The sequence below is a fragment of the Streptomyces sp. NPDC102258 genome, assembly GCF_055584685.1.
The window spans coordinates 167,981-368,771 of record NZ_JBVJLO010000002.1 but is presented as its reverse complement, the minus strand read 5'-3'; the positions used below and the strand labels follow the sequence as shown (position 1 = coordinate 368,771).

Annotated in this window: 179 protein-coding genes and 1 pseudogene (1 of these 180 only partly in view); 83 read left to right on the top strand and 97 right to left on the bottom strand. The window is 74.4% G+C overall.

The window, feature by feature from the left end; translation table 11 throughout:
- Positions 1 to 570, bottom strand: a 570-nt coding sequence (locus tag ACZ6ZT_RS04825) for a hypothetical protein (protein ID WP_469715550.1), incomplete at its 3' end; no start/stop codon positions are given.
- Between the two features lie 127 nt (positions 571 to 697).
- Here ACZ6ZT_RS04825 and ACZ6ZT_RS04820 point away from each other — a divergent pair.
- The gene (locus ACZ6ZT_RS04820; protein ID WP_469715830.1) at positions 698 to 3,511 is read left to right on the top strand and encodes an ATP-binding protein; all 2,814 of its coding nucleotides are present in this window, start codon (positions 698 to 700) and stop codon (positions 3,509 to 3,511) included.
- Positions 3,512 to 3,528: 17 nt separating this feature from the next.
- Positions 3,529 to 3,885: a hypothetical protein gene (locus ACZ6ZT_RS04815; protein ID WP_469715548.1), complete on the top strand. Its 357-nt coding sequence runs from the start codon at positions 3,529 to 3,531 to the stop codon at positions 3,883 to 3,885.
- Positions 3,886 to 4,003: 118 nt separating this feature from the next.
- On the opposite strand, the gene ACZ6ZT_RS04810 is transcribed toward ACZ6ZT_RS04815, so the two are convergent.
- From ACZ6ZT_RS04810 to ACZ6ZT_RS04790, 5 genes are all read right to left on the bottom strand, one after another.
- The gene (locus tag ACZ6ZT_RS04810; RefSeq protein ID WP_351827485.1) at positions 4,004 to 4,216 is read right to left on the bottom strand and encodes a DUF397 domain-containing protein; all 213 of its coding nucleotides are present in this window, start codon (positions 4,214 to 4,216) and stop codon (positions 4,004 to 4,006) included.
- Between the two features lie 113 nt (positions 4,217 to 4,329).
- The gene (locus tag ACZ6ZT_RS04805) at positions 4,330 to 5,505 is read right to left on the bottom strand and encodes a thiolase domain-containing protein (protein ID WP_469715547.1); all 1,176 of its coding nucleotides are present in this window, start codon (positions 5,503 to 5,505) and stop codon (positions 4,330 to 4,332) included.
- The gene (locus ACZ6ZT_RS04800; RefSeq protein ID WP_469715545.1) at positions 5,502 to 6,569 is read right to left on the bottom strand and encodes a thiolase domain-containing protein; all 1,068 of its coding nucleotides are present in this window, start codon (positions 6,567 to 6,569) and stop codon (positions 5,502 to 5,504) included. The genes ACZ6ZT_RS04805 and ACZ6ZT_RS04800 overlap by 4 nt, the downstream gene beginning before the upstream one ends.
- Positions 6,569 to 7,534, bottom strand: coding sequence for a Zn-ribbon domain-containing OB-fold protein (locus tag ACZ6ZT_RS04795; protein ID WP_469715543.1), 966 nt, complete (start codon positions 7,532 to 7,534; stop codon positions 6,569 to 6,571). The genes ACZ6ZT_RS04800 and ACZ6ZT_RS04795 overlap by 1 nt, the downstream gene beginning before the upstream one ends.
- Before the next feature lie 51 nt (positions 7,535 to 7,585).
- A complete protein-coding gene (locus ACZ6ZT_RS04790; protein WP_469715541.1) occupies positions 7,586 to 8,386 on the bottom strand; it encodes a crotonase/enoyl-CoA hydratase family protein in 801 nt (266 codons plus the stop codon).
- A 174-nt stretch (positions 8,387 to 8,560) separates the two neighbouring features.
- Here ACZ6ZT_RS04790 and ACZ6ZT_RS04785 point away from each other — a divergent pair, with 174 nt between their 5' ends.
- Entirely contained in the window at positions 8,561 to 10,192 is a 1,632-nt protein-coding gene (locus ACZ6ZT_RS04785) for an acyl-CoA synthetase (RefSeq protein ID WP_469715539.1), read from the top strand.
- Between the two features lie 69 nt (positions 10,193 to 10,261).
- Here ACZ6ZT_RS04785 and ACZ6ZT_RS04780 read toward each other — a convergent pair whose 3' ends face one another.
- From ACZ6ZT_RS04780 to ACZ6ZT_RS04770, 3 genes are read right to left on the bottom strand one after another with little or no spacing between them, the layout of a single operon-like run.
- The gene (locus ACZ6ZT_RS04780; RefSeq protein WP_469715828.1) at positions 10,262 to 10,768 is read right to left on the bottom strand and encodes a dihydrofolate reductase; all 507 of its coding nucleotides are present in this window, start codon (positions 10,766 to 10,768) and stop codon (positions 10,262 to 10,264) included.
- Between the two features lie 32 nt (positions 10,769 to 10,800).
- Positions 10,801 to 11,598, bottom strand: coding sequence for a thymidylate synthase (locus ACZ6ZT_RS04775; RefSeq protein ID WP_469715538.1), 798 nt, complete (start codon positions 11,596 to 11,598; stop codon positions 10,801 to 10,803).
- Positions 11,599 to 11,608: 10 nt separating this feature from the next.
- Complete coding sequence (locus ACZ6ZT_RS04770; RefSeq protein WP_469715536.1) at positions 11,609 to 11,866, bottom strand: hypothetical protein; 258 nt, start codon at positions 11,864 to 11,866, stop codon at positions 11,609 to 11,611.
- Between the two features lie 189 nt (positions 11,867 to 12,055).
- On the opposite strand from ACZ6ZT_RS04770, the gene paaK reads away from it, so the two are divergent.
- Complete coding sequence (gene paaK / locus ACZ6ZT_RS04765) at positions 12,056 to 13,363, top strand: phenylacetate--CoA ligase PaaK (protein WP_469715533.1); 1,308 nt, start codon at positions 12,056 to 12,058, stop codon at positions 13,361 to 13,363.
- A 76-nt stretch (positions 13,364 to 13,439) separates the two neighbouring features.
- Positions 13,440 to 14,288, top strand: coding sequence for a YhjD/YihY/BrkB family envelope integrity protein (locus ACZ6ZT_RS04760; RefSeq protein WP_469715532.1), 849 nt, complete (start codon positions 13,440 to 13,442; stop codon positions 14,286 to 14,288).
- A 26-nt stretch (positions 14,289 to 14,314) separates the two neighbouring features.
- Here the strand turns inward: ACZ6ZT_RS04760 and ACZ6ZT_RS04755 are convergent, their stop codons facing one another.
- The 4 genes from ACZ6ZT_RS04755 to ACZ6ZT_RS04740 form a co-directional block, all read right to left on the bottom strand.
- Complete coding sequence (locus tag ACZ6ZT_RS04755) at positions 14,315 to 15,814, bottom strand: fatty acyl-CoA synthetase (protein ID WP_469715531.1); 1,500 nt, start codon at positions 15,812 to 15,814, stop codon at positions 14,315 to 14,317.
- 114 nt (positions 15,815 to 15,928) lie between these two features.
- A complete protein-coding gene (locus ACZ6ZT_RS04750) occupies positions 15,929 to 17,065 on the bottom strand; it encodes a calcium:cation antiporter (protein ID WP_469715529.1) in 1,137 nt (378 codons plus the stop codon).
- Between the two features lie 128 nt (positions 17,066 to 17,193).
- Positions 17,194 to 18,747: an acyl-CoA synthetase gene (locus ACZ6ZT_RS04745; RefSeq protein ID WP_469715528.1), complete on the bottom strand. Its 1,554-nt coding sequence runs from the start codon at positions 18,745 to 18,747 to the stop codon at positions 17,194 to 17,196.
- A 14-nt stretch (positions 18,748 to 18,761) separates the two neighbouring features.
- A complete protein-coding gene (locus ACZ6ZT_RS04740) occupies positions 18,762 to 19,868 on the bottom strand; it encodes a nitronate monooxygenase (protein WP_469715526.1) in 1,107 nt (368 codons plus the stop codon).
- Positions 19,869 to 20,515: 647 nt separating this feature from the next.
- Here ACZ6ZT_RS04740 and ACZ6ZT_RS04735 point away from each other — a divergent pair.
- Positions 20,516 to 22,249 carry a serine hydrolase domain-containing protein gene (locus tag ACZ6ZT_RS04735; RefSeq protein ID WP_469715525.1) on the top strand — a complete coding sequence of 578 codons (1,734 nt, stop codon included), beginning with the start codon at positions 20,516 to 20,518 and terminating at the stop codon, positions 22,247 to 22,249.
- Positions 22,250 to 22,270: 21 nt separating this feature from the next.
- Here the strand turns inward: ACZ6ZT_RS04735 and ACZ6ZT_RS04730 are convergent, their stop codons facing one another.
- On the bottom strand, positions 22,271 to 22,648 hold the full coding sequence (locus tag ACZ6ZT_RS04730; RefSeq protein ID WP_469715524.1) for a VOC family protein: 378 nt from the start codon (positions 22,646 to 22,648) through the stop codon (positions 22,271 to 22,273).
- Complete coding sequence (locus ACZ6ZT_RS04725; protein ID WP_469715522.1) at positions 22,638 to 23,288, bottom strand: TetR/AcrR family transcriptional regulator; 651 nt, start codon at positions 23,286 to 23,288, stop codon at positions 22,638 to 22,640. Before ACZ6ZT_RS04725 ends, ACZ6ZT_RS04730 begins: the two co-directional genes overlap by 11 nt.
- A gap of 30 nt (positions 23,289 to 23,318) precedes the next feature.
- Between ACZ6ZT_RS04725 and ACZ6ZT_RS04720 the strand changes: the two genes are divergently transcribed.
- Together ACZ6ZT_RS04720 and ACZ6ZT_RS04715 are read left to right on the top strand one after the other, a co-directional pair.
- Positions 23,319 to 24,539, top strand: a complete 1,221-nt coding sequence (locus ACZ6ZT_RS04720) for an FAD-dependent monooxygenase (protein ID WP_469715521.1) — start codon at positions 23,319 to 23,321, stop codon at positions 24,537 to 24,539.
- A 72-nt stretch (positions 24,540 to 24,611) separates the two neighbouring features.
- On the top strand, positions 24,612 to 25,055 hold the full coding sequence (locus ACZ6ZT_RS04715; RefSeq protein ID WP_469715520.1) for a nitroreductase family deazaflavin-dependent oxidoreductase: 444 nt from the start codon (positions 24,612 to 24,614) through the stop codon (positions 25,053 to 25,055).
- 15 nt (positions 25,056 to 25,070) lie between these two features.
- On the opposite strand, the gene ACZ6ZT_RS04710 is transcribed toward ACZ6ZT_RS04715, so the two are convergent.
- From ACZ6ZT_RS04710 to ACZ6ZT_RS04700, 3 genes are read right to left on the bottom strand one after another with little or no spacing between them, the layout of a single operon-like run.
- Complete coding sequence (locus tag ACZ6ZT_RS04710) at positions 25,071 to 26,669, bottom strand: phytoene desaturase family protein (protein WP_469715518.1); 1,599 nt, start codon at positions 26,667 to 26,669, stop codon at positions 25,071 to 25,073.
- Positions 26,666 to 29,761 (bottom strand): protein kinase domain-containing protein, encoded by a 3,096-nt coding sequence (locus ACZ6ZT_RS04705; RefSeq protein WP_469715516.1) that lies wholly within the window; start codon positions 29,759 to 29,761, stop codon positions 26,666 to 26,668. The genes ACZ6ZT_RS04710 and ACZ6ZT_RS04705 overlap by 4 nt, the downstream gene beginning before the upstream one ends.
- Entirely contained in the window at positions 29,743 to 30,684 is a 942-nt protein-coding gene (locus ACZ6ZT_RS04700; protein WP_469715514.1) for an oxygenase MpaB family protein, read from the bottom strand. Before ACZ6ZT_RS04700 ends, ACZ6ZT_RS04705 begins: the two co-directional genes overlap by 19 nt.
- Positions 30,685 to 30,867: 183 nt before the next feature.
- Between ACZ6ZT_RS04700 and ACZ6ZT_RS04695 the strand changes: the two genes are divergently transcribed.
- Positions 30,868 to 31,692 carry a hypothetical protein gene (locus ACZ6ZT_RS04695; RefSeq protein WP_469715512.1) on the top strand — a complete coding sequence of 275 codons (825 nt, stop codon included), beginning with the start codon at positions 30,868 to 30,870 and terminating at the stop codon, positions 31,690 to 31,692.
- Positions 31,693 to 31,754: 62 nt separating this feature from the next.
- Here the strand turns inward: ACZ6ZT_RS04695 and ACZ6ZT_RS04690 are convergent, their stop codons facing one another.
- Positions 31,755 to 33,230, bottom strand: coding sequence for an aminopeptidase P family protein (locus ACZ6ZT_RS04690; RefSeq protein ID WP_469715826.1), 1,476 nt, complete (start codon positions 33,228 to 33,230; stop codon positions 31,755 to 31,757).
- 284 nt (positions 33,231 to 33,514) lie between these two features.
- Here ACZ6ZT_RS04690 and ACZ6ZT_RS04685 point away from each other — a divergent pair, with 284 nt between their 5' ends.
- On the top strand, positions 33,515 to 34,456 hold the full coding sequence (locus ACZ6ZT_RS04685) for an NAD-dependent epimerase/dehydratase family protein (RefSeq protein WP_469715511.1): 942 nt from the start codon (positions 33,515 to 33,517) through the stop codon (positions 34,454 to 34,456).
- Positions 34,453 to 37,938, top strand: a complete 3,486-nt coding sequence (locus ACZ6ZT_RS04680; protein WP_469715509.1) for an aminotransferase class I/II-fold pyridoxal phosphate-dependent enzyme — start codon at positions 34,453 to 34,455, stop codon at positions 37,936 to 37,938. The genes ACZ6ZT_RS04685 and ACZ6ZT_RS04680 overlap by 4 nt, the downstream gene beginning before the upstream one ends.
- Positions 37,939 to 37,957: 19 nt before the next feature.
- Here ACZ6ZT_RS04680 and ACZ6ZT_RS04675 read toward each other — a convergent pair whose 3' ends face one another.
- The 5 genes from ACZ6ZT_RS04675 to ACZ6ZT_RS04655 all read right to left on the bottom strand — a co-directional run bounded on the left by ACZ6ZT_RS04675 (position 37,958) and on the right by ACZ6ZT_RS04655 (position 43,076).
- Positions 37,958 to 38,527: a toxin gene (locus tag ACZ6ZT_RS04675; RefSeq protein ID WP_469715507.1), complete on the bottom strand. Its 570-nt coding sequence runs from the start codon at positions 38,525 to 38,527 to the stop codon at positions 37,958 to 37,960.
- Entirely contained in the window at positions 38,524 to 38,964 is a 441-nt protein-coding gene (locus ACZ6ZT_RS04670) for a helix-turn-helix domain-containing protein (RefSeq protein ID WP_469715505.1), read from the bottom strand. Before ACZ6ZT_RS04670 ends, ACZ6ZT_RS04675 begins: the two co-directional genes overlap by 4 nt.
- Positions 38,965 to 39,367: 403 nt before the next feature.
- Positions 39,368 to 40,528, bottom strand: a complete 1,161-nt coding sequence (locus ACZ6ZT_RS04665; RefSeq protein WP_469715503.1) for an MAB_1171c family putative transporter — start codon at positions 40,526 to 40,528, stop codon at positions 39,368 to 39,370.
- 41 nt (positions 40,529 to 40,569) lie between these two features.
- Complete coding sequence (locus tag ACZ6ZT_RS04660) at positions 40,570 to 41,316, bottom strand: TetR-like C-terminal domain-containing protein (RefSeq protein WP_469715501.1); 747 nt, start codon at positions 41,314 to 41,316, stop codon at positions 40,570 to 40,572.
- Between the two features lie 287 nt (positions 41,317 to 41,603).
- The gene (locus ACZ6ZT_RS04655; protein ID WP_469715500.1) at positions 41,604 to 43,076 is read right to left on the bottom strand and encodes a sialidase family protein; all 1,473 of its coding nucleotides are present in this window, start codon (positions 43,074 to 43,076) and stop codon (positions 41,604 to 41,606) included.
- 103 nt (positions 43,077 to 43,179) lie between these two features.
- Here ACZ6ZT_RS04655 and ACZ6ZT_RS04650 point away from each other — a divergent pair, with 103 nt between their 5' ends.
- Complete coding sequence (locus tag ACZ6ZT_RS04650) at positions 43,180 to 43,329, top strand: hypothetical protein (RefSeq protein WP_469715498.1); 150 nt, start codon at positions 43,180 to 43,182, stop codon at positions 43,327 to 43,329.
- Between the two features lie 351 nt (positions 43,330 to 43,680).
- Here ACZ6ZT_RS04650 and ACZ6ZT_RS04645 read toward each other — a convergent pair whose 3' ends face one another.
- Complete coding sequence (locus ACZ6ZT_RS04645) at positions 43,681 to 43,887, bottom strand: hypothetical protein (RefSeq protein WP_469715497.1); 207 nt, start codon at positions 43,885 to 43,887, stop codon at positions 43,681 to 43,683.
- A gap of 182 nt (positions 43,888 to 44,069) precedes the next feature.
- Positions 44,070 to 44,345, bottom strand: coding sequence for a hypothetical protein (locus tag ACZ6ZT_RS04640; protein WP_469715495.1), 276 nt, complete (start codon positions 44,343 to 44,345; stop codon positions 44,070 to 44,072).
- Between the two features lie 382 nt (positions 44,346 to 44,727).
- Here ACZ6ZT_RS04640 and ACZ6ZT_RS04635 point away from each other — a divergent pair, with 382 nt between their 5' ends.
- Complete coding sequence (locus ACZ6ZT_RS04635) at positions 44,728 to 44,934, top strand: hypothetical protein (RefSeq protein WP_469715493.1); 207 nt, start codon at positions 44,728 to 44,730, stop codon at positions 44,932 to 44,934.
- Positions 44,935 to 45,003: 69 nt separating this feature from the next.
- Here the strand turns inward: ACZ6ZT_RS04635 and ACZ6ZT_RS04630 are convergent, their stop codons facing one another.
- The 3 genes from ACZ6ZT_RS04630 to ACZ6ZT_RS04620 all read right to left on the bottom strand — a co-directional run bounded on the left by ACZ6ZT_RS04630 (position 45,004) and on the right by ACZ6ZT_RS04620 (position 48,138).
- Positions 45,004 to 46,194: an acyl-CoA dehydrogenase family protein gene (locus tag ACZ6ZT_RS04630; protein WP_469715491.1), complete on the bottom strand. Its 1,191-nt coding sequence runs from the start codon at positions 46,192 to 46,194 to the stop codon at positions 45,004 to 45,006.
- A gap of 208 nt (positions 46,195 to 46,402) precedes the next feature.
- On the bottom strand, positions 46,403 to 47,239 hold the full coding sequence (locus ACZ6ZT_RS04625) for a class II fructose-bisphosphate aldolase (RefSeq protein ID WP_469715488.1): 837 nt from the start codon (positions 47,237 to 47,239) through the stop codon (positions 46,403 to 46,405).
- Positions 47,236 to 48,138, bottom strand: a complete 903-nt coding sequence (locus ACZ6ZT_RS04620; RefSeq protein WP_469715487.1) for an SIS domain-containing protein — start codon at positions 48,136 to 48,138, stop codon at positions 47,236 to 47,238. The genes ACZ6ZT_RS04625 and ACZ6ZT_RS04620 overlap by 4 nt, the downstream gene beginning before the upstream one ends.
- A 145-nt stretch (positions 48,139 to 48,283) precedes the next feature.
- On the opposite strand from ACZ6ZT_RS04620, the gene ACZ6ZT_RS04615 reads away from it, so the two are divergent.
- The 3 genes from ACZ6ZT_RS04615 to ACZ6ZT_RS04605 all read left to right on the top strand — a co-directional run bounded on the left by ACZ6ZT_RS04615 (position 48,284) and on the right by ACZ6ZT_RS04605 (position 50,980).
- Positions 48,284 to 49,099 carry a DeoR/GlpR family DNA-binding transcription regulator gene (locus ACZ6ZT_RS04615; RefSeq protein WP_469715484.1) on the top strand — a complete coding sequence of 272 codons (816 nt, stop codon included), beginning with the start codon at positions 48,284 to 48,286 and terminating at the stop codon, positions 49,097 to 49,099.
- Positions 49,100 to 49,252: 153 nt separating this feature from the next.
- Positions 49,253 to 50,308: an LAETG motif-containing sortase-dependent surface protein gene (locus tag ACZ6ZT_RS04610; RefSeq protein ID WP_469715483.1), complete on the top strand. Its 1,056-nt coding sequence runs from the start codon at positions 49,253 to 49,255 to the stop codon at positions 50,306 to 50,308.
- A 216-nt stretch (positions 50,309 to 50,524) separates the two neighbouring features.
- Positions 50,525 to 50,980, top strand: a complete 456-nt coding sequence (locus tag ACZ6ZT_RS04605) for a ferrous iron transport protein A (RefSeq protein WP_469715481.1) — start codon at positions 50,525 to 50,527, stop codon at positions 50,978 to 50,980.
- Positions 50,981 to 51,011: 31 nt separating this feature from the next.
- On the opposite strand, the gene ACZ6ZT_RS04600 is transcribed toward ACZ6ZT_RS04605, so the two are convergent.
- From ACZ6ZT_RS04600 to tdh, 3 genes are all read right to left on the bottom strand, one after another.
- On the bottom strand, positions 51,012 to 51,926 hold the full coding sequence (locus tag ACZ6ZT_RS04600) for a LysR family transcriptional regulator (RefSeq protein WP_469715478.1): 915 nt from the start codon (positions 51,924 to 51,926) through the stop codon (positions 51,012 to 51,014).
- A gap of 12 nt (positions 51,927 to 51,938) precedes the next feature.
- Entirely contained in the window at positions 51,939 to 53,147 is a 1,209-nt protein-coding gene (locus ACZ6ZT_RS04595) for a glycine C-acetyltransferase (RefSeq protein WP_469715475.1), read from the bottom strand.
- A gap of 229 nt (positions 53,148 to 53,376) precedes the next feature.
- Positions 53,377 to 54,405: an L-threonine 3-dehydrogenase gene (tdh, locus tag ACZ6ZT_RS04590; RefSeq protein WP_469715472.1), complete on the bottom strand. Its 1,029-nt coding sequence runs from the start codon at positions 54,403 to 54,405 to the stop codon at positions 53,377 to 53,379.
- A 228-nt stretch (positions 54,406 to 54,633) separates the two neighbouring features.
- Between tdh and ACZ6ZT_RS04585 the strand changes: the two genes are divergently transcribed.
- Positions 54,634 to 55,557, top strand: coding sequence for an alpha/beta hydrolase fold domain-containing protein (locus ACZ6ZT_RS04585; RefSeq protein WP_469715469.1), 924 nt, complete (start codon positions 54,634 to 54,636; stop codon positions 55,555 to 55,557).
- A 7-nt stretch (positions 55,558 to 55,564) separates the two neighbouring features.
- Here the strand turns inward: ACZ6ZT_RS04585 and ACZ6ZT_RS04580 are convergent, their stop codons facing one another.
- Entirely contained in the window at positions 55,565 to 56,287 is a 723-nt protein-coding gene (locus tag ACZ6ZT_RS04580; protein ID WP_469715467.1) for a class I SAM-dependent methyltransferase, read from the bottom strand.
- Between ACZ6ZT_RS04580 and ACZ6ZT_RS04575 the strand changes: the two genes are divergently transcribed.
- Entirely contained in the window at positions 56,286 to 58,586 is a 2,301-nt protein-coding gene (locus tag ACZ6ZT_RS04575; RefSeq protein WP_469715466.1) for a PP2C family protein-serine/threonine phosphatase, read from the top strand. The two genes, ACZ6ZT_RS04580 and ACZ6ZT_RS04575, sit on opposite strands and share 2 nt — an antisense overlap.
- Positions 58,587 to 58,896: 310 nt before the next feature.
- Positions 58,897 to 60,303, top strand: a complete 1,407-nt coding sequence (locus tag ACZ6ZT_RS04570) for an APC family permease (protein WP_469715464.1) — start codon at positions 58,897 to 58,899, stop codon at positions 60,301 to 60,303.
- A gap of 9 nt (positions 60,304 to 60,312) precedes the next feature.
- Here the strand turns inward: ACZ6ZT_RS04570 and ACZ6ZT_RS04565 are convergent, their stop codons facing one another.
- Complete coding sequence (locus ACZ6ZT_RS04565; RefSeq protein WP_469715463.1) at positions 60,313 to 62,121, bottom strand: glycoside hydrolase family 15 protein; 1,809 nt, start codon at positions 62,119 to 62,121, stop codon at positions 60,313 to 60,315.
- A 121-nt stretch (positions 62,122 to 62,242) separates the two neighbouring features.
- On the bottom strand, positions 62,243 to 62,812 hold the full coding sequence (locus tag ACZ6ZT_RS04560) for a DoxX family protein (protein ID WP_469715461.1): 570 nt from the start codon (positions 62,810 to 62,812) through the stop codon (positions 62,243 to 62,245).
- A gap of 111 nt (positions 62,813 to 62,923) precedes the next feature.
- On the opposite strand from ACZ6ZT_RS04560, the gene ACZ6ZT_RS04555 reads away from it, so the two are divergent.
- Both ACZ6ZT_RS04555 and ACZ6ZT_RS04550 read left to right on the top strand, forming a co-directional pair.
- Positions 62,924 to 63,388 carry a MarR family winged helix-turn-helix transcriptional regulator gene (locus ACZ6ZT_RS04555; protein ID WP_469715460.1) on the top strand — a complete coding sequence of 155 codons (465 nt, stop codon included), beginning with the start codon at positions 62,924 to 62,926 and terminating at the stop codon, positions 63,386 to 63,388.
- Between the two features lie 17 nt (positions 63,389 to 63,405).
- A complete protein-coding gene (locus ACZ6ZT_RS04550) occupies positions 63,406 to 63,696 on the top strand; it encodes a DUF1232 domain-containing protein (protein ID WP_469715458.1) in 291 nt (96 codons plus the stop codon).
- A gap of 22 nt (positions 63,697 to 63,718) precedes the next feature.
- Here ACZ6ZT_RS04550 and ACZ6ZT_RS04545 read toward each other — a convergent pair whose 3' ends face one another.
- The 4 genes from ACZ6ZT_RS04545 to ACZ6ZT_RS04530 all read right to left on the bottom strand — a co-directional run bounded on the left by ACZ6ZT_RS04545 (position 63,719) and on the right by ACZ6ZT_RS04530 (position 70,134).
- A complete protein-coding gene (locus ACZ6ZT_RS04545) occupies positions 63,719 to 64,372 on the bottom strand; it encodes a fasciclin domain-containing protein (RefSeq protein ID WP_469715455.1) in 654 nt (217 codons plus the stop codon).
- Positions 64,373 to 64,616: 244 nt separating this feature from the next.
- The gene (locus tag ACZ6ZT_RS04540) at positions 64,617 to 67,520 is read right to left on the bottom strand and encodes a helix-turn-helix transcriptional regulator (RefSeq protein WP_469715453.1); all 2,904 of its coding nucleotides are present in this window, start codon (positions 67,518 to 67,520) and stop codon (positions 64,617 to 64,619) included.
- A 212-nt stretch (positions 67,521 to 67,732) separates the two neighbouring features.
- Positions 67,733 to 69,085, bottom strand: a complete 1,353-nt coding sequence (locus ACZ6ZT_RS04535) for a cytochrome P450 (protein WP_469715452.1) — start codon at positions 69,083 to 69,085, stop codon at positions 67,733 to 67,735.
- Positions 69,086 to 69,099: 14 nt separating this feature from the next.
- Complete coding sequence (locus ACZ6ZT_RS04530; protein WP_469715451.1) at positions 69,100 to 70,134, bottom strand: terpene synthase family protein; 1,035 nt, start codon at positions 70,132 to 70,134, stop codon at positions 69,100 to 69,102.
- Positions 70,135 to 70,552: 418 nt separating this feature from the next.
- Here ACZ6ZT_RS04530 and dhaK point away from each other — a divergent pair, with 418 nt between their 5' ends.
- From dhaK to ACZ6ZT_RS04515, 3 genes are all read left to right on the top strand, one after another.
- Positions 70,553 to 71,557 (top strand): dihydroxyacetone kinase subunit DhaK, encoded by a 1,005-nt coding sequence (gene dhaK / locus ACZ6ZT_RS04525; RefSeq protein ID WP_469715450.1) that lies wholly within the window; start codon positions 70,553 to 70,555, stop codon positions 71,555 to 71,557.
- 62 nt (positions 71,558 to 71,619) lie between these two features.
- The gene (gene dhaL, locus ACZ6ZT_RS04520) at positions 71,620 to 72,228 is read left to right on the top strand and encodes a dihydroxyacetone kinase subunit DhaL (RefSeq protein ID WP_469715448.1); all 609 of its coding nucleotides are present in this window, start codon (positions 71,620 to 71,622) and stop codon (positions 72,226 to 72,228) included.
- Positions 72,225 to 72,632, top strand: a complete 408-nt coding sequence (locus tag ACZ6ZT_RS04515; RefSeq protein WP_469715446.1) for a PTS-dependent dihydroxyacetone kinase phosphotransferase subunit DhaM — start codon at positions 72,225 to 72,227, stop codon at positions 72,630 to 72,632. The genes dhaL and ACZ6ZT_RS04515 overlap by 4 nt, the downstream gene beginning before the upstream one ends.
- A gap of 63 nt (positions 72,633 to 72,695) precedes the next feature.
- Here ACZ6ZT_RS04515 and ACZ6ZT_RS04510 read toward each other — a convergent pair whose 3' ends face one another.
- Positions 72,696 to 73,082, bottom strand: a complete 387-nt coding sequence (locus ACZ6ZT_RS04510) for an RNA-binding S4 domain-containing protein (protein WP_469715445.1) — start codon at positions 73,080 to 73,082, stop codon at positions 72,696 to 72,698.
- 123 nt (positions 73,083 to 73,205) lie between these two features.
- Between ACZ6ZT_RS04510 and ACZ6ZT_RS04505 the strand changes: the two genes are divergently transcribed.
- From ACZ6ZT_RS04505 to ACZ6ZT_RS04490, 4 genes are all read left to right on the top strand, one after another.
- Complete coding sequence (locus ACZ6ZT_RS04505; RefSeq protein WP_469715443.1) at positions 73,206 to 73,601, top strand: TOBE domain-containing protein; 396 nt, start codon at positions 73,206 to 73,208, stop codon at positions 73,599 to 73,601.
- 152 nt (positions 73,602 to 73,753) lie between these two features.
- The gene (modA, locus tag ACZ6ZT_RS04500; protein ID WP_469715441.1) at positions 73,754 to 74,578 is read left to right on the top strand and encodes a molybdate ABC transporter substrate-binding protein; all 825 of its coding nucleotides are present in this window, start codon (positions 73,754 to 73,756) and stop codon (positions 74,576 to 74,578) included.
- A 150-nt stretch (positions 74,579 to 74,728) separates the two neighbouring features.
- Positions 74,729 to 76,657, top strand: coding sequence for an ABC transporter permease (locus tag ACZ6ZT_RS04495; protein ID WP_469715440.1), 1,929 nt, complete (start codon positions 74,729 to 74,731; stop codon positions 76,655 to 76,657).
- Between the two features lie 209 nt (positions 76,658 to 76,866).
- Positions 76,867 to 77,745 (top strand): DUF4328 domain-containing protein, encoded by an 879-nt coding sequence (locus tag ACZ6ZT_RS04490; RefSeq protein WP_469715438.1) that lies wholly within the window; start codon positions 76,867 to 76,869, stop codon positions 77,743 to 77,745.
- Between the two features lie 16 nt (positions 77,746 to 77,761).
- Here ACZ6ZT_RS04490 and ACZ6ZT_RS04485 read toward each other — a convergent pair whose 3' ends face one another.
- Positions 77,762 to 79,840, bottom strand: coding sequence for a SpoIIE family protein phosphatase (locus ACZ6ZT_RS04485; RefSeq protein WP_469715437.1), 2,079 nt, complete (start codon positions 79,838 to 79,840; stop codon positions 77,762 to 77,764).
- A gap of 197 nt (positions 79,841 to 80,037) precedes the next feature.
- On the opposite strand from ACZ6ZT_RS04485, the gene ACZ6ZT_RS04480 reads away from it, so the two are divergent.
- From ACZ6ZT_RS04480 to ACZ6ZT_RS04460, 5 genes are all read left to right on the top strand, one after another.
- Positions 80,038 to 81,084, top strand: a complete 1,047-nt coding sequence (locus ACZ6ZT_RS04480; protein WP_469715436.1) for a cation diffusion facilitator family transporter — start codon at positions 80,038 to 80,040, stop codon at positions 81,082 to 81,084.
- A 30-nt stretch (positions 81,085 to 81,114) separates the two neighbouring features.
- Positions 81,115 to 81,612 (top strand): NUDIX hydrolase, encoded by a 498-nt coding sequence (locus ACZ6ZT_RS04475; RefSeq protein WP_469715434.1) that lies wholly within the window; start codon positions 81,115 to 81,117, stop codon positions 81,610 to 81,612.
- A gap of 48 nt (positions 81,613 to 81,660) precedes the next feature.
- Positions 81,661 to 82,917, top strand: coding sequence for a Tm-1-like ATP-binding domain-containing protein (locus ACZ6ZT_RS04470; protein WP_469715432.1), 1,257 nt, complete (start codon positions 81,661 to 81,663; stop codon positions 82,915 to 82,917).
- 138 nt (positions 82,918 to 83,055) lie between these two features.
- A complete protein-coding gene (locus tag ACZ6ZT_RS04465; protein ID WP_469715431.1) occupies positions 83,056 to 84,681 on the top strand; it encodes a serine/threonine-protein kinase in 1,626 nt (541 codons plus the stop codon).
- A complete protein-coding gene (locus ACZ6ZT_RS04460; protein ID WP_469715430.1) occupies positions 84,678 to 85,289 on the top strand; it encodes a hypothetical protein in 612 nt (203 codons plus the stop codon). Before ACZ6ZT_RS04465 ends, ACZ6ZT_RS04460 begins: the two co-directional genes overlap by 4 nt.
- 282 nt (positions 85,290 to 85,571) lie before the next feature.
- Here ACZ6ZT_RS04460 and ACZ6ZT_RS04455 read toward each other — a convergent pair whose 3' ends face one another.
- The gene (locus ACZ6ZT_RS04455) at positions 85,572 to 86,861 is read right to left on the bottom strand and encodes an ATP-binding protein (protein ID WP_469715428.1); all 1,290 of its coding nucleotides are present in this window, start codon (positions 86,859 to 86,861) and stop codon (positions 85,572 to 85,574) included.
- Between the two features lie 283 nt (positions 86,862 to 87,144).
- Here ACZ6ZT_RS04455 and ACZ6ZT_RS04450 point away from each other — a divergent pair, with 283 nt between their 5' ends.
- Positions 87,145 to 87,915 carry a trypsin-like serine peptidase gene (locus ACZ6ZT_RS04450; RefSeq protein WP_469715426.1) on the top strand — a complete coding sequence of 257 codons (771 nt, stop codon included), beginning with the start codon at positions 87,145 to 87,147 and terminating at the stop codon, positions 87,913 to 87,915.
- Between the two features lie 43 nt (positions 87,916 to 87,958).
- Here ACZ6ZT_RS04450 and lnt read toward each other — a convergent pair whose 3' ends face one another.
- From lnt to ACZ6ZT_RS04435, 3 genes are all read right to left on the bottom strand, one after another.
- Positions 87,959 to 89,605, bottom strand: coding sequence for an apolipoprotein N-acyltransferase (gene lnt, locus ACZ6ZT_RS04445; protein WP_469715424.1), 1,647 nt, complete (start codon positions 89,603 to 89,605; stop codon positions 87,959 to 87,961).
- Between the two features lie 43 nt (positions 89,606 to 89,648).
- Positions 89,649 to 90,917 (bottom strand): serine hydrolase domain-containing protein, encoded by a 1,269-nt coding sequence (locus ACZ6ZT_RS04440; protein WP_469715423.1) that lies wholly within the window; start codon positions 90,915 to 90,917, stop codon positions 89,649 to 89,651.
- Between the two features lie 214 nt (positions 90,918 to 91,131).
- The gene (locus tag ACZ6ZT_RS04435) at positions 91,132 to 91,647 is read right to left on the bottom strand and encodes a hypothetical protein (protein ID WP_469715421.1); all 516 of its coding nucleotides are present in this window, start codon (positions 91,645 to 91,647) and stop codon (positions 91,132 to 91,134) included.
- Between the two features lie 177 nt (positions 91,648 to 91,824).
- Here ACZ6ZT_RS04435 and ACZ6ZT_RS04430 point away from each other — a divergent pair, with 177 nt between their 5' ends.
- On the top strand, positions 91,825 to 92,787 hold the full coding sequence (locus ACZ6ZT_RS04430; RefSeq protein WP_469715420.1) for an ADP-ribosylglycohydrolase family protein: 963 nt from the start codon (positions 91,825 to 91,827) through the stop codon (positions 92,785 to 92,787).
- Between the two features lies 1 nt (position 92,788).
- Here the strand turns inward: ACZ6ZT_RS04430 and ACZ6ZT_RS04425 are convergent, their stop codons facing one another.
- The 4 genes from ACZ6ZT_RS04425 to ACZ6ZT_RS04410 all read right to left on the bottom strand — a co-directional run bounded on the left by ACZ6ZT_RS04425 (position 92,789) and on the right by ACZ6ZT_RS04410 (position 96,836).
- A complete protein-coding gene (locus tag ACZ6ZT_RS04425) occupies positions 92,789 to 94,072 on the bottom strand; it encodes a hypothetical protein (protein WP_469715419.1) in 1,284 nt (427 codons plus the stop codon).
- 105 nt (positions 94,073 to 94,177) lie between these two features.
- A complete protein-coding gene (locus tag ACZ6ZT_RS04420; RefSeq protein ID WP_469715418.1) occupies positions 94,178 to 95,125 on the bottom strand; it encodes an anti-sigma factor RsbA family regulatory protein in 948 nt (315 codons plus the stop codon).
- Positions 95,122 to 95,919 (bottom strand): MEDS domain-containing protein, encoded by a 798-nt coding sequence (locus tag ACZ6ZT_RS04415; RefSeq protein ID WP_469715416.1) that lies wholly within the window; start codon positions 95,917 to 95,919, stop codon positions 95,122 to 95,124. The genes ACZ6ZT_RS04420 and ACZ6ZT_RS04415 overlap by 4 nt, the downstream gene beginning before the upstream one ends.
- 116 nt (positions 95,920 to 96,035) lie before the next feature.
- Positions 96,036 to 96,836, bottom strand: coding sequence for a glutamate racemase (locus ACZ6ZT_RS04410; RefSeq protein WP_469715414.1), 801 nt, complete (start codon positions 96,834 to 96,836; stop codon positions 96,036 to 96,038).
- A gap of 174 nt (positions 96,837 to 97,010) precedes the next feature.
- On the opposite strand from ACZ6ZT_RS04410, the gene ACZ6ZT_RS04405 reads away from it, so the two are divergent.
- The 5 genes from ACZ6ZT_RS04405 (at position 97,011) to ACZ6ZT_RS04385 (ending at position 103,500) form a co-directional block, all read left to right on the top strand.
- Positions 97,011 to 98,219 carry a glycosyltransferase gene (locus ACZ6ZT_RS04405; RefSeq protein WP_469715413.1) on the top strand — a complete coding sequence of 403 codons (1,209 nt, stop codon included), beginning with the start codon at positions 97,011 to 97,013 and terminating at the stop codon, positions 98,217 to 98,219.
- 269 nt (positions 98,220 to 98,488) lie between these two features.
- Positions 98,489 to 99,022, top strand: coding sequence for a DUF6643 family protein (locus ACZ6ZT_RS04400; protein WP_469715412.1), 534 nt, complete (start codon positions 98,489 to 98,491; stop codon positions 99,020 to 99,022).
- A 73-nt stretch (positions 99,023 to 99,095) separates the two neighbouring features.
- Positions 99,096 to 99,923 (top strand): MOSC domain-containing protein, encoded by an 828-nt coding sequence (locus ACZ6ZT_RS04395; RefSeq protein WP_469715410.1) that lies wholly within the window; start codon positions 99,096 to 99,098, stop codon positions 99,921 to 99,923.
- Between the two features lie 297 nt (positions 99,924 to 100,220).
- Positions 100,221 to 100,832, top strand: coding sequence for an Rv1733c family protein (locus ACZ6ZT_RS04390; protein WP_469715409.1), 612 nt, complete (start codon positions 100,221 to 100,223; stop codon positions 100,830 to 100,832).
- Positions 100,833 to 101,016: 184 nt separating this feature from the next.
- Positions 101,017 to 103,500 (top strand): right-handed parallel beta-helix repeat-containing protein, encoded by a 2,484-nt coding sequence (locus ACZ6ZT_RS04385; RefSeq protein ID WP_469715408.1) that lies wholly within the window; start codon positions 101,017 to 101,019, stop codon positions 103,498 to 103,500.
- Here ACZ6ZT_RS04385 and ACZ6ZT_RS04380 read toward each other — a convergent pair.
- Complete coding sequence (locus tag ACZ6ZT_RS04380) at positions 103,451 to 105,835, bottom strand: hypothetical protein (protein WP_469715406.1); 2,385 nt, start codon at positions 105,833 to 105,835, stop codon at positions 103,451 to 103,453. The genes ACZ6ZT_RS04385 and ACZ6ZT_RS04380 overlap by 50 nt on opposite strands.
- A 244-nt stretch (positions 105,836 to 106,079) precedes the next feature.
- Here ACZ6ZT_RS04380 and ACZ6ZT_RS04375 point away from each other — a divergent pair, with 244 nt between their 5' ends.
- Positions 106,080 to 106,568, top strand: a complete 489-nt coding sequence (locus tag ACZ6ZT_RS04375) for an SRPBCC family protein (protein ID WP_469715405.1) — start codon at positions 106,080 to 106,082, stop codon at positions 106,566 to 106,568.
- 28 nt (positions 106,569 to 106,596) lie between these two features.
- On the opposite strand, the gene cds1 is transcribed toward ACZ6ZT_RS04375, so the two are convergent.
- Positions 106,597 to 107,784: an L-cysteine desulfhydrase Cds1 gene (cds1, locus tag ACZ6ZT_RS04370; protein ID WP_469715402.1), complete on the bottom strand. Its 1,188-nt coding sequence runs from the start codon at positions 107,782 to 107,784 to the stop codon at positions 106,597 to 106,599.
- 198 nt (positions 107,785 to 107,982) lie between these two features.
- Here cds1 and ACZ6ZT_RS04365 point away from each other — a divergent pair, with 198 nt between their 5' ends.
- Complete coding sequence (locus ACZ6ZT_RS04365) at positions 107,983 to 108,528, top strand: ATP-binding protein (protein WP_469715400.1); 546 nt, start codon at positions 107,983 to 107,985, stop codon at positions 108,526 to 108,528.
- Between the two features lie 103 nt (positions 108,529 to 108,631).
- On the opposite strand, the gene ACZ6ZT_RS04360 is transcribed toward ACZ6ZT_RS04365, so the two are convergent.
- Together ACZ6ZT_RS04360 and ACZ6ZT_RS04355 are read right to left on the bottom strand one after the other, a co-directional pair.
- Positions 108,632 to 109,984 (bottom strand): ROK family protein, encoded by a 1,353-nt coding sequence (locus ACZ6ZT_RS04360; RefSeq protein ID WP_469715398.1) that lies wholly within the window; start codon positions 109,982 to 109,984, stop codon positions 108,632 to 108,634.
- 41 nt (positions 109,985 to 110,025) lie between these two features.
- Positions 110,026 to 110,688 (bottom strand): alpha-ketoglutarate-dependent dioxygenase AlkB family protein, encoded by a 663-nt coding sequence (locus ACZ6ZT_RS04355; protein WP_469715396.1) that lies wholly within the window; start codon positions 110,686 to 110,688, stop codon positions 110,026 to 110,028.
- 37 nt (positions 110,689 to 110,725) lie between these two features.
- Here ACZ6ZT_RS04355 and ACZ6ZT_RS04350 point away from each other — a divergent pair, with 37 nt between their 5' ends.
- Complete coding sequence (locus ACZ6ZT_RS04350; RefSeq protein ID WP_469715394.1) at positions 110,726 to 111,475, top strand: maleylpyruvate isomerase family mycothiol-dependent enzyme; 750 nt, start codon at positions 110,726 to 110,728, stop codon at positions 111,473 to 111,475.
- Positions 111,476 to 111,562: 87 nt separating this feature from the next.
- Positions 111,563 to 112,825: a GDSL-type esterase/lipase family protein gene (locus ACZ6ZT_RS04345; RefSeq protein ID WP_469715392.1), complete on the top strand. Its 1,263-nt coding sequence runs from the start codon at positions 111,563 to 111,565 to the stop codon at positions 112,823 to 112,825.
- On the opposite strand, the gene ACZ6ZT_RS04340 is transcribed toward ACZ6ZT_RS04345, so the two are convergent.
- The gene (locus tag ACZ6ZT_RS04340) at positions 112,822 to 114,408 is read right to left on the bottom strand and encodes a class I adenylate-forming enzyme family protein (protein ID WP_469715391.1); all 1,587 of its coding nucleotides are present in this window, start codon (positions 114,406 to 114,408) and stop codon (positions 112,822 to 112,824) included. The two genes, ACZ6ZT_RS04345 and ACZ6ZT_RS04340, sit on opposite strands and share 4 nt — an antisense overlap.
- A 144-nt stretch (positions 114,409 to 114,552) precedes the next feature.
- Here ACZ6ZT_RS04340 and ACZ6ZT_RS04335 point away from each other — a divergent pair, with 144 nt between their 5' ends.
- A complete protein-coding gene (locus ACZ6ZT_RS04335; protein ID WP_469715390.1) occupies positions 114,553 to 115,455 on the top strand; it encodes a LysR family transcriptional regulator in 903 nt (300 codons plus the stop codon).
- Here the strand turns inward: ACZ6ZT_RS04335 and ACZ6ZT_RS04330 are convergent.
- The gene (locus ACZ6ZT_RS04330) at positions 115,434 to 116,477 is read right to left on the bottom strand and encodes a spherulation-specific family 4 protein (RefSeq protein WP_469715389.1); all 1,044 of its coding nucleotides are present in this window, start codon (positions 116,475 to 116,477) and stop codon (positions 115,434 to 115,436) included. The two genes, ACZ6ZT_RS04335 and ACZ6ZT_RS04330, sit on opposite strands and share 22 nt — an antisense overlap.
- Positions 116,478 to 116,684: 207 nt before the next feature.
- Entirely contained in the window at positions 116,685 to 118,016 is a 1,332-nt protein-coding gene (locus ACZ6ZT_RS04325; protein WP_469715387.1) for a geranylgeranyl reductase family protein, read from the bottom strand.
- 160 nt (positions 118,017 to 118,176) lie between these two features.
- On the opposite strand from ACZ6ZT_RS04325, the gene ACZ6ZT_RS04320 reads away from it, so the two are divergent.
- Both ACZ6ZT_RS04320 and ACZ6ZT_RS04315 read left to right on the top strand, forming a co-directional pair.
- Entirely contained in the window at positions 118,177 to 119,541 is a 1,365-nt protein-coding gene (locus tag ACZ6ZT_RS04320) for a M20/M25/M40 family metallo-hydrolase (protein ID WP_469715384.1), read from the top strand.
- A gap of 202 nt (positions 119,542 to 119,743) precedes the next feature.
- Positions 119,744 to 120,454 carry an MBL fold metallo-hydrolase gene (locus tag ACZ6ZT_RS04315; RefSeq protein WP_469715382.1) on the top strand — a complete coding sequence of 237 codons (711 nt, stop codon included), beginning with the start codon at positions 119,744 to 119,746 and terminating at the stop codon, positions 120,452 to 120,454.
- A gap of 3 nt (positions 120,455 to 120,457) precedes the next feature.
- On the opposite strand, the gene ACZ6ZT_RS04310 is transcribed toward ACZ6ZT_RS04315, so the two are convergent.
- Positions 120,458 to 121,054, bottom strand: coding sequence for a helix-turn-helix domain-containing protein (locus ACZ6ZT_RS04310; protein ID WP_469715381.1), 597 nt, complete (start codon positions 121,052 to 121,054; stop codon positions 120,458 to 120,460).
- 78 nt (positions 121,055 to 121,132) lie between these two features.
- Here ACZ6ZT_RS04310 and ACZ6ZT_RS04305 point away from each other — a divergent pair, with 78 nt between their 5' ends.
- Positions 121,133 to 122,083 (top strand): class I SAM-dependent methyltransferase, encoded by a 951-nt coding sequence (locus tag ACZ6ZT_RS04305; protein ID WP_469715379.1) that lies wholly within the window; start codon positions 121,133 to 121,135, stop codon positions 122,081 to 122,083.
- 56 nt (positions 122,084 to 122,139) lie between these two features.
- Here ACZ6ZT_RS04305 and ACZ6ZT_RS04300 read toward each other — a convergent pair whose 3' ends face one another.
- Entirely contained in the window at positions 122,140 to 123,174 is a 1,035-nt protein-coding gene (locus ACZ6ZT_RS04300) for an NUDIX hydrolase (RefSeq protein ID WP_469715377.1), read from the bottom strand.
- Between the two features lie 204 nt (positions 123,175 to 123,378).
- Here ACZ6ZT_RS04300 and ACZ6ZT_RS04295 point away from each other — a divergent pair, with 204 nt between their 5' ends.
- Positions 123,379 to 124,368 (top strand): LacI family DNA-binding transcriptional regulator, encoded by a 990-nt coding sequence (locus ACZ6ZT_RS04295; protein WP_469715824.1) that lies wholly within the window; start codon positions 123,379 to 123,381, stop codon positions 124,366 to 124,368.
- An 81-nt stretch (positions 124,369 to 124,449) separates the two neighbouring features.
- Here the strand turns inward: ACZ6ZT_RS04295 and ACZ6ZT_RS04290 are convergent, their stop codons facing one another.
- The 5 genes from ACZ6ZT_RS04290 to ACZ6ZT_RS04270 all read right to left on the bottom strand — a co-directional run bounded on the left by ACZ6ZT_RS04290 (position 124,450) and on the right by ACZ6ZT_RS04270 (position 129,061).
- Positions 124,450 to 125,748 (bottom strand): DUF6986 family protein, encoded by a 1,299-nt coding sequence (locus ACZ6ZT_RS04290; RefSeq protein WP_469715375.1) that lies wholly within the window; start codon positions 125,746 to 125,748, stop codon positions 124,450 to 124,452.
- 154 nt (positions 125,749 to 125,902) lie between these two features.
- Positions 125,903 to 126,865 carry an electron transfer flavoprotein subunit alpha/FixB family protein gene (locus ACZ6ZT_RS04285; protein WP_469715374.1) on the bottom strand — a complete coding sequence of 321 codons (963 nt, stop codon included), beginning with the start codon at positions 126,863 to 126,865 and terminating at the stop codon, positions 125,903 to 125,905.
- Positions 126,866 to 126,923: 58 nt separating this feature from the next.
- Positions 126,924 to 127,709: an electron transfer flavoprotein subunit beta/FixA family protein gene (locus ACZ6ZT_RS04280; protein WP_469715372.1), complete on the bottom strand. Its 786-nt coding sequence runs from the start codon at positions 127,707 to 127,709 to the stop codon at positions 126,924 to 126,926.
- A gap of 202 nt (positions 127,710 to 127,911) precedes the next feature.
- Positions 127,912 to 128,448 (bottom strand): flavin reductase family protein, encoded by a 537-nt coding sequence (locus ACZ6ZT_RS04275; protein ID WP_469715370.1) that lies wholly within the window; start codon positions 128,446 to 128,448, stop codon positions 127,912 to 127,914.
- 262 nt (positions 128,449 to 128,710) lie between these two features.
- The gene (locus tag ACZ6ZT_RS04270; protein ID WP_469715368.1) at positions 128,711 to 129,061 is read right to left on the bottom strand and encodes a thioredoxin family protein; all 351 of its coding nucleotides are present in this window, start codon (positions 129,059 to 129,061) and stop codon (positions 128,711 to 128,713) included.
- Between the two features lie 216 nt (positions 129,062 to 129,277).
- Here ACZ6ZT_RS04270 and ACZ6ZT_RS04265 point away from each other — a divergent pair, with 216 nt between their 5' ends.
- Positions 129,278 to 130,000 carry a lysophospholipid acyltransferase family protein gene (locus tag ACZ6ZT_RS04265; protein ID WP_469715367.1) on the top strand — a complete coding sequence of 241 codons (723 nt, stop codon included), beginning with the start codon at positions 129,278 to 129,280 and terminating at the stop codon, positions 129,998 to 130,000.
- 53 nt (positions 130,001 to 130,053) lie between these two features.
- Here the strand turns inward: ACZ6ZT_RS04265 and ACZ6ZT_RS04260 are convergent, their stop codons facing one another.
- The 5 genes from ACZ6ZT_RS04260 to ACZ6ZT_RS04240 form a co-directional block, all read right to left on the bottom strand.
- Positions 130,054 to 130,653: a transglutaminase-like domain-containing protein gene (locus ACZ6ZT_RS04260; protein WP_469715366.1), complete on the bottom strand. Its 600-nt coding sequence runs from the start codon at positions 130,651 to 130,653 to the stop codon at positions 130,054 to 130,056.
- A gap of 43 nt (positions 130,654 to 130,696) precedes the next feature.
- Entirely contained in the window at positions 130,697 to 131,794 is a 1,098-nt protein-coding gene (locus ACZ6ZT_RS04255; RefSeq protein ID WP_469715364.1) for a threonine aldolase family protein, read from the bottom strand.
- Positions 131,773 to 132,537 (bottom strand): SDR family NAD(P)-dependent oxidoreductase, encoded by a 765-nt coding sequence (locus ACZ6ZT_RS04250; protein WP_469715363.1) that lies wholly within the window; start codon positions 132,535 to 132,537, stop codon positions 131,773 to 131,775. The genes ACZ6ZT_RS04255 and ACZ6ZT_RS04250 overlap by 22 nt, the downstream gene beginning before the upstream one ends.
- Before the next feature lie 26 nt (positions 132,538 to 132,563).
- Entirely contained in the window at positions 132,564 to 133,970 is a 1,407-nt protein-coding gene (locus ACZ6ZT_RS04245) for a DUF6421 family protein (RefSeq protein ID WP_469715362.1), read from the bottom strand.
- Positions 133,971 to 134,119: 149 nt separating this feature from the next.
- Positions 134,120 to 135,253, bottom strand: a complete 1,134-nt coding sequence (locus tag ACZ6ZT_RS04240; protein WP_469715361.1) for an LLM class flavin-dependent oxidoreductase — start codon at positions 135,251 to 135,253, stop codon at positions 134,120 to 134,122.
- 49 nt (positions 135,254 to 135,302) lie between these two features.
- Here ACZ6ZT_RS04240 and ACZ6ZT_RS04235 point away from each other — a divergent pair, with 49 nt between their 5' ends.
- Both ACZ6ZT_RS04235 and ACZ6ZT_RS04230 read left to right on the top strand, forming a co-directional pair.
- Positions 135,303 to 135,947, top strand: a complete 645-nt coding sequence (locus ACZ6ZT_RS04235; RefSeq protein WP_469715360.1) for a PadR family transcriptional regulator — start codon at positions 135,303 to 135,305, stop codon at positions 135,945 to 135,947.
- A gap of 191 nt (positions 135,948 to 136,138) precedes the next feature.
- The gene (locus ACZ6ZT_RS04230; protein ID WP_469715359.1) at positions 136,139 to 136,822 is read left to right on the top strand and encodes a glycerophosphodiester phosphodiesterase; all 684 of its coding nucleotides are present in this window, start codon (positions 136,139 to 136,141) and stop codon (positions 136,820 to 136,822) included.
- A 28-nt stretch (positions 136,823 to 136,850) separates the two neighbouring features.
- Here ACZ6ZT_RS04230 and ACZ6ZT_RS04225 read toward each other — a convergent pair whose 3' ends face one another.
- Entirely contained in the window at positions 136,851 to 137,390 is a 540-nt protein-coding gene (locus tag ACZ6ZT_RS04225; protein WP_469715357.1) for a GNAT family N-acetyltransferase, read from the bottom strand.
- Between the two features lie 218 nt (positions 137,391 to 137,608).
- On the opposite strand from ACZ6ZT_RS04225, the gene ACZ6ZT_RS04220 reads away from it, so the two are divergent.
- The 3 genes from ACZ6ZT_RS04220 to ACZ6ZT_RS04210 all read left to right on the top strand — a co-directional run bounded on the left by ACZ6ZT_RS04220 (position 137,609) and on the right by ACZ6ZT_RS04210 (position 139,973).
- Complete coding sequence (locus ACZ6ZT_RS04220; protein WP_469715356.1) at positions 137,609 to 138,202, top strand: DUF5134 domain-containing protein; 594 nt, start codon at positions 137,609 to 137,611, stop codon at positions 138,200 to 138,202.
- A 91-nt stretch (positions 138,203 to 138,293) separates the two neighbouring features.
- Positions 138,294 to 139,229, top strand: a complete 936-nt coding sequence (locus tag ACZ6ZT_RS04215) for a M56 family metallopeptidase (protein ID WP_469715354.1) — start codon at positions 138,294 to 138,296, stop codon at positions 139,227 to 139,229.
- A gap of 117 nt (positions 139,230 to 139,346) precedes the next feature.
- Entirely contained in the window at positions 139,347 to 139,973 is a 627-nt protein-coding gene (locus tag ACZ6ZT_RS04210) for a TetR/AcrR family transcriptional regulator (protein WP_469715353.1), read from the top strand.
- 12 nt (positions 139,974 to 139,985) lie between these two features.
- Here ACZ6ZT_RS04210 and ACZ6ZT_RS04205 read toward each other — a convergent pair whose 3' ends face one another.
- On the bottom strand, positions 139,986 to 141,473 hold the full coding sequence (locus ACZ6ZT_RS04205) for an LVIVD repeat-containing protein (protein WP_469715352.1): 1,488 nt from the start codon (positions 141,471 to 141,473) through the stop codon (positions 139,986 to 139,988).
- Positions 141,474 to 141,549: 76 nt separating this feature from the next.
- Between ACZ6ZT_RS04205 and ACZ6ZT_RS04200 the strand changes: the two genes are divergently transcribed.
- Both ACZ6ZT_RS04200 and ACZ6ZT_RS04195 read left to right on the top strand, forming a co-directional pair.
- Positions 141,550 to 142,215 carry a DUF305 domain-containing protein gene (locus ACZ6ZT_RS04200; RefSeq protein WP_469715350.1) on the top strand — a complete coding sequence of 222 codons (666 nt, stop codon included), beginning with the start codon at positions 141,550 to 141,552 and terminating at the stop codon, positions 142,213 to 142,215.
- Positions 142,216 to 142,267: 52 nt separating this feature from the next.
- On the top strand, positions 142,268 to 143,623 hold the full coding sequence (locus tag ACZ6ZT_RS04195; protein ID WP_469715349.1) for an FAD-dependent oxidoreductase: 1,356 nt from the start codon (positions 142,268 to 142,270) through the stop codon (positions 143,621 to 143,623).
- A 28-nt stretch (positions 143,624 to 143,651) separates the two neighbouring features.
- Here ACZ6ZT_RS04195 and ACZ6ZT_RS04190 read toward each other — a convergent pair whose 3' ends face one another.
- Positions 143,652 to 144,017, bottom strand: coding sequence for an ArsR/SmtB family transcription factor (locus tag ACZ6ZT_RS04190; RefSeq protein WP_469715348.1), 366 nt, complete (start codon positions 144,015 to 144,017; stop codon positions 143,652 to 143,654).
- 120 nt (positions 144,018 to 144,137) lie between these two features.
- Positions 144,138 to 145,241 (bottom strand): NADH:flavin oxidoreductase/NADH oxidase, encoded by a 1,104-nt coding sequence (locus ACZ6ZT_RS04185; protein WP_469715346.1) that lies wholly within the window; start codon positions 145,239 to 145,241, stop codon positions 144,138 to 144,140.
- A 209-nt stretch (positions 145,242 to 145,450) separates the two neighbouring features.
- On the opposite strand from ACZ6ZT_RS04185, the gene ACZ6ZT_RS04180 reads away from it, so the two are divergent.
- The 3 genes from ACZ6ZT_RS04180 to ACZ6ZT_RS04170 all read left to right on the top strand — a co-directional run bounded on the left by ACZ6ZT_RS04180 (position 145,451) and on the right by ACZ6ZT_RS04170 (position 148,303).
- A complete protein-coding gene (locus ACZ6ZT_RS04180) occupies positions 145,451 to 146,539 on the top strand; it encodes a WD40/YVTN/BNR-like repeat-containing protein (protein WP_469715345.1) in 1,089 nt (362 codons plus the stop codon).
- 46 nt (positions 146,540 to 146,585) lie between these two features.
- Complete coding sequence (locus ACZ6ZT_RS04175; RefSeq protein WP_469715343.1) at positions 146,586 to 147,272, top strand: uracil-DNA glycosylase; 687 nt, start codon at positions 146,586 to 146,588, stop codon at positions 147,270 to 147,272.
- 110 nt (positions 147,273 to 147,382) lie between these two features.
- Positions 147,383 to 148,303 carry a sirohydrochlorin chelatase gene (locus tag ACZ6ZT_RS04170; RefSeq protein WP_469715341.1) on the top strand — a complete coding sequence of 307 codons (921 nt, stop codon included), beginning with the start codon at positions 147,383 to 147,385 and terminating at the stop codon, positions 148,301 to 148,303.
- Positions 148,304 to 148,420: 117 nt separating this feature from the next.
- Here ACZ6ZT_RS04170 and ACZ6ZT_RS04165 read toward each other — a convergent pair whose 3' ends face one another.
- From ACZ6ZT_RS04165 to ACZ6ZT_RS04150, 4 genes are all read right to left on the bottom strand, one after another.
- On the bottom strand, positions 148,421 to 149,488 hold the full coding sequence (locus ACZ6ZT_RS04165; RefSeq protein ID WP_469715340.1) for a lactonase family protein: 1,068 nt from the start codon (positions 149,486 to 149,488) through the stop codon (positions 148,421 to 148,423).
- Positions 149,489 to 149,542: 54 nt separating this feature from the next.
- Entirely contained in the window at positions 149,543 to 150,682 is a 1,140-nt protein-coding gene (locus ACZ6ZT_RS04160) for a nitric oxide synthase oxygenase (protein ID WP_469715338.1), read from the bottom strand.
- Between the two features lie 222 nt (positions 150,683 to 150,904).
- Complete coding sequence (locus ACZ6ZT_RS04155; RefSeq protein WP_469715822.1) at positions 150,905 to 152,422, bottom strand: FUSC family protein; 1,518 nt, start codon at positions 152,420 to 152,422, stop codon at positions 150,905 to 150,907.
- Between the two features lie 388 nt (positions 152,423 to 152,810).
- A complete protein-coding gene (locus tag ACZ6ZT_RS04150; RefSeq protein ID WP_469715820.1) occupies positions 152,811 to 153,536 on the bottom strand; it encodes a VOC family protein in 726 nt (241 codons plus the stop codon).
- Positions 153,537 to 153,979: 443 nt separating this feature from the next.
- Here ACZ6ZT_RS04150 and ACZ6ZT_RS04145 point away from each other — a divergent pair, with 443 nt between their 5' ends.
- Together ACZ6ZT_RS04145 and ACZ6ZT_RS04140 are read left to right on the top strand one after the other, a co-directional pair.
- Positions 153,980 to 154,423, top strand: coding sequence for a DUF5133 domain-containing protein (locus tag ACZ6ZT_RS04145; RefSeq protein WP_469715336.1), 444 nt, complete (start codon positions 153,980 to 153,982; stop codon positions 154,421 to 154,423).
- 172 nt (positions 154,424 to 154,595) lie between these two features.
- Positions 154,596 to 154,829 carry a hypothetical protein gene (locus ACZ6ZT_RS04140; protein ID WP_469715334.1) on the top strand — a complete coding sequence of 78 codons (234 nt, stop codon included), beginning with the start codon at positions 154,596 to 154,598 and terminating at the stop codon, positions 154,827 to 154,829.
- Between the two features lie 175 nt (positions 154,830 to 155,004).
- Here ACZ6ZT_RS04140 and ACZ6ZT_RS04135 read toward each other — a convergent pair whose 3' ends face one another.
- Both ACZ6ZT_RS04135 and ACZ6ZT_RS04130 read right to left on the bottom strand, forming a co-directional pair.
- Entirely contained in the window at positions 155,005 to 157,449 is a 2,445-nt protein-coding gene (locus tag ACZ6ZT_RS04135; protein ID WP_469715332.1) for a SpoIIE family protein phosphatase, read from the bottom strand.
- 39 nt (positions 157,450 to 157,488) lie between these two features.
- Positions 157,489 to 157,980, bottom strand: a complete 492-nt coding sequence (locus ACZ6ZT_RS04130) for a flavin reductase family protein (protein ID WP_469715330.1) — start codon at positions 157,978 to 157,980, stop codon at positions 157,489 to 157,491.
- Between the two features lie 449 nt (positions 157,981 to 158,429).
- Here ACZ6ZT_RS04130 and ACZ6ZT_RS04125 point away from each other — a divergent pair, with 449 nt between their 5' ends.
- The gene (locus tag ACZ6ZT_RS04125; protein WP_469715328.1) at positions 158,430 to 160,109 is read left to right on the top strand and encodes an FAD-dependent monooxygenase; all 1,680 of its coding nucleotides are present in this window, start codon (positions 158,430 to 158,432) and stop codon (positions 160,107 to 160,109) included.
- 55 nt (positions 160,110 to 160,164) lie between these two features.
- Here the strand turns inward: ACZ6ZT_RS04125 and ACZ6ZT_RS04120 are convergent, their stop codons facing one another.
- The 3 genes from ACZ6ZT_RS04120 to ACZ6ZT_RS04110 all read right to left on the bottom strand — a co-directional run bounded on the left by ACZ6ZT_RS04120 (position 160,165) and on the right by ACZ6ZT_RS04110 (position 162,771).
- On the bottom strand, positions 160,165 to 160,587 hold the full coding sequence (locus ACZ6ZT_RS04120) for a universal stress protein (protein ID WP_469715326.1): 423 nt from the start codon (positions 160,585 to 160,587) through the stop codon (positions 160,165 to 160,167).
- A gap of 9 nt (positions 160,588 to 160,596) precedes the next feature.
- Complete coding sequence (locus ACZ6ZT_RS04115; RefSeq protein ID WP_469715324.1) at positions 160,597 to 162,114, bottom strand: APC family permease; 1,518 nt, start codon at positions 162,112 to 162,114, stop codon at positions 160,597 to 160,599.
- Between the two features lie 63 nt (positions 162,115 to 162,177).
- Positions 162,178 to 162,771, bottom strand: coding sequence for a histidine phosphatase family protein (locus ACZ6ZT_RS04110; protein ID WP_469715323.1), 594 nt, complete (start codon positions 162,769 to 162,771; stop codon positions 162,178 to 162,180).
- Positions 162,772 to 162,851: 80 nt separating this feature from the next.
- Here ACZ6ZT_RS04110 and ACZ6ZT_RS04105 point away from each other — a divergent pair, with 80 nt between their 5' ends.
- On the top strand, positions 162,852 to 163,466 hold the full coding sequence (locus ACZ6ZT_RS04105; protein WP_469715321.1) for an RNA polymerase sigma factor: 615 nt from the start codon (positions 162,852 to 162,854) through the stop codon (positions 163,464 to 163,466).
- On the opposite strand, the gene ACZ6ZT_RS04100 is transcribed toward ACZ6ZT_RS04105, so the two are convergent.
- The 3 genes from ACZ6ZT_RS04100 to ACZ6ZT_RS04090 are packed head-to-tail and all read right to left on the bottom strand — an operon-like array spanning position 163,381 to position 167,610.
- On the bottom strand, positions 163,381 to 164,391 hold the full coding sequence (locus ACZ6ZT_RS04100; protein WP_469715317.1) for a MerR family transcriptional regulator: 1,011 nt from the start codon (positions 164,389 to 164,391) through the stop codon (positions 163,381 to 163,383). The two genes, ACZ6ZT_RS04105 and ACZ6ZT_RS04100, sit on opposite strands and share 86 nt — an antisense overlap.
- 5 nt (positions 164,392 to 164,396) lie before the next feature.
- Positions 164,397 to 165,782 carry a cryptochrome/photolyase family protein gene (locus ACZ6ZT_RS04095; protein WP_469715315.1) on the bottom strand — a complete coding sequence of 462 codons (1,386 nt, stop codon included), beginning with the start codon at positions 165,780 to 165,782 and terminating at the stop codon, positions 164,397 to 164,399.
- A 16-nt stretch (positions 165,783 to 165,798) separates the two neighbouring features.
- On the bottom strand, positions 165,799 to 167,610 hold the full coding sequence (locus ACZ6ZT_RS04090) for an SDR family oxidoreductase (protein WP_469715313.1): 1,812 nt from the start codon (positions 167,608 to 167,610) through the stop codon (positions 165,799 to 165,801).
- Between the two features lie 221 nt (positions 167,611 to 167,831).
- Between ACZ6ZT_RS04090 and ACZ6ZT_RS04085 the strand changes: the two genes are divergently transcribed.
- From ACZ6ZT_RS04085 to ACZ6ZT_RS04055, 7 genes and pseudogenes are all read left to right on the top strand, one after another.
- Positions 167,832 to 169,118 carry an NAD(P)/FAD-dependent oxidoreductase gene (locus ACZ6ZT_RS04085; protein WP_469715311.1) on the top strand — a complete coding sequence of 429 codons (1,287 nt, stop codon included), beginning with the start codon at positions 167,832 to 167,834 and terminating at the stop codon, positions 169,116 to 169,118.
- Positions 169,112 to 169,760 (top strand): annotated as a pseudogene (locus ACZ6ZT_RS04080) (DUF1365 family protein). Before ACZ6ZT_RS04085 ends, ACZ6ZT_RS04080 begins: the two are co-directional and overlap by 7 nt.
- Positions 169,761 to 169,812: 52 nt before the next feature.
- Positions 169,813 to 170,334 (top strand): Lrp/AsnC family transcriptional regulator, encoded by a 522-nt coding sequence (locus ACZ6ZT_RS04075; protein WP_469715310.1) that lies wholly within the window; start codon positions 169,813 to 169,815, stop codon positions 170,332 to 170,334.
- Between the two features lie 46 nt (positions 170,335 to 170,380).
- Positions 170,381 to 171,058, top strand: a complete 678-nt coding sequence (locus ACZ6ZT_RS04070) for an HAD family hydrolase (RefSeq protein ID WP_469715309.1) — start codon at positions 170,381 to 170,383, stop codon at positions 171,056 to 171,058.
- Positions 171,059 to 171,199: 141 nt separating this feature from the next.
- Complete coding sequence (locus ACZ6ZT_RS04065) at positions 171,200 to 171,445, top strand: hypothetical protein (RefSeq protein ID WP_469715307.1); 246 nt, start codon at positions 171,200 to 171,202, stop codon at positions 171,443 to 171,445.
- Between the two features lie 17 nt (positions 171,446 to 171,462).
- Complete coding sequence (locus ACZ6ZT_RS04060) at positions 171,463 to 171,939, top strand: hypothetical protein (protein WP_469715306.1); 477 nt, start codon at positions 171,463 to 171,465, stop codon at positions 171,937 to 171,939.
- A gap of 148 nt (positions 171,940 to 172,087) precedes the next feature.
- Positions 172,088 to 173,167, top strand: a complete 1,080-nt coding sequence (locus ACZ6ZT_RS04055; protein WP_469715305.1) for an FAD-dependent oxidoreductase — start codon at positions 172,088 to 172,090, stop codon at positions 173,165 to 173,167.
- Here ACZ6ZT_RS04055 and mltG read toward each other — a convergent pair.
- Both mltG and ACZ6ZT_RS04045 read right to left on the bottom strand, forming a co-directional pair.
- On the bottom strand, positions 173,164 to 174,006 hold the full coding sequence (gene mltG / locus ACZ6ZT_RS04050) for an endolytic transglycosylase MltG (protein ID WP_469715303.1): 843 nt from the start codon (positions 174,004 to 174,006) through the stop codon (positions 173,164 to 173,166). The two genes, ACZ6ZT_RS04055 and mltG, sit on opposite strands and share 4 nt — an antisense overlap.
- A 73-nt stretch (positions 174,007 to 174,079) precedes the next feature.
- Positions 174,080 to 175,993, bottom strand: coding sequence for an ABC transporter ATP-binding protein (locus tag ACZ6ZT_RS04045; protein ID WP_469715300.1), 1,914 nt, complete (start codon positions 175,991 to 175,993; stop codon positions 174,080 to 174,082).
- 85 nt (positions 175,994 to 176,078) lie between these two features.
- Between ACZ6ZT_RS04045 and ACZ6ZT_RS04040 the strand changes: the two genes are divergently transcribed.
- From ACZ6ZT_RS04040 to ACZ6ZT_RS04025, 4 genes are all read left to right on the top strand, one after another.
- Positions 176,079 to 176,561, top strand: coding sequence for a MarR family winged helix-turn-helix transcriptional regulator (locus ACZ6ZT_RS04040; RefSeq protein WP_469715297.1), 483 nt, complete (start codon positions 176,079 to 176,081; stop codon positions 176,559 to 176,561).
- 36 nt (positions 176,562 to 176,597) lie between these two features.
- Complete coding sequence (locus ACZ6ZT_RS04035; RefSeq protein ID WP_469715295.1) at positions 176,598 to 179,534, top strand: FAD-binding and (Fe-S)-binding domain-containing protein; 2,937 nt, start codon at positions 176,598 to 176,600, stop codon at positions 179,532 to 179,534.
- 116 nt (positions 179,535 to 179,650) lie between these two features.
- Positions 179,651 to 181,495, top strand: a complete 1,845-nt coding sequence (locus ACZ6ZT_RS04030) for an ABC transporter transmembrane domain-containing protein (RefSeq protein ID WP_469715292.1) — start codon at positions 179,651 to 179,653, stop codon at positions 181,493 to 181,495.
- The gene (locus ACZ6ZT_RS04025) at positions 181,492 to 183,273 is read left to right on the top strand and encodes an ABC transporter ATP-binding protein (protein ID WP_469715290.1); all 1,782 of its coding nucleotides are present in this window, start codon (positions 181,492 to 181,494) and stop codon (positions 183,271 to 183,273) included. Before ACZ6ZT_RS04030 ends, ACZ6ZT_RS04025 begins: the two co-directional genes overlap by 4 nt.
- Positions 183,274 to 183,332: 59 nt before the next feature.
- On the opposite strand, the gene ACZ6ZT_RS04020 is transcribed toward ACZ6ZT_RS04025, so the two are convergent.
- Positions 183,333 to 184,124: a metal-dependent hydrolase gene (locus ACZ6ZT_RS04020; RefSeq protein WP_469715289.1), complete on the bottom strand. Its 792-nt coding sequence runs from the start codon at positions 184,122 to 184,124 to the stop codon at positions 183,333 to 183,335.
- 144 nt (positions 184,125 to 184,268) lie between these two features.
- On the opposite strand from ACZ6ZT_RS04020, the gene ACZ6ZT_RS04015 reads away from it, so the two are divergent.
- The 3 genes from ACZ6ZT_RS04015 to ACZ6ZT_RS04005 all read left to right on the top strand — a co-directional run bounded on the left by ACZ6ZT_RS04015 (position 184,269) and on the right by ACZ6ZT_RS04005 (position 188,272).
- Positions 184,269 to 186,791: a DEAD/DEAH box helicase gene (locus ACZ6ZT_RS04015; protein WP_469715287.1), complete on the top strand. Its 2,523-nt coding sequence runs from the start codon at positions 184,269 to 184,271 to the stop codon at positions 186,789 to 186,791.
- 61 nt (positions 186,792 to 186,852) lie between these two features.
- Positions 186,853 to 187,755 (top strand): acyl-CoA thioesterase, encoded by a 903-nt coding sequence (locus tag ACZ6ZT_RS04010; protein WP_469715285.1) that lies wholly within the window; start codon positions 186,853 to 186,855, stop codon positions 187,753 to 187,755.
- Between the two features lie 115 nt (positions 187,756 to 187,870).
- Positions 187,871 to 188,272: a YchJ family protein gene (locus ACZ6ZT_RS04005; protein WP_469715283.1), complete on the top strand. Its 402-nt coding sequence runs from the start codon at positions 187,871 to 187,873 to the stop codon at positions 188,270 to 188,272.
- Here the strand turns inward: ACZ6ZT_RS04005 and ACZ6ZT_RS04000 are convergent.
- The gene (locus tag ACZ6ZT_RS04000) at positions 188,236 to 189,114 is read right to left on the bottom strand and encodes a DUF6397 family protein (RefSeq protein WP_469715282.1); all 879 of its coding nucleotides are present in this window, start codon (positions 189,112 to 189,114) and stop codon (positions 188,236 to 188,238) included. The genes ACZ6ZT_RS04005 and ACZ6ZT_RS04000 overlap by 37 nt on opposite strands.
- Positions 189,115 to 189,306: 192 nt before the next feature.
- Positions 189,307 to 189,705 (bottom strand): roadblock/LC7 domain-containing protein, encoded by a 399-nt coding sequence (locus ACZ6ZT_RS03995; protein ID WP_469715280.1) that lies wholly within the window; start codon positions 189,703 to 189,705, stop codon positions 189,307 to 189,309.
- Between the two features lie 106 nt (positions 189,706 to 189,811).
- Here ACZ6ZT_RS03995 and ACZ6ZT_RS03990 point away from each other — a divergent pair, with 106 nt between their 5' ends.
- Positions 189,812 to 190,240, top strand: a complete 429-nt coding sequence (locus ACZ6ZT_RS03990) for a PPOX class F420-dependent oxidoreductase (RefSeq protein ID WP_469715278.1) — start codon at positions 189,812 to 189,814, stop codon at positions 190,238 to 190,240.
- A gap of 25 nt (positions 190,241 to 190,265) precedes the next feature.
- Here ACZ6ZT_RS03990 and ACZ6ZT_RS03985 read toward each other — a convergent pair whose 3' ends face one another.
- The 5 genes from ACZ6ZT_RS03985 to ACZ6ZT_RS03965 are packed head-to-tail and all read right to left on the bottom strand — an operon-like array spanning position 190,266 to position 195,484.
- Positions 190,266 to 191,009, bottom strand: a complete 744-nt coding sequence (locus tag ACZ6ZT_RS03985; protein WP_469715277.1) for a GTP-binding protein — start codon at positions 191,007 to 191,009, stop codon at positions 190,266 to 190,268.
- Positions 191,009 to 191,389: a DUF742 domain-containing protein gene (locus ACZ6ZT_RS03980; protein WP_469715275.1), complete on the bottom strand. Its 381-nt coding sequence runs from the start codon at positions 191,387 to 191,389 to the stop codon at positions 191,009 to 191,011. Before ACZ6ZT_RS03980 ends, ACZ6ZT_RS03985 begins: the two co-directional genes overlap by 1 nt.
- Before the next feature lie 25 nt (positions 191,390 to 191,414).
- Positions 191,415 to 191,858, bottom strand: a complete 444-nt coding sequence (locus ACZ6ZT_RS03975; protein ID WP_469715273.1) for a roadblock/LC7 domain-containing protein — start codon at positions 191,856 to 191,858, stop codon at positions 191,415 to 191,417.
- Positions 191,858 to 194,524: a sensor histidine kinase gene (locus tag ACZ6ZT_RS03970; protein WP_469715272.1), complete on the bottom strand. Its 2,667-nt coding sequence runs from the start codon at positions 194,522 to 194,524 to the stop codon at positions 191,858 to 191,860. The genes ACZ6ZT_RS03975 and ACZ6ZT_RS03970 overlap by 1 nt, the downstream gene beginning before the upstream one ends.
- A gap of 54 nt (positions 194,525 to 194,578) precedes the next feature.
- Entirely contained in the window at positions 194,579 to 195,484 is a 906-nt protein-coding gene (locus tag ACZ6ZT_RS03965) for an MHYT domain-containing protein (RefSeq protein WP_469715270.1), read from the bottom strand.
- Between the two features lie 197 nt (positions 195,485 to 195,681).
- On the opposite strand from ACZ6ZT_RS03965, the gene ACZ6ZT_RS03960 reads away from it, so the two are divergent.
- Complete coding sequence (locus tag ACZ6ZT_RS03960) at positions 195,682 to 196,281, top strand: class I SAM-dependent methyltransferase (protein ID WP_469715818.1); 600 nt, start codon at positions 195,682 to 195,684, stop codon at positions 196,279 to 196,281.
- A gap of 53 nt (positions 196,282 to 196,334) precedes the next feature.
- Here the strand turns inward: ACZ6ZT_RS03960 and ACZ6ZT_RS03955 are convergent, their stop codons facing one another.
- Positions 196,335 to 197,246 carry an oxygenase MpaB family protein gene (locus tag ACZ6ZT_RS03955; RefSeq protein ID WP_469715268.1) on the bottom strand — a complete coding sequence of 304 codons (912 nt, stop codon included), beginning with the start codon at positions 197,244 to 197,246 and terminating at the stop codon, positions 196,335 to 196,337.
- Between the two features lie 139 nt (positions 197,247 to 197,385).
- On the opposite strand from ACZ6ZT_RS03955, the gene ACZ6ZT_RS03950 reads away from it, so the two are divergent.
- Positions 197,386 to 198,183 (top strand): hypothetical protein, encoded by a 798-nt coding sequence (locus ACZ6ZT_RS03950; RefSeq protein WP_469715266.1) that lies wholly within the window; start codon positions 197,386 to 197,388, stop codon positions 198,181 to 198,183.
- 119 nt (positions 198,184 to 198,302) lie between these two features.
- Here ACZ6ZT_RS03950 and ACZ6ZT_RS03945 read toward each other — a convergent pair whose 3' ends face one another.
- Complete coding sequence (locus tag ACZ6ZT_RS03945; protein WP_469715264.1) at positions 198,303 to 198,851, bottom strand: MOSC domain-containing protein; 549 nt, start codon at positions 198,849 to 198,851, stop codon at positions 198,303 to 198,305.
- Between the two features lie 24 nt (positions 198,852 to 198,875).
- Positions 198,876 to 199,058: a hypothetical protein gene (locus ACZ6ZT_RS03940; RefSeq protein ID WP_469715263.1), complete on the bottom strand. Its 183-nt coding sequence runs from the start codon at positions 199,056 to 199,058 to the stop codon at positions 198,876 to 198,878.
- A 268-nt stretch (positions 199,059 to 199,326) separates the two neighbouring features.
- Here ACZ6ZT_RS03940 and ACZ6ZT_RS03935 point away from each other — a divergent pair, with 268 nt between their 5' ends.
- On the top strand, positions 199,327 to 200,616 hold the full coding sequence (locus ACZ6ZT_RS03935; RefSeq protein WP_469715261.1) for a GAF domain-containing protein: 1,290 nt from the start codon (positions 199,327 to 199,329) through the stop codon (positions 200,614 to 200,616).
- Between the two features lie 122 nt (positions 200,617 to 200,738).
- Positions 200,739 to 200,791: the 5' portion of an acetaldehyde dehydrogenase ExaC gene (gene exaC, locus ACZ6ZT_RS03930; protein WP_469715260.1), read on the top strand. It continues 1,471 nt past the right edge of the window; the window shows 53 of its 1,524 coding nt (coding positions 1-53); the start codon lies at positions 200,739 to 200,741; its stop codon lies off the right edge, out of view.

Sequence of the window (200,791 nt, the reverse complement as noted above, 5' to 3'; positions counted from 1 at the left end):
CCCGCCGTTGTTGTTGTTATTGTTGTTGTTCGCTCCGCCCTTGCCGCCGTTGTTGTTATTGTTGTTATTGTTGGCTCCGCCCTTGCCGCCATTGTTGTTGTTGTTATTGTTGTTCGCTCCGCCCCCGCCGTTGTTGTTGTTATTGTTGTTGTTCGCTCCGCCCTTGCCGCCGTTGTTGTTGTTGTTATTGTTGTTCGCTCCACCTCCGCCATTATTGTTGTTGTTATTGTTGTTGGCTCCCCCGCGCCCGTTGTTGTTATTATTGTTATTGTTGTTGCCTCCGCGCCCATTATTGTTGTTGTTATTGTTGTTGTTCCCGCCGCGACCGTTGTTGTTGTTATTGTTGTTGTTGTTCCCGCCGCGCCCGTTGTTGTTATTGTTATTGTTGTTGTTTCCTCCACCACCGTTGTTGTTATTGTTGTTGTTGTTGCCGTTGTCGTTCGGCACCACCGTGTGGGTCACCGCGGGCGCCGGAGAAGCGAACGCGACGGAGGGCAGCGCTGCGCCCCCCACGGCCAGAGCAGCCGATGCGGTCAGCATCGCCGCGCGCTTGGCGACTTTGTTGAGCATGATGATTCCCTTCGTCTGAATTCCGCTGATTCGCGACCCGGTCCAACCCCAAGCGGCTCGACGGCGATCCCTGTTTCGGGAGCGTGGAGCGCACGGCACGCTGCCCGTGAGGGACTGGCTGAGCCGCATGCCGGGAAGGCCCCGGGAGGGGACTCTGCCGCCAGCATGCGCCGTGGCAACAGGCGCCACATCGGGTGCGGACCCCAAGTTCCACGCCGGTCCGCCCCACGTTCCCCCTCCCGCCTCCCCACCTCACGCCCGGCATTTCCCCGCGTCCTCGCGGCCCCGGCCCGCGCTCGGCGCGCGCTGGATCTTTTGCATGGCCCCGGAGACGGGGAGAAAATGGCAGGTGATGGATCTGCTAGAGCGAGAGGTGGTACTCCAGGCCCTCGTCGGCCACCTCGAAGCGGCCGTGGGCGGCCGGGGACGTCTGGTCCTTTTGCGCGGAGAAGCCGGAATCGGCAGGACCGCCGTCGTCCGCCAGTTGGAACAGCGGTCCGGTCCGCACATCCGGGTTCTCGTGGGCGCCTGCGATCCACTGACCGCGCCCCGCCCCCTGGGCCCCCTGATGGACCTCGCCCCGTACCTCGGCCAGCCGGTCCGCACCGCCCTGACCGGAGTGCTGGAGGCGAATTGCCGCCCGGACGAGGTGTTCGATCACCTCCTCGCGGACCTCGGCACCTGCCCCAGCCTGCTGGTCGTCGAGGACGTCCACTGGGCCGACGAGGCCACCCTGGACCTGCTGCGGTACCTGGTCCGGCGGCTGCCGAAAGTGCCGGCCCTGCTGGTGGTCACCTACCGCGACGACGAACTCGGCCGTACCCACCATCTCAACGGCCTGCTCGGCACCCTCTCCGGTTACCCGTGGGTCCATCGCCAGGACCTGGCGCCGCTGAGCCGGCCGGCCGTGGCCCGGCTCGCCACCGGGCACGCCGTCGACGCCGAGCGGCTCCACCACCTCTCCGGTGGAAACCCGTTCCTCGTCACCGAGGCCCTGGCCGCACCCGGCGCGCCCATCCCGGCCACGGTGCGCGAGGCCGTCGCCGGCCGGCTGGCGGGACTGTCGGCCGCCGGGCGGAAGGTGGTCGACGTGCTCGCCGTCCTGGGGCGCCGGGTTCCGCTGCCGTTGCTGGCCGGCGTCATGCCGGAGCCGGAGGAGCCCCTCGACGAGGCCGTGGCCTGCGGGATCGTGCGCACGGACGGACGGGGCACCGAGTTCCGGCACGAACTGACCCGGCTCGCGGTGCTGGACGCGGTCCCCGCCGCCTTCCGGCTGCGGGTGCACCGCGAGGTGCTGGCGGTCATGGGGTCCGGTCCGGTCGAGGCGGAGGAACTGGCGCTGCTGGCCGATCACGCGGAGGGCGCCGGAGACCGGGATGCCGTGCTCGCGTACGCGCCCGCGGCGGCGGCCCACGCCGCCTCGTCGGGCGCGTACCGGGAGGCGGCCGCCCAGTACGCCCGGGCCCTGCGGTACGCCGACCGCCTGCCACCGGACCGGTTGGCCCCGCTGCTGGAGGGGCATTCCCGGGCCTGTCTCCTGTCCAGCCGGCTGGACGAGGGGATCGCGTCCCGTCGCTCCGCGGTACGGGTACGCCGTACGCTCGGCGACCCGCTGCGCGAGGCGGACGATCTGCGCTGGCTGTCGGACTGGCTCTGGCCGGCCGGGAGGGCCGCCGAGGCCAGGCGGACCGGTCTGGACGCCGTACGGGTGCTCGAAGGCCTGGGCCCGAGCCGGGAGTTGGCGCGCGCGTACCTGAACCTCTGCCGGCTGGCCTGCTACGCGCACGACGGGGTGGAGACGACCGCCGCGTACGCCGGGAAGGCGGCCGCCCTCGGCGAGCGCTTCGGCGATACGGGAGTACTCGTACAGGCGCGCTTCCACGCCGCGGCGGCGCGCGTGCTGGGCGGGGAGGGCGGCTGGGAGGGCTGCGAACAGGCGCTGTCGCGCGCGATGGCCGAGGATCTGCCGGTGGACTCGGGCCTGTTGGCGCTCATCACGTGCTGGGTCGCCGTGCTGCGGCGCGATGTCTCCCGGACCCGCGCGGCCGTGAGCCGGGCGGAGTCATACTGCCTCGACCGCGACCTGCAGTGCTACCTGCTGTGCGCACGGGCCTGGGGAAGCGCGGGGCTGCTGCACCGGGGCGCGTGGATCCCCGCCGCCGATGCCGCACAGGCCGTCCTGATCCACCCCAACGCCCCGCCGGTCGCCCGGTCCACGGCCCTGACCGTGCTGGGGCTGGTGCAGGCCCGGCAGGGCAAGGCCCGGGGCCGGACGCTGCTGGAGCAGGCGGCGAAGCTGGTCGACGCGGACTGTCTGCTGGACACGGCGCTGGGCCGCGAGGCCCAGGTGGAGGCGGCCTGGCTGGCCGGCGAGCCGGAACGGGCACGGGCGGAGGCCGTGAACGCGCTGGCCGAGTTGGCCGATCGCACCCATCCCTGGCTGTCCGGCCCCCTGGCCTGCTGGATCGGGCGCGCCGGGGGTACCCCGCCGCAGGTGCCGGCGGCCGGACCGTACGCGCTGGAGCTGGCCGGCGACTGGGCCGGCGCCGCGGCACGGTGGGACGGGCTCGGCTGCCCGTACGACGCCGCGGTGGCGCGCCTGGCCGGTGACGCTCCCGCGCTGCACCAGGCCCTGACCGCCTTCGAGGCGCTCGGAGCCCAGCCGGCGGCGGCGCACACCCGTGCCGTGATGCGGGACCGCGGGGTCCGCCCCGGCCGGCGTGGCCCGCGCTCGGCGACCCGGGCCAATCCGTACGGGCTGACCAACCGGGAGCTGGACGTGATGAAACTGCTGGACGAGGGCCTGACCGACGCCGAGATCGCCGCCCGCCTCTACATCACGCCCAAGACCGCCGGCCATCACGTGGGCGCCGTCCTGGGCAAACTCGGCGTCCACACCCGCCACGAAGCCGCACGCAAGCTTCACCCCCGCGCACCCTGACCCAGGTGATGATGAATATGAGCGAAAGAACGATTCGGCATACCGGCCTCGCGGCCGTGGCCTGCTGCTGCATGGCGTTCGGCTGCTGGGGCGCATCGGCGGGCGCGGCAGCCGCCCAGCCGCCCGACGCGCGGGCCGCGTCCACGGCATCGGCGGCCCGGTGCTATGCGGCGCGGGGCGACCCGGAGCGGGTCGTGTGTTACCGGACATCCTGGAAGGCGGAGTTCCGGAACGGCGACATCGTCTACATCCCCCGGCTCATCCAGGTACCGACACCGTCGCCCGCGCCGCCCGCCGTCATCGTGGACGACCTGAACGGCATCCGTCCCGACGGGGGACCGGCCGGCGGCTCCGGCCCGGACGCCACCCGGTGATCCGCCCGCGATCCCCTACGGATGACGGCCGGCCTGGCCCTGTCGCCGACGGGGCTCGGCGCCCGCGACCGCTTCGACGACAGGACCCGGGACCGGGCGGCCGGCTCGCGCGGAACGCTCAGGCGGGGTCGAAGCGGCCGCCCCGCGCGTCCAGCACGAACCTGCGCCACTCGTCCGGCGCGAAGATCAGCGAAGGGCCGTCGGGGCGTTCACCGTTGCGCATCGCGATGAACCCCTCCACGAAGGCGACCTGGACGTCGCCCACCCCCCGGCTGCCCGGCTGCCAGTCCGCCCCGCTGAGATCGAGCTCGGGCTTGCCCCACCGCGTCATGCTCTCGGCCACGTGCGTGCTCCTCCCGGTACGTCGTCCGTCCGGGGGCCAAGGGTAGCGATCACGGCCGGTGCCGCACAGGCCACCACAGACCGGCCCCGCTCCGACCGGCTTCAGCGGGCCGGGAGTTCGGCCCCGACCAGCCACATCGCGAAGAACTGCGCGCCGCCCCCGTACGCGTGCCCGAGGGCCCGCCGGGCTCCCGGGACCTGGTGCTCGTCGGCCAGCCCGCGCACCTGGAGGGCCGCCTCGGCGAAGCGGATCATGCCGGAGGCGCCGATCGGGTTGGTGGACAGCACTCCGCCGGAGGGGTTCACGGGGAGGTCGCCGTCGAGTTCGGTGACCCCGGCCTCGGTGAGCTTCCAGCCCTCGCCCTCTTCCGCGAAGCCCAGGTTCTCCAGCCACATGGGCTCGTACCAGGAGAACGGGACGTACATCTCGACGGCGTCGATCTCCCGGCGGGGGTCGGTGATCCCGGCCTGCCGGTAGACGTCGGCGGCGCAGTCCTTCCCGGCCTGCGGGGAGACGAAGTCCTTGCCCGCGAAGAGCGTCGGCTCGCTGCGCATCGCCCCGCCGTGCACCCAGGCGGGCGGCTTCGGCGCGCGGGCCGCGCCAGCCCGGTCGGTGAGGACCATCGCGCAGGCCCCGTCCGAGGAGGGGCAGGTCTCGGAGTAGCGGATCGGGTCCCACAGCATCGGGGAGGCCTGCACCTTCTCCAGGGTGATGTCGTGCTCGTGCAGGTGCGCGTACGGGTTCTTCAGCGCGTTGCGCCGGTCCTTGTACGCGACGAGCGAGCCCACCGTGTCGGGGGCGCCGGTGCGCCGCATGTACGCGCGCACGTGCGGGGCGAAGAAGCCGCCCGCGCCGGCCAGCAGCGGCTGCTGGAAGGGGACGGGCAGCGACAGCCCCCACATGGCGTTGGACTCGGACTGCTTCTCGAAGGCGAGGGTCAGTACGGTGCGGTGGACGCGGGCCGCGACCAGGTTGGCGGCGACCAGGGCCGTGGAACCGCCGACGGAGCCCGCCGTGTGGACGCGGAGCATCGGTTTGCCGACCGCGCCGAGGGCGTCCGCCAGGTACAGCTCGGGCATCATCACCCCCTCGAAGAAGTCGGGGGCCTTGCCGATGACGACGGCGTCGACGTCCGCCCAGGTCAGCTCGGCGTCGGCGAGCGCGCGGGCGGCGGCCTCGCGGACCAGCCCGGCGAGGGAGACGTCGTGGCGGGCGGCCACGTGCTTGGTCTGGCCGACGCCGACGACGGCGACCGGCTCCTTGCCCGAGCTGCTCATGCCCGTTCCCCTTCCAGGACGGCGACCAGGTTCTGCTGGAGGCAGGGGCCGGAGGTGGCGTGGGCGACGGCCCGGTCGGACGCGCCGCGGTGGATGCGGGCGGCGGCCTCGCCGATGCGGATCAGGCCCGCCGCCATGACGGGGTTGGCGGCGAGGGCACCGCCGGAGGGGTTGACGGCGACGTCCTCCCCGAGGCCGAGGGCCTTGCGCAGGACGACCTCCTGGGAGGAGAACGGCGCGTGCAGTTCCGCCGTGTCGACGGGGGCCTCGAAGAGTCCGGCCCGCTCGGCGGCGAGGCGGGTGGACGGGGAGTCGGTCAGGTCCCGCAGGCCGAGGGAGTGCGCCTCGATGCGGTGGTCGATGCCGGTGATCCAGGCGGGGCGGGCGCAGAGCCGCCGCGCGGTGTCCCCGGCGGCGAGGACCACGGCGGCGACGCCGTCGCCGATGGGCGGGCAGTCCCCGGTGCGCAGCGGCGCCACCTGGTAGTCGCCCTGCGGGACGGGGCCGCGGAGCTGGGCGTGCGGGTTGCTCTCGGCGGCGGTGCGGCTGCGGGCGCCGATGGCGGCGAGGGCGTCCTCGTCGGTCTCGCCGGCGTCGATGAGCGCCCGGGCCTGGAGGGCGGCGAGGGCCACCGCGTCGGGCCAGAGGGGGGCGAGGTAGTACGGGTCGAGCTGGCGGGTGAGGACGTCGCGTACGGAGCCCGGTGAGGACTTCCCGTACGAGTAGACCAGTGCGGTGTCGGCCTCGCCGGTCTGGATCTTGACCCAGGCCTCGTACAGCGCCCAGGCCCCGTCCATCTCGACGTGGGATTCGGAGATCGGGGGCCAGGCGCCGACTCCGTCGAGGGTCATGGTGAAGGAGAAGGCGCGGCCGGCGAGGTAGTCGCTGGAGCCGGAGCAGGTGAAGCCGATCTCGCCGGCCTTGAGTCCGGTGGCGGCCAGCACCCGGTGCAGGACCGGCATGACCATCTCGACTTCGCTGAGGTCGTCGGTGCGGCGCAGGTGGTCGCTCTGCGCGAAGGCGACGACGGCCACGTCACGGGCGTAGCGGCTCGTCCCGGGCATCAGATGAGCTCCTTGTACGCGTCGTAGTCCGCGTCCGGCTCGCCGGTGGGGCGGTAGTGGTCGGGGTAGCGGCCGCCGTCGGACCACACGGGCTCGACGCGCAGGCCCATGCGGACCTGGTCGTAGGGGATGCCGCCGATCCGGCCGTGGAGGGCGAGGTCGGCGCCGTCGAGGGCGATGTGGGCGTAGACGTAGGGGACTTCGATGTCGAGGCCGCGTGCCTTGATGTTGACGATGCAGTACGTGGTGACGGTGCCGGCGGGGCCGACCTCGACCCGGTCGGTGGTGGCGACCCCGCAGGTGGGGCACGCGCCGCGCGGGGGGACGTAGACCTTGTGGCAGGAGGGGCAGCGCTCGCCGACGGTGCGCCGCTCGGAGAGGGCGTTGATGTAGTCGGTCTGGGCACGGCCGGGGCTGTAGGTGTAGTCGAGGCGGGCCTCGGCGACGATGCCGGTGACGGGGTCGGCGAAGGTCCCGTCGTGCGGGGTGGCTCCGCCGGTTTCGGCCGCTTCTCCTTCGATGGGCTCGAAGCAGGCGATGTCGGGGATGGCCCCGGTGCGGTCGGCGGCCCAGCGGATCCGGACCCGCATGCCGGTGTGGACGGCGTCGGGGCCGGGGGCGTCGAGGGCGTGCAGGATCGCGGTGTCGGCGCCGTCGAGGCGGACGAGGACCCAGGCGAAGGGGGTGGCGAGGGGCTGCTGGGAGCGGGGTTCGCCGTTCCAGGCCCAGGTGGTGACGGTGCCGGTCGGGGCGACCTCCACGAGGTCGCGGATCTCCTCGGCGGTGACGGGGTCGTACTCGGCCGGGGGCACCATCACCTGCCCGGCGGTGGTCCGTACGCCGAGGACGACGCGCTCGCGCAGGCCGGTGAGGAAGGCGCTCTGCACGGGGCCGAGGGAGCGGGTGAAGGGGAACTCGACGACGAGCGGCGCGCGGAGCACCTGGGGTGGGGAGGCGGCTGTCATGGCTGGTCTCCGGTTCTCGGAAGGGGGCGGGGGCTGCTGCGCGGCGCGGGCTCAGGCCCGGCGGTACACCGGGGGGCGCTTCTCCGCGAAGGCCCGCGCCCCCTCCTTCGCGTCGGCGGTGTCGAAGACCGGCCAGCCCCGCACCAGTTCGGCGGCCAGCCCGTCCGTCTCCGTCAGTTCGGCGCTCTCGTAGACGGACGCCTTGACCGCCTCCACCGCCAGCGGCCCGCACGCGTTGATCCGTTCCGCGACCTCCAGGGCGGCCGCCAGCGCCGTCCCGTCGGGTACGACCCGTCCGATCAGCCCGATCCGCGCCGCCTCGGCGGCGGAGTACGGGCGTCCGGTCAGCAGCATCTCCAGCGCGTGCGTGCGCGGGATCTGCCGCGGCAGCCGCACCGTGGAGCCGCCGATGGGGAACAGCCCGCGCTTGACCTCGAACAGTCCGAAGGTGCCCCCCTCCCCCGCGACCCGGATGTCGGTGCCCTGGAGGATCTCGGTGCCGCCCGCGACGCAGTACCCCTCCACCGCGGCGATCACCGGCTTGCGCGGCCGGTGGTGGCGGAGCATCGCCTTCCAGTGCAGGTCGGGGTCGGCCTTCAGGCGGTCGCGGTACTGGTCGCCCGCCATGCCCCGGCCGGCCAGCGCCTTGAGGTCCATGCCGGCGCAGAAGTCCCCGCCCGCGCCGGTCAGCACGACCGAGCGGACGGTGTCGTCCGCGTCCGCCTCCAGCCAGCCGTCGTACAGCCCCACCAGCAGGGGAAGCGAGAGCGCGTTCTTCGCCTCCGGCCTGTTCATGGTGAGCACCAGCGTGGCGCCGTGACGCTCCACGGTCAGGTGTTCCGTCCCACCCATTGCCGTCCTCCCGTCTCAAGACCTAGAACAGGTTGCAGGAGGGGCGGGTGCAGTTCAATAGTTTTCTGACACCCAGTCAGTTTTCTTGGCGCGCGCCCTTCCCAGTTGCGCGGAGCGGGGCTCTAATGACCGCCGAGCAGCCCAGCCATGGGATTTTCCGGGTCAGGAGGAACGGTGGAGTACAACCTTGCCGACCTGTTCGAATCGGTCGTGGACGTGGTCCCGGACCGCGAGGCCCTGGTGTACGTGGACCACCCCGGAACCGGCGCCGAACGCCGCCTGACGTACGCGGAGCTGGACGCGGCCGCCAACCGCCTCGCCCACCACCTCCTCGACAGCGGCCTGCGCCCCGGCGAGCACCTGGGCCTGCACCTCTACAACGGCGTCGAGTACCTCCAGACCGTCCTGGCCTGCCTCAAGGCCCGCCTGGTGCCGGTGAACGTCAACTACCGGTACGTGGAGGAGGAGCTGGTCTACCTCTACAACGACGCCGACCTCGCGGCGCTCGTCTTCGAGGGCGAGTTCACGGGCCGGGTGGCGGCCGCGCTGCCGCAGACGCCGGGGCTCCGGCACCTGATCCGGGTGGGGCCGGTCCCCGAGGGCGCCCCGGAGCCCCCCGTCGCCCCGGTCGCGTACGAGGACGCGGAGGCGGCCGGCTCGCCCGGGCGCGGCTTCCCGCCCCGTAGCCCCGACGACCTGTTCATCATCTACACCGGCGGCACGACGGGCATGCCCAAGGGCGTCATGTGGCGGGCCGAGGACCTCTTCTTCGCGGGGCTCTTCGGCGGCGAACCGTCGGGCGAGCCGGTGAAGCGGCCCGAGGAACTGGCCGAACGGGTCGCGGCGCGCGGGGCGGGGCTCACCTTCTTCCCGGCTCCCCCGCTGATGCACGGCACCTCGACCCTGACCTCGTTCATCGCCTTCAACTACGGCCAGCGGGTGGTCATCCACCGCAAGTACGCGCCGGAGGAGGTGCTGCGCACCATCGAGAAGGAGAAGGTGTCGAGCGTGTCGCTGGTGGGCGACGCGATGCTGCGGCCGCTGATCGACGCACTGAACGGCCCGCTCGCGGGGACGGACCTGTCCTCCCTTTTCAGCGTCTCCTCGTCCGGGGCGATCATGTCGGAGACGGTGCGCGCGGAGTTCCAGCGGCTCGTGCCGAACGTGGTGCTCCTCAACAACTTCGGTTCCTCCGAGTCCGGTTCCAACGGCCGGGCGACGGAGGACTCCGGCCCGGAGAAGGGTTTCCGGCTCCAGGTCAACGACCGTACGCAGGTGGTGGACCCGGTGACGCACGAGCCGGTGGGGGTCGGCGTGCCGGGCCGGCTCGCGCAGCGCGGACACGTACCGCTCGGGTACTACAACGACCCGGCGAAGACCGCCGAGACCTTCTTCCGGAAGGGCGCGGAGCGGTGGGTGCTGCTCGGTGACATGGCGACCGTCGACGAGGACGGCATCGTCACGGTGCTGGGGCGCGGGTCGCAGTGCATCAACACGGGCGGGGAGAAGGTGTACCCGGAGGAGGTCGAGCAGGCGCTGAAATCACACCCCGACGTGTACGACGCCCTGGTTGCCGGGGTGGCGGACCCGACGTGGGGCAGCCATGTGGCGGCGGTGGTGCAGGTGCGCGCGGGCGCGGCCGAGCCGACGCTGGAGGAGATCCAGCGCCACTGCCGGACCCGGCTGGCGGGCTACAAGATCCCGCGCCAGCTGGTGGTCGCGGACGCCATCCAGCGCTCCCCGAGCGGCAAGGCGGACTACCGCTGGGCGAAGGCGGTGGCGACGGAGGCGGACACCGGGCGCTGAGGGGGTGCGGCTCGCCGCCCCGGGGTGGCGCCCCGCCCTCGACCGGCCCGGTCTCGGCGCGTCGCGGCGTCAGCGGGTGTACGTGCGGATGCGGTAGCGCAGGCCGGACGTGGAGGACCGCCAGCCCTGGTCCTCGGCGACCCGCCAGAGCGCGGGGTCCGGGTCGGGAGCGTACGTGTCGCCGTCCACGGTCGCCTCGACCTCGGTCACCGAGAGGGTCGTGGCGTACTCCAGGGCGGCGCGGTAGATCTCCCCGCCGCCGATCACCCAGGCCGTGACGGGCGCGTCCGCCGCCCGCGACCCGGCCGCGAGCTCCAGGGCCCCGGCAATGGATTCGGCGCGCTCCGCACCCTCGGCCGTCCAGTCCGGATCACGGGTGACGACGATGTTGCGCCGGCCGGACAGCGGCCGGAAGCGCGGGGGCAGCGAGTCCCAGGTCTTGCGGCCCATCACCACGGGGTGGCCGAGGGTGGTCGCCTTGAAGTGCGCCATGTCCTCGGGCAGCCGCCACGGGATCGTGTTGCCCGCGCCAATCACGCCGTCGGGGGTCTGCGCCCAGATCAGCCCGACGCCCACACCCGCGTGCGCAACGGCGTCCGTACCCGCACTCATACGGCGACCTGGGCCTTGATGGCCGGGTGGTGCTTGTAACCGGCCACTTCCACGTCCTCGAAGGCGTAGTCGAACAGGGAGTCGGCCTTGCGCAGGCGCAGCTCCGGGAAGTCGTACGGGGTGCGCGAGATCTGCTCGGTCACCTGCTCGACGTGGTTGTCGTAGATGTGGCAGTCGCCGCCGGTCCAGATGAAGTCGCCCGGTTCCAGTCCGGCCTGCTGCGCCACCATGTGCGTGAGCAGGGCGTAGCTGGCGATGTTGAACGGCACGCCGAGGAAGAGGTCCGCGCTGCGCTGGTAGAGCTGGCAGGAGAGCTTGCCGTCGGCCACGTAGAACTGGAAGAACGCGTGGCACGGCGCGAGGGCCATCTTGGGCAGCTCGGCGACGTTCCAGGCGGAGACGATCATCCGGCGGGAGTCGGGGTCGCGGCGCAGCGTGTCGAGGACCTCGGTGATCTGGTCGACGTGCGCGCCGTCGGGAGTGGGCCAGGAGCGCCACTGGGCGCCGTAGACCGGGCCGAGGTCGCCGTTCTCGTCGGCCCACTCGTCCCAGATGGTGACGCCGTGCTCACGCAGCCAGCCGACGTTCGAGTCGCCGCGCAGGAACCACAGCAGCTCGTACACGATCGACTTGAGGTGCACCTTCTTGGTGGTGACCAGCGGGAATCCCCGCGAGAGGTCGTAGCGCAGTTGGTGCCCGAAGACACTTCGGGTGCCGGTGCCCGTCCGGTCGGCCTTCGCCGTTCCGGATTCGAGCACCAGTCGCAACAGGTCTTCGTACTGGGTGTCCGCCACGGCCTCGATTCTACGTGCCCGGCTCGGGCGCCTTCGCCGCCAGGGGAGGTGCCTGGTGCTGGGCCCGCAGTTCCGCCGCGAGGCCGCGGGCCCAGCCGGCGAGTTCCGTGCGGCCGGCGCCACGGCCCAGGGAGTCGGCCTGGGCGTCGCTCAAGCGGTGCGGGCCCGCGTCCTCCAGCAGGTGGGCGGCTTCGGCCAGCAGCGCCGAGAGGCGTCGGGCGTCGGAGGCGCTGAGGCGTACCGAGACCGCCGGGTCGATGACGGGCATCGCCGCCGCCTCCCTTCCCGCCCGGGCCGCCCGGTCCGGGGGCCCTGTTTCGACCGTACGCCCGTGGCGGGGGCGTCGCCGGTCGGCCGACGGAAACAAGCGACCACTCGTTCGAGTCATTGCTTTACGCCACCGGGTCCGGCAGGCTACCGAATGAACGTTCGGTAGGCACTTGGTGAGGTGACGGCGATGACGGCGTACGCGGACATCCAGGACGAGGGCGAGCGGCTGAGCCCCGACGAACTGGCGACCCTCCAGCTGAAGCGGCTGCGGGAGACCCTGCACCGGGTGTACGAGCGCGTCCCCTTCCACCGGCAGGCCTTCGACAAGGCCGGCGTCCATCCCGACGACTGCCGCTCCCTGGCCGATCTCGCCCTCTTCCCCTTCACCACCAAGGCCGACCTGCGCGAGCAGTACCCGTTCGGGATGTTCGCCGTCCCCCGCGAGGAAGTGCGCCGACTGCACGCCTCCAGCGGCACCACCGGCCGCCCCACCGTGGTCGGCTACACGGAGGGGGACCTGTCCATCTGGGCCGATGTCGTCGCCAGGTCGCTGCGCGCGGCGGGCGCCAGACCCGGCCAGCTGGTGCACGTGGCGTACGGGTACGGGCTCTTCACCGGGGGCCTGGGCGCGCACTACGGCGCGGAGCGGCTGGGCTGTACGGTCGTCCCCGCCTCCGGGGGCATGACGGACCGCCAGGTCCGGCTGATCCAGGACTTCCGGCCGGAGGTGATCATGGTGACGCCGTCGTACATGCTCACGCTGCTGGACGAGATGGAGCGCCAGGGCGTGGACCCCCGCTCGACCTCGCTGCGGACCGGCGTGTTCGGCGCGGAGCCGTGGACCGAGGGGATGCGACGGGAGATCGAGGAACGGCTCGGCATGGACGCCGTGGACATCTACGGACTGTCCGAGGTGATGGGGCCGGGGGTGGCCCAGGAGTTCGCCTCCCACAAGGACGGCCTGCACATCTGGGAGGACCACTTCTACCCCGAGGTGGTCGATCCGCTGACCGGTGCGGTGCTGCCGGACGGGGAGCCCGGGGAGCTGGTGTTCACCTCCCTCACCAAGCAGGCCATGCCGGTCGTCCGCTACCGCACCCGGGATCTGACCCGGCTGCTGCCGGGGACGGCCCGCCCAGCCTTCCGCCGGATGGAGAAGGTGACGGGCCGCAGCGACGACATGCTCATCGTGCGCGGCGTGAACCTCTACCCGACCCAGATCGAGGAGATACTCCTGCGCACGCCCGGACTGGCCCCGCACTTCCAGCTGCGGCTGACCCGGGAGGGCCGGATGGACACCCTGACGGTACGGGTCGAAGCCCGCCGGGACACCGGCTCCGCCCGCCGCCGGGCCGCGGCGGCGGAGCTGGTCCGGGCCGTCAAGGAGTCCGCCGGGGTCTCGGTCCGCGTCGAGGTGGTGGATCCGGAGACCCTGGAACGCTCCCTCGGCAAGATCAAGCGCATCCGCGACCTCCGGAACACCGCCGGAGCCTGAGGCGAAACCACCCCTTCGGGCCCACTTCGGCCGGGCTTACGGGAATCGTCGGGGCCGCACGGGTAGGGGATGAGGCGTGACCTCGATCCTCCGGAAGCTCTACGACCGGCTCCAGGGCTCCCCCGCGGGGCTGGCCTGGAGCCGTGGCCGGGAGATCGAGCTGATGCACCGGGCGATGGGCTTCGCCGCCCTCGGGTTCCTCACCCTGGTGCCGCTGCTGGTGGTGGTCGCGGCGGCCGCCCCGGGCAGCGGTTCGAACTTCGGCCGCTGGCTGGGCCAGGCCCTCGGGGTGACGGCGTCCTCCCGGGCCCGGGTCGAGATGCTGTTCGGCGCGGCCGACCTGGCCCTGGAGCGCACGACCGCCTTCGGGCTGGCCGCCCTCGCGGTGTTCGGCCTGACCTTCGGCTCCGCCGTACAGACCGGCTACGAGAAGGTGTGGGACCTGCCGACCGCCCGCTGGCACACCATGTGGCGGCACGTGGTGTGGCTCGCCCTGCTGGTCTGCTACCTCGCCCTGCTCGTCGGGATCCCGTCCCCGTCCGACGACGCGCTGGGCAGCGCCCTCGGCACCGTCAGCGACCTGGTCGGCACGGCCCTGTTCTTCTGGAGTTCCGGGCGGCTGCTGCTGGGCGGCCGGGTCCGCTGGCGGGCGCTGCTCCCGGGGGCGGTGGCGACCAGCATCGGCCTGCTCGGCCTGCGGGTGTTCTCGCAGCTGGTGTTCTCCCCGCTGATCGCGTCGAACGCGGTCACGTACGGCCCCTTCGGCACCCTGCTGGTCGTCCAGTCCTGGCTGGTCGGCGTCGGCTTCGTGGTCTACGGCGGCGCCCTGGTCGGCCGGCTCGTCCACGAACACCTCACCCTGCGCCGCCTGCACGCCAACGGCGTCATCGACTCCCCCGGACCCCCGCCCCCGGACCCCCGCTGAGCGCTCCGCGCCCGGGGCCGACACACCTACGGCCGCGCGAACCGGTCGCGCAGTTCGCGCTTGAGGATCTTGCCGCTGGCGTTGCGCGGCAGGGCGTCCACGAGCACCACCCGCTTCGGGGCCTTGAAGGCGGCGAGCCGTTCGCGGGCGTACGCCATCAGCTCCGCCTCCGTGACCTCCCCGCGCGGCACCACGACCGCCGTGACCGCCTCGATCCACCGCTCGTCGGGAAGCCCGATCACGGCGGCCTCGGCCACGCCGGGGTGGGTGTACAGGACGTCCTCGACCTGCCGGGAGGCGACGAGCACCCCGCCGGAGTTGATGACGTCCTTCACCCGGTCGACGACGGTGAAGTAACCCTCCTCGTCGCGCACCGCGAGGTCCCCGGAGCGGAACCAGCCGTCCCGGAAGGCCTTCTTCGTGGCCTCCGCGTCGTTCCAGTACCCCAGGCACAGCTGCGGCGAGCGGTACACCACCTCCCCGGCGGTGCCGTCCGGCACCGCCGCGCCGTCCTCGTCGACGACCTTCGCCTCCACGTGCCGTACCGGCCGCCCGCAGGAGTCCATCCGGCCGTCGTGCTCGGCCGGCCCCAGGACGGTGGCCAGCGGGCCGATCTCGCTCTGCCCGAAGCAGTTGTAGAACCCCAGCTCCGGCAGCCGCGCGCGCAGCCGCTCCAGCACCGGGACCGGCATGATCGAGGCCCCGTAGTACGCCTTGCGCAGCGGGCCCAGCTCCGCCGTCCCGAACCGGGGGTGCCCGGCGAGGCCGATCCACACCGTCGGCGGCGCGAACAGGCTGTCGGCCTCGCCCGCCTCCACCAGGTCGAACAGCGCGTCGGCGGCCGGCGCGTCGAGGATGGTGCCGCTCGCCCCCACCGCCAGGTACGGCAGCAGGAAGACGTGCGTCTGCGCCGAGTGGTAGAGCGGCAGGGCGTGGACGGGGCGGTCCCCCTCGGCCAGGTCCAGGGCGGCGATGGCGCTCTCGTACTCGTGCGCCAGCGCCCGGTGGGTCATCATCGCGCCCTTGGGCAGGGCCGTCGTCCCCGAGGTGTACAGCAGCTGGACGAGGGCCCGCGGGTCGGCGGACGGCTCGAACGGCAGCGGCTCCTCCAGCTCCGCCAGGAAGGAGCCGGTCCCGTCGCGCAGCGCGCGCACCGCGTACCCGGCGGGCACCCGCTCCACGAGGTCCGGATCCGCCAGGACCAGCGCGCTCCCGCAGTCGCCGAGGACGTGCGCGAGGTCCTCGCCGGTGAGGTTCTGGTTGACCGGGACGTGGACGAGGCCGGCCCGCGCGCAGGCGAGGAAGGCGAGGAGATAGGCGTCGCTGTTGTGGGCGAAGGTGGCGACCCGGTCCCCCGGCGCCAGCCCGTGGCGCCCGCGCAGCACGGCCGCGCCGGTGGAGACGGCCGCGTCCAGTGCGCCGTAGGTCCAGCTCCGGTCGCGGTAGCGGAGGGCCACCCGCCCGGGCACCCGCCGCGCGCTGTCCCGTACGAGCCCGTCGACCGTGTTGTCCCGCACTGCCGTCATGGCGCGATCCTCACCCTCCCCCGCGTCCAAGGTCAATATCGGCGCGCCAACCCGCCTGCGGGGCGGCGAGGTTGACAGGGTGACGCGGCACGGACCCCGCCACCCGAGCCGCGGTCAGGGGCTGACGGCGAGGAACAGGTAGGCCGCCAGCAGGACGATGTGCACGCCGCCCTGGAGCAGGGTGGCGCGGCCGGGCACGATCGTCAGCGCGCTGACCACGACGGTCAGGGCGAGCAGCACCATGTGGATCGCCCCGAGGCCGAGCAGCAGCGGGCCGCTCAGCCAGATCGAGGCGAGGGCGATGGAGGGGATGGTCAGGCCGATGCTGGCGATGGCCGAGCCGTACGCCAGGTTGAGGCTGGTCTGCACCCGGTCGCGGCGGGCGGCGCGGACGGCGGCGAGGGTCTCGGGGGCGAGCACCAGCAGGGCGATGATCACACCGACGACGGCGTTGGGCAGTCCGGCGTCGGCGACGCCCTTCTCGATGGTCGGGGAGACGGCCTTGGCATTGCCGACGACCGCGACGAGCGCGACGAGGAGCAGGCCGAGGCTGGTCAGGGCGGCGCGGGCGGTGGGCGGTTCGGCGTGCTCGCCGTCCGCGTCGCCCTCACCGGCCGCGCGGGCGGCGGCCTCGGCGGTCCGCCGCTCGGTGTCCACCGGCAGGAAGTAGTCCCGGTGGCGGACGGTCTGGACGGCGATGAACAGTCCGTAGAGGCAGAGCGAGGCGACGGCGGCGAAGGTCAGCTGGGCGCTGGAGAACTCGGGCCCGGGCTTGCTGGTGGTGAAGGTCGGCAGGACGAGGCTCAGTACGGCGAGGGTCGCGACGGTGGCGAGGGCCGCGCCGGAGCCTTCCGCGTTGAAGACGGCGACCCGGTTGCGCAGGGCCCCGACGAGCAGGGACAGCCCGACGATGCCGTTGCAGGTGATCATGACGGCCGCGAAGACGGTGTCCCGGGCGAGGGAGGCCGTCTTGTCGCCGCCGTCGGCCATCAGGGTGACGATGAGCGCCACTTCGATGACGGTGACGGCGACGGCGAGGACGAGCGAGCCGAAGGGTTCGCCGACCCGGTGGGCGACGACCTCGGCGTGGTGGACCGCCGCCAGGACCGCCCCCGCGAGGCACAGGGCGACGAGCACCACCGCGACCGAGGGGAGATCGCGTCCCCAGCTGAAGACGAGCGCCACGAGCGCCACCACGGGGACCAGCACGGTCCAGTCGGTCAGGGGTGATCTGTGCGTTGCCGTACTCATATCGGCCAACTTGCCAGAAGTGTCCCCCCGGTGCGGCGGATGCGCCGCACCGGGGGTCCTGACGTGGCACTTCTCACGCCGTCCCGGGCGTGGCGGGCCCGCTCGCAGCGTGAAAGGGACCGTCCCGCTCACACGGCGCGTTCGCGGCCCTCCCAGTAGGGGTCGCGCAGCCGTCGCTTGTAGAGCTTGCCGTTCGGGTCGCGCGGCATCGTCTCGATGAAGTCGACGGACTTGGGGCGCTTGTAGCCGGCCAGCCGCCGTTCGCAGTGGTGCAGGATCTCGGCGGCCAGCGCGTCCCCGGCCTCGAAGCCCTCGGCGGGCTCGACGACGGCCTTGACCTCCTCGCCCCAGGACTCGTGCGGGATGCCGAAGGCCGCCGCGTCCGCGACCGCCGGATGGGTGAGCAGGGCGGACTCGATCTCGGCCGGGTAGATGTTCACCCCACCGGAGATGATCATGTCGATCTTGCGGTCGCGGAGGAAGAGGTAGCCCTCCTCGTCGAGCAGGCCGAGGTCGCCGACGGTGAAGAAGTCGCCGATCCGGTTCTTGCGCGTCTTGCCCTCGTCCTTGTGGTAGCTGAAGCCGCCGGTGTTCATCTTGATGTAGACGGTGCCCAGTTCGCCCGGGGGCAGCCGGTTGCCGTCGTCGTCGAAGACGGCGAGTTCGCTGATCGGCCAGGCCCGGCCGACCGTTCCCGGCTTCTTCAGCCAGTCCGCGGCGGTGGCGAAGGCGCCGCCGCCCTCGCTGGCCGCGTAGTACTCCTCCACGCAGTGGCCCCACCAGTCGATCATCGCCCGTTTGACGTGGTCGGGACAGGGGGCGGCGCCGTGGATGGCGTGCCGCATGGAGGAGACGTCGTACGCGTCCTTCGTCTCCTGCGGGAGGGCGAGCAGGCGGTGGAACTGGGTGGGGACCATGTGGGTGTGGGTGCAGGCGTACCGGTCGATCAGGCGCAGCATCTCCTCGGGGCCCCACTTGTCCATCAGTACCAGCGGGTGCCCGATGTGCAGGGAGGCGCCCGCGAACTGGAGCACGGCGGTGTGGTAGAGGGGCGAGCAGACGAGGTGGACGTTGCCGTCGAAGGGGCGGATGCCGAAGATGCCGAGGAAGCCGCCGAGGTAGGTCTCCTCGGGCGGTTTGCCGGGCAGCGGACGGCGGATGCCGCGCGGGCGGCCGGTGGTCCCGGAGGTGTAGTTCATGACCCACCCGAGAGTCCGGCCGTCGGGCGGCGTCGCGGGCTGCCCGGCCAGGAGGTCGGCGTACGGGCGGAAGCCGGGGACGGCTCCGACGGCGTAGCGGCGCTCCGCGGGGAGGGCGGCCTCGTCGGCGGCGGCGGTGGCGGCTTCGGCGAAGCGCTCGTGCGCGAGGAGGACCTTGGCGCCGGAGTCGGAGACGATCCAGGCGATCTCGGGGCCGACGAGGTGGTGGTTGACCGGGACGAGGTAGAAGCCCGCCTGGGAGGCGGCGAGGTAGGCGGTGAGGAACTCGACGCCATTGGGCAGGACGACGGCGAAGGCGTCGCCCCGTTCCAGTCCGGCGGCGCGCAGGCCGTGGACGAGGCGGTTGACGTCGGCGTGCAGCCGTCCGGCGGACCAGTCCTCGCCCTCGGGGGTGACGAGTACGGTCCGGTCCGGGTCGGCGGCCGCCTGGGCCCAGAAGCCATTGGGGGGCTGGTCACTCATGCTGGTCACACCTCTCAGACGCGGCCGGCGATGCGGTTGACGCGGTCGATGGCACGCTCGAAGCCGCTGGTGAGCTCGTCGAAGACGGCCTGGACGCCGCGTTCGGTGTTCATCCGGCCGACGATCTGGCCGACGGGGGTGCCGAGCAGCGGCTGGACCTCGTACTTCTGGATCCGGGAGACGGCCTCGGCGACGAGGAGGCCCTGGAGCGGCATGGGCAGGGCGCCGGGTCCCTGCGGATCGTCCCAGGCGTCGGTCCACTCGGTGCGCAGCTGGCGCGCGGGCTTGCCGGTGAGGGCGCGGGAGCGGACGGTGTCACCGGATCCGGCGGCCAGCAGCTTGTCGGTCAGGGCGCGGGAGTGCAGCTCGGCCTCGGTGGTGGTGAGCCACAGGGAGCCGAGCCAGGCACCCTGGGCGCCGAGAGCGAGGCCCGCGGCGATCTGTTCGCCGCTGCCGATGCCGCCGGCGGCGAGGACCGGGAGCGGGGCGACGGCCTCGACGATCTCCGGGACCAGGACCATCGTGGCGATGTCCCCGGTGTGGCCGCCCGCCTCGTAGCCCTGGGCCACGACGACGTCGATGCCCGCCTCGGCGTGACGGCGGGCGTGTTTGGCGCTGCCGGCGAGGGCGGCGACGAGGACGCCGTGGTCGTGGGCGCGCGCGATGACGTCGGCGGGCGGGGAACCGAGGGCGTTCGCCAGGAGTTTGACGGGATAGTCGAAGGCGACGTCGAGCTGGCCGCGCGCGACCTGTTCCATCCAGCCGGTGATGCGCCAGCCGGAGGCCTCGCCCTCGGCGAGTTCGGGTACGTGGTGCCGGGCGAGGGTGTCCCGGACGAAGGCGCGGTGGCCTTCCGGGATCATCGCCTCGATCTCGGCCTCGCCGATGCCGTCGACGGCCTTCTTGGCGGGCATGACCACGTCGAGCCCGTAGGGCTTGCCGTCGGTGTGCCGCTGCATCCAGTCGAGATCGCGTTTGAGGTCGTCGGGAGCGGTGTAGCGGACGGCGCCGAGGACGCCGAAGCCGCCCGCGCGGGTGATGGCCGCGGCGACCGCCGGGAAGGGCGTGAAGCCGAAGATGGCGTGCTCGACTCCCAGTTTCTTGCTCAGCTCCGTCTCCATGGCGGTGAGGATGCCGCAGGGCGGCGGCCGAGGGAAGAGATTTTCTGATGCTGTGTCAGATTCTTTGACGGCCGGTCGGGCGGAGGGTACGCGGCGGGCGGGCAGATACCCAGTAGCGTGCGCGGGCAGGAACAGGAGGGCCGGACATGGGCGGTTCGGGTACGGGGGCAGGTGCGGGTACGTGGCCGGGCGCGGAACCGGGTACGGGTCCGGGATCAGGTGCGGTGCCCCGCACGGAACCGGGATCAGGTGCGGGACCGGGTACGGGGGCGGGACCAGGGCCGGGACCGGGTAGGGCATCGGCCGCGGGGCAGGACCCGGCCACAGGACCGGGCACGGGCACCGGACCAGGACCGGATGGGGCATCGGGCGTGGGGCAGGATCCGGGTACGGGCCCGGGTAGAGGCGCGGGTACAGACACGGGACCGGCCCCGGGTACGGGAACCGGCCCCGGACCGGGTGCGGCAGCGGGTACGAGTGCGGGAACCGGCCCCGGACCGGGTGCGGGTGCCGGACCGGGTACGAGTGCGGGAACCGGCCCCGGACCGGGTGCGGCAGCTGCAACGTGTGCCGGGCAAGGCGCCCCCGGTGGTGCTCGCGGGCTCAGTCGCAGGCGGCTCGGGGCGCGGCTCCTCGCGTTGGGCGGGGTGCTCGTCCTGCACGCCGCGCTCCCCGGACAGGGCGCGGGGGCGGCGGGCGGCGGCGCGGCCGAGCGGCGGGCCCTGGAGGGCCTGCGGCTGCGCTACGGCTCCGCCCGCCAGGCGGGTCTGCTGGAGCGCCACCTGGAGGGCGTCGCGGAGGAGGCCCGGCGCTACCTCGGCCCCTCCCCCGAACACCCCTACTACGCCGGAGCCGTGGTCCTCGCGGGGCGCGGCCGGACCATCGCGCTGCACCGGGCGATGGGCGACGCGGTCCGCTACGCCGACTACGACGGCCGCACCGACCGGCCGCGCGAGTTCCCCGCCGCCGAGCGGATCGCCATGACCGAGGACACCGTCTTCGACCTGGCCTCCCTCAGCAAGCTGTTCACCTCCCTGCTGGCCGTGCAGCAGATGGAGCGGGGCCGCCTGGAGCTGGAGGCCCCCGTCGCGCGCTACCTCCCGGAGTTCACGGGCGGCGGCAAGGAGGCCGTCACCGTCCGCCAGCTGCTCACCCACACCTCGGGGCTGCGCTCGTGGGCGCCGTTCTACCAGGAGCCCACCCGCGAGGGGCGGCTGCGGCTGCTGTGGTCGGTGCGCCCGCAGGACACCCCGGGGACGGTGTACCGCTACTCCGACCTCAACCTGATCACGCTCCAGCTCCTCCTGGAGCGGATCACCGGCCGCACCCTGGACGTCCTGCTCCGCGAGGAGATCACCGGCCCGCTGGGCCTGCGCCGCACCCGCTACAACCCGCCGCCCTCCTGGCGCCGGGTCACGGCCGCGACCGAGGTGCAGCGGCCGCCCTGGTCGGGGCTGGACCGGGGCCTGGTGTGGGGCGAGGTGCACGACGAGAACGCGTACGCGCTCGGCGGGGTCGCGGGCCACGCGGGGGTCTTCGGCACCGCCTGGGACCTGGCGGTCCTCGCCCGCACCCTGCTCGACGGCGGGGCGTACGCGGGCAGGCGCATCCTGCGCCCCGCCTCCGTCGAGCTGCTCTTCACCGACTTCAACACCGCCTTCCCCGGCGACGACCACGGCCTCGGCTTCGAGCTGTACCAGCCCTGGTACATGGGGGCCATGGCCACCCCGCACTCGGCCGGGCACACCGGCTTCACCGGCACCTCGCTGGTCCTCGACCCCTCCACCGACTCCTTCCTGATCCTGCTCGGCAACTCCGTGCACCCGGTACGGACCTGGCGGGCCGGCAGCGCGCCCAGGGTGGCCACCGGCAACCGCTTCGCCCGCGCGGTGCCCGTCCGCACCCGGCACGGCGGCCCGGCCTGGTACTCGGGGATGGAGCCCGGGGGCTCGGGCACCCTCACCCTGCCGCCCCTCACCCCGGGCACGGGCGGGGCCAGGCTGCGCTGCGCCGTGTGGTGGGACACCGTGCCCGGGGCGGGCGCCTTCCACGTGGAGGCCTCCGCCGACGGGCTGGCCTGGGAGCCGCTCCCCTTCACCACCGTCCGCAGCACCGGCGGCGCCCCGGAGTGCTGGCCGGACGGCAGCGCGGGCGGCTGGTCGGGCCGCGTATGGCACCGGCTGGAGGCCCCGCTGCCCGGCTGGGCCGGCCGGGAGGTGCGGCTGCGCTTCCGCCATGCCGCGAGCGGCCGTTACGTGGGCCGGGGCGTGTACGTGGACCTCGTACGGGTCTCCGAGCCGGTCCGCCTGCTGTTCAGCGAGGACCGTCCGGCGGACGCGGCCGGTCTGACGGCCGCCGGCTGGACCCGCTCGGCGGACTGACGGCGGCGGCCCCGCCGCCCCTCAGCCCTGGACCAGGCAGAACGGGTGGCCCGCCGGATCGGCGAAGACCCGGAAGTCGCGGTCGGCCGGGCCCTGTTCCAGCAGGACCGCGCCGCGCGCGAGGACCTGCTCCTGGCCGCGGTCGAGGTCCGGGACGGCGAGGTCCAGGTGGAACTGCTGGGGCCGCTCGGGATCGGGCCAGGCGGGCGGCCGGTGGCCGGTGGCCCGCTGGAAGCACAGCACCTGCCCGTTCGGAGTGTGCAGCGTGGCCCACTCCTCGTCCACCGACCAGCGCCGGTCCGGCCGGTTGACCTCCCCGCCCACCAGGTCCGCGTAGAACTCGGCGAGCCGCAGCGGCTCCGGGCAGTCCAGCACCACGCACTGCAGTTCAGCGATCATGCGGCGAGCCTAGCGGCGCGGCCAGTGCGGCATCGATCATCCGGCGGGCCGCGGCGGCCAGTTCGGCGGGGTCCGGCGCGGGCCGGGAGCGGGCCAGGGCGCCGGCCAGCCGGTCGTAGAGCAGCCCGTCCGTCCAGGCGGCCAGGAGTTCGGCGGACGCCTCGGGGCGCGGGGCGCCGAGCGCCGCGAGCAGGGCGGCGGCCCGGGCCCGGACGCCGAGACCGGCCTGGAGCAGTCCGGGATCCGGGTCCGGGCGGCGGGCGGCCTCCAGGCTCAGCTCGAAGCGGGCCAGCTGGCGCTCCCGCCCGGCGGTCAGCCACCGGTGCAGGAGCGCGCCGAGCACCCGCGCGGCCGTGTCCCGGTCCCAAGGGCCGGCCGGGCGGGCGTCCGCCTCGAAGTCGGCGAGGTCCAGCTCGGCGAGCCGCCCGTAGCAGGCGTCCACCAGGGCGGCCCGGGTACGGAAGTAGTACGAGGTGCTTCCCGCGGGCAGTCCCGCCGCCGTGTCCACGGCCCGGTGGGTCAGGCCCCGCAGTCCGCCGGCGGCGACCAGGCCGATCGCGGTGTCGGAGATCAGGGCGCGGCGGTCGGTGGCGGGCGGGGGCGGCGGGCCGGCCGGACCGGCTGTGGAAGAGGGAGACACCGCATCACTCTACAGCTGTAGAGTGACGACATGACCTTCCTCTACGGATGTAGAGGTAGCGAGAGCCGCCAAGGGGGCCGCACCATGCCGAACCGTCCGCGTCACGCCGTCATAGCCGGAGCCGGGATCGGCGGGCTCACCGCCGCCCTGGCCCTGCACCGCCGGGGCTGGCGGATCACCGTCTGCGAGCGGGCCGCCGGGCCGGCCGCCGCCGGCGCGGGCATCGTGCTCGCCCCGAACGCCCTGCGGGCCCTGGAATCCCTCGGGTTCGACGCCGGCCCGGCGGCGGGCCGCGGCGTCCCGGCCGCCCTCGGCGTGCGCCGCCCGGACGGGTCCTGGCTGCGCCGCGCCGACGCCGCCGCGCTCGCCGCCCGCTACGGCCGGCCCCCGCTCGCCGTGCACCGCGCGGCCCTCACCGGGGCCCTCGCGGACGCCCTGCCCGGCGGGGCCCTGCGGTACGGAACGGCCGTCACCGGCGTGGACGAGGCCGGAAGCCGCTCGGTGGTCCGTACCGACGCCGGGGACCTCACCGCCGATCTCGTGGTCGCCGCCGACGGGATCAACAGCGCGCTGCGCCGCCGGTACTTCCCGGACCACCCCGGCCTGCGCCACAGCGGCGAGACGGCCTGGCGCACCGTCCTGCCCGGCGACGGGCTCGCCCCGCCCGCCGCGGCCGAGACCTGGGGGCGCGGCCGGCGCTTCGGGGTGGTTCCGCTGGCCGACGGCCGGATCTACGCGTACGCCACCGCCCTCGTCCCCGAGGGCCACCGGCCGGCCGACGTACGCGGTGAACTCCTGCGCCGCTTCGGGGACTGGCACGACCCGGTCCCGACCCTGCTGGAGCGCCTCGACCCGGCGGCCGTCCTCCAGCACGACCTGTACGACCTGGCGGTCGCGCTCCCCCGGCTCCACCACGGCCGGACGGCCTGGACCGGCGACGCCGCACACGCGATGACCCCCGACCTGGGGCAGGGCGGCTGCCAGGCGATCGAGGACGCCGTCGTCCTCGCCCGGCTGGCGGACGGCGCCGACGCGGTGCCCGCCGCGCTCGCCGCCTACACCCGGGCCCGCCTCGCCCGCACCGACGACCTGCGGATCCGCTCCCGCCGCGCCGGCCGGGTCGCGGCCCTCACCCGGCCCTGGGCCGTGGCCGCCCGCGACCTCGCCGTCCGCGCCCTGCCGGAGCGTGCCGCGCGGCGCGCCCTGGACGACCTGTTCAACGGGTTTACTCTCCCTGAACAGCCGGAATGAAGGCCCTTCCCGAGGGCGTTGACGCTCGTTGTCGAGGCTGTTGACCGTGTGACACGAACGCAGGGAGAGACCATGACCGACATCGACTGGGACCACCCCAAGGACCCCAAGCCCGGTACCTGGCAGCTGGACCACGTCAAGCAGTACGTGAGCACCGACGGCGCCGAGGGCCACCACTGGAACGACACCCAGACCCTCCTGCTGACCACCGTCGGCCGGGTCTCCGGGCAGGCGGTGCGCACCCCGCTCATCTACGGTGAGGACGACGGCCGTTACCTCGTCGTCGCCTCCAAGGGCGGGGCCGACGAGCCGCCCCTGTGGTACCGGAACCTGTCGGCCGACCCCCGGGTCCGCGTCCAGGTCGGCCCGAAGGTCGTCCAGGGCACGGCCCGCACCGCCACCCCCGAGGAGCGGGCCGCCTACTGGCCGGTGATGGTCGGGCACTGGCCCGCGTACGACGAGTACCAGGCCAAGACCGACCGCGAGATCCCGATCGTGGTCATCGAACCGGCCTGACGGACGTACGAGCCGTCAGCGTCCCAGGACCGCCATCGCCGCGTTGTGCCCGGGGATGCCGCTGACACCGCCGCCGCGCACCGCCCCCGCACCGCACAGCAGGACGGTGCGGTGGGCGGTCTCCACCCCCCAGCGCCCCGCGACGGCGTCGCCCTCCGGGGGCCGGTGGGGCCAGGACAGGTCCCGGTGGAAGATGTGGCCGCCGGGCAGGCGCAGTTCGTGTTCCAGGTCCAGCGGGGTCTTCGCCTCGATGCACGGGCGGCCGTCGGCGTCGAAGGCCAGGCAGTCGGTGAGCGGTTCGGCCAGGTGCGCGTCGAGCTGGGCCAGGGTGGCGGTCAGCAGCACTTCGCGGGCCTGGCGGTTGTCCTTCTCGAAGAGCCGGGCCGGGGTGTGCAGGCCGAAGAGGGTGAGCGTCTGGCAGCCCCGCTCCGCGAGCTCCGGCCCGAGGATCGAGGGGTCCGTCAGCGAATGGCAGTAGATCTCCGAGGGCGGTACGGACGGCAGTTCCCCGGCGGCGGCCTCCGCGTGGGCGCGGCGCAGCTGTTCGTACCCCTCGGCGATGTGGAAGGTCCCGCCGAAGGCCTCGCGGGGGTTCACCGAGGCGTCCCGGAGCCGGGGCAGCCGGCTCAGCAGCATGTTCACCTTGAACTGGGCGCCCTCCGGGGCCGGGAGCGCCGGATCCGCCTCCTCGGCGAGGAGTTCGGACAGCGCCCGCGGGGAGGCGTTGACCAGGACGTGCCGGCCGACGACGGTGCCCTCGCCCGTCGCCGTACGGAAGGTGACCTCGGCCGGTGCGGCGCCGTCGGTGTGGATCCGCAGCGCCTCGTGCCCGGTGGCGATCTCCGCGCCGGCGGCCCGGGCGGTCTCGGCGAGGGCGTCGGTGAGCTCGCCCATGCCGCCGACGGGGACGTCCCAGTCGCCGGTGCCGCCGCCGATGACGTGGTAGAGGAAGCAGCGGTTCTGGACCAGCGAGGGGTCGTGGGCGTCGGTGAAGGTGCCGATCAGGGCGTCGGTGAGGGCGACCCCGCGGACCAGGTCGTCGTCGAAGCGGGCCTCCAGGGCCTGGCCGAGGGGCTCTTCGAACAGGGTCCGCCAGGCGGTCTCGTCGTCGACGCGGGCGCGCAGGGCCTCGCGGGTGGGCAGCGGTTCGGTCAGCGTGGGGAAGATCCGCCCGGCGGCCCGGCCGGTCATCGCGTAGAACGCGCGCCAGCTTTCGTAGGCCCGGTCTGAGCCGGTGAGCCGGGCGAAGGACTCCCGGGTGCGGTCCTCGCCGCCGCCGACGAGGAGCCCGCCGGGGGCGCCGCCGCGGGTGTGGGGCGTGTACGAGGACACCGTGCGACGGCGGACCCGGAACCGCAGCCCCAGGTCCCGGACGATCTTCGCGGGAAGCAGGGAGACGAGGTAGGAGTAGCGCGAGAGGCGGGCGTCGACGCCGGTGAAGGGGCGGGTGGAGACGGCGGCGCCGCCGGTGTGCCCGAGCCGCTCCAGGACCAGCACCGAGCGGCCCGCCCGGGCCAGGTAGGCGGCGGCGACCAGGCCGTTGTGGCCGCCTCCCACGATCACCGCGTCGTACACCTCGTGCGCGAATCCCCGGGTAACCCTGGTGGCTGTCATGGCTCTTGGTAACACACCTGGCCGAGCCGCTCCAGACAGTGCGCCTCGTCGGCGTGGGCCAGGACGGTGTCGGGGTGCTCGTCGCCCAGGGAGCGTTCGCGGATGCCGGAGAGGTCCCGGTAGAGGGGCAGCGCCTCGTCCCAGCGGCCCAGCCGGCCGAGGCCGACGGCGAGTTCGCGCCGGCTGACCAGGGTGTCCGGGTGCTCGGCGCCGAGGGTCCTGGCGCGGGCGGCGCCGACCTCGCGGGCCTCGGCGACGGCCTCCTCCCAGCGGTCCAGCCGGCCCAGGTTGACACCGAGGACGTGCCGGGCGCGCAGGGTCTCCGGGTCGGCGGCGCCGTAGGCCCGGGTGCGGTCGCGGACCAGGGCCCGGAACAGGTCGAGGGCCTCGGCGGCGCGGCCGGTGCGGCCGAGCGCGATGCCGGTCTCGTAGCGGGCGGCGAGGGCGTCGGGGTGGTCCCGCCCGAGCACGCGTTCCCGTACGGCGGCGACGTGCCGGAACCCGGTCAGCGCCTCGTCCCAGCGGCCGAGCCGGCCGAGGGCGTAGGCGGCCTCGTACCGGGTCAGGAGCGTGTCGGGGTGCTCGGCGCCGAGTACGGAGGCCCGCTCGGCGGCGACTTCGGCGGCGGCGGCGTGCGCTTCGGCGTGCCGGCCGAGGGCGCTGAGCGCGCAGGCCAGGTTGTGGCGGCAGCGCAGGGTGTCGGGGTGGCGCGGGCCCATGGTCCGGATCCGGGCGTCGAGGACCGCGTCGTAGATCCGGTGGGCCTCGCCGTGGCGGCCGAGGCGCCCGAGTTCGTACGCCTCCTCCTGGCGGGCCGCGAGGGTGTCCGGGTGCTCGGCACCCAGCACCCGGGCCCGGCCCCGCGCCACGGCCGCGTACACGGCAAGCGCCTCCTCGGGCCGCCCGTCCCGACTGAGCCGAAACGCCCGGGTATGCCCGGCATCGAGCGCCTCAGCGCCGCTGCCCTGGCCGGGCGTCTGCCCGGGGTCCCGACCCGGGGTCGGCCAGAGACCCTGACCGGGGGCCTGCCCGAGCCCTTGGCCGTGCACCTGTCCGAGGCCCTGACCGGGGGTGTGGCCGGGGGCTTGACCGGGGGTGTGGCCGGGGGCCTGACCGGGGGTGTGACCGAAGCCCTGACCGGGCGTCTGCCCGAGCCCTTGGCGGGGCGTCTGCCCAATATCCTGACCGAGGATGAGGTCGGCACCCTGGCCGGGTGTGGGGCCGAGTCCGTAGGCGGGGGTGAGCCGCGGATCCTCGCCGGGCGCGGGCCGCAGGATCCGCTGCCCCCCGGACCCGAGCCCCGCTCCCACGACCGGCCCGATACCACTCGCCGGCCCGGAACCGGCGCCGGCCTGCCCAGCCACCGAACCGAGCCCGCTGCGGGAACCGCCGCCCGAGCCGGAACCAACATGGGGGCTGCCGCCCGAGCCAGAACCGGCACCCCAGCCGACGCCGATTCCCGTGCCGGAGCCCACGCCGGAGCCGATACCGGAACCAGAACCGGAGTCCACGCCGATGCCCGGGCCGGAGCCGACACCGGAGCCAGAGCCCACGCCGGAGCCAGAGCCGACACCGGAAGGGGAATCCACGCCGATGCCGAGGCCGGAACCCGCGTCGCCACCGACACCGGAGCCCCCGCCCACGCTGAGTCCGGACTCGGAGCCCCCGCCGACACCCAAGCCAGGCCCGGAGCCGACGCCGACGCCCAGGCCGGAGACGGAGCCGATGGCGGGCCCCGGGCCCGTGCCCGGGAACGAGCCGGAGGCGAGCCCGAAGGCAGAGCCGGGGCCGAGGTGGGGGCCCGTTCCCGAGCCGGAACCGAGACCGGTGCCCGGACCAAGGGGGCCGGAGACGGAGTTGGCGCCGCTGCCCGCGTCCGGGCCGGGACCGATGCCGGAAACGCCGCCGACGCCCGCGCCAAGGCCCGAACCGCTGCCGGGGCCGGCGACGACGGCGGCGCCGGGACCAGAACCCATGCCGGTTCCCGGCCCCGAACCGGCAACGACGCCCAAGCCCGGGCCAGGACCGAAGTCCGGGCCGGGGGCAGTGCCGGTGCTCGGGTCGGAGCTGGGAATGGCGTCCGGGGTGGCGGTGTGGGGTGGTTGGGGGCGGGAGGCGGTCCAGGAGCCGGTGAGGACGGTCCATTCGCCGCTGGCCGGCCGGGCTTCGATGCCGGCCTTGCGGCCTGCGGTCATGCCCTCGGCCCAGGCCGGCAGCGGCGCCCCGCCGGAGCCCGGCCGGGCCTCGATCAGGCGCCGGTGCAGGTGGCGGGCGTCCCCCGGCCGGTCCTCGGGACGCTTGGCGAGGAGTTCCAGGACGAGCCGCTCGAAGTGGGCCGGCAGCTCCGGCCGGTGCTCGCGCAGCGGCACGGGCACGGAGTCGCGGTGCCCGACCAGCACCGACCAGGAGTCGCCGAGGTCGAACGGCGGGGCCCCGGTGGCGATCTCGTAGAGGACGCAGCCCAGCGAGTACAGGTCGCTGAGGTGGTCGACCTCGCCGCCCGCGATCTGCTCGGGCGACATGTAGTGCGGGGTGCCCATCGCCATGCCGCCGCCGGTCAGCTTCGCGGTGAAGCCGATGTCGTGGGCCAGGCGCGCGATGCCGAAGTCGCAGATCTTCACCGTGCCGTCGGTGAGCCGCATGATGTTGGCGGGCTTGAGGTCGCGGTGGACCACGCCCTGGTCGTGGGTGTAGCCGAGGGCGGCGGCCATCTGCTCGGCGATGTCGAGGACCACGTCCACCGGCAGCGGCCGGGAATCGTTGTCCTCCATCAGCTGACTGAGGTTGCGGCCCTCCAGGAGCTCCATGACGAGGTAGAGGGGACCACCCGCCGCGCTGTCGTCGCCGAAGTCGTGCACGACGGTGACGCCCCGGTGCTGGAGCGAGGCCGCGACCCGCGCCTCGCGCCGGAAACGCTCGCGCAGCACCTGGGTGAAGTGGGCGTCCTGCTCGGGCCCGATGGGCTTGAGGCACTTGACCGCGACCTGCCGGCCGAGCGACTCGTCGCGGGCGCGCCACACCTCGCCCATGCCACCGCGCCCGATCAGATCGAGTGACCGGTACCGGCCCTGGATCAGCCTGGACTCCGCCATGTCTTAAAGCCGCCCCCGTCGTCGTGCCGCGCCCTCCCCGGCCGGTCCAGTATGGCCGCCGATGTACGCAGTGTGTACGCGGAGGGGCGGCTGCCGGCACCCAGTCGGCGCATCGCTTTCAAGATGTGACCTGGGGGCAGCTGCCAGCGTAGACCTGCGGGAATGCTGCGCAGCAGGCGACCGGTGAGGCGCAGGCGCCGGGTGACGACGGGCGGGGTTGGTGCGGTGCGCCCGTACAGCTCGTGCGCCCAGCCGGGGAGCGAATCGTAGGCGAGTGCGGCCAGGGGTCTCCACAGCAGGTTTCGGCCAGGCACGAGGAGCGGATGGACGGGCGGGGCCCGCAGGAAGTCGTCGACGGCGCGGGCGTCTACCCCGGCGGCGAGGCGGGGGCGGACCCGCGCGAAGTAGTCGGTGAGCCCGGCGGCGGAGTCGGGAACTCCGGCCGGATCGAGGCCGACGAGGCGGGCGTTGACGCGGTTCTCGTCCACGTAACGGTCGGCCTGCGCGGGGGTGAGCGGGACGCCGGAGCGCCGCAGGACGTGCAGGAAGCTGTCGATCTGCGCGCAGTGCACCCACAGCAGGAGCTCGGGGTCGTCGACCGGAAAGCGCTCCCCGGTGTCCGGGTCGGTGGCGGACAGCCGGCGGTGGAGGGCACGGACCCGGGCGCCGGCCCGTTCGGCGGCCTCGGTGGTGCCGTAGGTGAGCGTGCCGACGAAGTCGGCGGTGCGCAGGAGCCGGCCCCAGGCGTCGCGCTCGAAGTCGGAGTTCTCCATGACCCCGCGCAGGGCGCGCGGGTGCAGGGCCTGGAGGTACAGCGCGCGGACCCCGGCGATCCACATCACCGGGTCGCCGTGGCACTGCCAGGTGACGGACCCGGGCCCGTAGAGCCCCGGGTCCGCACTCTCGTACGGAGCTGCGCTCATGGCCGGCCTCCCGGCGGGGAGCCTACCCAGGCGGGGAGCGACCCATCCACGGACGCCGCCGGACCGGGCAGCCACCTCCCACCCCACCTACTACCTATATTTCCATGGTCAACTACCACTCAGACTCTAGCGATATGCGGTATTGACCGCCCGCAATCTGGCTTTCGAACGCATAATGGAGTCATGCGGGATCACGTGAGGCAACACCCGGCGGAATGCTGCGCACAGTACGGCGTGTGCGGGGCGGGCCTGAGCGTCTACCGGAAGACCGTCGTGAAGGGCTGTACGCCGAAGAAGGGCGCACCCGCCTGCCTGGTGCGGATGGGGCTGCTCGTCCCTTCGCCCGACGATCCGACGGTGCTCGTGCCCGTCGCTCCGGGAGAGGCGGTCGGGGCCGAACCGGTCCGGCCCGCCGAGCGGTCGCCCACGGAGCAGCCGCCCGACGCCCGGGCCGTCGCCGACGGCTTCGTGCCCGTCACCCCGCTCTCCACGGCCGCGCGGCGCGAACACACCGGCTGGGCCACCGTCATCGACGGTGAGGAAGCGATCCGCGCCACGCTGGCCCACGCGGTCCGCGGATGCCGCGAAGAGCTGATGACCGTACAGCCGGACGGCGCCCGGCCTCCCTTCGACCTGGACGACCCGGACGGCGTCCACGGCCGCGACGGGCCGGACCGCTTCCGCTCCGGTCCCGCCCGGCACCGGGCCCTCTTCCCGCACGCGGTACGGACCCGGCCGGACGCCCTGTGCCACGTCGAACGGCTCACGGGCGCGGGCGGCGAGGTGCGCACCCTGGACCGCCTCATCGGCCAACTGGTCATCGCCGACCGGTCCGTCGCCTACGTGCCGGGGCACGACGAGACCCTGACCCAAGTCCTGGAGATCAGGCAGCCGTCCGTCGTGGCCTTCCTGGTCCAGGTCTTCGAGGAGGCGTGGGAGCGCGCCGCGCCCCTCGACCCGGGAGCCCCGCGCGGCGCCGTGGAACCCGGCGCCGCCGAGCGCACGTAAAGCGGGACAGCGGGACAGCGGGACAGCAGGACGAGGCCACCCGCGCCGTGCCGCGCCGCGCGTCAGCCCTTCAGCCAGGCCATCCATGCCTCGACCTCGTCCGACCGGCGCGGCAGCATGGCGGAGAGGTTCTCGTTGCCGTCCTCCGTGACGAGGAGGTCGTCCTCGATCCGGACGCCGATCCCCCGGTACTCCTCGGGCACGGTCAGGTCGTCGGCCTGGAAGTAGAGACCCGGCTCGACGGTGAGGACGACGCCCGCCTCCAGCGTGCCGTCCACGTACGCCTCGGCGCGGGCGGCGTCGCAGTCGTGGACGTCGAGCCCGAGCAGGTGGCCGGTGCCATGGAGGGTCCAGCGGCGGTGCAGCCCCAGTTCCAGGACGCGCTCGACGGGGCCCTCGACCAGGCCCCACTCGACGAGCTTCTCCGCGAGCACGTGCTGCGCGGCGTCGTGGAAGTCGCGGAACTTCGCCCCCGGCCGCACGGCGGCGATGCCGGCTTCCTGGGCCTCGTAGACCGCGTCGTAGACCTTGCGCTGGATCTCGCTGTACGTGCCGTTGACCGGCAGCGTGCGCGTGACGTCCGCGGTGTAGAGGGTGCGGGTCTCCACGCCGGCGTCGAGCAGCAGCAGGTCGCCGGAGCGGACGGCGCCGTCGTTGCGGACCCAGTGCAGGGTGCAGGCGTGCGGGCCGGCGGCGCAGATGGAGCCGTAACCGACGTCGTTGCCCTCGACGCGGGCACGCAGGAAGAAGGTGCCTTCGATGTAGCGCTCCGAGGTGGCCTCGGCCTTGTCGAGGACGCGCACGACGTCCTCGAAGCCGCGGGCCGTGGCCGCACAGGCGTGGCGCAGCTCGGCGATCTCGAAGTCGTCCTTGACCCGGCGCGCCTCGGAGAGGAAGACGCGCAGCTCGTCGTCGTGTTCGGCCGTCACCTTGTCCCGCAGCGCCGCCTCGATCCCGGCGTCGTGACCGCGCAGGATGCGGACGGGGCCGGTGGCTTCCGCCAGGGCGGCGGCCAGCGTGCGGACGTCGCGGACGGGCAGGCCGAGGAGCCTCTCGTTCTCGGTGAGGCTGTTGCGGCGGCCGACCCACAGCTCGCCCTGGCCGGACAGCCAGAACTCGCCGTTCTCCCGGTCGGACCGGGGCAGCAGGTAGACGGTGGCCCGGTGGCCACGGTCCGCCTCGGGCTCCAGGACCAGGACGCCGTCCTCCGTCTGGTCACCGGTCAGGTGGACGTAGTCGGAGGACGGGCGGAAGGGGTAGTGGGTGTCGTTGGCGCGGACCTTGAGGTTGCCCGCGGGGACGACGAGCCGCTCGCCGGGGAACCGGGCCGAGAGCGCCGCGCGGCGGCGGGCGGTGTGGGCGGCCTGCGGGAGGGGCTGTACGTCGTGCCGCCCGGTGTCGGCCCAGCCCTGCTTCATGTTCTCGGCGAGCTCGTCGCTCACCCGTCGGCGCGGACCGGGGCGCTCACCCTGGGACGCATCCGTGGACGGGTCTGCGGGCGATGCCCCAGGCGGAGCCTCGGACGGGTTCTCGGACAGCCCTTCGGTCACGGCTGCTGCCTCCTCGTTCGATCGCGTCTGTTCACGTCGGTCCGTTCACGTCGGTCCGTTCACATCCGGTCGTTTCCTGACCGGACAACGCCCCCGCACCGCGGGAGGCCGCCCGCCATCGTGGCACGGACCCGGCCGGGGCGGCTCGGATTTGATGCCGCCCCGGCGCCCCGGGCCGACGCAGGACGATAGTGCGTCAACTTCCGTCCGAGACCCGTTGACCGAGCCCGCCGCGCTGGGGCCCTGCCCCGGGCCCGCGCTAGTGTTCCCGTGTGAATCTTCATGTCGTCATAGGGTTCGGGCCCGCCGGAGCGGCCACCGCCCGGCTGCTGGCAGAGCGGGGCCACACCGTCAAGGTCGTCACCAGAAAGGGCCGGGCCGCGGAGCCCGGCATCGAGCACGTCGCGCTGGACGCGTCGGACACCGCGCGGCTGACCGAGACCGTCCGGGGCGCGACCGCCCTCTACCACTGCGCCGCACCGCCCTACCAGCTCTGGACCCGGGACCTCCCCCGGCTGGCCGACTCGGTCTGCGCGGCGGCCGAGGCCACCGGCGCCGCGCTGGTCCTGCTGGGCAACCTCTACGGCTACGGTCCCGTCGACGGCCCCCTCACCGAGGAGCTGCCGCTCTTCGCGGCCGGCCCCAAGGGCCGGGTCCGTGCCGCCGTCTGGGAGCGGGCCCGACGGCTGCACGAGGAGGGACGCGTCCGGGCGGTGGAGGTGCGCGCGTCGGACTTCTTCGGTCCCGGCGTCACCGACGGCGGCCACCTCGCCGGACGCGTCCTGCCACGGCTGCTGCGCGGCAAGTCCGTCTCCACCCTCGGGGATCCGGACGCCCCGCACAGCTGGAGCTACCTCCCCGACGTGGCCGCGGCCCTGGCCGAGGTCGCGGGCGACGAACGGGCCTGGGGCCGTGCCTGGCACGTCCCGACCGGGCCTGCGCTGCCGGTGCGCGCGATGGTCGACCGACTGGCCGCCGAGGCGGGCACGGCGCCGGTCGCGGTGCGCGCACTGCCCCCGGCCGTACTGGCCCTGGCGTCGGCGTTCTCCCCGCTGATGCGCGAACTCAAGGAGATCCGCTACCAGTTCGACCGGCCGTTCGTCCTCGACTCCAGCGCCTACGAGGCCGCGTTCTCGGTGCGCGCCACCCCGCTCGACGAACAGGTCAAGGCGACGGTGGAGTGGTGGCGTGAGCACCTGGCCGCCGGCGGATGACACCGGTGACCGAGAAGGACCGCGCTCCCGGTGCCTCGGAGGGCACGCGGCGCGATGACGTCGCGGTCGTGGGGATGGCCTGCCGGTTCCCGGGCGCACGGGACGTGAACCAGTACTGGCGTCTCCTGACGTCCCCCCGGCCGCAGTTCTCCCCCATACCGGACGCGCGGTGGCGCGCCGCGAACTTCCTCTCCGACAGCCTGCGCGACACGTCCGCGGCCTCCACGGACACCATGGCGCTGCTGCCCGACGTCGGCCACTTCGACGCGGCGCACTACGGCATCCCGCCCCGCCGGGCCCGTTCGATGGATCCGCAGCACCGGCTGCTCGTCGACCTCGCCCGGGAGGCCCTCCAGGACGCGGGCTGGGAGGCGGAGGGCTTCGACCGCGAGGAGACCTCGGTCATCACCTCGCTCACCGAGAGCGGTTACCGCGGGCTCAGCACCCTGCACGTACGGATGCGGCAGCTGGCCGGCGGCGAGTTCGGGGCCCCGCCGGCCGATCCCCGGTGGGCGGCGGACGCCGTCCGCGCGGTCGACGGCATGCACGGCACGTCCGTCGCCGGGCTCCTGCTCAACATGGGCCCGAACACGATCAGTTCCGTCTTCGACCTGCACGGCGAGAGCTACGCGCTGGACGCGGCGTGCTCCGGCGGCCTCATGGCGGTGGCCAACGCCGTCTTCGCCCTGCGCGCGGGCCGCACCCGTATCGCGCTCGCCGGAGGCGCGCAGCTGGTCCTCACTCCCGACCTGCTGGTGGGCCTGAGCCGGATCGGCGCCCTCTCGCGCAGCGGCCGGTGCCTGCCCTTCGGCGCCGAGGCGGACGGCTTCGTCCTCGGCGAGGGTGCCGGGGTCCTGGTGCTGCGGCCGCTGGCCGACGCGCTGGCGGCCGGCGACCGGGTCTACGCGGTGATACGCGGTGTGGGCACGGCCAACGACGGCACGGTACAGGGTGGCATGCACCCCCAGGCGGCCGGTCAGCTCCGCGCGCTGCGCCGCGCCTACCGCGACGCGGGCCTCGCCCCGGGCGCGGTGGACTACCTGGAGGCGCACGGCACCGGGACCCGGGTCGGCGACCCCGTCGAGGTGGGCGTGCTGCGCGAGCTGCGCGGCGCGGACGGGCCGCCCGCCTACCTCGGCGCCGTCAAGGCCGTGGTCGGGCACGCGCTGAACGCCGCCGGAATCGCCGGGCTGGTGAAGACCGTCCTGGCCGTGCAGCGGGGCGTGATACCGCCGCAGCCGGACTTCGAGCACGCCGAGCCCGCCGGGCTCGACGCCGCGCGGCTGACCATACCCACCGCGCCGGTCCCCTGGCCGGACTCCGGACGGCCGCGCCGGGCCGGGGTCAGCGCCTTCGGCTTCGGCGGCACCGGCGTCCACCTGGTGGTCGAGCAGGGTCCCGCGCTGCCCGCGCCGGCCGTGGACGGGGAGGCGCAGCTGCTGGTGCTGAGCGCCCGCGACCGGGCCGGACTGGCCCGCCACGCACGGGAGCTGGCCGACACGATCGCCCGCGACGGGCTGCCCCTGGCCGGGGTGGCCGCCACCCTGGCCCGCCGTACTCCCCTCGCGCAGCGGCTGGCGCTGGTGGCGCGGGACGCAGACGACGCCGTCACCGCGCTGGCCGGCGCCGCCGAGGCCGTGGCGGCTGGCCGCTCCGGGGAGTTCGGGCCGGGACGGGTGATCGGCACGGCGGCGCCGGGCGAGCCCGCTGAGGTCCCCGTACCGGCCCCCGGCTCGCTGCCGCCCGGGGAGCGCGAGGCCGTCCTGGCCGCTCTCGCGGTACGTGCGGCCAGCGGCCCGGGGCTGCGTCCGCTGATGGAGCGGACCCCTCCGCACACCCTGCCGCCCAGTCCGCTCGCCCCCCGCCACCACTGGGTGGTGGACGAGTCGGCGCGCGGGACCGGGGACCGCCCGGGTCCGGCGGAGTCCCCGCCGGCGCAGGCCACCGGACCCGCCCCCGTGCACGCCGACCCGGCCGCCGCGTACGACGCCTCGGCGGCCTCCGTCGTGTTCGAAGCGGTGTCGCGGACCGGCGTCTTCCCGCTCTCCGACCTCAGCGCGGAGATGACCCTGGTCGCCGACCTGGGCTTCGACTCCCTGATGCTCCAAGAGCTGGACGTCGTCATCGGCCAGCGGGTACGGGGCTTCTCCACCGAGGAGGTCTTCACCCCCGGCCTGACCATCGAACGGCTCATCGCCCTGGTCGGAGCCCATCCGGCCGGCTCGTCGGAGCCCGGTGGCCCGCCCCCGGAGCCGCCGCACGACCGCTGGGACCCCGCGACGGCGTCCGTCGAGGAGTTCCCGGAGGTGGAGCGGTTCGAGGAGCGGCTCGGCGTGATCGAGGACAGCGGCGCGGCCTTCCCGTACTTCCGGGTCCACCAGGGCACCATCCGCGATACGACGGTGATCGGCGAGCGCGGGTACCTGTCCTTCGGCAGCTACAACTACCTGGGACTCTCCGGCCACCCGGCGGTCACCGAGGCGGCCCACCGGGCTCTGGACCGGTACGGGACCTCGGTTTCCGCGAGCCGGGTGCTCTCCGGCGAACGGGACCTGACCGTACGGCTGGAGCGGGCCCTCGCGGAGTTCCTCGGCGTCGGGGACTGCCTGGTGCTGGTGAGCGGCCACGCCACGAACGTCACCGCGATCGGGCACCTGGTCGGCGCCGGGGACCTGGTGCTGCACGACGCGCTCGCCCACGACAGCATCCTCCAGGGCATCGCCCTGTCCGGGGCGGCGCGGCGCCCGTTCGCGCACAACGACACGGACCGGCTGGAACACCTGCTGCGGGTCAACCGGCCGCGGTTCCGTCGGGTCCTGGTCGTCGTCGAGGGCGCGTACAGCATGGATGGGGACCTCGTGGACCTGCCCGCCGTGATCGAGCTGAAGAAGCGCTACGGGGCGCTGCTGATGATCGACGAGGCGCACAGCATCGGCACCGTCGGCGAACGCGGCCGGGGCGTCGGCGAGTTCTACGGGGTCGACCGGTCGGGGGTGGACCTGTGGATGGGCACCCTGTCCAAGGCGTTCGCCAGCTGCGGCGGCTATCTCGGCGGCTCGCCCCGGATGGTGCGGTGGCTGCGCCACACGCTGCCCGGCTTCGTCTACAGCGTGGGCCTGACCCCGGCCAACGCGGCCGCGGCGCTGGCCGCGACCGAGCTGATCACCGCCGAACCGGAGCGGGTGCGCCGGCTGCGGCGCAACGCGGAGCTGTTCCTCGCGCTGGCCGCCGCGGCCGGTCTGGCCACGGGCTCCAGCGCCGGTACGCCGATCGTGCCCTGTCTCCTGGGCGACTCGGCGCGGACCCTGCGCGTCGCGGACCGGCTGTTCGCGCGCGGGGTGATCGCCGATCCGATCTTCCACCCGGCGGTGGAGGAGGGCCTGTCCCGGCTTCGGTTCTTCGTCACCAGTGAGCACCGCGAGGAGGACGTGCGGCGCGCGGTGTCGGTGCTGGCCGAGGAGGTGGCGGCGGCCGGCGGGTGAGGAGGACGGGGAACCCACGTCAGAACAGGGTGCGTTCGATGCGGTTGAGGGTGTCGGTCTCGCCGGGCGTGCCACCGGCGTCCACGTCGTCCGTTCCGGGCTCTTCGCCGGCGCCGCCGAGCCGCTGGGACAGGAGGTAGGCGATGACCTCCGCCTCCTGTTCCTGTACGTCGTCGTAGGTCGCGCGCAGGAGCATGTCGCGTACGAGGTCGGGGTCGAGGTTGGGGAAGAGGAAGCGGGCGCTCGCCTCGTCCAGCCAACCCGCCCCCCGGTGGCAGCAGATGATGTGGCCCAGCTCGTGCAAGATGATGTGCTCCTGATGCGCGCTGGTGGTGTTGGCGTCGTAGAAGATCAGGTCCTCGTCGCGCGCCGCCACCCACATGCCGCAGGGCTGCGAGGCGGGCATCTGCATCGGGACCAGCGTGATGGGCCGTTCGCGGATCTCGCCGAGGTAGCGGCAGAGTTCGGCGACGTCGGCGCCTTCCGGGAGGTCGAGCGCGGCGAGCCGCCGTACGCCGTCCTTGCGGAGCTTCTTCAGCTGGTGGCGCCGGTCGTGGTCGGCCGACCGGCCCTTCCCGGCGAACCTCACTCGGATTCGGTGGGATCGGTGACCGGCGGGAGGCCCTGGAGCTGCCGGTACTGGTCCATGATCGCGGTGATGGCCTGGAGGTTCTCCTTCTTCATCCCGGCCGCGCGCATGGCCACGGAGCGGACCCCGGCCTGGCGCAGTGCCTCGATGGCGGCGACCTCGCTCAGCACGGACTCGGCGACCTTGTCGTCGAAGAAGTAGGCGACCGAGACGCCGAAGAAGCGCGCCAGGGCGGCCAGCAGGTCCGGTGAGGGGTTGGAGCGCTTGCCCGTCCGCAACTGCGACAGGTAGACGCCACCCGCCTTGAGTTCGGGGTTGACCCGCTTCAGTTCCTCCGCGACCTCGGCGTTGGTCCAGTGCTTGCCCTTGGGACGAACCGTCTTGAAAAGGTTGTCCAGACGCACTGCCAGCACGGGCCGGTCGTCAGGCTCGGACACTGCGAATCTCCCTTCCTCCACCTCCTCGGCATTGCCCTCAGCTATTCCCCAGTTTTGCAGATTAGCCGTCAGTTGACAATCTGCTGAGATTCCGCCACCGTGGACCTCGCCGATAGCTGCCAGTTAACTTCGCTTACGGGGGTAGCCCAGTTGACTGCCGGTCATATCGGTCCGGACCGGTCCTCGGGGGATGAGGGCCGGGCCGGGTGACGCACCCGCCCACGGGGGAAGTACGGGCGGGTGCAGGGGGGGAAGTGCAGGGGGAAGTGCACGGGGGGTGCGCTGAAGGAATCCCGCCCGGCTTGACGGGGGCAGGCCGAGCGGGATCTCTCTTCACGGATGTACGGGCGGCGGGGTCGGCGGGGGGCTGACGGTCGACCGGGTCAGCGGGGGCCGACGCGGATCAACTCGCCTTTCCCAGCTTGCGGTAGACGGACGCGACCTTGGTCAGCCAGGCGACCTCCGCCGTGAAGTTGTCCGGGTCCCGGTCGTCGAAGTCCCCGGCGTCCTTGTTGTGGTCGGGGATCGTGCCGGCCCGCTTGGCGTCCAGGGCCTGCCTGATCTGCGCCGCCTCGGCGAACGCCTGCCGGTACTCCTCGCTCGCCCCGGGATCCGCCGGGCCACCGCCCTGGGGTGCGGTGCGGTCGATGTAGGGACGCAGGTCCCGCCACCCGTCGCGTATCTCGATGACCCGCCGGTGCAGCCGGTAGTTCAGGTCGGAGACCGAAGCGGAACCCGGCGGCTCCAGGACGATGTCCGGGGAGGACTCGTACAGGTCCCGCCAGAGCGGGTAGAGCGCGCGGTAGGAGCGGTACCTGCGCGCCCAGTCGGTGAGCCTGGCGGCCGGGCCCTCCCAGGCGGAGAGGGTGAGGCTGAGCGAGAGGGTGACGATGCCCGCCGCGCTGAACACGGAGGCGGCCACCGTCCAGACGCCGATGTCGATCCCGGCGGCGGCGGTCAGGATGTTCACCGTCCGGCACGAGCAGTACAGGAACAGGATCACCGCCGCGACGGACAGCATGCGCAGGGCCTGGCGCAGCGAGGCCTTGTCCGTCATCCGGGCGTAGGGGCCGCACTGGCGGAAGATGGTGACGCACGGGACCGCCTGGGACACGATGAAGACCAGGAGGTAGAGGAGGACCAGCGGCTGGCCGCTGCCCGTGTTGAAGTCCGTGGCGGGCCGGTCCGGTCCGTCGGCGACCAGGAACAGGGCGATCAGCAGGGCGCAGACGGCGACCCCGGTGATCAGCCAGTACCGGGCGTGACGCACCGTCTCCTCGGTGGCGGTTGCCCAGTGGAGCAGGATGATCTGGGCGCTCACGCAGAAGGCGACCGCCGACACGTGCATCACCAGGATGGCGAGGTTGCCGACGCCCAGGAAGGTGTCGCCGCTCATGGCGACGGCGCCCATGGTGAAGGTGAGGCACTGGAGCAGCAGAGTGATCACGAGCGTGCGGTAGGCGCTGTCGCGCCAGCTGCGCCGGACCTGGCCGAGCCGGTAGAAGAGGGCGGCGTACGACGAGAGCGCCGCGATGACGAAGCAGAGGGTTCTGGTGGTGTTCACGGCCTGGTTCCCCGCCGGTGCCGCCTGCGCGGCAGACAGATCTAGTCGGTGTCGGTGTCGGTGTGGGTGTCGGTGTCGGTGGTCGGGTGGGACGGGAGCGGGACGTCGAGGCCGATGCCTTCGGCCGCCACGGCGATGGCGAAGTCGAAGTAGGCGGACTCGTCGCGGACGCTGTCGTGGGTGCGGCTGAAGACCTGGAAGACCAGGAGCCCGATGAGGCTGCTCCACAGCACGATGCCGCGCTCGACGAGGTCCGTGTACGGGGCCTCGGGCACGCCGCCGAAGAGTTCCACGGCCTCCGGCCGGAGCAGCGGCGGGCCGGGCACCGCCCGGCGCGGCGGGGTGAGTTCACCGGCCTCCAGGGCGGACCGTACGATGCCGGCCAGGACGGCGGGGGTCCGCGAGGCGGGCGGGACGGTGTCCTGCGGGGCGTGGTAGCCGGGTACGGGTGAGCCGTAGATCAGCGTGAACTCGGCGGTGTGGGCGAAGGACCACGCGCGCAGCGCCCGCGTCACCGCGAGGAGCCGCGCGCCGGCCGTGGCTCCGGCCGCCCGGGCCTGCGCGTCGGCGCGCTCCATCGCCGCGGCCGAGGCCTCGTAGGCGTCGATGACGAGGACGGTCAACAGGTCGTCCCGGTGCGGGAATACGGCTTCCACGTCGGCGACGGCGAGTCCGCCCTCGGCGGCCACGGCCGCCGGGGACAGCCCGTCGGCGCCCCGTTTGGCGAGCAGGTGGCGCGCGGCGGCGAGGACGGCCGCCGTGGTCGCGCCCGTTGGGGAAACATCCATGGCCAAACCGTACCCGTCAGCTACCGCACCCCTGGTCCGTTCCCCCCAAGCCCGTCCGGAACCCGCCCCCTTCCCTCACACGCCCCGCGCTGTTCCCCGCGGCCCGGCTGTGACCGGGATCGGCAGTCGGCGCCGGGCGACGTCTGTGGCCCGCACCGATGCCGGATGGCACCGGTAACCGGACAGACCAAGCGGCACGTTGGCCGGCGCTCCCTCCGGACGGCAGGGAGCCGAGCGCGGCGGCCGAACACCAGGACCCGTGCCGCCTGCCGGGGCCGAAACGTCCGTCAGCGGGTGCGGAGACTGCCGGTGTACACGTCCGTACGGTTCTGTGGTGCGCCGGAGTGGGTCTCGGTGAGCACCGCCCGAACTCCCGTCTCGTCCGCCACCAGGCCTTGGTAGTCGCCGAGGAAGTAGCCCCCGGAGAACGGTGCCTGTAGCCAGTCGAAGATCCGCGAGACGCGTCGCTCGGTCCGGCGGTTCGGGTCCCCGTGCGGCAGGACGGCCAGTTGGTAGGCGGTGGGCAGGGTGGTGGTGTCGCCCGGCTTGAGGAAGCGCAGGTCGTAGTACATCAGCGCGAGCGTCCCCCGCTCGTCGACCGCGACCGACGGGGAGAAGGCCGGCACGCCTTCCGGGCTGATCAGCTCCGGGGCGCCCCAGGTACGGCCGCTGTCGGTGGAGCGCACCAACTGCACGGAGTTGAACCTGCCGCCGGAGAAGTCCGAGCCCTCGTACGCCATGTAGAGCGTGCCCGTCTTCGGGTCGACGGCCGGGCTGGGCAGGGTGGACGCGGCGCGCAGCGGCTTGGCCGGGTCGTTCGGGTCGGTCTCCGGCACGGAGGTGTCCCGGGCCACGGTGACCGGGGTGCTCCAGGTCTCTCCGGCGTCGGTGGAGGTGACCATCGCGTAGTGGGCTTCGACGACGGTGCTCAGGTCCTCGGAGAGGGTGATCCGGTCGAAGAAGTCGTAGAGGGTGCCGGTGTGCCGGTCGACGACGATCAGATGGCCGATGGTCTGGGTGTTGGGCACGGCGGAGGTGTCGACGAACGGCCGGGCCTCGCTCCACGTGCGGCCGCCGTCGCGGGTGAGGGAGATGTAGCCCGGGCCGTCGAGGAAGCTCGGGCCGGGCGGGTCGTTGTCGAGGCGGTCCCAGACCTGGTAGGCGGTGCCCTTGCGGATCGGGTCGGCGGTGAGCGAGGGCTTGTCGTTGAAGAACGGCTGCTCGTCGACGTGCGTGGTGGTGAGGTCGTGCCAGGTGCGGCCGCCGTCGCGGGACGTGGCGGCCAGGAGGCCGGTGCGCGTGCTCTTGACGAAGTCGACGCCTTCCCCTCCGGCGTACACGGTGCCGTCCGGTCCGGTGCTCACCCAGGGGTCGGTGGCCCGTTCGAAGTCCGCTCCGCCCGGGGCGCACAGGCTGAACGGCAGCGTGCTCCGGTGGAAGGTGTGGCCGTCGGTGGTCCAGCCGGCCACCAGGCCACGGGCGCCGCCGTCGTTCCAGCGGTCCTGCTGGAACACGGTGACCACGCGCTCGGGGTCGCGCGGATCGACGGACAGGTACGGCTCGACCTCGGTGGCCGGGTAGACGACGCTGTCGGGGGACCTCGCCCCGATGGTGCAATGCGCGTACGGGTCGCCCTGGGACACCTTCACCAGCGGTGTGCCATCGGGGTTCCGGTCCGCTGCGGCGGGAGTCACGCCCGTGACCGTGACGAGCAGGAGCGCGGCGGTGGTGACGGCGGTCAGGGACAGGAAGACGCGCATGCGGGATCTCCTCCGGGCCTGTCGGCCAGGGCACGGGACCGCCGTCATCGGGGCGGCCTGGGGCACGGAGGCGTATCGGAACGCGAGGGTGGGGCGACTCCGCTTGGTTCTTTTCGGCGTGGTGGCCGGTGCCCTTGATGGGCCGAACGACGGAGTCATCCCCGGGGTGGTCGAGGAGCACGGCGGAGCCGACCGGCGGGGCACCGTGCCGGTCGGCTCCTTGGTCGTGCTGTTGCGGCGCGCCGTCTCGTAGGTCCCGGGAGCGGGGCGCGGGCCGCGCGCGCCGGTCGGCGCGTTCATCACCCGCGCCGGAGAGAAGACTTCATCACCGTCGGGAGCGGGACACGCGAACGACCCCGGCGGTCACGGTTCGACGACAGGGCCGAGGTCGTTCAGGACGGCGGCGAGCGCGGTGCTCAGGAGCGCGCGGACCGTCTCGAAGCGGTGGCGGCCGTGGCTTCGAGACGGTCCGCGTCCACCCTGGCGAGTGCCGCGGTGTCGAGAGCGGAGCGGGTGATCCACCCGATCGTGGACCGCGAGCCGTCACCCCCTGCGCACCGCGCCGGATTCCGGCCGGGCTGGTTGCCCAGCCGTGCGCCGACGGTCAAGTGATCGCCTGCGTGGTCCCGTCGGGCAGCGCGCAGGACTCGCCGGCGTAGGGGCGGGAGATGACCTGCCCGCCGGCGGCCGTGCACTCGTCGCGGGTGATGTTCGGAGACGAGGCGGCCCCGGCGCTGACAGCGCCGACGGCGCTCATGCCGGCAAGGGTTGCCGCGGCCAGGGCGAGGCCCAGGATTCTTCGTGTGCGCATGACTTCTCCTCCTCTCAGGCACCTTCGTCCGGCCGTCGGGAAGGACAGTCCCGGGAAGACGGCGCCCTCCTCCTCAGCATGAGCGCTCGGCATGGGGCCCGCGAGGCAAGGCATGACCTCACCGACCGCGACCGCCGTATCGGCACGACCGGTGTCCGCGAGCGGCTGCCGCGCGCGATCCGCTAACGCGGCTCGTGGGCCGCCGCGCGGCAGGCACCGGTCGCGGCGCCGCCCGCCACTCCGGCCCCGGTCAGCCCGGTCACACAACTCTGCAGGTCCCCGCCCACGCCACGGCCGCAGGCCGCTGCGACGGACTCGGAGTCGGTGGCACCGGCCTGTGTGGCCATCCGTGTGCAGGCGGGGATGTCCGCCCGGACGGCCGGAGCAGCGAGGACCGCACCGCCCAGGGTGAGGGTCAGGCCGGTGAGGGCACCGGCGATACGGGTCGACGTGCGCATGGGACGCACCTGCCTTCCGGGTTGGTCGCGCGGTTCGGCCCCGGCGGGCCGGATCCACGCGTGGGGCCGCCCGGCGACGCCCGGTGAGTGGTACCCCCGGATCCGTTGAGCCGCACCAGGACATGATCGCCAGGCGGAGGGAGAGGGACGCGGACCGGATGAGCCGCACCCGGCCCCGCTCGCCGGCCCCTCCCTCCAGCGTCGCATCCTCTCCCCCGCCCGTCCTGGGCACCCGGGGAGGCGCCCGGCCCGGCCAAGGGCTCGCCCGTCTGCGACGCACCACGGACAGCACTGTCGTGGCCCGACATGACGCGTCACTCACTTGGGTGAGAAGCTGAAAGGTGTCCCAACCGAGGCAATCCGTGAGTGAAAGGGAATCCACATGCGCATTCGACGAATCCTCGCCGCTGTCATCGCCACGGCAGCCCTCGCCGGACTCGGCCTCACCGGCGCCGCCACCGCCACCGCCGCCGCACAGGGTGCGTCAACCTACGTCACCCCTTCCGAGTGCAAGCAGGGCGGGGGAACGCCCGATCTGACGGCCAACCTCTGCATGGGCGGCACGCACAACGGGGAGAAGATCGACTGACTCCACAAGGCGCCCCGCGGCCACGCGCCGCGGGGCGCTCCCGCCTCCGAAGAGCCTCGTCACCCGGTGTCAGCGGCGGACGCGGGGCATGCCGAGGCCGATCCAGGAGATGATCTCGCGCTGGATCTCGTTGTTGCCGCCGCCGAAGGTGAAGATCACCGCACTGCGGTAGCCGCGCTCCAGTTCGCCGTGCAGGACCGCGCCCGCCGAGCCATCCTTGAGGGAGCCGGCCGCGCCGACCACCTCCATGAGCCAGGCGTACGCGTCCCGGCGCGCCTCGGAGCCGTAGACCTTGACGGCGGAGGCGTCCTGCGGGGTGAGGGTGCCGGACTCGACGGCGTTGACCATCTGCCAGTTGAGCAGTTTCATCGCGTCGAGACGGGCATGGGTGCGGGCGAGGCGGCCGCGCACCCACGACAGGTCGATGACGCGGCGGCCGTCGGCGAGCTTCGTCTCGGCGGCCCAGCGCTGGACGTCGTGCAGGGCGCGGATGGCCATGGTGCCGTGGGCCGCGAGGGTGACGCGTTCGTGGTTGAGCTGGTTGGTGATCAGGCGCCAGCCCTGGTTCTCCCGGCCCACGCGGCGGCTCGCCGGGACGCGGATGTCCTCGTAGTAGCTGGCGGTGGTGTCGTGCGAGGCGAGGGTGTTGATCAGGGTGCAGGAGTAGCCGGGGTCGGTGGTCGGCACCAGCAGCATGGTGATGCCCTTGTGGGCGGGGGCGTCCGGGTCGGTGCGGACGGCGAGCCAGACCCAGTCGGCGGTGTCGCCATTGGTGGTCCAGATCTTCTGGCCGTTGACCACGTAGGTGCCGCTGTCCTCGTCGCCCTCGCGGACGGCCTTGCACTTGAGGGCGGCGAGGTCGGTGCCGGCGTCGGGCTCGCTGTAGCCGATGGCGAAGTCGATCTCCCCGGCGAGGATCCGGGGCAGGAAGTACGCCTTCTGCTCGTCGGTGCCGAACTGCATGAGGGTGGGCCCGACCGTGTTCAGCGCCATCAGCGGCAGCGGTACGACGGCCTGGGCGGCCTCGTCGAAGAAGATGAACTGGTCCATGGGCGTCATGCCGCGCCCGCCGTACTCCTCGGGCCAGCCGACCCCGAGCCAGCCGTCGGCGCCGAGGCGGCGGATGGTCTCCCGGTAGAAACGCTTCTGCGCGGCCGGGTCCTGGTAGCGGGCGTAGACGTCCTGCGGTACGAGCTCGGTGAAGTAGGCACGCAGTTCGGTGCGCAGCCGCTGCTGCTCAGGCGTGTATTCGAGGTGCACGGCCCCTCCGGGAGTCTCGCGGTCCAGCCGGTCGCTGGGGTGGCGGCGGTCAGATTAGAACCTGTTGCAAGAATCGGGAAGGGCCGCGCCGGTGCGGCCTCGGCCGGGTCGGGCGCGGGTGATCTCCTTGTCGATGCCGACCACCGGACGGATCACGTCCTCCGTCGTGACGCCGCCGCTCTGGAGGATCCCGGTGCCGCGCGGGACGTCAGTTCAGGGCGCTGATCATGACGGCGGCCGTCGCCGCCATCGCCGCGCGGGCGGCGGTCAGGTAGGGGCGGGGGTCGGCCTCGGTGAGGTGCGTACGGATGGCGCCGGTCATGGCCACGTTGAGCGCGGTGCCGATGTTGACCTTGCGGATGCCCCCGGCGACGGCCGCCGCGAGCTCCTCGTCCGGCAGCCCCGAGGAGCCGTGCAGGACCAGCGGGACGTCCACCGCCTTGGCGAGCCGGGCCAGCAAGGCGTGGTCGAGGGAGGCGGTGCGGCTGGTCATGGCGTGGCTGCTGCCGATGGCCACCGCGAGGGCGTCGACCCCGGAGTCGGTGACGAACCGGCGCGCCTCGTCCGGGTCGGTGCGGGCGCCCGGGGCGTGCGGATCCGGTGGGGCGGCGCCGTCCTTGCCGCCGACCTCGCCGAGCTCGGCCTCGATCCAGAGGCCGTGGGCGTGCGCCCAGTCGGCGGCGGAGCGGGTGGCCTCCAGGTTCTCGGCGTAGGGCAGGTGCGCGGCGTCGTACATCACGGACCCGAAGCCGGCGTCCACGGCCCGCCGCAGCAGGTCGGCGCTCTTGACGTGGTCGAGGTGCAGTCCGACGGGCACCCCGGCGGCTTCGGCGCAGGCGGCGGCGGCCCGGGAGATGGGCAGCAGGGCCCCGCCGCGGAACTTCACGGCGTTCTCGCTGAGCTGGAGGATGACGGGCAGTCCGGTCCGCTCGGCGCCCTCGATCACGGCTTCGGCGTGCTCCAGGGTGATGATGTTGAAGGCGGCGACGGCGCGGCCGGCGGAGGCCGCCGCCGCGACGAGTTCCCCGGCGCGGGCGAGGCTCATCGGACCGCCCCCTCGCCGGTGGTGAGGATCACCGAGCGGGTGAGGTTGCGGGGCGCGTCCGGGTCCAGTTCCCGGTGGGCGGCGACGGCGACGGCCAGCCGGTGGACGCGGACCAGTTCGGCGAGCGGGTCGAGGGTGCCGTCGACCCAGTGCGCGCCGGTGCCGGTGACCTGTGCGGCGATGCCCTCGGGGGTGCCGCCCAGCGACCAGGTCACCGAGCCGGGACCGGTGACGCTGACCGGGCCGTGCCGGTACTCCATGGCGGGGTAGGACTCGGCCCAGGAGAGGGAGGCCTCGCGCATCTTGAGGGCGGCCTCGTGAGCCAGGCCCACACTCCAGCCCCGCCCCAGGAAGGTGAACTGGCCCCGGCTCTCCAGCCCAGCGGGCAGCGGCTCGGCGAGGGCGGTGCGGCCGTCGGCGACGACGGCCGGGGTGTGCGCGCCGACGTGGGCGCGCAGCAGGGTGAGGGCGGTGGTGGCGAACCGGGTCTGGACGACGGAGCGTTCGTCGGCGAAGTCCAGGACGACGAGCTCGTTGGCCAGGGTCATCACCGGGGTGTCGGGGTCGCCGACGACGGCGGTGGTGGCGACCCCGGCCTCCCGCAGACCGGCCAGCAGGTCGAGCACCTCGGTGGTGGTCCCGGAGCGGGTGAGGGCCACGACCCGGTCGTAACGGCGGTGGCGGGGGAACTCCGAGGCGGGGAAGGCGTCGGTCTCGCCCTGCCCGGCCTCCTCGCGCAGGGCGGCGGCGGCCTGGGCCATGAAGTACGAGGTGCCGCACCCGACGATCGCGGTACGCTCCCCCGGCTTCGGCAGCACCGCCCGGTGGACCGGGGCCAGTTCGGCGGCGCGTTCCCAGCTGTCGGGTTGCGTGGCCAATTCGTGCGCGACGTGACTCATACGGGCTCCCTGCGCGTTGGGGTGCGTGTTCCTGCAAGGTAGCGGGCCGTTTCACGCAACTTCAAGCATCCACGGGGTGATCGCCTGGGTTAATCTCGACGGCGGGGCCGGGTGAGCGTCCCGGGGAGCACACGGGAGGGGCGCCATGACCCGCAAGGAACGCTGGCAGCGGCTGCTGGACCTGCTCGTGGAGCGGGGCGGCCTGGAGGTGGAACCGGCCGCCGAGGTCCTCGGCGTGTCCGCCGCGACGATCCGCCGTGACCTCGACCAGCTCGCCGAACAGCAGTTGCTGGTGCGCACGCGCGGCGGGGCGGTGCCCCACGGCGTCTCGTACGAACTCCCCCTGCGCTACCGCACCTCCCGGCGGGCCGCCGAGAAGCTGCGGATCAGCGGGGCCGTGGCGGCGCTGATCGCCCCGGGCGAGGTCATCGGCCTGACCGGCGGCACCACGACGACCGAGGTGGCCCGCGCCCTCGCGGCCCGCGCGGACCTGGCCGTCGGCTCCCCCGCCGGTCCGTCCGCCGGTCCCCCCGCCGGTTCGCCCGCGCTGACCGTGGTGACCAACGCCCTGAACATCGCCGGCGAACTGGTGATCCGGCCGCAGTTCAAGATCGTCCTGACGGGGGGCGTGGCCCGCCCCCAGTCCTACGAGCTGACCGGCCCCCTGGCCCAACAGGTCCTGGGGCAGCTCACGATGGACACCGCCGTCCTCGGCGTGGACGCCTTCGACCCGGTCGACGGGGCCGCCACCCGCCACGAGGACGAGGCCGCGATGAACCGCCTGCTGTGCGAGCGCGCCCGCCGGGTGGTCATCGCCGCCGACTCCAGCAAGCTCGGGGTCCGCGCCTTCGCCCGCATCTGCGCCACCTCCGAGATCGACGTCCTGGTGACGGACACGGCGTTCCCGGAGGCGGGCGTCCGCTCCTTCCGGGCGGCGGGCGTCGAGGTGATCCGGGTCTGACGGGCCGTCCGATGCCGGCTGTGACCATGATCACGAACCGGGTGGGGACTACAACCTCTTGCCGGGCGAACCGGTCAACTGGACGACCACGGAAGGCCGGTGCCGGGTGGAACCTTTCGCGCCGGCCTTCCGAGACCCGACCAGAAGGACCCCATGAAGCTGCAGCGTTTCCTGGCCACCACCGCCGTCATGGCCGCCGTCGGGCCCGTGGCCCTGCTCGCCGCGCCGGCCGCCCACGCGGAGGGGGTGACCCCTGCGCCGACCGCCTCGGTGGCGCCGTCCGTTCCGACCGGTGGTCACGTCTCGGGCACCCCGGCGCCGGGCCACTCCGACGAGGGCACGACCGGCGGCGCGGACGGTTCCGGCCGGCCCGGGGCCTCCGCCGAGCCCGGCTCGTCCGCCAAGCCGGGCGCCTCCGCGAAGCCGGGCACGTCCCCGTCGGGCACCGCCCCGGCGGCCACGCCGTCGCCCTCGTACTCCCGTCCCGCCTTCTGCTCCGGCGTCCCGGAGGAGGAGCGCGGCAAGACCTCGCTCCGCGGCCTGCCCGGCAAGATCGTGGCCGGTTCGGGCTGGCACGAGTTCACGTACCGCGTCTCCAACGTGTCGAAGACCAAGGTGACGGAGACGGACGTCTCCCTCTGGCTCGGCACCGCCGACCCGAAGCTGCACGACATCGCCCAACTGGCCGTCACCGTCGAGTGGTTCAACCCGGGCACCGGCCAGTGGAAGCCGATCCAGGGCGACGGCGCGGGCATCTTCGACGACTACGGGTTCGCCACCGCCAAGAACCTGAAGCCCGGCGAGTACGCGGACGCCCGCATGCGCATCAAGGTCGGCGACAAGGCCACGCCCGGCAACGGTTACTTCTTCACCCTCGGCTTCTCCTACGGTGAGGACGGGCAGTGCGGTTCCGACCACATCAGCCAGTTCGACTTCACCGTCCTGGCCCCCGGCGCGAAGCCCGGCAGCGTCGACGACGCCAAGGGCAAGCCCGCCAAGCCCGGCACGCCGGGTCTGCCGGACGCCAAGGGTGACGGCCACCCCAAGCCCGCGCCCCAGGGCGGCCGCGCCGAGCTGCCGGTGAGCGGCCGTCTCGCCGAGACCGGCTCCTCCTCCGCCCTGCCGACCGTCGCCGCGGTCGGCGGCGCGGCGGTGATCGCCGGCGCTGGCGCCGTCTTCCTCGTCCGCCGCCGCCGGGCCGCGAACTAGGCCCGGCCTTCCGGATCTTCCGCACCCCGGCCCGTGCCGTCGCCGACAAGATCCGGAAGCGCCCCGGCGCCATCACGGACGGCTCAGCCCGCGGACCCGTGGGAATTCCTCCTGCGCTGTCGGCGCATGGGGTTGTATGGCGGCAACACGCTTTCCGGGCCGCCCCGTTGGCCCGATTCCCGCGTGCACGTCATCACGAGGCAGAGGGAGCAGTCGATGAGTGCAGAGTCCCCGACCCCGCCGGGATCCGGAGTGCCTCCCGAGCAACCTCCCCGGTCGGGTCGCCGCATCGCCGAATGGGCGGCGCTGATCTCGGCGGTGACCGGGGTCATCGGACTCCTGCTGGGGTTTTTCGGTCTGCCCACGATCGTCAACTCCCCCACGGCCAGGAACGTCCGCGAGACCGTCACCGCAACGCCTCCGCCGCACTCGTCCGGAGGCACGGTCGTCCGGCTGGACCCCGGCCAGCAGGGATCGCTGGACGTCTGCACCTCCGACACCCGCTACGTCCGCCGGCTGGAGGTGGCCGAACTGACGCCGGGGACCCAGCTCTGCGTCGTCAACAAGGCCAATGTAGGACTCATCGAGATCCGGGCTCTTCCCGACCCCAAGGCCGCCAGCTCCTACCTCACCTTCGACGCCACGATCTGGCGACAGGCGATCCGCTCTTAGGAACCAGCCGCGCGGGGCGGACGGGGAACGGTCAGTGCGCCGGGAGCCGTTCCGCCTCGCGCGACAGGGCCGCCAGCACCGGGGCGATCAGGGGGTGCGACTCGGCGCCGCGGCGGGTGGCGGCGAAGACGCGGCGGGTGGCGGCCGGTCCGGTCACCGGGCGGACCCGGACCTCCTTGAGGTCCATGCCGCGCAGCGCCGAGCGCGGTACGAGGGCCACCCCGGCCCCCGCGCCCACCAGGGCCGTCACGGCCCGGAAGTCGTCGGAGGAGTGCGCGAAGCGGGGCTGGAAGCCCGCCAGTTCGCAGGCCAGCAGGGTCACGTCGTGGCACGGGTTGCCGGGGTACTGGCCCACCCACTCCGCGTCGGACAGGTCCGCCAGCGCCACCGCCGGGAGGTCGGCCAGCGGATGCCCGGCGGGCAGGACGGCGTCGAAGGGCTCCGCGTAGAGCGGGAGCACCGACAGCCGGGCGTCGTCCGCGCCGGGACCGCCCCGGTACTCGACGGCCAGGGCCACGTCGGCCTCCCCGTCCAGCAGCATCGGCAGGCTCTGGTCGCCCTCGGCGTCGCGGACCCGCAGCCGGATGCCCGGGTGGTCCAGCGCGAGGCGCGAGAGGGCCGGCGCCAGCACCTCGGCGATTCCGGTGGCGAAGGCGGCCACCGTGACCTCGCCCGCCGATCCGCCCGCGTAGGCGGCGAGTTCGGCCTCGGCGCGCTCCAGCTGGGCCAGCACCTCGTGGGTGTGGCCGAGCAGGATCTCCCCGGCCGCGGTGAGCCGTACGCCCCGCCCGCTGCGGGTCAGCAGGGCGTGGCCGGTCTCCTGCTCCAGCGCGGCGAGCTGCTGGGACACGGCGGAGGGGGTGAGGTACAGGGCTGCGGCCGCGGCGGTCACCGTACGGTGGTCCGCCACGGCCCGCAGGATGCGCAGCCGGCGGGGGTCGATCACCCCTCCATTGTCTCAGCCGGCGGACGGGCCCAGCGCCGCACGGGCGTCGGTGAAGGCGGCCACCGCGCGCTCCACGTCGGCCGTGGAGTGGGCCGCCGAGAGCTGGACGCGGATCCGCGCGGCGCCCATCGGGACGACCGGGTAGGAGAAGCCGATCACGTACACGCCGCGCTCCAGCAGCAGCTCGGCCATCTTCGCGGCCTCGGCGGCGTCGCCGATCATGACGGGGGCGATGGCGTGGTCGCCGGGCAGGATCTCGAAGCCCGCCTCGGTCATCTTCGAGCGGAAGAGCGCGGTGTTGGCCGCGAGCCGCTCGCGCAGGTCGCCCGCGGACTCCAGCAGGTCGAGGACCTTCAGGGAGGCGGCGGCAATCACCGGGGCGAGGGAGTTGGAGAAGAGGTACGGGCGCGAGCGCTGGCGCAGCAGCTCGACGATCTCGGTGCGGGCCGCGACGTAGCCGCCGGAGGCGCCGCCGAGGGCCTTGCCGAGGGTGCCGGTGATGATGTCGACGCGGTCCATGACGCCGTGCAGTTCGGGGGTGCCGCGGCCGCCGGGGCCGACGAAGCCGACGGCGTGCGAGTCGTCGACCATGACCATGGCGTCGTAGCGGTCGGCCAGGTCGCAGATCTCGGCGAGCGGGGCGACGTAGCCGTCCATGGAGAACACGCCGTCGGTGACGATCAGCTTGCGGCGGGCACCGCCCTCGGTGGCCTCCTTCAGGCGCGCCTCCAGCTCGGCCATGTCGCGGTTGGCGTAGCGGAAGCGGCGGGCCTTGGAGAGGCGGATGCCGTCGATGATGGAGGCGTGGTTGAGGGCGTCGGAGATCACCGCGTCCTCGGCGCCGAGCAGGGTCTCGAAGACGCCGCCGTTGGCGTCGAAGCAGGAGGAGTAGAGGATCGTGTCCTCCTGGCCGAGGAAGGACGACAGCCGCGCCTCCAGCTCCTTGTGCACCTCCTGCGTGCCGCAGATGAAGCGGACGGAGGCCATGCCGTAGCCCCAGCGGTCGAGGGCGTCCTTCGCGGCGGCGACGACCTCGGGGTGGTCGGCGAGGCCGAGGTAGTTGTTGGCGCAGAAGTTCAGGACCTCGCCCGGGGCGCCGCCCGCGGTGACCGCGACGGCGGCGTTCTGCGGGGTCCCGATGACGCGCTCGGGCTTGTGCAGGCCCGCGGCGCGGATCTCGTCGAGGGTGGCGCGAAGGTCGTCGCGGACGGACTCGAACATGGCTTCGTTTCTCCTTGTGCGGTGTGCCGTCCGGCGGACGGAAGGGGGCCGGGCCCCGCGGAGGGGGGTGGGCGGGGCCCGGCCGTAGGGAGATGGTCTCGTGTGGTTGCGCGGTCGTGCGGATGCGGTGGTGCGCCCACCCGTCAGTGGCGCCACCGGCCCCGGGGCCTCGGCGGGCCCGGCCGAATCCAGGACCCCGGCGGTGCGGCCGGGGGCCCGGCGCGGGGGCCTACTTCGTCCAGTCCAGGATGATCTTGCCGCTGCGGGCCGTGGACGCCTCGTCGAAGGCGGCCTCGAAGTCGCGGTGCGCGTAGCGGCCGGTGATGACCGGGGACAGGTCGAGCCCGCCCTCCAGCAGCACGGTCATCGCGTACCAGGTCTCGAACATCTCGCGGCCGTAGATCCCCTTGATGGTGATCATCGAGGTGACGACCTTCGCCCAGTCCACCGCGAACTCCTGCGCCGACAGGCCCAGCATGGCGATCCGGCCGCCGTGCGTCATGTTGTCGATCATGTCGCGCATCGCCTCGCCGCGGCCGGACATCTCCAGGCCCACGTCGAAGCCCTCGCGCAGCCCCAGCCGGGCCTGAGCCTCGGCGATGGAGGACTCGGCGACGTTCACCGCGAGGGTGGCGCCCGCCTTGCGGGCGATGTCCAGCCGCTCCGGGCTGACGTCGGTGATCACCACGTTGCGCGCGCCGGCGTGCCGGGCGACGGCCGCCGCCATGATGCCGATCGGGCCCGCGCCGGTGATCAGCACGTCCTCGCCGACCAGCGGGAAGGACAGCGCGGTGTGCACGGCGTTGCCGAAGGGGTCGAAGATCGCCGCGACGTCGAGGTCCACGGCGGTGCGGTGCACCCACACGTTCTGGGCGGGCAGCACGACGTATTCGGCGAAGGCCCCGTCGCGCCCGACGCCCAGCCCGATGGTGCTGCGGCACAGGTGGCGGCGGCCGGCCAGGCAGTTGCGGCACTTCCCGCACACCAGGTGGCCCTCGCCGCTGACCAGGGCGCCGATCTCGATGTCCCGGACGTCCGCGCCCAGTGCGGCGACCTCGCCGACGAACTCGTGGCCGAGGACGAGCGGGGTCTTGACCGCGCCCTGCGCCCAGCCGTCCCAGGCCCGGATGTGCAGGTCGGTGCCGCAGATGCCGGTACGCAGCACCCTGATCAGCACGTCGCCGGGGCCGTACTCGGGCTCGGGGACGTCCATGAGCCACAGCCCGGGCTCGGCCTTGTGCTTGACGAGTGCCTTCATGGCGGTGGCTCCAGGCATGCGGAAGGGGGCGCCGTGCGCGCTGGTGCGCGCGTGGCGAGGGTGACGTGCACCAATCTGCCGATCGGCGCGGTGATCAGTCCATCGAGACTTTCTTAAGCGGGCCGACAGCGCAGCTTCACGCCTATGCTCCTCCAGTGAGGGGGACGGGGCCCGGGGAAGGATCCGGCGGAAGGTCCCGCTCCGGTGGGAAAAGGGGAGGTGAGGGGCGTGCCGAGTCTGCGCAGCAGGGCGCTTTCGGCCGCACTGGTCGCGACGGGGCGGCGAAGACGGTTCGCGACGGCGGAAGCGGTCCGGGCCAAGGTGGCCGAGTCGGCCCGCCGGCCCGCCTCGCACCTGCCGCCGCGTTCGCTGGGGCGGGTCGCGGACGTGACGCGGACCTTCGTCGGAGCCTGGCCGGTGTACGACGTCTCCCCGCGCGGCGCGGAGCCCTTGGCGCGGGTGCTGTACGTACACGGCGGCGCGTTCATCGACGAGCTGGACCGGCCGCACTGGTCGCTGATCCGCCATCTCGTGACGCGGGCGCGCGCCCGGGTCGTCGTACCGGCGTACATCCTGGCGCCGCGCGGGACCGCCGACCGTACCGTCCCGGTCGCCGCCGACCTGCTGAGCGGCCTGATCGAGGGCGGCGGCGCGGGCGGCACGGTACTGCTGGGCGATTCGGCGGGGGCCGGGCTGGCGCTGGCCGCCGCGCAGCGGCTGCGCGGGCGCACCGGGGCCCAGCCGTCCCGGATCGTGCTGATCTCCCCCTGGCTGGACGTCAGCATGAGCGACCCCGCCCAGGCGGCGATCGAGCCCGCCGATCCGCTGCTGGCCCGGCCGGGCCTGGCCGAGGCGGGCCGGCTGTACGCGGGGAACCTCGCGGCCGACGACCCCCGGGTGAGCCCGCTGCACGGCTCCTTCGAGGGGCTGGCGCCGCTGTCGGTGTTCACCGGCACCCGGGACATGCTCAGCACCGACAGCCGGGAGCTGTCGCGCCGGGCCCGCGCGGCCGGGGTCGAGGTGGACTGGCACGAGGAGGCCGGCCTGCCGCACCTGTACCCGCTGCTCCCGGTCCCGGAGGGCCGCGCCGCCCGGGACCGCATCGTCGAGCTGATCAGGGCCACCGCGTCCGATCCCGCCCCCTGGACATGACGGGGCCTTACGCCGTACAGGTCATGAGCGAGCTGACCGGCCGGGCGCGGTAGGCGCTCCAGTACGCCTCGTCGCGCGCCGGCTCGGCCGGGTCGGCGGGCGGGGTGCGGCTGGGCTGCCAGGCGACGGTGGCGAACCCTGCGTCGACGGCGGCCTCCGCGAAGTCGGAGTGCGCCCATTCGCGGTACTCGAAGTGCTGCGGGGGTTCGGTCAGGAACTGCGCCCTCAGCAGCGGAGCGTCGCCCTCCGGCAGCCGGTCGAGGATCCGCACCCCGTACGGGGACCAGTCCGCGGGCGGGGAGCCGCCCGGGTTGCGCACCAGGGCCAGCAGCCGCCCACCGGGGCGGAGGTTGGCCCGGATGCCGCGGAACATCGCGTGCAGCGATTCGCGGTCGGCGGCGTGGCTGAACAGGTACACGGCGGTGGCCAGGTCGAAGGGGCCGAGCCGGGGCATGTCGACCGCGTCGGCGAGGACGTACTCGACGCGGTCGGGAGCGGCTTCCCGGGCACGGCGCAGACGGTCGGGGCAGCTGTCGACGCCGACCGTGCGCCGGGCGCCGCCGTTCGCGAGCAGCGCGGCGGTCGCACCGTGTCCGCAGGCCACGTCGAGGGCGTCGAGGTCGCGGACCCCGCCCAGGGCGTCCAGTGCGGTGCGCAGCGTGTGGGCGTCGGCGGCGGTGAAGGCCGCCCGGGGCGCCGGGTGCGTGGCCGTGTCGGCGGGCTGGTGCATGCCGGCATGCTCCCCGCTGCCGGGCCGCGCGACGGCCCGCGCGCGCCCGCGTCCCCCGCACGGGGGAGGCGTTCGGGCCATCGGCTACGACGTACGGGTCCCCGCGACGGGCCGCCGGGCCGGGGTGCGGCGGGGGGCGGCGCGGGCGCATGCTGGCTGTGTGACGGCGAGACCGGACGATGACGCCACGGCCCAGGTGCTCGCGCATGCCGCCGTGAACGCCGTGGAAGCCCTCGGCGGGTACGCGGGCGGCGTCTACCTGCGCTCCGAGTCGCCCGATCTGCTGCGGCTGGCGGTGGTGACGGGGCTGCCGGGGCCGCTGTTCCGCCCCTGGTGGCGGATGCAGGTGCACCGCCCGTACCCGGTCGCCGAGGCCTACCGCTCGGGACAGTCCGTGCACCTGCCGGACCAGGAGGCGGCCATGCGCCGCTTCCCCCAGCTGATGGCCGGGCTGCCCTTCATGCTCGCCTCCCTGTACGAGCCCGTCACCGACGGGCCGGAGCGGTACGGGGTGCTGTTCGTGCTCCGCCCGGCGACCCCCGGGGTCCCGGTCGGGGCGGTGGACCGGGAGCGGCTGCGTGAGGCCGCCGACGCCCTCGCCGCGGAGCTGGCCGGGCCGGAGACGGGGGCCGGCCCGGTGCGGTGGAGCGGCGATCCGGTCGAGGTGGTCCCGCCCCGGAGCGGCGGGGGCGGGGACGCCCGGGAGACCGTGGACCGGCTGGCGCAGGCGGTCCTGTCCATCGACCGCGAGGGCCGGATCGGCTTCGCCAACTCCGCCGCCGAGACCCTCGCCGGGGACCTCCCGGGAGGGGGCGGGCCCCCGCTGCGCGGGCGGCTGCTCTGGGAGGCGCTGCCCTGGCTGGGCCGCCCCGCCTACGAGGACCACTTCCGGGGTGTGTTCCTGTCCCCCGTGCCCGTGCGCTTCCCGGCCCGGCGCGGTACGGGCCCGGACGGTGACTGGGTGACGGTGGGCCTGCACCCCGGGCCGGACGGGGTGAGCGTGATCATCGGCTCCGTCGAGGAGCCCGCGTACGCGCCCGGTGCGGTGGCCCCGCCGGGGGCCGGCCCCGGCTCGCCGGCCGATCAGGCGTCGGCGCTGTACCGGCCGGTCGCCCTCGCCATCGCGCTGACGGAGGCGGTGACCGCCCGCCAGGTGTCGGCGGTGGTCACCGAGGAGCTGCTGCCCGCGTTCGGCGGCCGCCAGCTGGCCATCTACGTACTGAACGAGCGGCACCTGCACCTGGCCTGGGAGACCGGCTTCCCGAAGGGGTTCCTCGACCGCTTCGACGGGGTGTCACTGGACGTGCGGCTGCCCGGCGTGGAGACCCTGACCACGGGCCGGCCGCTGTTCTTCGAGTCGATGGGGCACCTCGCCGAGGCCTACCCGGGGATCCCGCTGGACGCCGACGTCGGCGCCCGCGCCTTCCTGCCGCTGATCGCCTCCGGCCGTCCCGTCGGCTCCTGCATCCTCGGCTTCGACACCCCGCGCGGCTTCGGCCCGCAGGAGCGTACGGTGCTCACCGCGCTGGCCGGCCTGATCGCGCAGGCCCTGGAGCGGGCGCGGCGCTACGACAGCGAGGCGGCGCTCGCCCGCGGCCTCCAGTCGGCCCTGCTGCCGCACCGGCTGCCGGTCCTGGAGGACGTGGACACGGTGGGCCGGTACCTGCCCGGGACGGTCGGCATGGACATCGGCGGCGACTGGTACGACGTGATCGCGACGCGCGCCGGACCGCTGGCGCTGGTCATCGGGGACGTCCAGGGCCACGGCGTGGCCGCCGCCTCCACCATGGGCCAACTCCGCAGCGCGGTACGGGCCTTCGCGCTGAGCGGCAACACCCCAGACGAGGTGGTGCGGGGGACGAACCAGCTGCTGATCGACCTGGACCCGGGCCAGTTCGCCAGTTGCTGCTACGTCCTGCTCGACCCGGGGACCGGCCGGGCGACGGCCGTCCGCGCCGGGCACCCGCAGCCGCTGCTGCGCCACCCCGACGGCACCGCCGAGGTGCTGGACCTGCCCGGCGGCCTGGTGCTCGGCATCGACGCGGGCGCCGACTACCCGGTGACCGAGCTGCGTATGGAGCGGGGCGCGGTGCTCGCCCTGTACACCGACGGGCTGGTGGAAATCCCGGGCACGGACATCGACGAGGGGGTCGAGCGGCTGCGCGCGGCGCTGGCGGCGGCCCGGCCGTCCCCGCTGACGGAGACGGCCGACCGGCTGGTCGCCGGGCCGGGGAACACGGCGGACCGGCCCGACGACATCGCCCTGCTGCTGGCCACCCGGACCGGCGAAGATCCGTAAGGCCCGGCGCGGTGACGGAACGGCCGACGGTGCGCATCGATCCAGCAAAGCGGAAGAAAATTCATCGCGCGGGGGCTGCGGTTTCCGCGCCCCTCCCCCGGTCAGCGTTTACGCGGCCTTGACGCGCGTTCCGGGGCTCCGCGGGGCCGTCCCGCGATGGAATCCGCACATGAACAGCTCTTGACCTGCGGATCCCGTACAGCTTGCATAGCGGCCCGGGAGCCCCGCGAACACCGTGCCCACCACCGCCCCGGAGGCGATACCGCTCCCGCTCTCCCCCACCGCACCTGCCGATCGGAACACCGCCCCGATGACTGACACGATCAGCGCTCCCCAGGCCCTCGCCCCCGCCACCGGGCCCGTCCCGCAGAAGCTCAAGCGTTCCATCGGCGTCGTCGGCGGGACCCTGCTCACGCTCTCGTGCGTGACGCCTGCCTCGACCCTCTTCGTCGTCGTCCCCGATCTGTTCTCCAGCCTCGGCACCTGGACCGCGCTCACCATCGCCATCGGCTCGCTGCTCTGCGTCGGGGTGGCGTTCTGCTATTCCGAGCTGGGCACGCTCATCCCCAGCGCCGGCGGCGAGTACGCCATGGTGTCCACCCTGGCCGGGCGACTCGCGGGCTGGCTGGTCTTCGTCCTGTCCCTGCTCGTGGTGATGATCGTGCCCCCGGTGATCGCCATGGGGACCGCCGACTACCTCTCTCCGGTGGTCGACATACCGGCCCCGGTGGCCGGCGGCGCCGTGATGCTGCTCGCCACCCTCGCCGGACTGCTCGACCTGCGGGCCAACGCCTGGATCACCGGCATCTTCCTCGTCCTGGAGGTGATCGCCGCCGCGCTGGTCGCCGTGCTCGGCTTCGCCCACAGTGAGCGGGGCGCCGACGCCCTGGTGCACGGGCAGGTGGCCGCCGGGGGCGGCGGCACCTCCACCGTGACGGCGATGATGGTGGTCTCCGGGCTCGCCATCGCCCTGTTCATCACCCAGGGCTTCTCCACCGCCGTGTACCTCTCGGAGGAGCTGGAGAAGCCGCGCCGCAACGTCCCGCGGACGGTGCTCGCCACCCTGGCCATCTCCACCGCCGTCATCCTGGTCCCGGTCATCGCCATCACCATGGGCGCCCCGGACCTCGACGCGCTCGCCGCCGGTGACCTCGGCGCGATGGTGACCGCCTGGTCGAACTCCGCCGTCGGCACCTTCGTCAGCCTGTGCGTGGCCCTGGCCATCGTCAACGCGGGCATCGTCATGGTCATCCAGAACTCCCGCGTGCTGTTCGCCTCCGCCCGCGACAAGGCCTGGCCCGAGCCCGTCAACCGCGGCCTGGCGCGCCTGGGCCGCTTCGGCTCCCCGTGGGTGGCCACCCTGCTCGTCGGCGTCCCGGGCGCGGCGATGTGCTTCGTCAACCTCGACACCCTGTACGGGGTGACGGGCGTGTCGGTGACCGGCATGTACCTGCTGGTGGCGGTGGCCGCGCTGTTCAGCCGGCGCGGCGCGCACGGGCAGGCCTCCGCCTGGCGGATGCCGCTGTGGCCGGCCGTGCCGGTCGCGCTGATCCTCGTACTCGCGTACATCCTCACGCAGCAGGAGACCCAGTACCTGCTGTGGACCGGCGGGATCACCGCCGTGGCCACCCTGTACTGGGCCCTGTACCTGCGGCCGCGCAAGGACACGCGCTGGCTGGTGAGCATTCCGGAGACCGAGGAGGGGCTGGCGGACTGACCCCGCCGGTCAGCCGTCGCGCCGGCCGGTCGGGGCTCCCCCGGCCAGGGTGAGCGCGGTGTTGACCAGGCCGACGTGGCTGAACGCCTGGGGGAAGTTGCCGAGTTGGCGGCAGCCGACGGGGTCGTACTCCTCCGCCAGCAGGCCCACGTCGTTGCAGGTCTCCAGCAGCCGCTCGAACAGGGCCCGGGCCTCCTTCTCCCGGCCGGTCATGTACAGCGCGTCCGCCAGCCAGAACGAGCAGGCCAGGAAGGCCCCTTCGTCGCCGGGAAGCCCGTCGACGGAGGGGCCGCCGTCGGTGCTGTAGCGGCGGACCAGGCCGTTGGCGCCGAGCTCGGCCCGGACCGCGTCGACGGTACCGATGACGCGCGGGTCGTCGGGCGGCAGGAAGCCGACGCGGGGGATGAGGAGAGTGGCCGCGTCGAGTTCGCGGGAGCCGTAGTACTGGGTGAAGGTGCCCCGCTCGGTGTCGAAGCCGTTCTCGCAGACGTCGCGGTGGACCTCGTCCCTTATCGCCCGCCAGCGCTCGATGTCCCCGGGCATGTCCGGGTCGGCCTCCAGCGCCCGTACGGCCCGGTCGGCGGCGACCCACGCCATCACCTTCGAGTGCACGAAGTGCCGGCGGGGTCCGCGCACCTCCCACAGCCCCTCGTCGGGGCGGCGCCAGTTGCGCTCCAGGAAGTCCAGCAGGGCGAGCTGGATCTTCCAGGCGTGCCGTTCCGGGGCCAGGCCGGTCGAGCGGGCCAGGTCCAGGGAGTCAAGGACCTCGCCGTACACGTCGAGCTGGAGCTGGTCGACGGCGGCGTTGCCGACGCGTACGGGCGCGGAGCCGGCGTACCCGCGCAGCCAGGGCAGGTCGGTCTCGGGGATCCGGCGCTCACCCGCGATGCCGTACATGATCTGGAGGTCGGCCGGGTCGCCGGCGACGGCGCGCAGCAGCCAGTGGCGCCAGGCGCGGGCCTCTTCGATGTAGCCGGTGGACATCAGCGCGCCGAGGGTCAGGGTGGAGTCGCGCAGCCAGCAGTAGCGGTAGTCCCAGTTCCGGACGCCGCCGAGCTCCTCCGGCAGGGAGGTGGTGGCGGCGGCGACGATCCCGCCGGTGGGGGCGTAGGTGAGGGCCTTGAGGGTGATGAGGGAGCGGAGCACGGCTTCCCGGTGGGGTCCCTCGTAACTGCAGACGTCCGACCACTCCCGCCAGTCGGCGAGGCTCTGGCGGAGCGCCTCGTACGGGTCGACGCGCGCGGGGCGCGGTTCGTGCGAGGGGTGCCAGGTCAGGACGAAGGCCACCTGCTCCCCGGGGTCCACGGTGAACTCCGAGCGGGTGCTGTTGTCCTCGCCCCAGGTGCGGACGGGCGGTTCGCTGCGGAACCAGGCGGAGTCGGGTCCGGCGACCGCGACCCGGTCCCCCTCGCTGCGCCGCACCCAGGGCACGACGTGGCCGTAGTCGAAGCGCAGCCGCAGGGTGCTGCGGACGGTGACCCGGCCGGAGATCCCCTCGACGATCCGCATCACGTCGGGGGCGGTGTCGCGCTGGGGCATGAAGTCGGTGACCTTGACGGTGCCCTCGGCGGTCTCCCAGTAGGACTCCAGGACCAGGGTGCCGTCGACGTAGGCCCGCCGCGTGCACCGGTCGCCGGGGGCGGCGCTCTCGGGGGCGATGCGCCAGTGGCCGTTCTCCTCGTCGCCGAGGAGGGCGGCGAAACAGGCCGCGGAGTCGAAGCGGGGCAGGCACAGCCAGTCGATGGACCCGTCGCGGCCCACCAGTCCACTGGTCATCAGGTCGCCGATGAGTGCGTAGTCTTCGATGGGTTGTGTCATTTCTCCGCTGTTCCCCCGAATGCCCGGGGGCAATCAGGGTGTCGGTCGTTGATCCACTGGCTGACGGCCCGGCAGCTCCGGCAGGAGGATGACGCCTGCCGGAGCCGGTCGGGCGCGGCGGCTAGTTGCGTACGAGGAGCGTCACGGCCGCGAGGACCACGCCGAGGGCCAGGGCCTGGGCGCCCAGGGGCAGTCGGTGGGTGCGCAGGGCCGGGACGGGCAGGAGGCGGTCGACGGCGTAGCGGCCGGGGCCGGTGAGGGTGAGGGCCGCGGCGCCCACGGCGAGCAGGAACTCGTACTCCGCGCCCTTGGGGGCGAAGAAGGATCCGGCGCCGTGCACGGCGGCGGCGTTGATCATCGTGCCGAGCACGGCCGCGCCGGCGAGCGGGGTGAGCAGGCCGGCGGCGAGGGCGAGGCCGCCGAGGGTCTCGGTCAGACCGGCGAGGGTGGCCATCGCCTCGCCGGCCGGGTAGCCGCTCGCGGTGAAGAACTGGCCGGTGCCGCTGATGCCGCCGCCACCGAACCAGCCGAAGAGCTTCTGGACGCCGTGGGCGGCGACCGTCAGACCGAGCACGACGCGCAGGAGCAGCAGGCCGGCGTCGTACGGGGCGGTGGAGGCGGCGGGGGCGGGGGACTGCGCGGCCGGGGCGCCGGCCGGGGCCTTCGTCGTGGGGGCGGAGGCGCTGGTCATGGGGGGTGTTCCTTCCGGTCGGGCCGGCCCGAGGGGAGTAGTTCAAATTCGAACCGACCCTGCGACCCTAACCACTGATTCAAATTGGAACAACCCGTGTAGGCTGGATCCATGGCTGAAACGAGATGGCTGGACGACCGCGAGATGCACGCCTGGAGCGGTTTCCTCGCCGCGTCCGCCCTGGTGAACCGGCGTCTCGACCAACAGCTCAAGGACGACTCCGGCCTCTCCCATCCGCAGTACGAGATCCTCGTGCGGCTCGCCGCGGCGCCCGACCGCGAACTGCGGATGACGGAACTCGCCAATGGCCTGATCAATTCGAAGAGCGGGCTGACCTACCAGGTCACCCAGATGGAGAAGGCCGGCCTCGTCCGCCGCCGCAGCTGCCCGTCCGACGTGCGCGGGGTCTTCGCCGTCCTCACCGAGGCGGGCCTCGCCCGGCTGGAGGCGGCCGCGCCCGGGCACGTGGCCACCGTACGGGAGGTCCTCGTGGACGTCCTGACCCCCGGGCAACTGGACGCGCTGGCCGCCGGTCTCGGCGAAGTCAGCCGCCGGCTGCGCGAACAGGGCGCCTGACGGGGTAGGAGCGCCGCATGGACGGAACAGTCTGGATCATCCTCGCCGTGGTCCTCGCCCTCGGGCTGGCGGTCACCGCCGCGGTACTGCTGGTACGGGTCTTCGCGGCGCGCCGGCTGCTGCTGGACGCGGGCATCCCGCTGCGCGACAAGGCGCTGTTCTGGGTGGCGGTCGTGTACACCCTCTCCCCCGTGGACCTGATCCCGGACCCGGTCTACCTGGACGACATCGGCGTCCTGCTGCTGGCGCTGAAGTCCCTGCACGCGGCCGCGGCCGCCGCCAGGGGGCCCGCCGACCGGACCCTCTGACGGCGCGGCCGCCCGGCGCCCGCTACTTCGGCATCAGGACGGTGTCGACGATGTAGACGGTCGCGTTCGCGGTCGGGACGTTGCCGCAGACCACGTTCGAGATGCCGTTGATCTTGTAGGCCCCGCCCGCGCCGGCCGCCGTGATCTTCCCCTTCTCCAGGGTGTCGAAGGAGCCGCTCTCCAGCTGCGCGGGGGTGAGCGCCTGTCCGACGACGTGGTACGTGAGGATCTTGGTCAGCGTGGCCTTGTCGGCCAGCACCTTGTCCAGGTCCGCCTTCGGGATCTTGGCGAACGCGTCGTTGGTCGGGGCGAAGACGGTCAGGTCCTTCGCGTTGTTCAGGGTGTCTACCAGCCCGGCCTTCTTGACGGCGGCGACCAGCGTGGACAGCGCCGGATTGTTGGAGGCGGCGGTCGCGACGGGGTCCTTGGCCATGCCGTCGAAGCTGCCCGCGCCCTCCTTGGGCACCCCGGCGCAGCCCGGACCGAACGGCTGGTCCGCCGCGGCGGCGGCCGGTGAACCGGCACTGCCCGGGGAGGCGGCGGCCCCGTCGGCCGCGGGGGCGCTCCCGTACGCCGCGTCGTCACCGGAATCGGAGGAGCAGGCGGCGAGCGCGAAGGGCAGCACCGCGGCGGCGGCTACGGCGACGGCGGTGCGACGGAACCGAATCGTGCTCATGTTCATGACGGGTTCTCCCAGGTGGTCGACAGAGCCGGAAACCGAGGCGCCGGGGCCGCGGTCGATGCTCACACCTGGTCTTCGGAGCGGGACCGACGGCGGATGGGTCGGCGTGCGGACCGGCCGGCCGGTCCGCCCACCCCGGCAAGGGCCCCGGGCGCACACCGGAAGGCGGGCCGCCGCACGAGGTGCGACGGCCCGCCTCCGGGTCGGTCCGGTCAGCCCGGTCAGCCGGGTCGTCCGGTCAGTCCCGCAGGGCCCGGGCGAGGCCCTGACGGTCGGTGCCCAGCTTGGTGAAGACCGCGGACAGCAGCTCGGAGACCGCCCGCGCGTCGCTGTGCGTCTCCTTGGCGATCGCCGCGTTGTCCAGGCCCTCGGCGGCCCGGCGCGCCACCTCGTGCTCCGCGACGGTCAGGGAGTCCCGCTCCGCGGTGTACAGCCGGCGCGGGCGCAGTCCGGCGGACGCCAGCTGGGCGCGCGCCCGGCTGACCAGCGCGTCGGCGCCACAGAGGGAGGCGGTCTCCATGCCCCGGTAGAGCTGCTGGGCGGCGAGGTGCGGATCGCCGAGGGTGTGCAGGGCCGTGCCGTGGTCGATGAGGGCGTGGGCGAGTTCGTAGGCGGCCGGGGACTGTTCGAGATGCCCCACCGCCTCCTTGAGCAGCACGGCGGCGCGGGCCGGATCCGCGGCCGCCGCGGAGACCCGCAGGGCGTGCCCGATGATGCTGGGCGCTCCGAACGCCCGGGCGCGGGAGAGCGCTTCGGCGGCGGTGGCCCGGGCCAGCTCGGTGTCGTGGGTGACCTGGGCGAGAGCCAGGTCGAGCTGCCAGGGGCTCCACGACGGGTTGCGGGTGCCGCGCAGATCGAGACGTTTTCCGGCCGCCGCGAGATGGTGCTCGGCCTCGTCGATCCGCCCTTGCGCCAGCAGCAGTTTGCCGTACGCGGCCTGCGGGTCCGGGTAGACGACCGCCCGCGGGAACCCGTCGGCCAGCCGGTAGGTGCGGGCGACCTGCTTGGCCTCGGAGACGTTGCCCCGGGCGAGCAGCGTCTCGATGAGGGTGCCGATGGCGTACCACTGGGCCGGGATGTCCTGGCCGACGCGGTCGGCGATCTGCAGTCCGTTGCGGACGAAGTCCTCGGCCTCGGCGAGCCGTCCGCGCCGGTAGCGGACGTAACCGAGCAGGGTGTAGACGAACGACAGGTGCGCCCCGCGCCAGCCCTTCGCCTCGAACTCCACGATGCCGTTGTTGAAGAGCTCCTCGGCGCGGCCCGGCTGGTCGCAGTACATGAGGCTGATGGCCACCACGGCGGGCACCTCGAACCCGAAGTCCTGGTCGGTCCAGCTCATGCCGCCTTCGAGCGCCTGCTCCGCGTACTCCAGGGCGGTGGCCGCCGGTTCGCCGCGTACGGTGGCGTCCCAGGCGCGCAGGCCCAGGATGTGCCGCTCGGCCAGTCCGCGGCCGGCGAGCCGCTTGGCGAACTGGGCGAGGAGCCGGGAGCGGGCGGGCGAGTTCTCCTCGTCGACCCGGACGGAGTTCCACTTGAACTGTTCGGCCTGCATGCGCAGCCGGGTGCGGGAGTTGGTGGCGCTGCGGGCCTCCTCGGCGAGGAGTTCGGCCGCCGCGGCCAGTTGTCCCGTGTGGCCGAGGGCCTGGGCGAGCCGGTAGGTGATCTGCTCCCGCAGTTCCTGCGCGGTCCCCGGTTCCTCCAGTGCGGTCCGGAGCTGGTTGATGGTGGTCATGGGGTCGTGCAGGAGGTTGGCGGAGCCGAGCTCGAAGAGGACCTGGGCCCGGTGTTCCGCGTCCGGCGGTTCGCGCAGGGCGCGGGCCAGATAGCGGCGCGCGGCGTCGGGTGCTCCGGCGGAGAAGCTCTCCCCGGCCGCCCGGCGCAGCTGCTGGACCACCCACGGGTCGCCCTCGGGGTGCATCTCCAGGAGGTGGCGGGCGGCGGCCCCGGAGCCGAGCCCCGCGTCGACGAGGGCCGTGGCGGCCATCCCGTGCATGCCGACGCGGACGCCGGGCGGGATCGAGCGGTAGACGGCCGTGGCGATGAGGGGGTGGAAGAACTCCACGACCTCCTTGCGCTGCAGGCTCGTCAGGACGGTGAGGATACGCGCCGACCGCAGCTGGTCGATGGCGTCGGCGGTCTGGGCGTCGCCGAGTGCGGCGACGCTCCCCACGATGCCGACCGGGACCGCGTTGCCGAGGACGGCGGCCGCCCAGGCGAGCCGGACGGTGGAGGGGCCGAGCTGTTCGAGCCGCTCGATCAGGCCGCTGCCCTTGACGGCCGAGGCCAGGTCGCGGAGCTGCGGGATGTTGTCCTGGTGGGGTTTGAGGCCGCGGTCACGGCCCTTCATGCCGAGTTCGACGACCTCGAAGGGGTTGCCGCCGGTGATCGCCCAGCATTCGCGGCAGAACATGTCGTCGGCGCTCTCGCCGAGGGCTTCGCGCACGATGCGGGCCACCGCGCTCGTGGTGAGCGGGGCCAGTTCGTGCGGCCGGGCTCCCTGGCGGCCCAGCAGGGCGCGCAACGGGGCGGCGTCGGCCGGGATCTCGTCCGGTCGGCAGGCCACCATGATCAGCATGGCGAGTTCCTCGGCCCGGGTCGCGAAGGAGGCCAGCCAGGCCAGGGACTCGGCGTCGGCCCAGTGCGCGTCGTCGAGGACGAGTACGACGGGGGCGCCGCTGCGGACCGCTAAATGCGTGACGACCCAGTCCAGGCCGTCGCGCACGCCCTGCGGGTCGGGCGCCGCCGGGCCCTTGGGCGAGGCGGTCAGGCCGAGCGCCGGGGCGACGATACCGTGCCAGCTGCCGAGCACGTCGCGCCGTTCGTCCTCGCTCAGGGCGGCGAACGTCGGCTGGATGAGCTGGCGCATGACGTGGAACGGAACCTGCTTCTCCTGCTCGCCGCCCCGTGCGGACAGGACGGTGCAGCCCCGCTCGGCGGCGTGCCGGCGGGCCTCGGCCAGCAGGGTGGTCTTGCCTATCCCGCCCGATCCGGCGAAGGTCAGCACGCCGCCGCGGCGGGTGGCCGAACCGCTGTCGGAGAGTCCGAAGAGTTCGTCCACCGCGCGGTGGATCGCCAGAATTTCGGATTCCCGCTCCAGGAGGGACTGCGACGCCCCACCCCTCGGTTCCGTGACATGTGACATTCCTGCCCCCTCCTGCGCGTGCGGCCGAGTGTATGACCCTGGGGGCGAGATGTTGCTGCTTAAACTTAATATTGCGGCATCTCACCACTCCTGCGGGAGCAATGCTGTACTCTCGGCGGGCTTCATTGCGGTGTGACATTAACGGATTGACGGAAATCGGCTGGAAACGGCCGAAGATCAACCCCGACCAGGACAGGATCGGTCAGATTCCGTCAATCGCGGGCTATGGGAATCATCGGCAGTTCACTCGGCTGGGGAATCCCAGCCGGAACCTCACGCACCGTGACCCCCGGGGCCGGGGTCAGGGTCCACCGCGAGGCCACCGTCGCCAGTGCCGTGAGGATCTCCGCCACCGCGAACGTGTCGCCGATGCACTTGTGCTGGCCGGCCCCGAACGGGACGTAGCGGTGGTCCCGCGGGCTGTCGGCGGCGTCCCCGAGCCAGCGGTCCGGGTCGAAGACCGAGGGATTGGGGAACAGGGCCGGGTCCCGGTGCAACGCGTAAGGGCTGTAGGCCAGTTCGGCGCCGAGCGGGATGGAGATCCCGCCCAGGGTGAGCGGGACCAGCGCGCGCCGGGTGAACAGCAGCGGCGAGTGCAGGCGCAGCGCCTCCTGGAAGACGTGGTTCGCGTACGTCAGCCGGGACAGGTCCTCGGCGCGGACCGGGCCGGTGCCCACCACCTCGTCGACCTCCGCCTGGAGGCGCCGCTGCACCTCGGGGTGACGGCCGAGCTCGTGGAAGATCCAGGCGAGGGTGGTCGCCGAGGTCTCCGTACCGGCGAACATGATGGCGATCACCTCGTCGCGCACCTGCTCGGGGCTCATCATGGCGCCGGTCTCGGCGTCCACACTGGACAGCAGGAGCGACAGCAGGTCCTGGCGCCCCTCCCCCGCCGCCTCGTACCGCGCGATCACCTGGTCGATGATCCCGCGCAGCCGGGCGGCGGCCGCGTCGAAGCGCCGGTTCTGCGGAACGGGCAGCCGGTCCAGCGACTTGGGCATGACCGCGCGCATCAGCATGCCCTCCAGGACGATCGGCAGCGAGCGGTGCACCTCCTCGACGGCCGGCCGGCTCAGGTCCCCCGAGAAGATCATCTCGGCGACCGAGGAAAGGGCGTAGGTGCGGGTCTCGTTGACCATCGAGACCTCGCGGCCCGAGACCCACGAGGAGGTCATCGCCCGCGCCTGGCGGCCCATCACCTCGGCGTACTCGGTGATGTGGCCGCGGTGGAACGCCGGCTGCATCATGCGGCGCTGTTTGCGGTGGAAGTCGCCGTCGGTCGTCACGATGCCGTTGCCGAACATCGGGCGGAGCCGGTCGAAGACCCGGCCGCGCCCGAACCGCTGCGCCTGCTGGACGAGTACGGCGTGGACGTGCTCGGGGCTGGTGAGGACGTACACGGGCCAGGTGCCGATGTCGAGCCGCACGATCCCGCCGTGGTCGCGCAGGGACTCCAGGAACGCGATCGGCTGCCGCCACAGCTGTAGCGCGTGACCCAGAACCGGTAACCGCCCCGGGGCCACGGGGGCGTTGACCACCGGGCCGGGATGCTCCACCTGTGCCATGGACCGACTCCCTGTCATGCCACCGAGACCAGGCCGGGGCGGGTGTACGCAGACTCCAGCCCGGCCGCGAACCGTTCGTCGCTGTACCGCGTGCACTCGTAACGCTGCCACAGATCCGCGCCGATGATCCAGTCTTCATAACTGCGCACCATCCGGGAAACGGCCTCGCGCACCTCCGGGTCGCTCTCCCCGCGGGCGTCCAGCGTCTCCTCCAGCAGCCGTTCGGCGGCCAGGTACTCCTCGATCCGGGTCTGGATGCGGCCTTCGACCGCCCGGACCGCGTCGGGGAGCGAGCAGCCCTCCCAGGAGGAGATCAGGGAGACGAGGTTGTTGTTGTCCCCGCAGGAGTACTCCTTCGGCAGGGAGAACACGTCGTTGCCCCAGGAGATGACGTCGATGGCGCTCGCCGTCAGCGCCCGGTACTCGGGCAGGTCGTGGATGCGCTGCGGCACGTCCAGACCGAGGCCCGCCTCCACCATGTCCATCATCGGCAGCAGTTGGGAGCTGTGCCGGCGCATCAGCACATAGTCGTCGACCGTCGGGCGGCCGGCCGCCCCGCGGTTGCCCGCCTCCTGGTCCAGGGAGCGCAGCATGAGCGGGACATGGGCCCGGTAGCGGGCCGCGGGGCCCTCGGGCATGCCGGCCAGGATGCGGTCGCACAGGTCGGTGAACCCGTTCACCAGGGGGTTGCGGGCCGGCGCGCCGGCGGTCGACCCCGTCTCCAGGTACGTGGTGATGGTGTCCACCACCGGCCGCCAGGCGGCCAGTTCACCCGTCCTGATGAGGTGGTCGTGCTGGTCGTCCAGGACGAACGACCACGCCATCCACTCGGCGAGCAGGACGACCGTCTCGTAGGGCACCTCACCGCTCACCCGCCCCGCGAGATGACCGAAGCCGATCCCCGCGAATTGTTCGACCGCGTCGGTCACGAGTTCGTGGCGCACCACCCACGTGGTGGCTTCGGCGTTGGCCTGGGCGGCCTGCGGATGCTTGGAGTTCCCGAACGGAAGGTGAAAGTCGGGAACAGAGAAAGAGTCGAGCCGGGTCATTGATCCCCCCATGAAAAGAGTCCGAATTCGCCAATACCCGCTCACCTGCACGACCGGCGCCCGTCGCGATCGTGTGAAGAGACCTCTGTGCTGCGGCATCGTCGCGGCAGCGGGCTGCGGCCGCCGAAAGGAAACCGGTCACCAAGCGACCAGATCCAGCCGACGCACGACCACATCAGGCCACCGTAGAACTAATTAACTCGCAGGCCGCAGCGTACTGTCAATGTAGGACGAGAGGAGAAGATGAATTAATCCGGAAAATACCGAAAGTGCTTTCGCCTCGAATATGCTACCGGCATACGCGGCGGCACCGGGGTCCCGCGGCCTACACTTCGAGTGGGTACGGCGTCCGGTATAGGTGGGAACGTGACCGGGCACCGGTCGTGTCGGGTCCCCTCGATCTCACCGGGAGACAACCATGAGGATGCTGATCAACACCGCGGACACGGTCGTCGCCGACGCGCTGCGCGGCCTGGCGGCCGCCCACCCCGACCTCGACGTGGACGTCGAGCACCGGGTCGTCGTACGCCGCGACGCGCGCGGCGGCGGGCGGGTCGGCCTGGTCTCCGGCGGCGGGTCCGGTCACGAACCGCTGCACGCGGGCTTCGTGGGATACGGGATGCTGTCGGCCGCCTGTCCGGGGGAGGTGTTCACCTCACCGGTTCCGGACCAGATGCTGCGGGCGGCCGGGGCCGTCGAGTCCGGGCAGGGCGTGCTGTTCATCGTGAAGAACTACACCGGGGACGTGCTCAACTTCCAGATGGCGGCGGAGCTGGCCGAGGAGGACGGCGTACGGATCGAGCGGGTCCTGGTCAACGACGACGTGGCCGTCACCGACAGCCTCTACACGGCCGGCCGGCGCGGCACCGGGGCGACCCTGTTCGTCGAGAAGATCGCCGGGGCGGCCGCCGAGGAGGGGGCCCCGCTGGACCAGGTGGCGGCGATCGCCCGGCGGGTCAACGACTCCTCGCGCAGCTTCGGCGTCGCGCTCAGCGCCTGCACCACCCCCGCGAAGGGCAGCCCGACCTTCGACCTGCCCGACGGGGAACTGGAGTTGGGCATCGGCATCCACGGCGAGCCCGGCCGGGAGCGGCGGGCGATGATGACCTCGCGGGAGATCGCGGAGTTCGCGGTGGGCGCCGTACTGGAGGACCTCGTGCGGTCCGGCCCGTCGGACGCGCCGGTGCTGGCCCTCGTCAACGGGATGGGCGCGACCCCGCTGCTGGAGCTGTACGGGTTCCACGCGGAGGTGGCCCGGGTGCTGGAGGCCCGCGGGGTGCCCGTGGCACGGTCGCTCGTCGGCAACTACGTGACCTCCCTGGACATGGCGGGCTGCTCGGTGACCCTGTGCCGGGCCGACGACGAGCTGCTGCGCCTGTGGGACGCGCCCGTGCAGACGCCCGCGCTGCGCTGGGGCCGCTGAGGCACGCTGAACGTAGGCTGGCGGACGGGACCGTCCGAGCGGGTGCGAGACGAGGAGATCCGGTGCGCGACGCAGAGTTCTTCCGACGCTGGTTGGAGGCCGCCACCGCGGCGGTGGAGCGGGAGGCCGACCGGCTGACCGAGCTCGACTCCCCCATCGGGGACGCCGACCACGGCAACAACCTGCTGCGCGGCTTCGTGGCCGTCCGCGCGGCACTGGACGGGGCGGACGGCGGGGCCGCGCCGGGGGCGCTGCTCCAGCTGGCGGGCCGGACGCTGATCTCCACCGTCGGCGGCGCCTCCGGTCCGCTGTACGGGACCCTGCTGCGGCGTACCGGCAAGGAGCTCGGGGACGCCGCCGAGGTCTCCGACGAGGCGCTGCGCGAGGCACTCCACGCGGGCGTCGGCGCGGTGGCGCAGCTCGGCGGGGCGGCGCCGGGGGACAAGACGATGCTGGACGCCCTGGTACCGGGTGTCGAGGCGCTCGCCACCTCCTACGCCGCCGCCGGGGACGCGGCGGAGAACGGCGCGCGGGCGACCACGCCCATGCTGGCGCACAAGGGCCGCGCCAGTTACCTCGGAGAGCGCAGCGTGGGCCATCAGGATCCCGGGGCCACTTCCTCGGCGCTGCTGCTGCGCGCCCTCGCCGAAGCCGCGGACGGTGCCGCGTGAACGCCGGGCCGCTGGTCGGGATCGTGCTGGTGTCGCACAGCGCGCCGGTCGCGCAGGCGGTGGCGGAGCTGGCCCGGGGCCTGGCGGCCGGCGGGGCGGTGGCGCCGGTGGCCCCGGCGGGCGGCGGCCCCGACGGCGGGCTGGGCACGAGCGCGGATCTGGTCCTCGCGGCGGCCGCGTCGGTGGACGGGGGCGCGGGAGTGGTGCTCCTCGCGGACCTCGGCAGCTCGGTCCTGACCGTGAAGGCCCTGCTGGAGGACGAGGAACTCCCGCCCGGCTCCCGCCTCGCGGACGCCCCCTTCCTGGAGGGCGCGGTCGCGGCGGTGGTGGCCGCTTCGGCCGGCGCCCCGGCCGAAGCGGTGGCCGCGTCCGCCGCGGAGGCGTACGCCTACCGCAAGGCCTGACACCCCCCGCACCGGCGGCGCCGGGACGGGGGGCCGGGCCCCTCTTCCAGTGACCGCCGGACGCTAGGGGCGGCCGCGCAGGGACTCGATCTCGCGGCGTTCGCGCTTCGTCGGGCGGCCCGCGCCGCGGTCGCGGATGCCGACGACGGCGGCCTCCACGGGGGTGGGCGGCGGCGGGCTGTTGTCGATGAAGCATTCGGCGGCGACCGGGGGCCCGACCCGCTTGGTCACCGGCCGCCGGACCACGACGATCCGTTCGCGGCCGCCATGGAAGAGCCGTACCTCGTCCCCCGCGCGCACCGGCTGCGCCGGCTTCGCGCGCTCCCCGTTGACTTTGACGTGCCCCGCCCGGCAGGCGGTGGCCGCGAGCGAGCGGGTCTTCGTCAGACGGACCGACCAGATCCAGGCGTCCACCCGGGCGGCTCCCGTCTCCATCTGTGCATCAGCCATGCCCCGACTCTAACGCCGAGGCGGAAGAAGCTTCGGCGGATAACACAAACGGCTTGGCATCTGCAAGGGAGATCATCCCAACTGGATTGCACATGCGCGGTAGGTGCCCCTACCTTGTCGCACATGCAGTCCTACACCATCGGACAGGCGGCACGTCTGCTCGGCGTCAGCCCGGACACGGCCCGCCGCTGGGCCGACGCCGGCCGGGTCGCGACCCATCGCGACGAGGGCGGCCGGCGCCTGATCAACGGCCGGGATCTGGCGGCCTTCTCCATCGAAGTCGGGCAGGGCGCCCACACCGAGGAGGGGGAGCCCTACACCTCGGCGCGCAACGCGTTCCCGGGCATCGTCACCGCCGTCAAACTCGGCGACGTGGCCGCCCAGGTCGAGATCCAGGCCGGTCCCCACCGGCTGGTCTCGCTGCTCACCCGCGAGGCCGTCGAGGAACTCGGCCTGGAAGTCGGCATGCAGGCCACCGCCCGCGTGAAGTCGACCAACGTGCACATCGACCGCACCTGAAGCCGGTCCGCCGCTCCGCCCGCCCTGCCGCTCACCCCGCTCACGCCCACCCTTTCGCCCGTTCCCACCCGCTCCGCCCGTCACCGGCGCGGGTCACCACCACGCGGTCCCGGCACCGGCCGGACCGCCGACCCGACCGAGGAGCCCGCGCCGTGTCCGCACGACTGAACCGCCGCACCGCAGCCGCCGTACTCACCGCCGCCCTGCTCGTCCCGCTGTCCGCCTGTGGCGGTGACGGCGACGCGAAGAAGGACGACGCCGCGAGCGCGCCGTCCGCCTCCGCCCCCGCCTCGCCCGAGGCCAAGGCCAAGGCCGCGAACCTCACCGTCCTCGCCGCCTCCTCCCTCACCGACGTCTTCAAGACCGCCGGCGAGGCCTACCAGAAGTCCCACCCGGGCACCAAGGTCACCTTCTCCTTCGCCGGTTCGCAGGAGCTCGCCGCGCAGGTCAAGCAGGGCGCCCCGGCCGACGCGCTGGTCACCGCCGACACCAAGACCATGGACGGCCTCAAGGCCGAGACGAACGACGCCACGGTCATCGCGAAGAACCGCCTGGTCATCGCGGCCGGCAAGGGCAACCCGTTCAAGATCGACGAGCTGAAGGACCTGGCCGACACCCGGCTCAAGGTCGTCCTCGCCGCGCCCGAGGTCCCCGTCGGCCGCTACAGCAAGCAGATCCTGGACGCCCAGAAGATCGAGGTGAAGCCGGTCTCGCAGGAGCCGAACGTCCGCGCGGTACTGTCCAAGGTCGAGCTGGGCGAGGCCGACGCGGGTCTCGTCTACAAGACGGACTCCGCCAAGTCCGGCGACAAGGTGGTCAACGTCGACATCCCGGACGACCAGAACGCCGTGGCCTCCTACCCGGCCGCCACGCTCAAGCAGTCCAAGAACGCCGAGGCCGCCGCCGCGTTCGTGGCGTGGCTGAGCGGCCCGGAGGCGCAGAAGATCCTCCAGGACGCCGGTTTCCAGAAGGCGTAACGGCTCCGGCACCGGGGGGCCGCCCGCGTCCGGGGGGACGGGCGGCCCCTTCGTCGCGTCGCCGCGCTCCGGCGCCCGCCGCACCTCCGCTTCCTCCGCGCCCGCCGCCCTCCCCATACCGCCGCGCCGCCCCGATCAGGAACCGCCCCCATGAGCAGACCCCGCACCCGCCCGCCCCTGACGCTCGCCCTTCCCGCGCTGCTCGCCGTCGCGTTCCTGCTGCTGCCGCTGGCCGGGATCCTCACCCGGACCGAGTGGGGCGATCTGGCCGGCCACCTCACCAGCCCCGACGTGGTGCGGGCCCTCAAGCTGTCGCTGCTGGTCTCCCTCTGGGCGCTCGGCCTCTCCCTGCTGCTCGGGGTGCCGCTGGCTTGGCTGCTGGCCCGGGTCGAGTTCCGGGGCAAGTCCCTGGTGCGCTCCCTGGTGTTGCTGCCGATGGTGCTCCCGCCGACCGTCGGCGGTGTGGCGCTGCTGCTGGGGTTCGGGCGGCGCGGACTGCTCGGCCCCTGGCTGGAGGGCACGTTCGGCATCACCCTCCCCTTCCACACCTCCGGCGCCGTGGTGGCGGCCACGTTCGTGGCGATGCCCTTCCTCGTGATCAGCCTGGAGGGCGCGCTCGGCGGGCTCAAGCAGAGTTACGAGGAGACCGCGGCCTCCCTCGGCGCCTCGCCGGTCCGGGTGTTCGCCACGGTGACGCTGCCCATGGTCGCTCCGGGCCTGGTCGCCGGCGCGGCCCTCACCTGGGCCCGCGCGCTGGGCGAGTTCGGCGCCACCATCACCTTCGCGGGCAACCTGCCCGGCACCACCCAGACCCTGCCCCTCCAGGTGTACCTGCTGCTCCAGGACAAGCCGGAGGCCGCCACCTCGGTCTCGCTGCTGCTGCTCGCCATCGCCATGGGCGTGCTCGTCGCCCTGCGCGGCCGCTGGACCGGGACCCCGCCCGCCGCCCGGGACGCCGGTGCCCCGCAGCCCGCCGAGGTGGAGGAGGGGCCCGCGCTCCCCCCGGTGCCGGACGGCGAAGTCGCCGCCCCGGCCGCCGACGGCCGCTGGCCCCTGCACGCCGAGGTGACCGGCTTCAACGAGCTCACCCTCGCCGCCGAGCCCGGCACCACCATCGCCGTGGTCGGGGAGAACGGGGCGGGCAAGACCACCCTGCTGCGGGCCCTGCTCGGCCTGACCCCCCGCGCGCACGCCGAGCTGACGCTGGGCGGGCTCGACGTCACGCGGCTGCCGCCGCACCAGCGCCACGTCGCCTGGGTCCCGCAGGACGGCGCGCTGTTCCCGCACCTGACGGCCCTCGCCAACACCGCGTACGGGTTGCGCGCGCGGGGCGTCGGGCGCGCCACCGCCCGCCGGGAGGCGCGGGCCTGGCTGGACCGGCTCGGCGTCGGCCACCTGGCCCACCGCAAGCCGGCCCAGCTCTCCGGCGGACAGGCCCAACGGGTCGCCCTCGCCCGGGCGCTGGCCGCCCGGCCCCGGCTGCTGCTCCTCGACGAGCCCCTCGCCGCCCTCGACCAGTCCACCCGGGCCCGCGTACGGCACACCCTGCGCACGCACCTCGCGGACTTCGGCGGGGTCTGCCTGATCGTCACCCACGACCCCGTCGAGGCGGTGTCGCTGGCCGACCGGGTCCTCGTACTCGCCGACGGCCGCACGCTCCAGGACGCGGCTCCGGCCGAGGTGACCCGGCATCCGAGGTCCCCGTGGGTGGCCCGGATGCTCGGCCGCAACGCCTGGCACGGCGCCGCGTCCGCCGACGGGCTCGCGCTCGCGACGGGCGGCCGGCTGGTGGTGGCGGAGGTCCTGCCCGAGGGGGTACCGGCGCTGGCCATCATCGCCCCGGAGGCGGTCTCGGTCCACCGGGAGCGCCCGGCCGGCAGTCCGCGCAACGTCTGGCCCGGCACCGTACGGGAGATCACCCCGGCCGGCAGCAGGCTGCGCGTCCTCATCGGCTCGCCCGAAGTCCCCGACCTGGTCGCGGAGATCACCCCACAGGCGGCCGCCGAACTGGGCCTGGCCGACGGGGTCGCGGTCTGGGCGAGCGTGAAGGCCACCGAAGTCACCCTGGTACGCCTCTAGGGCCGGTCGTCCGCCCCGGGGTGCGGGGTCCCGGCTCGGGCGAGGTACCCCATCCGGCCCGGCCGAAGTCGCCTCCTGCCTGCGGGAACGCGGGCGTATCCCTTTGGACGGGGGACGTCGGCTGGCATATGTTCGGTCCTGCCCGGGCCGCCCGTCGTGGGGGCCCGTTCCGCCGCCGTTCCGTCCGTACCCGTGGGGGGTCCTCCGTCATGTCCTTCAGCGCGCCCGGCTCACCGCCCCCGCCGCCTCCGTCCGGACCGCCGTCCGCCGGTCCGCCGCCGTACGGAACACCGCCGTACGGAACACCGCCGTACGAGGCCGCGCCGCATGTGGCCGCGCCGTACGGGACCGCTCCGTACGGGGCCGCGCCGCAGCCCGCGTACCCGGCCGCGCCCTACGGGTACCCCGTACCGCCGCCGGCCGCCGCGGGGCCGCGCTCCCCGCGGGGGCTCGCGGTCGCCGTGTCGGTGCTGCTCGGCGTGGCGGCCCTGGCCGCCCTGCTGGGAGCCGCGGCCGACCTGTACACGTGGTCGCTGATGCAGGACGTGCGGGCCGACCCCCTCAAGGTGGAGCAGAGCACCCTGGAGGGCGCCGACACGCTGACCGCCCTCGCCGGCGGGTTCGCGAGCCTGGTGCTGCTCGCCACGGCGGTCCTCTTCGTCATCTGGTTCCACCGGGTGCGGGTCAACGGCGGGATCCTCAACCCCGGTGCGTTCACGCAGTCGAGCGGCTGGGCCATCGGTGCCTGGTTCATTCCGGTCGGCCACCTCTTCCTCCCCTACCGGGTCGCCTCCCAGACCTGGGCGGCGAGCGTCCAGCTCGGCCCCGACGGCTCGTTCCGGCGGTACTCGACGCTCCCGCTGACCTCCTGGTGGACGCTCTGGGTGCTCTCGGGGGTGCTCGACACGGTCGGCACCGCCCTGGGCCGGCGGGCCGAGACGCCGGAGGCGCTGAGCACCGTGTCCGCCCTCTCCGCGTTCGCCGGCCTGACGACGGTCGCGGCGGGCGTGCTGGCCATCGTCTTCGTGCTGAAGCTGACCGCCCTGCAGAGCGTCAAGGCGGCCCAGGGACCGTACGCCGCCGTCTGACCCGGCGCGGACGGGTTCAGCTCCGTCCGGGCGCTTCCCGCGGCGGGACGGTGAACTCGCACCACACCGACTTCCCGCCGCCCCGGGGCTCCACGCCCCAGCCGTCCGCGAGCCGGTCCACCAGCAGCAGGCCGCGGCCCGACACCGCCCAGTCGTCGGCCTCGCGGGGGCGCGGCAGGGCGCTGCTCAGGTCCTCGACCTCGACCCGGATGCGGCCCTCCGCGGTCAGCCGCAGGTTCAGCGTGCCGCCGCCGTCGGTGTGCACGAGCGCGTTGGCCATCAGCTCGTCCGCCGCCAGCTCGATCTCGTCGGCCCGCTCCCGGGCGCCCCAGGCCGCCACCGCCGCCCGGATCAGGTGCCGGGCCGTGGCCGGGCCGTCGCGGTCCCCGGGCGTGAGGCGCTGGCTGAGCGGGCCGCCGCCGCGCGGGGCGGGGGCGCCGCGGCGGCGCAGCACGAGCAGGGCCATGTCGTCCCCGCCGCCCGCGTCCCCGACGAGGCCGCACAGCACGTCGGCGAGTTCCTCGACGTCGGCCGGGCCCGCGCGGGCGGCGTCCAGGAGTTCCCGCATACCGCTCTCCCCGTCCCCGCCCGGCCGTTCGATGAGGCCGTCCGTGCAGAGCAGCAGCGTGTCCCCGGGGTGCAGTTCCAGGCTGGTGACGGGATAGCCGGAGCCGGTCCCCGCATGTTCGCGGGCGGGCAGTCCGAGCGGGAGGCCGCCCGCCACCTGGAGGCGGTGGCAGCTGCCGTCGCCGCGCCGTACGACGGGGTCGAGGTGTCCGGCCCGGACCAGGTGCAGCGCCCCGGTGGTCAGGTCCACCTCGGCGTAGGTGCAGGTGGCGAAGCGTTCGGTGGCCAGGTCGCGCAGGAAGGCGGAGGCCCGGGCCATCACCGTGCCGGGCGTGTGGCCCTCCAGGACGTAGGCGCGCAGGACGATCCGCAGCTGGCCCATGACGGCCGCCGCGTCCGTGTCGTGTCCCTGGACGTCCCCGATCATCACCCCGACCCTGCCTTCGGCGAGGGGGATGACGTCGTACCAGTCGCCGCCGATGTCCCGGCCCATCCGGGCCGCCCGGTACCGTACGGCGATCCTGGCGCCGGGCACCTCCGGGATCCGGCGCGGCAGCATGGCCCGCTGGAGGCCCTCGGCGAGGTCGTGCTCCTGCTCGAAGAGGATCGCCCGCTGGAGGCTCTGCGCGATGCCGCTGCCCAGGGCGACGAGGAGGTTGCGCTCCTCGTCCGTGAAGTCGCCCTCCCGGGTGTACAGCAGGCCGAGGGCGCCGACGGGCCGGCCCTGGGCGATCAGCGGCAGGTACACGCCGCTGCGTACGTCGAGCGGCTCGATGTAGGGCCACAGCTCCGGGTAGCGCTGCCGGAAGCGCTCGCGCGAGGTGATGAACACCGGCTGCAGGCCGCGTACGGCCTCGCTCATCGGGAACCGCGCGTCGATCCGCGTGTACTCGATCTCGGGCACGTACGAGCCCAGCTGCCCTTCCGCCACCAGGTGGATGCGGGCGCCGTCGACCACGCCGAGCATGACGCTGACCGCGCCGAGGTGGCCGAGGGCCTCGGGGTCCTTGAGGACGTCGGTCACGTCGTGGACGGTGCGGGCGTGGGCGAGGATCGCGGTGGTCCGCTCGACGACCCCGGTCATCCGGCGGCGGCCCTCGTCCCGTTCCCCGGTGGCGCCCGGCTCGCTCGGGTCCTCGGCGGCGTCGCGGAGGATGCCGATGACCCGGTACGGGCGGCCGCCCTCCGGGTCCCGCACGATGCTCCCCTGCACGTGGGTCCAGGCGGTGCCGCCGTCGCGGCGGACGCTGCGGAAGTAGGCCCCGTAGTGGCTGCGGCCGTCCTTGAAGGCCCGTTGGACGCGCCGTTCCAGCCGGGGCCGCTCGCTCGGCAGCACCCGGGCGAGCAGCCCTTCGTACGTGCCGTCGAACTCCTCGGGGCGCAGGTCGAGCACGTCGAGCGCGGTGGCGTCCAGGTGCATCCGCTCGCTGTCGAGATCCCAGTCGAAGGTGCCCATGCGGTTGAGCGCGAGGCTCAGGTCGGGCCGCGCGGGCCAGTCGACATCGGGGGTGTGTCCCCGGTGGTCCATGCAGCCAGGGTCTCACCGTTGCCCGGCGTCCGGCGCGCGGTGGCGCCCGGCCGGCTCCGCCCGGATCGGCGCGGGCAGCATCACCGCAGGTCAGAGGGGTCTTAAGGGGAATGACAACGGTCCCCGTTGCAGCCTTTGCCGATCGCGGCGCGGTGCGCTTCACTTCACGCGTCGGAACCGAACAAACGGGGGATGCCATGACCGGGCACGACCAGGCGGACGCACACGTGCACGAGGAGGGCCCCGCGGGTCACGGCCACGGGGCCCACGGCCACACCGGGCACAGCCACGGTGTCGACCCGGACGCCGACCGCCGCTGGCTTGGCATCGCCCTCGCGCTGATCGGCGGTTTCATGGCCGTCGAGGTGGTCATCGGCGTCCTCGCCCAGTCGCTGGCCCTGATCTCCGACGCCGCGCACATGCTGACCGACGCCGTCTCGATCGTCCTCGCGCTGATCGCGATGCGGCTGGCGGCCCGGCCGGCGCGCGGCGGGTTCACGTACGGCCTCAAGCGCGCCGAGATCCTCTCCGCCCAGGCCAACGGGCTCACCCTGCTGCTGCTGGCGGTCTGGCTGGCGTACGAGGCGGTGCGGCGGCTGATCGATCCGCCCGACGTCGAGGGCGGGCTGGTGCTGGTGACGGCGCTGGCCGGGATCGTGGTGAACGTGGCGGCGGCCTGGTGCATCTCGCGGGCGAACCGGTCCTCGCTGGCCGTGGAGGGCGCCTACCAGCACATCCTGAACGACCTGTTCGCCTTCATCGGGACGGCGGTCGCCGGTCTGATCGTGCTGACCACCGGTTTCGCGCGGGCCGACGCGATCGCCACGCTGGTGGTGGTGGTCCTGATGGTGAAGGCGGGCTACGGGCTGGTGCGCGAATCGGGCCGGATCTTCCTGGAGGCGGCCCCGGCGCACCTGGACCCGGACGCCGTCGGTGACCGGCTGGTCGGGCAGCCGCCGGTGACCGAGGTGCACGACCTGCACATCTGGACGATCACCTCGGGGCAGGCGGCCCTGTCGGCGCACGTGCTGGTGGAGCCGGCGGGCGACTGCCACGCGGTGCGCCGGGACCTGGAGGCGCTGCTGGCGAAGGAGTACGGGATCACCCACACCACCCTTCAGGTGGACCACCGGCAGGAGGGCCTGCTGTGGGTGGGCCGGGCGGGCGAGGAGCCGGACGCGGGGGACGCGCACTGCGCGGACTCCCACGGGCCGGTCCACCGGGAGGGCCCGCACCCGCACTGAGCGCCGGGCCGGCGGGGCATACATGGACCCATGACGGAGCCGAAGAGGCACAAACGCAGCGCCGGCCTGCTGCTGTTCCGCCGCACCGGCGGCGCGCCCGGCCCGGGCGGCGAGGTCGAGGTGCTGCTCGGGCACATGGGCGGCCCCCTGTGGGCGCGCAAGGACGCGGGCGGCTGGGCGATCCCCAAGGGCGAGTACGGACCGGACGAGACACCCCGGGACGCCGCCCGCCGGGAGTTCACGGAGGAGCTCGGGCTGCCGCCGCCGGAGGGCGCGTACCTGCCGCTGGGCGAGGTGCGGCTGACCAGCGGGAAGCTGGTGACCGTCTGGGCGGTGGAGGCGGACCTCGATCCGGCCCTGGTGGTGCCCGGGACGTTCACGATGGAGTGGCCCCCGCACTCGGGGCGCGAACAGGAGTTCCCGGAGCTGGACCGGGTGGCCTGGTTCGCACCACCGCTGGCCCGAACCAAGCTGATTCCGGGCCAAATCCCGTTCCTGGAGCGGCTGTTGGGGCTGCTGGAGGGTTGACCCGACCTTTACTTGCCAACAAACCCCACCTGCATGGACATTGCACATATGACGAGCGTCGTGCTGGTGGGAACCCTGGACACCAAGGGTGTCGAGTACGGCTGGCTGCGCGAGAGGCTGCTGCGCGCCGGCGTCGAGGTGGTACTGGTCGATACGGGGATCATGGGAGAGCCCCGTGGGACCGCCGACGTCCCGCGCGCGGCGGTGGCGCGGGCGGCGGGCACGGAACTGGAGCGGTTACGGGCGGCCGCCGACCGGGGCGCGGCCGTGACGACGATGGCCCGGGGCGCCGAGGCGACCCTCTTGCGGCTGCACGCCGAGGGCCGGCTGCACGGGGTGCTCGCGATCGGGGGCAGCGGGGGCACCTCGATCGCGACCCGGGCCATGCGGGCGCTGCCGCTCGGCGTGCCGAAGGTGATGGTCTCCTCGATGGCGTCCGGGGACGTGGCCCCGTACGTCGGATCGGCGGACATCACGATGATGTACAGCGTCGTGGACATCGCCGGGATCAACAGCGTCTCGGCCCCGGTCCTGGCGAACGCCGTGGAAGCCGTCGCCGCAATGGCCAAGGCGTTCCAGCGCGCCTCCCTGGAACTGCGCCGCCCGGCCCGGCTGGGGGCGGGCCCCCGGCCGCTGGTCGCGGCGAGCATGGCGGGCGTGACCACCATCGGCGTGGACGCGGCCCGGGAGCGGCTGACCGCACTCGGCTACGAGGTCCTGGTCTTCCACTCCAGCGGCACCGGCGGGCGCACCCTGGAGACCCTGGCCGGGCAGGGGATCTTCGCGGGGGTGCTGGACCTGACCCTCAGCGAGGTCGCCGACGACCTGTGCGGCGGCATCCTCACGGCCGGTCCCGACCGGCTCAGCGCGGCCGGGCGGGCCGGGATACCGCAGGTGGTGAGCCTGGGGGCGCTGGACATGGTCAAGTTCGGGCCGCTGGAGAGCCTGCCCGAACGGGCCCGCTACCGCCGGGTCCGCATCCACAACCCGTCGATCACGGTGATCCGTACGACGGAGAGCGAATGCGCGGAACTCGGCCGCCGGGTCGCCGCGAAGCTCCGCGCGGCCACCGGCCCGACGGCGGTGTGCCTGCCCCTGCGGGGACTGTCCACGCTCGGCGCGCCGGGGGGCCCGTACCACGACCCCGGCGCGGACCGGGCGCTGTTCACGGCGCTGCGCGAGGGGCTGCGCGGCAGCGCCGCCCGCCTCTACGACTACGACACCCACATCAACGACCCGGCCTTCGGACGGGCGGCGGCCGACCGGCTGCACGCCATGATCGGGGCGGTTTCCGCGGCGGCCTGACCCCGGCCGGAACCCGTGTACCGGACACCCGGCGGGTGGGGAACCGGCCGTGGCGCGAACGTGTCCTCGGAAGTGGCCGGTCGGGGGACGACCGGCGGCCGCTTCGGGGGCCGGTGACGCCACGGACGGGGGCGGACGATGGGGAACGGCTGGACGGTGCCCGGCTACCGCGAGGTGCGGGAGCTCGGCGCGGGCGGCAGCGGCCGGGTCGTGCTCGCGGTGCACGCGGCCACCGGCACGGCGGTCGCGGTGAAGTACCTGTCCGAACGGCTGCGCCGGGACCCGGCCTTCGTGCGGGAGTTCCGGGCGGAGGCGCGGCTGCTGGGCGGCCTCGGTTCCCCGTACGTGGTGGGCCTGTACGAGTACGTGGAGGCGCCGGGCGGCGCCGCGATCGTGATGGAGCTGGTCGACGGGATCTCCCTGCGCGCGCTCCTGCGGGAGTCGGGGCGTGCGGAGCCGGAAGCGGCCCTGGTGGTGCTGAAGGGCTCCCTGCTCGGGCTGGCCGCGGCGCACCGGGCGGGCGTCGTGCACCGGGACTACAAGCCGGAGAACGTACTGGTCGCCCCGGACGGTTCCTCCAAGCTCGTCGACTTCGGGATCGCGGCGGGCCGCGGCACCACCCCCGGCGTGGCGGGCACTCCCGCCTACATGGCGCCCGAGCAGTGGCAGGGGGAGCCCGCCTCCCCGGCCGCCGACGTGTACGCGGCCACCGCGACCTTCTTCGAGTGCCTGACCGGGCGCAAGCCGTACGACGGGGAGAACTTCGGGGAGCTGGCCGTCCAGCACATCGAGGCGCCGGTCCCGGAGACCGAGGCCCCCGAGCCGGTGCGGCCGCTGATCCGGCGGGGCCTGGCCAAGCGGCCCGAGCAGCGGCCGGAGAACGCCGAGGCCTTCGTGGCGGAGCTGGAGGCGCTGGCGGCGGCCGCGTACGGGCCCGGGTGGGAGGAGCGCGGGCGGCGCGGGCTGGCCGCGCTGGCGGCGCTGCTGCCGCTGCTGTTCCCCTCGGCGGGCGCGGCACCGGCGGGCACCACGGCCGTGGCGACGACCACCCTCGGGCGGGGCGCCGGCTGGGCCCCGGGCCGCGCGGGGTGGCTGGCGGCCGGGCTGGCCCTGGTGCTGGGCGCGGTGCTGGTGCTGACCACGGACGCCGTCGGGGGCACCCCTTCCGGCGCCTCGGCGCTCAGCGCGTTCGCCACCACCAGCGCGGCCCCGCCGGGGTCGGTGCCGCCCGCGCCGGGGCCCTCGGCGTCCGCCCCGGCCGCCGCCTCCCCCAGCGCTTCCCCGAGCCCCTCGGCCCCGGCCTCGCCGAGCCCTTCCGGCTCCCCGTCGCCGACACCCTCCCACCCGCCCGGCCCGAGCCCCTCGCCGGCCCCGACGGGGAAGCCGTCCGTGTCCTGGTCCCCGACGCCCACGCCCACCCCCACCCTGCGGGTGACGGGCGTGGAGGTCTCCCTCAGGCCCGGGGTCTACCGGGGCGAGGCCACCGTCTCGGTCACCGCCACGGGCAGCGGCCCGGTCACCGTGGTGCTGGCCTGGTACCTGGGCTCCGCGCAGGGGGCCTACACGGTGCCCGACGGCACCGAGACCGTCGTCGTCCAGGCCGGGTCGCCCTCCCCGGTCGTCCGCACCCACACCTTCGCGCGCGGCCACGGCTGTTACGGAGGCGTCCGCGTCACCACCGGGCCGGCCGCCGCGACCGGTGCGGCCGCCGCCTCGGAGCGGCTGGCGCGCTGTCAGGACCAGGGCCCGGAGGTCCCGCGATGAGCGAGCCCCGCACCCCGCCGCCCGCGTCCGGCGGTGACGACGGGTACAGCGCCACCGTCCTCGGCAGCCACTGGTTCACCGGACCGCCGTCGCCCGAGGACGCCGCCCCGGACCGGGTCGAGGGATCCGTGCTGCGGTTCGGGCCCGGGGTCACGGCGGCGCTCCCGGCCCCGTTCCCGGTGGCGCCCGTCCCGGTCCGGCCCCGGCGGCGGGCGGGGGGCCTGGGCCGCTACGCCCTCGCGGCAGGGGTGCTCGCGCTGGTGCTGGCGTGGCTGGGCTGGCAGCGGTTCGGGCCGGCGGTCGTCGTCCGGGACGTGGCGGTCACCACCGACCCGGCGGGTCCCGGGTGCGACGCGGCCGCCGATGTGGTGGCCGTCGTACACACGAACGGGCGGCCCGGGACCCTGGCCTACCGCTGGGTCCGCAGCGACGGCACGCGGTCGGACGAGCTGACCGAGCGGGTGCCGAGCGGGCGCGAGGAGGCCACGCTGTACCTGCTGTGGACCTTCCGGGGGACGGGCAGCTACCCGGCGCGCGCCGAGCTCCAGCTGATCTCCCCGGAGGTACGGTCCGGCGCGGCGGAGTTCACGTACCGCTGCCTGCCGTAGCGGCGGGGACCGGGCCGCGGCTCGTCCTTTCGGCCGGGGCGGACGTGGCCGTCCGGCCGAAGCGGCGGCGCCCGGTCCGCTGGTTGACTCGTGGACGTAGACGAGGGCGTGCAGGACGCCCTCAGGCACCCCTGCGTGCCACGTTCCAGCCGGCGACACCCCTATCGGAACGTGGCCGTCCCGCACGGATGCCGAGTCCGCGCGGGAGGCCCGCAGCCGCTTTGGGGAGTGGCTGCGGGCCGTTCCGCGTGACCGTCCCCCGCCGCAACCGGGGGACGGGGTTCAGAAGCGGGCGTGGGCGTTGATGTCCGCCTGGAACGCGCCCGTCATCGCCGGGGTCACCGTCGGCCGACACTGGGCGACGGCCGCCAGGTAGTCCGCCGTACCCGCCCCGAGCTGCGCCGCCGCCGCGCCTCGCGCACCCACCGCCTCCAGGTCCCGTTCGAAGGACACCTGCGCCGCGATCCGCGCCGCGTGCTCGATGTCGGCCGGGGTGAACAGCTCGGTCGCCGCCACCAGCGCCGCCACGTCGACGTCGGAGCGGCCCGCCGTGTACCGGGACCAGATCGCGGAGCGCGCCCCGGCGTCGGGGGTGCCGATCGGGATCAGGTAGTCGAAGCGGCCGGGCCGCAGGAAGGCCGGGTCCAGGGAGCGGATGGAGTTGGTCGCGCAGACCAGCAGCCGTTCACCGCCCTCGCGGAAGCCCGGTATCAGCTTGAGCAGCTCGTTCGTCACCCCGTGGATGCCGCCGGGCTGCGCGGGCTCGGTGCGTACGGGGGCGATCTCCTCGACCTCGTCGATGAAGACGAGCACCCGTTCCAGCTCGGCGATCCGGGCGAAGGCGTCGCGCAGCGCGGCGGCCAGGTTCCCCTCGTCGGCGAGCCGGGACGGCAGCAGTTCCACGAACGGCCAGCCCAGCCGGGAGGCGATGGCCCGGGCGAAGGTGGTCTTGCCGGTGCCGGGCGGCCCGAAGAGGGTGATGGCGCGCGGCGGCCGCACCCCGTGCGCGGCGGCCCGTTCCGGCTCGGCGAGCGGGAGGACCACGCGGCGCTCGATGAGGTCCTTCTCGTGTTCCATGCCGGCGACCTTGTCCCACAGGTCGCTCGGGAGGAACCGGCCGCCCAGGTCGTCGAGGAGACCGGCGGCGGGGCCGTGCAGCGGCTCGGTCTTCTCGAAGTAGGCGACGGCGGGCTGGCGCGTGTACCCGGCGTTGAGGAGGCCCTCGCCGAGCAGGTCCTCCTCGGGCAGGACGTACGCGATCCGGCCGACGCGGGCCGCGATCAGCCGCCGCTCCAGTTCCACGAGGAGGGCGCTGGCCAGGCCCCGGCCGCGCCATCCGGCGGCGATCGCGATGCGCATCACCCAGGCCCGCTCCCCCGTCACACTGGCGAGGGCCGCGCCGATCGGGACGCCCTGGTGGACGGCGACCACGCAGGGCTGCCGGTCGGTGAGGGCGCCGATGCACTCGGCGAGGGAGAAGACCGACTCCTGGCCGAGTTCCGCCGTGGTGTCAATGAGGTGGACCACCGCTGCGAGATCGCTCTCGCGGTAGTCGTGGATCAGCCAGTTCACCGGGTACCGCCCCTCGTTCGTGCTCCTGCGGCGAGGCTAGGTGCGGACGGCCCCGGCGATCACGCTCCGCGGTGCACAACAGCCGGTCCGGAAACCCACCGCCGCGGCCATAGACTCGGCGCGCGGGCGGCCGGCTCCGGGGCGGGGCCGAGCGGGTCCGGGCGGCGGGCGGCGGGCGGCTGCGGCGGGCGGCGGGCGGCGGGCGGCGGCCTGTGCGGGATTCACAGCCGATTCATACGGATTACCGGGCTCCGGACACAGTTTCGCTGGGCAGGCTCGACGCATGATCCAACGCATCCTCCTCCGACAGGCCGGCCGCCCCCGCGCCCGGCGGGCGTCCCGGATCCTGCTCGCCGTGGCCGCGATGGCCGCCCTGGTGAGCGTGGACATGCCCGACGCCGCGGCCGTGCCCCCGCTCGGCGTCACCGCCACCGCCCAGGACGACGCGACGGTGGCCCGGGTGGGTGCGCTGTTCGCGGGCGACCTGGACGGCGGGCACTTCTGCACCGCCGCCGTGGTCCACAGCGCCGACCGCGACGTGATCGCCACGGCCGCGCACTGCCTCGACAACCCGGACACCACCGTGTTCGCGCCCGGCTACCGGGACGGCAAGGCCCCGTACGGGGTGTGGCGGCTGACGGGGGTGAACGTGGCCCCGGACTGGACGGACGCGAAGGACCCGGACGACGACATCGCCTTCGCGACGCTCGCCCCGGTGGACGGGGTCGAGATAGAGGACGTCGTCGGCGGGTTCCCGGTGGCCACCGAGCAGCCCGACGACGTGACGGTGACCGTCCTCGGCTACCCCAGCACCCTGGACGCCCCGCTGCGCTGCGCCAACGCCACGAGCCTGTTCTCGCCGACACAGCGCCGCATCGACTGCCCCGACCTCAGCGGCGGCACCAGCGGCAGCCCGTGGCTTGCCGACGGCGCGCTGGCCGGGGTCCTCGGCGGCTACGAGGACGGCGGCACGGTCCCGGAGGTCTCGTACAGCGCGGTGATGGGCGACCAGGCCCTGGAGCTCTACCGCGAGGCGGCGGTCCCGGCCGGCTGAGCGGCGGCGGGGGCCGCCGCGGCCTCCCCGTCGGCGGGGGCCGTCATGCGGACCGGCGGGCGCGGAGGCGACGGAACAGGACCGCGCCCAGACCGCCCGCGGCGACCAGGAGCAGCGCGTATTCCGGCAGCGGGCCGAAGCGGGTGGCCGGGGTCTGCGTGGAGCGCAGCGGAATCTTCTCGACCAGCGCGTCGGCGGTGAACATCTCCGTCCGGGAGACGACCGAGCCGTCGGGGCGGATGACGGCGCTGACCCCGCTGGTGACGGGGACGAGCACGGTGCGGCTGTGCTCGACCGCGCGGATCCGGTCCATGGCGAGCTGCTGGTAGGTCATCTCGGTCCGGCCGAAGGTGGCGTTGTTGCTGGGGACCGCGATGACCTGGGCGCCGGCCTGGACGGTGGAGCGGACGGCGTCGTCGAAGGCGGCCTCGTAGCAGGTGACCATGCCGACCCCGCTGCCCGCCATGTCGAAGACGCCGGGGTCCTTGCCGGGGCCGAAGTCGCGCTGGACCCGGTCCACGTCGGAGCTGAAGAGGCGGACGAGGGAACGCATCGGGATCCGCTCGCCGAAGGGCTGGATCTTGCGCTTGTCGTAGGTGTCGACGGGGCCCTTCACCGGGTCCCACAAGATCATCGTGTTGCGCAGCGGCCCGGTCTCCGGGGCGAGTACGGAGCCGATCGCGACGGGCACGCCGATCGCCTTGACGGCCCGGTCGATGACGGCGTGGGCGTCGGGCTGCGTATAGGGGTCGATGTCGGAGGAGTTCTCCGGCCATACGACGAAGTCGGGCCGCGGGGCCCGGCCGGCCTTGACGTCGGCGGCGAGCTGGAGGGTGCGGTTCGCGTGGTTGTCCAGGACCTGGCGGCGCTGGGCGTTGAAGTCGAAGCCGGCGCGGGGCACGTTGCCCTGGATCACGGCGGCGACGGCGGTCCCGTCCTCGGCGGCGTCGGAGACCAGCGACCGGGCGGCCAGCGCCGCGCCGACGGGGGCGGCGACGGCGAGGGCGGCCAGCGCGGCGGTGGTGCGGGCCGGGTGGGCGCGGGCGATGCGGGCGGCCTCGTACAGCCCGAATCCGCACAGGGCGACGGCGAAGGAGAGCAGCGGGGTGCCGCCGAGGGCGGCGAGCGGGAGGAAGACGCCCTCGGCCTGCCCGTAGGCGAGCTTGCCCCAGGAGAAGCCGCCGAAGGGGGCCCGGGCGCGCAGGGCCTCGCCCGCGATCCAGACCGCGGCGGCCCACAGCGGCCATCCGGGGAGGCGGCTGACGAGGACGACGCCGAGGCAGGTCAGGCCGATCAGGAGGGCTTCGAGGGTGACGAGGGCGAGCCAGGGCACCGGGCCGACGCCCTCGCTGGTCCAGACGAGCAGCGGCAGCAGGTAGCCGAGGCCGAAGAGGAAGCCGAGGCCGAAGCCCGCGCGGGCGCGGCGGCCGCGCAGGCAGCCGGCGAGGAGGGCCAGCGCGAAGGGGGCCAGCCACCACAGGGAGCGGGGCGGGAAGCTGGCGTAGAGCAGCACTCCTGCGCCGACGGCGAGTGCGGGCCGCGCCAGCCGGGCGGCCATCCGCGCCGCCGGCGTCCTCGGCGTCCGCTCACCGGGCTCCGGGGCGGCCCCGGCCGCGCCGGGACGGGTCTCGGACGGTCCGGCGGGCTGCGGCGGCTCGCTCTCGGCGGCGCGGGTGACACTGCTGCTCATCTGGCGGAGTGTACGGCCCCGCACCCCAAGGGCCGGTAAGGAGCTAGCCGCCGGGCCCGGCCGGCTTGGCGGGGCTGGGTTCGGCCTGGCCCGCGCCCATGAGGGAGTGGCCGGGTGCCAGGGCCCCGGCGATGCGGCCGGCGATGGTCTGCGCCGTGTTGTACGCGGGCGCGCCGGGTCCCACGGTCGTGGTGACCGCCACCGCGAGCCGCTCGGACGGGAGGTAGGCCTGGATGGCCGCGTATCCCGCGAAGGACGGGTTCGACTGGATCCAGCCGTTCTGGACGATCACGCCGTACCCGAAGTGCCGTACCGGGAGCTGCCGGAAGCAGTCCTTGGGCGGGCAGCCGGGCGTGTTGCCGCCGAGGCCGACGGTTCCCGGGTCGAGCTGGGTCTTGAAGGCCTGGGCCGTGAGGAGCGCGCCCGTCCCGACCACCTCGGCGGAGCGGGCCAGATCGCAGATGTGGGAGTTCAGGACCGCGCCGGGGGCGGTGGTCCAGGAGGGGTTCCAGTAGGTGCCCTCCTCGTACTTCCCGCGCTCCGCGTCGTAGGAGTGCAGGACGGGCTCCTCGATCTCGGGGGTCGCGCCGTTGCGGGTGTTGTCCAGCCCGGCCGGACCCATGACCTGCTGCTCCAGCACGGTGGCCAGGGGGAGGCCGGTGATCTTCTCCAGGACCTGCCCGAGGAGCACGAAGTTCGCGTGGGAGTAGCTCCAGCTCGTGCCCGGCTCGTACAGGAGGGGGTGGGCGGCGGAGATCGCCACGAGCTCGTCGGGCGTCCACTGGCGGAAGGGGTCGGCGTACAGGGCGGCGACGAATGCGGGGTCGGGCACGTAGTCGCGCAGGCCCGAGGTGCTGGCGCCCAGCATGCGCAGGGTGATCCGGTCGGCGTGCGGGGCGTCGGGAAGCCAGCGCGAGATCGGCTCGTCGAGGCCGGCCTTGCCGTCCGCGACGAGCCGGAGGGCGGCGATGCCCATGTAGACGATGGCCACCGAACCGACTCGGAAGTGCATGTCCGCCGTGGCCGGGACGCCGGACATCGACTCGCCCAGGGCGGCCGTGACGACCTCCCGGCCGTCGCGCGTGACCCGCAGCACGACGGACTTGAGATCGAGCTCCTTTTGCGTGGTCTTCGCGATGTCCAGGATCCGCTTGGCGTCGCCGCCCGTCGGCGCGGGGGAGGCGGCGCAGGACGCGGGCGCGGTCTCCCGCGCTCCGGTGGCGGCCCAGCCGTCGCCGGCCGGCAGGGCCGTGCCCACCAGCGCGGCGGCGCACAGCAGCACCAGCCGGGCGCGGCCCCGGTGCGCGGTCATGGCTCGGGCAGGCCGGCCGGGCCTGCCGCACGGGTTGCGAGGACCATGACGCTCTCCTGCCGTGACGAGCCCCTGTCCCCCGCCGGGGGCGAGGGACGACGGATCGCGCACGCCCCGGCACGAGCCGTCGCGGCCACGGGGCGGGACCTGGTCCTTCGATGAAACGCCGACGGCGGGGAATGGGCCAGTCGGGGGGCTTTCGCGGAAGGGGCCGCTAGCGGGCGAGGGCGCGCAGGTGGGTACGGATCACGCGGACGGCGTTCTCGGCGTCGTCGACGGTGACCGTGAACAGCTTCCCGTCCCCGAGCCGCAGCTCGACGCCCTCGCCGCGCCGGACGATGATCGCGGTCCCCTTGTCGGGCCGCCAGCGGTAGCCCCACCCGCCCCACTGCTGCGGGGTGATGCGGGGCCGGAACTCGGCGGCGGTGACCTCGGAGAGCCGGATCGTGCGGCGCGGCAGCCCGATGTGCCCGCAGCGCACGTCGAACCGCTCGGCGTCGACGCTGACCTCCACGTGCACGAAGGCGAGGGTGCCGTAGAGGATGAGCAGCCCGGCGGCGAGGCAGCCGATCACGGACATGAGCAGCGCCACCATGCCGGAGGTCCACGCGCTGTCGACGGCGAGCTCGACGCCGAGCGCGAGACAGGCGGCGCCGGCCGCGGCCAGCAGCCACTGCACCCGGTTGGAGGCCCGGCCCGTCCAGAGCGGACCCGGAGGGTGAACCGTCATGTCCAGCAGCGTACCCACGTCCCGCTCCCCCGCCACCCCCTCTCCACCACTCGGCGCACACCCCGGCGGGGGACGGGGAGGGCGCGCGGCCCCCGGCCCCGCCCTTCCGGCGCCGCCCGGTGTGCGGCAGGCTCGGCGGTGTGGTGGGTGGAATGTGGTCGGGCGGGAGGGGATCGCGTGGCGGGTGGGGACGGCTCGACGGGGCGGCTGGACCGGGCCGTGGGAGCGGTGCTGGGGTCGGCGGTGGGGGACGCGCTCGGGGCGCCGTACGAGTTCGGGCCGGCGGGGCAACTGAGCGCGCGGGGTCAGGAGATGTGTGGGGGCGGGGGCTGGGACCCGGGCGAGGCGACCGACGACACGCAGATGGCGGTCCTCGTCGGGGAGTCCCTCCTCGCCCACGGCGGGCTCGATCTGCCCGACCTGTTCCGGCGGTTCCGGGAGTGGGCGGCCTGGGAGCCCAAGGACATCGGCCTCCAGACCGAGGACGTCCTGACGAACGGGGAGCCCTGGGACCTGGCCGCGGCCCTGCACTTCCAGGTCAACGCGCGGGCGGCGGGCAACGGTTCCCTGATGCGGGCCGCGACCTCGGCCGTCTGGTTCGCCCCCGAGGGCCGGAGCGCCACCATGGACGCCGCCCGGCGGATCGCGGCGCTCACGCACGGCGACCGGGCCGCCTGGGAGGGCACCGCGGTGCTCCACGAACTCGTACGGGTGGCTCTGGAGGGGGGCGATCCGCTCGCGGCGCTGCCCTCGGTGCTGGACGCGGTGCACCCCGGCCACCGCGAGCGGTACGCGCGCGTGCTCGACCCGGGCTGGCACCCCGGGCCGGCCACCGAGTTCAACGGGGCCGTGTGGCCGTGCCTCGGCTCGGCGGTGTGGGCGCTGCGGACGACCTCCGGCTTCGCGCGGGCCGTACGGGCCGCCGTGGACCTGGGCGGCGACACCGACACGGTCGCGGCGGTGACGGGGACGCTGGCCGGCGCGGTGTACGGGGCCGGTGCGGTCCCGGAGGCCTGGACGGCCCCGCTCCACGTCCCGCTGCCCGGCCCGCCGCCCGCCGACGGCCGCCGCGCGCCCACCCGTCTCCTGGACGCCTCCGCCCTGCGTGCCCTGGCCCACCGCTTGGCGGCGCCCCGCTGAGTCAGCCGCAGCCGCAGCCGCCACAGCCCCCGCAGCCGGAGCCGCAGCCGCCGTCCCCGCCGCAGCCGCCCCCCGCTGCGGCGCCGGTGCCCGTGCCGGTCGCGGCCGCGGCGCCGCGGGTGGACGCCGAGCGCGGCGGCGGGTCGTACAGCGGGAAGCGCACCCGGCGCCGCTCCATCGTCTCCCGGTAGGAGACGCCGGCCGGGACCCACTGGTCCAGCCCCGCCCGCAGCCTCGGCAGCAGCGGGGCCGCCGCGACGGAGGCGGAGATGCCGGTCCCGCCGTGGACGGCGTACTCGACGACGATCTCGGCGCCCTCGTGGAGCGGACCGTAGAGCACCGCCTCGAAGGGCTCGGCCCGCGCGTCGATGTCGTGCAGTCCGCGCGGGTACCGCCCGTCCGCCGCCCGGGCCAGCTGCCGTACGGACTCCCGCGTGTCCCCGCCGCGCGGGCGGTACGCGATCAGCGGCGTCCCGACCGGGCTGTCGGCGTCCGGGTAGAGCCAGAAGTGCCCGGACGGCGCCACCCGTACGCCCACCACCAGCACGGGCTGAGGCGCGCCGTGCAGCCGCCGCGCGGCCAGGTCGGCCGTCCAGCCCCGGCCCAGCAGGGTGGTGCCGACGACGAGCAGCGGCAACGCGACCCGCTGCTGGCCGATGGCGTCGTACGGGGCTCCGTCGCCGAGGTCGCCGAGGATCCCGTCGAGCAGGATGCCCGCGGCGACGAGGCAGAGGAAGCCGCCGCACAGCATCGGCAGGTTGCCGCGCCGGTCGTGCCCGAGGGGCAGCCGCTGCGGCAGCGGGTGGCGGGCCGGTCCGGCCGCGGCGCGGGCGAGCCGGGCCTGCCGGCGCCGGGCCCGCAGCCGCAGGAGCGCCCCGGCCAGCGCCCACAGCGACACGGCGCACACCAGGACCAGCCCGCACCGCCCGGCCGCGTCGGAGCCGGGGGCCCCCGGCCAGGCGACGGCCGACGCCACGGCGAGCAGCGCGGCGGACACGACGGCGGCGGCCGGCAGGAACCGGTACCAGAGCGGCAGCGCCACCAGCAGCACCGCACCGGCGTAGGCGGCCCAGGCGGTACCGACGGCCGGGTCGGAGCCCTCGTTCCACAGCAGCAGCACGAGGGAGAGGGCCACGAGGGCGCCGAGCGCCCGGCTCCCCGCGACGGGGGCGAAGACAGCGGGCGCCCGGGCCGCCCGCCATCGTCCGGCCGCCTCAACTCCCCAGGCACCGATGCCACTTGCCGGTGCCGCCCCCGTGGGCAGGTGCTTGGCGTAGGCAATCACGGGCCCAGTATGCGAGCCTCCGGGGCTCCTGGGAACAGCCTTTCGGACACCACCGAGCCCGCCCGGCCCGCGCCCGCGCCGCTCAGCGCGCGGACGCGTGCCCGGTCACTGCGTGGTGAGCCACATGTGCAGGCGAACGACCGTGCCCGTCGCGGGCGTTGAGCGGATCTCCACCAGGTCGCACAGCTGGTGGACCAGCCACAGGCCGCGGCCGCCGTACTGGTCGTGGGCGGGCCGGATCCTGCCCGCGAGGGGGTCCTCGATGTGACCGGCGTCGCGGAACTCGCAGACGAAGGCGGCGTCCTGGGTCCACGTCCGCAGGGTTCCGCGACCGCCGCCGTGGCGGATGCTGTTGGAGGCGATCTCGGTGACCGCGAGGAGGAGTTCGCTCAGCCGGTTCTCCGGCATGTGGGCCTCGCCCGCGCAGGTGGCGATCTTCTCGCGCACGGCCGTCAGCTGGCCGCGGGTGTACGCCAGCTCGTCCAGGGGGTCGCAGGGAGTGTCGAGTTCCTCGAAGGCGTACGGGGCGTCCCGGTCATAGTCGCCGCTCGCCGAGGCGGCGCCGTCGCGGCGGATGAAGGGGTGGCAGCGGGCCATGACGGGCAGCGCGCCCTGCCCGTCGCCGGCGGTGTCGTACGGGCAGAGCAGGTACCAGGCGGCGCTCCGCGCGAAGGCCAGGTTGAGGAGCCATTCGTGGTAGCGCAGCTCGGCCGCCTCGGAGGGCGTACGCACCTGGCGCCAGGCGGACTCGCCGATGCCGCGCAGCGGCCGTCCTTCGGCGGCGTACCGGGCGATCTCGTCCTGCCACATGGCCAGCAGCCTGCCGGGGTTGCGGCCGGGGACGGCCGCGCCGAGGAACGTGACCGCCTTGGAGTCGGGGAGTTCGGCGCGCAGCAGGGCCTCGCGGTCGCCGGGCACGGAGATGATCACTGCCTCGCGCGCCTCCTGGGCCTCCCCGATGAAGTCGAGGGCACCGCTGAGGAACTGGTCGTCGCCGACGTAGGGGTAGAGCTCGTGGCGGAAGCCGTTCTCCGGTTGCGTGGTGGTGCTCACGCGATCACCTCCACCGGGATGTCGGGCACGGCGTAGCCGGAGAGCTCCCAGGACAGCTTGACGATGCGGTTGGCGCCTTCGATGACCACGGAGTGCCCCGGCAGGTGGGTCGCGGCCTCGACGAGGGCGCGCATGCCGGCGGCGTCCATGAGCTCGACCTCGTCGAACCGGAGCCGGATGGCGGGGGTGCGCCGGAGAACGGCCCGCAGCACGGTGCCGAAGGCCTGGGCCCCGTCCGAATCGATCACCCCTGACACTTTCCAGTCCTCGTTCGTCGATCTGTATATGTGGAACGCGGGCAGTTCAGGTCGGGTGCCCAGGGTGTGCGGGTGTACGCACATGACCTGCTCCAGGTCGGCCGCGTTCCACCGGCCGGGCAGGTAGGCGCAGAGCACGGTGGCGCCGCTGAGGGCCGCCGTCTCGTCGAGCGCCAGCTCGTCCTCCATGAGCCCGGAGAAGGCCTCCGGCCCGGGCTCGCGGCATGCCAGCACCCGGGTCGAGGGAAAACCGGCGCTCTTGGCCCGTCGCACCTCGTGGTCCACGGTGAGGGCGAGAGAGCCGGCGCTCTCGCAGGCGTCGATCATCACGGCGGACGCGGGGACCGAGCGCAGTCGTCCCACCGCGGTCAGGGACGACGGGGTACCGACCACCACGAGCCTGTCGCCGAACAGGACACCGTCCGCGACGAACGTTTCCAGGCCGCCGGCGAGGCCACGCTCGTCGCCGACCCGCCAGCAGACGTGGTCGCCCGGCGCCACCCCGTCCAGTGCCGCCAGGGCTTTCGCTGCCCTCACTTCCACTCCTCGCCGCCACACCTGCCCGTGATCTGCTCAAGTCCTCCAAGTCTAGAACGCTCGCAGGGCTGCCCGCGGGGTCCACCGCAGTGCGCTGCCGGGGCGTGGGCCTGGCCTCAGCCCGCTACCGGGACGCCCTGCTCGTGGCCCGCGAGGAGCCTGCCCTCGGCGTAGTCCAGGGCGGCCCGCGACAGCGTGGCCGGGCGGCCGCTGTGCAGGACGGTCAGGCCGCCGGTGCGCGGCAGGTCCGGCGCGGGTTCGGCTCCGATGCGCCGCAGGGCCTGGACGGCGACGGCCACGGCGGAGCCGTGGTACGTCAGGGCGGCGCCCCCGGTACGGGCGGCCAGCGCGGCCCGGATCGGTCCCTCGACCAGCTCGTAGTGGGTGCAGCCGAGCACCACGTCCGTGACGTCGGCCGGGGTGAGCTCGGCCGCGGCGGCGACGGCGCGTACGACGGCGGCCCCGTCGGCCGCCTCGACGGCGTCGGCGAGACCGGGGCAGGGCACCTCGGTGACCGGCACCCCGGCGGCGAAGTCGCGGATCAGCCCGCGCTGGTAGGGGCTGCCGGTGGTGGCGGGGGTGGCCCAGATCGCGACGCGGCCGCCGGCGGCCGCGGCCGGCTTGATCGCGGGCACCGTGCCGATGACCGGAATGCCGGGCTCCAGCTCGGCGCGGAGGGTGTCCAGGGAGTGCACGGAGGCGGTGTTGCAGGCCACGATCATCGCGTCCGGACGCAGGGCCGCGGCGGCCCGCGCGACGGCGCGGGCCCGCTCGGTCAGGTCGGCCGGCGTGCGCGGCCCCCAGGGCATCCCGTCGGGGTCCGAGGACAGCAGCAGATCGGCGTCGGGCCGCAGCCGGCGCGTGGCGGCGGCCGCAGCGAGGAGGCCGATTCCGGAGTCCATCAGGGCGATCTTCACCTGGTCACCTTAATCGACGGGCCGCCCCTCCCCCGGCCGCGCACGCCCCCGCGTCCCCGGCTCGGCCCACCCCCATCCCCCGCCGCGGACCCCGCCACCATCCGCCCCCGGCCCGGGGGACGCCGTGCCGTCGCGGTACGCGACACGGGGCGCGGGGTTCGGCACACTGCGGGCATGGGCCTCCTCCTCGCCGCCTACGCCTCCCTCGCCGCCTGGCTCTGGCTGACCCTCGCCCAGGGCATGTTCTGGCGCACCGACGTCCGGCTCCCCCCGCGCACCGCCCCGGCCCGCTGGCCCTCCGTCGCCATCGTCGTCCCGGCGCGGGACGAGGCCGGGGTGCTCCCCCGCAGCCTCCCCTCGCTCCTCGCGCAGGACTACCCCGGCGAGGCCGAGATCGTCCTCGTCGACGACGGCAGCACCGACGGCACCGCCGCCCTCGCCGCCCGGCTGGCCGCCGAGCAGCCGGGCCTGCCGCTGACCGTGCTCTCGCCGGGGGACCCGCCGCCCGGGTGGACGGGCAAGCTGTGGGCCCTGCGGCACGGCATCGCCCACGTCCGCGCCGGCCGCTCCCGGACCCGCGTCAACGGGAGCGCCGGTCACGGTGAGGCCGCCGGTCCGGAGTTCCTGCTGCTCACCGACGCCGACATCGCGCACGAGCCCGACAGCCTGCGCGAGCTGGTGGCCGCCGCGACCAGCGCCGACCTCGACCTCGTCTCCCAGATGGCCCGGCTGCGCGTCGTCAGCCCCTGGGAGCGGCTCGTCGTACCGGCCTTCGTGTACTTCTTCGCGCAGCTGTACCCCTTCCGCCGGATCAACCGGCCGGGCGCCCGGACCGCCGCGGCCGCCGGCGGCTGCGTGCTGCTGCGGACCGGGGCCGCCGTCCGGGCCGGGGTGCCCGACTCGATCCGGCAGGCCGTCATCGACGACGTCTCCCTCGCCCGCGCGGTGCAGCGCTCCGGCGGGCGGATCTGGCTCGGGCTGGCGGAGCGGGTGGACAGCGTGCGCCCGTACCCGGCGCTCGGGGACCTGTGGCGGATGGTGTCGCGCAGCGCGTACGCCCAACTGCGCCACCGGCCGCTGCTGCTGGCCGGGACGGTCGCGGGGCTGGTCCTCGTCTACCTGGTGCCGCCGGCCGCGCTCTGCGCGGGGCTCGCGGCCGGGCGCCCGGCGGTGGCCTGGGCCGGGGGGCTGGCCTGGCTGCTGATGGCCGGCACGTACCTGCCGATGGTGCGCTACCACCGCCAGCCGGCGGTGCTCGCCGCGCTGCTCCCGTTCACGGCCCTGCTGTACCTGCTGATGACCGTGGACTCCGCCGTCCAGCATTACCGGGGGCGTGGCGCCGCGTGGAAGGGGCGCACCTACGCCCGCCCGACGGACGCCTGAAACGGCCGCGCGCCGGGCCCCGCATCCGGCCGCGCACCGGCTGAGGGGGCGTCAGCCGGGGTCACGCGTCGTGACCCTGTGTCAGCGTCAGATAGGTGCAACACCCAACCGCTGAGGACGAGTAGGAACAACCCGGGGCGCAAGTGGCGAATCGCGCAGGTGAACGTCAAGTGAAAGCTGTGGCCCTGACCTGGGAATATGCAGGTCAGGGCGGTGTTGACGGCACCTCGCTATGGACCCCGTGAAGTCGTGGGCTTAACTTAGGTCCCATGACCTCCCCCCGCTCCACTTATGGCGGCGGTTACTACTCCGCGCCTTCCTTCCCGGACACCCCCATCTACGACTCCCTCGTCGCCGAACGCGGTACTCCGCAGATCGCCCCCATCCGCGTTCCGGCCGCCTACGAGTCCCCCGGTGCCGGTTATGCGAGCGGTGGGTACCTGCCGGCCCTCCCGTCCGCGCTGCCCGCCCTGCCGGCCGCGCCCGCCATGCCGCAGCAGCAGGGCGGCCCGGGGTACGGGTACGCCTACCCGCAGCAGGCGGCGCCCCAGCAGCAGCCGATGCAGATGCAGATGCCGGTGCCGCTCCAGGCCGCGCCCGCCCCCTACATTCCGCAGCAGCAGCCGATGGCGGCCCGCGGCTATGTTCCGCAGCCCCCGCCGCAGCAGCAGCCCCGGCCCGTCGCGGCCGGCACGGGGTACGAGGCCATGCGCCCGGCGGCCCCGCGGCCGGTGCCGACGCCCGCGCAGGGGCCCTCGTACGAGGACCCGTACGGCCGTCCGTACCAGGGTCGCGGCTACTGACGGGCCCCCGGCCCCGGTGCCCTCGGCGAAACGGACTGGGGATCCGGCGCGGGCGGCTGGCACCATGGGGTCCATGCCGAACCTGTACGTCCAGTCGCTCCACGTCCATCCCGTCAAGTCGCTGACGGGCACCGCTCCCGACCAGGCGGCCGTGGAGCCCTGGGGGCTGGCCGGCGACCGCCGGTGGGCGGTGGTCGACGAGGCGGGCGCGGTCATCACCCAACGCCAGCAGGCGCGGCTGGCGTTGGCCTCGGCGCGTCCGCTCGACGGCGGGCGCGTCCTGCTGTCCGGGCCGGGCATGGCGGAGCTGGCCGTGGCGGTGCCGGAACCGGGCCCGCTGGAGCCGGTCGTCCTGTTCGGCAAGAAGATCGACACGGTCGTCGCGGGACGCGCGGCCGCCGACTGGTTCAGCACCTACCTGGGGCAGCCCGCGCGCCTGGTCCACCTCGACGATCCGGCCGTACGCCGGCCCGTGGACCCCGACTACGCGCTGCCCGGCGAGACGGTCAGCCTCGCGGACGCCTATCCACTGCTGCTGACCACCACCGCCTCGCTGGACGCCCTGAACGCGCTGATCGCCCAGGGCGACCACCCGCACGAGGGGCCGCTGCCCATGAACCGCTTCCGCCCGAGCCTGGTGGTCGGCGGACCGGCGGCGGCCTGGGCCGAGGACGGCTGGCGGCGCATCGCGGTCGGAGACGCGGTCTTCCGGGGCGCGCGCGAGTGCGGGCGCTGCATCGTGACCACCACCGACCAGACGACGGCCGAGCGCGGCCGGGAGCCGCTGAAGACCCTGGCCGCGCACCGGCGGATCGGCAAGTCGCTGGCCTTCGGGCGGCAGCTGGTGCCGGTCGTCCTCGGCACGGTGCGGGTGGGCGACGAGGTGCGCGTCCTGGAGTGAGCGCGGGCGGCCCGCGCCGCGGCGACCGGACGGCCGCGCACGCCACTGACCACGGCGGGCGGAACGGAGGTGGAACAACACCTTCGAGGGGCTCCGGGCGTCCACCGGAACCATTGGGCGGCGCGGGGCCGTTGGAACAGGCGGATGCGTGCACACCCACCGCGACCGTGAGCACCGGATCGGGTGACACTCGTCCCGCATGTCCCGGAATGCGCGTGCGCCGGACATGCGGAAGGCTGGAGCGGGCAGACCGACAAGACGGACGGATGACTGGCGCTAGTAGGGGGAGCCGGGACCGTGTGGACAGCAATGGGAGTGTGGCGCTGGCGGCGCAATCCACTGCGCCGGCCGAGCGACCTGTTCGAGGCGTGGGTGGCCCTGGCGGCGCTCGTGTGCGTACTGCTCGTGGCTCCGGCCGTGGGCTGCGCGGCGGGACTGAAGGTGGACGGCACGTTGCAGCGGGCCGCGCGCGAGCAGCGGCAGGGGCGGTATCTGGTCCCGGCGGTGGTGGTGTCCCCGGCGCCGGGTCCGGTCGCCGGGGCGAATCCGGACGCGGCCGAGCAGCGGCAGGCCCCGGAGCGGACGCCGATCGTGGCCGCGTGGACGGCGCCGGACGGCAGCAGCCACCGGGGCACGGTGCCGGCGGCGCAGGAACCGCCCCGGCCCGGGGAGCGGTTCCGCATTTGGACCGACGTCAAGGGGCGGCTGGTGGGGCAGCCGCTGGACCCGGCCGCGGCGTCGTTCCACGCGGGCGTGGCCGGCCTGGCCGCCGCGCTGACGGCGGCCGCGCTGGCGGAGACGCTGCGGCGGCTGGTCGTACGCCGGCTCATGCATCGGCGGTACATACGTCTGGACCGCGCGTGGGCCGCGACCGGACCCGACTGGGGCCGGGCGGGCGCGGGCAGCTGACCTGGCAACTCCCCGGCCCCGCGCGCGCTACGGTGGGGCCGCGGGCCGGTCGGTGGCCGCTTCGGCCGCACGGGACGGCTCCGGCCGCCCGGGCCGCTGCGGCGGTTCCGGACCGCTGCGGCCGCGTCGGATGTTCCGGGCCGCTTCGACAACGCGAGTACGAGGGTGGGGGCGCGACAGCACGATGGCTCAGGGCACGGTCCAGGTGACGCACGGCGGGGCCTCGCGGTGGCGACGGCGTTCCGGTGAGTATCCGACGCTGAGCGCCGCGCTCGCCGTCGCGGGCGACGGCGACGTGCTGTCCATCGCCCCCGGTACCTACCGGGAGAACCTGGTCCTGCGGCATGCCGTGACCCTGCGCGGGCCGGAGGGCGCGGTCGCCGGGTCGGTACGGATCGCCCCGCTCGACGGGGTCGCGCTGACGGTGCGCGCCTCGGCCGTGGTCCAGGACCTCTACCTGGAGGGCGCGGACCGGGCGGCGCCCGCGCTGCTCGTCGAGGACGGCGCTCCGGAGCTCAGCGACCTGCGGGTGCACACCCGTTCCGCGGCCGGGATCGAGGTGCGCGGCGGGGCCCGGCCGCTGGTGCGCCGGTGCACGGTGGAGAATCCGGCCGGGGTCGGGATCTCCGTCCTGGACGGCGGTGGCGGGGTCTTCGAGGAGTGCGAGGTGGTGGCCGCCGGCCAGGCCGGCGTATCGGTGCGCGGCGGGCACCCCCGGCTGGAGCGCTGCCGGATCCACCACGCCACGGGCGCGGGCATCGCGGTGACCGGCGAGGGCTCGGGTCTGGAGGCACTGGGCTGCGAGGTCTACGAGATCAAGGGCGCCGGGGTGCAGATCGCGGGGCGCGCCGCGGCCCGCCTCACCGACTGCTCGGTGCACCGCACCTCCGCCGACGGGGTCACCCTCGACACCGACGCCGTACTCACCCTCGCGGGCTGCGACATCCACGACATCCCGGAGAACGCCGTCGACCTGCGTTCGCGTTCGGTGCTCACCCTCAGCCGCACCACGGTCCGCCGGTTCGGGCGCAACGGGCTGTCGGTCTGGGATCCGGGGACGCGCGTGGACGCCGAGTCCTGCGAGATCCACGACAGCACCGGGGACTATCCGGCGGTGTGGATCAGCGACGGGGCGAGCGTGTCGCTGGACTCGTGCCGGGTGCACGACGTGCCGGACGCCCTGTTCGTCCTGGACCGGGGGTCGCGCGTCGACGTCGTCGACAGCGATCTCACGCAGGTCCGCAACACGGCTGTCTCGGTCAGCGACGGCGCCAGCGCGCAGCTCGACGACTGCCGCATCCGCGAGGCCGGCACGGGGGCCTGGTTCCGGGACCACGGCAGCGGCGGCGCCCTCGCCAACTGCACGATCGACGGCGTCCAGACGGGCGTGATCGTCACCAAGGGCGCCGATCCGACGCTGGAGCGGTGCACGGTCAGCTCCGCCGCCGAGGCCGGTTTCTACGTGTCGGCGGGTGGCCGCGGCACCTTCACGGCCTGCCGGGTGAGCGGCAGTTCCGGTTTCGGCTTCCACGTCATCGACGGCTGCCGGACCAGCCTCACCCGCTGCCACACCGAGCGCTGCGCGCGCGGCGGCTACGAGTTCGCGGAGGACGGCCCGCTCGCCGAGGAGTGCACCGGCGACGAGCCCGGTCCCCGGCTCGCCGCCCAGGCGGCGGGCGGCGGCGCGCACGCCGGGGCGCGGCCGGGGATCCGTACGGTGACGGCGGCCCGGGACCTCGCGGACCGCGGCGGCGCCGGGCTCCCCGGCCAGCGCTCCGCGGACCTGCCGGATCCGGCGGACACCCCGGCGGGCGCCGGCCCGAAGACAGACCGGGAAGCGGGCGCGGCCCGGGACTCGGGCGAGGTGCTGGGACAGCTGGACGCGCTGGTGGGCCTGGAGAGCGTCAAACGCGAGGTGCGGGCCCTCACCGACATGATCGAGGTGGGCCGCAGGCGGCAGCAGGCGGGCCTGAAGGCCGCGTCCGTGCGCCGGCACCTGGTGTTCACGGGCTCCCCCGGCACCGGCAAGACCACCGTCGCCCGGCTGTACGGGGAGATCCTGGCCTCTCTCGGGGTGCTGGAGCGCGGGCACCTGGTGGAGGTGTCCCGGGTGGACCTGGTCGGCGAGCACATCGGTTCCACCGCGATCCGGACGCAGGAGGCCTTCGACCGGGCGCGCGGCGGGGTGCTGTTCATCGACGAGGCGTACGCGCTGGCGCCGGAGGACTCCGGGCGCGACTTCGGCCGCGAGGCGATCGACACGCTGGTGAAGCTGATGGAGGACCACCGGGACGCCGTGGTGGTGATCGTCGCCGGGTACACGGAGGAGATGGACCGCTTCCTCACCGTCAACCCGGGGGTGGCGTCACGGTTCTCGCGCACCATCACCTTCGGCGACTACGGGCCGCGGGAACTGCTGCGGATCGTGGAGCAGCAGGCGGAGGAGCACGAGTACCGGCTGGGCGAGGGCACCGCGCAGGCACTGCTGGCGTACTTCACCCAGTTGCCGAAGGGCCCGGCGTTCGGCAACGGCCGCACCGCGCGCCAGACCTTCGAGTCGATGGTGGAGCGGCACGCGGGCCGGGTCGCGCAGCTGACCGAGCCGAGCACGGACGAGCTCACCCTCCTGTTCCCGGCGGATCTGCCCGCTCCGAGCGCGGCGCACTGAGCCGCGGACCGGGGACCTCCCGCGTGTCCTGTACGTCGGCCCGCGCGGCGGCGGCCAGTCGTGCCAGCAGCGCGTCCCGTTCGGCGTCGAACACCGGATCGGCCTGGTAGTCCCCGTGGCCGAGGATCGGCGCGGGCAGCGGCTGTCGGGGGCTGCGCCCGTAGGCGAGCGGATCGCGCAGGGGGCCCACGTCCACCGGCTCCCGGTCCCCGGCGCCGGCGCCCACGGGGCCGCCGATCGGGTCGGTGGCCCGCCACAGGTTGCGCCAGCGGTCGAGGTCCCGGTGCAGGGCGGCCAGCGGCCCGGGTCCGAAGCAGTCGGGGAACCAGCGCCCGTACAGCCGGGCCAGCGGCGATCCGTACGTCAGCAGGGCGACCCGGCGGCGCGCGGCGGGTGACAGCTGCCAGACGGCGGCGGCCGCGAGGACGCTGCCCTGGGAGTGGCCGGAGATGACGAGGCGGCCGCCGGTGCGGGCGGTCCAGGCGGTCATCCGCCAGGCCAGGTCGGGCACCGCCCGCTCGGCGTAACAGGGCGGGGCGAAGGGGTGGGCGGCGCGGGGCCAGAAGGTGCCGACGTCCCAGAGGATGCCGATGGTGCGACGGGCGGCGGGGTCGCGGTAGGCGCGGCGGCCCCAGGCGGCGAAGGCGGCGATGCCGAGGCCGATCAGCCACGACCCGGTGTCCTGCGCGGCCCGCGCGGCGGTCTCCAGCACCGGTCCGGCCCCGCGCGCCGCCTCGGCCGGGACCCGTCCGCTGAGCCAGGCCCCGGCGAGGGCGCCGGTGCCGAGCAGCAGGGTGATCCCGGAGACGGCCCCCACGAACCAGGGCGCGGAGTCGGTGAGCGCGGCGGCGGCCCGCGCCCCGGCGATGCGCCGGCTGCGGTCGGTGTCGGGCGGCTCGCCGGGGTACTCGGCGGCGACGGTGGCGGCGGTCCGGCGCCGCACGAGGGCGGCCCGGGTGCCCACCCCGGCGGACAGCAGGCCGAGCACGAGCAGCAGCGGCGGCAGCACGGCGGCCTGCCAGGACAGCAGCACGGGCGGGCCCGGGAACGCGGCCCCGGGCGGCATGCCGGGGGTGGCGCCGCCGTCGATCCAGTCGGCGACGCGCTGGGCGACCCCGCCGGACATGACCCCGCCCAGGGCGCACCCGAGCATGGCGACGGCGGGCCCGCCGAAGCCCCGCAGGGCGGCTCCGGTGCGGGGCGCGCCGCGCTGGAGGCGGTGGGCGACGGCGGCGAGGGCCAGGACGCAGCAGCCCTGACCGAGCATCAGCACCCCGAACGCGAAGTCCCCCGGGAGCCGCCCGGCCGCGACCCAGCCGGGGCGGGACCAGCCCGCGTACAGGAGGACGGCGGCCAGCAGGGCGAGGGCCCCGCCGGGCAGCAGGGTGATCGCGGCCCGGTCGAGGCGGTGGTCGGGCCGGGCCTCGCTGCGGCCGCGCCGGCAGACGACCCAGAGCACCGTGGCGGCCCCGGCCGCGAGCAGCGCCTCGACGGCCCAGCCCGCGGCCCGGAGCGCGGGGCCGGTGGCGGCGCTGCCCCGGTCGTGGCGGATGGCCGGCGCGGCGACTGCCACGGCGACGGTGAGCAGTCCGGCGGCGGTGTGGGCGGCCCGCAGCCGGGCCACGATGCGCCGGCCGTACCAGAAGCCGGGCCGCCCGAGCGGGGCCGCCGCCTCCCGGCCGGGGGTGGCGCCGCCCGGGGCGGCGGCCGGCGGCGGCTGGGACTCGTAAGCGCTCCAGGTGCGGTTGGAGAGGTACCAGAGCAGGCCGGTCAGGGCGGCCGGGACCAGGGCGCCGAGCGCGAGGCGCCGCCCGGGCTGGCCCCACCAGCGGCCGGGCCCCGCGAAGCCCAGCCAGGAACGGGACGGCGTACAGGCGGGGTTGCCCGCGCACTGCCAGGCCAGCAGGTCGAGGGCGACCTCGCACGCCGCCGCGACCAGCAGCACGGTGAGGCTGAGGGCGAGGACCCGGACGAGGAGCCCGTACGTCCGCACCGCGCGGGCGGGGGCCTTGGCGCCGGCCGGGGCGGCGGGCCGGGCCCAGTGGGCGAGGTTGACCACCATGAAGGGCAGGAGCAGCAGCCACAGGGCGCGGGCCCCGTTGCCGGAGGTCAGCCGGGACCAGCAGTAGGCCTCGCGGACGGGCCGGCCGGCGTAACGCCCGGGGTGGGCCTCGGCGTCGGCGTCCTCGGCGCGGCGGAACACGGCGGCGGTGGAGTCGCCCGTGATCCGGACGGGGTGGGGGTCGCGGAGCAGTTCCCCGGGCGGGGCTCCGGCGACTCCGTGGACGAGGAGTTCGAGGGACAGCGGATCCGGCACGGCTGGCACGGCTGGCACGGGGCCTCCGCGGGTGAGGGGGTGGTGCGCGGGGCGGCCCCTCCAGCATCCCGCCCACCGCCCGCCTTGCCCAGGCCCCTTGCGTGTGAACCCCGGGACCCGGCCGCCTCAGGCCCGACCAACCGCGGGACCCGGCCAACGCCCGACCCGGCCGCCACGACGCCCCCACCCCCGCAGACATCTGACGGAGAGCCAGCTAAGGTGGCGCGGCAGTCCCGTCCGGTCCGGCCCAGGGGGTACCCGTATGACCCGCCAACTCCGCCCCGTCGGGCTGGGTTTCACCGACGACGCTCCCCTCCGGCTGGCCTTCGGGGCCCGGCTCTCGGCCGGGCCCGACGCCGTGTACCGGGCGCTCGCCGAGGAGGTGACCGGCTGGCCGGACTGGTTCGGGGCGGTGGCCCTGGCCCGGCCCACGGGCGGCGGCGCGGGGCGGGAGGTCCGGCTGACCGGCGGGGTCCGGTTCCTGGAGACGGTGCTGGCGGCGGAACCCGGGCGGCGCTACGCGTACCGGGTCGACGAGACCAACGCGCCGGGCGTGCGCGCCCTGGTGGAGGAGTGGCTCCTCGCGCCGGTCGCGGACGGCCCGGGCACGCTCGTGCGCTGGACCTTCGCGGCCGACGGCCCGGCCCCGTTCCGACTGGCGCTGACCGCCGCCCGCCCGGCCCTCGGCCACTCCTTCCGCACGGCGGTACGCGCCCTCGACGCCCGCCTGACGGCCCGCGCCCGGGGCTGAGGCGGCGGCCTCGCACCCCGGCCGCGCCTCAGGCGGCCGGCTCGCGCCAGTCCCCCGTGTCCAGCAGCGTTTCGATGGTCTTCGCGTACGGGGCGATGTCGAGCCCCTGCGCCGCCAGCCAGGCGTCGGAGTAGTACTTGTCGAGGTAGCGGTCGCCCGGGTCGCAGAGCAGGGTGACGACGCTGCCCGTGCGCCCCTCCGCGACCATCTCGGAGACGATCTTCAGCGCGCTCCACAGTCCGGTGCCGGTGGAGCCGCCCGCCTTGCGCCCTATGACCTGTTCGAGGGCGCGGCAGGCGGCGACGGAGGCCGCGTCCGGCACGCGCATCATGCGGTCGATGGCGCCCGCCACGAAGCTCGGCTCCATGCGCGGCCGGCCGATGCCCTCGATGCGCGAGCCGCAGTCGCTGCTCGCGTGCGGGTCGTGGTGGGTCCAGCCGTCGAAGAAGCAGGAGTTCTCCGGGTCCGGGACGCAGATGCGGGTGTCGTGCTGCATGTAGCGCACGTAGCGGCCGATGGTCGCGGAGGTGCCGCCGGTGCCGGCGGTCGCCACGATCCAGGTGGGCTCCGGGTACCGCTCCAGGCGCAGCTGCTGGTACATCGACTCCGCGATGTTGTTGTTGCCGCGCCAGTCGGTGGCCCGCTCGGCGTAGGTGAACTGGTCCATGTAGTGGCCGCCGGTGCGGGCGGCCAGATCGGCGGACTCCTCGTACATCTTCATCGGGTCGTCGACGAAGTGGCATTGCCCGCCGTGGAATTCGATGAGGCGGCACTTCTCCGGGCTGGTGGTCCTCGGCATCACCGCGATGAACGGGACGCCGATGAGCTTGGCGAAGTAGGCCTCGGAGACGGCGGTGGAGCCGCTGGAGGCCTCGATGACCGGGCGGCCGGGGTGGATCCAGCCGTTGCAGAGCGCGTACAGGAACAGCGAGCGGGCCAGGCGGTGCTTGAGGGAGCCCGTCGGGTGCGTGGACTCGTCCTTGAGGTAGAGGTCGATGCCCCAGGCCTCGGGGAGCGGGAAGCGCAGCAGGTGCGTGTCGGCGGAGCGGTTGGCGTCCGCCTGGACCTTGCGCACGGCCTCCTTGAGCCAGGCGCGGTACTCCGCGTCGCTGCGGTCGATGTCGACCGTCGCCAGGACCGGGCTCGCGGCGGCCGCGGCCGCACGTCTGTCCGCAGCCGTCGTACCGGTCGTACCGGTGGTGCCGGTGGTGCTCATGCGCCTTGCTCCTTTGTCCGTCCCATGACCCCCTGCCTTCGCAATGTACCCCTCTCACCTGCACAAATGGTTACTTTGGGTTTCTATGCGGATCGCTTTCGGTCGCGTTCGGTTGCACCGGAGCCCACCGTGGGTGACCCTGGTGGAGCGCTACCGAGGGTGCAGCACCCGTAACAATGATGTCGGGGAGTCGCAGCCGTGATCAGTCATTCCCGCAGGCACTGCGTCGTCGAACTGCAGGCCTTGCCCGCGCGGATCGGTCAGGTCCGCAGAATCGTCGCCGCCCAACTGCGTCACTGGCAGCTCGACCCGCTCATAGACCGGGCTGCGCTCGGCGTGACGGAGCTGCTCAGCAACGTCCACCGCCATGCGCAGCCCGACAAGGTGTGCAGGGTCGAGATCGAGTTCCGCCTCGGGCGGCTCACCGTCTCCGTCCACGACGGAGATCCCCGGCTGCCCGTCCGGCGGCAGGCCGACACGCTGGAGACCTGCGGGCGCGGACTCGCCCTCGTGGAGGCCGTGAGCGAGGCCTGGGGGGCCCGGCCGCAGCCGGACGGCCCCGGGAAGGTGGTGTGGTTCTCGCTCCGGGCGGCCCCCGCCCCGGCCGCGCCCATCGCCACGGTCCATATCGGCGCGAACAAGCCGGTACGAGAGCCCGCCCGGCCGGTGCTCACCGCCGTGGACGCGCGGGCCGTCTCCGACACCGTGCCGGTGGCGGTCCCGGCCGGCACCGGGCCCGGCTGACCACCCCCGAGGCGCGCCGCGCCCGGGCGGCCCCGGCTTCCACCGCCTCCACCCCCACCGCGCGGGCATGGGCCGCGCCGGCGGGGAGCGGCCCGGCAGCGGCTCAGGCCACCGCGCCCAGGGTCCCGAGCGGGTCGTCCAGGACCGGCTGCCACGCCAGCTCCGCCGCGCCGACCAGGCTGTTGTGGTCCAGGGTGCACGGCAGGATCGGCACGCCCCCGCTGCGCCCCCAAAGGCTGCGGTCCGCGACCACCGCGCGCAGCCGCTCCGGGTCGGCGTGCAGCAGCTCCCGGTGCAGCCCGCCGAGGATGATCCGGTCCGGGTTCAGGATGTTGACCAGGCCCGCGAGGCCCAGCCCGAGGCGGTCGATGAGCTCCTCGGCGGCGGCCCGCACGCCCGGCTCCGCGTACTCGGCGCGCAGCAGGTCCCGAGCCTGCTGGAGCAGCGAGACCTCCGGGCCCGGGGTGCGGCCCGCGGCGGTGAGGAAGGCCAGCGGGTCGGCCTCCACGTCCAGGCAGCCCCGGCTCCCGCAGTGGCAGGCGCGCCCCTCCGGGTTGACGGTGAGGTGGCCGACCTCCAGGGCCAGGCCCGCGCTCCCGCTGTGCAGCCGGCCGTCGAGGACCAGGGCCCCGCCCACGCCCCGGTGGCCGGTCGCCACGCACAGCAGGTGCTGCGCGCTGCGGCCCGCCCCGTGCCGGTGCTCGGCGAGCGCGGCCAGGTTGACGTCGTTGCCGGTCAGGGCCGGTCCGTCGATCCCGGCCGCCTTCACGCACCGCGCGAAGATGGCCCGTACCGGAGATCCGGCCGGCCAGGCGAGATGCAGCGGGTTCAGGGCCGTGCCCTCGGGCTCCGCGACCGCCGAGGGGACCGCGAGGCCCGCCCCGACGCAGCGCCGCCCCGACTCGGCGAGCAGCGCGGCCCCCGCCTCGACGACCGCGCCGAGGACCTGGGCGGGGTCCGCGGAGACGGTGACCTTGCCGGGTGCGGTGGCCACGATCCGCCCGCCGAGGCCCACCAGGGCGGCCCGGAACCCGTCCGGGTGCACCTGCGCGGCCAGCGCCACCGGGCCGTTCTCCGCGACGGCCAGCCGGTGTGAGGGGCGGCCCTGGGCTCCGCCGGCCCCGCCGGGGCGGGAGTCGACGCGGATCAGGCCGAGCGCCTCCAGTTCGGCGGCGACGGCTCCGGCGGTGGCGCGGGTGACGCCCAGCTCGGCCGTCAGGACCGCGCGGGTCGGGGCGCGGCCGGTGTGGACGAGCTCCAGCGCCGGGCCGAGCGCGCCCCGGCCGCGCTCCAGCCTGGTCCGCGCCGACGCGGCGGCCGCCGAGGCCACCGACGCCGGGGCCGGGGCCTGAGCCGATGCCCCAGCCGAAGCCGAAGCCGAAGCCGACGATGTATCCGAAGCCGTGGACACCGTGGTCACGTCCCCCACCCGCCGCGGGGCCCCGTTGCCGTTCATGAAAGGGATCCTCGCATGTGCGGGCGGGCTCGGACGCCCGGCTACGGGCCCAGACCGCCGACCCGCAGTGTGATGTTCAGCCTCCCGGTCAGCCCCAGGCCGGGCGGCCCGGTGCCGGGCAGCACCTTCGGCACCCCGTGGAAGGCCATCCGGCCGGGTCCGCCGAAGACGAACAGGTCCCCGCTGCGCAGCTCGACGTCCCGGTACGGGCGTCCGCGCGAGACGGTGTTGCCGAAGCGGAAGAGGCAGGAGTCCCCGAGGCTGAGCGAGACGACCGGGGCGGCGGACCGCTCCTCGGCGTCCCGGTGCATGCCCATCCGGGAGTCGCCGTCGTAGAAATTGACCAGCGCGATGTCGTACGCCTCCCCGGGCGCCAAGGCCCCGGCCGCGGCCCCGGCGTCCGCGACGGCCCGGGCGCCGAGGTCGGCGAGCCACCGGGGCATCGGTTTCACGGGCGCCCCGTCCCCGTCGACGGCGGTCCGCGCGTATCCGTACGGGTACCAGTGCAGCCCCAGGCAGACCTGCCGGGCGGTCATCGTCCCGCCTCCCGGCGTACGGACCGTGCGCAGGCCCGCGGGCGGACGGGCCCACTCCCGGCAGGCGGCGAGCAGCTCCCGCTGGGCGCCCTCCCCGAGCCAGCCGGGCAGGTGCAGGGCGCCGGGTGCGATCTCGGCCCGCTCGCGCGGGAACAGTTCCCCGTTCACCCCTCCATTGTGGCGGCGGCGCTGGCACACTCACCGCATGAAGATCATCGACTATGTGGCGACCCTCGAACGGGAGGGCGAGCTGATCGCGGCGACGGCCGAGCGGACCGGTACGGACGCACTGGTGGCGACCTGCCCGGGGTGGCGGGTGGGCGACCTGCTGCGGCACACGGGGGCGGTGCACCGCTGGGCCACGGGCTTCGTGGCGGACGGCCTGGTGGACCCGGTGCCGATCCAGGACGCCCCGGGACTGGCCGGGGCGGAGCTGCTGGGCTGGTTCCGGGAGGGACACGCGCGCCTGGTCCGGACCCTGGCGGAGGCGCCGGCGGACGTGCTGTGCTGGACCTTCCTGCCGACGGCGCCCCCCTCGCCGCTGGCTTTCTGGGCCCGCCGGCAGGCGCACGAGACGACCGTGCACCGTTTCGACGCCGAGTCCGCGCTGGGCCCGGCCACGCCGATCACCCCGGTGACGCCGGAGTTCGGGGAGGACGGGGTGGACGAGCTGCTGACCGGGTTCCACGCCCGGCCGCGCAGCCGGGTGCGTACCGAGGAGCCGAAGACGCTGCGCGTGCGGGCGGCCGACACCGGCGCGGTCTGGACGGTGCACCTGTCGCGGGAACCCGCCCGTACGGTGCGCGGCGACGCCGGGGACCCGGTGGACTGCGACCTGACCGGGCAGGCGGCCTGGCTGTACGCGGCGCTGTGGAACCGGCTCCCGCTGGCCGGGCCGGAGGTGTCCGGCGACGTCGCGCTGGCCGCGCTGTGGCAGGAGACCGGCCGCATTTGATCTCCGTGGCCCGAGGAGAGTCCGCCGGGCCGCGCGCCACACGGAAATGGGTGTGCGCCCGGCGCGACCCGTTGACAGGGTGGGGCCATGGACCACCAGCACGATGACGCACCCGCCGACGCGCCCCGCGACGTACCCGCCGACGCGTCCGGCGCCGCCCCGGGCGGCCCGAAGCCGCCCCGGCCCCCCGCGGCCGGGTGGATCACCACCCCCGTCGACGCCGCCCTGCTGCGCGGCGCGCTCGAAGTGGAGCGCACCGCGCGCGGGGTGCTGCCGCACCGGCTCCCGGCGCGGGCCCGCGCGCAGTTCCCCGACCCGTACCTGGGCACGGTCGAGACCCAGCCCTCCGGCGTACGGCTGGCCTTCCGCACCCGCGCCACCGTGGTCGAACTGGACGCCCTGCGCACGAAGAACGCCTACCGGGGCGTCGACCCGCGCCCCGACGGCCGGTACGAGCTGCTGGTGGACGGACGGCCGGCCGGGTGGGCCACCGCCCACGGCGGCAACGTCCTGCTGATCGACATGGCGGCCGGCACCGTCGAGTTCCAGGCCGGCCCGGTCGCCGCCGTGCGGTTCGACGGCCTTCCCGACCGGGAGAAGGACGTGGAGATCTGGCTCCCGTACAACGAGGTGACCGAGCTGGTCGCGCTGCGCACCGACGCCCCCGTCGCGCCCGCGCCGGACCACGGGCGCCGGGTCTGGCTGCACCACGGCAGCTCCATCAGCCACGGCTCCAACGCGGCGGGCCCGACGACGATCTGGCCGGCGCTGGCCGCCGCTCTGGGCGGGGTGGAGCTGGTCAACCTGGGGTTCGGCGGGAACGCCCTGCTCGACCCGTTCACCGCGCGCGCCCTGCGGGACACCCCCGCCGACCTGATCAGCGTGAAGATCGGGATCAACATCGTCAACACCGATGTGATGCGGCTGCGCGCCTTCGGCCCGGCGGTGGACGGGTTCCTCGACACCATCCGCGAGGGGCACCCCACGACGCCGCTGCTGGTCGTCTCCCCCGTGCTGTGTCCGCTCCAGGAGGACACTCCGGGGCCGCTGGCCGCCGACCTGGTGGACGGGGAGATGAGCTTCCGGGCGCTGGGCGATCCGGCGGAGGTGGCGGCGGGGCGGCTGACCCTGACCGTGATCCGCCGCGAGCTGGCCCGCATCACCGCGCGGCGCGCGGCGGACGACCCGAACCTGCACTACCTGGACGGCCTCTCCCTCTACGGGGAGGCGGACTTCGCGGAGTTCCCGCTGCCGGACGGCCTGCACCCGGGCCCGGAGGGCCACCGGCGCATCGGCGAACGCTTCGCCGCGCTGGCCTTCGCGAAGGACGGCCCGTTCGGGGCGGCTTAGGAGCCGGTCCGAGCTGGTCCGGGGCCGGGCAGGGTCCGCAGCCGGTTCCGGTCCGGTTTGCCCGCGTCGGTGAGCGGCAGGCGGTCCACGAGGAGGATCCGGCTCGGGACGTACAGGGCGCCCAGCCGGGCGGCGACGAAGGCGCCGAGCCGGGCGGGGTCCGGGGCGCGGCCGGGGGCGGGGACGACCGCGGCGTGGAGTTCCTCCGTCCCGTCCGGGCCGTGCGTCCCGTAGGCGGCGCAGCCGGCGACGTCCGGGTGGGCGAGCAGCGCCTGTTCCGCCTCGGCGGGGTGGAGGTGGCCGCCCGCCACGATGACGGCCTCCCCCAGGCGGTCGACCAGGTGGAGCCGGCCCGCGCCGTCGAGGAACCCCACGTCGCCGGTGGCGACCCAGCCGTCCCGGAGCACCCGGGCGGTCGCCTCCGGCCGCCGCCAGTACCCGTTCATGGTCGTGGGGGTGCGGACGTGGATCTCCCCCGTGTTCCCGGGGGGCAGGACGGCGCCGGCCGGATCCCTGGTCTCCACGGCGACTCCGGGCAGCGGCCGGCCGGCCGTCACGCGCCCGCCGGGGCCGGTCACCCCGTGTTCGTGCGGCGGCACTTCGGCGATCGGGCCCGCCTCGGTCTGGCCGTACGAGCCGTACAGCACCGGCCCGAGGACCTCGGTGGCCCCGCGCAGCCGTGCGGCCGAGGCGGGGGTGCCCCCGTACGAGAGGCGGCGGAGGCTGGAGAGGTCGGTGGTGGCGAGGCCGGGGTGGTCGAGCAGCTCGTACAGCAGGGGAGGCAGCAGCCACAGGTCGGTGACGCGGTGCCGTTGGACGGCCGCGAGGACCCCGGCCGGGTCGAAGCCGTCCTGGAGGATCACGGATCCCCGGGCGAGGAGTGCGGCGTCGGCGGCGATCCCGGCCATGTGGGCGAGGGAGGTGCAGGCGAGGAAGCGTACGGGGGCGCCGGGCGGGACGTGGGCGTTGTGGACGTCCAGGATCCGCCGGTACGCGCCGTGCGCGAGCCGGACCAGCTTGGGCGGGCCGGTGGTCCCGCCGGTGGAGCGCAGGCACCAGTCGTCCTCGGGACGGGCCGCCCCCGGCGACCGTACGGGTCCTCGTGCGGCGGCCCGGCCGGGCGGCTCCTCGGTGAACAGGCCCGGGTCCAGGGTCAGCCGCACGGGTCCGCGGGGTCCGGCGGGCAGCACCCGGGCGGCGTCGGCCGCGGCCGGGTCGACGAGGAGCAGCGCGGCCGCGGTGGCGTCCAGGACGCCGGCCCAGGCCGCCGGGGCGGCGGTGGGGGCGAGGTGCACGACGCGGGCACCGAGGAGGTTCGCTCCGTAGCGGGCGATGAGGGCTTCGGGCCGGTTCCCGGTGAGCAGGGCGACGGTGGCGGAGCGGGTGACGCCGTGGGCGGCGAGGAGGGCGGCCGCGCGGTGGACGGCGTCGTGGAGCCGGCCGGCGGTGAGGGTCCGGCCGGGGTCCGGGGCGGCCGGGCCGGCGGCGGTGGTGGTGAGCACGGTCCGGTCCGGGGAGCGGGCGAGCGAGGCCAGCAGGGCGTCCACGTAACTCTCGTACGCGGGGCCGGTGTCAGCGGGCACGGCGGAACTCCTTCGCAGGGGGTTCAGGGGGGTGCGGGGGCTACTCCGGAGGCTAGGAGAGGCGCGCTCGCGTCGTCCAAGACCGGTTCCGCCATGAGACGGTGCCTTCGTGGTGATGGGTCGGGGTCGTGAGGGGGGAAGTCGGTGGATCTGCCGGCGTTGCGGTGTTTCCAGGTCGTCGCGCGGTACGAGCACATCGGCCGGGCGGCGGAGGAACTGCGCACCGCCCAGCCGTCGGTGAGCCGGACGATCGCCCGGCTGGAAGCGGAGGTGGGGGTGCGGCTCTTCGACCGGCGCGGCCGCCGGATCCACCTGAACCGGCACGGCGCGGTCTTCCTGCGCCGGGTGGACCGGGCGCTGGCCGAACTCGACGACGCCCGCCGGGAGCTGGCCGACGCGGCGCGCGGCGGCGAGGGCGGTGTGGTGACCGTGGCGAGCGAGACGCTGCTGACGCTGACCGGGCTGCTCGCCGCCTTCCGGGCCGCCCACCCCGGTGTCGACGTACGGCTGCGGCAGTCGTCCGCCGAGGTGATGGCGCGGCAACTGCGCACCCGTGAGGTGGACTTCTGCTTCGCCTCCCAGCCGCTCGACGGCCCGGCCCTGCGCTCGGCGGTGCTGCTCAGGGAGGAGGTGCTGCTCGCGGTGCCGGCCGGGCACCGGCTGGCCGGGCGCGAGGGGGTCGCGGTGGCGGACCTGGCCGGGGAACCGTTCGTCACCCCGGGCCGCGGTCACTGGCAACGGATGCTCGCCGACCGGCTGTTCGCCCGGGCCGGGGTGTCACCGACGGTGGTGTGCGAGGGGGACGAGCCGGGCGCCGTCCTCGACCTGGTGGCCGCCGGGCTCGGAGTGGCGCTGGTCCCGGCCCTGGCGCGGGCGTACGGCATCCGGGGCGTCGTCGGCTGGGCCCGGCTGGACTCGGCCGAGGCCCGCCGCGAGCTGTGCCTGGTCCGGGCGGCGGACGCCTACGAGTCCGCGGGCGCCCGGAGCTTCGCGGACTTCGCGGTGCACCACTTCCGGTCGGTCGTTCAGCCGAGGGTGGCGGCGTAACGGGTCTGCGGGCCGAACTCCCACTCGGGCGCGGCGTTCCAGGGGTTGGGCATGGCCGCGCTGGTCGCGTACGCGTATCCGGCGCCGCGTTCGAAGGCGGTGCGCAGGGTGGCGCGCATCGCCTCCGCGTCGGGGACGTCGTGGACGAGGTGCCAGAACGCGGTGCCGTCCGGGTCGAGTTCGGTGCCGGCGCGATAGCCGCCGCCGACGGGGTCGAACACGTTGCCGCCGGGCCGGCCGCCGGAGGTGTACGCGGCGTAGGTGTCCTCGAAGGTGACGAAGACGTCGGCCGTGCGGTGGCCCGGTTCGAGGTAGCAGGTGGCGATGGCCGTGCCCGGGTTGTCCACGACCAGCTCGTCGGCGCCCGGGGCGAGGGCGTTCATCGTCTCCTGGACGTAGCGGCGCAGTGCGGCGTACCGGTCGCGGGTGGCGTTGTCCGGGCCGCAGTCGCGGCTGACGACGTCGAAGAAGATGCCGTCGACGTGGAGGCGGCCGGTGGTGTCTCCGGCGGGCTTGAGGTAGTTGTCGACGGAGGCCCGTACGGCGGCGGGGTCCCGGTCGCCGTGGTCGGTGTGGACGTAGCCGAGGACCTTGGTCTTCTCGCCGGTGGCGGTGGTCCCGGCGCGCAGGGCGTCGGCGCGGGCCCGCCAGGAGGCGTCGAAGGGGGCGTCGCCGTTGCCCGGGTTGAGGACGACGACGGAGGCGGCCGGGCCGGTGGTCGTGAGGTCGGTGAGGACCGGGTCGCCCGCCCCGACGTAGGCGGGCACGGCTATGTCCAGGCCCCGTACGCCGGGCGGCCGGGGTCTGGGCGCGGGGGCGGCGGCCCCGGTGGGGAGCGGCACCGGGGCCGAGGCCGAGGCGGGTACGGGAACGGGCGCGGCCGGGGCGGCGGAGGAGGCGGCCGGGCTCCGGGCTCCGCGAGGCGGCTCGGGCGGGGCGGTCACGGCGGGCGCGCAGGCGGCGAGCAGCCACGTCGCCAGGGCGGCGTACAGGGCCTTGGCGGCGACGCGGGCGCGGGGCATGGCTGTTCCTCCGGCGGGCTGGGGGGCGACCCGAGGAACAGTAGACGCGCGGCAACTCGGTGAAGGGCGAACCACCCACATTGGTAGGAGGAACAGACAATCGACCTGTCACCTCGTCATCCGACACCCCGCCGGACGCCCTCCCCGACGTTCACCCCCGGCTCCCGGGCGGAGGGCCCGCGCGGGGGCCCTCCGCACAGGGGGCGCTCAGCCCCGCCCGGCCCGGGACTGGCGGGCGTCCAGCAGGTGCAGCGCCTTGCGCGCGAGCGGGTACGTACGCACCATGTCGGCCAGCGTCAGCGACCCGCGCGTGATCCGGGCGAACGCCAGCCAGGCGGGCCGCAGCCCCGTGATGGCCGCGTGCAGCATGCCCGGACGGGATTCGAACAACTTCAGCATCCGTCGGCCGACGGCCATCTCCACGCCCAGCCCGGCCTTGACCGCGAAGGCGTAGTTGAGCGCCTGACGGCGGGCGTCCACCGCGTCCTGCGCCTCGGAGACCTTCACGGCCCACTCCCCGGCGAGCCGTCCCGAGCGCAGCGCGAAGGAGATGCCCTCGCGCGTCCACGGCTCCAGCAGGCCGGCCGCGTCGCCCGCCACCAGCACCCGGCCGCGCGAGAGCGGCGAGTCGGGCTTGCGGCAGCGGGTCAGGTGCCCGGAGGAGACCTCCGGCTCGAAGCCGGCCAGGCCCAGCCGGCCGATGAAGTCGTCCAGGTAGCGCTTGGTCGCGGCGCCGTCGCCCTTCGCCGAGATGACCCCGACGGTGAGGGTGTCGCCCTTGGGGAAGACCCAGCCGTAACTGCCGGGCAGCGGGCCCCAGTCGATCAGGACGCGGCCCTTCCAGTCCTCGGCCACCGTCGGCGGAACCGGGATCTCCGCCTCCAGGCCCAGGTCGACCTGGTCCATCTCCACCCCGACGTGCGAGCCGATCCGGCTGGCGCTGCCGTCCGCGCCCACCACGGCCCGGGCGAGCACCGTCTCGCCGTCCGCGAGGACCACGGCGACCGTGCGCCGGTCGGGCACCGCCGCGCCGTGCTGCTCGACGCGGGCCACGGCCGTCCCCGTACGGAGCGTGGCGCCGGCCTTCTCCGCCTCGGCGACCAGGGCCGCGTCGAACTCCGGCCGGTTGACGAGCCCGAAGAGCATCCGCTTCGAACGCCGGGTGCGGGTCAGCCGGCCGTTGTGGGAGAAGGTGACGGCGTGGACGCGGTCCCGCAAGGGCAGCACGAAGCCCGGCGGCAGGGCGTCGCGCGAGGGGCCGATGATGCCACCACCGCAGGTCTTGTACCGGGGCAGTTCGGCCTTCTCCAGCAGCAGGACGCGCCGCCCGGCGAGGGCCGCCGCACGGGCCGCCGAGGCGCCGGCCGGTCCGGCGCCGACCACGACGACGTCCCACACCTCCCCGGAGCCCTCCGCCCCCTCCTCCGGGTTGTCGGCGGGCACCGGCACGGCCGGCCCGTCGTCCGCCGCCGCCGGAGCGGCCTGTCCTGCGCTCGCGCCGTTGACGTCGTCGTCGCTGCTGCTGTTGCTGCTGCTCACGATGTGCTGCTGCTCCTGATCACGCGGTTGCTCCGATGCCGTGGAAATCCTACGGGCAGGGACCGCCTCGCCCCTCTGTGCGAGGATCGGCACTGTCTTTCACCTTGCTTTCGCCGCACCCGGCACTCATATAAACGTCGCACCCACGAGGAGCGTGCCCATGTCCCAGAATCCGATCGCCGAGACCGTCGCCTCGCTGATGCCCCGCGCCAAGGCGGAGCTGACCGAGCTGGTGGCCTTCCAGTCGGTAGCGGACTGGGCCCAGTTCCCCAAGAGCGAGAGCGAGGGCGCCGCGAACTGGGTGGCCGACGCGCTGCGCGCCGAGGGCTTCCAGGACGTGGCGCTGCTCGACACCCCCGACGGCACCCAGTCCGTGTACGGCTTCCTGCCCGGTCCCGAGGGCGCCCCGACCGTCCTGCTCTACGCGCACTACGACGTGCAGCCGCCGCTGGACGACAACGCCTGGATCTCCCCCGCCTTCGAGCTGACCGAGCGCGACGGCCGCTGGTACGGGCGCGGCGCCGCGGACTGCAAGGGCGGCTTCATCATGCACCTGCTGGCGCTGCGGGCGCTGAAGGCGAACGGCGGGGTGCCCGTCTCCGTCAAGGTGATCGTCGAGGGCTCGGAGGAACAGGGCACCGGCGGCCTCCAGCAGTACGCCGAGGCGCACCCGGAGCTCCTCGTCGCCGACACCATCGTCATCGGCGACGCGGGCAACTTCCGCCTCGGCCTGCCGACCGTCACGGCCACCCTGCGCGGCATGACGCTGGTCAAGGTGAAGATCGACACCCTGGGCGGCAACCTGCACTCCGGGATGTTCGGCGGCGTCGCCCCCGACGCGCTCGCCGCGCTGATCCGGCTGCTGGACTCGCTGCGGGCCGAGGACGGCTCGACCACCGTGGACGGGCTCGCCTCGGACGCCGTCTGGGAGGGCCTGCAGTACCCGGAGGCCGACTTCCGCGCCGACGCCAAGGTCCTCGACGGGGTCGGCCTGATCGGCGAGGGCACCATCGCGGACCGGCTGTGGGCCCGGCCGGCCGTCACCGTACTCGGCATCGACTGCCCGCCGGTGACCGGCGCGACCCCGTCGGTGCACGCCGCCGCGGGCGCGCTGATCAGCCTGCGCGTGCCGCCGGGCGTGGACACCGCCGAGGCCATCCGGCTGCTGGAGGCGCACCTCGTCGCCCACACCCCCTGGCAGGCGAAGCTGGAGCTGGAGGTCGTCGGACAGGGGCAGCCCTTCCAGGCGGACACCACCAGCCCGGCGTACGCCTCGATGGCGGCGGCCCTGCGGGAGGCGTACGACGGCCAGGAGATGCAGATCAGCGGCATGGGCGGGTCGATCCCGCTGTGCAACACGCTGACGTCCCTGTACCCGAAGGCGGAGATGCTGCTGATCGGCCTGAGCGAGCCGGAGGCGCAGATCCACGCGGTGAACGAGAGCGTCTCCCCGGAGGAGCTGGAGCGCCTGTCGGTGGCCGAAGCGCTCTTCCTCGTCAACTACGCGGAGTCCAAGCGCGCCTGAGGCCCGCCGGCCTCACCCGTGTGGCCCGGGGCGCCTCGCGCCCCGGGCCGCCGGCGCTCCCTAGGCCGATCCGCCGTCGCTTCTGGGGCCGATCCGCCGGCGCTCCGGGGCCGATCCGCCGTCGGCGTACCACGCTTCGGGCGAACTCCGCTCCGGGCGAACTCGGGGGCGCCGGGCCGGGATCCGTACCTAGGCTCGCGGCATGGATCCCGAAGTCGTCGAAGTGCTCCCCGGCCGCCTCCACCTGCTGCGCTTCCCGATCGGCCAGGCCTACCTCTGGCAGGACGGTGCGGCCCTGACCCTGATCGACGCCGGTCATGCCGGGTCCGCCGACGCCATCGAGGGGGCGATACGTTCCCTCGGGCAGGCGCCGGAGCGGCTGGAGCGGATCGTCCTCACCCACTGCCACCGGGACCACGTCGGCGCGGCCGGTGAACTCGCCGCCCGCCGGGGCGCGGAGGTCGCCGCGCACCGGCTGGACGCCCCGGTGGTCCGGGGCGAGCTGCCGGTGCCCGAACCGGTGCTGCTGGACTGGGAGCTGCCGCTGTACGCCCACGGGCTGACGGTCCCCGGGGCTCCGGCGACGCGGGTCGACCGGGAGCTGGAGGACGGTGACGTACTGCCCTTCGGGGACGGTGCGGTCGTGGTCCACGCCCCGGGTCACACGCCGGGCAGCATCGGCGTCCACCTGCCGGCCCACGGAGTGCTCTTCACCGGTGACTGCGTGGCGGGCGTGGGCCAGGTGATGCTGGGAGTGTTCAACGTCGACCGCGCCCAGGCCCTGGCGTCCTTCCGGCGCCTGGCCGCCCTGGATCCGGAGGTCGCCTGCTTCGGCCACGGCGACCCCTGGCTGACCGACACCGCGGCCACCCTCCGGTCGGCCGCGGCCGGAGCCGGGGCGCCTGCGGGCTGACCCTCACGCCTGGGGCTTGGCCCGTACGTGCATCCGCTCGCCCTGCCTGCCGAAGAGGCTCAGCACCTCGACGGGCTGCCCGTCCGCGCTGCTGAACCAGTGGGGCAGCCGGGTGTCGAACTCGGCCGCCTCACCGGGCCCGAGCACCAGGTCGTGCTCGGCGAGGACGAGCCGGAGCCTGCCGTGGAGCACGTAGAGCCACTCGTAGCCCTCGTGCGTGCGCTGGTCGGGATCGGAACCCCGGTCGGTGATGATCATCTTGTACGCCTGGAGGGGGCCCGGACTCCGGGTCAGCGGGACGAAGGAACCTCCGTGCGGCAGCGGGTGCGGCTTGAGCCGGACCCGGGGGTCCCCCACCTCGGGCGCCCCGACCAGGTCGTCCAGGGGCACCCGGTAGGCCCCGGCGAGCGGGAGCAGCAGCTCCAGGCTGGGGCGGCGCAGGCCGGACTCCAGCCGGGAGAGGGTGCTCTTGGAGATGCCGGTCGCCTCGGAGAGGGCGGCCAGGGTGAGGCCGCGCTGCGCCCGCAGCCGCTTCAGCCGGGGAGCCACCTCGTCGAGGACCGTCCGGTAGGTGGCCGGTACGTCCGGCGGTGTGTCCATACGGGCATTCCACTCCGGTTTCCCGGAAACGGCAACAGAAGTTGCCATACCGTTCCCCAGGCGCGCACCCTCGGCGCCATGAGCGCACACACCGCCGGACACCACCACGGCCACTCCCCCTCCCCCGCCGACTCCCACTCCCACACCGCCGCCGCCGATGTCGACTGGGAGGCCCTGGCCACCCACCTGGAGACGAGCGGTGAACTCCACCTCCCCGCCTACCGCGACACGGCGGCCCGCCTGCGGGAGGCGCTCGGCCCGGACCACCGCGTCCGGCGCGTCCTCGACATCGGCAGCGGCCCCGGCGTCATGACCGGCGTCTTCGCCGAGACCTTCCCGCACGCCGAGGCCGTCGCCGTGGACGGCACCCCCGCCCTGCTGGACCGCGCCCTGGCGCGTGCCGAGCGCCTCGGGCTCACCGGAGGCCGCGTGTCGGTGCGCCACGCCCGGCTGCCGGAGGACCTGGCGGCGCCGGAGGCCGACGGCGGCGGCCTGGGCTCCGCCGACCTGATCTGGAGCAGCAAGACCGTCCACCACATCGGCGACCAGCAGGGCGCCCTGGACGCGCTGGTCCGCCTGCTGCGCCCCGGCGGGATGCTGGCCGTCGCGGAGGGCGGCCTGCCGATGCGCTTCCTGCCCCGCGACATCGGCCTCGGCAGGCCGGGGCTCCAGGCCCGGCTCGACGCCGCCCAGGAGGACCGGTTCCAGTCCATGCGCGCCGGACTGCCCGGCAGCGTCCGCGTGGAGGAGGACTGGCCCGCGCTGCTGCGCCGCGCCGGACTGACCGGCGTGGGCTCCTTCACCTCCCTCCTCGACCTGCCCGCCCCGCTGACCGGCCCGGGCCGCGCGTTCCTGCACGACCAGCTGACGCGGCTGCGCGAAGCGATGGCCGAGCAGCTGGACGCGGAGGACCTCGCGGCCCTCGACGTCCTGACCGACCCGGAGTCGGCCGAGGGGATCCTGCGGCGGCCCGACGCCTTCCTCCTGTCGGCCGTCACCGTCTACACGGGCACCCGCCCGGCCCGATGACCCACTGCCGCCGCCGGGTCCCGGGCCGGGACTTCGGCGCGTGGCTTCGGCCCCGGTCAGGGGGTGGGGCGGCCCGCCTCCAGGTAGAGGGGGCGGCCGCGTTCGCGGGCGCGCAGGGCCCACCGCAGCCGGTCCTGGCGCTGGCGGGGCAGCAGGCCGGCGGCCTCCTCCTCGGTGGCGAACCGCCAGGCGCGCAGCTCCGGTCCGGGCAGCCGCAGCCGCGCGGTGTCCGCCGCCGAGAGCCGGCCGCCGTCGAAGAGCAGCCGCAGGCCCCCGTACGCCGGTGAGCGGGGCGGCTCCCAGTCGACCACCAGCAACTGCGGCACCCGGTCCAGCGCGAGGCCCAGTTCCTCCGCGACCTCCCGTACGCCCGCGCACGCGGGGGCCTCGCCCGCTTCGACCACCCCGCCCGGGAACTCCCAGCCCGGCTTGTACGTCGGATCGACCAGGAGCACCCGGTCCCGCTCGTCGAAGAGCAGCACCCCCGCCGCCACCGTCTCCCGCGTCGGTTCCGGGGTCTGCACGATGTCGCAGACGGCCGCCGTGTCGGTGCGTACGGCCTCGGCGATCCGCTCGGCGGTCTCCCGTACCGTCAGCCGTCCGTTGTCGATGACGTGCGCGTCGGCGGTCAGCCAGGGCAGCGCCTGCCGGTAGGCCGGAAGGTGGTCGAGGGCCCAGGTGCGGTCCCGCGCGTCCGCCGGCTCCGGCTCCTCCCGCCGCCGCTTCGCCATCCGCTCCCGCAGGATCGTTTCCTCTGGGGCCAGCAGAACGTGCCGCACCGGTATCCGGCGCGCCGCCAGGCCGCCGAAGATCTCGTCCCGGTACTCCTGGCGCAACAGCGTCATCGGCACCACCAGCACCCCGCCCGTCTCCGCGAGCACCGCCGCCGCCGCGTCGACGACGAGCCGCCGCCAGCTCGGCAGGTCCTGGTAGTCGCTCACCTCGGCGAGGCGCTTGGCCGGCAGCATCCGGCGCACCGCGTCCGCGACGATCTCAGGGTCGTACAGGGTTCCGCCCGGCAGGAGTCCGGCCAGTTCGCTCGCCGTGCTGGTCTTCCCGGCACCGGACGTGCCGTTGATCCAGACAATCACGTATACCCCTCTCCCGATGGCTCGCCTCCCAAGCCCCCTGAGGCTTGCCCGCCCCACCCTGCCACGGAAACCCGCTCTCCGGCCGTGTGCTTATCCTCAAGGTCAGGGCCGGATGAAAGCCGCGCCGCCGTCGCTCCAGGAGGTCTCCCCGCCGTGCCGCAGACCCGTCAGCCGTCCGAGCCCCGCTACGGCAACCGGCCGACCATGAAGGACGTGGCGGCCCGGGCCGGCGTGGGTCTGAAGACGGTCTCACGGGTCGTCAACGGCGAGGCAGGGGTCACCCCCGACACCGAACGCCGGGTCCAGGAGGCCATCGAGGCGCTCGGCTTCCGCCGCAACGACAGCGCGCGCGTGCTGCGCAAGGGCCGTACCGCGACCGTGGGCCTGGTGCTGGAGGACCTCGCCGACCCCTTCTACGGACCGCTCAACCGGGCCGTGGAGGAGGTGGCCCGGACGCACGGCGCGCTCCTCATCAACGGCTCCAGCGCGGAGGACCCGGACCGCGAGCGGGAGTTGGCGCTCGCGCTGTGCGCCCGCCGGGTGGACGGGCTGATCGTGATCCCGGCCGGGGACGACCACCGCTACCTGGAGCCGGAGATCAGGGCGGGCGTGGCGACGGTGTTCGTCGACCGCCCGGCGGGCCGGATCGACGCGGACGTGGTCCTGTCGGACAGCTTCGGCGGCGCCCGTGACGGGGTGGCCCACCTGATCGCGGGCGGCCACCGGAGGATCGGCTTCATCGGCGACCACCCCCGCATCCACACCGCGACGGAACGCCTGCGCGGCTACCGCGCGGCGATGGCCGGAGCGGACCTGCCCGCTGACGCCGCCTGGGTCTCCCTCGGCTCGACCGACCCGGCCCGCGTCGCGGCGGCGGCCCGCGCCATGCTGACGGGCCCCGACCCGGTCACGGCCGTCTTCGCGGGCAACAACCGGGTCACCGTCACCCTGGTCCGGATCCTCGCCGAACTCCCGTACCCCGTCGCCCTGGTGGGTTTCGACGACTTCGAACTGGCCGACCTGCTCCGCCCGGGCGTCACGGTGGTCGCCCAGGACGCGGCGGCGCTGGGCCGCGTCGCCACGGACCGCCTCTTCCAGCGCCTCGCCGGCGCCGCCCCGCCCCCGGCCCGCATCGAACTCCCCACCCGCCTGATCCCCCGCGGCTCGGGCGAACTCCCGCCCCACGGCGGCTGAACCCGGCGGCGGCCCGACACGTCCGGCCCGCCCCCGGCGACTCGGGGACGGGCCGGACGTACGTACGTATGCGTACGTGGATCAGGCGGTCGTCCTCAGGGTGGCGGAGCGGCGCGGGATGGCGAAGGCGTCCAGTTCGGCGCGGGTCAGGCCGGTGAGGGCGGTGACCTCCTCGGCGCCGACCGCCCCGCAGTCCAGGCCGCGGACCAGGTAGCCGGCCAGGGCCTTGGCGGTGGCCGGCTCGTCCATGACGTCGCCCTCGATCTTGGCGACGTACGCCTTCAGGCGGGCCGCCGCGGCCTCCAGGCCCTCGCGGTAGAAGGTGAACACGGCCGCGTAGCGGGTCGGGAGGTGGCCCGGGTGCATGTCCCAGCCCTGGTAGTAGGCGCGGGCCAGGGCCCGGCGGGTGAGGCCGTAGTGCAGCTTCCAGGCCTCGTGGACGTGCTCGGTGGTGCCGATCGGCAGGACGTTGGTCGAGCCGTCGGAGACCCGTACGCCGGTGCCCGCGGCCGCGACCTGCATGATCGCCTTGGCGTGGTCGGCGGCGGGGTGGTCGCTCGACTGGTAGGCGGCGGAGACGCCGACGCAGGCGCTGTAGTCGAAGGTGCCGTAGTGCAGGCCGGTGGCGCGGCCCTGGGCGGCCTCGATCATGCGGGCGACGGTGGCCGTGCCGTCGGAGGCGACGATGGACTGGCTGGTCTCGATCTGGATCTCGAAGCCGATCCGGCCCGGGCGCAGGCCGCGGGTGGTCTCGAAGGCCTCCAGCAGCTTGACGAAGGCGCTGACCTGCTCGGCGTAGGTGACCTTGGGCAGGGTCAGGACCAGGCCCTCGGGCAGGCCGCCGTGCTCCAGCAGGCCGGAGAGGAAGACGTCCGTGGTGCGGATGCCGCGGTCGCGGACGTTGGACTCCATGCACTTCATGCGGATGCCCATGTACGGGGCGTTCGTGCCGTTGGCGAACGCCTGCGAGACGAGGCGGGCGGCGCGGGCCGCGGCCTGGTCCTCCTCCTCGTCGGAGCGGACGCCGAACCCGTCCTCGAAGTCCACCCGGAGGTCCTCGATCGGCTCCCGCCGGAGCTTGGCCCGTACGCGGTCGTAGACCGGTACGGCCAGCTCGTCGGAGATGCCGAGCACCTTGGCGAAGGTCGCGGCGTCGGGGGCGTGCTCGTCGAGGGCGGCGAGGGCCTGGTCGCCCCAGGAGCGGATGGTGTCGGCGGCGAACACGTCACCGGGGACGTAGACGGTGTGGATGGGCTGGCGGGTGCCGGGGTCGCCCGGGTAGTGACGCGCGAGTTCGGCGTCCACCGGCGCCAGGGAGGCGCTGATGCCCTCGCTGACCGCGCCTGCGAGGCTCGTCGCCACCTTCTCCTGCTGACCCATCCTGCACTCTCCTCTTTTTCCGCTTCACGGAAGCTTAGATCCGCATAGCAGAATTTAATGATGAGTACATCGTCTCGTCAATGGTTGCAGGAAACAGCTCGGGGCCGCGTGGTGAGTGTCACCACGCGGCCCCGAGTCATAGCATCGGCGCAGGTCAGCCCTTGCGCGCCTTGATCTCGCCGGTCAGCTGGGGCAGGACCTCGAAGAGGTCGCCGACCACGCCGTAGTCGACGAGGTCGAAGATCGGGGCCTCGGCGTCCTTGTTGATGGCCACGATGGTCTTCGAGGTCTGCATGCCGGCCCGGTGCTGGATCGCGCCCGAGATGCCGGAGGCGATGTACAGCTGCGGGGAGACCGACTTGCCGGTCTGGCCGACCTGGTTGGTGTGCGGGTACCAGCCGGCGTCCACGGCGGCGCGGGAGGCGCCGACCGCCGCACCGAGGGAGTCCGCGAGGTCCTCGATGAGGTGGAAGTTCTCCGCGCCGTTGACGCCACGGCCGCCGGAGACGACGATCGCGGCCTCGGTCAGCTCGGGGCGGCCGGTCGACTCGCGCGGGGTGCGCGCGGTGACCTTGGTACCGGTGGCCAGGGCGCCGAAGGTGACGGCGAGCGCCTCGACCGCGCCGGCGGCCGGAGCGGCCTCGACCGGGGCGGAGTTGGGCTTCACGGTGATGACCGGGGTGCCCTTGGAGACGCGGGACTTGGTGGTGAACGACGCGGCGAAGGCGGCCTGCGTCGCGACCGGACCCTCGGCGCCGGCCTCCAGGTCGGTGGCGTCGGTGATGATGCCGGAGCCGATGCGCACGGCCAGGCGCGCGGCGATCTCCTTGCCCTCGGCGGAGGAGGGGACGAGCACGGCGGCCGGGGAGACGGCCTCGTACGCGGCCTGGAGCGCGTCCACCTTCGGTACGACGAGGTAGTCGGCGAACTCGGGGGCGTCGGCGGTGAGGACCTTGACGGCCCCGTGCTCGGCGAGCACCGCGGCGGTGGCCTCGGCGCCGGCGCCGAGGGCGACGGCGACGGGCTCGCCGATGCGGCGGGCCAGCGTCAGCAGCTCAAGGGTGGGCTTGCGGACGGCGCCGTCCGCGTGGTCGACGTAGACGAGAACTTCAGCCATGGGACTGCTCTCCTGCTATTGCGAAGTGTCTGGGGGCGTATGAGGGAGGGCTGAAGTTCTAGATGAACTTCTGGCCGGCCAGGAACTCGGCCAGCTGCTTGCCGCCCTCGCCCTCGTCCTTGACGACGGTGCCGGCGGTGCGGGCCGGGCGCTGCGCCGCGGAGTCGACCGCGGTCCAGGAGCCTTCGAGACCGACCTCGTCGGACTCGATGTCCAGCTCCTCCAGGTCCCAGGACTCCACCGGCTTCTTCTTGGCGGCCATGATGCCCTTGAAGGAGGGGTAGCGGGCCTCGCCCGACTGGTCGGTCACGGAGACGACCGCGGGGAGGGAGGCCTCCAGCTGCTCGCTGGCGGAGTCGCCGTCGCGGCGGCCGGTGACGGTGCCGTCCTCGACCTTGACCTCGGACAGCAGGGTGACCTGCGGGACGCCCAGGCGTTCGGCCAGGATCGCCGGGAGGACGCCCATGGTGCCGTCGGTCGAGGCCATACCGGTGATGACCAGGTCGTAGCCGGCCTTCTCGATCGCCTTGGCGAGCACCAGCGAGGTGCCCATGACGTCGCTGCCGTGCAGGTCGTCGTCCTCGACGTGGATGGCCTTGTCGGCGCCCATCGACAGGGCCTTGCGCAGCGCGTCCTTGGCGTCCTCGGGGCCGACCGTCAGGACGGTGATCTCCGCGTCGTCCGCCTCGTCGGCGATCTGCAGCGCCTGCTCGACGGCGTACTCGTCGAGCTCCGACAGCAGGCCGTCGACGTCGTCGCGGTCCACGGTCAGGTCATCGGCGAAGTGCCGGTCACCGGTGGCGTCGGGCACATACTTCACACAGACAACGATCCTCAGGCTCACGCCGACTCTCCTACCGCATCGTCTTTTACTGATACCGCCTTGTGCAGGCAGCATAGGCGCCTTCTGGGGCTGATCCCGGTCGGGGCGGCCCGCGCTCCGAAGGGAATGTTACTCGTCAGTACACAGCGGGTCCCCGCAGGTTGCAAGGCAGCCGGACTGTGATCTGGCCAACGCCGCCCGAACCCGCCCCAGCAGGGACGATTCAGTCGCGCAACGCGTTGAAGCGTCCCTGGTGGTAGAGGAGGGGCCGGCCCTCGCCGGCCGGGTCCCCGGCCACCGCCTCCGCGATGATGACGCGGTGCTCCCCGGCGGGCACCCTGGCCACCACCCGGCACACCAGCCACGCCAGCACCCCGTCCAGGAGCGGCACCCCGTGCGGCCCCCGCGCCCACCCGGTTCCGGAGCCGAAGCGGTCGGCCCCGCTGCGCGCGAAGAGACCGGCCAGCTCCCGCTGGTGCTCGCCGAGTATGTGCACGCCGAGGTGCGCCGAGTCCCGTACGGCGGGCCAGCTGGAGGAGCCCGTGCCGATGGTGAACGAGAGCAGCGGCGGTTCCGCGGAGACGGAGTTCAGCGACGTCGCGGTGAAGCCGGCGGGGCGGCCGTCCCGCTCCGCGGTGATCACGGCGACCCCGGCGGCGTGCCGGCGGAAGACGGAGCGGAGCAGGTCGGGCGATCCGGGCAGCACGCCGTCGCCGGAGGAGGGGGTGAACGGGGCCGTCGGGAGCGTCGGGGCCGTCATGGGAGGGCTTCCTTCTGCCGCGGGAGTCGCGGGCACGGTCGGGGGTCCGGGGGCCGGGGTCCGGGGTCGGTGCTCGGAGGCGTTCAGTGATCCCGACAGCGCGCGCTCGCGTGGCGGACGAGGTCCACGTGGACCCGCCCGTAAAGCAGGAGTTCATACCGCATGCCGCCAGCCTGGCGATCTCCCGTGTACACAGTCAAGCCGTGCCGGTCAGATGTCAGGCGCGTCACGCCGCGTGCGGGCGTACGCACCGGCGCACCCGTCACAAGACCGCGGCCCCGAGGGCCGCGATGACGTCCGCCTTGCGGGGCATGCCCTCCGCGCGCCGGACGATGTGCCCGGCGGCGTCCAGGACGAGCACGGTCGGGGTCTTCTCGATGCCGAGGGCGCGCACGAGCCCGAGGTTGCGCTCGGCGTCGATCTCGATGTGGGCCACCCCGTCCACCAGGGCGGCGACCTCGGCGAGGATCCGGCGCGTGGCCCGGCAGGGCTGGCAGAAGGCGCTGGAGAACTGGACCAGACTGGCCCGCTCCCCCGGTTCGCCGCCCAGCTCCGCCGCGCCCAGCGGACCCAGCCCGGCCGTCGCGTGTCCGTCCCCTTCGCGCCCAGGCACGCCCGCTCCCCTCTGCTCCGTCCGTGTGTACGTACCCTGATCGCAGCACCCGCCGGGCGTCGCGCATTCCCCGCGTGACGAGAATCTCCCCGGGCAGGGCCCGCTGAACTGGTCAGCGGGCCGTGTTTGGGGCACGATCCCCATGGTCGCGTACCTACGCCGCCGTAACTTCCGGCCGGGAGCACCTCCCCAGGCAGAAAGCGGGGTCTCCCCACCATGGCTGAGCTCGTCTACCCCCCAGTGATCGGCGCCGCGCACACCCTGTTCCGCGCGCTGGACATCCGGATCGACATGAAGGGCACCGAGAACATCCCGCGCAAGGGCGGGGCGGTCCTGGTGTCGAACCACATCGGCTACCTCGACTTCATCTTCGCGGGCCTGACCGCGCGCCCGCAAAAGCGCCTGGTCCGTTTCATGGCCAAGGAGTCGGTGTTCCGCCACAAGGTCTCCGGGCCGCTGATGCGGGCGATGAAGCACATCCCGGTGGACCGCAAGCAGGGTGAGGCCGCGTACCAGCACGCGCTGGACGCGCTGCGCTCCGGCGAGATCATCGGGGTGTTCCCGGAGGCGACGATCTCCCAGTCCTTCACCCTCAAGACCTTCAAGTCGGGTGCCGCGCGCATGGCGCAGGAGGCCGGGGTCCCATTGATCCCGGTGGCGCTCTGGGGCACCCAGCGGCTGTGGACCAAGGGCCGGCCCAAGGACCTCAAGCGCAGCCACATCCCGGTGACGATGCGGATCGGCGAGCCGATGGAGGCCCCGGCCGACCAGTTCGCGGGCGCCATCACCCGCCGCCTGCGCGAGCGCGTGCAGGAGCTGCTGGAGGCGGCGCAGGCCGCGTACCCGGCCAGGCCCAAGGGCCCGGAGGACTCCTGGTGGCTGCCGGCTCACCTGGGCGGCACCGCCCCCACGGCGGCGCAGGTCAAGGAAGCCGGCTGACCGAGCCGGCCGGCCCGGCCGCCTTACCACCCCGGGCGGGGCGGCGGGGTTCCCTACAGGGCGGTCGGCAGGTTCCGCCACAACTCCCGCCGGTCCGCGGACTCCTGGAGCGCCCTGAGCGTGGCGGGGTGCGGGGCGGCGCGCAGTTCCGGGTAGTCGCACTCGCCCAGTTCCGGCCGGACGGGGAAGGCGAGTCGTTCCCGGTCGAGGCTGAACCGGGCGTCGACGCCGGGCTTGTTGCCGCGCGCGTCGACGCGGGACCACCGCTCGGCGCCGGGCGGGCGCAGGGCCACGAGGCCGTGGACGACCGGGTCCGAGCCGTCGTCCTCGGTGAGGCGCTGGTAGCAGAGGGCGGCCGGGATGCCCCGGGCGCGCAGCAGGGCGGCGAGGGCGTGGGACTTGGCGTAACAGATGCCGGTCCGCGTGAGCAGCACCTCGGAGGCCCGCCAGGGGACGCGGTCGTCGTCCCCGTCGGCGGAGTGCGTGACGGCGTCGCGGACGAACGCGAAGGCGGCTTCGGCGTAGGCGAGGGGCTCGCCGGTGGCCGTCCAGAGGGCGTCGGCGGTCGCGCGGACGTAGGGGTGGTCATGGTCGACGGCGGCGTTCGCCACGAGGTAGGCGGCGACGTCGGAATGCTCCTGGATCAATTCCATGATCCAGGAGCATACCTATGCGGCGATCCGCATGACTATCGAATTAGCCGCGGGCGAGCTCTTCCTTCAGCGCCTGGAGGAAGCCGTCCACGTCCTCTTCCTGGGTGTCGAAGCCGCACATCCAGCGGACGTCACCGGCCGCCTCGTCCCAGAAGTAGAAGCGGTAGCGCCGCTGGAGCCGGCGCGTGACCTCGTGCGGCAGCCGCGCGAAGACGGCGTTGGCCTGCACCGGGTAGAGGATCTCCACCCCGTCGGTCTCGCGCACGCCCGCCGCGAGCCGCTGCGCCATCGCGTTGGCGTGGCGGGCGTTGCGCAGCCACAGGTCCTTCGCGAGCAGCGCTTCGAGCTGCACCGACACGAACCGCATCTTCGAGGCGAGCTGCATCGACATCTTGCGGATGTGCTTCATCTGCCGGACCGCGTCCGGGTTGAGCACGACCACGGCCTCGCCGAACATCATGCCGTTCTTCGTGCCGCCGTACGAGAGCACGTCCACCCCGACCGCATTGGTGAAGGTGCGCATCGGCACGTCGAGCGAGGCCGCGGCGTTGGCTATGCGGGCGCCGTCGAGGTGCACCTTCATGCCGAGGCCGTGGGCGTGCTCGCAGATGGCCCTGATCTCGTCCGGGGTGTACACCGTGCCGAGCTCGGTGTTCTGCGTGATCGAGACGACCTGCGGCATCGCCCGGTGCTCGTCGTCGAAGCCCCAGGCCTCCTGGTCGATCAGCTCGGGGGTGAGCTTGCCGTCCGGGGTGGGCACGGCGAGCAGCTTGAGCCCCGCCATCCGCTCGGGCGCGCCGCCCTCGTCCACGTTGATGTGGGCGCTCTTGGCGCAGATGACCGCACCCCAGCGGTCGGTCATCGCCTGGAGGGCGGTGACGTTGGCGCCGGTGCCGTTGAAGACCGGGAAGGTCTCGGCGTACGGGCCGAAGTGGCTGCGGAAGATCTTCTGCAGGTGCTCGGTGTACTCGTCCTCGCCGTACGAGACCTGATGGCCGCCGTTGGCGAGCGCGACGGCGGCGAGCACCTCGGGGTGCACGCCGGCGTAGTTGTCGCTGGCGAACCCGCGCACGGCCGGGTCGTGGTGGCGCCGGGCGTCGGTCTTGCCGGTCTCGGTCCTCACGGTTGCGGGGTCAGCCACAGACGCTGTCCGTTCACATCGGGGGCGGACCGCTCCCACACGCCGGCGATGGCCTCGGCCAGCTCCTTGACGTCGGTGAAGCCCGCGAACTTCGCATTGGGACGCTCGGCGCGCATCGCGTCGTGCACCAGTGCCTTGATGACCAGGATCGCAGCCGCCGCGCCGGGGCCGTCCTCGCCCCCCGCCTTGCGGAACGAGTCCGCCATGGCGAGGGTCCAGGCCTCGGCGGCCGCCTTGCCCGCGTTGTACGCGGCGTTGTTGGCGACCGGCTTGTGCGCGCCGGACTGGCTGATCAGCACGTACCGGCCACGGTCGCTGCGCAGCAGGCCGTCGTGGAAGGCGAGCGAGGTGTGCTGGACGGTGCGGACGAGGAGCTTCTCCAGGAAGTCCCAGTCCGCGAGGTCGACGTCGGTGAAGGTCTTGCTGCCGCGCCAGCCGCCGACGAGGTGGACGACCCCGTCGATCCGGCCGAACTCCTTCTCGGTGCGCTCGGCCCAGGCCTTGGTGGCCTCCAGGTCGAGCAGGTCCACCGTGTCACCGGTGACGGAGGCACCGCCGTGGGCGTAGCGGGCCGCGTCGACGGCCTCCGCGAGGCGGGCCGGGTCGGCGTCGGAGGCGACGACCACCGCGCCCGCCTCGGCGAGGCGGAGCAGGGCGGCGCGGCCTGCGGGGCCGCCGGCCCCGGCCACCGCCACCACCGCTCCGTGGAGCTTGCCGCCGTTGCCGTTCCCGGAGCCGTTCATCCGTGCAGCCTCCTGAGGGCGAGTGTTCACGCGGCGGCCCGCTCGGCCGTGTCCGCGTTCAGGGCGGTGATACCCCGGGTCGAGGCGATCACGCCCTTGAGCTTCTTGGCGAGGGCCTCGTAGAACATGCTGAGCGGAAACTCGTCCGCGAGCACGTCGTCGACGAGCTTGCGGGGCGGCTGCGTCAGGTCGAGGGCGTCGGGGCCCTTGGCCCACTTGGAGCCCGGGTGGGGGGCGAGGTAGGTGGAGACCAGTTCGTAGGCCTTGAACCAGTGGACCAGCTTCGGGCGGTCGATGCCCGCGCGGTAGAGGTCCTCGATCTCGGCGCACAGCTGGTTGGTGACCTGCGGGGCGCGCATCCAGTCGATCTTCAGCTTGTTGTCCGTCCAGCGCACGACGTCGTGCTTGTGGAGGTACGCGAAGAGCAGCTGGCCGCCGAGACCGTCGTAGTTGCGGTTGCGGTCGCCGGAGACGGGGAAGCGGAACATCCGGTCGAAGAGGACGGCGTACTGGACGTCACGGCCGTGCTCGTTGCCCTCGGACTCCAGCTTCACGGCCTCCTTGAAGGCGGTGAGGTCACAGCGCAGCTCCTCCAGGCCGTACATCCAGAACGGCTGGCGCTGCTTGATCATGAAGGGGTCGAACGGCAGGTCGCCGTGGCTGTGGGTGCGGTCGTGGACCATGTCCCACAGAACGAAGGCCTTCTCGCAGCGCTCCTGGTCCTCGACCATGCGGGCGATGTCCTCGGGCAGGTCGATGCCGAGGATGTCGACGGCCGCCGCGGTGACCTTGCGGTAGCGGGCCGCCTCGCGGTCGCAGAAGATGCCGCCCCAGGTGAAGCGCTCGGGGGCCTCGCGCACGGCGATGGTCTCCGGGAAGAGCACGGCGGAGTGGGTGTCGTAGCCCGGGGTGAAGTCCTCGAAGGTGATGCCGAGGAACAGCGGGTTGTCGTACCGGGTGCGCTCCAGCTCGGAGAGCCACTCGGGCCACACCAGCTTCAGCACGACGGCCTCGAAGTTGCGGTCGAGGTTGCCGTTCTGGGTGTACATCGGGAAGACCACGAGGTGCTGGAGCCCGTCCTCGCGCCCGGCGGCCGGGTGGAAGGCCAGCAGGGAGTCGAGGAAGTCCGGCACGCGGAAGCCGTCGGCCACCCACTTGCGCAGGTCGGCGACGAGCGCCCGGTGGTACGCCTTGGCGTGCGGCAGCAGCGGGGACAGCACCTCGACGGCCGCGGCGATCCGCTCCACGGCGGCCCGGACGTCGTCCGGCGCGGGGGCGCCCTCGGCCTCGAAGTCGATCGAGCCGTCCTTGGCCTGCCAGGGGCGGATCTCCTCCACGGCGGCCTTGAGCTCGGGCCACGCGGGGTGGTCGACCACCCGCGCCCCAGCGGTTATCACGGCACCGCCGGCACCCGGCACAAGAGTTTCCGTCATGTCACTTCCTCCACAGGAGAACCTCACGTCAAGACAGCGTATGCATGCAAGGGTCTCGACCTCAAGAGTTAACCCGGGAAATTATCCTGCACGACCCCCCGCTCCACCGAAATTCTTCCCGTTGTTCCGGGTGGAGGCCACCACTCCGCCTAGACGGCCCGAGGGGTTCCCGAGAAGTGCGGGATCACCTTCTCCCCCCACTGGCGCAGGGTTTCCAGACAGGCCTCCTGCGGCACCGTCCCCATCTGGATCAGACACATCACCTCGTCCGCGCCCGCCTGCCGCAGCCGCTCCACGTACGCGATGGCCTCCTCCGCGCTCCCGTACGCGTGGTCGGCGTGGAAGGTGGCGGTGGCGGCCGGCCGGACCGGGATGTCCAGCTCGTGCAGCCGGGCGACGACCTGCTCGGCGGCTCGGCGCAGCTCGGCCGCCTCGTCGGCGCCCGCGACCACCGCCTCGTCCGGGACGCCGGCGCCCCCGTACCAGTGGCCGATGGCCTGCGCGAAGAACCGCTGCCCCCGGATCCCGATCCGCCGGGCCTCCTCGGGGTCGTCGAGCACAATCGTCGGGCAGAGCACCGAGAAGTGATCGTTGACGACCGTGGACACGAACCGGCTCCCGTCCCGCGCCGCCCGCGCGGCGTCGTACGCGGCCCGCATCCCGGCGACCGCCTCCGGCCCGGCGAAGCCCATCACCAGCGCGCCCACGCCCAGCTCGGCGGCGCTCACCAGGGTCTCGGCCCGGCTGCACGCCAGGAAGAGCGGCGGGTGCGGGGTCTGCGCCGGGCGCGGCAGGACCGGGTGCGGGGCGATGTCCAGCAGCGGTCCGTGGTGTTCCAGCTCCTCCTCCCGCCAGGCCTTGCCGATGATCCGCAGCGCCTCCTCCACCTCGGCGGTGGTGCGCTCCCGGTCCACCCCGCACAGCGAGGTCTCCTGCTCGGTGCCGCCGCGCCCGCCCCCGAGGTCGAGGCGCCCCCCGGAGAGCAGGTCGAGCATGGCGGCGCGCTCGGCGACCCGGACCGGGTGGTTGAAGTGGAAGGGCATGCACACGACGCCGTGCCCGATGCGTATGGTGTGCGTCCGGGCCGCGATCCAGGTAAGCAAAATTTCCGGGGCCGACAAATGGGAGTACCACTTCAGGGAGTGGTGCTCGACGGCCCAGATCCGGTCGAACCCCATGCGTTCGGCGAGCACCGCCTGCTCGACGCAGTCGCGGATCACCTGGTGCTCGCGCTCGACGGTCGGGTCGGCGAGCTGAGCCTCGAAAATGACGGAGAACTTCACGATGCCTCCAGGGTCGCGTCCACTGCCCGGACTCACTTCTATTCGAAATATGACTAGTAGTCAGACGTCGAACAAGCAAGAGCTTCCGCCGACCGCGTGGGCGGTCCTCGGCCTCCTGTCGTTCCCCGGCGAGCGCACCGGCTACGAGCTGAAGAAGTGGGCGGACTCCTCCCTGCGCTTCTTCTACTGGTCGCCCGCCATCAGCCAGATCTACGCGGAACTGCGGCGGCTGGAGGACCTCGGTTACGCGGCCTCCGCGCGCTCGGGGCCCGAGGAGGCCCGCGCCAAGCGCCGGTACGCCATCACCGACGCGGGACGCGCGGCCCTCGCCGGCTGGGCGGGCGACACCGCGGAGGCGGGCCCGCCGGTGCTCAAGCACGGGCTGCTGCTGCGGATCTGGCTGGGGCACCTCTCCGAGCCGGAGCGGCTGTGCGCGATGGTGGAGGAGCACCGCGAGCGGACCCTGGCCGAGCTGGCCTGCGTACGCGTGGCCATGACGCACGCGGCGCAGGCCCCGGAGTGGGCCTTCCCCGCCCTCGCGCTGCGCTGGAGCGAGCGCCAACACCTGGCGGAACTGGAACTGGCCGACGCCTTGCTGGCGGACCTCGCCGAGGCGGGGGCCCGCACCGGCGGGGCCGGCGCGCCCGCCGAGGACCTCCGTCAAGCCGGTGGGGACGCGCCCACCCCCGGGTGACGCGGCACGGCCGCCCCGGCGCCGGAGGGCGCGCACGACCCCGGCGGGAAGCGGCCGGGGAGCTTCCGCGAGGCCCCGCACGACCGGTCCCCTCGCGACCGCGGCCCACTAGCATGCGTCCTCACCGCGCACGGCCGGACGGGACGTCCGCGACCGCGCGCCGAGCCGCCGTCGACGGAAGCGAGAGAACCTTGACTTTCCTCACCATCGGTCACCGCGGGGTCATGGGCGTCGAACCGGAGAACACCCTGCGGTCGTTCGTCCGCGCGGAACGCTGCGGGATGGACGCCCTCGCACTGGACGTCCGCCTCAGCAAGGACGGCGCCCTCGTCGTCCTGCACGACGCCGACGTGGCCCGCACCACCGACGGCGCGGGCGCCGTCGCCGACCTGACCCTGGCCGAACTGCGCGGGCTCGACGCCGGCGAGGGCGAACGCGTACCGGTCCTGGAGGAGGTGCTGGACGCCGTCCGGGTCCCGCTCCAGGTGACGGTGCACGACCAGGGCGCCGCCCAGGCCCTCGCGGAGCTGATCGTGGCCCGCGACCTGACCTCCCGGGTGGAGGTGGCCTCCGAGGACGGGGGCCTGCTGGCCTCGGTCGCCGGGCGGGCCCCGGGTGTCCGGACGGTCCTGCGGGTGGCCGGGGACCGGGAGGGCGTCGTGGAACTGGCCCTGGCCGCGGGCGCGCGGAGCCTGGCCCTCGACATCCGCCGGATCGCCCTGGAGACGGTGGAGGCGGCGCACGCGGCCGGGCTGCGGGTGACGGGCTGGACGGTCAACACGCTCGATCAGCTGCGGCTGGCGCGGGCCCTGCAACTGGACGGGGCGGCCACCGACTTCCCTGAGATCCGCAGCACGGGCCGCTTCACGGCGTGAGCCGCCGCGCGCGGAAGAAGGGGGTCCTTCAGAGGGCCTTGACGAGCAGCTCGAAGGCCAGGTCGTCGCGGAGCGGCACGCCGAAGCGCTCGTCGCCGTAGGGGAAGGGGCTCAGCTCGCCGGTGCGCTCGTAGCCGCGGCGCACGTAGTAGGCGATGAGCTCCTCCCGTACGTTGACCACCGTCATCCGCATCTCCTTGGCGCCCCAGGTCTCGCGAGCGCGGCGCTCGGCCTCGGCCATGATCTCCTTGCCGAGGCCGCCGCCCTGGAGGCCGGGGCGGACGGCGAACATGCCGAAGTAGGCGTGGTCGCCCCGGTGTTCGAGCTGGCAGCAGGCGATCAGCTCGCCGGCCCGCTCCACGACGAGGAGGATCCCGTCCGGGTTGGCGATGACCTGGCGGACGCCGTCGGGGTCGGTGCGCTGCCCGTCGAGGAAGTCGGCCTCGGTGGTCCAGCCGGCCCGGCTGGCGTCCCCCCGGTAGGCGGACTCGACCAGGGTGACCAGCTCCGGGACATCGGCCTCCACGGCGCTGCGGTAGCTCAGGGCGGCGGAGTCGGCGGTCGGCATCGGGGAGCTCCGTTCGGTGCGGCGGCACGGGTGTGCCGCATGCGGCGGACATGAGCCTAACGCGGGGCGAGGTGGGGCCGGCGCCGGGGCGGGACGGGCCACCGCCGGGGCGGGACGAGGGCGCCGCCGGGGCGGGACGAGGGCGCCGCCGGGCGGCGTGAGAGGGCCGCCCGGCGGGCATTCCTTCCGGTGAAGCCGACGAACCGGGAGGTTCCGCCGTGCACGGACCCGCTATGCCCCTCTCCCCCTTCTCCGCCGCCGCCATCTCCGCCTGGCTGCTCGTCCTCGTCTGCGCCGTGAGCGGTACGTACTGTCTGCTGCGGGCGCGCAGAGCGGACCGGGCGGCGCGCGGCGCGGCCGCGGGCGAGGCGGTGATGGGACTCGGGATGGCGGCGATGGCGTGGCCGTCCGGGACCGGCGCCTGGGGGCCGCAGATCCTGCTGGCCGTCTTCTGCGGGGCGGCGGTGCACGCCCTGTGGCTGCTGCGCGACGGGGCCCACCACGCGCACCACCTGGTCGGCTCGCTGGCGATGGCGTACCTGGCGCTGGAGCCGGCCGCCGGGGCGGGACACGGGTACGGTCACGGTCACGGCGGGACGGGTCTGCCGCTGGTGACGGGGGCGCTGCTCCTCTACTACGCGGGGTACGTGCTGCTGGGCGGGGCCCGGCTGGTGACGGCGGGCGGCGGCCCGCTCCCGGGGGCGCTCGCCGTACGGGGGCCGGACGCGGGCGCCGGGCGGGCCGGCGACCTGACGCGGGCCTGCCGACTCGCGATGGGGACGGGGATGTTGGCGATGCTGCTGACCATGTGAGGCGCCGCCGGGAGCGGGCGGGACGTGTCCTGCGTCACCAATGTCCCGGGACCGTACCCGTGGGCGGACCGGCGCTCATAGGCTGGCGGACATGATGGTCCCCGCCGCCCTCCTGATGCTCGGCGCGCTGACCGCGGTCCTCGCGCCCCGCCTGCTGGCCCGGGCCCAGTGGCCCGACCGTGAACCCGTCGTCGCCCTGTGGGCGTGGCAGTGCGTGGTGGGCGCGACCCTGCTGTGCCTCGCGCTGTCGATGCTGCTGAGCGCGGCAGCCGCCTGGCAGGCCGTGCGCGGCGGGCTGTTCGCGGCGGCCCCGCACGGGGTGGTGGACGCGTACGCGCTGGGTGCGGCGGGCGGGCCCTGGGCCGCCGGTACCGCCCTGGCACTGGCCGGCGGGGGCCTGTGGACCGGCGCGATGCTGGCCCGGGAGGTGCTGCGGGCGCGGGCCCGGCGGCGTACGAGCGGGGCCGAACTGCTGCTGCGGGCGCCGCTGTTGCCCGGCGAGGACCCGGCGGCCGCACGGCTGGTGGTGCTGGAGGGGCCGCGTCCGGAAGCCTGGTGGCAGCCGGGGGCGACGCCGCGGCTGGTGGTGACCACGGCGGCCCTGGGCCGGCTCAAGGGCAGCCAGCTGGACGCGGTGCTGGCGCACGAGCAGGGGCACGTGGCGGCGCGGCACGACTGGCTGCTGCACTGCTCGCGGGCGCTGGCGCAGGGGTTCCCGCAAGTGCCGGTGTTCGCGGCGTTCGAGGCGGAGATGCACCGGCTGGTGGAGCTGGCCGCCGACGACGTGGCCTCGCGGCGGTACGGGCGCCTCACGATCGCCCTGGCCCTGGTCGGGCTGAACGAGGACCGGGGCGTCTTCGGGCCCTGCCCGACGCAGGCGCACGTCCCCCAGCGGGTGCGGCGGCTGCTGTCGCCCGTACCCCGGCTGTCGGCGGGCCGGCGGCTGCGGCTGACGGCGCTGGCCACGCTGGTTCCGGCGGTGCCGCTGGCGGTGGCCCTCGTACCGGGTCTCAGCGCGCTGGCGTAATCCGGTCCGGTGAGGGGAAGAGGGGTGCCTGCTCGGGGTGATCCCCCGCGTCACCCCGAGCAGACGGTCCCGTGCGCTGAGTATATTGGCTCGAAGCCAGTCAACGCAGGAGTAAGCATGTCCCCGCGCAGCGCATCGGTCAATGAAGAATTGCGCAGACGTTCCCGGGAGCGATTGCTGCGGGCGACCGTCGAACTGGTCGCCGAACGCGGTTACGAGGCCACCAAGCTCGGTGACATCGCCGACCGGGCGGGCGCGGCCCGTGGCCTGATCTCGTACTACTTCCCCGGCAAGCGGGAGCTGCTGCAGTCGGCCGTGCACCGGCTGATGCACCTGACCCTGGAGGCGGGACTGGAGCGGGAGCCGCGCAGCGACGACGGCCGCGAGCGGCTCGCCCGGGCGATCGACGCGATCCTGGGGCTGGCCCGCGACCAGCCCCGGCTGATGCGCACGCACATGGCGGGGATCCTTCAGTCGGAGGGGTTCATCCAGTGCCCGGAGCAGCAGCGGCTCGCCGCGCTCCTGCGGGACACCGTGGTGCGGTACGGCTCGCGGAACGTGGACCGGGACTATCCGCTGCTGCGGGCGCTGCTGATGGGGGCGGTGGTGGCGGTGCTGCTGCCGGGGGCGCCGATGCCGGCGTGCCGGCTGCGGGCGGAGCTGTTCCAGCGGTACGGGCTGGACTGGGCGCTGGGGGTCCCGCCGGACGGAGGACCGCCCGGCGGAACGTTTCCCCTTCCGTAGGGGCGGCGGGGGTCAGTGGTACTCGGGCTGGCTCTGCACGTTGAGCCGGTCCATCCGTACCCACTTCGCGCTGTCGGTGCGCCAGTCGTCGAGCCGCAGCACGTCGAGGCCCTTGGCGATGTCGTTCGAGTAGATGTGCCCGTTGTAGTAGTACGCCGACCAGGAGCCGCCGAGACCGAGCCGGTCGGTGGTCAGCGGGCCGCGCTCGAAGTAGCCGATCTCCTTGGGGCGGGTGGAGTCGGTGAAGTCCCACACGGAGACGCCGCCCTGGTACCAGGCCTGGACCATGATGTCGCGGCCGCCGCCGACCGGGATCAGCGAGCCGTTGTGGGCCACGCAGTTCTCGGTATCGGCCTGCTGGCGCGGGATCTTGAAGTAGCCCTTGAAGACCAGTTTGCGCTGGTCGCCGCGGCCGGTGATGTCGTAGATGCCGTCGGCGCCCCGGTTGGGGCCGGTGGCCTCGTTGCAGGTGGCACTGCCGCCGCCGCCCAGTTCGTCGGTGAAGACCACCTTGTCCGCGCGCTCGTTGAAGGTCGCCGAGTGCCAGAACGCGAAGTTCACGTTGTCCTGGACGCGGTCGATGACGCGGGGCTGTTCGGGTTGGCTGATGTCGAAGAGGATGCCGTCGCCCATGCAGGCGCCGGCGGCCAGGTTCTTGGAGGGCAGCACCGTGATGTCGTGGCAGCCAGTGGTCTTGGAGACGCCGGGGTTGGCGGGCGCGCCCGGGTTGCCGCCGTCCGGGAAGAGGACCGGGAACGCGACGACCGCCGCCTGGGTCGGGGCCTTCTTGGGCACCTTGACGACCGAGATGCCGTCGTGCGGGGGCTGGCAGTCCGGGAAGGCCTCGCTGGGTGAGTACGAGGCGACGTACAGGTAGAGGTCGCGGGCGCCCGGCACCAGCGTGTGGGTGTGGGAACCGCAGGCGGTCTCGACGGACTTGACGTACTTGGGGTTCTTCTTGTCCTTGATGTCGAAGATCTTGATGCCCTCCCACGAGGACTTCTCCGTGGCGGGCTGCGAGACGCTGGTGCAGGAGTCGTCGCTGCGCGAGGAGTCGGTGGAGAGGAAGAGCAGGTCGCCGGAGACCGAGACGTCGTTCTGGCCGCCGGGGCACAGGACCCGGGTGACGACCTTCGGGGCCTTGGGGTTGGCGATGTCGTAGATCGTGAAGCCGTCGTAGTTGCCCGCGTAGGCGAAGTTCCCCTGGAAGGCCAGGTCGGAGTTGATCGCGTGGGGGTCGGCGCTCGGGATGTTGGCCAGGGGGGTGATGTTGCGGCTGTGCACGATCTCGTCCTGGCCGGGGATCTCGCCGGGGGCGAGTGCGCGGTCCGGGGCGGGGCCGGCGCTCTGCCGGGAACCGGCTCCCGGCGACAAGTCGCCGGGATCGGGGGTGGCGGCCGCCGGTCCGGCGGTGGCCAAGAGCGTGGTGAGGAGTCCGGCGGCGGCCAGGGCCACCCCCGCACCGCGGCGGCGCACTCTGACGGTGTGCAACGTGGTCACTGTGCCTCCCGTGGGGGTCCGCACGTTTCGTTCCACCGGGGAACGGAACCTGGACCCCGGCAGTATCGTGCTTTTCATGGACATGGCAAACGCATTACTCGGCCGATTCCTGGGGGCGGCGCTGGCCGCCGGCCTCCTCCTCACGCTCACCGGCTGCCGGGACGACGGCGGCGGCGCCGGCGCGCGGGCCACGGGGGACGCGACGGTGGTGGTCGCCCCCGGCAAACCGGGCGAGAAGGCGCGCACCCTCTCCCCCGAACAGGCCGCGAAGGAACGTCCCGACGACACCCCCAACGTCGCCGACCACGCCTACGTACGGCACATGACCGAACACCACCGCCAGGCACTCACCCTGAGCGCCCTCGCCCCCGGCCGGGCCTCCTCGGCGGCGGTCAAGAGCCTCGCCGAACGCATCGCGGCCGCTCAGGGGCCCGAGATCGCGGCCATGGACAAGTGGGCCGCCCTCCACCCGGCGCCCGGCTCCGGCTCCGGTCCGGCGGAACACGATCACGCGGCGATGCCCGGCATGGCGACGGAGCAGCAGCTCGCGGAGCTGACCGCGGCCCGCGGGGCCGATTTCGACCGGCTCTTCCTGAAGCTGATGACCGCCCACCACGAGGGCGCCGTGAAGATGGCCGGCGAGGCGCTGGCCGGGGGCAACAACGTCGCCGTGGAGGAGATGGCCACCGAGGTGGTTGCCACCCAGACCGCCGAGATCCACCGGATGCGCGCCATGGGCTGACGCGCCCGTCCGCCGGTGTCATGCTGGGAGCACCTGCGGGAGGAGCTCCGCCGTGCTTCGTGTCGCCGTCGTCGGTTCGGGCCCCAGCGGGGTCTACGCCGCCCAGGCCCTGGTCGAGCAGCGTGAGGTGCCGGGCGTACGGGTCGACGTGCTGGACCGGCTGCCGGCGCCGTACGGGCTCGTGCGGTACGGGGTGGCCCCCGACCACGAGAAGATCAAATCACTGACCGGAAACCTGCGGTCGGTACTGGAGGACGAGCGGATCCGCTTCCTCGGCAACGTCGAGGTCGGCGGCGAACTCCTGCCCGTGGCCCGGCTGTCGGAGCTCTACCACGCGGTGGTGTACTGCGTCGGCGCGGCCCGCGACCGGAGGCTGGGCATCCCCGGCGAGGACCTGGCGGGGGTGCATTCCGCGACGGCGTTCGTGTCCTGGTACAGCGGGCACCCCGACGCCGGCCCCTTCGACCTCGCCGGGGTGCGTTCGGCGGTGGTGGTGGGCGCCGGGAACGTCGCCGTGGACGTGACGCGGATCCTGGCCCGGGGCGCGCCCGACCTGGAGCCCACCGACATGCCCCAGGCGGCGCTCGGGGCCCTGGCCGGGAGCGGACTGCGGACGGTGACGATGGTGGCCCGGCGCGGGCCGTCGCAGGCCAGGTTCACCACCAAGGAACTCCGTGAACTGGGCACCCTGGCCGGGGTCGAGACCCGGACCGACGCCGCCGAGCTGGCCCTCGACCCGGCCTGCGCGGATCCGGCCGCGGCGGCGGCGCTGCCCGCGGTGGCCCGGCGGAACCTGGAGGTGCTGCGCGGCTGGGCGGAACCCGCGCCGGCGTCCGGGGCGGGGCGGAGCATCTCCCTGCGCTTCTACCTGCGCCCCGTCGAGCTGCTCGGCGGCCCGGACGGCCGGGTGCGCGGGGTGCGCTGCGAGCGGACCGCCCCGGACGGCACGGGCGCGGTCCGGGGCACGGGGGTGTACGAGGACCTCGACGCGGAGCTGGTCCTGCGGTCGGTCGGCTACCTGGGGGTGCCCCTGGCCGGGCTGCCCTTCGACGCGTCGACCGGGACGGTCCCGCACGCGGCGGGCCGGGTGGTGCGCGCGGGCCGGGCCTCGGTCGGCGCGTATGTGGCCGGGTGGATCAAGCGCGGCCCGACCGGGGTGATCGGCACCAACCGGCCGTGCGCCAAGGAGACGGTGTCCTCCCTGCTCCAGGACGCGGGCGCGCTGGCCGCCCGGGAGCTGCCGGGCGACCCGCTGGAGGCCCTGCGCGCGGCCGGGCTGCACCCGGTGGAGTGGCCGGGCTGGCTGGCCATCGAGGCGGCCGAGGCGGAACTCGGCCGCGCCCTGGGCCGCCGCACGGTGAAGATCCCCGACTGGCCGGGCCTGCGCACGGCGGCGGGCCTCCCCTGACCCTGGCCGGACCGCGCCCGGGCCTGCGCTAGAAGGCCGTTACCGCCGGGTCGGCGAGGCGGGCTTCTTCGGACGCGGCGGCCGTCAGGACGGTGTCCAGCAGGCCGGGGAAGAGCGCTTGGAGCTCGGCGCGGCGCAGGCCGTTCATCTTGGCCGTGCCCCGGTAGGTCTGGCGTACGACGCCGCTCTCGCGCAGCACGCGGAAGTGGTGCGTGGTCGTGGACTTGGTCACCGGCAGGTCGAAGTACGAACAGGCCAGTTCCGCGTCGGTGACCGCGAGGTCGCGCACGATGGCCAGCCGGACCGGGTCGGAGAGCGCGTGCAGCACGGCTTCGAGGCGGATCTCCCCCGGCCCGGGGTGGGCGAGGGCGCGGGCCGTGCCGGTGTCCGTCATGTCCGGCTCCACTCGTCGGATCGGCTGCGCCCGCCGGGCGGCGGGCCTCCATCGTACGAGAACCTTCGTAGGACTGGTGGGCGCGGCGCGGGCGTGGGGAGCTCCCGCGCCGCACCCGGTTCACCAGGAGCGGTGGTAGGGGGCGGGCATGCGCAGCTCCCCGCCGAGTTCGGCGGCCGCGCGGCGGGCCCAGTAGGGGTCGCGCAGCAGTTCCCGGCCCAGCAGGACGGCGTCCGCCTCGCCGTTGGCCAGGATCTTCTCGGCCTGTTCCGGCTCGGTGATCAGGCCGACGGCGGCGACGGGCAGGCCGGTCTCCGCCTTGACGCGGGCCGCGAACGGCACCTGGTAGCCGGGTCCGACGGGGATCTTCGCGTGCGGGGCGAGGCCGCCCGTGGAGGTGTCGAGCAGGTCCACCCCGTGCTCGCGCAGCAGGGCGGCCAGGCGGACCGTCTCCTCGGCCGTCCAGCCCTCCTCGTCCAGCCAGTCGGTGGCGGAGATCCGGAAGAACAGCGGGAGGTCCTCGGGCCACACCGCCCGGACGGCGTCGACCACTTCGAGGGCGAAGCGGGTGCGGTTCTCGAACGAGCCGCCGTAGGAGTCGGTGCGCCGGTTGCTGTGCGGGGAGAGGAACTGGCCGATCAGGTAGCCGTGGGCGCCGTGGATCTCCAGCACCTGGTACCCGGCGGCCAGCGCCCGCCGGGCGGCGGCGGCGAACCGGCCGGTGATCTCGGCGATCTCCTCGACGGTGAGGGCGTGCGGCACCGGGTCGCCCTCCGCGAACGGCACGGCGCTCGGCGCGACCGGCGTCCAGCCGTGCGCCTCGGAGCCGACGGGACGGCCGCCCTTCCAGGGCCGCTCGGTGGAGGCCTTCCGGCCACCGTGACCGATCTGGATGCCGGGGACGGCGCCCTGGGACTTCACGAAGTCGGTGATCCGGCGCAGGGCTGTGACCTGCTCGTCGTTCCAGATGCCGAGGTCGTAGGGGCTGATGCGGCCCTCGGGGGAGACCGCCGTGGCCTCCTGGAGGATCAGGCCGGTACCGCCGGTGGCGCGGGCCGCGTAGTGGGTGAAGTGCCAGTCGGTGGCCACCCCGGCCGCCGGGCCGTCGGGCGCCGCGCTGTACTGGCACATGGGCGCCATCCACACCCGGTTCGGGACGGTCACCGAGCGCAGCGTGTACGGCTGGAACAGGGCGGCGAGGGAGGTCGGGGCTGCGGCACTCATGGGTTCTCCAGATGTCACCGGACGCACCGGGGATCGGCGCTAAGTACGAGAGCCACCGTACTACGAAATCTCTCGTAGTACGAGACCTCCCGTACAAGGGGTGGCACTGCCGCGCGCCGCCCGGCCGTCGCCGCCGCGCGGGTGCAGACTGCGCGGGTGCAGACTGGCCGAAAGCCGCCGAGGAGCCGAAGACGTCCGGAGGTGCCGTCATGAACGACGTGCTGCTGCTCGCGGGGACCCGCAAGGGGCTCTTCATCGGCCGCCGCCGGGGCGACGGCCCCTGGGAGCTCGACGGGCCCCGCTTCAACGCGCAGGCGGTGTCGGCCGTGGCGATCGACGGACGGGGCCCGGCGCCCCGGCTGCTGGCCGGCGGGGACAGCGCGCACTGGGGGCCGTCCGTCTTCTCCTCGGACGACCTCGGGGCCACCTGGCACGAGCCGGCCGCGCCCGCCGTCCGCTTTCCCCGGGACACCGGCGCCTCCCTGGAACGGGTCTGGCAGCTGCATCCGGCGGGACCCGAGGCTCCGGACGTCGTCTACGCCGGGACGGAGCCGGCCGCCCTGTTCCGCTCCACCGACCGCGGGACGTCCTTCGAGCTGGTCCGCCCGCTGTGGGAGCACCCGACCCGCTCCGCGTGGGTGCCGGGCGGCGGGGGCGAGGGGCTGCACACGGTGATCACCGACCCGGCCGACCCGGCGGCGGTGACGGTCGCCGTCTCCACCGCCGGGGTGTTCCGCACCCTGGACGGCGGGGGCAGCTGGACTCCGTCCAACCACGGGGTCTCGGCGGTGTTCCTGCCCGATCCGCACCCGGAGTTCGGCCAGTGCGTCCACAAGATCGCGCAGGACGCGGCTGATTCCGGCCGGCTCTACCTCCAGAACCACTGGGGGGTCTACCGCAGCGACGACGCGGGCGTCCGGTGGAGCGACATCGGGGCCGGACTGCCCTCGGACTTCGGCTTCGCCGTGGCCGCCCACCCCCACCGCCCCGACACCGCCTACGTGTTCCCGCTCAACGCCGACTCCGACCGGGTCCCGGCGCAGCGCCGCTGCCGGGTCTTCCGCACCGAGGACGCGGGAGCCCACTGGGAGCCGCTCACGGCGGGCCTGCCGTCCGGGGACCACTACGGCACGGTGCTGCGGGACGCCCTGTGCACCGACGACGCGGACCCGGCGGGCATCTTCTTCGGCAACCGCAACGGCGAGTTGTACGCCAGCCACGACGACGGCGACAGCTGGCGGCTGCTGGCCGCCCACCTGCCGGACGTCCTGTGCGTGCGGGCGGCCGTCCTGCGCTGAGCGGAGCGGGACCGGCTGTCGGTGTGGGCCAGTAGAGTGATCACCCATGGCAGCACGACCGTTGAACGAGATCGTCGAGCCGGGCTGGGCCCGGGCTCTGGAGCCGGTGGCGGCGCAGATCGCCGCCATGGGCGACTTCCTGCGCGCCGAGATCGCGGCCGGGAGGACGTACGTCCCCGCCGGGGCGAACGTCCTGCGCGCGTTCCAGCAGCCCTTCGACGAGGTGAAGGTACTGATCGTCGGACAGGACCCGTACCCCACTCCGGGGCACGCGATGGGCCTGTCCTTCTCGGTGGCGCCGGAGGTGGACCCCTGGCCGCCGAGCCTGGACAACATCTTCCGCGAACTGCACGCGGACCTCGGGACGGGCCGGCCGCGCAACGGCGACCTCACCCCGTGGACCCGGCAGGGCGTACTGCTGCTGAACCGCTCGCTGACCACCGCCCCGCGCAAGACCGGCGGCCACCGCGGCAAGGGCTGGGAGGCGGTCACCGAGCAGGCGATCCGCGCCCTGGCCGCGCGCGGCAAGCCGCTGGTCTCGGTGCTGTGGGGACGGGACGCGCGCAACCTGCGGCCCCTGCTGGGCGACCTGCCGGCCGTGGAGTCGGTCCACCCGTCGCCGATGTCCGCCGCCAACGGCTTCTTCGGGTCCCGGCCGTTCAGCAAGGCCAATGACCTGCTGGTCCGTCAGGGCGCGGAGCCCGTCGACTGGCGGCTTCCGGCAGTCGGTTGAACGCTATATGACATTGAACTACGACATTCAATGGATAAATACGGACAGATGCCGCCCGAACAGGCCCTGCCCGAACACCAGGTTCCGATAAGCCAGTAGCATGCGGCGCCATGAGCTCCCCCACTGGGCCCGCAAATGGCCTGCCCGTACGAATGCCGCGACCCCGCCAGACCGGACGGCACCGCCGGCCCGAGCCCGCGGTGGCGCCCGAGGGCGCGCCCGCGCTGGTGCTCGCCGTGCCCGGTGCCCCCTCGGCCGCCTCGCGGGGGCTCGCGGAAGAGATCATCAGCATCGGCCGCTCCGAGCTGCCCGGTCTGGACGCCCGCATCGGCTACCTCGACGGTGACGACGCCGCCGGAGCCGAGTTCCCCTCGCTCTCCGGCGTGCTGACCGCCGTCGCGGACGAGCGGACCGCGCGCGCGGAGTTCGCCCGCGCCGCCGGGCACGACGTGCCCGCGCCGACCGGCCCGGACGCCGTGGTCGTGCCCCTGCTGCCCGGTCCCGACGGGGACCTGCTGCGCCGGGTCCGCCAGGCGCTGATGGACTCCTCCGCCGCCGCCGAGCTGGCCGACGTACTCGGTCCGCACCCGCTGCTGGCCGAGGGTCTGCACGTGCGGCTCTCCGAGGCGGGTCTGGCCCGCGCGGACCGGGCCCGGCTGTTCACCGTGGCCACCGCCGCCGACGGCATCATCCTGGCCACCACCGGCGGCGAGGAGGCCGTCCAGGCCGCCGGGATCACCGGCATGCTGCTGGCCGCCCGCCTCGCGGTCCCCGTGATGGCCGCCGCCCTGGACCAGGAGGGTTCGGTGGCCGCCGTCGCCGCCGAGCTGCGCGGCTCGGGCTCCGCCCAGCTGGCGCTGGCGCCCTACCTGATCGGTCCCGAGGCCGCCGAGGGCCTGCTGGACACCGCTTGCAAGGAGGCCGACTGCGCCACCGCCGAGGTGCTCGGGGCCTACCCGGCGCTCGGCAAGCTCGCCGTCGCCCAGTACAGCGCCGCCCTGGGCATCACGCTGGGCGCCGCCGCCCACTGAGGGCCCGGCCGGTCATCGCGAAGAGGGCCCGCTCCCGGATTCCGGGGCGGGCCCTCGCCGTGTCCGCGGGCGCCCCGCGCGGAGGCGGCTGAGCACTCAGTGCTCAGTGCTCGGCGCTCACCCGAAGACCACGCAGGAGGCCGCCGGTACGGGGACCGACCCGGCCCGGTGCGGGTGGCCGGTCCGCGGGTCCACCTCGAACCAGGTCACGTCGCCGGAGCGCTCGTTGGCCGCGTAGAGGCGGCGTCCGGCCGGATCGGCCGCGAGGTCGCGCGGCCAGACGCCACCACAGCCGGTCGTGTCCGTGAGCCGCGGCCGCTGGGCTCCGGCGGTCAGCGAGAAGGTGGCCAGGGTGTCGGCGCCGCGCACGGCGGCCCACAGGAAGCGCCCGTCGGACGAGGCCACGAGCGCGGAGGGGTAGGGCCGCGCGGCCCCTGGAGCGCCCGCTGTGGCCACCGGAACCTCGCAGACCGGTTCCAGGTGCCCCGAGCCCGCGTTCCAGCGGCATACGGTCAGCTGCGGCTCCAGCTCGTGCAGTACGTAGACCACCTCGCCCGAGGGGTGGAAGGCGAGGTGGCGCGGCCCGGACCCGGGGCGCAGGGCCGCCTCCGCGTGTACCCGGGGCGCGCCGGTGGCCGGGTCGAGCGCGCAAACCCGTACCGTGTCGGTGCCCAGGTCCACGCCGAGCACCCAGCGGCCGGTGGGGTCGGGCAGAACCTGGTGGGCGTGCGGGGCCTCCTGGCGCGCGGGGTCGGGGCCGGCGCCGTGGTGGACGAGGACGGCGGCGGGCCCGTGCGGGGCGCCGTCCGGGCCGATCGGCAGGCTGCTGACGCTGCCGGAGGTGTAGTTGGCGGTGAGCAGCCGGCCCCCGGCCAGGCAGAGGTGGGTGGGGCCCGAGCCGTCGACCGGCACGGACGGCCCGAGCGGGGCCACTCCCCCGGCCGTGACGCGGAAGGCGCCCGCCGCGCCGCGCTCGGTCTCGCTCACCGCGTAGAGGACGCCGGCGAAGCGGTCGAGCGCGAGGTAGGAGGGGTCCGGCAGGGAGGAGTCGCAGGCGAGCGGGGTCAGCGCCCCGGTGTCCGGATCCACGGCCGCGGTGGTGACACCGCGGCCGCCCCCCGAGGTGAACGAGCCGATGTAGGCACGGTGCGCGCCGCCTTGGTCCTTGCTGTCCGCGTCGCCCACGGTGCCCCTTCTCCGCCGTCCCGGATCCGTACGGAGCCGACGGTAACAGAAGGTCTAGACCAGGTCCCGGCCTTTGGCGCGTTCCTGCGCCCCGGGGTGGTGGACGTAGGCGGTCGCGCTCGGCCGGTCCTCGTAGGTCCGGTGGAAGACGGGGGTGGCCGATCCGGACATCGGCGGCACGATCCAGGACCAGTCGGCGCCCACCTCGCGCCCCTTGCCCTCCTCCCGCTCCAGGTGGGAGAGGAACCGGCGGGACTCGGTGTGGTGGTCGGCGATGGTCACCCCGGCGGCGTCGAAGGAGTGCAGCACGGCCCGGTTCAGCTCGACGAGCGCCCGGTCCTTCCACAGCGAGCGGTCGGTGGAGGTGTCCAGGCCGAGGCGGCGGGCGACGGCGGGGAGGAGGTGGTAGCGGTCGGTGTCGGCGAGGTTGCGGGCGCCGATCTCGGTGCCCATGTACCAGCCGTTGAAGGGGGCGGCGGGGTAGTGCAGGCCGCCGATCTCCAGGCACATGTTGGAGATGGCGGGCACGGCGTGCCAGCGCAGGTCCCAGTCGCTCCAGTCGTCCCGCCCCTCCGGGTGGCGGATCGGCACCTCCAGCACCGCGTCGGCGGGGGTCTCGAACCAGCGGGGCTTGTCGTCGACGCCCTGGACCACCAGCGGGAGGAGGTCGAAGGGGGTGCCCGGCCCGCCGGACCAGCCGGCGTTCAGCAGGGCCTCGGTGAGGGGCGCGTTGCGGGCGTCGCCGACGGTGATGGAGTGGTGGTCGCCGTAGCCGGCGTAGCGCACCAGCTGCTCGTTCCAGATCAGCGGGCCGGGGCGGCCCGGGGTGTCCGGGGCGAAGACGGTGATCGTGGGCCGGATCCGGCCGCCGTTGGTGGCCTCCCGCAGGTGGGCGAAGCACTCCCGCGCGATGTCCTCGGCGTCGGTGACCATGCGGCGGTCGCGGACGCGCAGCGAGTTCCAGTAGAGGCGGCCTATGCACCGGTTGCTGTTGCGCCAGGCGACGCGGGCCCCGTGGACCAGCTCCTGCGGGGTGTGGCGGTAGGTGCCGGTCGCGTCGAGCTCGGCCCGGACGGCGGCGATCCGGGCACGCGCGTCACCCGCTTCCGGGTTCTCCCGGTGGAAGAGCCGGATGAACTCCTCGGCCTCCTGCGCCACCTGAGCGGTGCTGACGTGCTGCTGGAGTGTGTCCATGCGCCCCGTAATCCCCCGTCCGACCGGATCCAGCCCGTAGTGCCGGATGAAACGTGCCCAGGAACAATCACCCGTTTGTACAGGGGCATCCGGCGGCGTCGCGGGCGCACCGCGCATCGAACACTCCTCCGAGTGATCTTCTGGCGTTCGCCTGCGACGGGAGGCCGGCCTGCCTTATCCTGTGCGGCGATCCGGCTCCGGTGGGGCGTTTTTCGGCCGGGGTCAGGCCGCGACCGTGACGAGCGGGGCGCGGGGGTCGGTGCGCAGGGGCGCGGCGAGGGCGGTGAGAGCCTGCTCCAGGCCGTGCAGGTGGGCCAGGGCGTGCAGGTGAGCCAGGGCCGCCTCGCCCACGGCGGGGTGGGACGGGTCCCGCGCGGCGGCCGGCTCCGGGGCGCCCTGCGGGGCGGTGAGCGCCTCGACGGCCGCCTCGACCCGCCAGCAGGCGGCGGCGAGGCGGGCGTCGTGGGAGGCCTGCGGGTCGGCGGCGACGGCCACGAGCCCGCGCACCTGGCGGGCGCAGTCGTCGAGCAGGCCGAGCACCTGGCGGGCGCGGGCCTTGCGGGCGCGCAGCGGGCTCAGCGGGTGGACCAGCGGGGCCAGCGCCATCCGCACCCGGCCGAGCAGCAGCTCCAGTTCGGCGGCGTGCGGAGCGGGGTCGGCGGCCGGATCGCCGGCGAGCCGGTCGAGGGAGGCCGCGGTGGAGGCCCGTACGCAGTGCAGCGCGCGCTGGATCCAGGCCTCGTTGGCGGCGTGCGTGGTGACGGGCAGGACGAGGAGCACGGCGAGGGCGGCGCCCAGCGCGCCGACGGCCGTCTCCTGGAAGCGCAGGAGCAGCAGTCCGGGGTGGAGCACGCCGAGGAGCCCGTAGAGCAGCCCCGCCATGACGGTGACGAAGAACATCATCCAGGAGTACGAGGGGGCGGCCGTGTAGAAGATGCCGAAGACGCAGACGGCGACGAGGGCGGCGGTCGGCGCGGGCGCGCCGTGCAGCGGTACGGCGATCAGCAGTCCGGCGGCGATGCCGAGGACGGTGCCCAGCACCCGGCGGAAGCCGCGGACCAGGGTCTCGCCGCGCGAGGCGGTGTTGACGAAGATCCACCAGGCGGTGCCGACGGCCCAGTACCAGCGGTCCTCGGACAGGGCCTGCCCGACGGCGAGGGCGAAACCGCAGGCGGCGGTGGCCTGGAAGGCCTGCCGGGTGGTGGGCCGGGCGAGACCGGTGCCCGGCAGCGCGGGCGGGGCGGCGGCGGGCGGGGTGCGGCGCTCGATGGGCCACAGCAGGAAGCGGGCGGCACCCGCCGACAGGAGCGCCAGCGAGACGGCGGCGAACAGTTCGGGGAGCTGGGCGGGCACGGCGTGCAGGAACTGGGTGACGAAGAACATCATGAAGCCGAAGACGCCGAGGGCGTGGCCGCGCGGCCCCCAGCGGCGGGCGTGGACCCCGGCGAAGACCACGGCGAGGAAGGCCGCGTCACGGGCCTGCGGCAGCCCGTGCAGGGTGGTGGCCAGGGCCAGCACGGGGAAACCGGCGACGGGCAGCAGGGCGGTGGTGATCCGCTGGGCGCGCACGTCCGCGTCGAGGACGGTGAACAGCGCCAGCAGGGCGGCGAGGCCGCCGGTGATGGAGGCGGTCAGGGAGAGCCCCGCCAGTTCGGCCACGGTGACGGCGAGTCCCACGCCGACGACCGCGCGCAGCGAGTTCCGCAGTCTCGTCCGGCCCGGGTCCGGAGCCACGAACATTCTCTTCACGGCGGTTGCCGCCCCCCTTGCGATGGCGCACGCCGGCCGCCCGCCGCCCGGGGGTGGTGGGCGGTGTGGGGGCACGGCGAAGGCGCCACGGTCCGGAGCGGCCTCGTTGCCGTCCGGCGCTGCGTGGCGCCGTAAGTACATGGATAGGACACAGATAACCATCCGGAGGCCCACTGGCTCAAGCGGAGCCCGTGGCACTGGGCCATTGGCCCAGCTCCGCGCCCCGGAGTACGGCCGCGACTCCACCGGCGGACCAGCGCGGCGCGACGGGGCCGCCGGCCGCGCGTGGGCGACCTGGGGGCGGGTACGTACAGCACACGGGGTGCGGCTCTGGCCATAGGGGCTGCGACGGGGGCCGCACCCCGACGGGTGCGTGGCCTCAGGGAGTGTTCGGGGCGACGGAGGTGAACAGAGCGCCGTCGGGGTCGCGGAGGGTGAGGGAGCGGCTGGTCGGCGTGGTGACGACCGGGGAGGCGAGGGTGCCGCCGAGCGCCGTCGCCCGGTCGGCGGCCGCGTCGAGGTCGGGCACCTGGAAGTGGGTGTGCCAGCGGGGGCGGACGTTCGGGTCCGGGTCCTCCTCCACGGCGCCGCCGCTGATCCGGGCCACGGTGTCGCGGCCGTGGCGCAGCACGACCCGGTCGTGCTCGTAGGAGACGCTGCAGCAGCCGGGGCTCCCGTCGGCCCAGCCGAGGACCTGGCCGTAGAAGATGGCCGCCGCGAAGGCGTCCCGGGTCCGCAGTTCCAGCCACGCGGGAGCGCCGCCGCGGCCCACGCTCCAGTCGGGGATGACCCCGCCCTCCCAGAAGCCGAAGACCGCGCCGTCCGGGTCGGCCGCGAGGGCGGCGCGGCCGGTGCCGAAGGGGAGGGGGCCGATGGCCACGGTGGCGCCGCGTTCGCGCACGCGGGAGGCGGTCAGGTCCGCGTCGTCGACGGCGAAGTACGGGGTCCAGGCCACGGGCAGTCCGGGGGACGGCGCGGGGGCTCCGATGCCCGCGGCGGGCGCCCCGTCCAGGAAGGCCACCGACAGGCCGTCCCCGGTGTCGCGGAACTCCCATCCCAGCACCGCCGAGTAGAACCGCTGCGCCGCGTGCAGGTTCCGGGTCATCAGGCTGACCCAGCAGGGGGCGCCCGCGCGTGCGTGGCTGGATGTCGACACGGCTTCCACGTCTCCTCTGCCGCGCGGCGGACGGAACCGGCCCACCGTAGCCCCGGCGGACCGCACGGCCGGTGAGGCTCGTCAGGTCCCGCCCGATCGGACGCAGCGGGGGGCCCAGGGCGGGCCGGCGACGGCTTCGAGCGGGGCCGCCTCGCGGTGGGGGCGCGAGGGGGGCGCGGCGGGGCGGGGGCGTGCGCCGGAGGGGGGTCCGGCAGGGCGGCCGCACGGGGGTCCGAACGGTTTCGAGGCGGGCATACCTTTCATACGTGCGGACATATGCGCGCTCGGCCTTGGGTTGAAGGGATCATCCGGTGGCGTCTCCTCACATTCCTCAGATCGGCGGACGCGAAGCCTCCGCCCCGTGCGCGGCCGAGTGGGCAGTGGGGGTGGTGATGGTGGTGACCCCTTGTTCGGCACGGGAGGCTCACCGGATCCTGGCGTCCGCGGCCGCGGCGGCGCACCTCACCGTCGAACAACTGGCCGCGGCACTGGCGGGCGGCGCGCCGGGGGCGGGCCCGGAGCGGGCCCTGCGGCGGGCCGTCGTGGCGGCCCGGACGGCGGGGGCGTCGGCAGCCCGTGCCGCCCCGGCGCGGCCGCTGGTGCCGAGCCGGGCCCGGACCGAAGAGGCCCTCCGGCACTTCCGGGGGTGCCGGGCGCTGCTGCGGGCGGCGCCGGGGGACGCGCAGGCCCGCCGGGCGATGGACGACGCCACGTACACGCTGTGCGTCCTGATGGGCCGCCCCACGGCCCACGAGGCCCTGCACGCCGCGGAACTCCGCCTCGCCCCCGCCGCCGGGCCGCCCGAGGACGCCGCCTGGCCCGACCTCGCCGTCTGACACCCGGCCGGCGCGGGCCGACCGCCGGATCGCGTCCTCAAACCTCCGGCGGGCCGGTTTCGCCCGGTCGGCCGAGGTCCGGTGGCCGTCTGGCCGATAGGGCGCTCTCATGGAGCAGCGGGCGGTTTCCCGCCCACCCACGCAAGCGCGGAAAGGCGTCCTCATGTACGAAATGCGCGCTGAATCCCCGGACGGCCGGGGTGAACTCCTGTGGCACGTCCTCGCCAAGGCGCCCGCTTCCGGCACCCTGTGCGGCCGCCACGCGCCGCCCCCGCTCAGCACGTCCGGCACCGCCGACGAGACCGGCGAGGCGGCCTCGGAACGCTACTGCACCCACTGCATGGTGGCCTTCCGCGCGGTGGTCCAGGGCCACACCGAGAAGGAGCTGAGGCCCGAGGCCGCGTAGCCGGCCGGGCGACGCGCCGCACGGCGTCCCGTCGTGGTGGTCCCGGACCCCGGAGCGCCCGGTGTCCGGGACCACCCGCGTACCGGACCGCGGACCGCCGCTCACCTGAGGCGTCCTTGGGTCCGCGGACCGTCCCTCACCTCAGGCGTCCTCCGGTCCGTTGACCGCGCTCACCTCAGGCGTCCTTGGGTACGTGGATGTCCAGCACGCAGATGTCGTCGCGGCGCCCCCGCCGCAGCGCGGCCAGGGTGCGGCCGAGCGTTTCGCCGCCGCCCTCGCGCACCAGCCGCAGGGCGGTCTCCGCGAGCCGGTTCAGCCCGGCCTCGATGTCCTCCCCCGGCTCCTCCACGAGACCGTCGGTGAAGAGCAGCAGGTGGTCCCCCGGCAGCAGGTCGATCGCGGACTCTTCGTACGCGGCCCGGAACGTGGCGCCGAGCAGGGGGCCCTTCGGCTGCGGGAGGAAGGACGCCTCGTCGCCGCGGATCAGCAGCGGCGGCAGGTGGCCGGCCCGGACCCAGGTCAGCCGCCGGTCCCGGGGCCGGTAACGGCCCATCATCATGGTGGCGGTGGCGCTCCCGGCCGGGTCGGTGGCGGTGTGCATCAGCAGGGCGTTGAGCCGCCCCAGGACGTCGGGCAGGGCCGAGCCGGTGATGCTCATGCCCTTGGCGGTGAACCGCAGCTGGGCCATGGTGCCGACGGCGGCCAGGCCGTGGCCGGCGACGTCTCCGACGACGAACAGGGCGTTCCCGTCGGGGAGTCCGACGGCGCTGTACCAGTCGCCGCCGACGTTGATGCCGCTGTCGGCGGGTACGTAGGCGACGTCCACGCGCAGGCCCGCCAGTTCCAGCGACTGCGCCGGGATCGGCAGCAGCGTGTCCTGGAGCCGGGCGGCGAGCGAGCGTTCGGCCTTGAGCATGCCACGCTGGATCAGCACGTCCCGTTCGCTCTCGCGCAGTGCGAGTTCGGCGTCCCGCTGCGCGGTGACGTCCTGGAGGAGCCCGTGCACCTCGACGGCGGTGCCGTCGGCGTCGGTCTGGGCCTCGGCGACGATCCGTACGTGGCGCACTCCCTTGGGGGTGGCGATCCGGAAGGTGTCGTCGACCGGCCCGCCCTCGCCCAGCAGCCGGTTCACGGCCGCGTCCATCCTGGGCAGGTCGGCGGCCACCAGGTGCCGGGGCAGGTCCTCCAGCCGGACGGGCCCGAGGGCGGGGTCGCGGTCGAAGATGGCGTAGAGCTGGTCGGACCAGAAGGCGGTGCCCGCGACCAGGTTCCAGCCCGCCCAGCCGAGGTTGCCCAGCCGCTGCATGTCGGCCAGCCGCCGGACCTCGCGTTCGCTGATGTCGTGCCGGATCCAGGTGACGACCAGGCGCTCGCCGAACGGGTTCGCCCGGACCGAGTACACGGAGCGGCGCTGGACCCCGGCGACGACCTCCTCGTAGGTGAAGGGTTCGCCCTCGTACGTCCTGCCGGTCCGCAACACGTCCAGGTAGCCGTCCCACAGGGCGGTTCCCGCCACCGTCGGGTAGGTCTCCAGGATCCGCCGGCCCACGAGTTCGGTGCCGCGCCGGCCGGCCACGTCGACCGATTCGGGGGACGCCGCGTCGATCCGGTAGTCCTCGACCTCGCCGGTCTCCGAGCGCAGCGGGGTGAGCACGACGGCGGTCCCGGCCAGGGCGTCGAGGACGCGCTGGACGGTGTCCCTGTCCTCGCGGTCGGCGGCAGCGGCCCCGAAGGCGGCGGCGGGGTGGCCGAACGCGCCGAGCGGTCCGCCGCAGAGCCGTACGGCGCGCCGCAGCAGGTCCCGGGTGGGCGCGTCGAAGGGGCCGGGGACACCGCGCAGGAAGCCGATGACGGCCCTCGGCGGGCCGTCGCCCGGCACGGGCAGCCAGGCGCGCGAGGGCCACCGCTCGGGCGGGTCCCCGATCAGCAGGTAGCGCCGCCCGTCCCGCACCGGGTCCTCCAGCCAGACGGATTCGCGCGTGGCGATGGCCTCCAGGGCGGCGATGCCGCTGAGCGGCGGGACGTGGCGCCACTGGCCGGCGACGACCTCGCCCACGCCGGCATGGCCGGTCAGCTGGAGGCTGCCGCCGGGAGCGACGGTGTAGACCATCACGCCGGTCACGCCCGCGACGCCCTCCAGCCGCGACCTCAGCAGCCCGGCGAGGTCGTCGCCGGAGCCCGCGGCGGCCAGGCCCTTGGCGAGCCCGGCCAGGATCAGGCGGCGGTCCGTGCCGGGGGCGGCAGCGGCGTCCGGATCCTTGTCCGCGTCCGCCTCCCCGTCGGCCGCCGCCGGAAGGGACGCGTCCGGTGCCGGCGGGGGCGCAGCCGGCGGGGCAGCCGGGGTCCGGTGGGCCGGGTCCGCCCGGCCCAGGGTGATCCAGCACTCCTCCAACAGGCTCCGCCCGCGCCGGACGGCGTGCCGGGCGAGGCGTTCGTGAGCGGTGGCGGCGGAAACGCCCAGCTCGGCCATGAGCATGCCCGTGGCCCGTTCTACAACGGCCGCGGTCGCGACGACGGCCTCCAGGCCCTCGATCTCCGACCGCAACCTGGCCACGACTTTGGCCAGCGCGAGCACCTCGGGTGCCGCGCCCTCTCCTACGGACGGGGCATCGCTCTCCATAGCCCAGAGGATGTCATGGGCCCGACCCTCCCGGTGCCATCAGGCCGGATGTCCCGGCTCCATGTCCTGCACGTCACGCAGCCTGAGCAGCGGGGGCGGCGGGCCCTCGCGGGGCGGACAGGCCTCGGCGGGCGACAGCAGGAAGCCCACGTGGTCTCCGTCACCGTCGATGCCGCGCTCGACGCGGCCGGTGAACCAGGCGCGGGCCTCCGTCAGGACGGGGCTGCCGCCGTGCCCCGGCCGCCAGCCGGTCAGGGCGAACTTGTCGGTCCGGTCGCCCGTCCGTCCCCCGAAGAGTTCGGCGAGCTCGCGCTGGTCGCGTTCGAGCGCGTGCACGGTGAGGTACTCCGCCTCTCGCGCGACCCGGTACGTGTGATTGGACGTGGACAGCCAGACCAGGAAGCGGGGCGGATCGATGGAGCACTGCGAGGCGAAGCCGACCAGACAGCCCGCCCGGGCACCGCCGGCCTCGGCCGTGACCACGTACATCGGTACGTCGAGCACGTCGGTGAAGGGATCCAGCGCGGTCACGGTGCCTCCTGTCGGTCCGGCGTCCCCGCTCGGCGACTACCCCGTACGGGGGGCGGCAACCGGTGTCCCGCATGAGGCCCGGCGGCCCGGGCAGGTGGAGGGGGTGCGGAACAGGCCGCACGCCCCGCCGGCGGGAGACGGGTCACGCCGCCGCCGGACGGGCGCCGAACAGCGAGGTGAACCGTATGGAGCGCACGCGCGCGCAGGACACCGCACCGGCGACGGCGGTGCGGGACGAGCCGGGTCCCGAGACCCCGGCCCCCGTCCCCTCGAAGCCGGACCCGGTACCGCGTGACCCGGAGCAGCCGGATTCCCCTCCGAAGCCGCACGACCCCCGCCCGGCCCCGGCGCCGTCGCCCACGGAGCGCCCGGCGGTGCCGGAACCCCCCGACTGAGGCGGCCGCGGCGTCACGCTCGCCGGGCGGCGGCCGACCGGTGACGATGGAGGGGTGCAGGGCGAACGCGTCGACGTACTGATCGCGGGAGCGGGCCCGGTGGGGCTGACCGCGGCGGTGGAGCTGCGCCGACGCGGGGTCGCCTGCCGGATCGTGGACCGGCTGCCGCAGCGGCTGCCGTACGCGAAGGCCGTGGGCGTCCAGCCGCGGACCCTGGAGCTGTGGGACCGGATGGGCCTGGCGCGGGCCGCGCTGGACGCCGCCGTGCCGATGTACGGGCAGCTGGCCTACGCCGACGGGGTGGAGACGGACCGGCTGGAGATGCGGCTGCCGGCCGGGATCCCGTACGGGTTCGCGGCGCTGCCGCAGTACGAGACGGAGCGGGTCCTGGAGGAGTTCCTGACCCGGTTCGTGACCCGGATCGAGCGGGGCACCGAGCTGGTCGCGTTCGCCGAGGACACCGACGGGGTGAGCTGCCGGCTGGCCGGCGCGGACGGCGAGGAGGAGGTCCGCGCCGGCTACCTCGTGGGCTGCGACGGCGCGCACAGCCTGGTCCGCAAGGGGCTCGGACTGGCCTTCGAGGGCGGCGCCTTTCCCGAGGAGTACATGCTGGCGGACGTGGAGCTGGACTGGGACCTGCCCTTCGGGTACGCGGTCCGGGCCCTGCACCACGACGCCGACGGCGCGGTGGACGACGTACTGGTGGCCATCCCGCTGCCCGGCGCGGGCCGCTACCGGCTGTCCATGCTGGTGCCCCCGGAGCTGACGGCCCCGGCGGCCGCGCCGGACGGGGTGGCGCCGGACGGGGCCGCGCCGGACGGGGCCGCGCCGGACGGGGTGGCGCACGGGCTGGAAGGCGGCCGGGGGCCCGGACTGCGGCACGTGCAGGCGGTCCTGGACCGGCTGTCGCCGCGGCCGGCCCGGGCCTCCGGCCTGCGCTGGTCCTCCGTCTTCCGGATCAGCCACCGCATCGTCGACCGGTACGGGCGGGGCCGGGTCTTCGTCGCCGGGGACGCGGCGCACATCCATCCGCCGACCGGCGCGCAGGGCATGAACACCGGGATCCAGGACGCCTGGAACCTGGCCTGGAAGCTGGCCCTGGTCGTGGCCGGGACCGCCTCCCCCGGCCTGCTCGACAGCTACGACGCCGAGCGACGGCCGATCGGCGAGGAGGTCGTCGGCCGGACGGTGCGGCACGCGGCCGAGGGCGTACAGGCCGATCCCGACGACGCGACCACCGTGCTGCTGCGCGAGGCACAGCTGCTCCTCGGGTACCCCGACAGCCCGATCGTGCTGCGGGCGGAACCCGACGGACACACCGCCGGCCCGCGCCCCGGCGACCGCGCTCCCGACTGCGCGGGGCTGGTCGGCCGGATCTCGGCGCATCCCCTGCGGCTGCACGAGCTGTTGCGGGGCAGCGAACACGTGCTGCTGGTCTGCGCCCCGCGCGCGGACACCCCCGGCGTCCCCGAACTCGCCTCCTTCACCGGCGGGTTGCCCCGGGGACGGCTCACGGCGTACGCGGTCCTCACCGAGGGCGGGACCGCGCCCGCCTGGGCCCCGCTGCCGGTGTTCCTGGACGGGCGGGGCGACTTCGCCCGCGTCTACGGGGTACGGGAGCCGACGGCCTTCGTGGTCCGCCCGGACGGCTACCTCGGCGCCCGGCTGACCCCGCCGACGCCGGCCGGGCTCACCGCGTACCTGTCGGGCGTCTTCGCGGACCCCGGGCCCTGACGCGCCGGAGCCGGGCGTGACGCGCCGGAGCCTCGCGGACGGGACGACGACGGTGTCACGCGTCTTCGGCGGTCGGCACGCAGAGCACCGGCACCGGAGAGAGGTGCAGCAGTTTGTGCGGGGTGGAGCCGAGGAGGGCGCCGCGGATCGGGCTGTCGCCCCAGCTGCCGACGATGATGACCCGGGCGTCGTGGCGGGCGGCGGCGTCCAGCAGCGCCTGGGCGGGCTTCTCGTCGACCACCTCCACGGTGGAGGGGACGCCCGCCCCGTCGGCGGCCTCGACGGCCCGGGCCAGCGCGCTGCGGCCGGCCTGGCGGACGGCCTCGCGGTGGGCCCGGGACTCCTCCCCGGTGGCTCCGGGCGCGGCGGCCCCGTAGACGAGGACGAGCGGCTCCCCGAAGGCGGCGGCCACCTCCAGCGCCACCCGCAGGGCGCGTTCGGCGCCGGGTGATTCGTCGTAGCCCAGGACCACGGACATCGGGCCTCCTCAGGACTTTCCGCCGGGTACGAGGGCCGGGTCCACCACGCCGCGCCGCTCCTGCCAGAACCTGCCGTCACTGACCCGCCAGAAGCACATCAGCAGGACTCCGGCCACGGCGACGCCGAGGCCGATGACCAGCGGCGGTCCGAGGCCGAACCAGGAGACCCCGCCGGCGGAGTTCGCCGGGTCCGCCATGTCGCTCACGGACTCCACCAGCAGCCAGGCCAGCAGACCCGCGCCGATCAGCGGGCCGAGGCCGATGAGGAGGAAGTTGTGCGCGTTCTCCAGGAGGTGGCGGCGGTAGTAGACCGCGCAGGCCACTCCGGTGAGGGCGTAGTAGAAGGCGATGAGCAGGGAGAGCGCCGTGAGCGAGTCGAGCAGGGCGTTCTCGCTGATCTGGTTGACGACGAGGTACCAGGCGATGGCGATGGCGGCCACCCACCAGGTGCTGACGTCCGGCGTGCGGAAGCGGGGGTGGATGTGCGCCAGGTGCGGCGGCAGGGCGTGCCGGCGGGCCATCGACAGGGCGGTCCGGGAGGCCGGGATGATCGTCGTCTGGGTGGAGGCGAGGGCGGAGGTGCAGACGGCGAGGAGCACCACCCAGTCCCAGCCGCCCATCACCTCGTGGGCGAGGACAGCGAAGACGGCCTCCTCCTCGCCGGCGTTCTCCGCGAGGAACTTCGTCCCGGCGTAGGCGACGACGGCGTAGCCGACCGACAGGTAGGTCACCAGCAGCACGATGGTCGACCAGATGCCCGCCTTGCCGGGGGCCGTGGCGGAGTCCTCGACCTCCTCGGTGAGGTTCACGGCGGATTCCCAGCCCCAGTAGATGAACACGCCGAGCAGCAGTCCCCCGGTGAGCGCGGTGCCGCCGGCGCCGAAGGGGTTGAGCCAGGAGAGGGAGGGCGGGGTGCCGGCGAGGGTGCTGGTGCCGGCGTAGACGCGGTAGAGGGCGACCACCGCGAAGACGAGCAGGAAGAAGACCTGGGCGAGGATGAGGACGTCCTGGAGCCGGGCGGACATCTCGGTGCCGATGACGCAGACGGCGGTCATCGCGAGGATCACGACGACGCTCAGGCCCTGCCGGATCAGCTCGTTGGCGGCCCAGCCGTCCAGGCCCGCGGCGAGCAGGCCGAAGTGGACGGCCACGTCCGCGAGGGAGCCGATGACGAGGACACCGGTCATGGTGATGGCCCAGCCGCCGAGCCAGCCCGCCCAGGGGCCCATGGCGCGGGTCACCCAGGAGAAGGTGGTGCCGCAGTCCTGGTCGACCTTGTTGAGGTAGTAGAAGGCGGCGGCGATGAGCAGCATCGGCACGAAGGACGCCAGCATCACGCCGGGCGCGTAGAGGCCGACGAGGGCGACGATCGGGCCGATCACGGCGGCGAGGGAGTAGGCGGGCGAGGTGGAGTTCAGGCCGATCACGAGGGCGTCGAGGAAGCCGATGGCGTTGGCCTTGAGGCTCGCGTCGGAGCCGGCTTCCGGGAGGGTGCCGCCCGGTGCGCCGTGGTCGCCGTCGTCCATGTACGCATCGTCACGTACCCGGCCCGCGCGCGCGAGGCGGGCGGGCCGGGCGGGGTTCGGGCCTCAGGGGCGGGTGTTCCAGCCCTCCACGACCGGGAGGCCGTGCTCCGTGGACAGGACGCTGACCGTGCCGGTGCGCAGCAGGAAGAGCCGGCCCTCCTCGGGGGGCAGGCCGAGGTAGCGGGCGGTCAGCACGCGCAGGAAGTGCCCGTGGGCGACGAGCACCACATCGCCCCGGCCGGCGCTCAGCACCTCGCCGGCCCGGGCCAGCACCCGGTCCGCGCGGGTCCCGACCTGGGCGGCCTGCTCGCCCGGATGGTGGGCGTCGCCCGGCGGCACCCCGTCGGTCCACAGCGACCAGCGCGGCCGGGTCCGCTGGATCTCGGCGGTCGTGATGCCCTCGTAGCCTCCGTAGTCCCATTCGTGCAGGTCGGGGTCGGGCACTCCGTCGGGGAGGCCGGCGAGCCGGGCGGTGGCGACGGCCCGGCTCAGCGGGCTGGTCAGCACCAGGGCGGGGCTGCGGTCCTTGAAATAGGGGGCCAGGGAGAGGGCCTCCTCGACCCCGCGCGCGGTCAGCGGCACATCCGTCAGCCCGGTGTGCCGTCCGTTCGCGCTCCAGGCCGTCTCGCCGTGCCGCACCAGTAGAAGATCACTCATGCTCCGGACCCTAGGGCATGGAATTCGCTGCGGAAACGCTGCAAGTTGGTTCCGGCGGTGCGGGTGGCGAGGCTCGTGGCATGGACGACCATCCTTTCCCCGCCGACCGCGACACCGCACTCTCCGCCGGGTTCGCGGCGGGCGGCGAGGGCGCGGTGGAGCAGGTCTACCGGCGCTGGCGGCCACTGGTGCACTCCATGGCCCGGCGGGCCCTGGGCGACGAGCGCGAGGCGGAGGACGTGACGCAGCAGGTGTTCCTGGCCGCCTGGCGCGGCCGCGGCGGCTACCGGCCGGGGCCCGGCGGCCTCGGGGCCTGGCTCGCGGGGATCACCCGCCACAAGGTCGCCGACGCGCTGGAGGCCCGTACCCGCCGGTCCCGGGCGGTGGCCGCCGCGGCACTCGGCGACGGCCTCCTCGGCGGCGGCCCGTACCCCGGGGCGGTCGCCGCGTCCGGGCCGCCGGAACCGGAGCGGGTCCTGGACCGGCTGCTGGTGACGGGTGAGCTGGCGCGGCTGTCCCGCGCGCAGCGGCACGTGCTGTGGCTGGCCTTCTACGCCGACCTCAGCCAGAGCCAGATCGCCGCGCGCACCGGCCTCCCGCTGGGCACCGTCAAGAGCCACATGCGGCGGGCGCTGCTCCTCCTGCGGGACTCCCTGGAGGCGGCGCCCCCGCCCCGGCTGCCAGTGCCTCGATGACGGGCAGGCCCGACCGCAGCCCGAACAGCCGCTCGGCGCGCGGCTGGCGGACCCGCCCGTCCCAGCCCGGTCCGGCCAGCAGCAGCGCCGGGTGACCGCGCGCCCCGTGCGGCCCCCACTCGATGCCGGCCACCGAACGCACCAGGCCCCGGTCGGCGGTGGTGCGGGACTGCGACCAGAGGACGGCGGCCCGCGGCCCCGTCCGCCGGACCGCGTCGCACAGCGCCTCGGCGGGCAGGGCCGCGCCGAACATCCGTACCGGCAGCCCCCGTTCGCCGAGGGCCGCCGCGAGGGCCTCGATCGGCAGGCTGTGCTGTTCTCCGGGCGCGCAGGCGAGCAGCACCGGGGGCGTGCGCGGCCGCTCGGGCGCGGGCCGGATCCGGTGCAGGGCGGCGGAGACCTGCCAGGACAGCAGGTGCTCCACCTCGACGTACCGCTCCCCCGCCGAGGCCCATTTGCGGCCCACCGCGTGCAGGGTCGGCGCGATGACCTCCTCCCACGCCGTGACCACGCCGCAGTCCGCGAGGGCGGTCTCCAGCAGTTCCGCCACCGCCGGCGCGTCCAGGCGTACGGCGGCCCGCGCGAGCCCTCTCGCCTCCGTCCGCACCTCCCCGAGGGGAAGGGCCCCGGGCCCGCCCGGTGTCACCGCCGCCGAGCGCCCGCCGGCGCGGGTGCCGGGTGCTGCGCCGAGCGCGGCCCGCGCCGCCTCGGACGGGGGCACGCCCCGCGCGGTGAGCCGGCACATCTCCTCCAGGCGGGCGATGTCCTGCGGGGTCCAGCGGCGGTGCCGGCCGTCCTCGCGGCGGGCCGGGCCGATGGCGTAACGGCGCTCCCAGGAGCGGAGCGTGGTCGGGGACACCCCGAGGCGGCGGGCGACGGCGCCCGTGCTCAGGGCGGGTTCGGCGGGCGGCGGCGCGGGCTCCACCCGGCTCACGATACGGCGCCGGGCCGCCCCTGCCGGAAGCGGCCGAGGCCGTCGGCGAGGCCGATGACGGGCTCGGGGTAGGCGAAGCGGGCGCGCTCCGCCCCGGTCAGCCGCCACGGCTCGTGGACGCGAGGCGCGGACAGACCGGCCAGCTCGGGCACCCAGCGGTGCACGTACCGGCCGTCGGGGTCGTAGCGCAGGCCCTGGCGGACGGGGTTGAGGACCCGGTTGGGGCGGGTGTCGGTGCCGGTGCCGGCCACCCACTGCCAGTTCAGCTGGTTGTTGGCCACGTCCCCGTCGACCAGGAGGTCCAGGAAGTGCCGGGCGCCGGCCCGCCAGTCCACGTACAGGGTCTTGGCGAGGAAGCTCGCGGCGAGCAGGCGGCCCCGGTTGTGCATCCAGCCCTCGTGGCGGAGCTGGCGCATGGCCGCGTCGACGACGGGGTAGCCGGTGCGGCCCTCCTGCCAGGCCCGGAGCTCCTCTTCGGCCCCGGGTCCGGTGTGCCAGTGGTCCCGGCGGGTGCGGTAGTCCTCGTGCGCGGCGGCGGGGCGGGCGGCGAGGACCTGGTGGTGGAAGTCGCGCCAGCACAGCTGCCGGACGAACGCCTCGGCGCCGGGGCCGCCGGCCGCGCGGGCGCGCTGGACGGCCTCGACGGGCGAGAGGGTGCCGAAGTGCAGGTGCGGGGAGAGGCGGGAGGTGGCGTCGCCGGCCAGGTCGTCGTGGGACTCCTCGTACCGGGTGACACCGGCCCGCAGCCAGCGTGCGAGGAGCCGGCGGGCCTCGCTCTCGCCGCCGCGCGCCAGCCCCGGTGAAGTGCCGGTGACGGCGGAGCGGCGGGGCGGGTCCTCCGAGCCGAGGCCTTCGGGGACGCGGACGGTCCGGGGGGCGGGCTCCACGGGGCGCGGCGGGAGTTCGGCCCAGCGGCGCAGGTAGGGGGTGAAGACGGCGAAGTGGTCGGAGCCCGAACCGGAGGGGGTGACCGCGCCGGGGGCCACGGCGGTGATGACGGTGTCGTGGACGTAGAGCCTGCGGCCCTGGGCCTCCAGGGCCTCGCGCAGGCGTTCCTCGCGGGCGTGGGCGTAGCCGCTGACGCCGGCGGCCATGTGCACCTCGTCGGCGTCGGCCTCCTGGACGAGCGCGCAGACCTCGGCGACGGCGTCGCCGGAGCGCAGGACGAGCCGGCCGCCGCGCTCGCGCAGGGCGGCGTCGAGGTCGGTGAGGCAGTCCGCGAGGAAGGCCAGCCGGTTGGGGGCGGCGAAGGCGGAGTCCTGGATGGCGCGGTCGCGGACGAAGAGCGGGACCACGCGGTCACTGGAGGAGAGGGCGGCCCGCAGCGGCGGGTGGTCGTGCACGCGCAGGTCGGAGGTGTACAGGACCACGGCGGTGTTCATGGCTCTCGGCTCCGCGTCAGGGGTGTGGGCGACGGCTGTCACGGGGTGCTTCGGCACGGGGGGCGCCGCCGGATGCGGGGGCCTGCGGCGCGGAAGCCTGCGGCGCGGGTGCGGAATCTCGCGGCGCCGGTGCGGGACCTTGCGGCGCGGGGGCGGGCTCGGCGGTGCCTGGCGCGGCACCCTCGGCGGCGCGTTCCGCGGCGCGGGCGATGTTGCGGGCCATGCCGCCGAAGACGACGGCATGGAAGGGCGACACGCTCCACCAGTACAGATGGCCGAGCAACCCGTGCGGATGGAACAGCGCCCGCTGCCGGTAGACGGCCCGCCCGGCGCCGATGCCGGGCCCTGCCGTGCCGCCCGGCCCAGTGCCGTCGGAGCCCGGCCCGGCCGGGCCCGAGCCGGACGGCCCGTCGGGTGCGGCGGCGTGGCCGGGGGACCCGGTGGGGACGGACGGGGCAATGCCCTTGGCGCCCGACGCCGGGGCGGTGGGGGGCGGGGTGTTCGGGGGGTCCGCGTGGAGTTCCAGCCAGGCCAGGCCCGGGAGGCGCATCTCGGCGCGCAGGCGCAGCAGGCGGCCCGGTTCGATCTCCTCCACGCGCCAGAAGTCGAGGGAGTCGCCGACGCGGAGCCGGGCGGCGTCGCGCCGGCCGCGCCGGATGCCGACCCCGCCGACGAGCCGGTCCAGCCAGCCCCGTACGGACCAGGCCAGCGGGAAGGAGTACCAGCCGTTCTCCCCGCCGATGCCCTCCACCACCCGCCACAGCGCGGCCGGCGCGGCCTCGACGGCGAGTTCCCGCTCGTCGGTGTAGAGGCTGCCGCCCGCCCAGGCGGGGTCGGTGGGCAGCGGGTCGCTGGGCGCGCCGGGCAGGGCGGCGGAGGACCAGCGGGTGCTCACCTGGGCCTCCCGGACCCGCTGGAGGGCCAGCGCCAGGGCCTGGTCGAAGCCGATCGGGGAGCCTGGCGGATCGGGGACGTACGCGGCGATGTCGTGCTCGTCGCAGACCACCTCGTGGCGCAGGGACTCCGCCAGCGGCCGGGCCAGCGCGCGCGGGACGGGCGTGACGAGGCCGATCCAGTGGCTGGACAGCCTCGGCGTCAGCATGGGGACCCGTACGATGAGCCGTTTCGGGAGCTCCGCCACGACCGCGTAGCGCCGCATCATCTCCTCGTACGTGACCACGTCCGGCCCGCCGATGTCGAAGGTCCGGCTGACCTCGGGCGGCATGCCGGCGCTGCCGACGAGGTAGCGCAGGACGTCCCGGACGGCGATGGGCTGGATGCGGGTGCCGACCCAGCTGGGGGTGACCATCACGGGCAGGCGTTCGGTGAGGTAGCGCAGCATCTCGAAGGAGGCCGAGCCGGAGCCGATGATCACGGCGGCGCGCAGCACGGTGGTCGGCACCCCGGAGGCGAGGAGGATCTCCCCGACCTCGGCGCGGGAGCGCAGGTGCGGGGAGAGTTCGGTGCGCGGGACGTCGAGGGGGACGAGGCCGCCGAGGTAGACGATCCGGCGAACCCCGGCCGCGCGGGCCTGTTCGGCGAAGGTACGGGCGGCGGCGCGGTCCCGGTCCTCGAAGCCGTGGCCGGTGCCGAGGGCGTGGACGAGGTAGTACGCGACGTCGATGCCCTCCAGGGCCGCCCCGACCGACACCGGATCGGTGACGTCGCCGCGCACCGCCTCGGCCCGGCCCGCCCAGGGGTGGTCGCGCAGCCGCTCCGGGGAGCGGGCCAGGCAGCGGACGCGGTGTCCCGCGTCGAGGAGTTCGGGCACCAGGCGGCCGCCGATGTAGCCGGTGGCCCCGGTGACCAGGCAGTGCAGGCCCGTCATGTGCGTCCTCCGCTCGTCGTCCCCCTCAGCCGCGGCGGCCGCCCGCGCGGCCCCCTCGGAGGGATTCGGGCGGGCCGGCGCGATCGGATGCGGCGGCCCGGTCTCCGGGGACCACCATGCCGTTCCCGCGTACCGGTTCGCCCCACGACACATCCGACACCCCCCACGGCTCCGAAGTAACGGCGAACGGTGACGGGGGGAGCGAAGACGGAGGGAGCGGGATGACCGAGCGAGGACGACCGCGCACGGCCGTGGTCGGCGGGGGTGTCTCGGGGCTGACGGCGGCGTACGTGCTGGCCGGGAGCCATGAGGTGACCCTGTACGAGGCCGACGACCGGCTGGGCGGGCACGCCCGCACCCATACGGTGGAGGGGCCCGACGGCCTGGTCCGGGCCATCGATTCCGGGGTCGTCGTCCACGACGAACGTACGGACCCGCACCTGACGCGGCTGCTGCGCGAACTGGGCGTGGCCACCCGGCCGGCCGGCCTCGGGCTGTCGGTGCACTGCGCGGGCTGCCGGCTGGAGTACCGGGGGACGCGCGGGCCGTGGGGGCTGTCCGCCCGGCCCCGGTGCGCGCTGCGGCCCGCGTACCTGCGGATGCTGGCGAGGGTGCCGGAGTTCCACCGGCGGGCCCGGCGGCTGCTGGCCTCGCCGCCGGGGGCGCCCGAGCCGACGCTGGGCGAGTTCCTGGAGCGGGGCCGGTTCGGGCCGTACTTCGCCGGGCACTTCGCGGTGCCGCTGGCGGCCTGCGTGTGGCCCGGTCCGCCGGGCGCGGCGCTGGCCTGCCCGGCGCGGCACCTGTTCCGCCGCCTCTCCCGCCAGGGGCTGCTGCCGGGCGGCGGCGGCGCGCCGCGCCGGCGTACGGTCGAGGGCGGCTCGGCCCGGTACGTGGAGCGGGTCCGGGAGGCGCTGGGCGCGGGGGCGGTCCGCTGCGGGGCGCGGGTACGGTCGCTCTCCCGTACGGCGGGCGGGGTGTGGATCACCACCGCCGACGGGGCCCCGGCGGCGTACGACTCGGTGGTGATCGCCGTCCACGCGGACCAGGCGCTGCGGCTGCTGGCCGATCCCGGCGACGCCGAGCGGGCGGTGCTCGGCGCCTTCCGCTATTCCCGCCACCGGACGGTGCTGCACACGGACGCCTCGGTGCTGCCGCGCGCGGCGACGGCGCGGGGCTGCCGCATGCATCGGCTGTCTGGATGCCGGCCGGCCGGGACGCCGGTGGAGGTCAGCTACGACATGAACCGGCTCCAGGGGCTGACGGGGCCGGAGCCGTACGTGGTGACCCTGGACCCGGCGGCCGGCAGGGTACGGCCGGAGCGGGTGCTGGCCGAGGCGGTGTACGAGCACCCGCTGTACTCCCCGGAGGCGGCGGCGGCGCGGCTTCGGCTGCCCGGGCTGTCGGGGCCGGTGACGGCCTTCGCGGGGGCGTACCACGGCTGGGGGTCCCCCGAGGACGGCTGCCGCTCGGGCGTGGCGGCTGCGGCCGCGCTGGGCGTGGTCTGGTGAGCGGCGGCGAGCCTCCGGGGGCCGGGCCGGCGGCGGCCGGTGCCCTGTACGAGGCCGACGTCCGGCACGTGCGGACCGGCGGCCACCGGCACTCCCTGCGCCACCGCACGTACCTGTGGCTGGTGGACCTGGACGCGCCGCCCCGGCTGCCGGCCCCGCTGCGGCCCCTGGCCCGGTTCGAGGCCCGGGACCACTTCGGTGGCGGGCTGCCGACGATCCGGGCGGGCTTGGACGCGTTCCTGGCGAGGCGCGGGGCGGCGCTGCCGCCGGGTTCGCGGGTGCTGATGCTGGCGCACGCGCGGGTGCTCGGGTACGTGTTCAACCCGCTCTCGGTGTACTGGTGCCACCCCCCGGACGGCGCCCCTGCGGCAGATCGTCGCCGAGGTACACACCACGTACGGCGAGCGGCTGGACCTGCTGGTCCGGCTGGCGGGCGGCGGCGACGGGGCCCGGCTGACCGCGACCGTGCGGGGGCGGCGCCGCCGCGGGGGCGCGCGGGGGCTGCTGCGCGCCGCGCTGCACCATCCGTGGTCCACCGCCGCGGTGGCGCTGGGCATCCGGTGCCACGGCGTCCGGCTGTGGCTGCGCGGGCTGCCCCTGCAGCCGCGCCGCAGACCCGTGCGCCAGGCGGGCCTGAAGTGACCGGCGGGGCGCCCCGGAAGCGGGTGAATCGGGCCATTGGTACAGTCCGGCCATGGCGGTGGACGAACTCGACACCCGGATCCTGCGCCTGCTGATCGAGCAGCCGCGCACCAGCGTCCGCGAGTACGCCCGGATCCTCGGCGTGGCGCGCGGCACCCTCCAAGCCCGGCTGGACCGGCTGGAGCGGACCGGGGTGATCACCGGGACCGGCCCGGCGCTCTCCCCGGCGGCGCTCGGGCACCCCGTGCTGGCCTTCGTCCACATCGAGGTCACCCAGGGGTACCTGGACGAGGCGGGCGAGGCCCTCGCCGCCGTGCCCGAGATCATCGAGGCCTTCTCGATCACCGGCGGCGGGGACCTGCTGACCCGGGTGGCGGCCCGCGACAACGCCCACCTGGAGGACGTGATCCAGCGGCTGATCCGGCTGCCGGGCGTGCTGCGTACCCGAACCGAAGTGGCCCTGCGCGAGCGGGTGGCGCACCGGCTGCTCCCCCTGGTCGAATCGGTGGGGCGGCAGGCGGCGGAGCGGGCGGCCCGGGCGGGCAGGGCCGAGAGGGCGGCTCCGAAACCCTGACAGGATGGTGTGGACACGTACACAACCGGCAGGACGGGCACAGCGGATGATTTCCGTCATATTCGATCTCGACGGCACCCTCGTGGACAGCGAGCCGAACTACTACGAGTCGGGCCGCCGCACCCTGGAGCGCCACGGCGTCCCCGGGTTCACGTGGGAGGAGCACTCCCGCTTCATCGGCATCGGCACCCTGGAGACGCTGGAGATCCTCCGGGAGCGCCACGGGCTGCGGGCCCCCGTCGGGCAGCTGCTCGCGGAGCAGAACGCCGCCTACCTGGAGCTCGCCCGCGCGCACACCGAGGTCTATCCGGAGATGCGCAAGCTCGTCGAGCGCCTGCACGCGCGGGGCGTCCCGATGGCGGTGGCCTCCGGCTCCTCCCGCGAGGCGATCGACGCCGTACTGGCGGGCACCGGGCTGGACACGCTGCTGACCACCGCCGTCTCGGCGGAGGAGGTCGCGCACGGCAAGCCCGCCCCCGACGTCTTCCTGGAGGCGGCCCGCCGGCTCGGTGCCGCACCGGCCGACTGCGTGGTCGTCGAGGACGCGGCGCCCGGCGCCCTGGCCGCGCACGCCGCCGGGATGGGCTGCGTGGCGGTCCCCTACGTGACGGACACCGCGGACGACCCGGCCTTCGCCGCCGCGGGCCTGCTCTTCGCGGGCGGCCAGGCCGGCTTCAGCGCGGACGCCGCCCACGACTGGCTGCTGTCGCGCGCGACCGCCTGAGCCCCGGCCCGCGTGCTGCGAGGGGCGACCGGATTCGGCCCGAACTGCCCCCGGTAACTGCCCCCTTGGCGCCGCGCGCGCTCCTACGCTCGGGCCTCGGCGGCGGCGGGAGAGCACGCCGCCCTGACCGGAGAGGGCTCGATGGAGATGAACAGGAACAAGCTGGCAGCGGGCAGTGCGGCCGTCGTGATGGCGGCGGGGATCGCGATGACGGCGGTCGGCACGGCGAACGCGGCCCCGAACGGCGCGCGCATCACCTCGGTGGAGCAGCTGCACCAGAACCTCGCCCAGGCGGTGGCGCGGGAGCAGGCGCTCGGTGCGCAGGGCACCCTCGGCGACCCCATCGGCCGTGAGGCGCTGGCGTCGAGCGACGCCGTAGCCGGCTGACGGGCCCGGTGAGCACCGTGGGAAGCGACCAGACAGCAGCAGCCCCGCCGACCTGGTGCCCGAGCGGCGAGGCCCGGGCGCCGGAGTCCCTCGTCCTCGGCGTCCGCTCGGCGGTGGACGGCCGGGTGGTCTACCTCGCCGATCCGGTCCCGGCGGCCGAGGTGCTCGGCGGCGTACCCGAGGGCGTCGAGCCCACCCGGGTCCTGCGTTTCGCCTCGCACTGCGTCTCCGCCTGCGTCAACCGGCGGGGCGAGGACTGCGCCCTCGTGGAACGGGTCCTGGCCCTGCCCGCGGCGACGGCGGACGCCCGTGCGGTCCCCCGGTGCCACCTGCGCTCCCGGTGCCAGTGGTGGCAGCAGTCGGGCGTCTCCGCCTGCCACCGCTGCCCGGCCGTCACCACGGCCACCTTCCGGGAGGACGAACTCGCCACCCTGGTGGCGGACCCGTCCACGACCCCGGAGCAACTGGCCGCCTGGATCAGGGAGACCGCCTGACCGACACCGCACGACGCGCGCCCCCGTCCGGCGACACCCCCGCCGCCGGACGGGGGCGTCCGCGTCCGGGGCCCGGCCGCCTTGCCGCGCCACGGCGGCGGCGACGCGGTCGGGGAAGATCCCGAGCCCGACGCGAGTTGGTAGAACCGTGAACGAAACGGTGCGGGGCGCGGCAGAGGTGGACGTGGTGGTCGTCGGGGCGGGGCAGGCGGGCCTGTCCAGCGCCTACCACCTGGGACGGGCCGGGATCGACCACGTGGTGCTCGACCACTCGCCCCGGCCGGGCGGCGCCTGGCAGTTCCGCTGGCCCTCGCTCACCTACGGCAAGGTCCACGGCATGCACGCGCTGCCCGGCATGGAGCTGGTCGGCGCGGATCCGCTGCGGCCCTCGTCCGAGGTGATCGGCGCGTACTTCGCGGCGTACGAGGAGCGCTTCGGCCTGCGCGTACGCCGGCCCGTGGACGTGACGGCGGTGCGCGACGCGGGCGACGGCCCGGCCGGCCGGCTGCTCGTGGAGTCGGCGTCGGGCAGCTGGTCGGCGCGGGCCCTGGTCAACGCCACGGGCACCTGGGACCGGCCGTTCTGGCCGCGCTACCCGGGCCAGGAGCTGTTCCGGGGGCGCCAGCTGCACACGGCGAACTACCCGGGCCCGGCGGAGTTCGCCGGGGCCCGGGTCATCGTCGTCGGCGGCGGCACCTCGGCGGTGCAGCACCTGCTGGAGATCTCCGAGGTGGCGGCGGAGACCACGTGGGTCACCCGGCGGCCGCCCGTGTTCCGCAAGGGCTCCTTCGGCGAGGCCGAGGGCCGGGCGGCGGTGGCGCTGGTCGAGGAGCGGGTCCGGCGCGGGCTGCCCCCGCAGAGCGTGGTCAGCGTGACGGGCCTGCCGCTGAACGAGGCCGTACGGGCGGGTCTGGCCTCGGGGGTCCTGGCCCGGCGGCCCGTCTTCGACCACCTCACCGCGACCGGCGCCGCCTGGGCGGACGGCAGCCGGGTGGACGCCGACGTCGTGCTGTGGGCCACCGGGTTCCGGGCCGCCGTCGACCACCTGGCCCCGCTGCGGCTGCGCGAGCCCGGCGGCGGCATCCGGGTCGAGGGCACGAGGGCGGTCCGGGACGAGCGCGTCCACCTGGTCGGATACGGCCCCTCGGCCTCGACGGTCGGCGCCAACCGGGCCGGCGCCGCCGCCACCCGCGCCCTCCGCCGCCTCCTGGCCCGCACCCCGGTCTAGAGCTTGCGGGCCGCGCCCGCGCGGAGGCGGTTGAACTCCGCCACGTGCCGCTCGTGCTCTTCGTAGGTCGCCGAGAAGCGGGTGTCCCCCGGCTTGACGGTGACGAAGAACAGCCAGTCGCCGGGGGTCGGCGCGACCGCCGCCGCCATGGCGCGCAGGCCGGGGCTGTCGATGGGGGTGGGCGGCAGGCCCTGGCGTGCGTAGGTGTTGAAGGGGTGGTCGATGCGGGTGTCGCTGAGCTTGGTGTCGACCGTGCTGCGGTTCAGGGCGTAGTTGAGGGTCGAGTCCATCTGGAGCGGCATCGACTTCGCCAGCCGGTTGTGCACCACGCGCGCGACCTTGCCCATGTCCGCCGGATTGTCGACCTCCGCCTCGACGATGCTCGCGAGGGTGGCCGTCTGGTACGGGGTCATCCCGTGCGCCCTGCCGCCGTCGGCCACGGCCTTCGTGGCGAGGTGCCGGTTCGCCGTCTCCACCATGTACGTGAGCAGCCCGACCGGGGTGGACGTCGAGGTCACCGGGTATGTCGCCGGGAACAGGTACCCCTCGGGGTTGCCCTTGGCCTCCGCCGGGAGGGGCAGTACGGCGGTGGCGGCGGCGTGCTGCGTGGTGCCGGCCGGGAGCTTCAGTTCGCGGTCGACGGCGGCGTAGACCTGGGGAGCCCGCCACCCTTCGGGGATCAGCAGCCGGCGCGGTCGCTCGGGCGGCGTCTCGTCAGGCAGCAGGAGCGGGATCAGGACGGCGGCCCCGAGCGCGATCAGCAGGCCGAGCAGGAGCGCCAGGCGGCCCCGACGGGTGAACTGGGAGCGGCGCTGTGGCGGCTGGTCCTCATGAGGCATACGGGCACGCTAGCCCGCACCTCGCCATATTCGCCGCATTACATACCTTTTCACCCTTGCTTTGATCGTACGATCACACCTTCACCGGAGTCGTCAGCGGCTCCTCCGCAGCACCCCGGCTCCTCCGCGTGCCCGTGGCGTCCACATCCGGCTCCCGCAGCGCGGGGGCCTTCGCGGCGGCGTCCCGGTCGCGGCGGACCAGGGCCGCGTAACGCCCTCCGGCGTCGAGCAGCTCTTCGTGCGTCCCGCGCTCGGCGATGCGGCCCGCGTCCAGGACCACGATCTGGTCGGCGTCCCGGACGGTGGAGAGGCGGTGCGCGATGGTGATGGTGGTACGGCCCCGGGACAGGCTGTCGATGGCCCGCTGCACCGCGTGCTCGGTGCGGGTGTCGAGGGCACTGGTGGCCTCGTCGAGGATGAGCACCGGCGGATCGCGCAGGATCGTGCGCGCGATGGCCAGGCGCTGCTTCTCGCCGCCGGAGAAGCGGTAGCCGCGCTCGCCGACCAGGGTGTCGTACCCGTCGGGCAGGGACTCGATGTGGTCGTGGATCTGGGCCGCCCGGGCCGCCTCGGTGATCTCCTCGTCGGTGGCGTCGGGCTTGGCGAAGCGCAGGTTGTCGGCGACCGAGGCGTGGAAGAGGTAGGTCTCCTGGGAGACCACGCCTATGGAGCGGGCCAGCGAGTCGAAGTCGAGGTCGCGGACGTCCACCCCGTCCAGGGTGACCCGTCCGCCGGTCACGTCGTAGAGCCGTGGCACGAGGTAGCTGAGGGTGCTCTTGCCCGAGCCGGTCGGGCCGACCACGGCGAGCGAACCGCCGGCGGGGACGGTGAGGTCGATGCCGGTGAGCGTGGGGCCGTTCTGGGGCTCGTACGAGAAGTGCACGTCCTCCAGGCGGACCTCGCCCTTGGCCTGCTCCAGCCGTACCGGATCCGGGCGCTCGGTGATGTCCACCGGCAGGTCGAGGTACTCGAAGATCCGGGCGAACAGCGCGAGCGAGGTCTGCATCTGCACGCCGGTCGACAGCAGGCTCACGGCGGGCCGGAACAGGCCCTGCTGGAGGCTGACGAAGGCGACGAGGGTGCCGACGGAGAGCGAGGGGGCGCCGGTCTGCAGGGCGATGCCCGCGGCCCAGTAGATGAGCGCGGGCATGGCGGCCATGACGATGCCGATGGTCGACATCCGCCAGCGCCCGGCCATGCTGGAGCGCACCTCCAGCCCGACCAGCTTCTCGGACTCCTCGGAGAACGCCTTGGTGAGGGAATCGGAACGGCCCATGGTGCGGCCCAGCAGGATGCCGCTCACCGAGAGGGACTCGGTGACCTCGGCGGCCATCGCGGCCATCTGCTTCTGCCGCTGGGTGGTGATCTTCTTGCGCTCGTGGCCCACGCGGCGGCTGATCCACACGAAGAGCGGCAGCAGGAACAGCGAGACGAGGGTGAGCCGCCAGTCGAGGGCGAGCATCGCGACCACGGAGGCGATGACGGCGGTCAGGTTCGACACGAGCGAGGTCGCGGTCGAGGTGACGGTGGCCTGCATGCCGCCGATGTCATTGGCGATGCGGGACTGCACCTCGCCGGTGCGGGTGCGGGTGAAGAAGGCCAGCGGCATCCGCTGGAGCTGGGCGTAGACGGCGGTGCGCAGGTCGTGCATGACGCGCTGGCCGACGGTGGTGGAGATGAAGGTCTGGAGCACGCCGAAGACGCTGGTCACGACGGCGGTCAGGATCATGCCGAGCGCGAGGAGGCTCAGCAGCCCGGTGCGGCCCTGCGGGATCGCGACGTCCAGGATCTCCTTGAGCAGGAACGGCGAGGCGACGCCGACCAGCGAGGACGCGGCGACCAGCAACCCGACCACCGCGAGACGGCCGCGATAGGGGCGGAAGAGGCCGAGGATGCGCCGCAGCTCGCGCGGGCGCTCGGAGGGAGCCGGACGGGTGGGGTCGAGGGCTTCGTTCGATGGGGTCCACTTCGGTTCTTCGGGGCGCATGGGCCTCCTTCTGCCGAGACTCCGATGAGCATAGCTCATTGTTACCTATACTCACAATGAATCCGGTCCTGGTACTGTTCCCAGTATGAGCACCGGTTCCGAGACCGACACCCGCGATTCCACCGACGGCGTCCTCGCCGAGCAGCTGCTGCGCCTCACGCGGCGGCTCCACCGGATCCAGAAGCGCCACCTGGAGCCGCTCGGGATCACCCCCGCCCAGGGCAGGCTGCTCCGGCTCGTCGCGCACTACGGCGGCGACCAGCCGCCCCGGATGGCCGATCTGGCCACGCGCCTCGAAGTCGTGCCCCGCGCCGTGACCACCCTGGTCGACGGCCTGGAGAGCGCCGACTGCGTGCGCCGGGTGCCGGACCCCGCCAACCGCCGCGTGATCCGGATCGAGCTCACCGAAACCGGCCGCGCCACGCTGCGCCGTCTGCGCAACGCGCGGACCGACGCCGCGGAGGAGATCCTGGCTCCGTTGACCGCCGACCAGCGCGAGGTGCTCGGCGGCCTGCTGAACGCGCTCGCGGACGCCCCGGCCGGTATCCCGGGGGGCCGCGGCTGCTGACCGCGCGCCGGCGCCGGCGCACAGGAAGGGGCCCGTATGCCGCTGCTGGAACCGGAGCCGGGCGCCCTGCGCCCCGACGGCCCCGCCACCCCGGCCCCCGACCGGGTCCCCGACCGGATGGCGGCGGGCACCCCGCCGGCCGTGCGCGCCGGGCTGACCGGCCTGCTCGGCGCCGAGAAGGTGCTCTGGAAGGTCTCCGACCTGGTCCGCTACGCCTCCGACGCCTCCCCGTACCGGTTCGTGCCGCAGGTCGTGGTGGTCGCCGAGGACCTCGACGACGTCTCCGCCGTGCTCTCCTACGCCCACGGCCGGCGGCGCGAGGTGGTCTTCCGCGCCGCCGGAACCTCGCTGAACGGTCAGGCCCAGGGCGAGGACATCCTGGTCGACGTACGCCGCCACTGGTCCGGCGTCGAAGTCCTCGACGGCGGCCGCCGCGCCCGGATCCGGCCGGGCACCACCGTGTTCCGGGCCAACGCCGCCCTGGCCCGGTACGGCCGGGTCCTGGGGCCCGACCCGGCCAGCGCCCTCGCCTGCACCCTCGGCGGGGTCGTCGCGAACAACGCCTCGGGCATGACGGCCGGGACCACGAGGAGCGCGTACCGGACCCTCTCCTCCCTCACGTTCGTCCTGCCGACCGGCACGGTGGTCGACACGGCCGACCCGCTCGCCGACGAGGAACTGGCCCGCGCCGAGCCGGCCCTGTGCCACGGGCTGCTGGAGATCAAGCGGGAGATCGAGGCCGATCCGGAGCTCGTCGCCCGGATCCGCGCCAAGTACGAGATCAAGAACACCACCGGTTACCGCCTCGACGCCTACCTCGACGGCGCCACCCCGGTGGAGATCCTGCGCGGCCTGATGGTCGGCTCCGAAGGCACCCTCGGTTTCATCTCCGAGGTCGTCTTCGACACCCTGCCCCTCGACCGCGAGCTCACCACCGCCCTGCTCTTCTTCCCCTCCCTGCCCGCCGCCGCTGCCGCCGTACCGCTGTTCAACGAGGCGGGCGCCCTCGCCGTGGAGCTGATGGACGGCAACACCCTGCGCGCCTCGGTCAGCGTCGCGGGCGTGCCCGCCGACTGGGCGCGGCTGCCCAAGGACGCGGCCGCGCTGCTCGTTGAGTTCCGGGCCCCGGACGCGGCCGGCCGCGCCGCGCACGAGCGCCGGGCCGCCGAGGTGCTGGCCGGGCTGGAGCTGGTCGCACCGGTCGCCTCCGTCACCAACGCGTTCACCAGCGATCTCGCCGTCGTCTCCGGCTACTGGAAGGCCCGCAAGGCCTTCGTCACCGCCGTTGGCGGAGCCCGCGCCGCCGGCACCACCCTGATCACCGAGGACTTCGCCGTACCGCCGTCCAGACTTGCCGAGGCCTGCGAGGCGCTCCTCGTCCTCCAGGCCGAGCACGGCTTCGACGCGGCCGTCGCGGGCCACGCCGCCCACGGCAACCTGCACTTCCTCCTCGCTTTCGACGCCTCCGTGCCCGCCGATGTCGACCGGTACGCGGCCTTCATGGACGCCTTCTGCCGGCTCACCGTCGAACGCTTCGACGGCTCCCTCAAGGCGGAGCACTCCACCGGCCGCAACATGGCCCCCTTCCTCGAACTGGAGTGGGGGCCCAGGGCCACCGAACTCATGTGGCGCACCAAGCGGCTCATCGACCCGGACCTCGTCCTCGCCCCGCGGATCCTCCTCGACCGCGACCCGCGGGCCCATCTGCGCGGGCTGAAGACGATCCCCCGGATCGAGGCCGTCGCCGACCCCTGCATCGAGTGCGGTTTCTGCGAACCGGTCTGTCCCAGCCGGGACCTGACGACCACCCCGCGCCAGCGGATCGTGCTGCGCCGCGAGATGACGCGCCAGCGGCCGGACTCCCCCGTCCTCGACGGCCTGCTCGACGCCTACGGCTACGACGCCGTCGACACCTGCGCGGCAGACTCCACCTGCGGGCTCGCCTGCCCGGTCGGCATCGACACCGGCGCCCTGATGAAGGACTTCCGCCACCGCCGCCACGGGCCGCGCGAGGAGCGCGCCGCCGCGCTCGCCGCGCGGGGGTTCCGCGGGGTGGAGGCCGCCGCCCGGCTGGCCGTGGCCGCGGCCGACGCGATCACCTCCCGGGTCGGCGACGCGCCGCTGACCGCGCTGACCGCCCTCGCCCGGAAGGCCGTACGCCCCGACCTGGTGCCGCGCTGGCTGCCCCAGCTCCCCGGCGCCGCCGCCCGGGCACTGCCCCCGACCCGGCGGGTGGGCGCGGCGGCCGTGTACTACCCGGCCTGCGTCAACCGCGTCTTCGGCTCTTCGGACCGGGACGGCGGGCCCTCCCTGCCGGAGGCGGTGGTCGCCGTGTCGGAGCGGGCCGGGAAGCCGGTGTGGATCCCCCGCGACGTCACCGGCACCTGCTGCGCCACCATCTGGCACTCCAAGGGGTACGAGGAGGGCAACCGGCTGATGGCCAACCGGACCGTCGAGGCCGCCTGGGGCTGGACGGCCGGGGGCCGGCTCCCGCTGGTGGTCGACGCCTCCTCCTGCACCCTGGGCCTCGCGCGGGAGGTGGTCCCGTACCTGACCGAGGACAACCGCGCCCTCCACGAAGCACTGCGGATCGTCGACTCCGTCGTCTGGGCGGCACGTGAACTGCTGCCCCGGCTGGAGGTCCTGCGCACGGTCGGCTCCGCCGTCCTCCACCCCACCTGCTCGATGCTCCGGCTGGACGATCTCGCCGAACTGCGCGCGGTGGCGGCCGCCTGCGCCGACGAGGTGGTCGTCCCGGACGACGCGGGCTGCTGCGCCTTCGCCGGCGACCGGGGGATGCTGCACCCGGAGCTGACCGCGTCGGCGACGGCCCGCGAGGCGGCGGAGGTGACCTCCCGGTCCTACGACGCCTACCTGTCGGCGAACCGGATGTGCGAGGTCGGCATGGACCGGGCCACCGGGCACCGCTACGCCTCGGCCCTGCTCGCGCTGGAACGCGCCACCCGCCCCTGAGCGCCCCGCAATACGCGCGGGCGCACCTCCCTCCGCACCGGAAAATCGATTGCCCCGGCCGGGTCCGGAAGACGAACCTTGCGTGGTTCGGCCTACTCGACCAGTCATGGGGCGTCATGCAGATCAGCGATCTTCCGTATTCCGACCCCGGACAACCAGACGCCCGCTCCGGACCGGCGTTCCTGCGCTGGCTGGGGCGCGGCCAACTCGGCGGCCGGGCCCGCAGCCTGGCCTGGGGCCTGGTGCACTTCGGCGGTGTCGCCGGACTCCCGTACGCGGTCGGACTGGGCGTGGACGCGGTCGTCCGGCGCGACGGCGCGGGCCTGCTCCGGGTCGGCGGGCTGCTCCTGCTCCTCGGCGTGGCCATCTCCGTCGGCGACGCCATGCTGCACCGCACCGCCGTCACCAACTGGATCACCGCCGCCGCCCGGGTCCAGCAGCTGCTGGCCCGCAAGACCGCCGAGCTGGGCTCCGCCCTGACCCGCCGGGTCGCGGCAGGCGAAGTGGCGGCCGTTTCTACCGGCGACGTGGAGAAGATCGGCTGGTTCGTCGAGGCGGTGTCCCGCTTCCTCGCCGCCGCCGTCACCGTCGTCGCGATCTGTGTCGGCCTGCTGTTCTACGCCCCCGCCATCGGGGTGGTGGTCGCCACCGGTGTCCCCGTGCTGGCGCTGTCCGTGCTGCCGCTGCTGCCCCGCGCCACCCGGCGCGCCGACCACCAGCGCGAGAAGGCGGGCAAGGCCACGGAACTGGCCTCCGACACCGTTGCGGGCCTGCGCGTCCTGCGCGGCGTCGGCGGTGAGGAACTCTTCCTGAGCCGCTACCGCGAGGCCTCGCAGGAGGTCCGCCGGGCCGCCGTGCGCACCGCGCGGATGTGGGCGCTGATCGCCGCGATCCAGGTGCTGCTGCCGGGCGCGCTGCTGATCACGGTGATCTGGTACGGCTCCGTGCTGGTGCTGGACGACCGGCTGGCGGTCGGTCAACTCGTCGCGGCCTTCAGCGCGGTGAGCACCATGCTGTACCCGCTGCGGCACTTCCAGGAGATCGCCATGGCCTACTCCTTCTCCCGGCCCTCCGCCGCCCGGGCGGCCCGGGTGCTGTCGCTGACCCGGACCGATGCCGCCGAGACCGCCGAGACCGGAGCGCCCGACGCCGGTGCGGTGGTTCTGCCGCCGGCTCCGGGCGGGGACCTGTACGACGCCGAGACGGGGGTGCTGGCCCCGGCCGGCCGGTTCACGGCGGTCGTGTGCGGGGACCCCGATCTCGCGGGACGGCTCGCCGAGCGGCTGGGCGGCCATCCGATGGACTCCGCCGCCGGGGCGCCCTCCGCGCTGCTGGGCGGGGTCGCGCTGGACGAACTCCCGCTGGACGCGGCGCGCGAGCTGGTCCTCGTACAGGACAAGGAGCCGGTGCTGCTGTCGGGGACGCTGCGCGGGCTGTTCGACGTACCGGCCTCCGGCGCCGTCACGGCCGGGGCGGCGCTGGCGGCGGCGCAGTGCGGCGACGTCCTGGAGGCGCTGCTGCAGTCGGCCCCCGAGGCGGTGGACGACCCGATGGACGCCCGGATCACCGAGCGCGGGCGTTCCCTGTCGGGCGGCCAGCGCCAGCGGCTTGCGCTGGCCCGGTCGCTGGTCACCGACCCGGAGGTGCTGGTCCTGGACGAGCCGACCTCGGCGGTGGACTCGCACACCGAGGCACGGATCGCCGACGGGATCGCGACCCTGCGCGCCGGGCGCACCACCGTGGTGCTGGCGTCGTCGCCGCTGCTGCTGGACCGGGCCGACCGGGTCGTCCTGGTCCACGAGGGCCGCGCCCTCCCGGCGGGCACGCACCGTGAGCTGCTGCGCGGCGAGCCGCATTACCGGGCGGTCGTCACGCGCGAGACGGACGAGGAACAGCGGCGCGCCGGCTTCGGCCTGGCGGCGCCGGCCGAGGAACTCACAGAGATCGAGGAATCCGCATGATCGGCTTGGCGCCCCCGGAACACGATCCGGCGGCCCCCGAGACGGCCGCGACCCTGCCCGTGGGCTCGTCGGAGACCGTACGGGGCTACGTGCGCGGCCTGCTGCGCAGGCACCGGCGGGCCTTCGTGGGGCTGGTGGGGGTCAACGCGGCGGCGGTGGTCGCCTCCATGGCCGGGCCCACCCTGCTGGGGCGGGTCGTCGACGATCTCTCCTCGGGGGCGCGCGAGCTCCATCTGGGGCGCGTGGCCATGCTGTTCGCGCTGGCGCTGGCCGTGCAGACGTTCTTCACGCGCCTGGTGCGGCTGCGCGGGGCGATGCTGGGCGAGGAGATGCTGGCCGATCTGCGCGAGGACTTCCTGGTGCGTTCCGTGGGGCTGCCCCCGGGCGTCCTGGAGCGGGCCGGCACCGGCGACCTGCTCTCGCGGATCACGACCGACGTCGACCGGCTGGCCAACGCCATGCGCGAGGCCGTGCCGCAGCTGACCATCGCCGTGGTCTGGGCCGGGCTGCTGTACGGGGCGCTCGCGGTCACCGCTCCGCAGCTGGCCCTGGCCGCGCTGCTGGCGCTGCCGGTCCTGGTCGTCGGCTGCCGCTGGTACTTCCGGCGGGCGCCCTCGGCGTACCGCTCGGAGGCCGCCGGGTACGCGGCGGTCGCGGCGGTGCTCACCGAGACCGTGGACGCGGGCCGGACCGTGGAGGCGCACCGCCTCGGACGGCGCCGGATCGCGCTGTCGGAGCGGCGGATCAAGGAGTGGACGGCCTGGGAGCGGTACACGCTCTACCTGCGGACGGTCCTCTTCCCCGTCGTGAACGTCACGTACGTCCTGATCCTCGGCTTCGTGCTGATGATCGGCGGGTACTGCGTGCTGCGCGGCTGGATGTCGGTCGGTCAGATGACCACGGGCGCGCTGCTGGCGCAGATGATGGTCGATCCGATCGGTCTGATCCTGCGCTGGTACGACGAGCTCCAGGTCGCGCAGGTCTCGCTGGCCCGGCTGGTCGGCGTGCACGAGATCGAGCCGGACGCGGGGGACGCGACGCTCGCCCCGAGCGGCCGGGCCGTGCGGGCGGACGAGGTCCACTTCGGCTACAAGGAGGGCGTGGACGTCCTGCACCAGGTGTCGATGTCGGTGCCGCCGGGCACCCGGATGGCGCTGGTCGGTCCTTCGGGCGCGGGCAAGTCCACCCTCGGGCGGCTGCTGGCGGGCATCTACGCGCCCCGGACGGGCGACGTCACGCTGGGCGGGGCGACGCTGTCGCGGATGCCGGCGGAGCGGGTGCGCGAGCACGTGGCGCTGGTCAACCAGGAGCACCACGTGTTCGTCGGCTCGCTGCGGGACAACCTGCGGCTGGCCCGGGCGGGCGCGGCGGACGCCGAACTGTGGGAGGCGCTGGGCGCGGTGGACGCCGACGGCTGGGCGCGGGCGCTGGACGCCGGGCTGGACACGGAGGTGGGCTCCGGCGGGACGGCCCTGACCCCGGCGCAGGCCCAGCAGGTGGCGCTGGCCCGGCTGGTGCTGGCGGATCCGCACACGCTGGTGCTGGACGAGGCGACCTCGCTGCTGGACCCGCGCGCCGCCCGGCACCTGGAGCGCTCGCTGGCCCGGGTGCTGGACGGCCGTACGGTGATCGCGATCGCGCACCGGCTGCACACCGCGCACGACGCGGACGTGATCGCGGTGGTGGAGGGCGGCCGGATCAGCGAGCTGGGTTCGCACGACGAACTGGTCGCGGCGGACGGCGCCTACGCCGCCCTGTGGCGCTCCTGGCACGGCTGACCGGGCCGGTCGGCGGGGTTCAGCGGCGGGGGGTCAGCGGCGGGGGGCAGCGGCAGGGATCAGATGAAGCCGAGGGCCGCCGCGCCACCCATGCCGCCGAGGAGCATGAAGACCGGCATCAGCACCTTGAGCTCCACCCAGCTGCCGGCGCGGAAGCGCATCGGCTTCGGCGGCCCGATCGGGTACCAGCGCTTGCCGGCGATGGGCAGGGGCCACAGGATCGGGCAGCCGGAGACGGTCAGCGCGTCACCGATGTCGTGGACGAGGGCGCCCAGCAGGATCGGCAGGCCGAGCCACAGGTACTCCTGGCCGGGGCCGGTGAAGAGCCAGTCCGCGCCGTTGCCCGGCTGGTCGAGCACCCCGGCGAGGATCCAGGCGCTGGTCGCCCCGAGCAGCCAGACCAGGACGTCGCTGGACATCCGGGCCGCCCGCCACAGCAGCCCTTCGACGGCCAGGACCAGGTGGACGAAGAGCAGCGCGAGCACGCCCCAGCGGTCGGTGGTGACGGCGAGCGCCGAGGAACCGGCGCCTATCAGGACCGCCCAGAGCCAGGTGTGGGTCAGCGTGCGGTGGCCTCCGGTGCGCCGGGCGTCGCGCGGGGAGCGGGTGGCTTTGTAGACGGCGTAGGAGATCTTGTCGACCACCTCGCACAGGCCCCGGGACAGCGGGCCGAAGGCGCGCGAGATCGTCGCCGACTTGTGGTCGAGGTCGGGGGCCAGGGCCGCCCCGGCGCAGATGAGCGCGCCGACGACGAGCACGGGCCATGGCATCGGGTGCCCGGCGGCGGCGGTCGCCGCCCCGACGCCCAGCCAGGCGGCCGCCCCGGACAGTGAGTGAGCCGGACCCATCATGTCTGTATCCCGCCCCGGTGCCGTGTGGTCGGGCTCCGTCGCGTGGTTCGGTCGGGCCGCCTCGACGGCACAGCGTACCGGGGATGATCTTCGATCCGGCCGCCGGTTCCCTCTTCCGGTCCGAAGCCAGGCAAGATGGGGGGTGTGACCCTCATTGATCAGCTCCCGCCGAACGCCGACCCCGACGCCCTCTTCGAAGCCTTCTCCTCGTGGGCGGAGGACCAGGGCATCACCCTGTACCCGGCGCAGGAGGAGGCACTGATCGAGGTGGTCTCCGGCGCGAACGTGATCCTCTCGACCCCGACCGGCTCCGGCAAGAGCCTCGTCGCGGCGGGCGCGCACTTCACGGCGCTGGCCCAGGACAAGGTCACCTTCTACACCGCGCCGATCAAGGCCCTGGTGTCGGAGAAGTTCTTCGACCTGTGCAAGCTGTTCGGCACCGAGAACGTCGGCATGCTCACCGGTGACGCCTCCGTGAACGCGGACGCCCCCGTGATCTGCTGCACCGCCGAGGTACTGGCCTCCATCGCCCTGCGCGACGGCAAGTACGCCGACATCGGCCAGGTCGTGATGGACGAGTTCCACTTCTACGCGGAGCCGGACCGCGGCTGGGCCTGGCAGATCCCGCTGCTGGAGCTGCCGCAGGCGCAGTTCGTCCTGATGTCGGCGACCCTCGGCGACATGAAGCGGTTCGAGGAGGACCTGACCCGGCGCACGGGCCGCCCGACCTCGGTGGTCCGCTCCGCCAGCCGGCCGGTCCCGCTGTCGTACGAGTACGTGACCACGCCGATCACGGACACCATCACCGAGCTGCTGGAGACCCGGCAGGCACCGGTCTACATCGTGCACTTCACGCAGGCCCAGGCGGTCGAGCGGGCGCAGTCGCTGATGAGCATCAACATGTGCACCCGCGAGGAGAAGGACAAGATCGCGGAGCTGATCGGCAACTTCCGTTTCACCACGAAGTTCGGCCAGAACCTCTCCCGCTACGTCCGCCACGGCATCGGCGTCCACCACGCGGGCATGCTGCCCAAGTACCGGCGCCTGGTGGAGAAGCTGGCCCAGGCCGGTCTGCTGAAGGTCATCTGCGGTACCGACACCCTCGGCGTCGGCGTCAACGTCCCCATCCGCACGGTGCTGTTCACGGCGCTCACCAAGTACGACGGCAGCCGCGTCCGCACGCTTCGCGCCCGCGAGTTCCACCAGATCGCCGGCCGCGCGGGCCGGGCCGGCTTCGACACGGCGGGCTTCGTGGTCGCGCAGGCGCCCGAGCACGTCATCGAGAACGAGAAGGCCCTCGCGAAGGCGGGCGACGACCCGAAGAAGCGCCGCAAGGTGGTCCGCAAGAAGGCCCCCGAGGGCTTCGTGGCCTGGTCGGACATCACCTTCGAGAAGCTCATCGCCGCCGACCCGGAGCCGCTGACCTCGCGCTTCAAGGTCACCAACATCATGCTGCTGTCGGTCATCGCCCGGCCTGGGGACGCCTTCAAGGCGATGCGCCACCTCCTGGAGGACAACCACGAGCCGCGCAAGGCCCAGCTGAGGCACATCCGCCGGGCCATCGCGATCTACCGTTCGCTGCTGGACGGCGGCGTCGTGGAGAAGCTCGACACCCCGGACGCGGAGGGCCGCACCATCCGGCTCACCGTCGACCTCCAGCAGGACTTCGCGCTGAACCAGCCGCTGTCCACCTTCGCGCTGGCCTCCTTCGACCTGCTCGACCCCGAATCCCCCTCCTACGCCCTGGACATGGTCTCGGTCGTCGAGTCCACCCTGGACGACCCGCGCCAGATCCTGGCCGCCCAGCAGAACAAGGAGCGGGGGATCGCGGTCGGCGCGATGAAGGCCGACGGGATCGAGTACGAGGAGCGCATGGAGCGGCTCCAGGACGTCACCTATCCCAAGCCCCTGGAGGAACTGCTGCTGCACGCCTACGACGTGTACAGCAAGAGCCACCCGTGGGTCCGCGACCACCCGGTCTCCCCCAAGTCGATCATCCGCGACATGTACGAGCGCGCGATGACCTTCACCGAGTTCACCTCCTTCTACGAGCTGGCCCGGACCGAGGGCATCGTGCTGCGCTACCTGGCCAGTGCCTTCAAGGCGCTGGACCACACGATCCCCGACGACCTCAAGTCCGAGGACCTCCAGGACCTCATCGAATGGCTGGGCGAGCTGGTCCGCCAGGTCGACTCCAGCCTGCTCGACGAGTGGGAGCAGCTGGCGAACCCGGAGGTGGAGACGGCGGAGCAGGCCCAGGAGAAGGCCGACCAGGTCAAGCCGGTCACGGCCAACGCCCGCGCCTTCCGTGTGCTGGTCCGCAACGCGATGTTCCGCCGGGTCGAGCTGGCGGCCCTGGACCACGTCAACGTGCTGGGCGAGCTGGACGCCGAGGCCGGCTGGGACGCCGACGCCTGGGGCGAGGCCATGGACGGCTACTGGGACGAGTACGACGACCTCGGCACCGGCCCCGACGCACGCGGCCCCAAGCTCCTCCAGATCGAGGAGGACCCGGCGCACGGGCTGTGGCGCGTCCGCCAGACCTTCGCCGACCCGAACGGCGACCATGGCTGGGGCATCAGCGCCGAGGTCGACCTCGCCGCGTCCGACGAGGAGGGCCGGGCCGTCATCCGGGTCACCTCGGTCGGCGAGCTCGGCACGCTCTGACCCCACCCCCCAAGCCGCCGGCCGGTGCGCAGCCGCCGGTCCCGACCGTGGAGAAGCCCTGATGACGAACCCCGCCGAGAGACTGGTCGATCTGCTCGACCTGGAGCAGATCGAAGTCAACATCTTCCGGGGGGCCAGCCCCCAGGAGTCCCTCCAGCGCGTGTTCGGCGGGCAGGTCGCCGGCCAGGCGCTGGTGGCGGCCGGCCGTACGACCGAGAGCGACCGCCCGGTCCACTCGCTGCACGCGTACTTCCTGCGCCCCGGGATCCCCGGGGTGCCGATCGTGTACCAGGTGGAGCGGGTGCGCGACGGGCGTTCCTTCACCACGCGCCGGGTCACCGCGGTCCAGCAGGGCAAGACCATCTTCAATCTGACCGCCTCCTTCCATCATCCGGAGGAGGGCGGCATCGAGCACCAGCTGCCGCCCCGCCTCGACTTCCCGCATCCGGACACGCTTCCGAAGGTCGTGGACGAGATCCGCGAGCACCTCGGCGCGCTGCCCGAGGCCCTGGAGCGGATGGCCCGCCGCCAGCCCTTCGACATCCGGTACGTGGACCGGCTCCGCTGGACTCCGGAGGAGCTCAAGGACGCCGATCCGCGCAGCGCGGTGTGGATGCGGGCGGTCGGCCCACTGGGCGACGACCCGCTCGTCCACACCTGCGCCCTCACCTACGCCAGTGACATGACCCTCCTCGACGCCGTCCGCATCCCCGTGGAACCGCTGTGGGGCATGCGCGGTTTCGACATGGCCTCGCTGGACCACGCCATGTGGTTCCACCGGCCGTTCCGGGCGGACGAGTGGTTCCTGTACGACCAGGAGTCACCCATCGCGCACGGCGGCCGCGGCCTGGCCCGTGGCCGGATCTACGACCTGGAGGGCAGGCTGCTGGTCTCCGTGGTCCAGGAGGGCCTCTTCCGCCCGCACCCGGCCGAGTCGGCCACGCCGGCCGTGTCCCCGCAGTAGTCCCTCCCCCCCTCTCCGCGTGACTCCCCGCACGTCACGCTCCCTGTCGTCACCGCACCGAACCGGGCGCCGGGCCTCCGCGCCCGGGCCCGAAGACCCGAAGAGCTGAGCGCACATGCCCTCCCCGGAACTCCCCTGCCCCTGCGGGCTGCCCGCCGCCTATCCGGCCTGCTGCGGCCGCTTCCACTCCGGCGACCGGCAGGCGCCCACCGCCGAACTGCTGATGCGCTCCCGCTTCAGCGCCTTCGCGGTCGGCGACACCGCCTACCTGCTGCGGTCCTGGCACTCCTCGACCCGTCCGCCCCGGCTCGACCTGGACCCCGGGCAGCGCTGGGAGCGGCTGGAGATCCTCGCCACCGAGCGCGGCGGCATGTTCGAGACGGAGGGGTCGGTGGACTTCCGGGCCCACTACCGGGAGGGCGGTCACACCGGCTCGCTGCGCGAGCACAGCTCCTTCTCCCGCGAGGGCGGGGCGTGGGTCTACGTCGGCCCCCTCTCCCCCGTCGAGTTCGACTGACCCCGCGCCCCGGTGAGGGCGAAGTCCAGGCTGGTGCGGTACCAGTGCACCTCGTCCGGGGGCTCCGCGAGCAGCAGCCTGCCGGCCACCGCCGCGGCCGCCGGGGCCTGCGGGTGCCCGTAGGGCGGGGGCGGTGCGAGGGCGGCCAGCACGATCCGTTCCGCCGGATCGGGGACGGCCAGCCGCACCTGCGGCTCGGGGAGCACGGAGGCCAGCACGGCCGCCCGCTCCCACGGGTCGGCGGTCCGTCTCAGCAACAGCCCCACATGCCGGCCCCGCCACCGGCGCGGGCGCAGATCGGCCCCGGCCGCCACCAGCTCCCGGTCCGGCGGGGGCGCGGCACCACTCAGCATCCCCGGTTCCCGGGCGGCGAACTCCCGCAGCTCCGCCGTCAGATAGAGCCAGACGATGACCCGGTAGCGGTTGATCCGGTAGCCGACCGGGGTGAGGTGCCCGCAGCGCGCGAGCCGGGTGAACCGGCTCGGGCCGATCCCCAGCACCCCCGCACCCGCGTCGGCGCCGGCCACCGTCTCGATCCGCGTCCGCAGGGCCTCCGGGAAGCCCTCCCCCGCCCTGACCCGGTCCAGCTCGGCGCGGGCGAAGCGGGCGGCCCCGCTCGGCGCCCGAGGGCCGGCGCGCACCAGTCCCAGCTGCACGGCCCGGGCGAACTCGCCCCGCCGCAGCCCCAGTTCCCCGGCCGCGCGGACGCCGCCCAGCAGTTCCTGGGGCCGCGCGTCTCCCCGTAACTCCGGACGGGGGTCCGGTCCGGGATCCTCCCGGAATTCCTCGCCGAGTTCCCCGCCGGCCGATACCGGCGCACGCTCCAGCGCTTCCACCTTCATCACGGTCCTCCCCCACGAGTGGCGATCACTCTGTGTGAAGACCGTAACTCAGCGCGATGACACGGCGCGAGGCCTGTGGATAACTTCCCCCTCGGCCCCCGGTACAGCCGTGCTCAGTCCCCGATCAGCCCCTGATCGGCCCCTCGATCAGCCCCGGTCAGCCCCCCGATCAGCCCGCACCAAGCGTCCCGCTCAGCCCCCGGTGATCCGCCGCTCCGCCACGCCCAAGTGCTCGCCCACCCGGTTGACCAGCAACGTCATCTCGTACGCCACCTGCACGATGTCCGCCTCGGCCGCACTCAGCGCGCACAGACAGCTGCCCGAGCCCGCCGCGACGACGAAGAGGAACCCCTCGTCGTACTCGACCATGGTCTGGCGCACCTCACCCGCCCGGAAGTGCCGTCCGGCCCCCTTCGCGAGGCTCTGCAACCCGGCCGCCACGGCCGCCAGGTGCTCGGAGTCCTCCCGCGCCAGTCCGGCGCTGGCCGCCGTCACCAGCCCGTCGTTCGACAACACCACCGCGTGGCGCACCTGTTGGACCCTGCGCGTCAGATCGTCCAGCAGCCAGTCGAGCTGCTTGTCCAGTGCCATTTCAAGCCCCTCCCCGTCGACGCGGCCGACGTGGCCGCGCCCCACCCCGCGTAGTCGTGGCGCAAGCCTTCCCCACCAGGTCCTTTCCGGCAAGGAGGATGGGCCCATGGCACAGAAGATGACTCAAGAGGAATGGCGGGCCTTCGTCTCCCACTCCACCCGCACCGGAAAGCTGTCCACGGTCCGTGAGGACGGAAGCCCGCACATCGCTCCGATCTGGTTCGTTCTCGACGGAGATTCCTTCGTGTTCAACACCGGGAGGAACACCGTCAAGGGGCGGAATCTGGCCCGCGACGGCCGCGTCGCCCTCTGCGTGGACGACGACCGGCCGCCCTTCTCCTACGTCGTCCTCCAAGGACGCGCCGAGATCAGCGACGACCTGGCGGAGATGCTGCCCTGGGCGACGCGGATCGGCGCCCGCTACATGGGCGAGGAGCGCGGCGAGGCCTTCGGCCGCCGCAACGCCGTGCCCGGCGAACTCCTCGTCCGCGTCCGCATCGACAAGGTGATCGCCACGGCCGGCATCGCCGACTGACCGCCCCGCCGGGGCCGGATCCGCCTCAGACGGGATCGGCCTGCGGCCCGACCGAGTCGAGCAGCCGGGCGGTGTGCACCCGCCCGGCGTACTCGACGAGCCGGATCAGCACCTCCTTGCCCGAGTCCTTGTCCCGGGCGTCGCACAGCACCACCGGCGTCCCCTGCTCCAGATCAAGGGCCCGCGCCACCTCGTCCGCCCCGTAACGGCGGGCGTCGGCGAAGCAGTTCACCGCCACCGCGAAGGGGATCCGCCGGTGCTCGAAGTAGTCCACGGCGGGGAAGCAGTCCTCCAGCCGCCGGGTATCGGCCAGCACGACCGCGCCGAGCGCGCCCCGCGCGAGGTCGTCCCACAGGAACCAGAACCGGTCCTGTCCCGGCGTCCCGAACAGGTACAGCGACAGCCCGGACCGGATGGTGATCCGGCCGAAGTCCATGGCCACGGTGGTCGTGGTCTTCTGGCCCACCCCGCCGGTGTCGTCGACGCGCTCGCCCGCCTCGCTGAGCAGTTCCTCCGTGCGCAAGGGCCGGATCTCGCTGACCGCCCCGACGAGCGTGGTCTTCCCGGCCCCGAAACCACCCGCCACCAGGATCTTCAAGGCGAGCGCGGCCAGTTCTCCGTCCGCGCCGGGATCCACGCCGGAGTCCGCGCCCGCATCCGCCCCGGCAGCCGTCCGGGAAGCCGCCCCGGCAGCCGTCCCTGAAGCCGCCCCCGGGGCCGGGCCGTCATCCGGTACCGCCCCCGGTCCGCAGTCGTCGTGCAGTCCCATCACAGCGCTCGCAATCCCTCGATGACTTCCCGCAGAATCCGCACGTTCGGCAGCCGGGCCGGCGGCACCGGACGGCTGACCGTGACGTGCCCCGCCTCCAGCAGGTCCCCCAGCAACACCCGCACCACCCCCACCGGCAGATCCGCCTCGGCGGCCAGCTCGGCCACCGACTGGGTCTCGTCCCGGCACAGCCCCAGCAGCGCCCGGTGCTCCGGACCGAGCAGCGACTCCTGCGCCACGCCCACCGCCGGGTCGACCACGACCAGCGCGATGAGGTCGAAGCGCACCCCGTGCGGCCCCGGCTTGGTCCGCCCTCCGGTCATCGCGTACGGGCGTACGAGCGGGCCCGCCTCGGCGTCGTACCACTGCCCCGTCACCATTCGGGCCTCCCCCCGGCCGCCGTTCTCATCCGGCGGCCGGCGGGCGGGCCGCGGACCGGGGCGGCGCGTACAGGTGCTCGCCGACCCGCTTGACCAGCCGGGCCATCTCGTACGCGATCAGCCCGATGTCCGCGCCGGCCTCGCCGAGGACGGCCAGGCAGGAGCCCTCCCCGGCTGCCGCGACGAACAGGAACCCCTCGTCCATCTCCACCATCGTCTGGCGCACGCCCCCGGCGTGGAAATGCCGGCTCGCGCCCTTGGCGAGGCTGTGGAAGCCGGAGGCCACGGCCGCCAGGTGTTCCGCGTCCTCCCGGCCCAGCCCGTGCGAGGAGCCCACGGCCAGCCCGTCGTCGGACAGGACCACGGCGTGCCGGACCTCGCGGACCCGTGTCACCAGGTCCTCCAGCAGCCAGTCCAGTTCACCGGAGCGGCGCACCCCGTCGAGGTCGGTCCTGCGGTGTTCGATCATCACGCTTCTCCTTCGTTGCCTGCGTGGGGGCGGGCCCCACCGTGGGCGTGCGCGGCCTCCTGGGAGCCGCGCGCCCAGCCGTCCCGGTACGCGGCCATCCGCTCCCGGGCCTGTTCCGGGCTGCGGCCGCGCGCCGGCGGCCGCCCTTCGGCCCCGCCGACGGAGTCGTCCCCGGGCGCGGCGGGGGCCTCGCGCAGCTGCGGGACCAGGCCGGCCTGGCGGATCCGGCGCGGCAGTGCGGTCACCGACCCGGCGGCGGGGCCCGGTACGGGGGCGGCCGTCGCGGCGGATGCCGCGTGGGTACGCGTACCAGCGCCACCGGGGCCGCGCGGCCGGAGGGGTGCCACCGGGGCGGAGCCCGGCTCGTGCCGTGCGGGGGCGGGCTCCGCGGCGTGGACGGGGGCCCCGGGGAGGACCGGCGCCGGGACGGGGGGCCGGCCGGGCGACGGAACGCCGCGCACGGTCTCCCGTACAGGACTCTCGGCCGGGGAGCGGTGCCGCCGCTCCTCCTCGGCGGCCCGGGCCCCGGTCCCGTCCGTGGCGTCCGGGCCGGGGGCTGCGGGGTCGGGCGCGCCCTGGAGGAGGGAGTGGGGCAGCAGCACCACGGCGGTGGTGCCGCCGTAGGGCGAGGTGCGCAGGTGGACCCGTACGCCGTGGCGGGCGGAGAGGCGGCTGACGACGAAGAGGCCGAGGCGGTCGCTGTCGAACAGGTCGAGGTCCTCGGACTGCTCGATCCGGCGGTTGGCCCCGGCGAGGGCCTCGCGGCCCATGCCGAGGCCGCGGTCCTCGACCTCCAGGACGTATCCGGTCCCGACGGGCTCGCCGCTGACGCGGACCCTGGTGTGCGGCGGGGAGAACTGGGCGGCGTTCTCGATCAGTTCGGCGAGGAGGTGGGTGAGGTCGGCCACCGAGGCGCCGACGACGGTGGTTTCGGCGAGGCCGCCGACCTCGACGCGGGTGTAGTCCTCGATCTCGGAGACGGCGGCGCGCACCACGGTGGTCAGCGGGACCGGCAGGCGCCAGGCGCGGCCGGGAGCGGCGCCCGAGAGGATGATCAGGCTCTCCGCGTGGCGGCGCATGCGGGTGGTGAGGTGGTCGAGGCGGAAGAGGTCGCCGAGCTCGCCGGGATCGTCGGCGCGCCGCTCCATCGAATCGAGCAGGGCGAGCTGCTTGTGGACCAGGACCTGGCTGCGGCGGGCGAGGTTGACGAAGACGCCGCTCACCCCGTCGGCGAGTTCGGCGCGTTCGACGGCGGCGCCGAGGGCGGCCCGGTGGACGGTGGCCAGGGCGGCGCCGACCTGGGTGATCTCGTCGGCGGCGGGCGCCCCGGCCGGGGTGGCGGCCTCGGCGTCGACGTCGACGGCCTGCCCGGCCCGGAGCCGGTCCATGGCGTGCGGGAGCTTGCGGTGGGCGATCTCCAGGGCGGCGTTGCGCAGCGAGACCAGTTCGACGACGAGGGCGCGGCCGATGCGGACCGAGATGACGAGCGAGGCGGCGACCGCGGCCAGGCCCAGCAGCACGGCGGCTCCGGCGGGGCTCAGCAGCGCCTCGGTGAGCGGGTCGGTGCGCCGCTGCGCCCCGGCCCGCGCGGCGTCCCGGATCTCGCGCATCGAGTCGCCGACGGTGGTGTACGCGGCCTCCCAGCCGGCGGGGACCTCCGTACGCGGCGTTTCGCGCGGCCCGGCGGCGGGGGCGGAGGCGGCGGCCAGGGCTTCCTCCTCGGCTCCGGTGAGTGCCGCGTAGGCGGCGCCCCTGGCCACGGCCTCCCAGGCGGCCCGCTGCGGCGCGGGCAGGTCGTCCGCGGCGGCGGTGGTCAGGGCACGCCGGGTCTCGACGGCCCCGGTCAGACGGCGCAGCGCCTCGCCGGTGCGCGGTCCCGGCAGGGCGAGCAGCGCGTCCTCGCGCGACAGCATCTCGCCGGCGCGGGCGAACTCCGCCAGGCCGCGGGCGGCGGCGCCGGGTGCGGCGGCCCCGTCACCGTCACCGTCCCCGGTGTCGAGGGCGCCCGCGACGGCGAGGGCGGAGTCGGTCACGCGGGTGTACGCCGCGTAGGTGCCGTCGGGGGTCGCACGGCGTCCGGTGACGTCCGCGCGGGCGGCGGCGAGCCCTTCCGCTCCGGTGACGAAGGCGCCGAGCCGGGCGACCACGTCGGGGCCGTGGTCATGGGCTTCGGCGACGGTGTGCCGGCCGTCGAGGCGGAGCCGGCGTACGGCGTCGTCGGTGCGCCGGGCCTGTTGGTCCAAGGCGGTCCGCTGGTCGGGGGCCGGGTCGGCCAGGAAGCGGAAGGCGGCGCGGCGTTCGGCCTGGAGCTCGGTCAGGGCGGCGGCGACGGGGGTGCGGATCTCGGCGTCGGCCTGCCGGGCGCGGCTGAGGCGGGCGACGTCCTGGGCGGCGCTGACGGTGGCGAAGGCCCAGAGGGCGAGCAGGGAGACGACCGGGACCATCAGCAGCGAGATGATCTTCGCCCGGACGCTGCCGGGCCGCGGCCTGAGCCGGGGCCGGGGTCCGGGGCGCGCGGCGGTGGGCGCGCCCCCGGTCGGGGAGGGGTGCGGGCCAGGGCCCGGCGGTTCCTCGGCGGCGGGACCGGCGTGCGCCCGCCGGCCGCGCGCCGGGGTCAGGGGCAACCGCGGAGCCGCTGCTTCCGGTCTATTGCGGGGTATGCGCATGGACTCCTCGTTCCGGGCGGTGCGTACGTGGGGGGGTGGGGGCGGTCGGGCCGTTCAGCGCGCGGGCACGGCGCCCCGCCCCGCGCGTCCCGGAGCGGCACCGGGCACGGCCCCTGACTCGGCGTTGGCCCCCGCGAACCGCGACGCGGCTCCCGGCTCGGTGTTCGACCCCGCCGGACGCGACACCGCCCCCGGCTCGGCACCGTCCCCCGAGGGCCGGGACGCCGCCGCCGACGCCGTCGCGGCCCGCTCGCCGGCGGTCGGGGACAGCGCCACGAAGGCGGCGGTGATGAACAGGTACGAGCCGAGTCCGACCGCGAGCGGGAAGACGAACTGCAAGGTGGTGGCTCCGGCGAGCGGCCGGTCCGACGGGCTGACGTGGACGGAGACGGCGAGCATCCCCGTGTAGTGCATGCTGCTGACGGCCAGGCCCATCACGAGGGAGGCCACGGTCACGGCCGCCGGGGACTTGATGGTGAAGGCGGCCCACAGCGCGACGGTCGCGGCCACGACGGCGATCACGACCGAGAGCCCGACCACCGGCGCCGCGTAGCTGATCCCGCCGTGCAGGCGCAGGGCGGCCATGCCGAGGTAGTGCATGCTCGCGACGCCGAGTCCGGTGGTGAGGCCGCCGATGAGGAGGGACCGGCCGTGGCCGACGGCGAAGACTCCGGCGCCCACGACGAGCATCGCGCCGAGCAGGCTGAGGAGGGTCAGCGGCACGTCGTAGCGGATGTCGGTGCCGGTGACGTGGAAGCCGAGCATCGCGACGAAGTGCATCGTCCAGATGCCGGTGCCGAGGGCGGAGGCCGCCGTGAGGAGCCAGTTGCGGCGGGAGGCGCCGGTCGCGGCGAGCGCGCGGACGGTGCAGCTCAGGCCGAGGGCGGCGCCGATCGACGCCATCACGTACGACAGTACGGGTGTCAGCCAGCCATAGGCGGCGTGGTCCAGGTGTCCCATGGCCGCGGACGCTAGTCCGGGTGAGGGCGCGAACACGGGGAGCATTTCGAAAGCCGCTGGAACTGCTGGAATATGACAGAGCGCCGTCGGTCTCCGATCACACCGCGTGCCACCTTGCACACGCCGCACCCGCCGCACAGACCGGCCGCCCGCCTCCGCGGTGCGGGACCATGGGAGGCATGAGCAACGGGAACCGCATGGACGAGGACCGCACGCGCGTGCAGGAGTTCTTCGGGGCGCGCGCCGCCGACTGGGACCGCAAGTTCCCCGGGGACGGCCCCGCTTTCGCGGCCGCCGTGGCCGAGTTGGGCGTCGGGCCGGGCGACCGGGTGCTCGACGCGGGCTGTGGCACGGGCCGGGCGCTGCCCCCGCTGCGTGCGGCGGTCGGGCCGTCCGGCACCGTCCTCGGGGTGGATGTCACCGAACGGATGCTGGCCGCCGCCCGGGAGGCGGGGCGGGACGCCGACGGCACGCTGGTGCGCGCGGACGTGACCCGGCTGCCGCTGCGCGACGGGGTGCTGGACGCGGTGTTCGGGGCCGGGCTGACCGGGCACCTGCCGGATCCGCCGTCGAACCTGCGCGAGCTCGCCCGCGTGGTCCGCCCCGGCGGCCGGCTCGCGCTCTTCCACTCGGTCGGGCGGGCCGCGCTCGCCGCCCGCCACGGTCGCGAACTGACCCCGGACGACCTGCGGGCGGAGCCCAACCTCCGCCCGCTGCTGGCCGGTTCCGGCTGGCAGATGACCTCGTACGCCGACGAGGACGACCGTTTCCTGGTCCTGGCGGCCCGCCTCCCCTGAGGCGTTCCCCCGGTACGCCGGCCCGCGCGCCGGAGCCCAGCGGCGCCCGGGGGCTACGCGGGCGGCTGGGCCTCGGCTCCGGCCGGGCGGCGCGGGTGCGGCACCGGGCACCCACCGCCGGGCACGGGGAACGTACCGAGCTCGCCGACGTCGTAGCCGTCGGGGTACCCCTTGATCTCCGGGTTCTGGCGGGCGTAGTGCGGGGCGCGGCGGGGTGGCAGCAGCCGTACCGCGCGGCCGCGCAGCCGCACGGCGCCGCGTACCAGCCGGCGCAGGGCGGGGTGCGGGGGCGCGTAGCGGAAGGCGTCCAGCAGTGGCTCGTCGAGGAGGGCCAGGGCCGCCCGGCGCACGGCGGGGGCGAGGGGCGCCGGGTACCAGGACGCCATCAGGCCGAGGGTGGAGTCGGCGACCTCGCGGCCGCCCTCGTCCCAGCCGAAGTGCTCGCGCTCGTAGGCGTCCAGGGTGGTCTCGAAGTCCTCGTACGAGCCCGGGATGTCCTTGATGCCGAGGTGGCGGCCCAGGGTGGCGTAGTAGTGCGCGCAGGCCCGGCGCTCGTGGTGGGTGAGCGGGCGCCAGCCGTAGGCCTCGATCCAGCGGGCGGGGATGACGACGAACGTGCACAGGACGTAGCGCATGTCGTCGTCGGAGATGTCGTAGGCACGGTGCATCTGGTTGACGCGGCGGATCGCGGTGCGGGCGGTGTCGCTGTCGAAGCCGTGCTCGACGACGGCGTCGAGGAGCAGGGCGGTGTCGTCGTAGCGCTTCTGGGTGCGCTCGGTGAACTCTGCGGTCTCGGCGAGCAGGGCACCGATGGAGGGAACCGCGTAGGTCCGCAGGAGGGCGAGTTCCAGGGCGCGGGTGAAGTCCCAGGGGAACTCGAAGGTGGCGGTGAGCCGGTAGATGGCCAGGAAGTCCTTGTCGGGGTCGAGGCGGAGGATCTCCCTGAGCCGGTCGTAGCGCTGCACCGGTGTCCTTTCTGTGGCGGGTGCCCAACTCTACGTGCGGGCGGCGGCCTTGGAAATCGGCCCTCGCGGACTCTCGACGTGCGTGTTACCCGCTGGTTAAGGTGCGCCGACGACATAGCCGGAGCGATCGGGAGGTCAGGTGTCCGAAGAGGAGGACGGGGGCTCGCTGTACGTGCTGACCGCCGTGCTGCTGACCCCCACGCGGTTCCCGGCGGTGTTCGGCGACGACTACCCGGAGGCCTGCGCCCTGCTGGGCGTGCCGCCGGCCGCCGACGGGTACGGGCTGGTGCTCGGGCAGGACGAGGAGGGGGCGCGCTGGACCGTCGTCGTGGACGACGTCTCGCTCGTGGCTGCGGCCATCGCCTCGTGGGACTGCGGCATGGAGTACGACCTGTCCCCCGACGAGCGGACGATCGTGGTCTCGCTGGCGGGCTGGCCGCTGGAGCTGACGGTGGCGGCGCCGGGCGTCCCGGAGCCGCACGATCCGGAGCAGGGCGCGGACGGCACGGGGCGGGTCCCGCTGGCCCCGCCGTCGGCGTCGGTGTGGGGACCGGTCCAGCGGCGGCTGGGGGCGGACCAGATCGCGCGGGAGTGGGCGGACTGGCGTGAGCGCGCAGCGCAGGACGGCGGGGCGGCCGCCGCGGCCCACCCCGGGCTGGCGCGGGCGCTGCGGGAGGCGGCGGCGTACACGCGGCAGGCACCGCCGCCGGGGCGGGTCCGGTCGGCCTTCGCCGGCGAGGACGCGCGGACGGTGCGGGCCGACGGGCCCGGCTGGTCGCTGGTGGCCCGCACCGACGACGCCGCCTTCGTCCTGCTGGACGAGGAACCCGGCGAGGTCCTGGCCGTACCCCGCGCGGGAGGCCCGGACCTGCCAGAGCTCCCCGGCCTGCCGGAGCTACTGGCGGCCCTGGACCGGGTGGCGATCCGCCCGTCCTGAGCCCGCCTGCTGCCCCGCGACGGGCGCGGGCGGCGACACGCTTGCCGACCGGCTCTGACTCGGCCGCCCCGCGGCAGGCGCCGGGCCGCGGCCGCGCATCCGGCCGCCACGGCTCGGCGTCAGACGCGTTCGAGGGGGACGTGCGGTGGCGCCGGCAGGGTGACGGCGATGGAGTCGCCGGGGCGGACCGTGCCGCCCCGGCGGACCACGGCCATGATCCCGGCCTTGCGCACCACCCGGCCGTCCCCGTCCCGGCCGACGACCTGCTTGAGCAGCCCGTCCTGGAAGGCGTTGATCTGCGGGCACGGGTTGCGCAGCCCCGTCACCTCCACGACCGCCTCTCCGCCGAGCCCCAGCAGCGTGCCGGTGGGCAGGGCGTGCAGGTCTATGCCCTCGGTGGTGACGTTCTCCCCCAGCTCGCCCGGCGCGACGCTGAAGCCCGCCCTGGCCACCTCGTCGAACAGCTCGCGGTGGATGAGGTGCACCTGCCGGAGGTTCGGCTGGGTCGGATCCGCCGCCACCCGCGAGCGGTGCCTGACCGTGACCCCCGCGTGCACGTCGCCCTCCACACCCAGCCCCGCGAGCAGGGTGATGCTCGCGCGGTTGGGCTTCGTGAACGCGTACACGGCGTTGCTGCTGACCGCTGCGATCTGGCCGGTGGTTCCCATGTGGCCCTTCCCCCCTGGCCGCCGTCAGCGGCCGAGCTGCTTCCTCGATATGCCCCGCAGACGACGCTTCTGGGAGGAGTCCAGCAGGAGGTAGGCCACGACCGGGACCCCGACCAGGACCGCCAGCCCCGCCCAGAACCCGACCAGGGCGTACAGCACGACCGCCGCCACGACCGCGCCGACCGCGATCTTCGCGCCCTTCGACATCTGCGGACACCTCCTTCTCCGACCATCGTCCGTCACCCGCTCAACGTGCCGCCCCGGGCGTACGTTCCCGGCCACCGGCGCGTCCCGCCCGGTCCGGCCACCGGACGGATTCCGGCACGGGTCCGGCACGGGTCCGGCACGGGTCCGGCACGGGTCCGGCACGGGTTCCGCACGGGTGGCCGACGCGGCGCTTGTCCGGCGCCCGGGGCCGCACGACGATGGGGGCCGCTCCGCGTACCGCGGCGCCACGGCCCCTCGGGAGGGTGACATGGGCGATCCGTCGTCGGCGCTGCCGAGCGGGGCCGATCCCGCCGCGCGCACGCGCGTCCTGCGGCGGGCGCACGAGGCCTTCGTCCGGGACGGACGGGTCGAGCCGCCGGTCCGGACGGTGATCGCGACGTCCTGGCGGCGGTGCGCGCGGGCACGGGTCAGCCCGGAGTGCGCGCCCGGCCTGGAACTGGCGGAGGCGGACCTGCGCGGCTATCGAGCGCAGCACCCCCTGTCCCGGGTGATGCCACTGGTCCGGGACCTGGTCGGGACGTTCGCCGCGCACGGGGCGCACCTGCTCGCGGTGTGCGACGCCCGCGGCGGCCTGCTGTGGGTCGAGGGGGAGCCGGCCACGCTGCGGCGGGCCGAGCGGCTGGGCTTCGTACCGGGGGCGCGCTGGGCGGAGTCCGTGATGGGAACCAACGCGCCCGGCACGGCGGTCGCGCTCGGGGAGCCCGTCCAGGTCTTCGGGGCCGAGCACTTCAGCCGGCTCGTGGACCCGTGGACCTGCGCGGCGGCCCCGGTGCGCGACCCCGCCACCGGCCGGGTGCTGGGGGCGGTCGACATCACCGGAGGGGACGGGCTGGCGCACCCGCACTCGCTGGCGTTCGTACGGGCGGTGGCCCGGGCCGCCGAAACCCAGCTGGCGCTCCTCGCCCCGCCACCGGGGCGGTCCACGGGCCCCGACGGCCTGACGGCGCTCGGCCGCGACCGGGCCCTCCTGGAACTCGGCGGCCGGCGCATCACCCTGGGGCGGCGGCACAGCGAGATCATGGCCCTGCTCGCGCACCACCCCGAGGGGCTGTCGGGGGCGGAACTCGCCTTCGCCCTGTACGAGGACGAGTCCGTCCCGGCGGTGACCCTGCGGGCGGAGGTGGCCCGGCTGCGCTCCCTGCTGGGCGCCGGGGCCCTGCTTTCCCGCCCCTACCGGACCGCCGTCCCCCTGGAGGCCGACTTCACCGCCGTGGCCCGGCACCTGGCGGCGGGCGCCGTCTCGGCGGCCCTGACCCGCTACCCGGGCCCGCTGCTGCCGGCCTCGGCCGCGCCCGGCATCGTACGGCTGCGGCGGCGGATCGAGGACCAGGCGCGGGCGGCGGTGATCGCCCGGGCGGACGCCGGGCTGCTGGCCGACTGGGTGTGCGGCCCGTGGGGCGCGGAGGACCCGGCGGTGTGGCGGGCACTGGCCGCGGCCCTGCCGCCACGGGACCGGCCGGCCGCGCTGGCCCGCGTACGGGCCCTCGACGCGGAGCTGGGCACGGGGCCACAGGCATCCGGGCGGTGGGCGACGTAGCTCCGGCGGTATGCCGGGCAGCCCCGGCGCATGTGCAACGTATCCGCAACCCTCCCGCTCCTAGCCTCCTCCCCGAGCGCCTGCCGACGGCGGCGGCGCCCTGCGGCAAGGGGAGGAACACCATGGCCCGGTACGCGGCGCCCGGTACGGAGGGCGCGCTGATGTCGTACGCGTC

Excerpts from the sequence above, each read along its gene's own strand:
- ACZ6ZT_RS04545 (WP_469715455.1), bottom strand. The coding sequence starts at position 64,372 with ATGAGCACGATTCGGTTCCGTCGCACCGCCGTCGCCGTAGCCGCCGCC.
- ACZ6ZT_RS04090 (WP_469715313.1), bottom strand. The coding sequence starts at position 167,610 with ATGACGGGCCTGCACTGCCTGGTCACCGGGGCCACCGGCTACATCGGC.
- ACZ6ZT_RS04805 (WP_469715547.1), bottom strand. The coding sequence starts at position 5,505 with ATGAGCAGCTCGGGCAAGGAGCCGGTCGCCGTCGTCGGCGTCGGCCAG.
- ACZ6ZT_RS04305 (WP_469715379.1), top strand. The coding sequence starts at position 121,133 with ATGAGCGCACACACCGCCGGACACCACCACGGCCACTCCCCCTCCCCC.
- ACZ6ZT_RS04345 (WP_469715392.1), top strand. The coding sequence starts at position 111,563 with ATGGACCACCAGCACGATGACGCACCCGCCGACGCGCCCCGCGACGTA.
- ACZ6ZT_RS04535 (WP_469715452.1), bottom strand. The coding sequence starts at position 69,085 with ATGGCACAGGTGGAGCATCCCGGCCCGGTGGTCAACGCCCCCGTGGCC.
- ACZ6ZT_RS04755 (WP_469715531.1), bottom strand. The coding sequence starts at position 15,814 with ATGACGGCAGTGCGGGACAACACGGTCGACGGGCTCGTACGGGACAGC.
- ACZ6ZT_RS04770 (WP_469715536.1), bottom strand. The coding sequence starts at position 11,866 with ATGCCCGTCATCGACCCGGCGGTCTCGGTACGCCTCAGCGCCTCCGAC.
- ACZ6ZT_RS04395 (WP_469715410.1), top strand. The coding sequence starts at position 99,096 with ATGCCGAACCTGTACGTCCAGTCGCTCCACGTCCATCCCGTCAAGTCG.
- ACZ6ZT_RS04465 (WP_469715431.1), top strand. The coding sequence starts at position 83,056 with ATGGGGAACGGCTGGACGGTGCCCGGCTACCGCGAGGTGCGGGAGCTC.
- ACZ6ZT_RS03985 (WP_469715277.1), bottom strand. The coding sequence starts at position 191,009 with ATGGGACTGCACGACGACTGCGGACCGGGGGCGGTACCGGATGACGGC.
- ACZ6ZT_RS04550 (WP_469715458.1), top strand. The coding sequence starts at position 63,406 with ATGGACGGAACAGTCTGGATCATCCTCGCCGTGGTCCTCGCCCTCGGG.
- ACZ6ZT_RS04605 (WP_469715481.1), top strand. The coding sequence starts at position 50,525 with ATGAGTGCAGAGTCCCCGACCCCGCCGGGATCCGGAGTGCCTCCCGAG.
- ACZ6ZT_RS04095 (WP_469715315.1), bottom strand. The coding sequence starts at position 165,782 with ATGAACACCGCCGTGGTCCTGTACACCTCCGACCTGCGCGTGCACGAC.
- ACZ6ZT_RS04495 (WP_469715440.1), top strand. The coding sequence starts at position 74,729 with ATGAGCAGACCCCGCACCCGCCCGCCCCTGACGCTCGCCCTTCCCGCG.
- ACZ6ZT_RS04310 (WP_469715381.1), bottom strand. The coding sequence starts at position 121,054 with ATGGACACACCGCCGGACGTACCGGCCACCTACCGGACGGTCCTCGAC.
- ACZ6ZT_RS04790 (WP_469715541.1), bottom strand. The coding sequence starts at position 8,386 with ATGGGTGGGACGGAACACCTGACCGTGGAGCGTCACGGCGCCACGCTG.
- ACZ6ZT_RS04140 (WP_469715334.1), top strand. The coding sequence starts at position 154,596 with ATGCGCGCTGAATCCCCGGACGGCCGGGGTGAACTCCTGTGGCACGTC.
- ACZ6ZT_RS04435 (WP_469715421.1), bottom strand. The coding sequence starts at position 91,647 with ATGACGGTTCACCCTCCGGGTCCGCTCTGGACGGGCCGGGCCTCCAAC.
- mltG (WP_469715303.1), bottom strand. The coding sequence starts at position 174,006 with ATGCCTCATGAGGACCAGCCGCCACAGCGCCGCTCCCAGTTCACCCGT.
- ACZ6ZT_RS04745 (WP_469715528.1), bottom strand. The coding sequence starts at position 18,747 with ATGAGTGACCAGCCCCCCAATGGCTTCTGGGCCCAGGCGGCCGCCGAC.
- ACZ6ZT_RS04810 (WP_351827485.1), bottom strand. The coding sequence starts at position 4,216 with ATGACGCGGTGGGGCAAGCCCGAGCTCGATCTCAGCGGGGCGGACTGG.
- ACZ6ZT_RS04750 (WP_469715529.1), bottom strand. The coding sequence starts at position 17,065 with ATGAGTACGGCAACGCACAGATCACCCCTGACCGACTGGACCGTGCTG.
- ACZ6ZT_RS04475 (WP_469715434.1), top strand. The coding sequence starts at position 81,115 with ATGACGGAGCCGAAGAGGCACAAACGCAGCGCCGGCCTGCTGCTGTTC.
- ACZ6ZT_RS04640 (WP_469715495.1), bottom strand. The coding sequence starts at position 44,345 with ATGCGCACGTCGACCCGTATCGCCGGTGCCCTCACCGGCCTGACCCTC.
- ACZ6ZT_RS04025 (WP_469715290.1), top strand. The coding sequence starts at position 181,492 with ATGATCGGCTTGGCGCCCCCGGAACACGATCCGGCGGCCCCCGAGACG.
- ACZ6ZT_RS04315 (WP_469715382.1), top strand. The coding sequence starts at position 119,744 with ATGGATCCCGAAGTCGTCGAAGTGCTCCCCGGCCGCCTCCACCTGCTG.
- ACZ6ZT_RS04490 (WP_469715438.1), top strand. The coding sequence starts at position 76,867 with ATGTCCTTCAGCGCGCCCGGCTCACCGCCCCCGCCGCCTCCGTCCGGA.
- ACZ6ZT_RS04645 (WP_469715497.1), bottom strand. The coding sequence starts at position 43,887 with ATGCGCACACGAAGAATCCTGGGCCTCGCCCTGGCCGCGGCAACCCTT.
- ACZ6ZT_RS04720 (WP_469715521.1), top strand. The coding sequence starts at position 23,319 with ATGACCTTCCTCTACGGATGTAGAGGTAGCGAGAGCCGCCAAGGGGGC.
- ACZ6ZT_RS04730 (WP_469715524.1), bottom strand. The coding sequence starts at position 22,648 with ATGATCGCTGAACTGCAGTGCGTGGTGCTGGACTGCCCGGAGCCGCTG.
- ACZ6ZT_RS04030 (WP_469715292.1), top strand. The coding sequence starts at position 179,651 with ATGCAGATCAGCGATCTTCCGTATTCCGACCCCGGACAACCAGACGCC.
- ACZ6ZT_RS04555 (WP_469715460.1), top strand. The coding sequence starts at position 62,924 with ATGGCTGAAACGAGATGGCTGGACGACCGCGAGATGCACGCCTGGAGC.
- ACZ6ZT_RS04700 (WP_469715514.1), bottom strand. The coding sequence starts at position 30,684 with ATGAGCGCAGCTCCGTACGAGAGTGCGGACCCGGGGCTCTACGGGCCC.
- ACZ6ZT_RS04610 (WP_469715483.1), top strand. The coding sequence starts at position 49,253 with ATGAAGCTGCAGCGTTTCCTGGCCACCACCGCCGTCATGGCCGCCGTC.
- ACZ6ZT_RS03945 (WP_469715264.1), bottom strand. The coding sequence starts at position 198,851 with ATGGGAACCACCGGCCAGATCGCAGCGGTCAGCAGCAACGCCGTGTAC.
- ACZ6ZT_RS04155 (WP_469715822.1), bottom strand. The coding sequence starts at position 152,422 with ATGTTCGTGGCTCCGGACCCGGGCCGGACGAGACTGCGGAACTCGCTG.
- ACZ6ZT_RS04710 (WP_469715518.1), bottom strand. The coding sequence starts at position 26,669 with ATGACAGCCACCAGGGTTACCCGGGGATTCGCGCACGAGGTGTACGAC.
- ACZ6ZT_RS04385 (WP_469715408.1), top strand. The coding sequence starts at position 101,017 with ATGGCTCAGGGCACGGTCCAGGTGACGCACGGCGGGGCCTCGCGGTGG.
- ACZ6ZT_RS03980 (WP_469715275.1), bottom strand. The coding sequence starts at position 191,389 with ATGGTGACGGGGCAGTGGTACGACGCCGAGGCGGGCCCGCTCGTACGC.
- ACZ6ZT_RS04695 (WP_469715512.1), top strand. The coding sequence starts at position 30,868 with ATGCGGGATCACGTGAGGCAACACCCGGCGGAATGCTGCGCACAGTAC.
- ACZ6ZT_RS04175 (WP_469715343.1), top strand. The coding sequence starts at position 146,586 with ATGGCAGCACGACCGTTGAACGAGATCGTCGAGCCGGGCTGGGCCCGG.
- ACZ6ZT_RS04405 (WP_469715413.1), top strand. The coding sequence starts at position 97,011 with ATGGGCCTCCTCCTCGCCGCCTACGCCTCCCTCGCCGCCTGGCTCTGG.
- ACZ6ZT_RS04565 (WP_469715463.1), bottom strand. The coding sequence starts at position 62,121 with ATGACACAACCCATCGAAGACTACGCACTCATCGGCGACCTGATGACC.
- ACZ6ZT_RS04480 (WP_469715436.1), top strand. The coding sequence starts at position 80,038 with ATGACCGGGCACGACCAGGCGGACGCACACGTGCACGAGGAGGGCCCC.
- ACZ6ZT_RS04145 (WP_469715336.1), top strand. The coding sequence starts at position 153,980 with ATGGTGGTGACCCCTTGTTCGGCACGGGAGGCTCACCGGATCCTGGCG.
- ACZ6ZT_RS03960 (WP_469715818.1), top strand. The coding sequence starts at position 195,682 with ATGGACGAGGACCGCACGCGCGTGCAGGAGTTCTTCGGGGCGCGCGCC.
- ACZ6ZT_RS04655 (WP_469715500.1), bottom strand. The coding sequence starts at position 43,076 with ATGCGCGTCTTCCTGTCCCTGACCGCCGTCACCACCGCCGCGCTCCTG.
- ACZ6ZT_RS04570 (WP_469715464.1), top strand. The coding sequence starts at position 58,897 with ATGACTGACACGATCAGCGCTCCCCAGGCCCTCGCCCCCGCCACCGGG.
- ACZ6ZT_RS04105 (WP_469715321.1), top strand. The coding sequence starts at position 162,852 with ATGGACGACCATCCTTTCCCCGCCGACCGCGACACCGCACTCTCCGCC.
- ACZ6ZT_RS03975 (WP_469715273.1), bottom strand. The coding sequence starts at position 191,858 with ATGATCGAACACCGCAGGACCGACCTCGACGGGGTGCGCCGCTCCGGT.
- ACZ6ZT_RS04485 (WP_469715437.1), bottom strand. The coding sequence starts at position 79,840 with ATGGACCACCGGGGACACACCCCCGATGTCGACTGGCCCGCGCGGCCC.
- ACZ6ZT_RS04815 (WP_469715548.1), top strand. The coding sequence starts at position 3,529 with ATGAGCGAAAGAACGATTCGGCATACCGGCCTCGCGGCCGTGGCCTGC.
- dhaK (WP_469715450.1), top strand. The coding sequence starts at position 70,553 with ATGAGGATGCTGATCAACACCGCGGACACGGTCGTCGCCGACGCGCTG.
- ACZ6ZT_RS04625 (WP_469715488.1), bottom strand. The coding sequence starts at position 47,239 with ATGAGCCTCGCCCGCGCCGGGGAACTCGTCGCGGCGGCGGCCTCCGCC.
- ACZ6ZT_RS04250 (WP_469715363.1), bottom strand. The coding sequence starts at position 132,537 with ATGAACGGCTCCGGGAACGGCAACGGCGGCAAGCTCCACGGAGCGGTG.
- ACZ6ZT_RS04005 (WP_469715283.1), top strand. The coding sequence starts at position 187,871 with ATGCCCTCCCCGGAACTCCCCTGCCCCTGCGGGCTGCCCGCCGCCTAT.
- ACZ6ZT_RS04040 (WP_469715297.1), top strand. The coding sequence starts at position 176,079 with ATGAGCACCGGTTCCGAGACCGACACCCGCGATTCCACCGACGGCGTC.
- ACZ6ZT_RS04820 (WP_469715830.1), top strand. The coding sequence starts at position 698 with ATGCCGGGAAGGCCCCGGGAGGGGACTCTGCCGCCAGCATGCGCCGTG.
- ACZ6ZT_RS04615 (WP_469715484.1), top strand. The coding sequence starts at position 48,284 with ATGACCCGCAAGGAACGCTGGCAGCGGCTGCTGGACCTGCTCGTGGAG.
- ACZ6ZT_RS04580 (WP_469715467.1), bottom strand. The coding sequence starts at position 56,287 with ATGCACCAGCCCGCCGACACGGCCACGCACCCGGCGCCCCGGGCGGCC.
- ACZ6ZT_RS04180 (WP_469715345.1), top strand. The coding sequence starts at position 145,451 with ATGAACGACGTGCTGCTGCTCGCGGGGACCCGCAAGGGGCTCTTCATC.
- ACZ6ZT_RS04275 (WP_469715370.1), bottom strand. The coding sequence starts at position 128,448 with ATGACGGCCCCGACGCTCCCGACGGCCCCGTTCACCCCCTCCTCCGGC.
- paaK (WP_469715533.1), top strand. The coding sequence starts at position 12,056 with ATGACGGCGTACGCGGACATCCAGGACGAGGGCGAGCGGCTGAGCCCC.
- ACZ6ZT_RS04660 (WP_469715501.1), bottom strand. The coding sequence starts at position 41,316 with ATGGATGTTTCCCCAACGGGCGCGACCACGGCGGCCGTCCTCGCCGCC.
- ACZ6ZT_RS04065 (WP_469715307.1), top strand. The coding sequence starts at position 171,200 with ATGGAGATGAACAGGAACAAGCTGGCAGCGGGCAGTGCGGCCGTCGTG.
- ACZ6ZT_RS04210 (WP_469715353.1), top strand. The coding sequence starts at position 139,347 with ATGTCCCCGCGCAGCGCATCGGTCAATGAAGAATTGCGCAGACGTTCC.
- lnt (WP_469715424.1), bottom strand. The coding sequence starts at position 89,605 with ATGAGCAGCAGTGTCACCCGCGCCGCCGAGAGCGAGCCGCCGCAGCCC.
- ACZ6ZT_RS04045 (WP_469715300.1), bottom strand. The coding sequence starts at position 175,993 with ATGCGCCCCGAAGAACCGAAGTGGACCCCATCGAACGAAGCCCTCGAC.
- ACZ6ZT_RS04635 (WP_469715493.1), top strand. The coding sequence starts at position 44,728 with ATGCGCATTCGACGAATCCTCGCCGCTGTCATCGCCACGGCAGCCCTC.
- ACZ6ZT_RS04330 (WP_469715389.1), bottom strand. The coding sequence starts at position 116,477 with ATGCCCCGCGCCCGCGTCGCCGCCAAGGCCCTGTACGCCGCCCTGGCG.
- ACZ6ZT_RS04260 (WP_469715366.1), bottom strand. The coding sequence starts at position 130,653 with ATGGAATTGATCCAGGAGCATTCCGACGTCGCCGCCTACCTCGTGGCG.
- ACZ6ZT_RS04290 (WP_469715375.1), bottom strand. The coding sequence starts at position 125,748 with ATGGGTCAGCAGGAGAAGGTGGCGACGAGCCTCGCAGGCGCGGTCAGC.
- ACZ6ZT_RS03970 (WP_469715272.1), bottom strand. The coding sequence starts at position 194,524 with ATGCGCATACCCCGCAATAGACCGGAAGCAGCGGCTCCGCGGTTGCCC.
- ACZ6ZT_RS04245 (WP_469715362.1), bottom strand. The coding sequence starts at position 133,970 with ATGACGGAAACTCTTGTGCCGGGTGCCGGCGGTGCCGTGATAACCGCT.
- ACZ6ZT_RS04215 (WP_469715354.1), top strand. The coding sequence starts at position 138,294 with ATGATGGTCCCCGCCGCCCTCCTGATGCTCGGCGCGCTGACCGCGGTC.
- ACZ6ZT_RS04505 (WP_469715443.1), top strand. The coding sequence starts at position 73,206 with ATGCAGTCCTACACCATCGGACAGGCGGCACGTCTGCTCGGCGTCAGC.
- ACZ6ZT_RS04620 (WP_469715487.1), bottom strand. The coding sequence starts at position 48,138 with ATGAGTCACGTCGCGCACGAATTGGCCACGCAACCCGACAGCTGGGAA.
- ACZ6ZT_RS04460 (WP_469715430.1), top strand. The coding sequence starts at position 84,678 with ATGAGCGAGCCCCGCACCCCGCCGCCCGCGTCCGGCGGTGACGACGGG.
- cds1 (WP_469715402.1), bottom strand. The coding sequence starts at position 107,784 with ATGAGCACCACCGGCACCACCGGTACGACCGGTACGACGGCTGCGGAC.
- ACZ6ZT_RS04150 (WP_469715820.1), bottom strand. The coding sequence starts at position 153,536 with ATGACCCGGAACCTGCACGCGGCGCAGCGGTTCTACTCGGCGGTGCTG.
- ACZ6ZT_RS04575 (WP_469715466.1), top strand. The coding sequence starts at position 56,286 with ATGCCGGCATGCTCCCCGCTGCCGGGCCGCGCGACGGCCCGCGCGCGC.
- ACZ6ZT_RS04120 (WP_469715326.1), bottom strand. The coding sequence starts at position 160,587 with ATGTCCGTGGTCCTGGGCTACGACGAATCACCCGGCGCCGAACGCGCC.
- ACZ6ZT_RS04510 (WP_469715445.1), bottom strand. The coding sequence starts at position 73,082 with ATGGCTGATGCACAGATGGAGACGGGAGCCGCCCGGGTGGACGCCTGG.
- ACZ6ZT_RS04595 (WP_469715475.1), bottom strand. The coding sequence starts at position 53,147 with ATGTTCGAGTCCGTCCGCGACGACCTTCGCGCCACCCTCGACGAGATC.
- ACZ6ZT_RS04285 (WP_469715374.1), bottom strand. The coding sequence starts at position 126,865 with ATGGCTGAAGTTCTCGTCTACGTCGACCACGCGGACGGCGCCGTCCGC.
- ACZ6ZT_RS04450 (WP_469715426.1), top strand. The coding sequence starts at position 87,145 with ATGATCCAACGCATCCTCCTCCGACAGGCCGGCCGCCCCCGCGCCCGG.
- ACZ6ZT_RS04190 (WP_469715348.1), bottom strand. The coding sequence starts at position 144,017 with ATGACGGACACCGGCACGGCCCGCGCCCTCGCCCACCCCGGGCCGGGG.
- ACZ6ZT_RS04470 (WP_469715432.1), top strand. The coding sequence starts at position 81,661 with ATGACGAGCGTCGTGCTGGTGGGAACCCTGGACACCAAGGGTGTCGAG.
- ACZ6ZT_RS04540 (WP_469715453.1), bottom strand. The coding sequence starts at position 67,520 with ATGTCACATGTCACGGAACCGAGGGGTGGGGCGTCGCAGTCCCTCCTG.
- ACZ6ZT_RS03965 (WP_469715270.1), bottom strand. The coding sequence starts at position 195,484 with ATGGGACACCTGGACCACGCCGCCTATGGCTGGCTGACACCCGTACTG.
- ACZ6ZT_RS04375 (WP_469715405.1), top strand. The coding sequence starts at position 106,080 with ATGACCCGCCAACTCCGCCCCGTCGGGCTGGGTTTCACCGACGACGCT.
- ACZ6ZT_RS04350 (WP_469715394.1), top strand. The coding sequence starts at position 110,726 with ATGAAGATCATCGACTATGTGGCGACCCTCGAACGGGAGGGCGAGCTG.
- ACZ6ZT_RS04800 (WP_469715545.1), bottom strand. The coding sequence starts at position 6,569 with ATGCCCGGGACGAGCCGCTACGCCCGTGACGTGGCCGTCGTCGCCTTC.
- ACZ6ZT_RS03935 (WP_469715261.1), top strand. The coding sequence starts at position 199,327 with ATGGGCGATCCGTCGTCGGCGCTGCCGAGCGGGGCCGATCCCGCCGCG.
- ACZ6ZT_RS04705 (WP_469715516.1), bottom strand. The coding sequence starts at position 29,761 with ATGGCGGAGTCCAGGCTGATCCAGGGCCGGTACCGGTCACTCGATCTG.
- ACZ6ZT_RS04400 (WP_469715412.1), top strand. The coding sequence starts at position 98,489 with ATGACCTCCCCCCGCTCCACTTATGGCGGCGGTTACTACTCCGCGCCT.
- ACZ6ZT_RS04320 (WP_469715384.1), top strand. The coding sequence starts at position 118,177 with ATGTCCCAGAATCCGATCGCCGAGACCGTCGCCTCGCTGATGCCCCGC.
- ACZ6ZT_RS03995 (WP_469715280.1), bottom strand. The coding sequence starts at position 189,705 with ATGGCACTGGACAAGCAGCTCGACTGGCTGCTGGACGATCTGACGCGC.
- ACZ6ZT_RS04160 (WP_469715338.1), bottom strand. The coding sequence starts at position 150,682 with ATGGACACACTCCAGCAGCACGTCAGCACCGCTCAGGTGGCGCAGGAG.
- ACZ6ZT_RS03990 (WP_469715278.1), top strand. The coding sequence starts at position 189,812 with ATGGCACAGAAGATGACTCAAGAGGAATGGCGGGCCTTCGTCTCCCAC.
- ACZ6ZT_RS04110 (WP_469715323.1), bottom strand. The coding sequence starts at position 162,771 with ATGAGTGATCTTCTACTGGTGCGGCACGGCGAGACGGCCTGGAGCGCG.
- ACZ6ZT_RS04200 (WP_469715350.1), top strand. The coding sequence starts at position 141,550 with ATGGACATGGCAAACGCATTACTCGGCCGATTCCTGGGGGCGGCGCTG.
- ACZ6ZT_RS04265 (WP_469715367.1), top strand. The coding sequence starts at position 129,278 with ATGGCTGAGCTCGTCTACCCCCCAGTGATCGGCGCCGCGCACACCCTG.
- ACZ6ZT_RS04235 (WP_469715360.1), top strand. The coding sequence starts at position 135,303 with ATGACTAGTAGTCAGACGTCGAACAAGCAAGAGCTTCCGCCGACCGCG.
- ACZ6ZT_RS04360 (WP_469715398.1), bottom strand. The coding sequence starts at position 109,984 with ATGAACGGCAACGGGGCCCCGCGGCGGGTGGGGGACGTGACCACGGTG.
- ACZ6ZT_RS04560 (WP_469715461.1), bottom strand. The coding sequence starts at position 62,812 with ATGACCAGCGCCTCCGCCCCCACGACGAAGGCCCCGGCCGGCGCCCCG.
- ACZ6ZT_RS04135 (WP_469715332.1), bottom strand. The coding sequence starts at position 157,449 with ATGGAGAGCGATGCCCCGTCCGTAGGAGAGGGCGCGGCACCCGAGGTG.
- ACZ6ZT_RS04295 (WP_469715824.1), top strand. The coding sequence starts at position 123,379 with ATGAAGGACGTGGCGGCCCGGGCCGGCGTGGGTCTGAAGACGGTCTCA.
- ACZ6ZT_RS04530 (WP_469715451.1), bottom strand. The coding sequence starts at position 70,134 with ATGACCCGGCTCGACTCTTTCTCTGTTCCCGACTTTCACCTTCCGTTC.
- ACZ6ZT_RS04680 (WP_469715509.1), top strand. The coding sequence starts at position 34,453 with ATGACACCGGTGACCGAGAAGGACCGCGCTCCCGGTGCCTCGGAGGGC.
- ACZ6ZT_RS04070 (WP_469715309.1), top strand. The coding sequence starts at position 170,381 with ATGATTTCCGTCATATTCGATCTCGACGGCACCCTCGTGGACAGCGAG.
- ACZ6ZT_RS04115 (WP_469715324.1), bottom strand. The coding sequence starts at position 162,114 with ATGGACGACGGCGACCACGGCGCACCGGGCGGCACCCTCCCGGAAGCC.
- ACZ6ZT_RS04020 (WP_469715289.1), bottom strand. The coding sequence starts at position 184,124 with ATGATGGGTCCGGCTCACTCACTGTCCGGGGCGGCCGCCTGGCTGGGC.
- ACZ6ZT_RS03940 (WP_469715263.1), bottom strand. The coding sequence starts at position 199,058 with ATGTCGAAGGGCGCGAAGATCGCGGTCGGCGCGGTCGTGGCGGCGGTC.
- ACZ6ZT_RS04185 (WP_469715346.1), bottom strand. The coding sequence starts at position 145,241 with ATGAGTGCCGCAGCCCCGACCTCCCTCGCCGCCCTGTTCCAGCCGTAC.
- ACZ6ZT_RS04740 (WP_469715526.1), bottom strand. The coding sequence starts at position 19,868 with ATGGAGACGGAGCTGAGCAAGAAACTGGGAGTCGAGCACGCCATCTTC.
- ACZ6ZT_RS04035 (WP_469715295.1), top strand. The coding sequence starts at position 176,598 with ATGCCGCTGCTGGAACCGGAGCCGGGCGCCCTGCGCCCCGACGGCCCC.
- ACZ6ZT_RS04795 (WP_469715543.1), bottom strand. The coding sequence starts at position 7,534 with ATGACAGCCGCCTCCCCACCCCAGGTGCTCCGCGCGCCGCTCGTCGTC.
- ACZ6ZT_RS04010 (WP_469715285.1), top strand. The coding sequence starts at position 186,853 with ATGACGAACCCCGCCGAGAGACTGGTCGATCTGCTCGACCTGGAGCAG.
- tdh (WP_469715472.1), bottom strand. The coding sequence starts at position 54,405 with ATGAAGGCACTCGTCAAGCACAAGGCCGAGCCCGGGCTGTGGCTCATG.
- ACZ6ZT_RS04000 (WP_469715282.1), bottom strand. The coding sequence starts at position 189,114 with ATGAAGGTGGAAGCGCTGGAGCGTGCGCCGGTATCGGCCGGCGGGGAA.
- ACZ6ZT_RS04225 (WP_469715357.1), bottom strand. The coding sequence starts at position 137,390 with ATGCCGACCGCCGACTCCGCCGCCCTGAGCTACCGCAGCGCCGTGGAG.
- ACZ6ZT_RS04085 (WP_469715311.1), top strand. The coding sequence starts at position 167,832 with ATGACCGAGCGAGGACGACCGCGCACGGCCGTGGTCGGCGGGGGTGTC.
- ACZ6ZT_RS04075 (WP_469715310.1), top strand. The coding sequence starts at position 169,813 with ATGGCGGTGGACGAACTCGACACCCGGATCCTGCGCCTGCTGATCGAG.
- ACZ6ZT_RS04170 (WP_469715341.1), top strand. The coding sequence starts at position 147,383 with ATGAGCTCCCCCACTGGGCCCGCAAATGGCCTGCCCGTACGAATGCCG.
- ACZ6ZT_RS04715 (WP_469715520.1), top strand. The coding sequence starts at position 24,612 with ATGACCGACATCGACTGGGACCACCCCAAGGACCCCAAGCCCGGTACC.
- ACZ6ZT_RS04440 (WP_469715423.1), bottom strand. The coding sequence starts at position 90,917 with ATGACCGCGCACCGGGGCCGCGCCCGGCTGGTGCTGCTGTGCGCCGCC.